General features: G+C 69.9%; 218 protein-coding genes, 5 tRNA genes and 1 other RNA gene (2 of these 224 running past the window's edge). 88 read left to right on the plus strand and 136 right to left on the minus strand.

What is annotated here, in order from left to right; all coding sequences use genetic code 11:
* The 5 genes from SM116_RS13450 to rpsO form a co-directional block, all read right to left on the minus strand.
* On the minus strand, positions 1-273 hold the beginning of the coding sequence (locus tag SM116_RS13450; RefSeq protein ID WP_425563257.1) for an LLM class flavin-dependent oxidoreductase. The gene continues 918 nt to the left of window position 1, outside the view; only the first 273 of its 1,191 coding nucleotides appear in the window; the start codon lies at positions 271-273; the stop codon falls past the left edge of the window.
* Between the two features lie 179 nt (positions 274-452).
* Positions 453-1,736, minus strand: a complete 1,284-nt coding sequence (efeB, locus tag SM116_RS13455) for an iron uptake transporter deferrochelatase/peroxidase subunit (protein ID WP_320941485.1) — start codon at positions 1,734-1,736, stop codon at positions 453-455.
* Positions 1,733-2,962: an iron uptake system protein EfeO gene (efeO, locus tag SM116_RS13460; protein WP_320941486.1), complete on the minus strand. Its 1,230-nt coding sequence runs from the start codon at positions 2,960-2,962 to the stop codon at positions 1,733-1,735. The genes efeB and efeO overlap by 4 nt, the downstream gene beginning before the upstream one ends.
* Positions 2,959-3,885: an iron uptake transporter permease EfeU gene (efeU, locus tag SM116_RS13465; protein ID WP_320941487.1), complete on the minus strand. Its 927-nt coding sequence runs from the start codon at positions 3,883-3,885 to the stop codon at positions 2,959-2,961. The genes efeO and efeU overlap by 4 nt, the downstream gene beginning before the upstream one ends.
* Positions 3,886-4,150: 265 nt before the next feature.
* Positions 4,151-4,420 carry a 30S ribosomal protein S15 gene (rpsO, locus tag SM116_RS13470; RefSeq protein WP_179437729.1) on the minus strand — a complete coding sequence of 90 codons (270 nt, stop codon included), beginning with the start codon at positions 4,418-4,420 and terminating at the stop codon, positions 4,151-4,153.
* Between the two features lie 215 nt (positions 4,421-4,635).
* Between rpsO and SM116_RS13475 the strand changes: the two genes are divergently transcribed.
* Both SM116_RS13475 and SM116_RS13480 read left to right on the plus strand, forming a co-directional pair.
* The gene (locus SM116_RS13475; protein WP_320941488.1) at positions 4,636-5,952 is read left to right on the plus strand and encodes an MFS transporter; all 1,317 of its coding nucleotides are present in this window, start codon (positions 4,636-4,638) and stop codon (positions 5,950-5,952) included.
* A 41-nt stretch (positions 5,953-5,993) separates the two neighbouring features.
* Positions 5,994-6,878 (plus strand): DNA-3-methyladenine glycosylase family protein, encoded by an 885-nt coding sequence (locus SM116_RS13480; RefSeq protein WP_320941489.1) that lies wholly within the window; start codon positions 5,994-5,996, stop codon positions 6,876-6,878.
* A 66-nt stretch (positions 6,879-6,944) separates the two neighbouring features.
* Here the strand turns inward: SM116_RS13480 and SM116_RS13485 are convergent, their stop codons facing one another.
* The 5 genes from SM116_RS13485 to SM116_RS13505 all read right to left on the minus strand — a co-directional run bounded on the left by SM116_RS13485 (position 6,945) and on the right by SM116_RS13505 (position 11,670).
* Positions 6,945-7,313 (minus strand): FKBP-type peptidyl-prolyl cis-trans isomerase, encoded by a 369-nt coding sequence (locus SM116_RS13485; protein WP_320941490.1) that lies wholly within the window; start codon positions 7,311-7,313, stop codon positions 6,945-6,947.
* 156 nt (positions 7,314-7,469) lie between these two features.
* Positions 7,470-8,939, minus strand: a complete 1,470-nt coding sequence (locus tag SM116_RS13490; protein WP_320941491.1) for an aspartate ammonia-lyase — start codon at positions 8,937-8,939, stop codon at positions 7,470-7,472.
* A 138-nt stretch (positions 8,940-9,077) separates the two neighbouring features.
* Positions 9,078-9,983, minus strand: coding sequence for a phosphodiesterase (locus SM116_RS13495; RefSeq protein WP_320941492.1), 906 nt, complete (start codon positions 9,981-9,983; stop codon positions 9,078-9,080).
* A 35-nt stretch (positions 9,984-10,018) separates the two neighbouring features.
* Positions 10,019-10,351, minus strand: a complete 333-nt coding sequence (locus tag SM116_RS13500) for a peptidase (protein ID WP_320941493.1) — start codon at positions 10,349-10,351, stop codon at positions 10,019-10,021.
* A complete protein-coding gene (locus tag SM116_RS13505) occupies positions 10,348-11,670 on the minus strand; it encodes an inorganic phosphate transporter (RefSeq protein WP_320941494.1) in 1,323 nt (440 codons plus the stop codon). The genes SM116_RS13500 and SM116_RS13505 overlap by 4 nt, the downstream gene beginning before the upstream one ends.
* 195 nt (positions 11,671-11,865) lie before the next feature.
* Between SM116_RS13505 and SM116_RS13510 the strand changes: the two genes are divergently transcribed.
* On the plus strand, positions 11,866-14,010 hold the full coding sequence (locus SM116_RS13510) for a S9 family peptidase (RefSeq protein ID WP_425563258.1): 2,145 nt from the start codon (positions 11,866-11,868) through the stop codon (positions 14,008-14,010).
* Here the strand turns inward: SM116_RS13510 and SM116_RS13515 are convergent.
* From SM116_RS13515 to SM116_RS13585, 15 genes are all read right to left on the minus strand, one after another.
* Positions 13,997-14,995 carry a heparan-alpha-glucosaminide N-acetyltransferase domain-containing protein gene (locus SM116_RS13515; RefSeq protein ID WP_320941496.1) on the minus strand — a complete coding sequence of 333 codons (999 nt, stop codon included), beginning with the start codon at positions 14,993-14,995 and terminating at the stop codon, positions 13,997-13,999. The two genes, SM116_RS13510 and SM116_RS13515, sit on opposite strands and share 14 nt — an antisense overlap.
* 63 nt (positions 14,996-15,058) lie before the next feature.
* A complete protein-coding gene (locus SM116_RS13520; RefSeq protein WP_320941497.1) occupies positions 15,059-16,087 on the minus strand; it encodes an ATP-dependent 6-phosphofructokinase in 1,029 nt (342 codons plus the stop codon).
* A 94-nt stretch (positions 16,088-16,181) separates the two neighbouring features.
* Positions 16,182-18,344 carry a DEAD/DEAH box helicase gene (locus tag SM116_RS13525; RefSeq protein ID WP_320941498.1) on the minus strand — a complete coding sequence of 721 codons (2,163 nt, stop codon included), beginning with the start codon at positions 18,342-18,344 and terminating at the stop codon, positions 16,182-16,184.
* A 293-nt stretch (positions 18,345-18,637) separates the two neighbouring features.
* The gene (locus SM116_RS13530) at positions 18,638-20,833 is read right to left on the minus strand and encodes a heavy metal translocating P-type ATPase (RefSeq protein ID WP_320941499.1); all 2,196 of its coding nucleotides are present in this window, start codon (positions 20,831-20,833) and stop codon (positions 18,638-18,640) included.
* Positions 20,830-21,045, minus strand: coding sequence for a heavy-metal-associated domain-containing protein (locus SM116_RS13535; RefSeq protein WP_320941500.1), 216 nt, complete (start codon positions 21,043-21,045; stop codon positions 20,830-20,832). Before SM116_RS13535 ends, SM116_RS13530 begins: the two co-directional genes overlap by 4 nt.
* Positions 21,046-21,201: 156 nt before the next feature.
* Positions 21,202-22,065 carry an aldehyde dehydrogenase family protein gene (locus SM116_RS13540; RefSeq protein WP_320941501.1) on the minus strand — a complete coding sequence of 288 codons (864 nt, stop codon included), beginning with the start codon at positions 22,063-22,065 and terminating at the stop codon, positions 21,202-21,204.
* On the minus strand, positions 22,062-23,501 hold the full coding sequence (locus tag SM116_RS13545; RefSeq protein WP_320941502.1) for an aldehyde dehydrogenase family protein: 1,440 nt from the start codon (positions 23,499-23,501) through the stop codon (positions 22,062-22,064). The genes SM116_RS13540 and SM116_RS13545 overlap by 4 nt, the downstream gene beginning before the upstream one ends.
* An 11-nt stretch (positions 23,502-23,512) precedes the next feature.
* Positions 23,513-24,520 carry a deoxyribose-phosphate aldolase gene (gene deoC, locus SM116_RS13550; protein ID WP_320941503.1) on the minus strand — a complete coding sequence of 336 codons (1,008 nt, stop codon included), beginning with the start codon at positions 24,518-24,520 and terminating at the stop codon, positions 23,513-23,515.
* The gene (locus SM116_RS13555; protein WP_320941504.1) at positions 24,517-25,446 is read right to left on the minus strand and encodes a sugar-binding transcriptional regulator; all 930 of its coding nucleotides are present in this window, start codon (positions 25,444-25,446) and stop codon (positions 24,517-24,519) included. The genes deoC and SM116_RS13555 overlap by 4 nt, the downstream gene beginning before the upstream one ends.
* A gap of 127 nt (positions 25,447-25,573) precedes the next feature.
* A complete protein-coding gene (locus SM116_RS13560; RefSeq protein WP_320941505.1) occupies positions 25,574-26,527 on the minus strand; it encodes a bifunctional riboflavin kinase/FAD synthetase in 954 nt (317 codons plus the stop codon).
* The gene (locus SM116_RS13565) at positions 26,524-27,024 is read right to left on the minus strand and encodes a hypothetical protein (protein WP_425563253.1); all 501 of its coding nucleotides are present in this window, start codon (positions 27,022-27,024) and stop codon (positions 26,524-26,526) included. Before SM116_RS13565 ends, SM116_RS13560 begins: the two co-directional genes overlap by 4 nt.
* A gap of 43 nt (positions 27,025-27,067) precedes the next feature.
* The gene (locus SM116_RS13570) at positions 27,068-27,436 is read right to left on the minus strand and encodes a hypothetical protein (RefSeq protein ID WP_320941506.1); all 369 of its coding nucleotides are present in this window, start codon (positions 27,434-27,436) and stop codon (positions 27,068-27,070) included.
* Positions 27,433-28,332 carry a tRNA pseudouridine(55) synthase TruB gene (gene truB / locus SM116_RS13575; protein ID WP_320941507.1) on the minus strand — a complete coding sequence of 300 codons (900 nt, stop codon included), beginning with the start codon at positions 28,330-28,332 and terminating at the stop codon, positions 27,433-27,435. Before truB ends, SM116_RS13570 begins: the two co-directional genes overlap by 4 nt.
* A complete protein-coding gene (locus SM116_RS13580) occupies positions 28,332-29,003 on the minus strand; it encodes a nucleoside/nucleotide kinase family protein (protein WP_320941508.1) in 672 nt (223 codons plus the stop codon). Before SM116_RS13580 ends, truB begins: the two co-directional genes overlap by 1 nt.
* Before the next feature lie 136 nt (positions 29,004-29,139).
* The gene (locus tag SM116_RS13585) at positions 29,140-29,949 is read right to left on the minus strand and encodes an endonuclease domain-containing protein (protein ID WP_320941509.1); all 810 of its coding nucleotides are present in this window, start codon (positions 29,947-29,949) and stop codon (positions 29,140-29,142) included.
* 329 nt (positions 29,950-30,278) lie between these two features.
* On the opposite strand from SM116_RS13585, the gene SM116_RS13590 reads away from it, so the two are divergent.
* Positions 30,279-31,139, plus strand: coding sequence for an HhH-GPD family protein (locus SM116_RS13590; RefSeq protein WP_320941510.1), 861 nt, complete (start codon positions 30,279-30,281; stop codon positions 31,137-31,139).
* A 5-nt stretch (positions 31,140-31,144) separates the two neighbouring features.
* Here the strand turns inward: SM116_RS13590 and SM116_RS13595 are convergent, their stop codons facing one another.
* The 5 genes from SM116_RS13595 to nusA form a co-directional block, all read right to left on the minus strand.
* Entirely contained in the window at positions 31,145-32,425 is a 1,281-nt protein-coding gene (locus SM116_RS13595; RefSeq protein WP_320941511.1) for a glycosyltransferase, read from the minus strand.
* 61 nt (positions 32,426-32,486) lie between these two features.
* Positions 32,487-32,918, minus strand: a complete 432-nt coding sequence (rbfA, locus tag SM116_RS13600) for a 30S ribosome-binding factor RbfA (RefSeq protein ID WP_320941512.1) — start codon at positions 32,916-32,918, stop codon at positions 32,487-32,489.
* A 59-nt stretch (positions 32,919-32,977) separates the two neighbouring features.
* Positions 32,978-35,749, minus strand: coding sequence for a translation initiation factor IF-2 (gene infB, locus SM116_RS13605; protein ID WP_425563259.1), 2,772 nt, complete (start codon positions 35,747-35,749; stop codon positions 32,978-32,980).
* A 79-nt stretch (positions 35,750-35,828) separates the two neighbouring features.
* Positions 35,829-36,101, minus strand: a complete 273-nt coding sequence (locus SM116_RS13610; protein WP_320941514.1) for a YlxR family protein — start codon at positions 36,099-36,101, stop codon at positions 35,829-35,831.
* Between the two features lie 102 nt (positions 36,102-36,203).
* A complete protein-coding gene (nusA, locus tag SM116_RS13615; RefSeq protein WP_320941515.1) occupies positions 36,204-37,193 on the minus strand; it encodes a transcription termination factor NusA in 990 nt (329 codons plus the stop codon).
* A 182-nt stretch (positions 37,194-37,375) separates the two neighbouring features.
* On the opposite strand from nusA, the gene SM116_RS13620 reads away from it, so the two are divergent.
* Positions 37,376-38,962 carry a S53 family peptidase gene (locus tag SM116_RS13620; protein WP_320941516.1) on the plus strand — a complete coding sequence of 529 codons (1,587 nt, stop codon included), beginning with the start codon at positions 37,376-37,378 and terminating at the stop codon, positions 38,960-38,962.
* Positions 38,963-38,974: 12 nt separating this feature from the next.
* Here SM116_RS13620 and SM116_RS13625 read toward each other — a convergent pair whose 3' ends face one another.
* The 3 genes from SM116_RS13625 to SM116_RS13635 are packed head-to-tail and all read right to left on the minus strand — an operon-like array spanning position 38,975 to position 42,656.
* The gene (locus SM116_RS13625; RefSeq protein WP_320941517.1) at positions 38,975-40,030 is read right to left on the minus strand and encodes an LOG family protein; all 1,056 of its coding nucleotides are present in this window, start codon (positions 40,028-40,030) and stop codon (positions 38,975-38,977) included.
* Positions 40,031-40,084: 54 nt separating this feature from the next.
* Complete coding sequence (locus SM116_RS13630) at positions 40,085-41,839, minus strand: proline--tRNA ligase (protein WP_320941518.1); 1,755 nt, start codon at positions 41,837-41,839, stop codon at positions 40,085-40,087.
* Positions 41,840-41,882: 43 nt separating this feature from the next.
* A complete protein-coding gene (locus tag SM116_RS13635) occupies positions 41,883-42,656 on the minus strand; it encodes an isocitrate lyase/PEP mutase family protein (RefSeq protein WP_320941519.1) in 774 nt (257 codons plus the stop codon).
* An 84-nt stretch (positions 42,657-42,740) separates the two neighbouring features.
* Here SM116_RS13635 and SM116_RS13640 point away from each other — a divergent pair, with 84 nt between their 5' ends.
* Both SM116_RS13640 and SM116_RS13645 read left to right on the plus strand, forming a co-directional pair.
* Entirely contained in the window at positions 42,741-44,159 is a 1,419-nt protein-coding gene (locus SM116_RS13640) for an RNB domain-containing ribonuclease (protein WP_320941520.1), read from the plus strand.
* Positions 44,156-44,791: a pyroglutamyl-peptidase I gene (locus SM116_RS13645; protein ID WP_320941521.1), complete on the plus strand. Its 636-nt coding sequence runs from the start codon at positions 44,156-44,158 to the stop codon at positions 44,789-44,791. The genes SM116_RS13640 and SM116_RS13645 overlap by 4 nt, the downstream gene beginning before the upstream one ends.
* A 99-nt stretch (positions 44,792-44,890) precedes the next feature.
* Here SM116_RS13645 and SM116_RS13650 read toward each other — a convergent pair whose 3' ends face one another.
* Together SM116_RS13650 and ispG are read right to left on the minus strand one after the other, a co-directional pair.
* A complete protein-coding gene (locus SM116_RS13650) occupies positions 44,891-45,742 on the minus strand; it encodes an alanyl-tRNA editing protein (protein ID WP_320941522.1) in 852 nt (283 codons plus the stop codon).
* On the minus strand, positions 45,742-46,872 hold the full coding sequence (gene ispG / locus SM116_RS13655; RefSeq protein ID WP_320944181.1) for a flavodoxin-dependent (E)-4-hydroxy-3-methylbut-2-enyl-diphosphate synthase: 1,131 nt from the start codon (positions 46,870-46,872) through the stop codon (positions 45,742-45,744). The genes SM116_RS13650 and ispG overlap by 1 nt, the downstream gene beginning before the upstream one ends.
* Positions 46,873-47,156: 284 nt before the next feature.
* Here ispG and SM116_RS13660 point away from each other — a divergent pair, with 284 nt between their 5' ends.
* Complete coding sequence (locus SM116_RS13660; protein WP_320941523.1) at positions 47,157-49,052, plus strand: anthranilate synthase family protein; 1,896 nt, start codon at positions 47,157-47,159, stop codon at positions 49,050-49,052.
* A 26-nt stretch (positions 49,053-49,078) separates the two neighbouring features.
* Here the strand turns inward: SM116_RS13660 and SM116_RS13665 are convergent, their stop codons facing one another.
* The 3 genes from SM116_RS13665 to SM116_RS13675 form a co-directional block, all read right to left on the minus strand.
* Positions 49,079-49,576 carry an HNH endonuclease gene (locus SM116_RS13665; protein ID WP_320941524.1) on the minus strand — a complete coding sequence of 166 codons (498 nt, stop codon included), beginning with the start codon at positions 49,574-49,576 and terminating at the stop codon, positions 49,079-49,081.
* A 330-nt stretch (positions 49,577-49,906) separates the two neighbouring features.
* A complete protein-coding gene (locus tag SM116_RS13670) occupies positions 49,907-50,800 on the minus strand; it encodes a M23 family metallopeptidase (protein WP_320941525.1) in 894 nt (297 codons plus the stop codon).
* Positions 50,801-51,019: 219 nt separating this feature from the next.
* Positions 51,020-51,721 carry an iron-dependent transcriptional repressor DtxR gene (locus SM116_RS13675; protein ID WP_320941526.1) on the minus strand — a complete coding sequence of 234 codons (702 nt, stop codon included), beginning with the start codon at positions 51,719-51,721 and terminating at the stop codon, positions 51,020-51,022.
* A 144-nt stretch (positions 51,722-51,865) separates the two neighbouring features.
* Between SM116_RS13675 and serC the strand changes: the two genes are divergently transcribed.
* Together serC and SM116_RS13685 are read left to right on the plus strand one after the other, a co-directional pair.
* Entirely contained in the window at positions 51,866-52,975 is a 1,110-nt protein-coding gene (gene serC, locus SM116_RS13680; protein ID WP_320941527.1) for a phosphoserine transaminase, read from the plus strand.
* Positions 52,976-52,988: 13 nt separating this feature from the next.
* Positions 52,989-53,639 (plus strand): TetR/AcrR family transcriptional regulator, encoded by a 651-nt coding sequence (locus SM116_RS13685; RefSeq protein ID WP_320941528.1) that lies wholly within the window; start codon positions 52,989-52,991, stop codon positions 53,637-53,639.
* 6 nt (positions 53,640-53,645) lie between these two features.
* On the opposite strand, the gene SM116_RS13690 is transcribed toward SM116_RS13685, so the two are convergent.
* A complete protein-coding gene (locus SM116_RS13690; RefSeq protein WP_320941529.1) occupies positions 53,646-54,308 on the minus strand; it encodes a DUF3027 domain-containing protein in 663 nt (220 codons plus the stop codon).
* Positions 54,292-54,672 (minus strand): cold-shock protein, encoded by a 381-nt coding sequence (locus tag SM116_RS13695; protein ID WP_320941530.1) that lies wholly within the window; start codon positions 54,670-54,672, stop codon positions 54,292-54,294. Before SM116_RS13695 ends, SM116_RS13690 begins: the two co-directional genes overlap by 17 nt.
* Positions 54,673-54,807: 135 nt before the next feature.
* Between SM116_RS13695 and SM116_RS13700 the strand changes: the two genes are divergently transcribed.
* The 3 genes from SM116_RS13700 (at position 54,808) to SM116_RS13710 (ending at position 58,587) form a co-directional block, all read left to right on the plus strand.
* Positions 54,808-55,122, plus strand: coding sequence for a multidrug ABC transporter ATPase (locus SM116_RS13700; protein ID WP_320941531.1), 315 nt, complete (start codon positions 54,808-54,810; stop codon positions 55,120-55,122).
* Positions 55,123-55,140: 18 nt separating this feature from the next.
* Positions 55,141-56,865 carry a helicase-associated domain-containing protein gene (locus tag SM116_RS13705; RefSeq protein WP_320941532.1) on the plus strand — a complete coding sequence of 575 codons (1,725 nt, stop codon included), beginning with the start codon at positions 55,141-55,143 and terminating at the stop codon, positions 56,863-56,865.
* A gap of 63 nt (positions 56,866-56,928) precedes the next feature.
* Positions 56,929-58,587, plus strand: a complete 1,659-nt coding sequence (locus SM116_RS13710; protein ID WP_320941533.1) for a DNA repair helicase XPB — start codon at positions 56,929-56,931, stop codon at positions 58,585-58,587.
* Between the two features lie 78 nt (positions 58,588-58,665).
* Here the strand turns inward: SM116_RS13710 and SM116_RS13715 are convergent, their stop codons facing one another.
* From SM116_RS13715 to folE, 5 genes are all read right to left on the minus strand, one after another.
* Positions 58,666-60,513, minus strand: a complete 1,848-nt coding sequence (locus SM116_RS13715) for a bifunctional metallophosphatase/5'-nucleotidase (protein ID WP_320941534.1) — start codon at positions 60,511-60,513, stop codon at positions 58,666-58,668.
* A 162-nt stretch (positions 60,514-60,675) separates the two neighbouring features.
* Complete coding sequence (locus SM116_RS13720; RefSeq protein ID WP_320941535.1) at positions 60,676-61,365, minus strand: dihydrofolate reductase family protein; 690 nt, start codon at positions 61,363-61,365, stop codon at positions 60,676-60,678.
* Positions 61,362-62,294: a dihydropteroate synthase gene (gene folP, locus SM116_RS13725; protein ID WP_425563254.1), complete on the minus strand. Its 933-nt coding sequence runs from the start codon at positions 62,292-62,294 to the stop codon at positions 61,362-61,364. The genes SM116_RS13720 and folP overlap by 4 nt, the downstream gene beginning before the upstream one ends.
* Positions 62,291-63,511, minus strand: a complete 1,221-nt coding sequence (locus tag SM116_RS13730) for an NAD(P)/FAD-dependent oxidoreductase (protein WP_320941536.1) — start codon at positions 63,509-63,511, stop codon at positions 62,291-62,293. Before SM116_RS13730 ends, folP begins: the two co-directional genes overlap by 4 nt.
* Entirely contained in the window at positions 63,508-64,098 is a 591-nt protein-coding gene (folE, locus tag SM116_RS13735; RefSeq protein ID WP_320941537.1) for a GTP cyclohydrolase I, read from the minus strand. Before folE ends, SM116_RS13730 begins: the two co-directional genes overlap by 4 nt.
* Positions 64,099-64,202: 104 nt before the next feature.
* On the opposite strand from folE, the gene SM116_RS13740 reads away from it, so the two are divergent.
* The 5 genes from SM116_RS13740 to SM116_RS13760 all read left to right on the plus strand — a co-directional run bounded on the left by SM116_RS13740 (position 64,203) and on the right by SM116_RS13760 (position 68,660).
* Positions 64,203-64,868 (plus strand): helix-turn-helix transcriptional regulator, encoded by a 666-nt coding sequence (locus SM116_RS13740; RefSeq protein WP_320941538.1) that lies wholly within the window; start codon positions 64,203-64,205, stop codon positions 64,866-64,868.
* Between the two features lie 43 nt (positions 64,869-64,911).
* Positions 64,912-65,757 carry an NAD-dependent epimerase/dehydratase family protein gene (locus tag SM116_RS13745; RefSeq protein WP_320941539.1) on the plus strand — a complete coding sequence of 282 codons (846 nt, stop codon included), beginning with the start codon at positions 64,912-64,914 and terminating at the stop codon, positions 65,755-65,757.
* Between the two features lie 67 nt (positions 65,758-65,824).
* Positions 65,825-66,517 carry a response regulator transcription factor gene (locus SM116_RS13750; protein ID WP_320941540.1) on the plus strand — a complete coding sequence of 231 codons (693 nt, stop codon included), beginning with the start codon at positions 65,825-65,827 and terminating at the stop codon, positions 66,515-66,517.
* A 19-nt stretch (positions 66,518-66,536) separates the two neighbouring features.
* The gene (locus SM116_RS13755) at positions 66,537-68,255 is read left to right on the plus strand and encodes a sensor histidine kinase (protein ID WP_320941541.1); all 1,719 of its coding nucleotides are present in this window, start codon (positions 66,537-66,539) and stop codon (positions 68,253-68,255) included.
* A 120-nt stretch (positions 68,256-68,375) separates the two neighbouring features.
* Complete coding sequence (locus SM116_RS13760) at positions 68,376-68,660, plus strand: WXG100 family type VII secretion target (protein ID WP_320941542.1); 285 nt, start codon at positions 68,376-68,378, stop codon at positions 68,658-68,660.
* A 70-nt stretch (positions 68,661-68,730) separates the two neighbouring features.
* On the opposite strand, the gene groL is transcribed toward SM116_RS13760, so the two are convergent.
* The 5 genes from groL to SM116_RS13785 all read right to left on the minus strand — a co-directional run bounded on the left by groL (position 68,731) and on the right by SM116_RS13785 (position 72,713).
* The gene (gene groL, locus SM116_RS13765; protein WP_320941543.1) at positions 68,731-70,350 is read right to left on the minus strand and encodes a chaperonin GroEL; all 1,620 of its coding nucleotides are present in this window, start codon (positions 70,348-70,350) and stop codon (positions 68,731-68,733) included.
* Between the two features lie 137 nt (positions 70,351-70,487).
* Positions 70,488-70,691: a cold-shock protein gene (locus SM116_RS13770; protein ID WP_320941544.1), complete on the minus strand. Its 204-nt coding sequence runs from the start codon at positions 70,689-70,691 to the stop codon at positions 70,488-70,490.
* A 120-nt stretch (positions 70,692-70,811) separates the two neighbouring features.
* Entirely contained in the window at positions 70,812-71,384 is a 573-nt protein-coding gene (locus SM116_RS13775; RefSeq protein ID WP_320941545.1) for a LytR C-terminal domain-containing protein, read from the minus strand.
* 49 nt (positions 71,385-71,433) lie between these two features.
* Positions 71,434-71,682: a DUF3263 domain-containing protein gene (locus SM116_RS13780; RefSeq protein WP_320941546.1), complete on the minus strand. Its 249-nt coding sequence runs from the start codon at positions 71,680-71,682 to the stop codon at positions 71,434-71,436.
* Positions 71,683-71,729: 47 nt separating this feature from the next.
* A complete protein-coding gene (locus SM116_RS13785; RefSeq protein ID WP_320941547.1) occupies positions 71,730-72,713 on the minus strand; it encodes a DUF2332 domain-containing protein in 984 nt (327 codons plus the stop codon).
* 105 nt (positions 72,714-72,818) lie between these two features.
* On the opposite strand from SM116_RS13785, the gene msrB (SM116_RS13790) reads away from it, so the two are divergent.
* Both msrB (SM116_RS13790) and SM116_RS13795 read left to right on the plus strand, forming a co-directional pair.
* Entirely contained in the window at positions 72,819-73,220 is a 402-nt protein-coding gene (gene msrB / locus SM116_RS13790; protein ID WP_320941548.1) for a peptide-methionine (R)-S-oxide reductase MsrB, read from the plus strand.
* On the plus strand, positions 73,217-73,786 hold the full coding sequence (locus SM116_RS13795) for a nitroreductase family protein (RefSeq protein WP_320941549.1): 570 nt from the start codon (positions 73,217-73,219) through the stop codon (positions 73,784-73,786). Before msrB (SM116_RS13790) ends, SM116_RS13795 begins: the two co-directional genes overlap by 4 nt.
* A 55-nt stretch (positions 73,787-73,841) precedes the next feature.
* On the opposite strand, the gene aceE is transcribed toward SM116_RS13795, so the two are convergent.
* Together aceE and SM116_RS13805 are read right to left on the minus strand one after the other, a co-directional pair.
* Positions 73,842-76,583: a pyruvate dehydrogenase (acetyl-transferring), homodimeric type gene (gene aceE / locus SM116_RS13800; protein ID WP_320941550.1), complete on the minus strand. Its 2,742-nt coding sequence runs from the start codon at positions 76,581-76,583 to the stop codon at positions 73,842-73,844.
* Positions 76,584-76,683: 100 nt separating this feature from the next.
* Positions 76,684-78,201 carry a nucleobase:cation symporter-2 family protein gene (locus SM116_RS13805; protein ID WP_320941551.1) on the minus strand — a complete coding sequence of 506 codons (1,518 nt, stop codon included), beginning with the start codon at positions 78,199-78,201 and terminating at the stop codon, positions 76,684-76,686.
* Positions 78,202-78,366: 165 nt separating this feature from the next.
* On the opposite strand from SM116_RS13805, the gene SM116_RS13810 reads away from it, so the two are divergent.
* Positions 78,367-79,125, plus strand: a complete 759-nt coding sequence (locus SM116_RS13810) for an SDR family oxidoreductase (protein ID WP_320941552.1) — start codon at positions 78,367-78,369, stop codon at positions 79,123-79,125.
* Positions 79,126-79,139: 14 nt separating this feature from the next.
* Here the strand turns inward: SM116_RS13810 and SM116_RS13815 are convergent, their stop codons facing one another.
* Both SM116_RS13815 and SM116_RS13820 read right to left on the minus strand, forming a co-directional pair.
* Complete coding sequence (locus SM116_RS13815; RefSeq protein ID WP_320944183.1) at positions 79,140-79,973, minus strand: HpcH/HpaI aldolase/citrate lyase family protein; 834 nt, start codon at positions 79,971-79,973, stop codon at positions 79,140-79,142.
* A 327-nt stretch (positions 79,974-80,300) separates the two neighbouring features.
* A complete protein-coding gene (locus SM116_RS13820) occupies positions 80,301-80,465 on the minus strand; it encodes a hypothetical protein (protein ID WP_320941553.1) in 165 nt (54 codons plus the stop codon).
* 161 nt (positions 80,466-80,626) lie between these two features.
* On the opposite strand from SM116_RS13820, the gene SM116_RS13825 reads away from it, so the two are divergent.
* Positions 80,627-80,699 (plus strand) — tRNA-Thr (locus SM116_RS13825).
* 34 nt (positions 80,700-80,733) lie between these two features.
* Here SM116_RS13825 and SM116_RS13830 read toward each other — a convergent pair.
* Positions 80,734-81,687, minus strand: coding sequence for a DsbA family protein (locus SM116_RS13830; protein WP_320941554.1), 954 nt, complete (start codon positions 81,685-81,687; stop codon positions 80,734-80,736).
* Between the two features lie 249 nt (positions 81,688-81,936).
* Here SM116_RS13830 and SM116_RS13835 point away from each other — a divergent pair, with 249 nt between their 5' ends.
* Together SM116_RS13835 and SM116_RS13840 are read left to right on the plus strand one after the other, a co-directional pair.
* Positions 81,937-83,037, plus strand: coding sequence for an ABC transporter ATP-binding protein (locus SM116_RS13835; RefSeq protein ID WP_320941555.1), 1,101 nt, complete (start codon positions 81,937-81,939; stop codon positions 83,035-83,037).
* A gap of 80 nt (positions 83,038-83,117) precedes the next feature.
* The gene (locus tag SM116_RS13840) at positions 83,118-84,428 is read left to right on the plus strand and encodes a DUF4032 domain-containing protein (protein WP_320941556.1); all 1,311 of its coding nucleotides are present in this window, start codon (positions 83,118-83,120) and stop codon (positions 84,426-84,428) included.
* Positions 84,429-84,447: 19 nt separating this feature from the next.
* Here SM116_RS13840 and SM116_RS13845 read toward each other — a convergent pair whose 3' ends face one another.
* From SM116_RS13845 to cysS, 4 genes are all read right to left on the minus strand, one after another.
* Entirely contained in the window at positions 84,448-85,089 is a 642-nt protein-coding gene (locus tag SM116_RS13845) for an NAD(P)-dependent oxidoreductase (protein ID WP_320941557.1), read from the minus strand.
* Between the two features lie 118 nt (positions 85,090-85,207).
* Positions 85,208-85,825, minus strand: coding sequence for an NAD(P)H-binding protein (locus tag SM116_RS13850; protein ID WP_320941558.1), 618 nt, complete (start codon positions 85,823-85,825; stop codon positions 85,208-85,210).
* A gap of 22 nt (positions 85,826-85,847) precedes the next feature.
* Complete coding sequence (gene rlmB, locus SM116_RS13855; protein WP_320941559.1) at positions 85,848-86,843, minus strand: 23S rRNA (guanosine(2251)-2'-O)-methyltransferase RlmB; 996 nt, start codon at positions 86,841-86,843, stop codon at positions 85,848-85,850.
* Positions 86,836-88,314 (minus strand): cysteine--tRNA ligase, encoded by a 1,479-nt coding sequence (gene cysS / locus SM116_RS13860; RefSeq protein ID WP_320941560.1) that lies wholly within the window; start codon positions 88,312-88,314, stop codon positions 86,836-86,838. The genes rlmB and cysS overlap by 8 nt, the downstream gene beginning before the upstream one ends.
* A 67-nt stretch (positions 88,315-88,381) precedes the next feature.
* On the opposite strand from cysS, the gene SM116_RS13865 reads away from it, so the two are divergent.
* Positions 88,382-88,855: a GNAT family N-acetyltransferase gene (locus SM116_RS13865; protein WP_320941561.1), complete on the plus strand. Its 474-nt coding sequence runs from the start codon at positions 88,382-88,384 to the stop codon at positions 88,853-88,855.
* A 1-nt stretch (position 88,856) separates the two neighbouring features.
* Here the strand turns inward: SM116_RS13865 and ispD are convergent, their stop codons facing one another.
* The gene (gene ispD / locus SM116_RS13870; protein ID WP_320941562.1) at positions 88,857-90,041 is read right to left on the minus strand and encodes a 2-C-methyl-D-erythritol 4-phosphate cytidylyltransferase; all 1,185 of its coding nucleotides are present in this window, start codon (positions 90,039-90,041) and stop codon (positions 88,857-88,859) included.
* Positions 90,042-90,244: 203 nt separating this feature from the next.
* Between ispD and SM116_RS13875 the strand changes: the two genes are divergently transcribed.
* Positions 90,245-91,438 carry a S1C family serine protease gene (locus tag SM116_RS13875; protein WP_345136375.1) on the plus strand — a complete coding sequence of 398 codons (1,194 nt, stop codon included), beginning with the start codon at positions 90,245-90,247 and terminating at the stop codon, positions 91,436-91,438.
* Between the two features lie 94 nt (positions 91,439-91,532).
* Here SM116_RS13875 and SM116_RS13880 read toward each other — a convergent pair whose 3' ends face one another.
* On the minus strand, positions 91,533-92,015 hold the full coding sequence (locus tag SM116_RS13880) for a CarD family transcriptional regulator (RefSeq protein ID WP_320941563.1): 483 nt from the start codon (positions 92,013-92,015) through the stop codon (positions 91,533-91,535).
* A gap of 143 nt (positions 92,016-92,158) precedes the next feature.
* On the opposite strand from SM116_RS13880, the gene SM116_RS13885 reads away from it, so the two are divergent.
* A complete protein-coding gene (locus SM116_RS13885; protein WP_320941564.1) occupies positions 92,159-92,701 on the plus strand; it encodes a DNA modification methylase in 543 nt (180 codons plus the stop codon).
* Between the two features lie 53 nt (positions 92,702-92,754).
* On the opposite strand, the gene SM116_RS13890 is transcribed toward SM116_RS13885, so the two are convergent.
* Together SM116_RS13890 and SM116_RS13895 are read right to left on the minus strand one after the other, a co-directional pair.
* Positions 92,755-93,438 carry a response regulator transcription factor gene (locus SM116_RS13890; RefSeq protein ID WP_320941565.1) on the minus strand — a complete coding sequence of 228 codons (684 nt, stop codon included), beginning with the start codon at positions 93,436-93,438 and terminating at the stop codon, positions 92,755-92,757.
* Positions 93,435-94,706 (minus strand): sensor histidine kinase, encoded by a 1,272-nt coding sequence (locus SM116_RS13895; protein WP_320941566.1) that lies wholly within the window; start codon positions 94,704-94,706, stop codon positions 93,435-93,437. The genes SM116_RS13890 and SM116_RS13895 overlap by 4 nt, the downstream gene beginning before the upstream one ends.
* 163 nt (positions 94,707-94,869) lie before the next feature.
* Between SM116_RS13895 and phoU the strand changes: the two genes are divergently transcribed.
* Positions 94,870-95,598 (plus strand): phosphate signaling complex protein PhoU, encoded by a 729-nt coding sequence (gene phoU, locus SM116_RS13900; RefSeq protein ID WP_320941567.1) that lies wholly within the window; start codon positions 94,870-94,872, stop codon positions 95,596-95,598.
* Positions 95,599-95,670: 72 nt separating this feature from the next.
* Here the strand turns inward: phoU and SM116_RS13905 are convergent, their stop codons facing one another.
* Positions 95,671-96,423, minus strand: a complete 753-nt coding sequence (locus tag SM116_RS13905) for a phosphoglyceromutase (protein ID WP_425563255.1) — start codon at positions 96,421-96,423, stop codon at positions 95,671-95,673.
* A 59-nt stretch (positions 96,424-96,482) separates the two neighbouring features.
* On the opposite strand from SM116_RS13905, the gene SM116_RS13910 reads away from it, so the two are divergent.
* On the plus strand, positions 96,483-97,298 hold the full coding sequence (locus tag SM116_RS13910; RefSeq protein ID WP_320941569.1) for a class I SAM-dependent methyltransferase: 816 nt from the start codon (positions 96,483-96,485) through the stop codon (positions 97,296-97,298).
* 117 nt (positions 97,299-97,415) lie between these two features.
* Here SM116_RS13910 and SM116_RS13915 read toward each other — a convergent pair whose 3' ends face one another.
* From SM116_RS13915 to SM116_RS13930, 4 genes are all read right to left on the minus strand, one after another.
* Positions 97,416-98,531: an FUSC family protein gene (locus SM116_RS13915; protein ID WP_320941570.1), complete on the minus strand. Its 1,116-nt coding sequence runs from the start codon at positions 98,529-98,531 to the stop codon at positions 97,416-97,418.
* A 13-nt stretch (positions 98,532-98,544) separates the two neighbouring features.
* Positions 98,545-99,678, minus strand: a complete 1,134-nt coding sequence (gene ygfZ, locus SM116_RS13920; RefSeq protein ID WP_320941571.1) for a CAF17-like 4Fe-4S cluster assembly/insertion protein YgfZ — start codon at positions 99,676-99,678, stop codon at positions 98,545-98,547.
* Positions 99,678-100,301, minus strand: a complete 624-nt coding sequence (locus SM116_RS13925; RefSeq protein ID WP_320941572.1) for a nitrobindin family protein — start codon at positions 100,299-100,301, stop codon at positions 99,678-99,680. Before SM116_RS13925 ends, ygfZ begins: the two co-directional genes overlap by 1 nt.
* Positions 100,302-100,437: 136 nt before the next feature.
* On the minus strand, positions 100,438-100,728 hold the full coding sequence (locus SM116_RS13930; RefSeq protein ID WP_320941573.1) for a hypothetical protein: 291 nt from the start codon (positions 100,726-100,728) through the stop codon (positions 100,438-100,440).
* A gap of 108 nt (positions 100,729-100,836) precedes the next feature.
* On the opposite strand from SM116_RS13930, the gene SM116_RS13935 reads away from it, so the two are divergent.
* The 4 genes from SM116_RS13935 to SM116_RS13950 are packed head-to-tail and all read left to right on the plus strand — an operon-like array spanning position 100,837 to position 105,196.
* Positions 100,837-101,517 (plus strand): winged helix-turn-helix transcriptional regulator, encoded by a 681-nt coding sequence (locus SM116_RS13935; RefSeq protein WP_320941574.1) that lies wholly within the window; start codon positions 100,837-100,839, stop codon positions 101,515-101,517.
* A gap of 47 nt (positions 101,518-101,564) precedes the next feature.
* A complete protein-coding gene (locus SM116_RS13940; protein WP_320941575.1) occupies positions 101,565-103,730 on the plus strand; it encodes an RNA degradosome polyphosphate kinase in 2,166 nt (721 codons plus the stop codon).
* Complete coding sequence (locus tag SM116_RS13945; protein ID WP_320941576.1) at positions 103,727-104,665, plus strand: NUDIX hydrolase; 939 nt, start codon at positions 103,727-103,729, stop codon at positions 104,663-104,665. The genes SM116_RS13940 and SM116_RS13945 overlap by 4 nt, the downstream gene beginning before the upstream one ends.
* A 12-nt stretch (positions 104,666-104,677) precedes the next feature.
* Entirely contained in the window at positions 104,678-105,196 is a 519-nt protein-coding gene (locus tag SM116_RS13950; RefSeq protein WP_320941577.1) for a 4'-phosphopantetheinyl transferase family protein, read from the plus strand.
* A gap of 3 nt (positions 105,197-105,199) precedes the next feature.
* On the opposite strand, the gene SM116_RS13955 is transcribed toward SM116_RS13950, so the two are convergent.
* The 3 genes from SM116_RS13955 to SM116_RS13965 are packed head-to-tail and all read right to left on the minus strand — an operon-like array spanning position 105,200 to position 111,326.
* Positions 105,200-106,471 (minus strand): M1 family metallopeptidase, encoded by a 1,272-nt coding sequence (locus SM116_RS13955; protein WP_320941578.1) that lies wholly within the window; start codon positions 106,469-106,471, stop codon positions 105,200-105,202.
* Complete coding sequence (locus SM116_RS13960) at positions 106,468-110,454, minus strand: Pls/PosA family non-ribosomal peptide synthetase (RefSeq protein WP_425563256.1); 3,987 nt, start codon at positions 110,452-110,454, stop codon at positions 106,468-106,470. Before SM116_RS13960 ends, SM116_RS13955 begins: the two co-directional genes overlap by 4 nt.
* Before the next feature lie 2 nt (positions 110,455-110,456).
* Complete coding sequence (locus tag SM116_RS13965; protein WP_320941579.1) at positions 110,457-111,326, minus strand: hypothetical protein; 870 nt, start codon at positions 111,324-111,326, stop codon at positions 110,457-110,459.
* Positions 111,327-111,528: 202 nt separating this feature from the next.
* On the opposite strand from SM116_RS13965, the gene SM116_RS13970 reads away from it, so the two are divergent.
* The 4 genes from SM116_RS13970 to pstB all read left to right on the plus strand — a co-directional run bounded on the left by SM116_RS13970 (position 111,529) and on the right by pstB (position 115,750).
* On the plus strand, positions 111,529-112,659 hold the full coding sequence (locus SM116_RS13970) for a phosphate ABC transporter substrate-binding protein PstS (protein WP_320941580.1): 1,131 nt from the start codon (positions 111,529-111,531) through the stop codon (positions 112,657-112,659).
* Positions 112,660-112,819: 160 nt separating this feature from the next.
* The gene (gene pstC, locus SM116_RS13975; protein ID WP_320941581.1) at positions 112,820-113,848 is read left to right on the plus strand and encodes a phosphate ABC transporter permease subunit PstC; all 1,029 of its coding nucleotides are present in this window, start codon (positions 112,820-112,822) and stop codon (positions 113,846-113,848) included.
* Entirely contained in the window at positions 113,845-114,954 is a 1,110-nt protein-coding gene (pstA, locus tag SM116_RS13980; protein ID WP_320941582.1) for a phosphate ABC transporter permease PstA, read from the plus strand. Before pstC ends, pstA begins: the two co-directional genes overlap by 4 nt.
* Before the next feature lie 16 nt (positions 114,955-114,970).
* A complete protein-coding gene (pstB, locus tag SM116_RS13985) occupies positions 114,971-115,750 on the plus strand; it encodes a phosphate ABC transporter ATP-binding protein PstB (RefSeq protein WP_320941583.1) in 780 nt (259 codons plus the stop codon).
* Between the two features lie 69 nt (positions 115,751-115,819).
* On the opposite strand, the gene SM116_RS13990 is transcribed toward pstB, so the two are convergent.
* The 5 genes from SM116_RS13990 to SM116_RS14010 form a co-directional block, all read right to left on the minus strand.
* Positions 115,820-117,400, minus strand: coding sequence for an alkaline phosphatase family protein (locus SM116_RS13990; RefSeq protein WP_320941584.1), 1,581 nt, complete (start codon positions 117,398-117,400; stop codon positions 115,820-115,822).
* Positions 117,401-117,548: 148 nt separating this feature from the next.
* Positions 117,549-118,433: an aminotransferase class IV gene (locus SM116_RS13995; RefSeq protein ID WP_320941585.1), complete on the minus strand. Its 885-nt coding sequence runs from the start codon at positions 118,431-118,433 to the stop codon at positions 117,549-117,551.
* A 175-nt stretch (positions 118,434-118,608) separates the two neighbouring features.
* Positions 118,609-119,247: a DNA-directed RNA polymerase subunit beta gene (locus SM116_RS14000; RefSeq protein WP_320941586.1), complete on the minus strand. Its 639-nt coding sequence runs from the start codon at positions 119,245-119,247 to the stop codon at positions 118,609-118,611.
* Positions 119,248-119,328: 81 nt separating this feature from the next.
* On the minus strand, positions 119,329-119,739 hold the full coding sequence (locus SM116_RS14005) for a VOC family protein (RefSeq protein ID WP_320941587.1): 411 nt from the start codon (positions 119,737-119,739) through the stop codon (positions 119,329-119,331).
* Positions 119,740-119,749: 10 nt separating this feature from the next.
* Complete coding sequence (locus SM116_RS14010; protein ID WP_320944186.1) at positions 119,750-120,136, minus strand: helix-turn-helix transcriptional regulator; 387 nt, start codon at positions 120,134-120,136, stop codon at positions 119,750-119,752.
* A gap of 208 nt (positions 120,137-120,344) precedes the next feature.
* Between SM116_RS14010 and SM116_RS14015 the strand changes: the two genes are divergently transcribed.
* Positions 120,345-120,416: transfer RNA gene (locus SM116_RS14015), tRNA-Lys, on the plus strand.
* Positions 120,417-120,431: 15 nt separating this feature from the next.
* Here the strand turns inward: SM116_RS14015 and SM116_RS14020 are convergent.
* A complete protein-coding gene (locus tag SM116_RS14020; RefSeq protein ID WP_320941588.1) occupies positions 120,432-121,022 on the minus strand; it encodes a TetR/AcrR family transcriptional regulator in 591 nt (196 codons plus the stop codon).
* A 104-nt stretch (positions 121,023-121,126) separates the two neighbouring features.
* Between SM116_RS14020 and SM116_RS14025 the strand changes: the two genes are divergently transcribed.
* Positions 121,127-122,581 (plus strand): DHA2 family efflux MFS transporter permease subunit, encoded by a 1,455-nt coding sequence (locus SM116_RS14025; RefSeq protein WP_320941589.1) that lies wholly within the window; start codon positions 121,127-121,129, stop codon positions 122,579-122,581.
* Between the two features lie 73 nt (positions 122,582-122,654).
* Here SM116_RS14025 and SM116_RS14030 read toward each other — a convergent pair whose 3' ends face one another.
* Positions 122,655-123,896 carry an LCP family protein gene (locus tag SM116_RS14030; RefSeq protein ID WP_320941590.1) on the minus strand — a complete coding sequence of 414 codons (1,242 nt, stop codon included), beginning with the start codon at positions 123,894-123,896 and terminating at the stop codon, positions 122,655-122,657.
* A gap of 85 nt (positions 123,897-123,981) precedes the next feature.
* Positions 123,982-124,788, minus strand: coding sequence for a ZIP family metal transporter (locus tag SM116_RS14035; protein ID WP_320941591.1), 807 nt, complete (start codon positions 124,786-124,788; stop codon positions 123,982-123,984).
* Positions 124,789-124,930: 142 nt separating this feature from the next.
* On the opposite strand from SM116_RS14035, the gene SM116_RS14040 reads away from it, so the two are divergent.
* A complete protein-coding gene (locus SM116_RS14040) occupies positions 124,931-125,362 on the plus strand; it encodes an SRPBCC family protein (RefSeq protein ID WP_320941592.1) in 432 nt (143 codons plus the stop codon).
* Here the strand turns inward: SM116_RS14040 and SM116_RS14045 are convergent.
* The 18 genes from SM116_RS14045 to SM116_RS14130 all read right to left on the minus strand — a co-directional run bounded on the left by SM116_RS14045 (position 125,340) and on the right by SM116_RS14130 (position 145,606).
* Positions 125,340-125,924 (minus strand): isochorismatase family protein, encoded by a 585-nt coding sequence (locus SM116_RS14045; RefSeq protein WP_320941593.1) that lies wholly within the window; start codon positions 125,922-125,924, stop codon positions 125,340-125,342. The genes SM116_RS14040 and SM116_RS14045 overlap by 23 nt on opposite strands.
* A 128-nt stretch (positions 125,925-126,052) precedes the next feature.
* A complete protein-coding gene (locus tag SM116_RS14050) occupies positions 126,053-127,630 on the minus strand; it encodes an APC family permease (protein WP_320941594.1) in 1,578 nt (525 codons plus the stop codon).
* Between the two features lie 155 nt (positions 127,631-127,785).
* Positions 127,786-128,436: a TetR/AcrR family transcriptional regulator gene (locus SM116_RS14055; protein WP_320941595.1), complete on the minus strand. Its 651-nt coding sequence runs from the start codon at positions 128,434-128,436 to the stop codon at positions 127,786-127,788.
* A 55-nt stretch (positions 128,437-128,491) separates the two neighbouring features.
* Positions 128,492-130,168 (minus strand): allophanate hydrolase, encoded by a 1,677-nt coding sequence (locus SM116_RS14060; RefSeq protein ID WP_320941596.1) that lies wholly within the window; start codon positions 130,166-130,168, stop codon positions 128,492-128,494.
* Entirely contained in the window at positions 130,165-133,761 is a 3,597-nt protein-coding gene (uca, locus tag SM116_RS14065) for an urea carboxylase (protein WP_320941597.1), read from the minus strand. Before uca ends, SM116_RS14060 begins: the two co-directional genes overlap by 4 nt.
* Positions 133,758-134,489: an urea amidolyase associated protein UAAP2 gene (locus tag SM116_RS14070; RefSeq protein ID WP_320941598.1), complete on the minus strand. Its 732-nt coding sequence runs from the start codon at positions 134,487-134,489 to the stop codon at positions 133,758-133,760. The genes uca and SM116_RS14070 overlap by 4 nt, the downstream gene beginning before the upstream one ends.
* Positions 134,483-135,328 carry an urea amidolyase associated protein UAAP1 gene (locus SM116_RS14075; RefSeq protein ID WP_320941599.1) on the minus strand — a complete coding sequence of 282 codons (846 nt, stop codon included), beginning with the start codon at positions 135,326-135,328 and terminating at the stop codon, positions 134,483-134,485. The genes SM116_RS14070 and SM116_RS14075 overlap by 7 nt, the downstream gene beginning before the upstream one ends.
* Complete coding sequence (locus SM116_RS14080) at positions 135,325-135,924, minus strand: biotin transporter BioY (RefSeq protein WP_320941600.1); 600 nt, start codon at positions 135,922-135,924, stop codon at positions 135,325-135,327. Before SM116_RS14080 ends, SM116_RS14075 begins: the two co-directional genes overlap by 4 nt.
* A gap of 300 nt (positions 135,925-136,224) precedes the next feature.
* Positions 136,225-136,300, minus strand: a tRNA-Thr gene (locus SM116_RS14085).
* 75 nt (positions 136,301-136,375) lie between these two features.
* Complete coding sequence (locus tag SM116_RS14090; RefSeq protein WP_320941601.1) at positions 136,376-137,929, minus strand: alpha/beta hydrolase; 1,554 nt, start codon at positions 137,927-137,929, stop codon at positions 136,376-136,378.
* Entirely contained in the window at positions 137,926-139,089 is a 1,164-nt protein-coding gene (locus SM116_RS14095; protein ID WP_320941602.1) for a DNA polymerase III subunit delta', read from the minus strand. Before SM116_RS14095 ends, SM116_RS14090 begins: the two co-directional genes overlap by 4 nt.
* A gap of 24 nt (positions 139,090-139,113) precedes the next feature.
* Positions 139,114-139,743, minus strand: coding sequence for a dTMP kinase (gene tmk / locus SM116_RS14100; protein ID WP_320941603.1), 630 nt, complete (start codon positions 139,741-139,743; stop codon positions 139,114-139,116).
* Entirely contained in the window at positions 139,740-142,457 is a 2,718-nt protein-coding gene (topA, locus tag SM116_RS14105; protein WP_320941604.1) for a type I DNA topoisomerase, read from the minus strand. Before topA ends, tmk begins: the two co-directional genes overlap by 4 nt.
* Positions 142,458-142,538: 81 nt before the next feature.
* Positions 142,539-142,874 carry an Rv3654c family TadE-like protein gene (locus SM116_RS14110; RefSeq protein ID WP_320941605.1) on the minus strand — a complete coding sequence of 112 codons (336 nt, stop codon included), beginning with the start codon at positions 142,872-142,874 and terminating at the stop codon, positions 142,539-142,541.
* A 3-nt stretch (positions 142,875-142,877) separates the two neighbouring features.
* The gene (locus tag SM116_RS14115; RefSeq protein ID WP_320941606.1) at positions 142,878-143,258 is read right to left on the minus strand and encodes a TadE family type IV pilus minor pilin; all 381 of its coding nucleotides are present in this window, start codon (positions 143,256-143,258) and stop codon (positions 142,878-142,880) included.
* A gap of 7 nt (positions 143,259-143,265) precedes the next feature.
* Entirely contained in the window at positions 143,266-143,478 is a 213-nt protein-coding gene (locus SM116_RS14120; RefSeq protein ID WP_320941607.1) for a DUF4244 domain-containing protein, read from the minus strand.
* 65 nt (positions 143,479-143,543) lie between these two features.
* On the minus strand, positions 143,544-144,452 hold the full coding sequence (locus SM116_RS14125) for a pilus assembly protein TadB (protein ID WP_320941608.1): 909 nt from the start codon (positions 144,450-144,452) through the stop codon (positions 143,544-143,546).
* Complete coding sequence (locus SM116_RS14130; RefSeq protein ID WP_320941609.1) at positions 144,440-145,606, minus strand: TadA family conjugal transfer-associated ATPase; 1,167 nt, start codon at positions 145,604-145,606, stop codon at positions 144,440-144,442. The genes SM116_RS14125 and SM116_RS14130 overlap by 13 nt, the downstream gene beginning before the upstream one ends.
* A gap of 414 nt (positions 145,607-146,020) precedes the next feature.
* On the opposite strand from SM116_RS14130, the gene acs reads away from it, so the two are divergent.
* Positions 146,021-147,994, plus strand: coding sequence for an acetate--CoA ligase (gene acs / locus SM116_RS14135; protein WP_320941610.1), 1,974 nt, complete (start codon positions 146,021-146,023; stop codon positions 147,992-147,994).
* A gap of 53 nt (positions 147,995-148,047) precedes the next feature.
* Here acs and SM116_RS14140 read toward each other — a convergent pair whose 3' ends face one another.
* A complete protein-coding gene (locus SM116_RS14140; RefSeq protein WP_320941611.1) occupies positions 148,048-148,518 on the minus strand; it encodes a RidA family protein in 471 nt (156 codons plus the stop codon).
* Positions 148,519-148,520: 2 nt separating this feature from the next.
* The gene (gene sp36, locus SM116_RS14145; protein ID WP_320941612.1) at positions 148,521-148,736 is read right to left on the minus strand and encodes a Sp36 family protein; all 216 of its coding nucleotides are present in this window, start codon (positions 148,734-148,736) and stop codon (positions 148,521-148,523) included.
* A gap of 97 nt (positions 148,737-148,833) precedes the next feature.
* Between sp36 and SM116_RS14150 the strand changes: the two genes are divergently transcribed.
* From SM116_RS14150 to SM116_RS14170, 5 genes are all read left to right on the plus strand, one after another.
* Complete coding sequence (locus tag SM116_RS14150; RefSeq protein WP_320941613.1) at positions 148,834-151,485, plus strand: transglycosylase domain-containing protein; 2,652 nt, start codon at positions 148,834-148,836, stop codon at positions 151,483-151,485.
* Positions 151,485-152,414 (plus strand): metallophosphoesterase, encoded by a 930-nt coding sequence (locus tag SM116_RS14155; protein ID WP_320941614.1) that lies wholly within the window; start codon positions 151,485-151,487, stop codon positions 152,412-152,414. Before SM116_RS14150 ends, SM116_RS14155 begins: the two co-directional genes overlap by 1 nt.
* Before the next feature lie 92 nt (positions 152,415-152,506).
* Positions 152,507-154,876, plus strand: coding sequence for a transglycosylase domain-containing protein (locus tag SM116_RS14160; protein WP_320941615.1), 2,370 nt, complete (start codon positions 152,507-152,509; stop codon positions 154,874-154,876).
* Between the two features lie 87 nt (positions 154,877-154,963).
* Positions 154,964-155,037: transfer RNA gene (locus SM116_RS14165), tRNA-Pro, on the plus strand.
* 59 nt (positions 155,038-155,096) lie between these two features.
* A complete protein-coding gene (locus SM116_RS14170) occupies positions 155,097-155,846 on the plus strand; it encodes an HAD-IIB family hydrolase (protein ID WP_320941616.1) in 750 nt (249 codons plus the stop codon).
* A gap of 340 nt (positions 155,847-156,186) precedes the next feature.
* On the opposite strand, the gene SM116_RS14175 is transcribed toward SM116_RS14170, so the two are convergent.
* Complete coding sequence (locus SM116_RS14175; RefSeq protein ID WP_320941617.1) at positions 156,187-157,476, minus strand: alpha-hydroxy acid oxidase; 1,290 nt, start codon at positions 157,474-157,476, stop codon at positions 156,187-156,189.
* A gap of 11 nt (positions 157,477-157,487) precedes the next feature.
* Complete coding sequence (locus SM116_RS14180) at positions 157,488-158,222, minus strand: FadR/GntR family transcriptional regulator (RefSeq protein WP_320941618.1); 735 nt, start codon at positions 158,220-158,222, stop codon at positions 157,488-157,490.
* 107 nt (positions 158,223-158,329) lie between these two features.
* Between SM116_RS14180 and SM116_RS14185 the strand changes: the two genes are divergently transcribed.
* A complete protein-coding gene (locus SM116_RS14185; protein WP_320941619.1) occupies positions 158,330-159,169 on the plus strand; it encodes a DUF1295 domain-containing protein in 840 nt (279 codons plus the stop codon).
* Positions 159,170-159,185: 16 nt separating this feature from the next.
* Here the strand turns inward: SM116_RS14185 and SM116_RS14190 are convergent, their stop codons facing one another.
* The 12 genes from SM116_RS14190 to ffs form a co-directional block, all read right to left on the minus strand.
* Positions 159,186-159,818 carry a thymidine kinase gene (locus tag SM116_RS14190; RefSeq protein ID WP_320941620.1) on the minus strand — a complete coding sequence of 211 codons (633 nt, stop codon included), beginning with the start codon at positions 159,816-159,818 and terminating at the stop codon, positions 159,186-159,188.
* Between the two features lie 65 nt (positions 159,819-159,883).
* Positions 159,884-161,341 (minus strand): malate dehydrogenase (quinone), encoded by a 1,458-nt coding sequence (mqo, locus tag SM116_RS14195; RefSeq protein ID WP_320941621.1) that lies wholly within the window; start codon positions 161,339-161,341, stop codon positions 159,884-159,886.
* Positions 161,342-161,428: 87 nt separating this feature from the next.
* On the minus strand, positions 161,429-162,499 hold the full coding sequence (locus SM116_RS14200; protein ID WP_320941622.1) for an aspartate-semialdehyde dehydrogenase: 1,071 nt from the start codon (positions 162,497-162,499) through the stop codon (positions 161,429-161,431).
* A 148-nt stretch (positions 162,500-162,647) separates the two neighbouring features.
* Positions 162,648-163,931 carry an aspartate kinase gene (locus SM116_RS14205; RefSeq protein WP_320941623.1) on the minus strand — a complete coding sequence of 428 codons (1,284 nt, stop codon included), beginning with the start codon at positions 163,929-163,931 and terminating at the stop codon, positions 162,648-162,650.
* A 107-nt stretch (positions 163,932-164,038) separates the two neighbouring features.
* A complete protein-coding gene (locus SM116_RS14210) occupies positions 164,039-164,983 on the minus strand; it encodes a DMT family transporter (protein WP_320941624.1) in 945 nt (314 codons plus the stop codon).
* Positions 164,980-165,573 carry a recombination mediator RecR gene (recR, locus tag SM116_RS14215; RefSeq protein ID WP_320941625.1) on the minus strand — a complete coding sequence of 198 codons (594 nt, stop codon included), beginning with the start codon at positions 165,571-165,573 and terminating at the stop codon, positions 164,980-164,982. The genes SM116_RS14210 and recR overlap by 4 nt, the downstream gene beginning before the upstream one ends.
* Positions 165,573-167,810 (minus strand): DNA polymerase III subunit gamma and tau, encoded by a 2,238-nt coding sequence (locus SM116_RS14220; RefSeq protein ID WP_320941626.1) that lies wholly within the window; start codon positions 167,808-167,810, stop codon positions 165,573-165,575. The genes recR and SM116_RS14220 overlap by 1 nt, the downstream gene beginning before the upstream one ends.
* Before the next feature lie 44 nt (positions 167,811-167,854).
* Positions 167,855-170,368 (minus strand): glycoside hydrolase family 65 protein, encoded by a 2,514-nt coding sequence (locus SM116_RS14225; RefSeq protein ID WP_320944187.1) that lies wholly within the window; start codon positions 170,366-170,368, stop codon positions 167,855-167,857.
* Positions 170,369-170,411: 43 nt separating this feature from the next.
* The gene (locus SM116_RS14230) at positions 170,412-171,143 is read right to left on the minus strand and encodes an HAD family hydrolase (protein ID WP_320941627.1); all 732 of its coding nucleotides are present in this window, start codon (positions 171,141-171,143) and stop codon (positions 170,412-170,414) included.
* A 76-nt stretch (positions 171,144-171,219) separates the two neighbouring features.
* Positions 171,220-172,440, minus strand: coding sequence for an acetate kinase (locus SM116_RS14235; RefSeq protein WP_320941628.1), 1,221 nt, complete (start codon positions 172,438-172,440; stop codon positions 171,220-171,222).
* Complete coding sequence (gene pta, locus SM116_RS14240) at positions 172,437-174,569, minus strand: phosphate acetyltransferase (RefSeq protein ID WP_320941629.1); 2,133 nt, start codon at positions 174,567-174,569, stop codon at positions 172,437-172,439. The genes SM116_RS14235 and pta overlap by 4 nt, the downstream gene beginning before the upstream one ends.
* A gap of 73 nt (positions 174,570-174,642) precedes the next feature.
* An RNA gene (gene ffs, locus SM116_RS14245) (signal recognition particle sRNA small type) lies at positions 174,643-174,739 on the minus strand.
* An 87-nt stretch (positions 174,740-174,826) separates the two neighbouring features.
* Between ffs and SM116_RS14250 the strand changes: the two genes are divergently transcribed.
* The 10 genes from SM116_RS14250 to SM116_RS14295 all read left to right on the plus strand — a co-directional run bounded on the left by SM116_RS14250 (position 174,827) and on the right by SM116_RS14295 (position 183,725).
* Positions 174,827-175,822, plus strand: a complete 996-nt coding sequence (locus SM116_RS14250) for an AAA family ATPase (protein ID WP_320941630.1) — start codon at positions 174,827-174,829, stop codon at positions 175,820-175,822.
* Between the two features lie 27 nt (positions 175,823-175,849).
* Positions 175,850-177,085 carry a DUF58 domain-containing protein gene (locus SM116_RS14255; protein WP_320941631.1) on the plus strand — a complete coding sequence of 412 codons (1,236 nt, stop codon included), beginning with the start codon at positions 175,850-175,852 and terminating at the stop codon, positions 177,083-177,085.
* Entirely contained in the window at positions 177,072-179,444 is a 2,373-nt protein-coding gene (locus tag SM116_RS14260) for a transglutaminase TgpA family protein (protein WP_320941632.1), read from the plus strand. Before SM116_RS14255 ends, SM116_RS14260 begins: the two co-directional genes overlap by 14 nt.
* A 28-nt stretch (positions 179,445-179,472) precedes the next feature.
* Positions 179,473-179,557, plus strand: a tRNA-Ser gene (locus SM116_RS14265).
* Between the two features lie 760 nt (positions 179,558-180,317).
* A complete protein-coding gene (locus SM116_RS14270; protein ID WP_320941633.1) occupies positions 180,318-180,767 on the plus strand; it encodes a hypothetical protein in 450 nt (149 codons plus the stop codon).
* 253 nt (positions 180,768-181,020) lie between these two features.
* A complete protein-coding gene (locus tag SM116_RS14275) occupies positions 181,021-181,899 on the plus strand; it encodes an NmrA family NAD(P)-binding protein (protein ID WP_320941634.1) in 879 nt (292 codons plus the stop codon).
* Positions 181,900-182,032: 133 nt separating this feature from the next.
* Positions 182,033-182,278: a ribbon-helix-helix domain-containing protein gene (locus tag SM116_RS14280; RefSeq protein WP_320941635.1), complete on the plus strand. Its 246-nt coding sequence runs from the start codon at positions 182,033-182,035 to the stop codon at positions 182,276-182,278.
* Positions 182,275-182,619: a type II toxin-antitoxin system PemK/MazF family toxin gene (locus tag SM116_RS14285; RefSeq protein WP_320944188.1), complete on the plus strand. Its 345-nt coding sequence runs from the start codon at positions 182,275-182,277 to the stop codon at positions 182,617-182,619. The genes SM116_RS14280 and SM116_RS14285 overlap by 4 nt, the downstream gene beginning before the upstream one ends.
* A gap of 55 nt (positions 182,620-182,674) precedes the next feature.
* Positions 182,675-183,100 (plus strand): NAD(+)--rifampin ADP-ribosyltransferase, encoded by a 426-nt coding sequence (gene arr, locus SM116_RS14290; RefSeq protein WP_320941636.1) that lies wholly within the window; start codon positions 182,675-182,677, stop codon positions 183,098-183,100.
* 385 nt (positions 183,101-183,485) lie between these two features.
* Positions 183,486-183,725, plus strand: coding sequence for a hypothetical protein (locus SM116_RS14295; RefSeq protein WP_320941637.1), 240 nt, complete (start codon positions 183,486-183,488; stop codon positions 183,723-183,725).
* Positions 183,726-183,775: 50 nt separating this feature from the next.
* Here SM116_RS14295 and SM116_RS14300 read toward each other — a convergent pair whose 3' ends face one another.
* From SM116_RS14300 to SM116_RS14315, 4 genes are all read right to left on the minus strand, one after another.
* Positions 183,776-184,180 (minus strand): phage baseplate assembly protein V, encoded by a 405-nt coding sequence (locus tag SM116_RS14300; protein WP_320941638.1) that lies wholly within the window; start codon positions 184,178-184,180, stop codon positions 183,776-183,778.
* 258 nt (positions 184,181-184,438) lie between these two features.
* The gene (gene istB / locus SM116_RS14305) at positions 184,439-185,236 is read right to left on the minus strand and encodes an IS21-like element helper ATPase IstB (protein WP_320941639.1); all 798 of its coding nucleotides are present in this window, start codon (positions 185,234-185,236) and stop codon (positions 184,439-184,441) included.
* Positions 185,236-186,447: an IS21 family transposase gene (istA, locus tag SM116_RS14310; RefSeq protein WP_320941640.1), complete on the minus strand. Its 1,212-nt coding sequence runs from the start codon at positions 186,445-186,447 to the stop codon at positions 185,236-185,238. The genes istB and istA overlap by 1 nt, the downstream gene beginning before the upstream one ends.
* Positions 186,448-186,515: 68 nt before the next feature.
* Positions 186,516-186,707 carry a hypothetical protein gene (locus tag SM116_RS14315; protein ID WP_320941641.1) on the minus strand — a complete coding sequence of 64 codons (192 nt, stop codon included), beginning with the start codon at positions 186,705-186,707 and terminating at the stop codon, positions 186,516-186,518.
* A gap of 203 nt (positions 186,708-186,910) precedes the next feature.
* Between SM116_RS14315 and SM116_RS14320 the strand changes: the two genes are divergently transcribed.
* The 3 genes from SM116_RS14320 (at position 186,911) to SM116_RS14330 (ending at position 188,610) form a co-directional block, all read left to right on the plus strand.
* On the plus strand, positions 186,911-187,357 hold the full coding sequence (locus SM116_RS14320) for a hypothetical protein (protein WP_320941642.1): 447 nt from the start codon (positions 186,911-186,913) through the stop codon (positions 187,355-187,357).
* 320 nt (positions 187,358-187,677) lie between these two features.
* A complete protein-coding gene (locus tag SM116_RS14325) occupies positions 187,678-187,980 on the plus strand; it encodes a hypothetical protein (protein ID WP_320941643.1) in 303 nt (100 codons plus the stop codon).
* Positions 187,981-188,127: 147 nt separating this feature from the next.
* Complete coding sequence (locus SM116_RS14330) at positions 188,128-188,610, plus strand: hypothetical protein (RefSeq protein WP_320941644.1); 483 nt, start codon at positions 188,128-188,130, stop codon at positions 188,608-188,610.
* A gap of 195 nt (positions 188,611-188,805) precedes the next feature.
* Here SM116_RS14330 and SM116_RS14335 read toward each other — a convergent pair whose 3' ends face one another.
* Positions 188,806-189,195 carry a carboxymuconolactone decarboxylase family protein gene (locus SM116_RS14335; protein ID WP_320941645.1) on the minus strand — a complete coding sequence of 130 codons (390 nt, stop codon included), beginning with the start codon at positions 189,193-189,195 and terminating at the stop codon, positions 188,806-188,808.
* A gap of 322 nt (positions 189,196-189,517) precedes the next feature.
* Positions 189,518-189,928 carry a nitroreductase family deazaflavin-dependent oxidoreductase gene (locus tag SM116_RS14340; protein ID WP_320941646.1) on the minus strand — a complete coding sequence of 137 codons (411 nt, stop codon included), beginning with the start codon at positions 189,926-189,928 and terminating at the stop codon, positions 189,518-189,520.
* Between the two features lie 188 nt (positions 189,929-190,116).
* Between SM116_RS14340 and SM116_RS14345 the strand changes: the two genes are divergently transcribed.
* Positions 190,117-190,377: a MafI family immunity protein gene (locus SM116_RS14345; protein WP_320941647.1), complete on the plus strand. Its 261-nt coding sequence runs from the start codon at positions 190,117-190,119 to the stop codon at positions 190,375-190,377.
* 113 nt (positions 190,378-190,490) lie between these two features.
* Here SM116_RS14345 and SM116_RS14350 read toward each other — a convergent pair whose 3' ends face one another.
* From SM116_RS14350 to SM116_RS14360, 3 genes are all read right to left on the minus strand, one after another.
* Positions 190,491-190,850 (minus strand): MmcQ/YjbR family DNA-binding protein, encoded by a 360-nt coding sequence (locus SM116_RS14350; protein ID WP_320941648.1) that lies wholly within the window; start codon positions 190,848-190,850, stop codon positions 190,491-190,493.
* Positions 190,851-191,253: 403 nt separating this feature from the next.
* Positions 191,254-191,601 (minus strand): LysR family transcriptional regulator, encoded by a 348-nt coding sequence (locus SM116_RS14355; protein ID WP_320941649.1) that lies wholly within the window; start codon positions 191,599-191,601, stop codon positions 191,254-191,256.
* A gap of 144 nt (positions 191,602-191,745) precedes the next feature.
* Positions 191,746-192,375 carry a hypothetical protein gene (locus SM116_RS14360; RefSeq protein ID WP_320941650.1) on the minus strand — a complete coding sequence of 210 codons (630 nt, stop codon included), beginning with the start codon at positions 192,373-192,375 and terminating at the stop codon, positions 191,746-191,748.
* Positions 192,376-192,578: 203 nt separating this feature from the next.
* On the opposite strand from SM116_RS14360, the gene SM116_RS14365 reads away from it, so the two are divergent.
* Positions 192,579-193,406, plus strand: a complete 828-nt coding sequence (locus SM116_RS14365; RefSeq protein WP_320941651.1) for a hypothetical protein — start codon at positions 192,579-192,581, stop codon at positions 193,404-193,406.
* Between the two features lie 19 nt (positions 193,407-193,425).
* Positions 193,426-193,776, plus strand: coding sequence for a hypothetical protein (locus tag SM116_RS14370; protein WP_320941652.1), 351 nt, complete (start codon positions 193,426-193,428; stop codon positions 193,774-193,776).
* Positions 193,777-193,941: 165 nt separating this feature from the next.
* On the opposite strand, the gene SM116_RS14375 is transcribed toward SM116_RS14370, so the two are convergent.
* On the minus strand, positions 193,942-194,508 hold the full coding sequence (locus SM116_RS14375; RefSeq protein ID WP_320941653.1) for a P-loop NTPase family protein: 567 nt from the start codon (positions 194,506-194,508) through the stop codon (positions 193,942-193,944).
* A gap of 676 nt (positions 194,509-195,184) precedes the next feature.
* Here SM116_RS14375 and SM116_RS14380 point away from each other — a divergent pair.
* From SM116_RS14380 to SM116_RS14390, 3 genes are all read left to right on the plus strand, one after another.
* Complete coding sequence (locus SM116_RS14380) at positions 195,185-195,682, plus strand: DUF427 domain-containing protein (RefSeq protein WP_320941654.1); 498 nt, start codon at positions 195,185-195,187, stop codon at positions 195,680-195,682.
* Between the two features lie 175 nt (positions 195,683-195,857).
* On the plus strand, positions 195,858-196,622 hold the full coding sequence (locus SM116_RS14385; protein WP_320941655.1) for a response regulator transcription factor: 765 nt from the start codon (positions 195,858-195,860) through the stop codon (positions 196,620-196,622).
* On the plus strand, positions 196,619-197,857 hold the full coding sequence (locus tag SM116_RS14390) for a sensor histidine kinase (protein ID WP_320941656.1): 1,239 nt from the start codon (positions 196,619-196,621) through the stop codon (positions 197,855-197,857). Before SM116_RS14385 ends, SM116_RS14390 begins: the two co-directional genes overlap by 4 nt.
* Before the next feature lie 238 nt (positions 197,858-198,095).
* On the opposite strand, the gene SM116_RS14395 is transcribed toward SM116_RS14390, so the two are convergent.
* The gene (locus tag SM116_RS14395; RefSeq protein ID WP_320941657.1) at positions 198,096-198,227 is read right to left on the minus strand and encodes a hypothetical protein; all 132 of its coding nucleotides are present in this window, start codon (positions 198,225-198,227) and stop codon (positions 198,096-198,098) included.
* 39 nt (positions 198,228-198,266) lie between these two features.
* Here SM116_RS14395 and SM116_RS14400 point away from each other — a divergent pair, with 39 nt between their 5' ends.
* Genes SM116_RS14400 through SM116_RS14415 form a run of 4 tightly spaced genes read left to right on the plus strand, consistent with a single transcriptional unit; the run spans position 198,267 to position 201,325 of the window.
* Positions 198,267-199,238: an FAD:protein FMN transferase gene (locus tag SM116_RS14400; protein ID WP_320941658.1), complete on the plus strand. Its 972-nt coding sequence runs from the start codon at positions 198,267-198,269 to the stop codon at positions 199,236-199,238.
* Entirely contained in the window at positions 199,228-199,821 is a 594-nt protein-coding gene (locus SM116_RS14405; RefSeq protein WP_320941659.1) for a ferric reductase-like transmembrane domain-containing protein, read from the plus strand. Before SM116_RS14400 ends, SM116_RS14405 begins: the two co-directional genes overlap by 11 nt.
* Positions 199,818-201,053 (plus strand): NADH-ubiquinone oxidoreductase-F iron-sulfur binding region domain-containing protein, encoded by a 1,236-nt coding sequence (locus SM116_RS14410; RefSeq protein ID WP_320941660.1) that lies wholly within the window; start codon positions 199,818-199,820, stop codon positions 201,051-201,053. The genes SM116_RS14405 and SM116_RS14410 overlap by 4 nt, the downstream gene beginning before the upstream one ends.
* Positions 201,054-201,067: 14 nt before the next feature.
* On the plus strand, positions 201,068-201,325 hold the full coding sequence (locus tag SM116_RS14415; RefSeq protein ID WP_320941661.1) for a ferredoxin: 258 nt from the start codon (positions 201,068-201,070) through the stop codon (positions 201,323-201,325).
* 97 nt (positions 201,326-201,422) lie between these two features.
* Here SM116_RS14415 and SM116_RS14420 read toward each other — a convergent pair whose 3' ends face one another.
* Positions 201,423-202,112, minus strand: a complete 690-nt coding sequence (locus SM116_RS14420) for an arsenate reductase/protein-tyrosine-phosphatase family protein (protein ID WP_425563278.1) — start codon at positions 202,110-202,112, stop codon at positions 201,423-201,425.
* A gap of 53 nt (positions 202,113-202,165) precedes the next feature.
* Here SM116_RS14420 and SM116_RS14425 point away from each other — a divergent pair, with 53 nt between their 5' ends.
* Together SM116_RS14425 and SM116_RS14430 are read left to right on the plus strand one after the other, a co-directional pair.
* Positions 202,166-202,858 (plus strand): aquaporin, encoded by a 693-nt coding sequence (locus tag SM116_RS14425; protein ID WP_425563279.1) that lies wholly within the window; start codon positions 202,166-202,168, stop codon positions 202,856-202,858.
* On the plus strand, positions 202,855-204,249 hold the full coding sequence (locus tag SM116_RS14430; protein WP_320941664.1) for an FAD-dependent oxidoreductase: 1,395 nt from the start codon (positions 202,855-202,857) through the stop codon (positions 204,247-204,249). Before SM116_RS14425 ends, SM116_RS14430 begins: the two co-directional genes overlap by 4 nt.
* 32 nt (positions 204,250-204,281) lie before the next feature.
* Here the strand turns inward: SM116_RS14430 and arsA are convergent, their stop codons facing one another.
* The 3 genes from arsA to SM116_RS14445 form a co-directional block, all read right to left on the minus strand.
* Positions 204,282-206,045 carry an arsenical pump-driving ATPase gene (gene arsA / locus SM116_RS14435; protein WP_320941665.1) on the minus strand — a complete coding sequence of 588 codons (1,764 nt, stop codon included), beginning with the start codon at positions 206,043-206,045 and terminating at the stop codon, positions 204,282-204,284.
* A gap of 84 nt (positions 206,046-206,129) precedes the next feature.
* Positions 206,130-206,681 carry a GNAT family N-acetyltransferase gene (locus tag SM116_RS14440; protein ID WP_425563280.1) on the minus strand — a complete coding sequence of 184 codons (552 nt, stop codon included), beginning with the start codon at positions 206,679-206,681 and terminating at the stop codon, positions 206,130-206,132.
* A complete protein-coding gene (locus tag SM116_RS14445; protein ID WP_320941666.1) occupies positions 206,639-207,952 on the minus strand; it encodes an NAD(P)-binding domain-containing protein in 1,314 nt (437 codons plus the stop codon). The genes SM116_RS14440 and SM116_RS14445 overlap by 43 nt, the downstream gene beginning before the upstream one ends.
* Before the next feature lie 83 nt (positions 207,953-208,035).
* Between SM116_RS14445 and SM116_RS14450 the strand changes: the two genes are divergently transcribed.
* Entirely contained in the window at positions 208,036-208,380 is a 345-nt protein-coding gene (locus SM116_RS14450) for an ArsR/SmtB family transcription factor (RefSeq protein ID WP_320941667.1), read from the plus strand.
* Between the two features lie 246 nt (positions 208,381-208,626).
* Positions 208,627-209,370 carry a phosphatase PAP2 family protein gene (locus tag SM116_RS14455; protein WP_320941668.1) on the plus strand — a complete coding sequence of 248 codons (744 nt, stop codon included), beginning with the start codon at positions 208,627-208,629 and terminating at the stop codon, positions 209,368-209,370.
* Between the two features lie 64 nt (positions 209,371-209,434).
* On the opposite strand, the gene SM116_RS14460 is transcribed toward SM116_RS14455, so the two are convergent.
* Positions 209,435-209,581: a hypothetical protein gene (locus SM116_RS14460; RefSeq protein WP_320941669.1), complete on the minus strand. Its 147-nt coding sequence runs from the start codon at positions 209,579-209,581 to the stop codon at positions 209,435-209,437.
* A 344-nt stretch (positions 209,582-209,925) separates the two neighbouring features.
* Here SM116_RS14460 and SM116_RS14465 point away from each other — a divergent pair, with 344 nt between their 5' ends.
* Genes SM116_RS14465 through SM116_RS14480 form a run of 4 tightly spaced genes read left to right on the plus strand, consistent with a single transcriptional unit; the run spans position 209,926 to position 213,066 of the window.
* Positions 209,926-211,032 (plus strand): fatty acid desaturase family protein, encoded by a 1,107-nt coding sequence (locus tag SM116_RS14465; RefSeq protein ID WP_320941670.1) that lies wholly within the window; start codon positions 209,926-209,928, stop codon positions 211,030-211,032.
* A gap of 47 nt (positions 211,033-211,079) precedes the next feature.
* The gene (locus tag SM116_RS14470) at positions 211,080-211,445 is read left to right on the plus strand and encodes an ArsR/SmtB family transcription factor (RefSeq protein WP_320941671.1); all 366 of its coding nucleotides are present in this window, start codon (positions 211,080-211,082) and stop codon (positions 211,443-211,445) included.
* Positions 211,442-212,482 (plus strand): cation diffusion facilitator family transporter, encoded by a 1,041-nt coding sequence (locus SM116_RS14475; RefSeq protein WP_320941672.1) that lies wholly within the window; start codon positions 211,442-211,444, stop codon positions 212,480-212,482. Before SM116_RS14470 ends, SM116_RS14475 begins: the two co-directional genes overlap by 4 nt.
* Positions 212,482-213,066, plus strand: a complete 585-nt coding sequence (locus SM116_RS14480; protein ID WP_320941673.1) for a cation efflux transmembrane domain-containing protein — start codon at positions 212,482-212,484, stop codon at positions 213,064-213,066. The genes SM116_RS14475 and SM116_RS14480 overlap by 1 nt, the downstream gene beginning before the upstream one ends.
* Positions 213,067-213,174: 108 nt before the next feature.
* Here SM116_RS14480 and SM116_RS14485 read toward each other — a convergent pair whose 3' ends face one another.
* Positions 213,175-213,816, minus strand: a complete 642-nt coding sequence (locus tag SM116_RS14485; RefSeq protein WP_320941674.1) for a dihydrofolate reductase family protein — start codon at positions 213,814-213,816, stop codon at positions 213,175-213,177.
* 379 nt (positions 213,817-214,195) lie between these two features.
* Between SM116_RS14485 and SM116_RS14490 the strand changes: the two genes are divergently transcribed.
* On the plus strand, positions 214,196-215,548 hold the full coding sequence (locus SM116_RS14490; protein WP_320941675.1) for a D-alanyl-D-alanine carboxypeptidase: 1,353 nt from the start codon (positions 214,196-214,198) through the stop codon (positions 215,546-215,548).
* A gap of 8 nt (positions 215,549-215,556) precedes the next feature.
* Here the strand turns inward: SM116_RS14490 and SM116_RS14495 are convergent, their stop codons facing one another.
* The 3 genes from SM116_RS14495 to SM116_RS14505 form a co-directional block, all read right to left on the minus strand.
* A complete protein-coding gene (locus SM116_RS14495) occupies positions 215,557-215,967 on the minus strand; it encodes an arsenate reductase ArsC (RefSeq protein WP_320941676.1) in 411 nt (136 codons plus the stop codon).
* 180 nt (positions 215,968-216,147) lie between these two features.
* Complete coding sequence (locus tag SM116_RS14500; protein ID WP_320941677.1) at positions 216,148-217,230, minus strand: DUF998 domain-containing protein; 1,083 nt, start codon at positions 217,228-217,230, stop codon at positions 216,148-216,150.
* A gap of 59 nt (positions 217,231-217,289) precedes the next feature.
* Positions 217,290-217,865 (minus strand): MarR family winged helix-turn-helix transcriptional regulator, encoded by a 576-nt coding sequence (locus SM116_RS14505; RefSeq protein ID WP_320941678.1) that lies wholly within the window; start codon positions 217,863-217,865, stop codon positions 217,290-217,292.
* A gap of 81 nt (positions 217,866-217,946) precedes the next feature.
* Here SM116_RS14505 and idi point away from each other — a divergent pair, with 81 nt between their 5' ends.
* The 7 genes from idi to SM116_RS14540 are packed head-to-tail and all read left to right on the plus strand — an operon-like array spanning position 217,947 to position 223,588.
* Positions 217,947-218,522: an isopentenyl-diphosphate Delta-isomerase gene (gene idi / locus SM116_RS14510; RefSeq protein ID WP_320941679.1), complete on the plus strand. Its 576-nt coding sequence runs from the start codon at positions 217,947-217,949 to the stop codon at positions 218,520-218,522.
* Positions 218,519-219,586, plus strand: coding sequence for a polyprenyl synthetase family protein (locus SM116_RS14515; protein WP_320941680.1), 1,068 nt, complete (start codon positions 218,519-218,521; stop codon positions 219,584-219,586). Before idi ends, SM116_RS14515 begins: the two co-directional genes overlap by 4 nt.
* Positions 219,583-220,488 (plus strand): phytoene/squalene synthase family protein, encoded by a 906-nt coding sequence (locus SM116_RS14520; protein ID WP_320941681.1) that lies wholly within the window; start codon positions 219,583-219,585, stop codon positions 220,486-220,488. The genes SM116_RS14515 and SM116_RS14520 overlap by 4 nt, the downstream gene beginning before the upstream one ends.
* Positions 220,485-222,080 carry a phytoene desaturase family protein gene (gene crtI / locus SM116_RS14525; RefSeq protein WP_320941682.1) on the plus strand — a complete coding sequence of 532 codons (1,596 nt, stop codon included), beginning with the start codon at positions 220,485-220,487 and terminating at the stop codon, positions 222,078-222,080. The genes SM116_RS14520 and crtI overlap by 4 nt, the downstream gene beginning before the upstream one ends.
* A complete protein-coding gene (locus SM116_RS14530; protein WP_320941683.1) occupies positions 222,077-222,403 on the plus strand; it encodes a lycopene cyclase domain-containing protein in 327 nt (108 codons plus the stop codon). Before crtI ends, SM116_RS14530 begins: the two co-directional genes overlap by 4 nt.
* Positions 222,400-222,717, plus strand: a complete 318-nt coding sequence (locus SM116_RS14535) for a lycopene cyclase domain-containing protein (protein ID WP_320941684.1) — start codon at positions 222,400-222,402, stop codon at positions 222,715-222,717. Before SM116_RS14530 ends, SM116_RS14535 begins: the two co-directional genes overlap by 4 nt.
* Positions 222,707-223,588: a prenyltransferase gene (locus SM116_RS14540; RefSeq protein WP_320941685.1), complete on the plus strand. Its 882-nt coding sequence runs from the start codon at positions 222,707-222,709 to the stop codon at positions 223,586-223,588. Before SM116_RS14535 ends, SM116_RS14540 begins: the two co-directional genes overlap by 11 nt.
* A 14-nt stretch (positions 223,589-223,602) precedes the next feature.
* On the opposite strand, the gene SM116_RS14545 is transcribed toward SM116_RS14540, so the two are convergent.
* Together SM116_RS14545 and SM116_RS14550 are read right to left on the minus strand one after the other, a co-directional pair.
* Positions 223,603-224,265, minus strand: a complete 663-nt coding sequence (locus SM116_RS14545; protein ID WP_425563281.1) for an NUDIX hydrolase — start codon at positions 224,263-224,265, stop codon at positions 223,603-223,605.
* A gap of 30 nt (positions 224,266-224,295) precedes the next feature.
* Positions 224,296-225,204, minus strand: coding sequence for an SDR family NAD(P)-dependent oxidoreductase (locus SM116_RS14550; RefSeq protein ID WP_320941687.1), 909 nt, complete (start codon positions 225,202-225,204; stop codon positions 224,296-224,298).
* A 136-nt stretch (positions 225,205-225,340) separates the two neighbouring features.
* Between SM116_RS14550 and msrB (SM116_RS14555) the strand changes: the two genes are divergently transcribed.
* Together msrB (SM116_RS14555) and msrA are read left to right on the plus strand one after the other, a co-directional pair.
* Positions 225,341-225,811, plus strand: coding sequence for a peptide-methionine (R)-S-oxide reductase MsrB (gene msrB, locus SM116_RS14555; protein ID WP_320941688.1), 471 nt, complete (start codon positions 225,341-225,343; stop codon positions 225,809-225,811).
* Positions 225,801-226,343, plus strand: a complete 543-nt coding sequence (gene msrA / locus SM116_RS14560) for a peptide-methionine (S)-S-oxide reductase MsrA (RefSeq protein WP_320941689.1) — start codon at positions 225,801-225,803, stop codon at positions 226,341-226,343. The genes msrB (SM116_RS14555) and msrA overlap by 11 nt, the downstream gene beginning before the upstream one ends.
* Here the strand turns inward: msrA and SM116_RS14565 are convergent, their stop codons facing one another.
* A protein-coding gene (locus tag SM116_RS14565) for a M18 family aminopeptidase (protein ID WP_320941690.1) crosses the window boundary here: on the minus strand, positions 226,344-227,386 show its 3' portion. It continues 241 nt past the right edge of the window; only the last 1,043 of its 1,284 coding nucleotides appear in the window; the start codon falls outside the window, past its right edge — the gene reads right to left on this strand; its stop codon occupies positions 226,344-226,346.

Genomic DNA, 227,386 nt, shown 5'->3' on the forward strand with positions numbered 1-227,386 from the left:
GATCTTCACCGGGTCGTTCGTGGTGATGAGGGTCGTCGCGGTCGAGAGGATCAGGCGCTCGGTCTGCGCGGCGATGTACGCCAGTGTCGTCGTCGGGGACGACGACCAGAACGGCGGGTTGTGGTGCTCGCCGAGCGCGAAGACGTCCAGGCCCACCTCCTCGGCGTGCCGGGCGATGGTCAGGGTCGCGCGGATGCGCTCGGCCTCGGTGGGGGTGGTCCCGGTCGTCGGGTCCTGGGTGATGTCGCTCACCGAGAAGATGCCGAACTGCACGGCCGGCTGCTGCTGCTCGCTCACTGGTCTCTCGCTTTCGGGATGCTTCCGCATCCGGTTCTATGCAATTGAATGTATCTTCTGCAACGCATCGGGAGCTGTTCTATTCCCCGGTTCCTGGGGCCATCCCATCACAGGGCGTCGTCGGATTCACCCGCCTCCGGAACAGGCGGCCCCGGTCAGGCGAAGAGGCCGGCGCCGACGTACGAGCCCTGCCTCGCGCCGGGCGGGATGGCGAACACCGCCGACCCGGTGTGCTCGATGTACTCGTTGAGCAGATCGGAGCGCAGGGCGCGCTGGATCGTGACGAACCGCTGGGGATCGCGCTGATACGAGAGGAAGAAGAGTCCGGCGTTCAGCGAGCCGAGCGGGTCGTTGCCGTCGACGAAGTTGTAGCCGCGGCGCAGCAGCCGGATGCCGTGGTTGAAATCGGGATGCGCGAGCCGCACGTGCGAGTGCATGTCGATCGCGGGTTTGCCGGTCTCGTCCGTCTGGGCGAAGTCGGGCTCGGTGAACTCGCTGCCGCCGGACAGCGGTGCGCCCTCGCCCTTCGAGCGCCCGATGATGCGATCCTGCTCGCTCAGCTGCTGACGGTCCCACGGCTCGATCTTCTGCCGGATGTTGCGCACGACGAGGTACGAGCCGCCCGCCAGCCACGCGGGACCGTCGGTCCACACGTGCTCGTCCATCGCCGTGGGGTCCTCGGCCAGGATGTTCGCCGTGCCGTCCTTGAACCCGAACAGGTTGCGCGGCGTCAGCTGCGCGCTCGTCGTCTTCGACGTGCGGCCGAAGCCGAGCTTCGACCAGCGGATCTGCGCCCGCCCGAAGGCGATGCGGCTCAGGTTGCGGATCGCGTGCACGGCGACCTGCGGGTCGTCGGCGCACGCCTGGATGCAGAGTTCGCCGCCGGAGCTGCCCGGTTCGAGCGCGTCGCCGACGAAGCGCGGCAGCGCCTGCAGGCTCTCCGGGCGTCGGGCCGCGATGCCGAAGCGGTCGACACCGTCCTTCTCGAAGAGCTCCGGGCCGAACCCGAAGGTGATGGTGAGCGCGCTCGCCGGCAGGCCCAGCGCCTCGCCGGTGTCATCCGGCGGCGCGTCGGGCGCCCCGCCGACCGCTCCGGTGGCGCTCACGTCGAGGCCCTGGGTCATGCGCGCGGCCGCATAGGACCAGTCCTTCAGGAGCGAGATCAGGTCTTCGCGCGTCGCATCCTGCGCCACGTCGAAGGCCGCGAAATGCAGGTGGTCCTGCACGGGCGTGGCGATGCCCGCCTGATGCGCGCCGAAGAACGGGTGCACGACCCCCGTGTCGCTCGCCGCCTGCGCGGTGGCGACGGAGGCGCCGGCCACGGCGCCGCCGATCCCCCCGACGACCAGTCCGCCCGCCCCCGCGCCGAGCAGGCCCAGCAGGCCGCGCCTGCTGAGACCCTTCTGCTCGGCCCGAGCGGGCTCGGTGCCCTCCGTCACTTCAGGACGGTGGAGGTCAGCTGCGACAGCGGCTCGGCGAGCGCGTTGATGAGGTCGCTGAGTTCGCGCCGCTGCCCTTCTGTCACGTGCGAGTAGGGGACGAAGCCCGTGTCGAACGACCCGTAGGTCGCGAGCTTCGCCTCGATGCCGGCGTAGCCCTTGTCGATCTCGGCGACGAGCGCGCCGGCGGCGGCACCCTTCGACCGGGCGAGGTCGCGCACGAGCGAGAACGCCATCTTCGAGCCCTCGACGTTCGCGGTGAAGTCGTAGAGGTCGGTGCCCGACCACCAGTCCTCCTCGCCCTCGATCTTGCCCGTGGCGACCTCGTCGAGCAGGGCCGAGGCGCCGTTGGAGAGGGCCGCGATGCCCTGCGACTCGAGGTTCTTCCGGAAGTCGCCGGCGTGCACGTAGTCGTACAGCGTCTGCACGTTCGCGACGAGGCCGTCGGCGTACGTCGTGCGCTCGGCCGGCGTCGACGGCGACCAGTCCTGCCATGCGGGCGTCGACTGATCGGAGTTCACCGCATCCTGCGCGGGCTGCCACAGGTCCTTCTCGAAGCGGTGGAAGCCGGTCCACGGGATGCCGTCGGCCTGCGCGTCGAGCTCGCGGTAGTCGATCTTCGGGTCGAGGTCGCTGAGCGAGCTCGCCACCGGCTCGATCCGCTCGTAGTAGCCGCGCACGACGGGGAACCGGGCCTTGGCCGTCGCATCGTCGCCGGCCGCGTAGGCCGCGGCGAACGTCGTGACGGCGGGGAGCATCTGACCGACCTGGTCCTTCACGAAGGCGGCGTACAGGTCGACGGCCTTCTTCTTCGCATCCGCATCCGCGCCATCGGTCTTCACGCGGCTGCCGGTGACCTCGAAGGCCGCCATGCCGACGCCGCTGCCCACCATGCCGGGCTTGCACAGGGTCTTGTAGCTGCCCGGCTGTGCGACGACCGTGAGGCTGCGCTTCGCGCCCGGCGCGATGCTCTCGACCTCGCCGACGATGCGCACGCCGTCCTCGGCGAACAGGTAGAACTCGGTGATCTGGCTGCCGGTGTTCGATACGTCGAAGGTGACGGTGCCGCTCGGCGCGGTCGCCGTCGAGAGGTCGCACGCCGTGTCGGTCGATGTCACGGAGATCGACGGGGATGCCGCGGCATCCGCCTTCGCGACGCACCCGGTGAGGGCGGCGGCGGTAATCGTGAGGGCGGCGGCGGCAGCGAGTGCGCGGGGCCGGGTCATGAGGCTCCTTCGGCGAGGGCGGCGGGCTGAGGTGCCGGTACGGTCTTCGGCCGCGCACGGCGCAGGCCGCGCACGAAGAATCCGCCGACGATCGCCATGTAGAGCACCCAGGCGACGACCTGCAGCCAGCTCATCTGCGGCATGAAGCCCACGGTCGCCTGCAGGATCACGGCGAGCGGATCGCCGGGATGCATGACGGTGCTCACGTCGAACGCCCACCCGAACGGGAAGGCCGCCAGGCCCACGGCGACCTCGCCGGTGGCGGGGACGATGGGCGCGAGGGCCGAGTACGGGCCGGGGAGGATGCCGGCCTCCTGCAGGTCCTTCAGCGCATACGCGAGGACGCCCGCGGCCACGAAGACGAGGAAGACGCTGGTCCACTGGAAGAAGCGGCGCAGATCGAGCTTCAGCATCCCCTTCGCCAGCAGCCAGCCGAGGAAGGCGGCGGCGACGATGCCGAGCAGTGCGCCGAGCAGCGCCGTGGGCGTGTCGCCGAAGGACTGCGCCATCGACCACAGCAGGAGGGCCGCCTCGATGCCCTCGCGGGCGACGGAGACGAAGCCGACCAGCACGAGTGCCCACAGGCCGCCCAGGGCCAGTGCGCGGTCGAGCCCGCCCTCGAGATGCTTCTTCATGTTGCGGGCGGTCTTCTGCATCCAGAAGATCATCCACGTCACCATCGCGACGGCGACGAGCGAGAAGAATCCGCCGATGGCCTCCTGGGCCGTGGAGGTGAGCTCGTACGCACCGAAGGTGAGGACGGCGCCGATGGACAGGGCCAGCCCGATCGCGAGCGCGATCCCGATCCACACCCGCGGGAGGACGTCGCGGCGGCCGATCTTGGTGAGGTAGGCGATGAGGATGCCGACGACCAGCGCGGCTTCGAGGCCCTCGCGCAGGCCGATGAGGAATGTGGCGAGCACGGCGTTCTTGCTCTCTGTCTGGGGAGGTGAGCAGGTCCGCCAAGTCAGGTAAGGCGAACCTCAGTAAGCACAACCTTACCTGGAGGCGGTCCAGGCTCCAAAACCGACCAGACGGTCGACCAGAAGGACCTGACCGGCGCAGTGACGACGGATGCCGCGCCCCTCCCCGACACGACAGCGAAGGCCGCCCCACACCGTGGAGCGGCCTTCGCTGTCCCGCCGGGCGGGACCAAGAATGTTTTGAGCGATTGAACGCTGGTCGCGCTTAGCGGCGCAGTCCGAGACGCTCGATCAACGACCGGTAACGGTTGATGTCGACGTCCTGGAGGTAGCCGAGCAGACGACGGCGCTGACCGACGAGCAGGAACAGCCCACGACGCGAGTGGTGGTCGTGCTTGTGCTCCTTCAGGTGCTCGGTCAGGTCCTTGATGCGCTGCGTCAGCATCGCAACCTGCACCTCGGGGGATCCGGTGTCACCGGGGTGCGTCGCGTACTCTTCGATGATCGCCTTCTTGACCTCTGCATCAAGTGCCATAGGTGATCCCCTTTCTCTTCGTTGCGCGGTGCCCGTCACCCGATGTGCGAGCGCTCTTTATCCGCGGCCGATCCAACGGCAACCTGAAGAGTCTACAGGATGCCGAGCCCCGGCGTGTTCTCGCCTCCCGCGGGTGCCGGCACCGCGCCATCGATACTTCACGCCGGATAACCTCTAGTGGTGTCATCGATCGTCCGCATGAGCCTCGCATCGTGATGGCGTGGACGCGACCGCGGCTGCGCCGCGAGCATTTCATCGACCTGCGCCCTCTGGGCACTCCCGCGTTCGCGCGCATGTGGGCGGGCTCGACGCTCTCCGGCCTCGGCGGCCAGCTGACGATCGTCGCGGTCATGCTCCAGGTGTACGAGATCACGCACGACTCCTTCGCGGTCGCGATGATCGCCTTCGCCGGGCTCGTCCCGATGATGATCGCCGGGCTGTACGGCGGCATGCTCGCCGACGCCTTCGACCGGCGGGTGGTCGCGCTCGCAGCGGCGAGCGTCACGTTCGCCTCGACCGCGCTGCTCGCCGGGCTCACGTGGGCGCACCTCGAGACCGTGTGGTGGCTCTACGCCCTCAGCATCGTGATCTCGGCGGCGAACTCGATCGTCATGGCGACGCGGGCCGCGATCGTGCCGCGTCTCATCCCGCGAGACCAGCTGCCGGCGGCATCCGCCCTGCAGGGCATCTCGTACGGACTCATGGTCATGGCCGGGCCCGCTCTGGCCGGCCTGCTGGTCGCGTTCGCCGGCTACGCCTGGACGTACTCCATCGACGTCGTCCTCATGACGTCGCTGTTCCTCGGCCTCTGGACGCTGCCCAGCGTCCGACCCGAGGGAGACATCGTGCGTCCGGGCCTGCAGTCCCTCGCGGACGGATGGGCGTTCCTGCGTCGTGCGTCGAACATCCGGCTGCAGTACATCCTGGACATCACGGCGATGACCTTCGGCCAGCCGCTCGCTCTGTTCCCGGCCGTCGGCGCCGTGCTGCTCGGGGGCGGAGCGATCACGACCGGAGCACTCACCGCGGCCGTCGCGGCCGGTGCGTTCCTCTCGAGCCTCTTCTCGGGCCCGATCGGGCGCGTACGACACCACGGCATCGGCATCGAGCGCGCGATCCAGGTCTACGGACTGGCGATGCTCGTCTTCGGCCTCGTGCTCGCAGCCGCCGCCCTCGGCTGGTTCGCCCCGCCGGTCGTCGGGCCGCACTCCCCCAACCTCGTGCTCATCGCTGCCGCGGTCGTCGTGCTCGCCATCGCGGGAGCCGCCGACAACGTCAGCGCGATCTACCGCTCGACGATGATGCAGGCTGCCGTGCCGGACTCCGTGCGCGGGCGTCTGCAGGGCATCTTCATCGTGGTCGTGGCCGGCGGCCCGCGCGTCGGAGCGCTCTACGCCGGCGCGCTCGCGACCCTCACGACGCTGTGGTTGCCGCCCCTGCTCGGCGGGATCGTCATCATCGCGCTCGTCGGAGTGCTGGTGCGGCTGAGCCCGCGCTTCCGCGCCTACGACGCCGCGCACCCGGAGCCCTGACCGCCCGCGCGAATGTCCCACCCCCGAGGCACACTGGGTCGATGACCACGACCCGCACGACCTCGATCGCGCTCCGCGGTGCCTACGACCTGCGTGAGGTCGCACTGATGGGGTTCGGCCACCGCGACGAGAAGGACTTCGACGGGGTGATGCGCCTCGCCTTCTGCACCGACGAGCTCGACGGGCAGGTCGGCGTCGAGGTGCGCCACGGCGACGGCGAGCTGGAACTCGTCGTGCACGGCGAGGGCGACCTGGATGCGATCGCACGGCAGGTCGCCCGCGTCGTCTCCGCAGACCACGACGGCGTGGCGTGGGCTGCGGTGTGCGCGGCCGATCCTGTGCTGTCCCGCGTGTACGCCGCGGCTCCCGGATTCCGCCCGTCGAACTTCTACAGCCCGTACGAGGCGGCCGTCTGGGCGGTCGTGTCCGCCCGGCGGGCGCGCGCCCAGGGCATCGGCCTGCGCCGGCGGCTGAGCGAGGTGCACGGGGCTGTGTTCGAGCTGGCCGGGGCGCCGGAGGCCGCGCTGCCCACGCCGATGCAGCTGCTCGAGCTCGAATCCTTCCCCGGCCTGCCCGCCGACCGCGTCCCGCGACTGCACGGCATCGCACGCGCCGCTCTCGACGGCGCATTGGACATCGGACGCCTCACCGCGATGTCGCCGGCCGACGCGATGGCCGACGTGCAGCGACTGCCCGGCATCGGGCCGTTCTACAGCGCGCTCATCGTGATCCGCGCGTGCGGCCTGACGGATGTGCTCTCGACGCAGGAGGACCACACCCGAACAGCCGTGCAGGAGCTCTACGGCCTGGACCATCGTCCGGACGACGACGAGCTCGAGCGGATCGCCGAGGCATGGCGACCGTTCCGCACGTGGGCGACGGTGGCGCTGCGGGCCGTGGGCTCGCGCATGCCGGCGCACGCGTGAAGGCCGATCGAACGCACGGATGCCCGGGACCGTGCGGTCCCGGGCATCCGGTGTCGGTGCGCGCTCTCAGCCGACGGCGATGAGGTCGATCACGAAGATCAGCGTCTTGCCGCCGAGGAAGTGACCGCCGGCGGGGCCGTAGGCCAGGTGCGGCGGGATGGTGAGCTCGCGGCGCCCCCCGACCTTCATGCCGGGGATGCCGTCCTGCCAGCCCTGGATGAGGCCGCGCAGCGGGAACTGGATGGTCTCGCCGCGGACCCACGACGAGTCGAACTCCTCGCCCGACTCGTACTCGACGCCGACGTAGTGCACAGTCACGTTGTCGCCGGGCTTCGCCTCGGCCCCGTCGCCCACGACGATGTCGCGGATGACGAGCTCGTCGGGAGCGGGGCCCTCGGGGGCGTCGATCTCGGGCTTCGTGCGGTTGTCAGTCATGAGACCATCCAACCGGACCGGTCCGCGAGCGTCAAAGCGTGTCCGTGAGGGTTGACGGGGGCCCGAAGGTCACGGCATCCTGGAATCCGTAGTTCAGCGCCCCGTCGCTCGCAGGCAATGCCGCGGCGCGGGGCGCTGAACTCTGCGGAGCGTGGGTCAGTGCTCCTCTTCGACGACGTTCTCCGCCGCGTGCAGCACGGGAATCGCCGCCGTGACCGTCTCCAGGCCCGACAGACGCGCGGGCGAGAGCTGCTTCGTCACCTCTTCGCGCGACATCAGGCCCGCCTCGACGACGAGGTCGGCGACGTTGCGTCCGGTGAGCAGGGCGGTCTTGGCCAGGGCCGCGGATGCCGCGTACCCGATGAACGGCGTCAGGGCCGTGACGACGCCGACCGAGGAGCCGACCATCGCGCCCAGGCGGGCACGGTTGGCGGTGATGCCGTCGATGCAGTTGACGCGCAGCGTCCACATGGCCTGGCGCATCCACATGATCGACTGGAAGATCGAGTGCGCGATCACCGGCTCGAACGCGTTCAGCTGCAGCTGGCCGCCCTCGACGGCCATCGTCACCGTGAGGTCTGCGCCGGCCACGGCGAAGGCGACCTGGTTGACGGCCTCGGGGATGACGGGGTTGACCTTGCCGGGCATGATGCTCGAGCCCGCCTGCACGGGCGGCAGGTTGATCTCGCCGAGACCCGCCTGCGGGCCCGACGAGAGGAGGCGCAGGTCGTTGCAGATCTTCGAGAGCTTGATCGCGTTGCGCTTGAGCGACGACATGAACGACATGAACGACCCCGTGTCGCTCGTGGCCTCGACGAGGTCGGACGCCGTGGCGAGGTCGAGACCCGAGATCGCGCGGAGGTGCTTCAGGACGGCCGGCGCGTAGGCGGGGTGGGTCGTGATGCCCGTGCCGATCGCCGTGGCGCCCATGTTGATCTCCCACAGGAGGTAGGCGTTCTCGTTGAGGCGCTGGTAGTCGTAGCCGAGGGTCGACGCGAAGCCGTGGAACTCCTGGCCGAGGGTCATCGGCACCGCGTCCTGCAACTGCGTGCGGCCGACCTTGAGCACGTCGTGGAACTCGACGGCCTTCGCGAGGAACGCCTTGCGCAGGAGGTCGAGCTCCTCGAGGAGGCTGCGCAGGGTCAGCGAGAGGCCCACCTTGATCGCGGTGGGGTAGACGTCGTTCGTCGACTGGCTGCGGTTCGTGTCGTCGATCGGCGAGAGGAAGGCGTAGTCGCCGCGTGCGCGCCCGGCGAGCTCGAGCGCGATGTTGGTGATGACCTCGTTCGCGTTCATGTTGGTCGAGGTGCCGGCCCCGCCCTGGATCACCCCGACCACGAACTGGTCGTGGTACTCACCGTCGATCACGAGCTGTGCGGCTCGGTCGATCAGGTCCGCCTTGTCCGGGTCCAGCACGCCGATGTCGGCGTTGGCGCGGGCCGAGGCCTGCTTCACCATGGCCAGCGCGCGGACGAGGTCGGGGTAGACCGAGATGGGCCGCTTCGCGATCGGGAAGTTCTCGAGTGCGCGAGCGGTGTGGATGCCCCAATACGCGTCCGCGGGGATCTCCATGGATCCCAGCGAGTCGGTCTCGGTGCGAGTGCGCGTCATTGCGTCCAGAGCCATGTGATGCAGTCCTTGTGGGTTCACGGCGGGTGTGGGTACACCTCAGCGTACGCGGGTGCACTGGGTGAGAACGATGGACGACTCGGCGCGCGGGATGCTGCGCACTATACGTGGCGGCGAATACCGGCCACGGGCGAATCAGCGCGCGGGCTTGCGCGAGAACCGCTCGAGCCGCTCCTCCGGGGTCAGCTCCGCCATGCGGGCGACCCACTCGGCGGAGAAGAAGTCGGCGGTCGGCGCATCCGTCACCGGCACGACCGCATGCGTGATCGTGTCGTCGTAGACGTGCACGAGGTGGAAGGCCTGCCCCGCATCCATCCCGTTCACCTCGACGGCGGGCAGGGCGAGGTCCATCGTGTAGCAGGTGGCGGATGCGACATGCACGGGGACGCCGGCGAACATGCCGCTCGTCGCATAGTGCAGGTGCCCGGCGAGGATCGCTCGGACGTCGCTGCCCGCGATGGCGTCGGCGAGCGCCTCCTGGTGGCGCAGCTCGAGGATGTCGAAGAACGGGAGGTGGCTCGGCAGCGGCGGGTGGTGGAGCGCCAGGATCGTGCCCAGCGGCGCCGGCTCGGCCAGCACGCGGTTCAGCCATGCGAGCTGGTCCGCGCCGAGATCGCCGTGGTGCCACCCCGGGACCGTGGAGTCGAGGGCGATCAGGCGCAGCCCGTCGAGGTCCCACACCCCCGTGACGGGCTCTTGCGTGGCAGAGCCGTCGAGCAACTCGACGCGCAGCGCGGGCCGCTCGTCGTGGTTCCCGGCGACCCACACGATGGGGGCGCCGAGGCGCTCGGCGACCGGCTCGACCGCCTCGCGCAGCGCGCGGTAGGCGTCGGGCTCGCCGAGGTCGGTGAGATCGCCCGTGAAGACCACCGCATCCGCTCGCACTCCCGTGCGCTCGATCGCCGCGAGGGTGCGCGCCAGGCTCGAGGTGACGTCGTACATGCCGGCGAGCTTCGCCTGCCCCGCGAGCAGATGCGTGTCGCTGACGTGCACGATGGTGCGTCGTGCGGGCGCGTGCGCGCCGAATCGAACCTCGTCCATGCCCCGAGCCTACGGCCGGGTGCGGACGCCGCTCGTTACTGGATGACGATGAGGATGAGGCCGCCGAGGACCGCGAGCCCGCAGAGGGCGAACGAGATGTAGGCCCCGATGCGGGCGACCAGCTTCTGGCCGTCGGTGAGCGGGCTCTTCTTCGCCGCCCTCGCCGCGGCCTTGGCCGCCTTGGCGCGCTCCTTCTCGGAGATGATCGCGATGGCGTCGGTGAACTCGGCCGGCGCGACGACCGGAACCTTGCCGCCGCGCACGAGCAGCCGAACGGCGATCGCGTAGAAGCCGACGACGAGGAGCGCCCCGGTGAGGGCGACGACGAACACCTGGAGGAAGGAGATCCAGTCGATCGTGACGGTCACTTCTTGGCCTCCGAATCGGAGCGGTCGCCGGAGTTCTTGTTCGCCTGCGCCTCGGCCTTGGTCTGCGCCTTGCGCTTGGCGCGCTCCCGCGACTCCACGGCCGCGCGGCGACGCGCCTCCTCGCGCATGATCGCGCGCTGGCGCCGGGTGGGCGGCGGGTTCTTCTTGACCTTGACCGCGAGACCGGAGTCCGCGACCTCGCTCATCGCGTTTGCCGCGGTGACCGCGTTGCGACGCGAGCGCAGGTAGATCAACAGGACGGCGGCAACCGCGAGCACGGTGTCGACGGCGATACCCCAGGGCCCGAGCCACACGATGATGAGCGCTGCGACGCCGGACACGGCGGCGGAGGCCGGCAGCGTCAGGAGCCAGCCGACGCCGATGCGCCCTGCCGTGCGCCAGCGCACCTTCGATCCACGACGGCCCAGCCCCGAGCCGATGACCGAGCCCGAGGCGACCTGCGTCGTCGAGAGCGCGAAGCCGAGCGCGCTCGAGGAGAGGATCGTCGCCGCCGTCGACGTCTCGGCCGCGAAGCCCTGCGCGGGCTTGATCTCGGTCAGGCCCTTGCCGAGGGTGCGGATGATGCGCCAGCCGCCGACGTAGGTGCCGAGGGCGATCGTCGCCGCGCACGCGAAGATGACCCACGTCTGCGGCTCGGTGTCGGAGGCGCTCTGCCATCCCGCGATCACGAGGGTGAGCGTGATGACGCCCATCGTCTTCTGGGCGTCGTTCGTGCCGTGGGCCAGTGCGACGAGCGACGACGAGAAGATCTGGCCCCAGCGGAACCCGTCGCGGCCGTCGGGCTTGCCGTCGTAGCGGCGCGTGATGGCGTAGCCGAGGCGCGTGGCGAGGAAGGCGATGAGTCCGGCCGTGATCGGCGAGATGATCGCGGGGAGGATGACCTTGCTGAGCACCACTCCGTAATTGATGGCGGTCCAGCTGTAGCCGACGATCACGGCGCCGATGAGGCCGCCGAACAGGGCGTGCGACGAGCTCGACGGCAGGCCGAGGAGCCAGGTCAGCATGTTCCAGGTGATCGCGCCGATCAGGCCGGCGAAGATCAGCGACAGGAACAGGTCCGAGTTGATCGCCTGTTCGTTGTTGATGATGCCGTGCGAGATGGTCTGCGAGACCTGCGTCGACAGGAAGGCGCCCACCAGGTTCAGGCAGGCTGCGATGAGCACCGCCACCTTGGGTTTGAGGGCTCCGGTCGCGATCGGGGTCGCCATCGCGTTGGCGGTGTCGTGGAAGCCGTTCGTGAAGTCGAAGAAGAGCGAAAGCGCGATGACCAGAACGACGAGCAGTACGGCGGTCTCCACCGGTCCCTTTCGTTGACAGGGAGGATCAGGACGGCCGATCGCGCCGGCACGGTGATGCCGGGGATCGACGGTGCGAACGAAGAGTTCACGGTGGCTTAAGCTTCCGGTAACCGGGCCACGTGAATGATACAGCCTCAAACCCTGGGAACACTCAGGCTCGGATAGCGTGAGACGGTGACCGAGCACGCCGCATCCATCCCCGCATCCGAGACCGCCGAGGCCGCTGTCGCCCAGCCGCCTGTCGCCGCGCGCCGGCCGGTGGTCCGCAGCTTCCACGGCGACGAGGTGGTGGACCCGTACGAGTGGCTGCGCGCGAAGGACGATCCCGAGGTCATCGCGCACCTCGAGGCGGAGAACGCGTACACACAGGCGCGCACATCCCACCTCGAGCCGCTCCGCGAGCGCATCTTCCAGGAGATCAAGAGCCGCACGCAGGAGACCGACCTCTCCGTGCCGTCGCGCCGCGGCGAGTGGTGGTACTACGGCCGCACCATCGAGGGCAAGCAGTACGGCATCCAGTGCCGCGCCCCCCTCGCCTCCCCCGAGGACTGGACGCCGCCGTCGCTGACGCCGGATGTCGAGGTGCCCGGCGAGCAGGTGCTGCTGGACGCGAACGTCGAGGCGGACGGCCACGAGTTCTTCTCGCTCGGCAGCTTCGAGGTCTCCGACGACGGGACGCTCATGCTCTACGGCGTGGATCTCGAGGGCGACGAGCGGTACCTGCTGCGCGTGCGCGACCTTGCATCCGGTGCCGACCTCCCCGACGAGATCCCGGGCACGTTCGCGGGTGCGACCTTCTCCCCCGACGGACGCTTCATCGTGTACTCGACCGTCGACGACGCGTGGCGTCCGGACACCGTCTGGCTGCACGAGCTCGGCACCCCGGTCGCCGACGACGTCCAGCTCTTCCACGAGCCCGACGAGCGGTACTGGGTGGGCGCCGGCTTCACGCGCAGCGAGCGCTACCTCGTCATCGAGGTGGGGTCGTCGATCACGTCGGAGGAATGGCTCGTGGATGTCGCGGACCTCCGCGCCGAGCCGCGCGTCGTCTGGCCGCGCCGCGAGGGCGTCGAGTACGAGACATCCCACGCGGTCGTCGACGGCGAGGACGTGCTGTACGTCCTGCACAACGACGGCGCGCTCGATTTCGAGCTCGTGCGGGTCGCGGCGGCTGATCCGCTCGGCGCGCGCGAGACCGTCATCCCCCATCGCCCCGGCGTGCGCCTGCTCGGCGTCTCGTGCTTCCGGGACTGGGGTGTGATCGGCTATCGCCGCGAGGGCCTCGCGCGCCTCGGGCTGCTGTCCTACGCCGAGGGCTCCGTCGATGAGATCAGCTTCGACGAGCCGCTGTACTCGGTCGGCACCGCCGGCAACCCGGAGTGGGCGCCGCCGATGCTGCGCATCGCCTACGGCTCGTTCGTCACGCCGTCGACCGTCGCCGACCTCGAGATCGCGACGCGCGAGTTGCTCGTGCGCAAGCAGCAGCCGGTGCTGGGCGGCTACGAGCCCGACGACTACGCGCAGGAGCGCGTGTGGGCGGCCGCTGCGGACGGCACGCAGGTGCCGATCTCGGTCGTCTACAAGCGGTCGTTCGGTCGGCTCGGCGAGTCGCCGCGCCCGCTGCACCTCTACGGCTACGGGTCGTACGAGCACTCCATCGACCCCGGCCTGTCGATCGCGCGCCTGTCCGAGCTCGATCGCGGCGTCGTGTTCGCGGTCGCTCACGTCCGCGGCGGCGGCGAGATGGGCCGCGCCTGGTACGAGAACGGCAAGATGCTGCACAAGCGCAACACCTTCACCGATTTCGTGGATGCGGCGCGCCACCTGGTGTCGATCGGGTACACGTCGCCGGACCGGATGGTCGCGGAGGGCGGCTCGGCCGGCGGCCTGCTGATGGGCGCGGTCGCGAACCTCGCCCCGGAGCTCTTCGCGGGCATCCTCGCAGACGTCCCCTTCGTCGACGCCCTGACCTCGATCCTCGACCCCTCGCTGCCGCTCACGGTCATCGAGTGGGATGAGTGGGGCGACCCGCTGCACGACGCCGACGTCTACGCGTACATGAAGTCGTACACGCCGTACGAGAACGTGCGGTCGGATGTCGAGTACCCGCGGATCCTCGCGGTGACCTCGCTCAACGACACGCGGGTGCTGTACGTCGAGCCGGCGAAATGGGTCGCGCGGCTGCGCGAGGCGGGCGCCGACGTTCTGCTCAAATGCGAGATGGTCGCCGGCCACGGTGGCGTGAGCGGCCGGTACAACGCGTGGCGCGAGCGTGCGTTCGAGCTGGCCTGGCTCTTCGACGTCCTCGGGGTCGCCGAGCCCGGAGTCACAGCCGGATGATCTGACCCGAGCGGTGCAGCCACCACGCGACCCAGGACAGCAGTCCCAGGATCGCGGCGAGCTGCAGCGCCATCAGCCACACGGATGCGTCGACGTACCACCACCTGACCGCGGGCAGCGTCACCAGTCCGAGGAGGATGAGGTGCAGCAGGTAGAGCAGCAGCGCGTTCTCGCCCCACCACGCCAGGTATCCCGCTCGCGGCGGCAGCACTCGCGAGAGCAGGTCGAAGATGAGGAATCCGATCGCTGCGATGGCCAGGGTGAGGAGCATGTAGCTCAGGGAGACCCTGGTCTTGCTCACCGGAACGATGACCGCCGACAGCAGCGCCACGACCGTGATCGTGCCGCAGCACCACACCAGAGCGGGGATTCCTCGCCGCCACGCGTCGGCCACGGCTGTGGTCAGGATCAGCAGCCCACCCCAGGAGAGCGCCCCGATCAGCCCGCCCTGGACCACTCCGCGCACGACCGCAAGCGGGATCGAACCCAGGAGAAGCTGATAGCCGATCAGCAGTCCGGCCCCGATCCCGAAGCGCCAGACCATGTTGAGGCGGATGAACGGCAGGGTGATGAGCCCCGCAGCCCCGAGCGCCTGCAGGACCCCCCAGGACGCCGGCTGGTCGGCGACCTGGGTTCCGCCGGCCGCGAGGATCGCCCCGATGCCGATGAGGGCGAGATACCGCAGCACGAAATGCCGGTATGCACCGGGCAGTCCGCTCACCGCGCGCCTGCGGAACGACTCGCCGTAGCTGAGACCCATCGCGAACACGAAGCACGGCGCGCCCACGTCGATGATCGTGAGGCCGACATCGGGCGCATGCTTGAGCGGGGGAGGCACCGAGACGATCCCGGCCAGGTAGTTTCCGACGACCATCAGCAGCACCAGGGTGCCGCGGAAGCGGTCGATCGAGAGCACACGACCGGCGCCCACGGATCCCGAAGGGGAAGCAGGCGTCGTCGCCGACACGCCGCCCGACTGCGACATGCCCCAACGGTACTCCCGGGCCGTCCCGAGCGGTGTGAGGGCCGCGCGGCGCGCTGCGGACGATCAGCCGAAGAGGGCGGCGGCCTCCTCATAGCGCGGCAGCGGCACGGTGTTGAGCTCGCCCAGGGCCTCGGCGAAGGGCACGCGCACGATGGCCGTCCCGCGCATCGCGACCATCTGGCCCCACGCGCCGTCGACGACGGCGTCCGCGGCCTGCAGGCCGAGGCGCGTGGCGAGCACGCGGTCGAAGCCCGACGGGGATCCGCCGCGCTGGATGTGGCCGAGCACGGTCGCACGGGTCTCGATACCGGTGATCCGCTCGATCTCCGGTGCGAGCACCTCGCTGATGCCGCCGAGGCGAGGACGGTTGAAGGCATCCAGGCCCTTGTCGCTGTACGCCTCTTCCATGCCCTTGAGCGTGAAGCCCTCGGAGACGACGACCATCGGCGCACGGCCGCGGTCGTGGGCTCGCGAGACGAGCTCGCAGATCTCGTCGATCGACATCGGCACCTCGGGGATGCAGATCACATGGGCCCCCGCGGCCATCCCGGAGTGCAGGGCGATCCAGCCGACGTGCCGTCCCATGACCTCGGCGACCATGCACCGCTGGTGCGAGTCGCCGGTCGTGCGCAGGCGGTCCATGGCCTCCGTCGCGATGTTCACGGCGGTGTCGAAGCCGAAGGAGTAGTCCGTCGCGCGCAGGTCGTTGTCGATCGTCTTCGGCACGCCCAGCACGTTGATGCCGTCGTTGTACAGACGGTTCGCGGCCGCCAGCGTGCCCTCGCCGCCGATCGCGATGATGCCGTCGATGCCGTGGCGCGCCAGCGTCTTCGCGATGTTCTCCGAGCCTCCGCGCGGACCCTCGTAGGGGTTGGTGCGGCTCGTGCCGAGGATCGTGCCGCCGACCTTCGACAGCCCCTTCACCTCGTGCCGGGTGAGCGGGAAGAAGTCCGCGTCGACGACGCCGCGCCATCCGTCACGGATGCCGACGAACTCGATGTCGTAGGCGGTGGTGCCCTTGAGCACCACGCCGCGGATCACCGCGTTGAGGCCGGGGCAGTCGCCACCGCTTGTCAGGATGCCGATCTTCATGTGTCGTCCCGCGGGGTGTGAGGGGAGGGGGAACTGGCGACGCTGCCTCGATCAGTATGCCGGATACGACCGCGGCGACGAACTCCCCGCCCGGTCACGCCCCGAGCGCCTGGCGCAGCAGGTGCATGAGAGCGGACATCTGCACCGAGTCGCTCGACTGCGGGTCGACCGCCTCGCCGTCCAGGGCGCGCGCCGCGAGCCCCTGCTTCGAGTCGATCAGCTCGGCGATCTTCGTGTCGATCGTGTGCGCCGCGATGATGCGCCATGCCGTGACCGGCTCGTCCTGGCCGATGCGGTGCACGCGGTCGATCGCCTGCGTCTGCTCGGCGGCCGTCCACGACAGCTCGGACAGCACGACGTTCGACGAGGCCTGCATGTTCACGCCGACGCCGGCCGCCGTGAGCGAGCAGACCGCCACCGCCACAGCCGGGTCGTTGTTGAACGCGTCGACGGCCTGCTGGCGCGCCTGCGCCGTCTGGTCGCCGCGCAGCGAGACCGTGCGCAGACCGGCTGCGGCGAAGTGGGCCTCCGCAGCATCCATCACGTCGATGTGCTTCGCGAAGAACACGACCTTGCCGACCGAACGCTGCAGCTGCACGGCGTAGTCGGCCGCGAGCAGCGCCTTGGCCTGGCCGATGCGGCGAACCATCGTGAAGACGTTCTCGCTGCCTGCCGGGGCCGCCTTGGCGTCCTCGAGCTCGCCGTGGGCGACGAGGCGCACGATGTCCTCGTCGATCTCGCCCGGCTCCAGGGCACGGTGGCTGCGCGACTCGACGATGCGGCGGTACTTCTCCGCGAGGCGGGCCCCGAGCTCGCGCTCGGCCTGCCGGATCGACCGGCCGTAGTCGTCGTCGAGCTCGACGGGCAGGTCGGCGATGAGCTTGTCGGGCAGGTCCTTCGCGACATCCGTCTTGCGGCGGCGCACGATGCCCATCGAGATGACCGCCTCACGGGCCTCCGGGTAGAAGGACTTGTCGGCCGGGGTCAGGCCCGTGGCATCCAGTCGCTCCATCAGCAGCGGACCCGGCTTCTCGCCGTTCGTCCAGCCCAGGAAGCGCCAGATCGCGTCGAAGTCCTCGACGTCGTTGATGAGCGGCGTGCCGGTGAGCGCGAGCAGCAGCGGGTTGCGCACCTGCTCCCGGATGCGCGCCGCGAGCGCCAGCACGTTCTGCGAGCGCTGCGACGTGAGGTTCTTGATGAAGTGCGCCTCATCGACGACCATGCCCTTCAGGCCGATCGAGCCGAGCCACGACAGGTGGCGGTCGAGCACTTCGTAGTTGACGATGAAGATGTCGGCGAACGCGTCGATGGCGTCGCCGTCGCCGTGGATGACCGTCGCGCGGCGCTGCGGCGTCCACCGCTCGACCTCGCGAGCCCAGTTCATCTTCACGACGTTCGGGACGACCGCGAGCAGCGGATACGCGTCGGCGACGGATGCGGCGAGCACCGACTCCGCCGTCTTGCCCAGGCCCGGCTCGTCCGCGAGGAGGAAGGAGCGGTGTCCGGCGCGCACGGCCTCGAGGAAGCGCGACTGGTGCGGCATGACCTCGAGCCCCTTGGGCGAGAGGCGGTCGAACTCGGGAACCGGCGGGAGCTCCATGGTGGCCGAGCCGCCACCGGCGCCGGTCTCGAACGCCTTGTAGAGCGGACCCATGAGTTCCCAGCCGTCGAGGCGGCGGCGCGCACTCGACACCGGCGCGCGCAGCTCGAGGTCGGGGGCGAGGAACGGGTTCGCGTCGCGGCGAGCCTCGACCTGCGGCGGCACGACCTGGCGCTCGGCGAGGGCGGCGGGCACGACGGGTGCGACGGCCGGTGCGACGTCGGTGATGATCAACTCGTCCGGCGGGAGCTCTGCACCCGACTCGAGCAGCCAGTCCCGGCGCATGCGCTTGGCGACCGGCGACGTGGCCTGGTCGACCTCGAGCAGCTGGATGAGCGACGTGTCGCGCGCCGCGGTCTTCGCGAGGATCGTGGCGACGCCGTCGAGGCGCTTGAGCAGCTCGGCGCGCACGGCATCCGTGATCTCGGTGTCGGCCTTCACCCGCGCACGCTCCTCGCGCACGAGGAACGCGATCACCTGGAACTTGACCCGGTTGGTCGGCCCCAGCTTGCCCCGCTGGGCCTTGGCCTCGACCTCCCGCACCTTGCGGGCGAGGATCGGGATGATCGGTGCGTCCTCATCGCGGCGTGCGGATGACGGGCGGCGACGGCGCTGCTGCGTCCTGACGTTCTGAACGTCGGTTGCCGTAGTCGGCATGCTCCTCCTGAGCGTGAATGCCGGGAGACGACCCGGCGGCGACGGGTTCCACGAGAACCTGCCCGATGTGCACTGCGTCGTTCGGCTCGAGAACCGTGGCGGCTCGGGACACCGAGGGCGACGCGAAGCGGGAACAATGCACTGCGCGGTGCAAGTCGATTGCACGGGCACCGACTGCGCTGTACAGCGAATGACGACCGTCACCGACCCGCTTCTGCGGAACGACGACGGGAAACCCCAGCGCTTATTCTATGCCCATCCCGCGCGTCCATGCCCGCGCACGCCGAGAGCGCTCAGGATGCTCGGCGCAGCCGCAGGCTGTTGAGCACCACGAAGACGCTCGAGAACGCCATCGCCGCCGCAGCGATCATGGGGTTGAGCAGGCCGAACGCGGCGAGCGGCAGCGCGGCCGCGTTGTACGCGAACGCCCAGAACAGGTTGCCCCGGATGATGCGCATCGTCCGGCGGCTGACCCGCAGCGCGGTGTCGACCTGCCCGAGACCCTCGCGCATGAGGGTGATGTCGCTCGCGTGCATCGCGGCGTCCGTCCCGCCGCCCATCGCGATGCCGAGGTCGGCCGTGGCGAGGGCGGCGGCGTCGTTGACACCGTCGCCGACCATGGCGACGCGGTGGCCGGCCGCCTGCAGCCGTGCGATCTCGTCGACTTTGCCCTCGGGCAGCACGCCAGCCACGACCCTGTCGATGCCCACCTCTGCGGCCACCGCCTGCGCCACAGACGCGTTGTCGCCGGTGAGGAGGACGACATCCACACCCAGTCCGCGGACCGAGGCGACGACCTCGGCGCTGTCCGCGCGCACGGCGTCCGCGACCGCGAACACCGCGGTCGCCTGCCCGTTCCAGCCGGCGACGACGACCGTGCCGTGGGCCTCCCCCGCCGCGATGGCGGCGGCGAGCGACGGCGCGACGACCGCGCCCTGCTCGGTGGCGAAGGCCGGGCGCCCCGCGAAGACCGCGACGCCGTCCACGGTTCCCGTGACGCCGCGACCCGCGCGGCTGCGGAACTCCTCGACGACCGCCGAGCCCACGCGGGCCGTCGCGATCGCCCGCGCGACGGGGTGCTCGCTGTGGGCCTCGAGGGCGCCGACGACCCGCAGGGCCTCGTCGCGGCTCGTGCCGTCGACCGTCACGGCCGCGAGCGCCATTCGCCCCTCGGTGACGGTCCCCGTCTTGTCGAGGACGACGGTGTCGATCCGCTCAGCCTGCTCGAGAGCCTCCGGTCCCGTGATCAGGATGCCCAGCTGGGCGGCCCGGCCCGTGCCGACGAGGATGGCGATGGGCGTCGCGAGTCCGAGCGCGCAGGGGCAGGCGATGATGAGCACCGCGACGGCCGCCGTGAAGCCTGCGGCGACCGGCTGCCCTGCGACGATCCACCCGACGAGCGTCACGACGGACAACCCGACCACCACGGGCACGAACACCGCGGAGATCCGGTCGGCGAGCCGCTGGACGCGGCTCTTGCCGGTCTGCGCGTCCTCGACGAGCCGCGCGATGCGGGCCAGGCGCGTGTCCGCGCCGACGGAGGTCGCGCGGACGACGAGCCGGCCGTCGGTCGCGATCGTCCCGCCGGTCACGGAGGTGCCGGCTTCGACATCCACCGGCACCGCCTCGCCGGTCAGCATGCTCTCGTCGACCGACGCCGTGCCGTCCACGACGACTCCGTCCGTCGCGACCTTGGCGCCCGGACGCACGATGAACTCGTCGCCCACGCGGAGGTCGTCGATCGGGATGCTGCGCCCCTCCGCGAGCTCGACGTCCGTCGCTCCGAGGCTCAAGAGCGCGCGCAGCGCTCCCCCGGCCCGGCGCTTGGACCGCTGTTCGATGACGCGGCCGAGGAGCAGGAAGACGGTCACCACCGATGCGACCTCGAAGTAGACCATCGAGGTCGCGGCATCCCCGTCGCCCTGTCTCATGCCGGCTGCGTCGGCCGTGCCGAAGACCAGCGCCCAGACACTCCAGAGGTAGGCCGCCATCGTGCCGATGGTCACCAGCGTGTCCATCGTCATCGCGCCGTGGCGCGCGTTCGCCAGAGTGGCCCTGTGGAACGGCCAGCCGCCCCACAGCACGATGGGCGTCGCGAGGGCGAACGATGCCCATGCCCAGCCCGGGAACTGCCACGCCGGCACCATCGCGAGCAGCACGACGGGCACGGCGAGCGCGGCGCTGACCAGGAGGCGCGCGCGCAACGGGGTGGACGCGTCATGGACGTGCGCCCCGTGAGCCGCCTCGTGCTCGCCTCCGTGAACCGTGTGCGGCGTGCGCACGCGGGCGTCGTAGCCCGCCTCTCGCACCGCCTGCACCAAGCGCTCGCCGTCGACATGCGCCGGGTAGCTCACCTTGGCGGACTCGGTGGCGAGGTTCACCTCGGCGGTGACCCCCTCGACACTCTGCAGCCGCTTCTCGACCCGCGCGACGCAGCTCGCGCACGTCATGCCCGCGATGTCGAGGGTCGCCTCGCGGACGTCGGTCACGATGGCCGTCCGGCCAGCGTGTACCCCGCCTCGGCGACGGCCGCGGCGACGGCGGACTCGGCGATCGGCTGCGCGGCCGTGACGCTGACGATGCGGCTCTGCAGGTCGACGGCGACGTCGGTGACACCGGCGACGGCGCTCACCTCGCGCGTCACACTCGCTGCGCAGTGGCCGCAGGACATCCCATCCACGATGAAGCTCTCGATGGTCATATCGTTCCCCTTCCGAACGGTCACGTGCAGCAACCAGCATACCCCCCTGGGGTATTCCCCAGGGGGTGGTGCACTGCGCGAGGTGGCCGCGGTCGTGCCCGGCGGCTACCCGATCGAGGACATCGCCCGCACTCCGTCAACCTGCCGTGACGACGGTCACACCATGCTCTTGGGGTGCCACACCGTCTTGATCTCGGTCAGCGACGTGATCCGCTGGAGGCTCGGGGGCGCAGCATCCTTCCCGCCCTGCGGCGGGATGATGCGGGTCAGGGTGTCCGCGGCGGCGATCTGCAGGTCGACCCAGTCGAGCTCCCCGGCGCCGGTGAGATCCAGAGCGCGGACGTCGGGATGCGAGGCCAGCCACGGCGCGAGCTCGGCCGCGGATCCCGTGAGGACGTTCACGACGCCGCCCGGCACGTCGCTCGTCGCGAGCACCTCGGCCAGGCTGATCGCCGAGAGCGGGAACCGCTCGCTCGCGATCACGACGACCGTGTTGCCCGACACGAGCGCCGGAGCGACCACCGAGACGAAGCCGAGGAGTGCCGAGTCCTGCGGCGCGACGATTCCGACGACGCCGGTCGGCTCGGGCACCGAGATGTTGAAGTACGGGCCGGCGACCGGGTTGGCGTTGCCGGCGACCTGGGCGAACTTGTCGGTCCACCCGGCGTACCAGACCCACCGGTCGATGGCCTCGTCGACCTCGGCGCGGGCCTCCGCGACCGTGGCGCCGGTCTGCGCCGTGATCTCGTCGACGAACTGCGCTCTGCGGCCCTCGAGGATCTCCGCGACGCGGTAGAGCACCTGGCCGCGGTTGTACGCCGTGGCTCCCGCCCAGCCCTTGCCCGCGGCGACCGCGGCCGACACCGCATCCCGCGCGTCCTTGCGGGACGCCTTCGCCGCATTGGCGAGGAAGCCGCCATCCGGAGTGGCGACCGCGAAGGTGCGTCCCGACTCGCTGCGCGGGAACGCCCCGCCGATGAAGAGCTTGTAGGTCTTCGGAACCGTCAGCCGCGTGCTCACGCCGCCCCCTTCAGGTAGGCGAGAAGGCCCTGGCGGCCACCCTCGCGACCATAGCCCGACTCCTTGTAGCCCCCGAAGGGGCTCGTGGGGTCGAACCTGTTGAACGTGTTGGCCCACACGACGCCGGCGCGCAGGCGGTCGGCGACCGCGAGGATGCGGCTGCCCTTGTCGGTCCAGATGCCGGCGGACAGGCCGTACGGCGTGTTGTTGGCCTTCTCGATCGCCTCCGCGGGTGTGCGGAACGTCAGCACCGAGAGGACCGGCCCGAAGACCTCGTCGCGGGCGATGCGGTGGCTCGTCTGCACGTTCGTGAAGATCGTCGGTGCGAACCAGAAGCCGCGATCCGGGATGACGCAGTCCGCCGTCCAGCGCTCGGCACCCTCCTGCTCGCCGATGTCGCTGAGCTCGCGGATGCGCTGGAGCTGCTCGGCGGAGTTGATCGCGCCGATGTCGGTGTTCTTGTCGAGCGGGTCGCCCAGCCGCAGCGTCGACAGCCGGTTCTTGAGGCGGTCCATGACCTCGTCGTGGATCGACTCCTGCACGAGCAGGCGGCTGCCCGCACAGCACACGTGGCCCTGGTTGAAGAAGATGCCGTTGACGATGCCCTCGACGGCCTGATCGATCGGCGCGTCGTCGAACACGATGTTCGCGGCCTTGCCGCCGAGCTCGAGGGTGAGGCTCTTGCCGCTGCCGGCCACCGACTTGGCGATCGCGCGGCCGACGGCGGTCGAGCCGGTGAAGGCGACCTTGTTCACGTCGGGATGCGCGACCACCGCGGCGCCCGTCGCACCCGCGCCGGTCACGATGTTCACGACGCCGGCGGGCAGATCGGCCTGCTGCAGGATCTCGGCGAAGATGAGCGCCGACAGCGGCGTCGTCTCGGCCGGCTTGAGCACGACGGTGTTCCCCGCCGCGAGCGCCGGAGCGACCTTCCACGCGAGCATCAGCAGCGGGAAGTTCCACGGGATCACCTGACCGGCGACACCGTGCGCGCGCGGGTTCGCGCCCAGCCCGGCGTAGTCGAGCTTGTCGGCCCAGCCGGCGTAGGAGAAGAACCAGGCGGCGACCAGCGGCACGTCGACGTCACGGCTCTCCTTGATGGGCTTGCCGTTGTCGAGGCTCTCCGCGACCGCCAGCTCGCGGGCGCGCTCCTGGACGAGCCGCGCGATGCGATAGAGGTACTTGCCGCGCTCGCGCCCGCTCATCTTCGACCACACCTTGTCGTAGGCCCGGCGGGCGGCCGCGACCGCCGCATCCACATCCGCCTCCGACGCCTCGGCCACCGTCGCGATGTGCGACTCGTCGGCGGGCGAGATCGTCGCGAACGTCCCGCCGCTGCCCTCGCGGAACTCGCCGTCGATGAACAGGCCGTAGTCGTCGCGCAGGTTCAGGATGGCGCGCGACTCGGGAGCCGGCGCGTATTCGAGAAAGCTCATGCTGTCCGTCCTCAATCGATCGTCACGTAGTCGGCGCCGGCGTAGTGGCCGGTCGCGAGCTTCTGCCGCTGGCGCAGCACGTCGTTGAGCAGGCTCGAGGCGCCGAATCGGAACAGGTGCGGCTGCAGCCACTCCTCGCCGACGGTCTCGGCCACCGTCACCAGGTACTTGATGGCGTCCTTCGACGTGCGGATGCCGCCCGCCGGCTTCACGCCGATGCGCTCACCGGTGAGCCGGTGCCAGTCGCGCACCACTTCGAGCATCAGGAGCGTGACCGGCAGCGTCGCTGCCGGCGAGACCTTGCCGGTGGAGGTCTTGATGAAGTCGCCCCCCGCGAGGATCGCGAGCCACGACGCGCGCTTGACGTTGTCGTACGTGTTGAGCTCACCCGTCTCGAGGATGACCTTGAGGGATGCATACGTCCCGTCGGCGCGGCGGCAGGCCTGCTTGACGCGCGCGATCTGCTCGAACACCAGGTGATAGCGCCCGGCGAGGAACGCCCCGCGGTCGATGACCATGTCGATCTCATCCGCTCCGTCGGCGACGGCCTCGGCCGTGTCCGCCAGTTTGATGTCGAGGGATGCTCGTCCGCTCGGGAATGCCGTCGCGACAGCGGCCACACTCACGAGGCCGTCGTCGGGGTCGCCGTGCGCGGCTCCCAGTGCCTCGATCGCGGAGGGCACCATGTCGCCGTAGACGCAGACGGCCGCCACCCGCGGGCAGGTCGGGTCGCCGGCATCCGGGGTCAGCGCCTTCGCGACGAGCGACCGCACCTTGCCCGGCGTGTCCGCGCCCTCGAGGGTCGTCAAGTCGATGAGCGAGATGATCTTGTCGAGCGCCCACGCCTTGGAGGTGGTCTTGATCGAGCGGGTGCCGAGGGATGCGGCACGCTGCTCGAGGCCCACGGCATCCACTCCCGGAAGCCCGTGCAGGAACCGGCGCAGGGTCGCATCGTCGGGCTCTCCGCCGAGGAGCTCGAGCGCGCGCTCCTCCGACCTCTGGATCTCCGTCGAACTCATGAATCCTCCAGCATTGCTCGGGCTGTCGCTTCGTCCATCACCGCGATGTTGCACAGGCCGGCCGTGATGACCGTCCGTGCGATGTCGTGCTTCGCCGCTCCCGCCGTCACGAAGATCGCGCGGTCGGCGTTCCTCAGGGCGTCGAGCCCGATGCCGACAGTACGCGCATCGAGCTCCGGGTTGACGATGTTCCCGTCCGCGTCGATGTACCGTCCGAGCACGTCGCCGACGGCGCCGCGGCGGGCGAGCTCGGCGATGTCCTCGGCGGTGAGGTAGCCGTTCTCGACGTGCGCGGAGGTCGGGTCGACCGCCCCCGCGGTGAACAGGTAGGTCTGCGCGTGGGCGGCCTGGTCCAGGACGCCGGCGACGACGCGATCGGCCTCGATCGCCCGCTTCGTCTCGACGCGCTCGAGGATGGCCGGGCTGGGAAGCAGCATGGCGTGCCCGTGACCGCGCTGCGCGATGGTGGCGGCGAGGCTCGCGGCATTGCCGGTCCGGCGGTTCGTCGTCACGCCGCCGTTGGTCTGGACCACCGTGACCCCGTTGGCCCATCCGTCCGGCAGCGCTTCGGAGACCGCCGTGAGCGTACGGCCCCAACTCACCGCGAGCGTCCGGGGCACCGGGCGCAGCGACGTGAGATAGTCCGCGGCGGCCTGCGCCACGCGGTCGAGTTCCAGTCCCTCGGGGGCGGGCGCGACGATGGCGGCCTTCAGCCCGAACCGCTCGCACAGCTGCCGCTCCAGCGTGAGCCGGCGCGCGCGGGGATGCACGATCTCGATGCGGACGATGCCCTGCTCCCGGGCCTGCGCGAGCAGGCGGCCGGCCTTCCAGCGGGAGATGCCGAGGAGGGCGCCGATCTCGTCCTGCGTCTTGCCCTCGTCGTAGGCCAGTTCGGCCACGCGCACGGCGAGCAGCTCGTCTTCCACGGCATCCTCCTTCGCCATCCAGCGTAGGACGGGACACCCGAACGCGCACGCGCTTGCTCACATGAGCAGCAGAGGAGCCGACGGATGCGCAGACGCTGGCGGCGTCCGGTGCTCGAGCCTGCCGGCCTCAGCTCAAGGCGGCGCGCACGCGGCCGACATCCTCGGCCATCTGGGCCTTCAACGCCTCGACGCCGCCGAACGCGACCATCCCCCGGATGCGAGAGGTGAACTGCACCTCGACGCTGTGGCCGTAGAGGTCGAGGTCGACCTCGTCGAGGACGTACGCCTCGACCTGGCGCAGGGGCACGTCGTCGAACGTGGGGTTCGTCCCGACGCTGATCGCGGCGGGATACCGCGTGCCTGAGCGCAAACCCTCGGCCTGGTCGATGAGCCAGCCTGCGTACACGCCGTCGGCCGGCACGAAGCCCTCGAGCTCCTGCGACAGGTTCGCAGTCGGATACCCGAGCTCGCGGCCGCGCTTGAGTCCATGGACGACCTCGCCCCACACCGATGGGGCGCGGCCGAGCAGGCGACTCGCCGCCTCCACCTCGCCTGCGGACAGCAGCTCGCGGATCCACGTCGACGACACGCGACGCTCGCCTTCGATCTCCCGGATGTCGTCGACGACGTCGACACGGAACCCGAGCGACGCCCCCATCTGCGTCAGGAGCTGCGGAGTGCCGGCGCCGCCACGCCCGAATCGGAAGTCGCGTCCCACCATGATCGTGACCGCGCCGAGCGCGCCCACGAGGAAGTTCCGGACGAAGTCCTCGGCCGGGATGCCGGCCAGCTTGGCATCGAAGTGCAACACGAGCGTCGCGTCGACCCCGGCCTCGTCGAGCAGGTGCAGCTTCTGCGTGAGGCCCACGAGGTCGTCCGGGCAGATCTCCGGGCGCAGGGTGCGCAGCGGATTCCGGTCGAACGTGACCGCCACGACCCGTGCGCCGCTGGGGGCGGCATCCACGCGCGCACGCTCGATCACCGCGCGGTGGCCGGCGTGCACGCCGTCGAACTTGCCGATCGCGACCACCGACGGCCCGAAGCCCTCCGGGACCTCGGCGGGATCGTGGAAGACGATCATCGCGCCACCGTGCCTGCGGCATCCGTCGATCGCGGACCGTCGTCGCGCGGTGGGTGCTTCACGAGCCACCACATGCCGAGGAACGGAAGCACGAGCGGCACGAACACGTATCCCATGCCGTAGAAGGACCACACGGTCGCTTCGGGGAACAGCTCGGGTCGGATGACGCTCAGCGTGCCGATGGCGAGAACTCCCGCCATCTCGAAGCTGATCGTCACCCAGGCGACGCGGTACCAGACCTTGGAACCGGCGAAGACCAGCGCCAGGGTCGCGACGATGTAGACGACCGCCGAGACCGCGGAGAGCGTGAAGGCGAGCGGTGCCTTGTCGAAGCGCTCGATGATCTGCACGAGCGAGCGGCCGAAGGCGCCGACGGCGAGGATCGCGTAGACGATCACGAGCACGCGGCCCACGCCGGTCATACGTCGGCGACGCGGCTTTCCGGGGACCGACCCGGCGTTCTCGGGGGCAGTCCCTGCAGTGTCGGGGGAAGTCATAGCGCCCACCATCCTAATTCCGCGACGCCGGACGACCGCCCGCTCAGGAGCCCTGCACGGTCCAGATGACCTGCATGCGCCACACCATGACGGCCACCGCGAGCGCGGCGATGCCCATGATCACCGTGCTCCACCGGCTCCGCTCGAGAAGCGCCCACACGACGGCAGCGGGCGGGATCAGCACGGCTGTGACGAGGTAGACCCAGAACTCGAGGAGGCTCCCGGTGGGCGGGTTGCCGGCGAACGGCGCGATGATCGAGATCACGACCTGTGCGATGAGGCCCAGTTCGAGCAGGCCCAGGATGCCGACCGTGAGGTCGCTCGGGCGGCGTCCGGCGAGTCCCAGCACGACGCACAGAAGCCCGCCGAGGGCGGCGATGGCCACCAGGATGTAGGTGAACCACAGGATCATCGGGTCTGCTCCTCGGGCATGTTCATGGCGCTCTTGAGGTCCGCTCCGCGCCTCTCGACGATCCCGACGAGCGCGCCATGCGGGTCGATCGCGGCGGCGGTGCCGCCGGGGATGCGGTCGGCCGCGCCCGCGAGGCGCTTGCCGTGCCTCAAGTCGCGGGCCTCGTCGGCCGTCACCTCGAGCCGGCCGAGCACGGACCCTGCGACGGCGGCGGGCGTGCGCAGCGGGGCCTCGGCGATCGCGTCGACGGATGCGGCGTCCGCCACATCGAACGGTCCGATGCGCGTGCGGCGCAGCGCGGTGAGGTGCCCGCCGACGCCGAGCGAGGCGCCGAGGTCGCGGGCCAGCGCCCGGATGTACGTGCCGCTCGAGCAGTCGACCACGACGTCGAGGTCGACGACTGCTCCGCCGGTCGGCGAGGCGGTCGTGGTGCGCTCGCGCACGACGTCGAACCGCGACACGGTGACATCTCGCGCCTTGAGCTCGACCTCCTCGCCCGCGCGGGCGAGGTCGTAGGCCCGGCGGCCGCCCACCTTGATGGCGGAGACCGTGCTCGGCACCTGCGAAATGCGGCCGGTCAGCGGGGTGATCGCAGCGGCGATCGCGGCGGAGGTCAGGTGCGCGGCATCCGTCGTCGCGGTGATGGCGCCGTCTGCGTCGTCGGAGTCCGTCGCGACCCCGAGCCGGATCGTCGCCTCGTAGGTCTTGTCGAGTCCGACGATGTAGGTCAGCAGGCGGGTCGCCTCGTCGACGCCGAGGATCAGCAGCCCCGTCGCCATGGGGTCGAGCGTGCCCGCGTGCCCGATCTTGCGGGTGCCGAGGGCGCGTCGCGCGCGGGCGACGACGTCGTGCGACGTCACTCCCCCCGGCTTGTCGACGAGCACGATCCCGCCCATCAGGCGACCCGCCTGGGATGCGCGAGATCGGAGTTGTCGATGACGAAGGATGCCGCCTCCCGCGGATGCACCTCGTCGAGGTAGAGCTGCTGGCCGCCGCGCCAGCGCGCGTTGGACGGCGCATCCGGATCCGGGTCTGTGCCGTCGCGGCCGGCCATGCGCGCGTAGGCCGTCTGCCACGGAACCTCGAGCCAGACGACCCTGTCCCAGATGTCGGCGAGGGACGGCCGCTGCAGGAAGATGCCGTCGACGATGAGCACGGCGTCCTGCGGAGCGGTCACCCACCGCGCCTCCACCGGCGCATCCCGCCCCAGGTCGAACGCGGCGAGCTGGAAGCCGGTCGTCCCGGCGGTGTGCGCATCCCGGAACGGGTCGATCAGCACGCGTCGGAGCGTCGCCTCGTCGTACGAGTCGCGGTAGAAGCCCTCCGGGCTGCGGCGCCCCATCGCATAGCGCTCGACGCGCGGACGGTGGAAGTCGTCCATGCTCGCGCGGAACACCGTCGAGCCGTCCTCGCCGAACACGTGCGCGAGGCTGTCCGCGAACATCGTCTTGCCTGAGCCGTCGATGCCGTCTACGCCGACGATGACGCGCCCCGCCGGGAACCAGCGGCGCACCTCGTCGCGCAGAGCCCGCTGCAGCGTGGTGACGGGCGTGGTGGGCAGGCGCATGCATCCAGCCTAGGGTTTGCAGTCGGGCCGGGTCTGTGCGGGTGGGGAGTGTCCCTTTTCGCCGGGAAGCCGGTGATTCGGCGGATGTCGGACCGCCTCGGCCGAAACACCCGATATCCGCCGGATCACCGTCGAGTCAGTGTGATCCGCCCCGACCCCGATCGTGGTGCAGACCTTGAGCGACCGCCCGCATGAGCAGGTCCTGCACCTCGTGCCACCGATCGACGACCTGGTGGTACCCCACGCGGATGACGTGATATCCCATGAGCTTGAGAAGCGCGTCGTGATAGTTGTCGACATCCCGCTGTTCGCCGGCATGGGTGGCGCCGTCGATCTGCAGGACGAGTCGATCCCCGATGAGGAAGTCGACTCGATGATCAGCGATCCACACCTGCGGAACGATCCGTAGCCGAAGGAATCTCAGTCGCGGCGTCACGAACGACTCGAGCCCGGAGTCGGACCACGGCGTGCACTCGTCGCGCAGTCCCCGTGCGGCCGGGCCAAATGACAATCCACGGAGGACCTCTGCGCTGACAAGCCCCTTGTTCAGGGCCGACTCCCAGATGGCGAGTGCCTCGTCATGGGGCAGGCAGTATGCCACCAGCGCCAGCACATTCTCGATCGGGTCGACGAGGGCGTCGGGATGCCGCGGCACCACCGGTCTCGACCAGTGCACGTGGTGTCGCGGCGACCCGGCCGGGGCGCGTCCGTGCGACGTCGTGCCCACATGGACCTTGCCGTCGCTCTGGAGTATCCACAGGCCGAGCCTTCGAGCTTCCGTTATGCACGTCAGAACCACGCCGTCCTCCGCGGCTGCCTCAAGCTGCGGGTCGATGTCAGGGACGGCGAGCCACCCGTGGCCTACGCGCTTCAACTCGCCCGCCTCGACGGCGAGCGCCTGATAGTGCGGGGAATGTCCGGCTGTCCTGAGCGAGCGTGCCCGCATGATCCCACCGGATGCGCGAACGGCATCAGCAACGGCCTCTCGGCGGCGGACCGTGCGTGCGCGCACCCTTCGATAAGCGTGTTCGCGTGAACTCTTCGTCGTCATCCGCCCACTGTCGTCGTGCGGTGCAACCTCGCGCGGCAGCATCCACCGACCAGTGGGTACTCGCGACGGGAAGCCTCGCCGGGAGGAGTCCTCGACCACCCCGTCTGCAATCCGGCGATAATCGGGCCTTTCGCGCCGATACGCCCTATTTCCGCCGGATCACCGCCCGCGGCGGCGGGTTGGCCAGGCCCGGCGCGGGATGCCGTCGTCTTAGGCTGGTCGGCATGCCCGACCTCGCGACGCCGCTCATCGCCTGGTATCGCGAGAATGCGCGCGACCTGCCGTGGCGCCGGCCGGGCTTCAGCCCGTGGGGCACGCTCGTGAGCGAGTTCATGCTCCAGCAGACGCCGGTGAACCGCGTCATCCCGCACCTCGAGGCGTGGCTCGAGCGCTGGCCGCGCCCCGCCGATCTCGCCGACGAGCCGCCCGCGGAGGCCGTGCGGCAGTGGGCGAACCTCGGGTACCCGCGGCGCGCGCTGTGGCTGCACCGCGCCGCCACCGAGATCCGCGACCGGCACGACGGCGAAGTGCCCCGGGACGTCGACGCCCTGCTCGCCCTCACCGGCATCGGCGACTACACCTCGCGCGCGGTGGCCGTCTTCGCGTACGGGGACCGGCATCCCGTCGTCGACACGAACACGCGACGCGTGCTCGCGCGGGCGATCGACGGTGCCGCTCAGCCGGGCCCGCCCTCGAAGGGAGACCTCGCCGCGATGGCGGCGATCCTGCCTGAGGATGACGCCGAGGCGGCGGTCGTCAACGCCGCGACCATGGAGCTCGGCGCGGTCGTCTGCACCGCCCGCACCCCCCGCTGCGCGATCTGCCCGATCGCCCGGCTGTGCGCGTGGCGTCTCGCCGACTACCCGGACACGGGCGACGCGCGCCGCACTCAGGCGAAGTACGAGGGCAGCGACCGGCAGGCGCGCGGCGCCGTGATGAAGGCGCTGCGGGATGCGTCGCCCCTCCCCCTCGCCGACGTGATCGCCGAGTGGCCCGACACGCGGCAGCGCGATCGCGCGATCGACTCGCTCATCGCCGACGGGCTCGCCGAGGCGGCCGACGGGATGCTGCGCCTTCCCGGGTGATGCCGCTAGACGCGCGCAGCCTCGTGCACGACTCCGCGGATGAGCTCCTCGAGCCCCTCCAGACCCGGTGCCGCGGCGATCTCGGCGCGCAGCTCCCCGGCCCGATCGCGGAAGGATGCGTCATGGAGCACGCGGTCCACCGCATCCGCGATCGCCCCCTCCGTCGGTCGCGCCGTGTGCAGGTTGATGCCCGCACCCGACCATTCGACCCTTCTGGTCGTCTCCATCTTGTCCTCGGTGTCACCGGCGACGACCATCGGCACCCCGTGCGCGAGCGCGTGGTGCAGGCCGCCGTAGCCGCCGTTCGACACGAACACGTCGACGCGCGGCATGAGGGTGTCGTAGGGGATGAATTCCGCCACCCGGGCGTTGGCGGGCAGGTCGCCGAGCGACGCGACCGGGGCGCCACCGGTCGCTGCCACGACGATCACGTCGCGGTCGGCCAGAGCGCGCATGGTCGGCACGAGGAGCTCCCCCAGGTCGGTGTTCGCGACCGTGCCCTGCGCGACGTGCACGACGGTGCGGCCGTCCAGATCCGCCCACCAGGCAGGCAGGTCGGCACGGCGGGACGAAGCGCCGAGGACCGGCCCGACGAACCGCACGTTCGGCGCGAGGTCGCTGCGCGGATACTCGAACCCGGGCACCGTGAGCTGCGCGAAGGCATCCGCACGAACGCCCCAGTCGTTGAAGTAGACGTCGAGCGAGCCGCCGGTCAGATCCCGCACGAGCTCCTCGGCGAGCTTCTGCGGGCGCCGCAGCACCACGTGGCGCACGAGCGCGTTGAGGGCGCGGTTGCGGACGCGCCCGAGGGCATCAGAGCGCGGAGGGATGCCGAGCCCGAACGGCGCCGCATCGACGCTGGAGAGCCCGAGCGGCAGGACGCCGCACGCCACGACCGGAATGTGCGACCGCGGGTCGAGGGCCAGCGCGGCGGCACCGACGACGGTCGACTCGGTGACGATCACGTCCGTCGGCACCTCGGCGATCGCCGCCTGGATCGCACGGTACTGGCCGCGTCCGGGCGCGATGAAGATCTCCTCGACGCCCCGTGCGACGCCACGCACTCCCCCGGCCCGCTCGCGCGTGTCCGCGTTGTCGAGGTGATCGACGAACGCGTCGGCAGGCCAGGGCAGGTATTCCGCTCCGGTGCGGCGGACGGCATCCGCGAATCGCTCCCCGGAGAGGAAGCGCACGCGATGACCGGATCGCACGAGGTGCGCGGCGACGGCCAGCATGGGCGCGGTGTGGCCATCGGCGACAGTCGCCGTGACGAGGACAGACAGCATCAGAACCTCCTGTGAAACGTGCTCCGGATGTCAGAGCACGCCCACGGCGGCTGTGATACGACTACTCCTCGTCGTACTCGCGCGGCTTGACGTAGGGGTCGGCATCGCCCGCGAACGCCGCGGATGCGGCGATGCCGGCGACCTGCGCGTCACGCTCGCGGGCCTCGCGCAGCAGGTCCTCGATGTGTCCGACATTGTCGGGCAGCGCGTCGGGGATGAACTCGAGGGTCGGGGTGAGGCGGACACCGAGCTGGCGGCCGACCTCGCTGCGCAGCAGCCCGGTCGCGGACTTCAGCGCCTCGCCCGAGGCGATGCGCTCCTCCTCCGAGCCGAGCACGGTGTAGAACACCGACGCGTGCTGCAGGTCGCCGGTCACGCGGACGTCCGTGATGGTCACGAATCCGAGGCGCGGGTCGCGCAGCCCCTTCTCGAGGCGCTCCGCGATGAGCACGCGGATACGGTCGGCCATACGGGCCTGCCGTTCGCTGGACATGGGTATCTCCTTCTCGCGTGCGAGGGACGTCCGCAGGACGCCCCTCGCACGAAACGCGATCAGCCGCGCGGCTTCTCCACCATCTCGGTGGTCTCGATCTCGTCGCCCACCTGGATGTCGTTGTACTTGCCGAGGCCGATACCGGCTTCGAAGTCGGTGCGCACCTCGGTGACGTCGTCCTTGAAGCGGCGCAGCGACTCGATGGCCAGGCCGTCGGCGATGACCACGCCGTCGCGGATGACGCGCGCCTTCGCGTTGCGCGTGATCGTGCCCGAGCGGACGATGACACCGGCGATGTTGCCGAACTTCGAGGAGCGGAACACCTCGCGGATCTCGGCCACACCCGACTGGACCTCTTCGAACTCCGGCTTGAGCAGGCCCTTCAGCGACTGCTCGACGTCGTCGATCGCGTTGTAGATGACCGAGTAGAACCGGATGTCGACACCCTCGCGAGAGGCGCGCTCGCGCGCCTTCGTGTCGGGACGCACGTTGAAGCCGAGCACGATCGCGTTGTCGATCGTCGCCAGGTTCACGTCCGACTCGGTGATCGCGCCGACACCACGGTGGATGATGCGCAGCTGCACCGAGTCGTCGACCTCGATCTTGAGCAGCGACTCCTCCAGCGCCTCGACGGCACCGGACACGTCGCCCTTGATGATGAGGTTGAGCGACTCGACCTTGCCCTCTTCGAGAGCGCGGGTGAAGTCCTCGAGCGAGATGCGCTTGCGAGCCTTGGCCAGCTGCGCGTTGCGCTCCGCGGCCTCGCGCTTCTCGGCGATCTGGCGGGCGGTGCGGTCCTCGTCGGTGACGATGAACGTGTCGCCCGCGCGCGGCACCGAGTTCAGACCCTGCACCTGGACCGGACGAGACGGGTACGCCTCCTCCACCGCGTCGCCGTTCTCGTCGATCATGGCGCGCACGCGGCCGTAGGCCGTGCCCGCGACGATCGCGTCGCCGACGCGCAGCGTTCCGGACTGGATCAGCACCGTGGCGACAGAACCGCGGCCCTTGTCGAGCTTGGCCTCGATCGCGACACCGCGGGCGTCCTTGTTCGGGTTGGCCGTGAGGTCCAGGCCCGCATCCGCAGTCAGCAGGACCGCGTCGAGGAGCTCCTGGATGCCGGTCCCCTGGCGCGCCGAGACGTCGACGAACATCACGTCGCCGCCGTACTCCTCGGCCACCAGACCGTACTCGGTCAGCTGCTGACGCACCTTGGCCGGGTTCGCCTCGGGCTTGTCGACCTTGTTCACCGCGACCACGATCGGCACGCCGGCCGCCTGGGCGTGGTTCAGGGCCTCCACCGTCTGCGGCATGATGCCGTCGTCGGCCGCGACCACGAGGATCGCGATGTCGGTGACCTGCGCACCACGGGCGCGCATGGCGGTGAACGCCTCGTGACCCGGGGTGTCGATGAAGGTGATGGCGCGCTCGATGCCGTCGTGCTCGGTCCACACCTGGTAGGCACCGATGTGCTGGGTGATGCCGCCGGCCTCGCCCGCGACCACGTTCGTCTGACGGATGGCGTCGAGAAGACGCGTCTTGCCGTGGTCGACGTGACCCATGACGGTGACCACCGGCGGACGGATCTCGAGGTCCTCCTCGTTCTCCGCCTCCAGCTCGGCCTCGAGGTCGAGACCGAAGCCCTCGAGGAGCTCTTTGTCCTCGTCCTCAGGCGAGACCATCTGGATCTTGTATCCGAGCTCGGCGCCCAGGACCTCGAAGGTGGCCTCGTCGAGCGACTCCGTCGCCGTCGCCATCTCACCGAGGTTGAAGAGGATCGTCACGAGCGTGCCGGGCTGCACGGTATAGCCGCGCAGAGCCTCGAGCTTGTCGGCGAAGTCCGCGATGGATGCGCCGCGACGCATGCGGATGATCTCGCCGTTGCCCTTCTGGACGTTGACGCCACCGACGACCGGCGCCGACCGCATCTCGAATTCCTGCCGCTTCGCGCGACGCGACTTGCGCTGCCTCGACTTGCCGCCGCCCTTGCCGAAGGCACCCGCGGTGCCACCGCCGGGGCCACGGCCACGGCCGCCTGCGCCGCCGGGCCGGTTGGCGAATCCGCCGGGCGCACCCGTGCCGGCACCTGCACCGGGGCGCTGGAAGCCGCCGCCGGCACCGCCGGGACGACCCGGACCGCCGGGACGCTGCTGGAACGGAGCACCGGGACGACCGCCGCCGCCGGGACGACCTGCGCCGCCCGGACGCGGGGCGCCGGGGCGCGGGGCGCCGGGGCGCGGAGCCTGCGGACGCGGGATGTTGCCGGGCGTCGGCCGCTGGCCCATGCCCTGCGCGGACGCGAAGGGGTTGTTGCCGGGACGCGGGCCGGCGGGACGCTGGCCCATGCCCTGCGACGAGGCGAAGGGGTTGTTGCCGGGACGCGGCGTGCCACCCGGGCGCGCGGCGGCCTGCGGGGCGGGTGCTGCGGGGCCGGGCTTCGGGCCGGGGCGACCGCCCGAGGCCGCGGGCGCGGCGGGAGCGGAGCCCGCGGCGGATGCCGCGGGCGCCGCCTCGGCGGCGGGGGCCGGAGCCGGAGCGGCGGGGGCCTCGGAGCGCGGCGCTGCGGGCGCCGGAGCCTTCGGGGCCGGAGCCTTGGGGGCGGGCGCCTTCGGGGCGGCCGGGCCGGGCCGGGGTGCGCTCCCCCGTGCGGGGGACGCGGTCTGAGCCGCAGCCGGCTTGGCCGCGTTCTCGGTGTCAAGGGCGGCGCGGAGCTTGCGAGCCACAGGCGGCTCGATCGTCGACGAGGGACCCTTGACGAATTCGCCGAGTTCCTTCAGCTTCGCGAGCGCGACCTTGCTGTCGACGCCGTATTCGGAAGCGATCTCGTGCACGCGCGGTTTTGCGTTTGCCACAGTTCTCCTGTCTGGGGGTCTACCCCGGACAGGGCAGACCATTAGTCGCGGACGGGTCTCATTTCGAGCCGTTCACTTTGTGTCCATAGCCATTCAGCCGTTTCTCGATGGTCTGCGTGTCGAGGGGACCCGACACACGCAAGGCTCGTACGAACGCGCGGCGCCGGAGTGCGGCATCCACGCACGGCACCGACTCGTGCACCCATGCGCCCCGTCCCGGGAGGACAGCCCGCTCGTCGGGGACGAGCACGCCGTCGACCTGCACAACGCGCAGGAGTGAGGATCGGGGAGCACGCGTGCGACAGCCGACGCACGTCCGTACAGCATCCATGTTACCACCGGAGCGATATGCCCCGGACCCCCTTCGACTACCACCGGGGCGCCATGCCCCGGACCCCCTTCGACTGCCCCCGGCTGGAGGTCGACTGCGCCGTCAGTTGTCCTCGAGCACGCTGTCCGGCTGGATGTCGATCTTGGCGCCGGTGAGCTTCGCGGCCAGGCGGGCGTTCTGCCCCTCCTTGCCGATGGCGAGCGAGAGCTGGTAGTCGGGGACGAGCGCCCGGACCGCCTTGGTGGATGCGTCCAGCACGAACGCCGACGTGACCTTCGCGGGGGACAGGGCGTTCGCGACGAACTTCGCCAGCTCGGGGTCGTAGTCGACGATGTCGATCTTCTCTCCGCTGAGTTCCTCGGTGACCGAGCGCACGCGCCGGCCCAGCTCCCCGATGCACGCGCCCTTGGCGTTGATCGACGGGTCGTTCGCCTTCACCGCGATCTTCGTGCGGTGGCCGGCCTCGCGGGCGAGCGAGACGATCTCGACCAGGCCGTTGGCGATCTCCGGCACTTCGAGGGCGAAGAGCTTGCGGACCAGACCCGGGTGCGTGCGCGACACGGTGATCGCCGGGCCCTTGGTGCCCTTGGCGACCGAGGTCACGTAGACGCGGATGCGGGACCCGTGCGCGTAGTCCTCACCCGGCACCTGCTCTTCGGGAGGCAGGATGGCCTCGACCGTCCCGAGGTCGACGTGCACCATGCGCGGGTTCGGCCCCTGCTGGACGACGCCGGCGACGATGTCGCCCTCCTTGCCGCGGAACTCGCCGAGCACGGCGTCGTCGGCGATGTCGCGCAGGCGCTGGCTGATGACCTGCTTGGCCGCGAAGGCGGCGATGCGGCCGAAGTCGTCGGGCGTCTCCTCCTCCTCGCCGATCACGGCGCCCTCGTCGTCGGTGAGGGGGAGGAAGATCGCAACATGACCGGTCTTGCGGTCGAGGTGCGCGCGGGCGCCATCGGGAAGCTCGCCGACCGCCGACGAGTTCTTCGCGTACGCCGTCAGGATGGCCTGCTCGATGATGCGCACGAGTTCGTCGAAGGGGATCTCCTTCTCGCGCTCGATCGTCCGGAGAAGTGCGAGATCGATATCCATCAGGGCCTCCCTATTCAGCTCTCGCCGGGCGCGGTGGCGCGCGGCATCCTTACGAGATTACCGGATGCGATCCCCGACGGCGCTGAGAGCGGTGCCCGGAGACAGTGCGCCGCTCATAGACGGGGTCATCGGCCCACGTCCAGTCCCTTTCGCGTGTCGGTGCCAGGGTGTACCCCGGAAGCATGACCCCAGGCGACATCCCAGACGACGACGCGGGCGCGACCCGCGACGACCGCGGCAGCACCCACATCCTCCCCGGCAGCGAGCGCGAACCGGTCTCCGGCGCGACGGTAGCCGGCCCGGTCCACCCCGACGCCGAGATCGAGGCCACGCTCGTGCTGCGGCGCAAGGCCGAAGTGCCCGAGTCGGCGCTCGAGCACCCGATCCCGCGAGCGGAGTTCGTGGAGAAGTACGGCGCGGACCGCGCGGACGCCGATGCCGTTGCAGCCGCCGTGCGCGATGCGGGTGCGACCGTCGTCAGCGTTGATCTCGGAGAGCGGCTCATGCGGATCCGCGGAACCGTGAGCGCGCTGCAGCGACTGTTCGGCACTGCTCTCCACGTCGCCGACGACAGCGGCAACAGCTTCCGGCAGCGCACCGGTCCTCTCCGAGTCCCGGATGACCTGCACGAGCGGGTGACCGCCGTGCTCGGGCTCGATGACCGCCCGCAGGCGCGCACCCACTTCCGGGTGTTACCCGAGGCGGCGGCCGCCGTCAGCTACACACCCGTGCAGGTCGGCGCGATGTACCGGTTCCCGCCCGGCACCGACGGCTCCGGGCGCACGGTGGCGATCATCGAGCTCGGCGGCGGATTCGCCCCGTCGGACCTCGACGCCTATTTCTCGGGTCTCGGCATCCACCCCACCCCCACCGTGACCGCCGTCGGCATCGACGGCGCGACGAACCAGCCGGGCCAGGACCCGAACGGCGCGGACGGCGAGGTGCTGCTCGACATCGAGATCGTCGGAGCGCTCGCCCCCGCAGCGCACATCATCGTCTACTTCGCCCCGAACACCGATGCCGGATTCCTCGATGCGGTCACGGCGGCCGCGCACGCGACCCCGACCCCCGATGCCATCAGCATCAGCTGGGGACAGAGCGAGGACGCGTGGACCGCACAGGCGCGCACCGCGATGGACGCGGCGTTCGTGGATGCCGCCGCCCTCGGCGTGACGGTGACCGCCGCCTCCGGCGACGACGGCAGCAACGACAACGTCAATGACGGGTCGCCGCACGTGGACTTCCCCGCATCCAGCCCTCATGCGCTCGGGTGCGGCGGCACGACGCTGCACGGATCCGGGGGCACGATCGCGTCCGAGACCGTGTGGAACAACGGCACCGGCCGGGGTGCCACGGGCGGCGGCGTCAGCGACGCGTTCCCGCTGCCGTCGTGGCAGAAGCCCGTCGGCGTGCCGGCAGCTCCCGACGGCTCGGCGGGTCGGGGAGTCCCCGATGTCGCCGGTGACGCCGATCCGCAGACGGGCTACAAGGTGCGCGTCGATGGAGCGGACGTCGTGATCGGCGGTACGAGCGCGGTGTCTCCGCTGTGGGCCGCACTCGTCGCACGGCTCGTCGAGGCCACCGGGACTCCGCTCGGCCTCGTGCAGCCGAAGCTCTACGCCGGTGCGACGGCCTCCGTCACCGCGGCCGGCTTCCGCGACATCACCTCCGGCAACAACGGCGCATACTCCGCCAAGGCGGGCTGGGACGCCTGCACGGGCCTCGGCTCCCCCATCGGCACCGCACTCCTGACGCACCTGAGCGGGTGACCCGCTGCAGGCTCAGGTGGGTGCCGATCCCGACGACGTGACGCGCACCGACGACTCCAGCGCGTTGATCGCGCCGATCAGCCGGAAGAGGTCGCCGACGCGACGCTGGTCGAGGGTGAGGGCGATGCGGGGCAGCTCGAGCCGATCGTCGTCTTGGACCTCGGGCGGCAGCGGCGCCGTGCGGTGGATCGAGCCCGAGGCGACGAGGTCGTGGAAGCGCGCGTCGAGCGTGCCGATCTCGGCATCCGTCGGCTCAGCCTTCAGCCGCAGCACGAGGGTCGTCCCGACCCAGCGCAGGGAGTCGTAGTTCCGCCAGAAGCCCGTGATCTCGGCTGCGGCCGCCTCGACCGAATCCGTGATGAGGACCCGGTCGAGGTCATCGCGCGCGATGAGTCCAGCGGGGACGAGCTCGTCGTGGATGAAGAGCCGGAGCCCGTCCCAGTAGGTTCCACCGGGGCGGTCGAGCAGGACGATCGGCACCGGTTCCGCCTTGCCCGTCTGCTGCAGGGTGAGCAGCTCGAAGGTCTCGTCGAGAGTGCCGAAGCCGCCCGGTAGGCTCACGAAGCCACGCGACTCCTTCATCAGCATGAGCTTGCGGGTGAAGAAGTACTTCATCGTCACGTGGTTGGGGTCGGCCGCGACGATGGCGCTGGGCTTCTCCTCGAACGGCAGCCGGATCGATACGCCGATCGACAGCTCGGGACCCGCTCCCTCCGCGGCCGCCTGCATGATCCCGGGCCCCGCGCCGGTCACGACCATCCACCCGAGTCGCGCGAGCGAGGCCGCCACCTGCTCGGCCTGCGCGTAGAGCGGGTCGTGGTCCTTGGTGCGCGCCGAGCCGAAGACCGTGACCTTCGAGGCTCCGTCATACGGCGCGAAGAGCCGGAACGCGCTGCGCATCTCCTCCACGGCGGCGGCTGTGATCTTCAGGTCGAGCCGCTCGGTTCCGTCACGACCGAGTTCCAGGCCGGTCGCCAGGATGCGGCGCACCAGGCTGCGGTTCACGGTGATGCCCTCGGCATCCATCAGCTCGTCGAGGCGTGCGCGCAGCGGGTCGATGTCGCTCATGAAGCCACCCTTGCACCATTCCCGCTGAGCGGGGTGAACGGATGGTGACGCGGCTCAGGGCCGCAGGGCGTGGAGTGCGTCGTGGACCGGAACGACATCGCGCTCGCCGCTGCGGCGGTCCCACAGCTCCACCTGGCCGTCGGCCGCGCCACGGCCCACGATCACGATCCGCGGCACACCGATGAGTTCGGCGTCGGCGAACTTCACGCCGGGCGAGACCTTGGCGCGGTCGTCGTACAGCACGTCGAGGCCGCTGTGCTCGAGCTGGGCGGACAGGGACTCGGCGAGCTCGAAGGCCACCGGGTCCTTGCCCGTCGCGATGACGTGCACGTCGAACGGCGCGACGGCGTCCGGCCAGACCAGACCCTTCTCGTCGTTGTTCAGCTCCGCGATGATCGCGAGGATGCGCGTCACGCCGATGCCGTACGAGCCCATCGTGACGGTGACGAGCTTGCCGTTCTCGTCGAGCACCTTGAGTCCGAGCGCGTCGGCGTACTTGCGACCGAGCTGGAAGACGTGGCCGATCTCCATCCCGCGGGCGAGGGTCACCGGGCCGGAGCCGTCCGGTGCCGGGTCGCCCTCGCGCACGGTTGCCACCTCGACGAATCCGTCGGCCGTGAAGTCGCGGCCTGCGACGAGCGAGTGCACGTGCTTCTGGTCGATGTTCGCGCCCGTGATCCAGCTCGTGCCATCGACGACCCGCGGGTCGAGGAAGTACCGGATGCCGGTCGCCGACTCCTCGCCGAGGATCGGGCCGGTTTCCGACCAGGGTCCGATGTAGCCCTTGACGAGCAGCGGGTGCTTCTCGAAGTCGGCGTCGTTCGCGGCCTCGACCTCGGCAGGCGCGAAGGCCACCTCGACCCGCTTGTCGTCGACATCGCGATCGCCGGGAAGTCCCACGACGACGACCTCGCGGGTGCCGTCGAGGTGCGTGAGCGCGAGTACCACGTTCTTGAGGGTGTCCGCCGCGGTGTACTCGCCGTCCAGGACGGCGTTCGAGTGAGCGACGAGGGTCTCGATCGTCGGCGTGTTCGGCGAGTCGTAGACCACCGGGGCCGGCAGGCCGTCGAACGGGATCGCGTCGGGCACGACGGTCTCGAACGCCTCGACGTTGGCGGCGTAGCCGCCGGGCGAGCGCACGAAGGTGTCCTCGCCGACCGCCGTCGGGTGCAGGAACTCCTCGCTGCGCGAGCCGCCCATGGCGCCCGCATCCGCCTGCACGATGACGTACTCGAGCCCGAGTCGCTGGAAGATGCGCTCGTACGCATCGCGCTGCGCCATGTACGACGCATCCAGGCCGCCGTCCGTATGGTCGAACGAGTAGGCGTCCTTCATCGTGAACTCGCGGCCGCGCAGGAGACCGGCGCGGGGACGAGCCTCGTCGCGGTACTTGTCCTGGATCTGGTAGATCGTCAGCGGCAGGTCCTTGTACGACGAGTACAGGTCCTTCACGAGCAGCGTGAACGCCTCCTCGTGGGTCGGGGCGAGGAGGTAGTCGGCATCCTTGCGGTCCTTGAGGCGGAAGATGCCGTCGCCGTACTCGTCCCAGCGGCCGGTCGCCTCGTACGGGTCGCGGGGCATCAGGGCCGGGAAGTGCACCTCCTGGGCGCCCGCGGCATCCATCTCCTCGCGGATGACCTTCTCGAGGCGTGCCTTCACCCGCAGCCCCAGCGGCAGCCACGCGAAGATGCCCGGCGCCTGGCGGCGGATGTAGCCGGCGCGCACGAGCAGCCTGTGGCTCGTGACCTCGGCGTCGGCGGGGTCTTCACGGAGCGTGCGGAGGAAGAACTTCGAGAGACGGGTGACCACGAGCACCAAGTCTATTGATGCGCGGTCACCGTCCCGACGACGATCAGTTCAGGGCGCGCGTGCCCTCGGGGATGATGCCGCCGGCGTACAGTCCGGCGGCGACGTCCTGGAGCGCGGTCAGGGCAACGCGCTGCGGCAGCGGACCGTAGGAGATGCGGGCGACGCCGAGCTCCTCGTACTGCGTCGACGTCAGCGCGCCCGGGAGGCCGATGACGCTCATCTTTCCGCGGCCGATGCCCTCGACGAGCCGCTGCGTGAGCTCGGCGTCGAAGATGCCGGGGACGAAGACGCAGGTCGCGCCGGCGTCGAGGAAGGCACGACCGCGCTCGATGGCGTCGGCGATCGACTCCTCGATGGCCCGGTCGCGCGCCCGCACGAAGGCGTCGGTGCGGGCGTTCAGCACGAAGGGGACTCCCTCGGCCTCGCCGGCGCGCACGATGGCCTCCACGTTCGCGACCGACTCGGCGAGCGGGCGCAGGCGGTCCTCGACGTTGGCGCCCACGACTCCGACGCCGATGGCACGCCGCGTGGTCTCCCCCGCGTCGTCGTACCCGTCGTCGAGGTCGGCGGTCACCGGCAGATCGACGGCCGCCGCGATGCGCCCCACCATGTCCAGCATCACATCGCGGGGGATCGCGCCGTCGGCGTACCCGAAGCTCGACGCGATGGAGTGGCCCGCCGTGGCGATGGCGGTCGTCTCGGGAAGGGCGGCGACGGCCCGGGCGGACACGACATCCCAGATGTTGACGACACGGAGGATCTGCGGCGCGGCGTACAGCCCGGCGAGGGTCTGCGCCTTCTCAGCGAGGGAGCTCATGGACCCACGCTATCGATCCCCGTGTCAGGCTCGGCGCATCGTCGGGCTCGGCGCATCGTCGGGCTCGGCGCATAGTGTGGCTGGGTGCCCACTCGTCGCGCGCATCTGACCGCATCCACCGCGCAAGGATCGCTCGCCGCGTCGCTGGCCGCGCTGCGCGTCTCGCTCGGGATCCCCGACGACTTCCCGCCGGACGTGCTCGCGGAGGCGCTGGCCGCGACCGCGGACGCACCGCAGCTCGACCTCCGCGACATCCCGTTCGCGACGCTCGACCCGGCCGGCTCGCGCGATCTGGACCAGGCGTTCCAGCTCGATCGCACGGCATCCGGGTGGCGCGTGCGGTACGCGATCGCGGACGTGCCGGGCTTCGTGCAGTCCGGCGGGGCGATGGATGCCGAGGCCCGCCGCCGCGGTCAGACCCTGTATGCGGCGGACGGCACCGTGCCGCTGCATCCTGTCGCCATCAGCGAGGGGAAGGCATCGCTCCTTCCCGGCGAGGACCGGCCCGCCTTCGTGTGGACGCTCGAGCTCGACAGCGACGGCGCCGAGACGTCGCACCGCGTCGAGCGGGCGTGGGTGCGCTCGCGCGTGCAGCTCGACTATCCCGCGACCCAGGCGGCTCTGGATGCGGGCCAGGACAGCCCGGCGGCTCTGCTTCGCGAGATCGGCATGGCCCGCCTCGAGCAGGAGCGGCTGCGGGGCGGGGCGAGCCTGAATCTCCCCGACGAGGAGATCGTGCGGGATGCCTCGGGCAACTACCGCATCGAACGCCGGCGGACGCTGCCGATCGAGGACTGGAACGCGCAGCTCTCCTTGATGACCGGGATGGCCGCAGCATCCCTCATGCTCGAGGCCGAGGTCGGGATCCTGCGCACGATGCCCGCCCCCGACGAGAAGTCGATCGACGCCTTCCGCACGCGAACGATCGCGCTGGGCCTGCCCTGGCGCGAGGGGCAGGCGTACGGCGAGTACCTCCGGGGTCTGGATCGGAACGACCCGCGGGCGCTCGCCGCGCTGCAGGCGGCCGTCTCCCTGTTCCGGGGTGCCGGGTACGCGACGTTCGACGGCGAGCCGCCCGCCGGCTCCGTCCAAGCCGCGGTGGCGGCGCCGTACGCGCACGTCACGGCTCCGCTGCGCCGGCTCGTGGACCGCTGGGGACTCGTCGTGTGCGCCGCGGCCTCGAGCGGCGGCGCGGTGCCGGATTGGGCGCGGACGAGTCTGCCGCTCGTCCCCGACCTCATGGCCGAGTCGACGAAGAAGGCCTCCCAGCTGTCATCCGGGTCCATCAACCGCGTCGAGGCAGCGCTTCTGCGCCACCGCGTCGGCGAGCGGTTCCCGGCGATCGTCCTGGAGGTGTTCGACGGAAAGGCGCGGATCCAGCTGACAGATCCCCTCGTGACGGCGTCGTGCCGTGTCGCACCCGATGTCGCAGCGGGCACGACGATCACCGTGACGTGCGCGGCAGCGGACATCGTCACCGGGACGGTGGCCTTCGACTCATGACGACCGTGCTGCTCTGCGGCTTCGAGCCCTTCGGGACGGATGCTGTGAACCCCTCCGGCGATGCCGTGCGCGACGTCGCCGCACGCTGGCGCGGACCCGAGCAGCTCGTGGTCGAGGTGCTCCCCGTGACCTTCGCCGGCGCCGCTGCCAGGCTCGCCGAACTGCTGGACGAGCACGACCCCGACACCGTCGTCTGCACGGGCCTGGCGGGCGGGCGCTCGCGCATCTCGGTGGAACGCGTCGGCGTGAACCTGATCGACGCCCGCATCGCGGACAACGACGGCGACCAGCCGGTCGACGTGCGGTCACTGCCCGGCGGTCCACCAGCGGTCTTCTCCTCGCTGCCTGTGAAGGCGATCGTGCGGGATGCGTCGGCCCTCGGCATCCCGATCGAGACGTCGCTTTCCGCGGGGAGCTTCGTGTGCAACCACGTGCTCGTGCACGCGGGTGCCTGGGCGGACGCGCACGGCCGACGTGCGGGCTTCATCCACGTGCCGTGGGCGGCCGGTCAGGCCCCGGGCGGCGAGCCGGAGCTTCCGCTGGAGACGATCGTCCGCGCGCTCGAGGTCGCGATCCGGACGAGTCTGGATGTGTCCGTCGACACCGCGATCCCCGGCGGCACGATCAGCTGAGTGCCGTCGTCCGATCGATCCGGAAGTTCGGGAAGCCCGACCCCGTTGGTCAGCGCTCCGGGCTCGAGGTACCGCTCTCACGCCACCCGTCTCGCGGGCTCAGATCGAGGGAGCCGCCGTGGTGGTCATGACGAGCAGCTGCGGGTCGGAGAGGTCGAGCGAGACCCGGATCGATGCGAACTCCGCCAGCGAGGCGACGTGCGTGCCGCCGCACAGGAAGCCCACCTCGCCCTCCGGCAGGACGCAGCGCCACATGCGGCGGTCGACGATCGTGGGCCCGTCGACGTCGATGCGACTCGCGCCCCCGGACGCCACCCACGCGGCCAGCAGCGCGTTGATGCGCTCCTGGCGGGCGCTGAGCGTCGCGGCCAGGCCGTCCGGGTCGAAGCCGGCACGGCGCAGGCTCTTGCCGAGCCGGTAGTCGTCGACACTGCCGTCGGGGTGGATGCGGCTCGACTGGTTCGCGCGGCCCTCGAAGTCGGGGTTGCCCAGGGGGTCGCTGCCGGGGTCCTTCCGCCAGAGATCGGCGAGCGCCGCATCGAGGGCGAGGGATGCGAGGTGGCACGCGGTGTGGCCTCGGCTCAGGCCGGCACGGGTCACGCCGTCGACCTCCGCCTCGACCGCGGCGCCGTCGGCGAGCCACGCGGGAGTCGGCCCGGAGAGCCGGTGGCCGACGAGCCACGTCCAGCCCTCGGCGCCGCGCTTGGCGGGGATGTCGGCGCCGATGGCGAACTCGCCCTCGTCGGAGAGCGCGGCCATCACGGCCTCGGAGACGCGCACCGACTCGTCGCCGGAACGCAGGACCCCGGCATCCCCCGGCTGATCCGGCCAGGTGTGGTCGACCGGGTGGAAGGGCGTCGCATCCAGCACGACGATGTCGTCGTGCACGCGGACCACGGTTCCCTCCCCCGTGAGCGCCCCGGACGGGAAGGTGACGACCGTCGGCGCCATCAGGCGGTCACGACCTGCGCGGTGCCGGTCGCGGCATCCGGTCCCATCTCGTCGGCGATGCGGTTCGCCTCCTCGATGAGGGTGGCGACGATCTCGGCCTCCGGGACGGTCTTGATGACCTGACCCTTGACGAAGATCTGCCCCTTGCCATTGCCCGAGGCGACGCCGAGGTCCGCCTCTCGGGCCTCGCCCGGTCCGTTGACGACGCATCCCATGACGGCGACGCGCAGCGGAACGGTCATGTCCTTCAAGCCCTCGGTCACGGCATCGGCGAGGGAGTAGACGTCGACCTGCGCGCGCCCGCATGAGGGGCACGAGACGATCTCGAGCTTGCGCTCGCGGAGGTTCAGCGACTGCAGGATCTGGTGGCCGACCTTGACCTCCTCGGCGGGCGGCGCGGACAGCGAGACGCGGATGGTGTCGCCGATGCCCTCGGCGAGGAGGATGCCGAACGCGGTCGCGCTCTTGATCGTGCCCTGGAAGGCCGGGCCCGCCTCGGTGACCCCGAGATGCAGCGGCCAGTCGCCGCGTTCGGCGAGCAGCCGATACGCCTTCACCATGACGATCGGGTCGTTGTGCTTGACGGAGATCTTGAAGTCGTGGAAGTCGTGCTCCTCGAAGAGCGAAGCCTCCCAGACGGCGCTCTCGCAGAGCGCCTCGGGGGTCGCCTTGCCGTACTTCTCGAGCAGTCGCCGGTCGAGCGAGCCGGCGTTCACGCCGATGCGCAGCGAGACGCCGGCCGCCTTCGCCGCGGCCGCGATCTCTCCGACCTTGTCGTCGAACTGGCGGATGTTGCCCGGGTTCACGCGCACCCCTGCGCATCCCGCGTCGATCGCCTGGAAGACGTACTTGGGCTGGAAGTGGATGTCGGCGATCACGGGGATCTGGCTCTTCGCGGCGATGATGTGCAGCACATCCGCGTCATCCTGCGACGGAACCGCCACGCGCACGATCTCGCATCCGGATGCGGTGAGCTCGGCGATCTGCTGGAGCGTCGCATTGATGTTCGTCGTGGGCGTCGTCGTCATCGACTGGACGCTGACGGGGGCATCGCCTCCGACGAGCACCTTTCCGACCTTGATCTGACGGCTCTTGCGTCGGGGAGCGAGGACTTCCGGCACACGGGGCATCCCGAGATTCACTGCTGGCACGGAGTCCAGCCTACGACGCGGGCACCGACAACGGCCTGACAGACGTGGATGCTCGGCGACCGCGGATGCCGCACCCGTCCGGGGCGCCGACACACGCCGGGGGGCGGCATCCGCTGTCTGATATCGTGACCGCATGACCGCGAACCGTTCCTGGTGGCCCGCCTCCTAGGCGGTGTGTTCGCGTTCCCTGACACAGACCGCCCTCGGGCGGTCTTGTCGTTTCGGCGGCCGCTCCCCGCATCCGAGCACTGACGGAAGAACCGATGAATCTGCATCACCTCGTCGCGAGCGACGCACCCTTCGCCCTGATCGCCCGTGACCCGGACTCCGTCGAACTGCTGACCGGCGACATCGTCGACGTCGAGCTGCTGGCCGACATCCCGCTAAAAGATACCTCGGGCGCGGCGCGGGAGGTGCTCGCACTCGTTCCGTACCGCCAGGTGCGCGAGCGCGGGTTCGTCTGCCACGACGACGGCGCACCGCTGCGCTGCCTGGTGGTCTCCGAGCACGTGCGGATCCCGCGCGACGAGGCTCTCGCACAGCTGCCGACCGAGCGCATCCCGCTCGTCGATGCCGGCTTCGACATCGCCGACGAGGAGTACGCGCAGATCGTCCGCCGCGTCATCGCGGACGAGATCGGCCAGGGCGAGGGCGCCAACTTCGTCATCCGCCGCGACTTCACGGCAGAGGTCGACGCCGATCCCCGCTTGGCCGCGCTCGCCTGGTTCCGCGCGCTGCTCACGCATGAGCGCGGCGCCTACTGGACGTTCGCCGTCGTCACCCCCGGCCACGTCGCGGTGGGCGCCAGCCCCGAGGCGCACGTGAGCGCACGCGACGGCGTCGTCACGATGAACCCCATCTCCGGCACGTTCCGGCATCCCGCGGGCGGGGCCACCGCCGCCACGCTGACGGAGTTCCTGGAATCGACCAAGGAGACCGAGGAGCTCTTCATGGTCGTCGATGAGGAGCTGAAGATGATGAGCGCGGTCTGCTCGGACGGCGGCCGCATCACCGGTCCGCACCTCAAGGAGATGTCGCGTCTCACCCACACCGAGTACATGCTGCGCGGGCGCAGCAGGCTCGACCCGCGCGACATCCTCCGCGAGACGATGTTCGCCCCGACCGTCACCGGCTCGCCGATGCAGAACGCCTGCACCGTGATCGCCCGTCACGAGGCCAGCCCGCGTGGCTACTACTCGGGTGTCGCGGCGCTGTTCACGCCGCGAGTGACGCTCGCCGCAGACGAGCCGACGCACGATCTGGATGCGCCGATCCTCATCCGCACCGCGTATCTCGTCGACGGACGCCTGCGCGTGCCCGTCGGCGCGACGCTCGTTCGTCACTCCGACCCGTACGGCGAGGTGGGCGAGACGCACGGCAAGGCGGCCGGGGTGCTGGGAGCGATCGGCGCCGTGCCGCGCGACATGGTGAGCGAGGCGCGCACCGCCGCGATCGACGAGGATGCCCCCGCTCCGCCAACCGCGCCGCTGGCCGATGACCCCGACATCGCCCGCCTGCTCGCGTCGCGCAACGCGCGCCTCGCCGCATTCTGGCTCAACCCTCAGGACGTGGACGGCTCCGGCCCCTTCGCGGGCCGCACGGCGCTCGTGGTCGATGCGGAGGACCGGTTCACCACGATGCTCGCCCACCAGCTGCGCCACCTCGGACTCCAGGTCGAGATCGCGCCGTGGGCGCAGGTCACCGCCGAGCAGCTGGATGCGGCGGACCTCGTCGTGTGCGGTCCCGGCCCGGGCGACCCGCGCGACACCACGAGCCCTCGCATCCGGCGTATGCAGGAGGTCGTGGCGCACCGACGGGATGCGGAGGCGCCGCTGCTGGCGGTGTGCCTCAGCCATCAGATCCTGGCTGATCGGCTCGGCATCGAGCTGGCTCCCCTGGATGCGCCGCACCAGGGGCTGCAGAAGACGGTCGACGTCTTCGGGACTCCGGCATCCATCGGGTTCTACAACACGTTCACCGCGCGCGTCGCACCGGGCACCACCCGCGTGGGCGATGCGGAGGTCTCAGCCGACGCAGCCGGGGATGTGTACGCGCTGCGCGGACACCGCTTCGCGTCGGTACAGGGGCACCTCGAGTCGATCCTGTCCCGCGACGGCATGGACACGCTCGAGCGCCTCGTCGCGCACGCCCTCGCCTGACCTCCGCCGCAGATCTTCCGGGCAGGCTAGGCCGCCAGCGCGAGGTAGGGCTCCCAGCGCGGGTCGGTGCGCTCGGTGCCGCGCACCGTCCAGTGCGCGCCCTGCGGGGGCCGCGGCATGAGCCGCAGCTCCCACCCCATCTCCTGAGGCGTCTTGTCGCCCTTCACGTTGTTGCAGCGCAGGCAGCAGGCGACGAGGTTCTCCCAGGAGTCGGCGCCGCCGCGCGAGCGCGGCAGCACGTGGTCGATCGTCGCCGCGGCCTTGCCGCAGTATGCGCAGCGGTGGGAATCACGGCGCAGGACTCCGCGTCGCGTGACCGGCACGCGGCGACCGCCGGGCAGCCGCACATAGCGGGTGAGAAGGATGACGACGGGTCTGTCGTAGGAGCGCTGGGTGCCCCAGACGGGGTCCTCCTCCATGCGCTCGACGATCGTCGCCTTGTCGTTCATGACGAGCACGAGGGCTCGCTTGAACGACACGATCGCCAGCGGCTCGTAGCCCGCATTCAGCACCAGTGTGCGCATTCCTCTGTTCCTCTCGAATGGCCGGGACGGCTTCGCGGTATTCGATGTGGAAGCGCCGTCGAGCGCGTGAGGGCATGAAAAAAGGCGCTGTCTACAGACAGCGCCTCGGCGCCGCGGACATGCCGCGGCTTCCGCTCGTGCAATGCCGGAGGACGAGCAATCCGAGCGCATCCATGGTGCGGATGCGTGGTGTGCTGGCCATCGGCTCTCCCTCGCTCTCTCAAGCGTTCCGGGTTCAGGCTAACGCACACGCCACCTGACGAGGCCCGGGAACCGGGGAAACATCAGGTGGCGTGTCGAAGAACGAAGCCGTCGAGCCGACGTGCGGGTTTACGGAACGGGGCCCGCGTTGGCCACGATCCACGCGAGCGGGTCGATCGTGACGCCGTTGAGGTGGACCTCGAAGTGGAGGTGGTTCGCGGTCGAGCGGCCGGTGCTGCCCACGGCCCCGATCTGCTGGCCGGCCGCCACCGTCTGGCCGACCTGGACCAGGCGGCTGCCGTAGATCATGTGGCCGTAGACGGTCGTGACGCGCTGGCCGTTGATGACCGAGTCGATGTAGATGCAGACGCCGTACCCGCCGACGCTGTCGGCAGAGGTGCGGACGACGCCGGCCGCGGCCGCGAAGATCGGGGTGCCCGCCGGATCGAGCAGGTCGACGCCCTGGTGCTCGCCGCCGCGGGCGAGATACCCGTCACCGATCTTCTGGACGTGGGCGAGGGGCCACCGGACCGCCCCGGAGCCCGGTGCCACCAGCCCGTAGTTGAACTTGGACCTGGATGCCGAAGCAGGGGCAGCCGCCTTGGCCTTGGCACGGGCGGCCGCGGCCGCCTCGGCCTTCGCCTTGGCGAGCTCCTCGGGAGTCGTCGCCGTGTAGGTGTCGCGCTGGACCGACGCCTCGGTGGCGTTGGACGCGACGACCAGCGTCTGTGCGTCTCCCGCGGCGACCTGCTGGAGTGTCTTCGCGCTGGCCGTCGGGGTGAGTGCGCCGAAGGCGGGGATCGCCACCGTGGCCACGAGTCCGCCGACCATGGCGAGCACGACGATCGCCTTCAGCGGCTTGCGCGCCCTGCCCTTGCGTGACGCGGCCGCGACGGGCGCCGGTCGCGCCGGGGGTCGACTCGTGGGACGTTGCGCTGTCGCGCGCTCCGTCCGTCGGGTTCGGGTCAGACCGGTCTGCGTGTCTGCGTTCTCGTTCGACGGCGCTTCGATGTGCTCAGCCAAATTGTCCTCCGGCGCCTCTGCGCCGGAGCGCTGGCTCGTCAGCACTGTTGTGTCGGGGCACGAGGTGCAGGCTTAACCGCACAGACGACGAGCCGGAGAGGCAATCCGTGCGGAGTCCGACGGCGGGCTTCTCGCCTGTGGACTCCCTCACGCTACCCGATGGTAACGAATATGTCACGTTGGACACGGAGGTCGAGACGATCCAAGAGTGAACGGCGCTCAGTTCCTGTCATCCACGAGGAAGATGTGCGACGCGACCTCCACCGGAAGTTCGAGGGCCTCGCCGTTCCCGTCCATCTGGACCAGCACGTACCCTTCGCTGAAGCGGAAGTCGCCGCGGGCTCCGGGCACGACACCGGCCGATTTGAGCTGCTGCAGCAGCTCCGGATCGACCTGGGCGGGCTCGGCGAGGCGCCGGACGACACCCTGGATGGGCTCTCCCGCCTCGTTGAGTCGTCGCACGAGACCGACGACGGCAGTGCGGTCGAAGGGCAGCACGTCGTCGCCGAGCTGCTCGAGTCCCGGGATCGGATTGCCGTACGGCGACTCGGTCGGGTGACCGAGCAGTTCGATGAGGCGCAGCTCGACCTGCTCGCTCATCACGTGCTCCCAGCGGCACGCCTCTTCGTGCACGTAGGCCCAGTCGAGCCCGATGACATCGCTCAGCAGCCGCTCCGCGAGCCGGTGCTTGCGCATGACGTCGACGGCCTTATGGCGACCGTCGGCCGTGAGCTCCAACGTGCGGTCGTCGGACACGATCACGAGACCGTCACGCTCCATGCGTCCGACGGTCTGCGACACCGTCGGACCCGAGTGTCCGAGGCGCTCCGAGATGCGCGCACGCAGCGGCACGATGTTCTCCTCCTCGAGCTCGAGGATCGTGCGCAGGTACATCTCGGTGGTGTCGATGAGATCGGTCATGGGGCGGGGTCCTCCGCTCGCGGAACAGGCGGTCCCAGCCTATTCGACGCGCCCCTGCCCGGGGCTCGCCGGCGGCGGGCCTGACCCCCGTCACGAGGCGTCACGCGGACAGGGGGCCGGCATCCCTCGCTTTAGACTCGGGCCATGCCTGACGTGGAGATCCCCCTCGACCTGCTGCCCGCCGACGGACGCTTCGGGTGCGGCCCGTCGAGGATCCGCCCCGCCCAGCTGGAGGCGCTGGTGCGCCGCTCGGCGATCCTCGGCACCTCGCACCGGCAGCCGCCTGTGAAGGACCTCGTCGGCAGCGTCCGTTCGCGCCTGTCCGAGCTCTTCCGTGCTCCCGAGGGCTACGAGATCATCCTCGGAGACGGTGGCTCCACCGCCTTCTGGGATGCCGCCGCCTTCGGTCTGATCGAGAGCCGGGCGCAGAACCTCGTCTCGGGCGAGTTCGGCGGCAAATTCGCGGCCGCGGCCGCGGCCCCGTGGCTCGAGGCGCCGGATGTGCGCAAGGCCGAGCCGGGCACCCGTGCGTCCGCCGAGGCCGTCGAAGGCGTCGACGTGTACGCGTGGCCGCACAACGAGACGTCGACCGGCGTCGCCTCGCCGATCGTCCGAGTGCAGGGGGATGCGGGCGCCCTCACCGTCATCGACGGCACGAGCGCAGCGGGCGGCATCGACTTCGACGCGTCCGCGGTGGATGCCTACTACTTCGCCCCGCAGAAGAACCTCGGCTCCGACGGCGGCCTGTGGTTCGCGCTCGTCTCGCCGGCGGCGATCGAGCGCATCGAGCGCATCGCGGCGTCGGGGCGCTACATCCCGGAGTTCCTGAGCCTCAAGAACGCGCTCGACAACTCGCGGCTGAACCAGACGCTCAACACGCCGGCGCTCGCGACGCTCCTCCTGCTCGACGACCAGCTCGAGTGGATCAACGGGAACGGCGGGCTCGCCTGGGCTGATGCCCGCACGCACGAGTCGTCGCAGGCGATCTACGACTGGGCCGAGGCATCCCCCGTCGCGACGCCCTTCGTCGCAGACCCGGCCGACCGCTCCCCCGTCGTCGCGACCATCGACTTCGATGACACCGTCGATGCGGCCGCGATCGCCAAGATCCTGCGGGCGAACGGCATCGTCGACACCGAGCCGTACCGCAAGCTCGGCCGCAACCAGCTTCGGATCGCGACGTTCGTCTCGATCGAGCCGGACGATGTGCGGCAGCTGCTTCGCGCGCTGGACTACGTGCTCGACAACCGCTGACAGGATCCACGGCATGGCCGATGACGACGCCGTCCCGCGCCAGACGAAGCAGCAGATGCGCACCCTCGAGCGACGGCGGGCCGTGCTCGAAGCGGCGACGAACGTCTTCGGTGCGCGCGGCTACAACAAGGGCGCGCTCGTCGAGGTCGCCGAGCAGGCCGGGATGACGCACGCCGGGGTGCTGCACCACTTCGGCAGCAAGGAGAGCCTGCTCATCGCGGTCCTCCAGTACCGCGACGGCGAGGAGGCTGCGGGCGTGCCCGGGCGCGCGCAGACGGACGGCCCGGCCTTCCTCGGACACCTCCTCGACACCGTGGTCGCGAACACCTCACGGCCCGGTGTCGTCCAGACCTACTCCGTCCTGTCGGCCGAATCGGTCACAGCGGGCCACCCGGCCCAGGCGTACTTCCGCGACCGGTTCACGGGTCTTCGCGACAAGATCGCGGACGTCTTCGCGGACGTCTGCGAGAGGGATGCCGGCGACCCGGAGGTGCGCGACGCCGCCGCGACGCTCGTGGCGGCGATGGACGGTCTGCAGGTGCAGTGGCTGCTCGATCAGCAGAGCGTCGATATGCCGCGCGCCATCGGCCGACTCATCGACGAACTCGTCGATCGTCTGCGCAGCGGGCGCACCGCACCGCCGTTTCCCCGCTCGGCGGACTGAGGAGCGTCAGGCCTCTTCGGGGGCGGACATCGCGTCGACGTCGTCGTCGTCCTCCTCGGAACCGTCCTCCTCGGAGCCGTCGTCCTCGTCCTCGTCCGACCCATCGTCGTCGTCGTCCGACTCGTCCTCGTCCGACCCATCGTCGTCCTCGTCCGACTCGTCGTCATCGGCCACGAGATCGATGTCCACGCCGTCGATATCGCCGCCGTGCACATGCATGCCCGCGTCGTCCGCGTCGTCCGCATCCAGATCGTCCTCGTCGTCGTCCAGATCGTCGACGTCCGCGTCATCATCGGACTCCTCGTCGACGCCCGCTGCGGCGCGCTCCGCCTCGAGGATCGCCTGCTGTGCCTGGTAATCCGCGAGCCGCTCGGCCCACGGCACCCAGTCCGGCGCGAGCAGCGCGTCCTCGCCCGGGAGAAGCTCGACCTCGAGCACGGTCGGCTCGTCGTCCTCGATGCGCGCGAGGCTCACGGTCCAGAACCAGCCGGGGTAGCCGGCGAGCCGGTTCGCGAAGCGCAGCGACACCACACCGTCGTCCTCGAGCGAATAACCCGCGGCATCCCCGACCGTCTCCGCAGGGGTGATCTCGTGCAGTGCCGACAGCGCGAGATCGTGCGCCGCGAGCAGGCGCTCGTCCGGCACGTCGGAGTCAGGCTTCGAAGTCATCCGCGACCTTGCGCAGCACCGCCGCGATCTTCTTCGCCTGGCCGCTGTTGGGGTAGCGACCGCGACGCAGGTCGCCGCCGATGCCGTCGAGCAGCTTGACGAGGTCCTCCACGATGACCGCCATGTCGTCGGCCGAGGGGCGGGAGCGCTTGGCGAGACTCACCGGAGCCTCGAGCACCCGCACCGACAGCGCCTGCGGGCCGCGCTTGCCGTCGGCGACGCCGAACTCGACACGCGCGCCGGTCTTCACGACCGAACCGGCGGGCAGGGCGGTGGCGTGCAGGAAGACGTCCTGACCGTCATCCGAAGTGATGAAGCCGAACCCCTTCTCGTCGTCGTAGAACCTGACCTTGCCGGTGGGCATGCGAAACCTCGCTCGTGTCGGCCCGACGTGCGGGCATAACCGGGTGGGGGGCGTCCCCCGGGGGAACCCCCAGCCTACGGCACCGGGCACCCCGACGGCCGTCGACGCATCGCCGGGCGGGGTAGGCTGATTCGGATGAGCACTGGCACCGGCGACAAGGGACAGGGCGGCGCAGACCTCCCGGTCCGGCGGATAGACCGCATCCTCGCGTTCATGGCGCTCGGGCTGACCGTGCTCTCGATCGTGTGCTTCTTCGCCGTGATCCTCGCGCGGCCCGCCGGCGTCGTGGACTTCTCGCAGGGCCTGTGGCCGACGATCATCGTGATGCCGCTGATCGCCCTGCCGATCGCGTTCGTCCTGATCGTCGTGCTGCTCGTGATGAGCTTCGTGCGCCGTGCGCGCGCCAACAAGGCCGGCGGCGCCTCGGGCGGCTCCCGCGCGGGTCGGTGAGAGGGCGGGCGCGGCGACGTGAACGACACGACCGACTCACGCGCGCTCGCCACCTGGCTCTCCGGGCGGGATGACGCCGCACTGGAGGAGCTCTTCCGCCTGCGCAGCGTGGCGCCATCGGCGCCGTGGCACGACTTCTTCGACGTGGCAGAAGGCCTGCTGGATCCGGCATCCATCGACCGGGCCCTCGCCGCCCTGCCGCGCGCGGAGCTCGTGTCCCTCGCCGCCGGCGGTGCGCCCGATCTGACGTCCCGCGCCCTGACCCGGCCGGACGGGACGCCCTATGTGTCCGTCGCCGCACGGGTCGCCGAGGCGCGGTCGGCGCATCCCGACGCGTTCGAGCCGGATGCTCCCGCGCCCGATCCGAGGCCGGCCTCGGAGAGGGATGCGGCTGCCGCCGCCGAGCGGATCTTCCGGTCGCTCACCGCCCTCACCGACATCGTGGCTGCGAGCCTCGACGCGCCCGTATCGACGACAGCGGCGGGGACGGTCAGCGCCGCCGACCGTCGTGCCCTCGTCGAGAACCACGTGGTCGACGACGGCGACGCGCTCGACGATCTGCTGGCGCTCGGGGCGGAGAGCGGCCTGCTGCGGCCCACCGATCGGGAGTGGCGCGTCACGGAGCACGGGGAGCGCTGGCTCTCGCTGCCGGCTCTCGAGCGGTGGGATGCCGTCGCCCGCGCGTTCGCGGCGAACCTGCCGCGCGGCGTCCGCGCTGCGCACGGCTACCTGCCGTACGCGGCGTGGGAGAGCACGTATCCGCTCGACCCGACGTGGCCGAGCCGTGCGGCCGCGCTCGGGCGCAGAGCCCAGCGATGGGGTCTGCGGATCGGAGACGACGAGCCGACATGGGCGACGGCTCTGCGCCTCGACGGAGCTCCGGACACCGCCGCGCTGGCATCGCTGCTGCCCGCGGAGATCGACAGGATCTACCTGCAGGCCGACCTCACGGCGATCGCGCCCGGGCCGCTGCGGTCGGACCTCGACTTGCGCCTGCGCGGCATGGCCGCGCGCGAATCCCGGGCCCAGGCCTCCACGTACCGCTTCACCGAGGAGACGGTCGGCGCCGCGGTCGCCGGAGGCGAGACCGAGGACTCGATCCGGGGTTTCCTGGAGGACATCTCACTGACCGGCATCCCCCAGCCGCTCGCCTATCTCGTCGAGCGCGCCGCGGCGCGCCACGGGCTGGTGCGCGTCGGGGTGGACGAGACCACCGGCCGGACACGAGTCGACAGCGAGGACGACACGCTCCTGCGCGCGCTCGCCGTCGATCAGTCCGTGCGCTCCATCGGCCTGGTCGAGGCGAGCGGCGGACTCGAGACGCGCGTACCGCGCGACGCCGTCTACTGGACGCTGACCGACGCCCGCTATCCGGTCGTCGCGCTCGATCCCGATGGCCGCCCCGAGCCGCTGCGGCGCCGTCGCGCGCTGCTGCCGGATGCGGCGGCCGAGCCGACGGCGCACGCCGGCCTCGTGATCGTGCTGCGCGCGAGCGCGGACACGGAATCGGATGCCGCCTGGCTCGAGCGCGAACTGGAACAGGCCGTGCGCTCGCGCGCCGTCGTCACGGTCGACGTCCGCCTGCCGGACGGCTCGACGCGCGCACTGACGATGGAGGCCTCGGGCCTCGGCGGCGGGCGCTTCCGCGGACTCGATCGCGCGGCCGACGTCGAGCGCACACTGCCGGTGTCGAGCATCGCCGCCGTCCGCCTCGCGCCCATCGCCGAGGCTCCCGGCCGCTGATCCCGGCGAGGATCCCGGGCCCGCGCGAGCCTGTCGCCTCGGCCCCCGGTAAACTCGAACGCTATGGCTGACGGACCGCTGATCGTGCAGAGCGACCGAACCGTGCTGCTCGAGGTGGCGCACCCGGATGCCGAGAGCGCGCGGCACGAGCTGGCGATCTTCGCCGAGCTCGAGCGGGCTCCCGAGCACATCCACACCTACCGCATCACGCGGCTGGGGCTGTGGAACGCCCGCGCCGCGGGTCATGACGCCGCAGACATGCTCGCGACTCTGGACCGCTGGTCGCGTTTCCCGGTCCCGCCCTCGGTCTCGATCGACATCCGCGAAACCGTGAACCGTTACGGCCGGCTCGTCATCGAGCGCCTTCCCAAGAACGAGGACGGCTCCGGCGGCGAGCTGGTCCTGCGATCGACGGATGCCGCGGTCCTGACCGAGGTCTCGAAGAACAAGCGGATCCAGCCCCTGCTCATCGGGCACCCCTCCCCCGACACTTTCGTCGTGGATGCGTGGGCACGCGGCGCGATCAAGCAGGAGCTGCTGAAGATCGGATGGCCGGCGGAGGATCTCGCGGGCTACACGCCGGGGACCCCGCATCCCATCGATCTGGATGAGGACGGGTGGCATCTGCGCCCGTACCAGCGCAAGGCCGTCGACATCTTCACCGAGGGCGGCTCAGGTGTCGTGGTGCTCCCCTGCGGCGCCGGCAAGACGCTCGTGGGCGCCGCAGCGATGGCCGACACGAAGACCACGACGCTCATCCTCGTCACCAACACCGTGAGCGCGCGGCAGTGGCGCGACGAGCTGCTCAAGCGCACGTCGCTGACGCCGGAGGAGATCGGCGAGTACTCCGGGCAGACGAAGGAGATCAAGCCGGTCACGATCGCGACCTACCAGATCCTGACCGCGAAGCGGAAAGGAGAGTACGCCCACCTCGCCCTGCTCGATGCCCTCGACTGGGGCCTGGTCGTCTACGACGAGGTGCATCTTCTGCCGGCGCCCGTGTTCAAGCTCACCGCCGACCTGCAGGCGCGGCGGCGCCTCGGTCTCACCGCCACGCTCGTGCGCGAGGACGGCCGCGAGGGCGACGTCTTCAGCCTCATCGGGCCCAAGCGGTTCGACGCGCCCTGGAAGGAGATCGAGGCGCAGGGCTTCATCTCCCCCGCCGTCTGCTACGAGGTGCGCGTCGACCTTCCGGACGGCGATCGGCTGGAGTACGCGGCCGCAGCCGACGACGAGCGCTACCGGCTCGCCGCCACGGCGCCGGCGAAGATCGGCGTCGTCCGGCGTCTCGTCGAGCGGCACAAGGGCGAGCAGATCCTCGTCATCGGGCAGTACCTCGACCAGATCGACGTCCTCGCCGAGGCGCTCGACGCTCCGAAGATCACCGGCGCCACCCCCGTGGACGAGCGCGAGCGACTGTACCAGGCGTTCCGCGAGGGCACGGTCGAGGTGCTCGTCGTGTCGAAGGTCGCGAACTTCTCCATCGACCTGCCCGAGGCATCCGTCGCCATCCAGGTGTCGGGGTCGTTCGGCTCCCGCCAGGAGGAGGCGCAGCGACTCGGACGCCTGCTGCGTCCCAAGCAGTCGAACCACACCGCGAGCTTCTACACGCTCATCGCCCGCGACACCGTCGACCAGGATTTCGCGCAGAACCGCCAGCGGTTCCTCGCCGAGCAGGGATACGCCTACACGATCCTCGACGCCGAGGGCATCGCCGCGTGACGCCGGCGGTCGGCCTTCTGACGGCGTGACGAACGGCCCGGCGAGTGAGCGCCGGGCCGTTCGCAGTTCGCTGTTCGCTCAGTTGACGCTGATGCGGTTCAGCGAGCCCGGCGTGTACGGGCTGTGTGCCGACAGGTAGGCGGCGAACGCATCGATGTCGAGTCCGCCGTAGTAGACGTTCTTCGCGCCGAGGAAGGAGCCGAAGTTGTCCCCGCCGCCGGCCAGGAAGTTGTTCGTCACGACCCGGTACGTGTCACCGTCGACGAGCGGCTGCCCGTTCAGCGCCACCGCGCTGTACTGACCGGTCGCCGCCGAGTAGGTGTAGGTGAAGCCGGCGCTCACTTGCAGCACCTTGCTCTGCGAGCCCGCGTTCTTGCCGGTCCGCTGCTCGACCAGCAGCTGCTTGATCTGCGCTCCCGTGAGATCGAGCGAGACCAGGTAGTTGTTGAAGGGCTGCACGGTGAACGCCTCCTCGAAGGTCACGTCTCCGGGCGCCTCGCCCCACTTGGACGACGAGAACGTCAGGTCGGCGCGCACGCCGCCCGGGTTCATCAGCGCGATCACCGGCTTGGCGAACGATCCGACGACGCTCGGGTCGCTCAGCTGCGCGTCGGCGATGAGGTCGCCCAGTGGCGTCTCCCCGCCCGCGTTCGCGGTGCGGGTGACGTCCGTCGTGATGTGCCCGATCACCTTGCTCGCGATCGGCTTGACCAGCTCGTTGTACTGGTTGATGATCGCCGTCTCCGCCGGGTCCTTCTCGACGTTGCGGGTGACGAGCACGTTCTCGCTCTTGACCGACGTGCGCACGATGTCCTGCGTGCGGCGGTCGTACGTGAGGGTGGTGTCGGTGAACAGGCGGCCGAACGACGACGCCGACGTCACCATGCGGTCGTTGCCCGCCGGATCCTTGATGTCGCACACGTACGGCTGGTGGGTGTGCCCGGAGATCACCATGTCGATCGCCGGGTCGAGCCCCTTCGCGATGGGGATGATCGGGCTCGTCGGGTCGAGCTGCGCGTCGTTCGCGCACGCGGCGTCGTACGACGGGTTCACCGTGTAGGGCTTGTTGTCCGGGCCGTACCAGGTCTGCTGACCCGGCGTGCCGCCCTGGTGGATGAGCACGATGATCGCGTTGACGCCCTGGGCCTTGAGCACCGGCACGAGCGCGTTCGCCGTGGCGACCTCGTCCGTGAACTCCAGGCCCGCGACGCCCGACGCCGTCACGATGGACGGTGTGTCCTTCAGCGTCATGCCGATGAAGCCGATCTTGGCGCCCTTGATGTTCTTGATCGTGTAGGCGGGGAGGATCGTCTCGTTCGTGCCGGCCTTGAAGACGTTGGCGGCGAGGTAGTCGAAGCTCGCGCCCGGGAACGAGCCGGAGGGGCACGAGTTCTGGTTGTTCATGCCGTCGCCGTCGTCGATGCAGCCGCCGTTCGCCATGCGCTGCAGCTCCTGGTAACCCTCGTCGAACTCGTGGTTGCCGACGGCGGATGCGTCGAGCTTGAGGGCGTTCATGGCGAGGATCGTCGGCTCGTCGTGGAATGCGCCCGACAGCAGCGGCGAGGCGCCGATGAGGTCGCCCGCGGCGACGGTGAGAGAGTACGGGTGACCGACGCGCGCCTGCGCGAGGTGCGTGGCGAGATACTCCACGCCGCCGACACCGGGCGGTGTCAGCGCGTCGGTGGTGATGTCGGTGGGCTTGGTCGCGCCCGACGGGAGGGCGTGTCCCGTGATCAGCCGGCCGCTGGATCCGGTCGGCGCCTCCAGGTTGCCGTGGAAGTCGTTGAACGACAGCAGCTGGATGTCCATCGTCGGGCCGTTCGGCGTGCTCGGCGCCTGCGGGGCCGCCGTCGCGGGCGAACCCGGTCCGGCCACCGCGAGGGCGACCGCGGTGGCCGCGACGACAGCGGCTCCGGCCAGTCTCATGGCCGATGTCTTGCGTGTGCGCACAGACTCATCTCCTTCTGCGAGCAGGGTGGCTCGCCGCGTTCATGCACCTCTTATGGCGCATTCAGGAAAAACATAACCGACGGTGGGTGACGGCGACAGAGGAGATTTGCGGATGCCCGATGAACAGCGCGTTGCGATTCACCGCGCGGGACGGATGTAGCGCAGGAACAGCTCGTCCCCGACGCGCCGCACGTCGGCCAGAGCCAGCGCGCGCACGCTCTCGTTCGGTCCGTGCGCCACGCGCGGCGCGGATCCCGCGATGAGCTTCGGGCTGAGCGTCAGGCAGAGCTCGTCCACGAGATCGGCCTCGATGAGAGCACCGAAGACGGTGGGACCGCCCTCGCACAGGATGCGGCGCCCGACGGCTTTCGCCAGCTGCTGGACGGCGTCGACCAGGTCAGCCGTCCCGATGACGTCGGCGACCTCGGCGAGGCCCGCCACGCGCTGCGGATCCGCCTCGCTCGAGACCAGGACGATCGGCCGCGTGATCGCCTGTGCGAACACGGGATGCTCGGGCGCGATGCTCGCCCCGCCGGAGAGCACGGCGATCCTCGGCTGCGCGCTGAGGCCGCGCGACCGGCGCCATGCCGCGTCGTCGTCGGAGACGCGCATCCCGCCGTACCCCTCGACGGCGACCGTGCCGACGCCGACGAGCACGACGTCGGCGTTCGCGCGCAGCGCCTGCATCGTGGCGACGTCCGCGTCATCGCCGAGTCCGCCGCTCCGGCCGCCGACGGTCGCGGCGCCGTCGAGGCTCATGACCATGTTCATGCGCACGTGCGGTCCGTCCCCCGCCGGCACCTGGTACGCCTCGCGGAGGTCGGTCACTCGCTGCCCTCCGGCCGCATGTTGTGGAGGAGATACGCGGGCTCACGCCATCCCTGGATCGCCTCGACCATGCGCATCGCATCGACCGTCTCGCGCACGTTGTGGGCCCGGACGATGCGGGCGCCCTGCGACGCGCACCAGACGGCGGCGGCGAGCGACCCGGCGAGACGGTCGCCGCGCTCGCGGTCGAGGCTCTCGCCGATGAAGTCCTTGTTCGACAGGGCGACGAGCAGCGGATGACCGAGGGATGCGAGCTCCCCGAGCCGGCGCGTGAGCTCCAGCGAATGCAGCGTGTTCTTGTTGAGGTCGTGTCCGGGATCGACGACGATGCGATCCTCCGCCACCCCGCGTGCCACCGCGAGCGCGACCTGCGCACGCAGGAACTCCGCGACCTCCGCCACGACGTCGTCGTACTGCGGCTGAGGCAGCTGGGTGCGCGGGACCGCGCGGCTGTGCGCCACGATGAGCGCGGCCTCCCCGGCCGCGACGACATCGGCCATCCGCGGATCGCGCACGCCGGTCGTGTCGTTGATGATCGCCGCCCCGGCCTCGATCGCCGCTTCGGCGACCTCGGGGTGGAACGTGTCCACGCTGACGAGTCCCCGCGGCGCGAGCGCACGGACCACCGGGATGACGCGCGCGCACTCCTCCGCCACGGGGACGGGCGGCCCCGGGGCGAACTTCACCCCGCCGACGTCGACGATCTCGGCGCCCGCTTCGAACGCCGTCACGCCGGCGGCCACGGCGGCATCGAGTGCGAACGTCGCCCCGCGGTCGTAGAACGAGTCGGGCGTGCGGTTCACGATCGCCATGACGGCGATGTGGCGCGTGAGATCGAGTTCGCGCCCGCCGCCGGCGCGCAGCACGAGGGCGGGTTCGGCATCCCACGGGTCGCCGACGGCGACAGGAGAGGTCGCGGGACCCGTCATGCGACCAGCGTCTCGAGCGGCACGGACGGATCGACGAGGGCGGCGGCATCCACCCTCTTGCCCGAGCGGATGAGCTCCTGCACGGTCTCGTTGACGTCCCACACGTTGACGTTCATGCCGCCCACCACGCGCTCGTCGTCGACCCAGAACGCGATGAACTCGCGGGTGTCGAGATCGCCGCGGATGACGAGCTGCGCCTGCGACATGAGCGGCGGATATCCCGAGAGCTCCATGCCGAGGTCGTACTGATCGGTGTAGAAGTACGGGATGTGGTCGAACACCGCATTCTGTCCGAGCATCGACCGCGCGGCGACGGGGCCCGCATTGAGCGCATTGGCCCAGTGCTCGCTGCGGAGGTGCTGCTGGATGACGGGATGGTAGGCGTTCGCGACGTCGCCGGCGGCGAAGACATCGGGTGCGCTCGTGCGCAGATTCGAGCCGACGAGGATGCCGTTCTGCACCTCGAGGCCCGCGGCCTCGGCGAGTCCGGTGTTCGGCACCGCCCCGACGCCCACGAGCACGAGGTCGGCGGGGACGGTCTCACCGTCGACGACGACGCCGTCCGCGCGGGCCTCGCCGACGACGCGCTCCACGTTCACCGACATGCGCAGGTCGACGCCGTGCTCCCGATGCATGCGGCCGAAGATCTCGCCGAGCTCGGTGCCGAGGGCGGCGGACAGCGGAACCGGATCGCGTTCGAGCACCGTGACCTCGTTGCCGAGCTCGCGCGCGCTCGCCGCCACCTCGAGCCCGATCCAGCCGGAGCCGATGAGCACGAGGCGCTTCCCGCCGCCGCGCAGCTGCTCCGCGAGCGCATTCGAGTCGTCGAGTCGGCGCAGCGTCATCACGCCCGGCAGGTTGGCGCCGGCGATGGGCAGCCGCCGCGGGCTCGCTCCGGTTGCCAGGAGCACCGCATCGTAGGTCAGCGTCTCGCCGCCGGCGAGCCCGAGCCGATGCTCGGCGGGATCGAGGCTGATGGCGGCTGTCGCTGTGCGCAGCGCGATGTCGTTCTCGCCGTACCACTCGACGGGGTGCAGGATGACGGCATCCAGCCCCTCTTCGCCCTGCAGGTAGCCCTTGGACAGCGGCGGGCGCTGGTACGGCGGATGCGGCTCGTCGGCGACGATGGTGACGTCGCCGTCGAACCCCTCCTCACGCAGGGTCTCCGCAGCGGATGCGGCGGCCAGCCCGCCGCCGACGATGACCAGATGTGTCACGATCTTCTCCCCTCGTCCAGGATCCTCCGGCGCAGCCCGCCATCCGTCAGCAGCGCGCCGCGGAACGCGGTGGTCTCGGTGATCGACTCCGCCGCGCGCACGCCGCGGATCGACATGCACAGGTGCTCCGCTCGCAGGACGACCCCCACGCCGCGCGGCGCGAGGACCGAGTCGAGCTCGTCGGCGATCTGCGTCGTCAGGCTCTCCTGCACCTGCAGGCCCCGCGCGAAGCGGTCGACGACCCGGGCGAGCTTCGAGAGGCCGACGAGCCGGTCGCCCGGCAGGTAGGCGACGTCGGCCTCGCCGCGGAACGGCAGGAGGTGATGGGCGCACAGGGACGTGAACCGGATGCCGCGCACCACCACGAGGTCGTCGTAGCCGGTGTCGTTGGCGAAGGTGGTCATCGCGAACGGCTCGGGCGTCGTGAGCTCGAGGAGGCCCTCCACCACCCGCCGCGGCGTCTCGCTCAAGTGCTCGCGGGCGATGTCGTGACCGAGCGCCGAGAGGAGCTCGGCGACGGCCGCTTCGGCGCGATCGCGGTCGACGGGGTCGTCTTCCAGCGCGTGCAGAGCGGTCGGTATGGTCATGTCGCGTCCTCTCGTCCGTTCCAAGACTCCTGCCGTCTGCCTGACGCTAGGCCGATCCGCAGCTTTTGTCAAGTATCTTGTTTTTAGAGTGCTACACTCCGAGTATGCGACCCCGGAACGACCTCGATGCGATCGGCGCCCTCGGCGATCCGGTCCGCCGGCGGCTGTACCGCCTCGCCTCCGAGTCCGACGAGCCGCTGACCCGCGACGCCGCCGCGGAGGCGCTCGGCATCCCGCGCAGCACCGTCGCGTTCCATCTCGGCCGCCTGGTCGAGGCGGGCGTCCTCGAGGTCGACAGCAGGCGCGCGGCCGGTCGGAGCGGACCGGGAGCGGGCCGTCCCGCGCACGTCTACACGCCGGCGTCGGATGAGCTCATCGGATCGCTCCCCGAGCGCCACTACGAGCTCGCCGGCGAGCTGCTGGCGGCTGCCGCCGACCGCGCGGACGCCGACGGGACGACGGTGCGCCGCGCGCTGGGCCCGGTGGCGCGCCGGGCGGGGGCGCGGGTGGGCGCCGCATCCGCCGATCTCGAGGACGCCCTCACGACGTGCGGCTTCGAGCCGCGCGACGACGGGGCGGGCGGCCTGACGCTCGAGAACTGCCCGTTCCACGCGCTCGCCCAGCGCTACACCGACCTCATCTGCACCGCCAACCTGTCGCTCGTCGAGGGGATGGCGGCAGGCGCCGGCGACGAGCGGACGCCGGTGCTCGACCCGCGGCCGGCACATTGCTGCGTGGCGATCCGCGCCGCGCGCACCCCTGCGTCCTGAGCCCGCGGCCCTGCGCGCGCTCCAGCGATGAGAGAGTGGACGCATGCGCATCGCCGTCACCGGTTCGTCCGGAAAACTCGGGTCCGTCGTCGTCCGCGAACTCCGTGCGGCAGGCCATGAGGTCACCGGGTTGGATGCCGTGGGCCGGCGCGGACCGGGCTTCGTGCAGGTCGACCTCACCGACTACGGCCAGGTCGTCGACGCCCTCACCGCGGTGAACGACCAGCACGACGGCTTCGACGCCCTCGTGCACCTCGCGGCGATCCCCGCACCCGGCATCCGTCCCGACGTGGCCACGTTCCACAACAACATGCCGTCGACCTTCAACGCGATGTGGGCCGCGATCCGGCTCGGCATCCGTCGCATCGTCTACGCCTCGAGCGAGACGGTGCTGGGTCTTCCGTTCGACGTGCCGCCGCCGTACATCCCGGTCGACGAGGACTACCCGCCGCGGCCCGAGTCGGTCTACTCGCTCGTGAAGGTGCTCGAGGAGCGCATGGCGACCGAGCTCGTACGGTGGCACCCCGACCTCTCGATCACCGCGCTGCGGTTCTCGAACGTCATGTGGCCCGAGGACTACGACGCCTTCCCCTCGTACGATTCCGACGCTCTCCTGCGCAAGTGGAACCTGTGGGGCTACATCGACGCCCGCGACGGCGCACAGGCGATCGAGCGGGCGCTGGATGCCGCCATCCCCGGATTCGGGGCGTACATCATCGCGGCCGCCGACACGGTCATGTCCCGGCCCAACGCCGAGCTCGTCGCGGAGGTCTTCCCGGACGTGCCGGTGAAGGGCGACCTCGGTACGAACGACACCCTGCTGTCGATCGGCAAAGCCCGTCGCCTCCTCGGCTACGCGCCGCGGCACTCCTGGCGCGACGAGCGCTGACGGCGTCGTCGTCCATCGCGCGGCGCGGATCGCCCCTTCTTCCGCCCGGACCTGGCATATTGGGTCCATGACCGCTCCGCGCATCCTCGTCGTCGACGATGAACCGAACATCCGCGACCTGCTGATCACCAGCCTGCGATTCGCCGGCTATCAGGTTCGCGCCGTATCCAACGGCGCTCAGACGATCTCCGCCGTCCTGGAGGAGGAGCCTGACCTCATCATCCTCGACGTCATGCTGCCCGACATGAACGGGTTCAGCGTGACCAAGCGGCTGCGCGGGGCCGGCTATACAGCTCCCATCCTCTTCCTCACGGCGAAGGACGACACCGAGGACAAGGTCGCAGGCCTGAACGCGGGCGGCGACGACTACGTCACGAAGCCGTTCAGCCTCGACGAGATCGTCGCCCGCATCCAGGCGATCCTGCGCCGCACGATGCAGGCCGACGAGGAGTCGGTCATCCGCGCTGGCGAGCTGACGATGGACCAGGACACGCACGACGTCTTCGTCGGCGACGCCTCCATCGACCTCAGCCCCACCGAGTTCAAGCTGCTGCGCTACCTGATGCTGAACCCGAACCGCGTGCTGTCGAAGGCGCAGATCCTCGACCACGTGTGGGAGTACGACTTCAACGGCGATGCAGGCATCGTCGAGAGTTACATCTCATATCTGCGACGTAAGATCGATCCCCTGTCGACCGAGCCGCTCATCCAGACGAAGCGCGGCTTCGGCTACATGCTGAAGGCGGGCAAGACCGCCTGAGACCTTGGGAGCGGAATCGGTGGCTGCCGGGCCGGATGCGGTCACCCGCGGGTGGCGCGGCATCAGCCTGCGCGCCAAGGTCACCGGGGTCACAGTCGGCATCCTCGCCATCGGTCTGCTCGTCGCGGGCATCGGCACCCTGATCTTCCTGCGCAGCTCGCTGCTGGACGGCATCGCGTCGTCGCTGCTGCCCCTCGCCCGCACGAACGTCACCTCGCCCCTCGTCTCCGTCAACACGGGCGTCAATCCGCCGACGTTCTCCCAGAATCCCTCGGCGGTGGCCACAGAGTACTTCGTGGCGCTCTACGACGCTCAGGGCAAGCTGGAGATCACGGCAGGCGGCAACGGCGCACCTCCTCCCGTGTTCCCGGAGACCTACCCGGTCGGCAAGGCGCTGATCACCCAGCTGCAGCCGTTCATGCTCGAGAACTCCTCGGGCGGGGCCGCCTACATGGCGATGGTCGCGCCGCAGCCGATCGTGGACTCCCGCACGCTGTACACCCAGCTCGTCGCCCTTCCGACGGCACCGGTCGCCAAGGTGCTGACCACGTACCTCGGGATCTACACGCTGCTCGCCTTCGTGATCCTCATCGCGGGCGCCCTGGCGACGCGATGGCTCGTGACGCTCACCTTCCGAAGTCTCGGGCAGGTGGAGGCCGCCGCGGACTCGATCGCCGCGGGAGACTTCAGTCAACGCCTCACCGATATCGAGCCCAGCACGACGGAGGTCGGCCGCCTCAAGATCGCGTTCAACGCGATGCTCGTCCACGTCGACGACGCGATCTCGCAACGGGATTCCTCGGTGCGCCAGATGCGGCGATTCATCGGCGACGCGAGCCATGAGCTGCGCACGCCGCTCGTCACCGTCCGCGGCTATGCGGAGCTGTACCGCATCGGCGCCATCGAGGGCGAAGAGGCCACCGGGCAGGCGATGGAGCGCATCGAGAAGGAGGCGATCCGGATGGGCGTCCTCGTCGAGGACCTCCTCGCGCTCGCCCGCCTGGACGAGAAGCGCGACGTCGTCATCGCCCCCGTCGATCTGCGGCCGATCGCCCGCGACGCCGCGATGGACGTCCACGCGACCTCCCCCGCGCGTGTCGTCACCGTGATGGATTCGACGACGGCGGATGCGGCATCCCCCGAATTCCGCGCGAGCGAATCCGGTGAGATCCCCACGGTGCCTCCCCGTGGCGTCACGGCCCGTTCGCGCGCCGGCGCCACACTGTCGCGCCTGCGCCGCCGGTCTCGCCCGACACCGCTCGCCCCCGAGCCCGCCGGCCGCGTCGCGCCGTCGCAGGAGCCGATCGTGCTCGCCGACGAGAACCAGGTGCGCCAGGTCGTCGCGAACCTCCTCGGCAACGCCCGACGCTACAGCGCCGACGACTCTCCCCTCGGCCTGCGCGTGGGCGTGGATGCGGCGGCCGGCATGGGCTGGATCGAGGTGATCGACCACGGCGACGGCGTCCCCGAGCAGATCCGGGAGCAGATCTTCCAGCGCTTCTGGCGCGCCGACACCTCGCGCACGCGCGAGACGGGCGGCTCGGGACTGGGTCTGTCGATCGTGGCGTCGATCGTCGAGACGCTGCACGGCACCGTGTCGGTCGACGACACCCCCGGCGGCGGTGCGACGTTCCGGGTGTCGCTGCCGCTCGCGCCCGTCTCCCGGGAGGCCAACCTCGAGCTCGAGACGCAGCCCGTGACCCAGCCGGTCACGCAGCCTGCAGCCGACGGCGCCTGAGTCTCCTCCCCGGCGGGACGGCTGCAGCGCTCCTCCCCGGGGGCGGGCCCGGCAAGGCGGATGCCGCATCCCCGCCGCTTAGCGTGGGGGCACTGCATCCCACCGTGAAGGAGCCCGGAAATGATCTTCTCCGTCGACAGCGAGCAGGTGCTCGCCGCCACCACCGCCGCTCGCGGCACCGCCGACCGTCTCGAGGCCGAGGCCTCGGCGATGCTCGCGCAGCTCACACAGCTGCAGGGGTCGTGGACCGGTGTCGCCGCAGCGGCCTTCCAGGACGTCATCGATCAGTGGCGCATCACGCAGCGTCAGGTCGAGACATCCCTCGCCGCCATCACGCAGGCACTCGCCGCCGCCGGGCGGCAGTACGCCGACACCGAGCAGGCGGCCGTCGGGCTGTTCCGGTAGATGCGGCCCGACGCGCCCGGAAACGACGGATGCCCCGACCCAAAGGGTCGGGGCATCCGTGCGCGATGGATCAGAAGTCCATGCCACCGGTCGGGTCGGACGGCATGGCCGAGGCCTTCTCCGGCTTGTCCGCGACGACCGCCTCGGTCGTCAGGAACAGGCCCGCGATCGACGCCGCGTTCTGCAGAGCCGAGCGGGTGACCTTGGCAGGGTCGATGATGCCCTGCGCGAACATGTCGCCGTACTCGCCGGTCGCGGCGTTCAGACCGTGGCCGATCGGCAGCTCGGCGACCCTGTTCGCGACGACGCCGGGCTCCATGCCCGCGTTGAGCGCGATCTGCTTGAGCGGGGCCTCGATCGCGACACGCACGATGTTGGCACCGGTCGCCTCGTCGCCCGTGAGCTCGAGAGCGTCGAGGGCCTTCTTGCCGGACTGGATGAGCGCGACGCCACCACCGGCGACGATGCCCTCCTCCACAGCCGCCTTCGCGTTGCGGACGGCGTCCTCGATGCGGTGCTTGCGCTCCTTGAGCTCGACCTCCGTCGCCGCACCCGCCTTGATGACGGCCACGCCGCCGGCGAGCTTGGCGAGGCGCTCCTGGAGCTTCTCGCGGTCGTAGTCGCTGTCGGTGTTCTCGATCTCGCGGCGGATCTGGGTCACGCGACCCTCGATCTGCGCGGGCTCACCGGCACCCTCGACGATGGTGGTCTCGTCCTTGGTGATGATGACCTTGCGCGCCCGGCCCAGCAGGTCGAGGGTCGTGTTCTCGAGCTTGAGACCGACCTCCTCGCTGATGACCTGGCCGCCCGTGAGGATCGCGATGTCCTGCAGCTGCGCCTTGCGGCGGTCGCCGAAGCCGGGAGCCTTGACGGCGACCGACTTGAAGATGCCGCGGATCTTGTTGAGCACGAGAGTCGCGAGCGCCTCGCCCTCGACGTCCTCGGCGATGATGACGAGCTCCTTGCCGTCCTGGATCACCTTGTCGACGACCGGGAGCAGGTCCTTGATGTTCGAGATCTTCGAGTTGGCGATGAGGATGTACGGGTCCTCGAACACCGCCTCCTGGCGGTCGGGGTCCGTGACGAAGTAGGGGTTGATGAAGCCCTTGTCGAAACGCATGCCCTCGGTGAGCTCGAGCTCGGTGCCGAAGGTCTGCGACTCCTCGACGGTGACGACGCCCTCCTTGCCGACCTTGTCGATCGCCTCGGCGATGAGCTCGCCGATCGTGGGGTCAGCAGCCGAGATCGAAGCCGTGGCGGCGATCTCCTCCTTGGAGGTGACCTCCTTGGCGCTCGCCAGCAGCTCGGCGGTGATGGCCGCGACGGCCTTCTCGATGCCCCGCTTGAGCGAGATCGGGTCGGCGCCGGCCGCGACGTTGCGCAGACCCTCGCGCACGAGCGCCTGAGCCAGGACCGTGGCGGTCGTGGTTCCGTCACCGGCCACGTCGTCGGTCTTCTTCGCGACCTCCTTGACCAGCTCTGCGCCGATCTTCTCGTACGGCTCGTCGAGTTCGATCTCCTTGGCGATCGAGACGCCGTCGTTCGTGATCGTGGGGGCGCCCCACTTCTTCTCCAGCACGACGTTGCGGCCGCGCGGTCCCAGGGTCACCTTGACCGCGTCGGCCAGGGTGTTCAGGCCGCGCTCGAGGCCGCGACGGGCCTCCTCATCGAAAGCGATGATCTTTGCCATGTGTGTGTCGTCCCTCCCGGACGGTGGCTTGCGATTTAGCACTCCCAGAACGCGAGTGCTAAACCTCATTCTGGCACTCGACCCCTCCGAGTGCAAGCCAACGCCGGGCTGCACGCCACACGGCGACTCACGGTCCGTCAGGCGACGACGCGCACCGCCTCGGCCTGCGGACCGCGCTGACCGGAGCCCACCGAGAACTCGACCGCCTGCCCCTCCTCGAGCACGCGATAGCCGCTCATCTCGATGTTGGAGTAATGGACGAACACGTCCTGGCCGTCGGGGATGGTGATGAATCCATACCCCTTCTCGGCGTTGAACCACTTCACGGTGCCCTGGGTCATGCGCTTCTCCTTGCTGGCAGAACCCGTTCATCGTATGAGCGCGCGGATGCCGGAATCCGCCGATCCGCGCTTTGTTGACGCGCTCGAACCCAACTGTTCACAGGCCCGAAACAATGGGCGCTACTTCGAGGGACTGGCCTTCGCGCCCGACGTCCGATCGGTGCCGACGACCACCGTCAGCTGCTTCGCCTCCGCGTCGTTCGCGGGCTGGTACGCGGCGCTCTGCGCGACCTGCGCGCCGCCGAGCGCCTGCGCGAGACCGCGGGCGGGGCCCTCGTCTGCCGGGAGCGCGTAGTACACGGTCGTCTTCTCGAACCCGGTGGTGCCGGCATCCCCGGCCTGGACGTTCTCGGGCTTCCAGCCCGCGGCGACCACCTGCTGCTTGACCGACGCGGCGAGCCCGGCCTGTCCGGTGGCGTTGAGCACGAGCACCGTGTACGACGGGTCGATCACGGGGGTCGCTACGGGGGCGGCGACGACCGTCGGCGACGGAGAGGGCCCGAGGCTGATCTTGCCCGAGGCGACGAGCGTGCCGAAGATCCCCGCGCCCACCAGGACGACCGTCGCCACCGCGGCCCACGTGAAGACGAGCCATCCGCTCATGTGCGGGTTCTCCGCCCGGTGCGCCCCTACCCGGCCGGTGTCGTCGGGGAGCGAGTCGAAGCGGTCCCGCGGCTGGCTCGGATTCGGCATCCCATGATGCTAACCGAACGGCCGATGACGACGCGCGGAGGGAGGCCCGTCAGCCCACGCCGCCCACGCGGGCGGCACGGGTGTCGCGCCTCGCATCCCGCAGCCGGCGCAGTCGCTTGACCAGCAGCGGGTCGTGGGCGAGCGCGTCGGCCGACTCGATGAGGCGGCCGAGCAACTGGTAGTACCGCGCCGGTGTCAGGTCCAGCTCGGTGCGGATCGCCTCCTCCTTCGCCCCGCCGTGACGCTGCCAGGAGGCCTCGAAAGCCAGCAGTTCGCGATCCCGGTCGGAGAGGGGCATCCCCACACGGTAGCCGCGGGATGCGCGCACCTCGGTAGCGCGCGCCGCTATCCCCCGACTCGCCACTCGACGAATCCGCCGAGAGGATCGACACCCGCCAGCACATCGCCGTCGAGCGCCAGCGCGAAGGCGTCGGACGGCCAGTCCGTCGGGTCGATGGGCGCGCTCCACCCGTCGTGCAGGGCGGGCGCGTCCAACGTGATCCAGCGACCCGCGGCCCGCGCAGCCGCGATGATCCGGCGGCGGCCGGCGAAGGGGACGTGCGCGAGCACGCCCGGGGTCGTCACGACGAGGGTCGCATCCGCGGGAGCCTGCGCGGCCACCTCGCGGAGGATCTCCGCGGCGTCGCCGGCGATCAGCAGCGGCGGCTCGTTCGCCGCGATGTCGAGGGCATCGCGGATGCGGTCCGCCCTGCCCGCCTCGCCCGGCCAGACGAGCGTCTCCAGCCAGCGGCGGTCGTCGGCATCCCGCGCGTCCAGCGGCGAGAGGTCGATGCCGGCCCGCCACACCACCTCGGGCAGGCGCAGCGCGGGGCGGCCCTCGCCGCGCAGCCGCGATGAGAGGACGACCGTCGCACCGCCCGGCGGCTCGAGGGCGATCACGTCGCCGTCGTCGAGCCGGAAGCTGTACGCATATCGGTCGGGATACAGGCACAGCCCCGCGCTCGCACCGACCTCGAGCAGCGCGATCGGTCCCTCGACCAGCGAGAGCGCCGGCAGCAGCGCGGCGCACCGCAGCGGCTCGTTCGTCTGGACGCTGCGGCGCCGGCACTCGTCGACGACGGCGTCCGCGTGCGCGAGGAGCCAGCCCGGCCACGCGGTCGTGTCGGCCTCGGGCGCGCCGAGCAGGCGCGCGACGGCGAACACGAGCGGCGGCTGGCGCCGAGTGGCCGGGATGCGGGCGAGCACGGCGGCGAGGGCAGGATCGGATGCCACGGCCGCCGCCCAGGCGGCATACAGCGCGGAGCGCCCCGGCGCCTCGTCGCGGGCGAACCGCGCATACCGTTCGGCGACCGCATCCACCTCGCTCATCGTCTCCATTCTCGCGGCAGCGCGCGCGGCGTCGAGCACGCGGCGGGATTCTCGGAACACTCCCCGGCCGGCTCGGGTTGAATGGCTATGGCTGAAGGGATTGCCATGACCTACGACGTGACCAAGTCCGACGCGCAGTGGCGCGAGGAGCTCTCACCTGAGCAGTTCGCGGTGCTGCGCGAGGCGGCGACCGAGCGCCCGTGGACCGGGGAGCTGCTCGACGAGAGCCGCGACGGCTTCTACACCTGCGCCGCCTGCGGCGCCGAGCTCTTCCAGAGCGGGACGAAGTTCGACTCGCACTGCGGGTGGCCGAGCTTCTACGAGTCGGTGCGGCCGGAGGCCGTCGAACTCATCGAGGACCGCACCCACGGGATGACGCGCACCGAGGTGCGCTGCGCGAACTGCGGCTCGCACCTGGGCCACGTGTTCCCCGACGGGTTCGGCACGCCCACCGGCGACCGGTACTGCATGAACTCCCTCGCCCTCGAGTTCACGCCCGAGTCGTGACGCACCCCGCTCCCGCGGCCCGCGTCGGCGCCCCGGCCCTCGACGCGGTGCGGGAGCGTCGTTCGTGGTCCAAGGTGACCGACGACGCGCCCAGCCATGCGCAGCTCGTCGAGTTCGTGGCCGCCGCCGGAAGGGTCGCGGATCACTCGTCGCTCGCCCCGTGGCGGCTCATCGAGCTGCGCGGCGACGACCGCGAGCGCCTCGGCCGTGCGATCAGCACGGCGAACGGAGAGGGCGGCTCCTCTCCCAAGCCGCTGCGCGCGCCGCTGCTCATCGCGGTCGTGGCGAGTTTCCGCAAGAGCGACAAGGTGCCGCGCTGGGAGCAGGAGGCCGTGGCTGCGGGTGTCGCGCACACGCTCAGCCTGCTGCTCGACGAGGCGGGGTGGGGTGTCATCTGGCGCACCGGCCACTACACGCGCGCGAAGGCTGTCGCCGAGGCGCACGGCCTGCGCAAGAGCGAGCGTCTCCTGGGCTGGCTGTACGTCGGCGGCAAGCCCGAGCGGGATCGTCCCGCGCGTCGGACGCCGGTGGATGCCGAGTCCCACCTCTCCCGCATGCCGCGTTGAGGCCGCGCGGCGGCTGACGGCGAGAGCCCGGCCTGGGCGACCGGGCTCTCCCGGCTCAGGAGTCGCCGCCTGCCGTGCCGGTCGTCCCCGCCGTGACATCGAGCAGCCGATAGCGCTGGGCGGCCCGGGCCGGCGCATCCACCGGCACGTCGCCCCGCCGCGCGAGCAGCTGGAGCGTGCGGACCACGATCGACTGCACATCGATCTTGAAGTGCCGGCGAGCGGCGGCGCGCGTGTCCGAGAACCCGAAGCCGTCGGCGCCGAGCGACGCGAAGTCGTTCGGCACGAACTGCCGGATCTGGTCGGGCACCGCGTGCATGTAGTCGCTGACGGCGACGATCGGCCCGTGCGAGCCCGCGAGCCGCTCGGCGACGAACGGCGGGCGCGCGGGCCGCTCCGGGTGGAGGAAGGCCTCCTCCTCGGCCGCGATGCCGTCGCGGCGCAGCTCGGTCCAGGACGTGACCGACCACACGTCGGCATCCACGCCCCACTCCTCGGCGAGGATGCGGCGCGCCTCGATCGCCCACGGGACCGCGACCCCGGAGGCGAGGAGGTGCGCCGCGATGCCGCTTCCGGTGCGGTCGACGATCCGATGGATGCCGCGCACGATGCCTTCCACGTCGACCCCCTCCGGCTCGGCCGGCTGCACGATCGGCTCGTTGTAGAGCGTGAGGTAGTACATGACGTTCGGATCGGGATGCTCGCCCCCGTACATGCGCTCGAGGCCCGAACGCACGATGTGCCCGATCTCGTACCCGTACGCGGGGTCGTAGGTCACCACGGCCGGGTTGGTCGAGGCGAGCAGCGGCGAGTGCCCGTCCGCGTGCTGCAGCCCCTCGCCGGTCAGCGTGGTACGACCCGCCGTCGCACCGATGATGAATCCGCGGGTCATCTGGTCGGCCGCCGCCCAGAACGAGTCGCCGGTGCGCTGGAAGCCGAACATCGAGTAGAAGACGTAGACCGGGATCAGCGGCTCGCCGTGCGTCGCATACGCCGTGCCGGTCGAGGTGAAGGCCGCCACCGAGCCCGCCTCGTTGATGCCCGCGTGCAGGATCTGGCCCGCCGCGCTCTCCTTGTACGCGAGGAGCAGTTCGCGGTCGACGGACGTGTAGTTCTGGCCGTTCGGGTTGTAGATCCGCGCCGTCGGGAAGAACGAGTCCATCCCGAACGTCCGGGCCTCGTCGGGGATGATGGGCACGATCCGCGGGCCGATCCCGTGCGGGTCCCGTGCCCCGTCGCGCATGAGGTCGCGCAGCAGGCGCACGAACGCCATGGTGGTGGCCGCCTGCTGGGTGCCCGAGCCGCGACGCGCCACGTGGTACGCGGCATCCCCCGGCAGCGTCAGCGGGGTGTGCGTCGCGCGTCGCGAGGGCACCGCACCGCCGAGTGCGCGCCGCCGGTCGAGCAAGTAGCGGATCTCCGGCGCATCGGAACCGGGGTGGAAGTACGGCGGCCGGTACGGGTCGGCCTCGAGCTGGGCATCCGTGACCGGGATGCGGAGCAGATCGCGGAACGCCTTGAGGTCGTCGAGCGTCAGCTTCTTCATCTGGTGCGTCGCGTTGCGCGCCTCGAAGTTCGCACCCAGGCCGTAGCCCTTCACCGTCTTGACCAGGACGACGGTCGGCTGTCCTTCGTGCTCGGTCGCCGCCTTGTACGCCGCGTAGACCTTGCGGTAGTCGTGGCCGCCGCGCTTCAGGTTCCAGATCCGCTCATCGCTGTACCCGGCCACGAGCGCGGCGGTCTGCGGCGTGCGGCCGAAGAAGTTCTCCCGGATGAACGCCCCCGATTCGGCCTTGAACGTCTGGTAGTCGCCATCCGGGGTCGCGTTCATGAGGTCGACGAGCGCGCCGTCGCGATCGCGACCGAGCAGGTCGTCCCATTCGCGGCCCCACACGACTTTGATGACGTTCCACCCCGCACCGCGGAAGAACGCCTCGAGCTCCTGCATGATCTTCCCGTTGCCGCGCACCGGCCCGTCGAGACGCTGCAGGTTGCAGTTGATCACGAACGTCAGGTTGTCGAGCCGGTCGTTGGCCGCGAGCTGCAGCAGGCCGCGGCTCTCCGGTTCGTCCATCTCGCCATCGCCGAGGAACGCCCACACGTGCTGGTCGGAGGTGTCTTTGATGCCGCGGTTGTGCAGGTACCGGTTCGTCTGGGCCTGGTGGATCGCGTTCATCGGCCCGATGCCCATCGAGACGGTCGGAAACTCCCAGAACTGCGGCATGAGACGCGGATGCGGGTACGACGAGAGAGCGTGCCCCTCCTTGGACTTCTCCTGGCGGAAGCCGTCCAAGTCCTGCTCGGTCAGCCGGCCCTCGAGGAACGCCCGCGCGTACATGCCGGGCGACGCGTGCCCCTGGAAGAAGACCTGGTCGCCGCCGCCCGGGTGGTCCTTGCCGCGGAAGAAGTGGTTGAACCCGACCTCGTAGAGCGTGGCGGCGCCGGCGAAGGTCGAGATGTGGCCGCCGACGCCGATGTCGGGGCGCTGCGCGCGATGGACCATCACGGCGGCGTTCCACCGCATCCATGCCCGGTACCGGCGCTCGACCTGCTCGTCGCCCGGGAACTCCGGCTCCTGGTCGACCGGGATGGTGTTCACGTAGTCCGTCGTCGTCGCCATGGGCAGTCCGACGCTGCGGGCGCTCGCCCGCTGCATGACGCGGCGCACGATGTACTGCGCGCGCTGCGTCCCGTGGGCGTCGATCAGCTGGTCGAGGGACTCGGTCCACTCCGCGGTCTCGGCGGGGTCGATGTCGGGTCCGTCGACCGTCACGCCCGGCGTCTCGGCGAGGTTCATGGATGCTCCTTCTCGTACGACGCGGGCGGCCGGCAGGCGGCGCCCGACTCGATTCATGCGTCGGGGGCGGCCGCGCGGCCGCCCCCGACGCTCGACATGCTCAGGGCTGCGACCGGCCGTTCTGCTTGTGCGCGGCGGCGCGCGCCGGGCTGATGGTCGGCATCGAGCCCGTGGGGACGATGGTGATCTCCTGCCCGTCCCTGGCGAAGAGCTTGCCGCCGACGTAGTAGTCCCCGTCCTCGAGGGCTTCCAGCTCCTCCTCGCGGACGAGCCGTGGTGGGCCCGCGACGAACACGGACTGGTCCTTCGAGTTTCCCGCGGTGATGTGGTTGAACAGGATGTTCAGAAGGATGGCGACGACGGCCGTCGAGCTGATGCCCGAATGGAAGATGGTCGAGAACCAGTCCGGGAAGTCGTGGTAGAACAGCGGCGCCACGACCGGCAGCAGGCCGACACCGAGGGAGGCCGCCACGATGATGAGGTTCATGTTGTCGCGGTATTCGACCTTGGAGAGGGTGCGGATGCCGCTCGCCGCGACGGTGCCGAACAGGACGATGCCCGCTCCGCCGAGGACCGACATCGGGACGGCCGCGACCACCCGCCCGAGGATCGGCAGCAGGCCGAGGATGACGAGGATCGCACCGCCGGCCGTCACCACGAACCGGCTCTTCACCTTCGTGATCGCGACGAGCCCGACGTTCTGCGCGAACGCGCTCTGCGAGAACGAGTTGAAGACCGGCGAGACGATGCTCGAGAGCATGTCGGCGCGCAGGCCGTTGCCGATGCGGCGCGCGTCGACCTTGGCGCCGACGATCTCACCGACCGCGAGGACGTCGGCGGTGGTCTCGGTCAGGATGACGAGGACGACGATGAACATCGACACGATCGCCGGGAGGCTGAAGGTCGGCAGGCCGAACGCGAACGGGGTCGGAAAGGCGAAGATCGGGCCCGCCCCGACCTTCGAGAAGTCCGCCATGCCGAGCGGAACGGCGATGAGCGTGCCGATCACGATCGAGAGCAGCACGGACAGGCGCGAGATCGCGGCGTTGCCCACCTTGCTCAGCAGCAGCACGATCAGCAGTGTCAGGAACGCCAGCCCGATGTTCGCCATGCTGCCGTAGTCGGGCGCCTTGGCGTTGCCGCCCATCGCCCAGTTCGCGGCGACCGGGATGAGCGAGAGGCCGATCATCGTGATGACCGAGCCCGTCACGACGGGCGGGAAGAACCTGATGATCTTGGAGAAGATCGGGGTGATCAGAAGACCGATGGCCGCGGAGACCATCACCGCGCCGAAGACCGCCTGGATGCCGCCGCCCCCGAGGACGATCGAGACCATCGTCGCGACGCCCGCGAACGAGACGCCCTGGACCAGCGGCAGCTGGGCGCCGAAGAAGGGGATGCCGATCGTCTGCAGCAGCGTCGCGAGACCGCCCACGAACAGGCACGCGGCGATCAGGAGTCCGATCTCGCCCGACGTCATGCCCGCCGCGGCGCCGATGATGAGCGGCGGGGCGATGATGCCCCCGTACATCGTCAGGACGTGCTGGAGCCCGAAGGCGATGGAGGTGCCGATGGGCAGCCTCTCGTCTTCGGGGCGGCGCTCCTTCGGCGCTTTCATCTGTGCCGCTTTCTTGCGCGCAGCCCTCATTGCAGACCTCCTCGTCAGCAGAACGGTGATCCGTTGTTCGGTCATATCGCATGGCGGAAGTTTCTTTCCGTTTCGTGATCTCAGGATGTCGTTTAGGTATACCTTTTGTCAAGAGGTTGATGCAGAGGAGTCCGAATGACACGCGTTGAACCACCCCGCACGGCGGTCGTGACCGGCGCCGGTACAGGCATCGGACGCGCGACGGCGCGGGCGTTCCTCGATGCCGGCTGGGCCGTCGCCTTGGCCGGCCGCACGCTCGGAACGCTGATCGAGGCCGGGGCGCAGCATCCGCTCGCCCTCCCCGTCGTCGCGGACGTGACGGATGCCGACTCCGTGCGCGCCCTGTTCGCCGCCGTCGTCGAGCGCTTCGGGCGGGTCGACGTCGTCTTCAACAACGCCGGTGTCCCCGGACCCGCGGGCGCCGTCGACGAGATCGACCTCGTCGAGTGGGAGCGCACCATGGCGGTCAACGTCACCGGCGCGATGCGGGTGGCCGCCGAGGCGGTGCGCACGATGAAGGCGCAGACGCCGCAGGGAGGCCGCATCCTGAACAACGGCTCGATCGCCGCCCACCGTCCGCGCCCGCGGACGGTCGCGTATGCCGTCTCCAAGCACGCGATGACCGGGCTGACGCGGTCGATCGCGCTCGACGGGCGGCCGTTCGGCATCACGTGCGGACAGATCGACATCGGGAACGCGGCGACCGACCTGCTCGCGGACCTCGGCGAGGGCCGCGGCTTCACGCAGCCCGACGGCATCATCCGTCCCGAGCCCGTGTTCGACGTCGCCGACGCGGCGCGCGCGGTCGTCCTGATGGCCGAGCTGCCACCCGACGCCGTGATCGGATCATTGACGATCACCGCGGCCGGCATGCCCTTCGACGGACGCGGCTGAGCCGGCGCATCGGGTCAGCTCGGGTGCACCCCGAACGCCACCGCGAGCTTCTCGATCTTCTGCGCGCGGCCGAGGCGCGGCAGGTCGCTGCCGTCGCGAACCACGCGGCCGCGGCTCTCGAAGTCGGCGAGGAAGTCGAGCGCCCACGCGACCTCGCTCGGGGTCGGGCTGATGACCTCGTTGATGACGGGCGCCTGCTCCGCCGCGAGGCAGAGCTTGCCGGTCATGCCCATCGAGACCGTGATCGCGGAGTGCTCGCGCAGCGTGGGCATGCTGTTGCCGACGGTCGGCCCGTCGATGGGTCCGGGAAGGCCACCGACGCGGCTCGCGATGACGAGGCGTGCGCGCGGGTACGCCATGGCCTCGGCGTCGGCGCTCATGCCCGTGTCCCGGCGGAAGTCGCCGCTGCCGAACGCGAGGCGGAAGGAGCCGCGCGCCTTGGCGATGTGCGCCGCGTCCTCCATGCCCACCGCGGACTCGATGAGGGCGACGACGGGCACGGTGCCGCCGAGACGGTCGAAGGACGAGGTGACCTGGTCGGGCGTCTCGGTCTTGGCGAGCATGATGCCGAGCAGGGTCGGGATGCCGGCGAGCACGGCGAGGTCGTCGCTCCAGAACGGGCTCGCCACGTCGTTGACGCGGACCCACGCCCGGCCGCCGCCGCGCAGCCAATCGGCGACATCCTGGCGGGCCTGGGGCTTGTTGGAGGGGTCGACCGCGTCCTCGATGTCGAGCACGACGGCATCGGCGCGGGAGGCCGCATTCTCGTCGAACAGGTCGACGCGCGTACCGGGCACGAGCAGCCAGGAGCGGGCGATCGCGGGGTCGACCGGCCGGTGCGCCGCCATCTGCCGTGCCGCGGTGACGAGCGTCCGCCCGTCGTCGGAGCTGTCGAGGCTCTCGGGGCCGCTGCCGTAGGGGTCTGCCGACATCACGCACTTCTTCCGTCTGATGGAATAAGAATTCTGTATACCGGACTACGGTATCACCCGGCGGATTCCGGGAACAGGGCCCGGATCCCGTGGGTCGCGCGTCACCCGCAGGTCGCGCGCATCCATCCCCTCATCGCGCGACCGTCTGCCAGCCTAACGCGGGCACCCGGCGACACGAATCCCTGCACGTCATGCCTGGTATCCGTCGGGACGCCCGACCGTGCCGAGAGGGAGCAGCGGAGGTCAGTGGATGCCGAGAGCGGTCGGTCCGCCCGTGCCGCCCACGACCGGGAACTCGCGGCCGCACCGCACGCACACCCACCCGCCTTCGACGTCGCGGAGCACGGTGTCGTCGTCCGGGCAGCGCGGGTGGACAGCCTCGCCGAGCTGCATGGGGGTGTCGAACATCGCGGGGGCCTCCCTCGGCTTGTGTGGTTCCACTATGCGGGCGGTCGGACGACGGATGCGCCGCATGAGAGCACTCTCACCGAGCGCCGGGACACCGTCTCATCGGGACCTCGGCCGCCGACGCTCTAGACTCGATCCTTGGAGTCCGGATTCCGGGCCTCGCCGACTTGGCGCAATTGGTAGCGCACCGTACTTGTAATACGGGGGTTACGGGTTCGAGTCCCGTAGTCGGCTCTCACGCGGCGTCGACCGAGTCCCGTCGTCGCCTCTAGGGGGTAGCCGTCGGCGTGGGCGTCGGCGTCGGCACCGTCGACTTGTAGTAGCTGTTGCTCGCGATCGTCAGCACGAACTGCGCGAACTCGGCCGGGTCGTCCAGCGCACCCATGTAGGGCGTGCCGTTCACGAGCACGAGCGGCGTGCCGGTGAGGGAGACGCCCTTCGTGCCGGGAACGCCGGACACCGCGCGATCGGTCACGGTCTTGACCCACGCAGCGTAGTCCTCGTTCTGGATGCACGAGCGCACGGTCTTGGGATCGCTGGCCCCGGAGGCGGCCGCGAGGTCAGCGAGCGCCGCATCCGTCAGCCCGTCCGAGTCGGCGGACGGCTGCTTCACCAGCAGCTCGTTGGCGTACGCGAAGAAGGAATCCGGCGAGTGCGTCGCCACGCAGGCCGCGGCGCTCGCGGAGCGCAGGGAGTACTTGGTGCCGTTCGACTTCGCGGTCAGCATCGCGACCGGGTAGTACGTCAGTTTCGCGGCGTCCTCCGTGACCCACTTCTTGAGCTGCTGGACGTTGGCCACCTGGAACTGGCGCGCCCCGACCGAGAGGAAGTCGACGTAGACGCGGATATCGACCGGAGCCGCCGCGGAGGACGACGGCGTCGGCGTGGGCGTCGCCGGATCGGCTGCGGGAGAAGGCGTCGGGGTCGGCGTGGCGCCGGAGCCGACCTGGCCGACGGTGCTCGCGATTCCCGCCACGCTCGTGATGTGGAATCCGTCGTTGCTGAGGTTCTGCGGCTCGGCCTGCGGCTTGGCCGCGGTGGACGCGAACGCCCAGGTCACCGACGCCGCGAGGGCGCCGACGAGGATGACGATGCCGGCGACGATCCATGCGCGCCGCGCGCGGCGTGCGCGCGCCTGCTGGGCCTGGACCTGCTGGGCCTTCTCGCGCACCGCCTCTCGGCGCTGGCTCGAGGGGGTGTTCGAAGAACCGTCGCTCGACATGAAACCTCTTGAGAATGCGGGCGCCGGGGCTGTCCCGGCGAGGGTCGCGCACGGGCAGGCGACCGACGTCGATGCTAGCCAGACAGGCTGAGAAATGCCCAGACGTCGTGTACGAGCAGCCCGCCGGTCGAGGCTCTCAGCCGGGCATGTCATAATGGCGCAACGCCCGACGATGGGCGTGCGGGCAGCGTCCCGCCTCATCCTCACTACGGATCGTCCGGCACGTACCTGCCGGTGAAGGAGAAGAAAATGGCTACGGTCACGTTCGACAACGCAACCCGCCTCTACCCGGGCGGCACCCGTCCCGCGGTCGACAAGATCAGCCTCGAGGTCGGAGACGGCGAGTTCCTCGTCCTCGTCGGCCCCTCGGGCTGCGGCAAGTCCACCACCCTGCGCATGCTCGCCGGCCTCGAAGAGGTCAACTCGGGCCGCATCCTCATCGGCGACCGCGATGTCACGGACATCCCGCCGAAGGACCGCGACATCGCGATGGTGTTCCAGAACTACGCGCTGTACCCGCACATGACCGTCGCCGAGAACATGGGCTTCGCCCTGAAGATCGCCGGCGTGGGCAAGGAGGAGCGCGCCGCGCGCGTCCTCGAGGCCGCCAAGCTCCTCGACCTCGAGCCGTACCTGACCCGCAAGCCGAAGGCGCTCTCGGGTGGTCAGCGTCAGCGCGTCGCCATGGGTCGCGCCATCGTCCGCAACCCGCAGGTGTTCCTCATGGACGAGCCGCTGTCGAACCTCGACGCGAAGCTGCGCGTGCAGACCCGCACCCAGATCGCGTCGCTCACGCGTCGCCTGGGCGTCACCACGGTCTACGTCACCCACGACCAGACCGAGGCGCTCACGATGGGCGACCGCATCGCGGTGCTGAAGGACGGCGTCCTGCAGCAGGTCGGCAACCCGCGCGACCTGTACGCCTCCCCGAAGAACGTCTTCGTCGCCGGCTTCATCGGCTCCCCCGCCATGAACCTCTTCACCACCGACGTCGTCGACGGCGGCGTGAAGTTCGGCCAGTCGGTCGTCGCCGTCGAGCGCGAGACCCTCGCGAACACCGGCTCGCAGGTCACGATCGGCGTCCGCCCCGAGGACATCCAGGTCTCGACCTCGTCGGCCGAAGGCCTCGAGGTCGTCGTCGACCTCGTCGAGGAGCTCGGCGCCGACGGCTACCTGTACGGCCACGCCGACATCAACGGCAAGCGGACGGACATCGTCGCGCGCGTCGACGGCCGCATCCACCCGAACGCGGGTGAGACGGTGAACCTGACGCCGACGCCGCACCACGTCCACCTGTTCGACCTCGAGTCGGGCGAGCGCCTCGGCACGAAGGCCGTCGCCTCCGCGTAACAATCGAACGACACGGCGCGGGCGGGATCGATGCATCCCCCCGCGCCGCGTCGTTTCCCGCCCGCCCCCACGGAGGCCCCATGCCGGACGCCCTGAGCATCACCGCGAGCGCCATCGATCCCGGTCTCCTCGCACTCCCGTGGTCGACGACTCTCGCGGACTGGCCCAAGCGCGACATCGTCTACCTGCCCAAGGGCATCTCACGGCACCTCGTGCGCTTCGCGAACCTGTCCGGCCACGTCGTCGCCATCAAGGAGACGACCGAGGAGATGGCTCGCCGCGAGTACGAGATGCTCGGCAACCTGCACCGCCTCGCGGTCCCGTGCGTCGAGCGGGTCGCGGTGATCGCGGGGAGGACGGATGCCACGGGCGAGCCGTTGCCCGCCGCCCTCGTGACGGCGCACCTGCGCTTCTCGCTCCCCTATCGCGCCCTGTTCACGCAGGTGCTGCGCCCCGATACGGCGACTCGACTCGTCGATGCTCTCGCCGTGCTCCTCGTCCGGCTGCACAACGTCGGGTTCTTCTGGGGCGACGTGTCGCTGTCCAACACGCTCTTCCGGCGGGATGCCGGCGCCTTCGCCGCCTACCTCGTCGACGCCGAGACCGGTGAACTGCACGAGACCGGCCTGACCGCCGGCCAGCGCGCCTACGACCTCGAGATCGCCCGCACCAACATCGCCGGGGAGATCATGGACCTCGAGGCGGGCGGCCGGCTGGAGCGCGGCGTCGACGCGGTCGAGATCGCGGACGGCATCATGTCGGCGTACCACTCGCTGTGGGCCGCTCTCACCGACCAGGAGACATTCGCCGCGAACGAGGCGTGGCGCATCACGGAGCGCGTGCAGCGCCTCAATGATCTGGGCTTCGACATCGGCGAGATGTCGATCCAGGCGACGCCCGACGGCACGAGGGTCTCCATCCAGCCGAAGGTCGTGGATGCGGGCCACCACCAGCGACGCCTCATCCGGCTGACGGGACTCGACGTGGAGGAGAACCAGGCACGGCGGCTGCTGAACGACCTCGACGAGTACCGTGCCCGCGCGGGCCGGCGCGGCGAGGACGAGGAGATGGTCGCGCACGAGTGGCTGAGCCGCGTGTTCGAGCCGATCGTCCGCGCGATCCCCTTCGATCTGCGGGCCAAGCTCGAGCCGGCGGAGGTGTTCCACCAGATGCTCGAACATCGCTGGTACATGTCGCAGGCGCAGGGCCGCTCGGTGCCGCTCGCCGAGGCGCTCACGAGCTACATCGACGAAGTGCTGCGCCACCGGCGAGACGAGGCGACCATCATGGGACCGCCGACGGAGACGGTGACGATCCCCGTCGTCGGCGCCGACCAGCTCGAGGCGGACGCCGACGACGAGGAGGCGATCGACTGGCGCGACCTCGTCTGAGCGCGCCGGTCCGTCGGCCTCAGTAGCCGACGGTGAACCGCTCGCGCCGGTGCGCGCCCTTCTCGATCTCGTCGACGACCGCGATCGCGAAGTCGGCGCCGGAGATGTAGGAGTTGCCCTCGGAGTCCTCGACGACAACGTCGCCTCCGACGCGGTACGAGCCGGTCCGCTCGCCGGGCTCCCATGAGCCGAAGACCTTCGGCGGGTGCACGAGGAACCAGTCGAGGCCCGGCTCCGAGGCCTGCAGCAGCTCGAGGGATGCGATGCCGACCTCGGCCTCGTGCTTGTACTCCTCCGGCACGCCCAGGTCGTACAGGCGCGGGCCGCCGGGCGCGGACAGGCTGCCCATCGCGCCGCCCACGACCCCGAGCCGGGTCGGCGTGCCCGTCAGACGCTCGGCCAGGGCCTGCAGCGCATCCGGCACCGCGTCCGCCATGTCTGCGCGGGGTGCCACGGTCGAGATCACGGCGTCTGCGCCCTCGAGCTGGTCGGCGATGCCGTCGAGATCCAGGATCGATCCCTCGACGTATTCCACGCCGTCGGTCTTCTCCACCGGGGGCTTCCGCGCGATCGAGACCACCTCGTGTCCGCGCGAAGCCGCCTCTGCGGCGATGTGGCCTCCGGCGTATCCGGTGCCTCCAAGGACGATGATGCGGGCCATGGTGTCTCCTCCCGCCGCCGAGGTGGCGGCATCCTCGAGATTCAACGTGCACGCACCCACGGCATTCCGCCTGTTGCGCTCTATGACGAGGACCGTGCCGGGGCGGACAAGCGGCACGTCACGCGCCGCGCACACTCCGCGGGTTCTCGATCTGGTCGACGACCACCCTCTCGAGGTCGACCCCGCTGACGGAGCTCTGCCCAGACGCATCCGTGATGGTCCAGCCGGCTTCCGACGACGTGGGCTCGTCGGGGTCCCAGCCCTCGAACCCTCCGGACGGGTGGATGTGGAACCAGTCCAGCGACCCGCCCGCAGCCTGCAGGTCATCGAGGATGCCGATCGACTCCAGGGCCTCGGGCATGTAGTCGCCGGCGACCGACGGCAGGTCGACGATGCGCTCGCCGGCCGCGGTGACGAGGCTGCTCACGGCGCCCCCGATGACGCCGAAGCGCACACCCTCCGGGAGCGTGGAGACGAGTGCGGCGATGTTCGGACGAACGAGCCCCGCCATGTCTCCACGTGGTGGGACGGCGCACACCACCACATCCACTCCCACGAGCTGCGCGAGCAGGGCGGGGACGTCCGTCAGCGACCCCTCGATGTACATCGCGCCGTGCACGCGCTCCGAGGGGACGCGGCGTGCGATCGAGAGCACGGCGTGCCCGCGGCGCACGGCTTCCGCGACGATCTGGCGTCCGGCGTACCCCGACCCTCCGATGACGGCGATGCGTGCCATGTCCTGCCTTTCGACGTGCGTGTCAGCTCGCCCGCATCGTCGACACCTGGTAGAGCGCGACGGATGCGGCGATGCCGGCGTTGAGCGATTCGGTGGCGGTGGAGATCGGGATCGACACGATCTGGTCGCAGGTCTCGGTGACCAGGCGCGACAGGCCCTTGCCCTCCGAGCCGACGACGATCACGACCGGGCGGTCCGCCAGCTCGAGGCTCGGGAGCGAAACGTCGCCGCCGCCGTCGAGACCGAGGACGAACACGCCCTGCTTCTTGAGCTCCTTGAGCGTCGACGTGAGGTTGGCCGCCATGGCGACGGGGATGCGGGCGGCCGCACCGGCGCTGGTCTTCCAGGCCGCCGAGTTCACGCCTGCGGACCGCCGCTGCGGGATGATGACACCCTGTCCGCCGAAGGCGGCGGTGGATCGGATGATCGCGCCGAGGTTGCGCGGGTCGGTCACACCGTCGAGCGCGACGAGGAGGGGCGTCTCGCCCCTGTCGACGACCTTCTCGAGCAGGTCCTGCGGGTGCGCGTACTCGTACGGCGGCACCTTGAGCGCCACACCCTGGTGCACACCGTCGAAGCCCGCCATCCGATCGAGCTCGGGTCTGGTGACCTCGAGCACCGGGATCTCGCGGTGGGTCGCGATCGACAGCATCTCCTTGACGCGGTCGTCCATCTCCACGCGCTGCGCGACGTAGAGCGCCGTCGCGGGGATGCGTGCGCGCAGCGCCTCGAGCACCGAGTTGCGGCCGGTCACCGTCTCGGTGTCGTCCGCCGCCTTGGAACGGGGCGTGCGGTTGCCGCTGCCGCCCTTCGTTCCCCGAGCGGGTCGCGAGGTGCCGCCCGCTGCGATGTATCGCTCCTGCGCGGCCTTCCGCTTGCCGGCGGGGTGCCAGGCCCGGTCCTCCGCCTTCGGCGTGGGTCCCTTGCCTTCGAGCGCCTTGCGGCCGTTGCCGCCGGTGCCCTTGGTGGCGCCCTTCTTCTTGCTGTTGCCCGCCCCGGGGCGTCCTGGCTTAGCCATCGAACTTCTCCTTCTGGCGGGGCTGCGCCCCGCCGGCTCCGCTTCGCTTCGCACGAACGTCTGCGAGTCCCCAAAGCGTTCCGTCTGCGGTGTCCTCCAGCGCGATGCCCGCCAGCGCGAGAGCATCGCGGACCCGGTCTGCCGCCCCCCAGTCCTTCGAGGCGCGCGCGTCGGCGCGCAGGACGATCATCGTCTGCACCAGAGCGTCGAGAGCGGATGCCTCGGCATCCGACCCTCCCGTCTGCCATTGCTCGTCGGCCGGATCGAGCGCCAGCACGCCGAGCATCGCCGTCACGTCGCGGAAGGCGGCATCCGCCTCGTCACGGTCGCCCGCGTCGAGGGCCGTGTTGCCCGCACGCACCCGCTCATGCACGATCGCGAGCGCCTGCGGCACGTTGAGGTCGTCATCGAGCGCGGCGGCGAAGGCATCCGGCACGGCGGCGACGAACTCGACCTCGTCCGACTCCGCGGTGATCGCCCGGCCCGCGCGTTCGAGGAAGGTGCGGATGCGGGCGAGCGCGGCCTCGGCCTCGTCGAAGGTCGTGGGCGTGATGTCGAGGCTCGACCGGTAGTGCGCGGCGCCGAGGGCGTAGCGCACCACGAGCGGGTCGCGCTCGGCGAGAAGCTCATCGGCGAGGATGAAGTTGAACAGCGACTTCGACATCTTCTGGCTGCCCACCGTCACGAGGCCGTTGTGCACCCAGTAGCGCGCGAATGCGTCGCCCGCTGCGGTCGACTGCGCCAGCTCGTTCTCGTGATGCGGAAAGCGCAGGTCGAGACCACCGCCGTGGATGTCGAACTCGGAACCGAGGTAGCGGCGGCTCATCGCCGAGCACTCGATGTGCCATCCGGGGCGCCCCGCGCCCCACGGCGAGTCCCAGCGGGCCGAATCGGGCTCATCGGGCTTCGCACCCTTCCACAGGGCGAAGTCGCGAGGGTCGCGCTTGCCGCGCGGGTCGGCATCGCCCGCCGGCTCCATCGCATCCACCGACTGGTTCGTGAGCTCGCCGTACTCCGGCCACGATCGTACGTCGAAGTAGACGTCTCCCGAGCCGTCCGGCGCCGCATACGCATGGCCCGCGTCGATGAGACGCGCGATCAGCTGCTGCATCTGGGGGATGGATGCGGTCGCCCGCGGCTCGTACGTCGGAGCGGCGATACCGATCGCGGCATACGCCCGGGAGAACTCGAGCTCCATGCGATACGCGAGCGCCCACCACGGCTCTGCGTCCGTGGCGTTGGCCAGCACCTTGTCGTCGATGTCGGTGACGTTGCGCACGAACGTCACTCGTCGGAAGCGGTACTCGAGCCAGCGTCGCAGCAGGTCGAACCCGAGCGCACCGCGCAGATGCCCGATGTGCGGGCCCGACTGCACCGTCGGCCCGCAGACGTAGACGGTCACGTTCTCCGGATCGAGCGGCACGAAGTCGCGCAGCTCCTGCGCTTTGGTGTCGTAGAGGCGGAGAGTCACCGCACCAGCCTACCGGCGGCCCTCCCCGTGGCCGCCGCTGTTTCCTCGGCCCGGTATCCTCCCGGATGTGACCGAAAGACCGCCGATCGAGATCCGCGTCGACGACCTGTCCGGCGACGACGTCCGCGCACTCGTGGCCTCTCACCTGGACGGCATGCACGCCTCGTCTCCCGCCGAGAGCGTCCACGCGCTCGGCCTCGACGCGCTTCGCGCCCCGGGCGTGACGGTCTGGTCGGCGTGGATCGACGGCGAGCTCGCGGGGCTCGGCGCGATGAAGGCGCTCGATCCCGAGCGGGCAGAGCTGAAGTCGATGCGTGTCGACGACGCCTTCCGCGGGCGCGGTGTCGGCCGCGCGGTGCTGCAGCACATCATGACGGATGCGGCGGCTCGAGGCATCCGTTCCCTGTGGCTGGAGACCGGCACGACGCCGGACTTCGATCCGGCGCGCCGACTGTACGAGAGCGAGGGATTCGCCTACTGCGGACCGTTCGAGGGATATGTCGAGGACCCGTTCTCGGTCTTCATGACCCGCGCCCTCTGATTCAGGCCGGGAAGACCATCGCGACGGCGAAAACCGACACCCCCTCGCCGCGTCCCGGGAACCCGAGCCCGTCCGTCGTCGTCGCCGAAACGCTGACCGGCGCGCCGAGGGCCTCGGACAGCACCCGCTCCGCCTCCGCGCGGCGCGCGGAGAACCGCGGCCGGTTCGCCTGGACCTGTACCGCGACGTTGCCGATCCGCCACCCCGCCGCCCCCAGGATCGCCCGCGTGCGGGCGAGGAACACCTCGGCGTGGGCACCCGCGTACTCCGGGTGATCGGTGCCGAAGTGCGTGCCGATGTCGCCGAGCCCGGCGGCCGACAGCAGCGCGTCGACGATCGCGTGACCGATGGCGTCGCCGTCCGAGTGCCCTGACAGCGCCTGCTCCCCCGGCCACTCGAGGCCGGCGAGCCACAGCGCACCCTCGCCGCCGTAGGCGTGCACATCGGTGCCGACACCGACCCGGGGTGCGTGCGGCACGGCCGCCTCCCGGGCACGCAGCGGCTCCCCGACCAGCTGGCGCGCCCGCTCGAGGTCCGCGGGCGTCGTGATCTTGAACGCCCGCGCGTCGCCCTCGACGGTTCCGACGCGATGACCGGATGCGGCGACCACCGCAGCGTCGTCGGTGTAGTCCTCGTGCGCCGCGCGGTACGCGTCGACCAGGATGTCGCGGCGGAAGCCCTGCGGCGTCTGGGCGGCTGCGAGCTCGGAGCGGTCCACGCCCTCGACGATCGCGGTGTCGTCCACGCGCTTGATGGTGTCGACGACCGGAAGCACCGGCACGGCGCCCCAGCCCGTGGCATCCACCGCCGCGATCACCCGTTCGAAGACGTCGGGCGGCGTGAGGGCACGCGCCGCGTCGTGCACCAGCACGACCTCGATGTCGGCCCACAGGGCTGCGAGGCCTGCGGCGACCGACTCCTGGCGAGTGGCTCCGCCCGTGACGACCGTGATGAGCTCGCGCGGGCCGGCGGCTTCGGCATCCGTCAGCGCGTCGCCCTCGCGCCCCGCCGGTGCGACGATCACGACTTGCGCCGTCGGGGCCGCGAACACGTTGTGGAGGGCATGACGGAGGATGGTGTGGCGGCCCAGGCCGACCAACGCCTTCGGCGCCTCAGCGCCGAGGCGCGTCCCCGAGCCGGCGGCCACGACGATGACCGCGATGCGCGGCACGGGAGTGATGCTCACACCCCGAATCTAGAGCACCGGCCGCCGGGCGGTACCTCGGTGCCGGCCGCGGACGGGCTGCGTCGGCTCATGGCCGACGCATAGCTTTCCCTGCGCATCTGCACGGCGCCTGCGGGGGCGGCGCATCGGGCGCCCCGAGCGTTCCCCTGGGCGCGGCGTGTGCACTGGCACCATCGCATCCGTCCTACGACAGGGGTCACCACATGAAGACCGCACATCGCCGACTCGCCGGCTGGATCGCCGGCGGCGTCGCAGCGGCCGTGCTCTGCACGGGAGGCATCGCCATCGGCGCGACGACCGCGCAGGCGGCCACGGCGTCCGGATCCCCGTCCGCATCCGTCGCCGACTACTCGTGGTACGGCGGGCAGAACTCGGACTCGGGCGGCAACGGCTACGGGTACGGCGACAACGGGTACGGGTACGGCGGATTCGGGGGCTATGGCGGAGGCTCGGGCGGCGGCTCGTCCGGCACCACCACGACCACGGCGACGGCCGCCCAGCAGAAGGGCGTCGTCGTCATCGACACCGTGCTCGCCTACGACGAGGCACAGGCAGCGGGCACCGGCGTCGTGCTCGCCGGCGACGGCGAGATCCTCACCAACAACCATGTGATCGCGGGAGCCACGAGCATCCAGGTCACCGTCCCGTCGACGGGCGCCACGTACACGGCCTCGGTCGTGGGCACGGATGCGACCCACGACATCGCGGTCCTGAAGCTGCAGAACGCGTCCGGCCTGGCCACCGCGAAGCTCGACAGCGGTGGTGGCGTCTCGACCGGCGATGCCGTGACGGCCGTGGGCAACGCGGGCGGCACCGGCACCCTCGTGCAGGCGAGCGGCTCGGTCACCGGCACCGGTGCGTCGATCACGACGCAGGCCGAGGGATCCGCCCCGTCCGAGAGCCTCTCCGGTCTCATCGAGACGGATGCGGACATCCAGGCGGGCGACTCAGGCGGCCCGCTCTACGACAGCCAGGGCGAGGTCGTCGGTATCGACACAGCCGCCTCGTCGAACACCGCGGTCCCCGACGGCTACGCCATCCCGATCGCCGCGGCGCTGTCGATCGCCCATGAGATCGCGGCCGGCCACTCCACCTCGACGATCACGATCGGCTCACGTGCGTTCCTCGGCATCGGCCTGTCCGACCAGAGCGCATACGCGTCCGCGTCGGGCGCGGAGGTCGCCCAGGTCTTCAGCGGCACGCCGGCAGCGGATGCGGGGCTCGCCGCGCGCGACGTCATCACGGCCGTCGACGGCACGACGATCTCGTCGAACGACGACCTGTCGAGCGCGCTCGCGCAGCACAAGCCCGGCGACACGGTCACGATCACGTGGGTCGACCAGGGCGGCGGATCGCAGAGCGCCTCGGTCGCGCTCACGAGCGGACCGGCGGCCTGAGCCTCTGCGGACGGGGGCACGCTGCGGCCTGGGCCACGGCGCGACGGCACACGAAAGGCGCCAGGAGGTTCGACCTCCTGGCGCCTTCGTCGTTCTAAGAGGCGAGGACCTCATCGAGGACCAGGCCGGCCTGCTCCTCGTCGGTCTTCTCAGCCAGAGCCAGCTCGGACACGAGGATCTGACGTGCCTTCGCGAGCATGCGCTTCTCACCCGCGGAGAGCCCGCGGTCCTGGTCGCGACGCCACAGGTCGCGGACCACTTCGCTCACCTTGATGACATCACCGGACGCGAGCTTCTCGAGGTTCGCCTTGTAGCGGCGCGACCAGTTGGTCGGCTCTTCGGTGAAGGGCGCGCGCAGCACGTCGAAGACGCGCTCGAGCCCCTCTTTGCCGATCACATCGCGAACGCCGACAAGATCGACGTTGTCGGCCGGAACCTCGATGGTGAGATCACCCTGGGTGACCCTGAGCTTGAGATAGACCTTCTCTTCACCTCTGATGACGCGAGTCTTCACTTCGGCGATCGTTGCGGCACCGTGGTGCGGATAGACGACCGTCTCGCCAACCTCAAAAAGCATGGAGTTATGTCCCTTCGGCTAATCAAGAATACCACAGGGCTCATGCGCTAAGGTTCGCGGCCGCACCCCTCGGCGCCTGCACGGTGCTCGATGCCGCGTGCCCCTAGAATGCTTCTGAAGCCGTGAGTCCGCTAGGAGGAACCGTGAAATCGCGCCTCATCGCGTCCATCGTCGTCGGCGCAGCAGTCATCCTCGGAGCAACGGGCTGCAGCATGATCTCGCCCCAGACGACGACGGTCCCCTACTCCCCCTCGGACGGCATCAACGTGCCCGACGTGCCCGGAGCCCCGCTGCAGGTGCGCAATGCGCTGGTGATCACGAACGCGGGCGCAGCCGGCAACCTCGTGGCCGCGATCGTCAACCAGACCGACCGCGACGAGACGCTCACGATCAACATCTCCGACACCGCGGTCTCCAAGACCGTCGACGTCCCCGCGAACTCGACGGTGAGCCTCGGCACGCAGGACACGCCGCCACTCGCCCTCGCCGTCCGCACGAAGCCGGGCGCGACGGTCCTGATGGAGTTCCAGTCGGGGGACGCGCAGGGCGTCAAGGTCCACGTGCCGGTCCTGAACGGCACCCTCCCGTACTACTCGACGCTGGTCCCGACCCCCCCGCGGCCGTCCGCCTCCGGCGCGGCCACGGCGAGCCCGACGGCCTCGCCCAGCCCCTCAGCGACTCCGTAGTCGCCTCTTACGCCACGAGGGCCCGCGCTGCAGCGCGGGCCCTCGTGCGTGAGTCAGCCTTCGAAGCGGTAGCCGAGGCCGCGGACGGTCACGAGGAGCACCGGCTCGCCCGGGTTCTGCTCGATGCGGGAGCGGATGCGCTTGATGTGGACGTCGAGCGTCTTCGTGTCGCCGAAGTAGTCCGTCCCCCACACCCGGTCGATGAGCTGGCCGCGGGTGAGCACGCGGCCGGCGTTGCGCATGAGGACCTCGAGCAGCTCGAATTCCTTCAGCGGCATGCCGATCTCCTGGCCGTCGACGGCTACGGTGTGGCGGTCGATGTCGAGGGTCACGCGGCCGCCCGACAGCACCCGTTCGTCGAGGTCCGCCTCGAGACTCGCCGTGCGGCGCATCACGGCGCGCATCCGCGCGAGCAGTTCGCGGGCCGAGTAGGGCTTCGTGACGTAGTCGTCGGCGCCGAGCTCGAGTCCCACGACGATGTCCACCTCCGAATCCTTCGCGGTGAGCATGATGATCGGCGTGTTCGAGCTCGCTCGGATCTGCCGGCACACCTCGGTGCCCGGCATCCCCGGCAGCATGAGGTCGAGCAGGACGATGTCGGCGCCCCGCTCGCGGAACGCGTCGAGGGCGGTCGGGCCGTCCTCGGCGATCTCGACCTCGAACCCCTCGCGACGGAGGAGATAGGCGAGCGGATCGGCGAGGTCGGGCTCGTCCTCGACGAGAAGGACGCGGGTCATGCGGTATCTCCCTTTGCGGTGGTGCTGTCCGCCGTCGGGCGGGGCTTCTCGGCTGCGGCCTTCGCCTTCGAAGGGCTCTTGATCTTGGTGGTGGGCTTCGCCTTGGCGGACTTGCCGCGCTTGCGGTGCGTGCCATCGGCGTCGGGGGCGTCGATCCGGGGCAGGCGGATCGTGAACGTCGACCCGCGGCCGGGCCGCGACCAGAGGACGACCTCCCCCCCGTGCCGCTGCGCCGCATACTTCACGATCGACAGCCCGAGGCCGGTGCCGCCGGTGCGCCGGGAGCGCGCCTGATCGGCACGGTAGAAGCGCTCGAAGACCCGCTGCTGGTCGGCCTCGGCGATGCCGATGCCCCGGTCGGTGACGGCGATCTCGACGATGTCGTCGACGGCACGCACGCCCACTCCCACCGTCGAGCCGTGCGACGAGTACGCGATCGCATTAGCGATGAGGTTTCCCACCGCCTCGATGAGCACCTGGGCGTCGCCGCGCACGTAGAGGCCGCGCTCTCCGCCGCGGTGCACGTCGACGCCGGCGGATGCGGCCTGCACCGCGTGCGCCTCGACGGCGGAGGCGACGACCTCGTCGACGGCGAGGTCGCGGGCGTCGGTCAGGTCGTCCGAGGCCTGCAGGCGCGAGAGGTTCATGATGCGGGAAGTGAGAAGGCCCAGACGGGATGCCTCGGCCGTCAGTCGCGAGGCGAAGATCCGCACTTGCTCGGGGTCGTCGGCGGCCGATTCGATCGCCTCCGCCAGCAGGCTCACCGCCCCCACCGGCGTCTTCAGCTCGTGGCTCGTGTTCGCGACGAAGTCGCGGCGCATCTCGGCCACGCGCTCCCGCTCGGTGATGTCGCGCAGGACCGCGAGGACGAGCTTGGGAGAGATCTCCATCATCCGCACTGCCACCAGGCGCGCCTCGCCGAGCGCGTTGCCGCGCCGCAGCCGCAGCGTGCCCGTCACGGCGAGATGGGTGTCCCGCGCTTCGCGGGCGAGCGCCCGCAGCTCGTCGGAAGGCAGGAGGGCCGCCTCGGTGACGCCGAACTCCTGCGTCGCGGGTGAGGATGCGCGCACGGTGCCGGATGCATCGACCAGAGCGGCGGCGTCATCCATCGCCGCGATGATCTCCCGGGCGCCCTCCGGCACGAGCTGCGAGATCTGGGCCCTCGCACGGTCGCGGGCACGCAGCAGCGCGACGATCGCAGCCACGATGCCGCCCCCGACCAGGAGCCCCGTGACGAGGGCGAGCAGCGTGAGCTGCGTCGATTCCATGCCTCAAGCGTAGGGGGCGGCATCCCTCCCGCCGGCTCTCTAGCACGCGATGCCCAGGCGCCCCGGCGACTGTTCACCGAGGCGGCACCGTACGTTAACCTTGGGCGGCGAGGATCGCCCTCGTGCGCGATGCTTCCGTGCGCAGAGCCAGAAGGGTGCAGCAATGCGCGAAGTCTTCCACCAGTCCCTCGAAGATGTCCAGAGTCGCCTGGTCGAGATCGCCGAACTCGTGACGGTGGCGATGCAGAAGGCGACCGAGGCCTTCAGCTCCGGTGACGTGGCTCTCGCCGAGGAGGTCATCGACGAGGACAGCATCATCGACGAGAAGGCCGTAGAACTCGACGAGCTCGCCATCGAGATCCTCGCCCGCCAGCAGCCGGTCGCCCGCGACCTGCGCATCGTCGTGACCACGCTCCGTGTCAGCGCCTCGCTCGAGCGCATGGGCGACATCGCCGAGCACATCGCGCAGCTGACGCGCATGCGCTTCCCCGAGCGCGCCATCCCGAAGGGCCTGAAGGGCACCTTCCGCCGGATGGGCGAGCTCGACGTCGAGGTCGCGCGCACGCTCACGGAGCTGCTGCGCACGCAGAACCTCGAGCTGACCGAGACCATCCGCAACAGCGACGACCAGATCGACGAGCTGCACATCTCCGTGTTCGAGAAGGTCCTCAGCGACAGCTGGAGCGGCGAGGCGGGCGCGACGGTCGACGCCACCCTCGCGAGCCGCTACCACGAGCGCTTCGCCGACCACGCGGTGAACGTCGCAAAGAAGGTCGTCTATCTCGCGACGGGCGACTGGAACCCGGACACCGACACGATCGCGATCATCACCGAGCAGAGCGGCGCTGCGAGCACCCCCGAGGATGCCGCAGCGACCGCCGACGAGAGCTGACGGCCCGGCGTCCGAGCCGAGCCTGCGAAGAGGCGCCGCATCCGGAAGGATGCGGCGCCTCTTCGTCCGTGGCTATTTGGCGCCCTGTGCGGCGACGGCCGCGGCACCGGCAGCAGCCGCCTCGGGGTCGAGGTACTCGCCCTTGCCGATCGCGTTGAGGTCCTCGTCCAGCTGGTAGACGAGCGGGATGCCGGTCGGGATGTTGAGCTCCGCGATGTCTTCGTCGCTGATGCCCTCGAGGTGCTTGACGAGCCCGCGCAGGGAGTTGCCGTGCGCGGTCACGAGCACCGTCTTGCCGGCGCGGAGGTCGGGGACGATCGCGCCCTCCCAATAGGGAAGAAGGCGATCGATGACGAGTTTGAGCGACTCGGTGCGCGGGATCTCGCCGTCGATGTCGGCGTACCGCGGATCGCCGACCTGGCTGAACTCGCTGTCGTCCGGCAGCGGGGGCGGCGGCACGTCGAACGAACGGCGCCAGAGCTTGAACTGCTCCGGACCGAACTCCTCGAGGGTCTGCGCCTTGTCCTTGCCCTGCAGCGCGCCGTAATGGCGCTCGTTGAGGCGCCACGAGCGCTTCACCGGGATCCACAGCCGGTCGGCGGCATCGAGCGCGATGTCCGCGGTCTGGATCGCGCGGCTGAGGACGGACGTGTGCAGGATGTCGGGGTGCATTCCGGACTCGGCGAGCAGTTGCCCGCCGCGGGCGGCTTCGGCCTTGCCCTGTTCGGTGAGTCGCACATCGACCCACCCCGTGAACAGATTCAGCTGGTTCCATTCGCTCTGCCCGTGACGCAGCAGGATCAGGGTGTGGGTCATGCGATCCATGCTAGCGAGGACGGATGCTGCGCCCGCTGCGCGCTGTCACCGCCTGACATGATGGGCGCATGGCTTCGGGACCGGTCGGGCGCGTCACCCGCGGCACGACCGGCACGAATCGCCTGCGCCGCGTGGACCGCTGGATCGCCCGGCATCCGGCCATCCGCCGGGCGCAGCTGCAGCCCCTCGTCGTGGATCTCGGCTTCGGGGCGAGCGCCGTGACGGTCCTCGAGTTCGAAGCACGCCTTCGCGCCGTGCGCGACGACGTCGAGGTGCTGGGGCTCGAGATCGAGCCGGAGCGCGTCGCCCGCGCCCGCGTGCAGCTCGAGGAGGTGCGCGTCGGCGGCACCTCCTTCGCCCGGGATGCGCATGTGTCGTTCGCCCTCGGCGGCTTCGAGGTTCCCGCATCCCGGCGCCCGACCGTCATCCGCGCCTTCAACGTCCTGCGCCAGTACGACGAGGAGGACGTCCCGCACGCGTGGCGGCGGATGTCCTCCCGGCTCACGGACGACGGGATCCTCGTGGAGGGGACGTGCGACGAGATCGGCCGCGTCTCGACGTGGATCGAAGTGGGACCGGATGCGGTCCCCCGCACCCTGTCGGTCTCTCTGCGCGTCGCCGGGCTCGAGCATCCGTCCATCGCCGCCGAGCGGCTGCCGAAGGCCCTCATCCACCGGAATGTCCCGGGCGAGCGCGTCCACGCGTTCCTGGCCGCGCTCGACCGCGAGTGGGACCGTGCCGCCGCCGTCGCGCCGTTCGGGCCCGTCCACCGCTGGCGCACGGCCCTCGACGCCCTCGTCGCCGACGGCTGGCCGCTGCGCGGCCGAGCCCGCTGGCGCCTCGGCGAGGTCACCGTGCCCTGGTCGGCGGTCGCGCCGGCGTAAGGACGGGGGCCGCGAACCCACACTCCCTCGCCGAGCCCCCATCCGATTCGCGCGAATCGCGTGTGGGCTCGCGAGTCGGGTGTGGGGTCGCGGGCAGAGGAGTGCAGGCAGAGCGGGTCAGATGTGCGGAAGCACCGCGCGGGCGTCGACCCCCGGCATCCCGGTCGCGGTCAGCAGGTCGACCGCCAGGGGGCGCAGGGCCGTGATGAGGTTCTGGTCGCCGACGGGGCCGTCCGGCAGGATCGCGACGGGATCCAGCCGGGACGCCACGGCGATCAGGGCCGCACGCGCCGCCGGCTGCAGCGCGATGTCGTCGAGGCTCTCGTCGACGACCGCGGCGCCGCGCATGAGCTCCGCCAGGAGGTCGGCGAGCAGAGGCCGCGGCTGCCCGTCCTCGCACGTGTACACGGCCCGCCGGGCGACCACCCGCAGGTTTCGGGTGGCGAAGTCCATCGACTGCAGGATCGCCCGGTGGCGCACGAGCTCCGACCGGTGCGGCCGCAGCCACGGCGAGAAAGCGGCGACGGCGAGACCCGAGTCGAGGGACGTGCGCCAGTCGTCGACCCTGGGTGCGATCGCACGCGCCTTCTCCAAGGCACGACCGGCGCGCAGGGCATCGCCGCGCCGGAGCGCCTGCACGAGGGTCGACCCCGCTCCCGCGGCCGCGGCGAAGACGACGTGGCCGTCACGGACCTCCTCGCGACGCGGATTGCGCGGGATGAGCGCCGTCGCGACGAGGGCGGCGATCCCGCCCACGATGCCGTCCATCAGCCGCGAGAACGGCTGGGTGGCGGGCAGGGTCATGACGATCACGGCCTGTATCCCGGCCATGATCGCGAACGGCGGATAGGCGGACAGGAAGCGCGCGACCACGAGCGTCACGGCGAGGGTCAGCGCGAGCTGCCACCATCCCGGCCCGGCCAGCAGGACGAACGCGTCGGCGATGAGGACGCCGAGCAGCATCCCGATCACGGTCTGCAGGACGCGCTTCGGCCGCGCGTCGCGGACCAGCCCCAGGCTCGAGATCGTGACGGTGGCCGCCAGCAGCGGAGCCGGGTGCCCGAGCACGTACCGAGCGAACGCCCACGCGGCCGTCGCGGCGACGGTGATCTGCACGATCGCGATCGCCGAGTCGCGCAGCCGCACCGCATTCGGGCGGACGTCGAGCCGAGCGCGCCACCCGGTCGGCACGGCAGCCGTCAGCGGCGCCGTCTCGTTCCCGCCCCCGCTCACCGGCCCACGGCGGTCATGTGCGCCGGCCGAGTCTCCGGATGCGGGGCACCCCTGCCGTCGCGCCCGCCTCCGGCGGCACGATCACGTGCTGTGCGGCGGCCACCGGGCCCTCCGCGGTGTCCACGACGAGGTCGCCGTCGACCGCGGCGGACCGGCGGATCACCGCGAGCGCGATCGGGCCGTCCTCGTAGTGGAGGGCGGCCGAGGTCACGACGCCGACGACGTTGTCCCCGGCACGCACCTCGTCGCCGCGCGCGGGAACGACGCCGTCGAGGTGCAGGGCGACGATGCGACGCGGCGGATGACCGAGGTTGTGCACCTTGGCGACCGTCTCCTGGCCGCGATAGCAGCCCTTGTCGAGGTGCACGGCGGTGCGCATCCAGTCGAGCTCGTGCGGCAGCGTGCGGTCGTCGATGTCGGTGATGCGTGGCCGCCAGGCCGCGACGCGCAGCGCATCGGCTGCGAGACCGCCCGCCAGCTCGCGCTCTCCACGGGCGGCCGCTGCCGCCAGCTCGGCGATCCGCTCGAGAGGGACGATGGCCTCGGCCCAGTCGCGACCGGGATGGTCGTCGGCATCCGCGTAGCCCCACCCGCCGGCGGACACGCCCGGCCACGGGTCGCGCCACACGACGTGCGCGGCGAGCGCGGCGACCGCGTCCTCTGTGCCGCCGACGACGGCGAGGTCGTCGCGCATGCGCGGATCGACGCGCAGCCGGAACCGCATCTTCCCAAGCCAGGCGAGCAGGTCGTCTGCGTCTGCGACGTCGGAGATGAGCCAGGTCGTCTCGCCGTCGTCGATCACGCCGGCGGCGTGCTCGACATGCCCCTGCGGATCGAGGATCAGCAGCTCCGTCGAATCGCCCGGTGCGAGCCTGGTCAGCGCCTGCGACGACAGCGAGTCGAGCCAGCTCAGCCGGTCCTCCCCCGTCACCGTCAGCACCCTGCGGTCGCCGAGGGGGGCGAGCGCGGCGCCCGACGCCAGCGCGCGCTGTTCGGCCAGCGGGTTGCCGACGTGCGTGAGGACGCCGTCCTCGAGGACCGCACCGGGAACGGCCGCGAGGGCGGCGACGACATCGGTCGTGGCGGTCTCCACGCGTCCCGTGACTTCGGACGCGCCCGCGGTGGGGGGAGGAGGTGCGGAGGCCATCAGTCGACCCGTGCCAGCCGGGCGGACGCATGGGCGGCGAGCTCGTGGCCGAGGGCGGCGACATCCCACGCCCACAGCAGGTGACCGTCGACGAGGCCGTACATGCGAGTGGCGGCGGCGTACGGGCGCGCCTGGGCCGGGCGCACGACGGCATCGGTCGCGATGTCGATGCGGGGACCCGAGATCTGGCCGAGGTACAGCTCGCTCACCCCGTCGGAGTGGACGATGGCCGCCTCGATGTCGAACCCACCCTGCGGCGTGCGCAGCAGCTCGACGTCGTCCACCGTGCGAGCCGGCGACGTGCCCGGTGCGGGCAGCAGGCCCGGGCCGGCATCCCCGTCGAGCGTCGGGCGGACCAGACGCCAGAAGCCGATCTCGGCGACCAGCGGCGTGCGCTGCGCGTCGTCGACACGGTCGCCCGGGCCGTCGCCGATCAGCCACGCGTTCGCGGAGTAGTTCAGGTAGTCCCCGCCGTCATGGCTGAAACTCACGCGATGCGCGAACGAGCCGGTGAAGTGCCGGTCCGCGGTGTCGTAGTCGATCACGCCGGTCCCCTCCCAGATGCCGATCAGCCACGACAGGGGCCCGAGGTCGGCGGGCAGGTCGGTGGGAAGGTCGATCACGACGCCTCCCCGATCAGCGCTGGCCGCGGTACAGGTTCTTGATCACGACGCCCGCGGTGAACAGGATGGCGAGCGACGCAAGCGCCAGAAGCCCGACGAAGAAGAGTTCCAGTGCGACGAGGTCCATGCCACAACTCTAGACCGGAACGATGGAGGCCAGTCCGAAGACGATCCCGACGATGCCGAGGACGAGGAGCGACCCCGCTGTGCTCATCGCGACGCGACGCAGGAAACCGTCGGGACGACCGACGGCGAGCTGCACAGCGAACGAGGCGATGATGACGGCGCCGAGGACGATCGTGAGCCAGGCGGCCCGCCATCCCGGAGGCGCGAAGATTCCGACCGCGACTCCCGCGACGGCCGCCGCCGCCCAGACGCCGACGATGCCGCCGAGGGTGCTGCGCGGCACGAGCGGAGGAGTCGACATGACGCCCATTCTCGCGCACCCGGAGGCATCGCCGCATCCCGCCGCGATCGCGTCCGCGAGCCGCACCAATATGATGAGGACACGGTGCCCGCCCGTCCGGGAGGTTCTTTGGCACAGCTCTTGGTCTTCAGCTCCGCGCCCGGCGGGAGCCTCGCGTTGCCGGCGCTCGAACTTCTGAGCCACCGCGTCCGCCAGATTCCCGCCCAGACCGCACAGCTCGCGAGTGCGCCCGGCGCCGACGTCGTCTTCATGGACGGTCGCAACGACCTCGCGCAGGCGAAGGCGCTGTGCCGGATCCTCGCGACCACGGGACACGAGGCGCCGGTCGTCCTCATCGTCACCGAGGGCGGGCTCGCCGCCGTCACGAGCGAGTGGGGCGTCGACGACGTCGTGCTCGTGAGCGCGGGCCCCGCCGAGGTGGATGCGCGCATCCGGCTCGTCATCGGACGTGCCGCGGCCGCGGCGTCGGCCGACACCAGCATCCAGACCAGCGGCATCACGATCGACGAAGCGTCCTACTCGGCCAAGGTCGGCGGTCGCGCCCTCGACCTCACGTACAAGGAGTTCCAGCTCCTGCACTTCTTCGCGACCCATCCGTCGCGCGTCTTCACCCGCGAGCAGCTGCTCAGCGAGGTCTGGGGATACGACTACTTCGGCGGAACGCGGACCGTCGATGTGCATGTCCGGCGGCTGCGGGCCAAGCTCGGCGACCTCGAGCAGCTCATCGGCACCGTGCGCAACGTCGGCTACCGGTTCAACGTGCACGAGGAAGAGCCCATCGCGGGCTGATTCCCGCTGTTAACCCGCGCGTCGCAAGCGCCTGCAATGATGTGGGGATGATCGAATCCGAGGTGCTCGATGCCGGTCTCGGCGATGCGGACGACGACGACTTCGACCTGGAGGAGGCGTACGACTCCGAGCTGCCGGAGAACCGCTACCTGGACCGCGAGCTGAGCTGGCTCGCGTTCAACCAGCGCGTGCTCGAGCTGGCCGAGGACCCGACGCAGCCGATCCTGGAGCGTGCCAACTTCCTCGCGATCTTCGGCAGCAACCTCGACGAGTTCTTCATGGTGCGCGTCGCCGGTCTGAAGCGCCGCATCATCACGGGCCTCGCCATCCCGACGAACGTGGGCCGCTCCCCCCAGGACGTGCTGGCGGACATCTCGGGCGAGGCGCACCGGCTGCAGCTGCGTCACGCGGACATCTGGCAGAACCTCGTGCGGCCGGGTCTCGCCGATGCCGGCATCCACATCACGACGTGGGATGCGCTCACCGCCGACGAGCGCGACGATCTGTACCGCTACTTCCAGACGCAGGTGTTCCCCGTCCTCATGCCCCTGGCCGTGGACCCCGCACATCCGTTCCCCTACATCTCCGGGCTGTCGCTGAACCTCGCGATCCGCATCCGCAACGCCCGCACCGGACGCCAGGAGTTCGCCCGCCTCAAGGTCCCGCCCATGCTTCCCCGCTTCGTCGAGGTGGCACGGACCGAGGAGGGCGTGAGCTATCTGCCGCTCGAGGACCTCATCTCCAACAACCTCGGCGACCTGTTCCCGGGCATGGAGGTGCTCGACCACCACGCCTTCCGCCTGACGCGCAACGAGGACGTCGTGATCGAGGAGGACGAGACCGAGAACCTCATCCAGGCGTTGGAGGCCGAGCTGCTCCGCCGCCGTTTCGGGCCGCCCATCCGCCTCGAGGTCACGGACGACATGGATGACGTGACCCTCGACCTCCTCATCAGCGAGCTCGCCATCACCGAGCAGGAGGTCTACCGCCTCCCCGGCCCGCTCGACCTGCAAGGGCTCTTCGACCTGTCGCGCGTCGACCGGCCGGACCTGAAATACCCGCCCCACGTGCCGACGACGCCGCTCGCCTTCCAGCCGGGCGACAACAACGAGCGCGCCGACATCTTCGCGGCGATCCGCAAGGCGGACGTGCTCGTGCATCACCCGTACGAGTCCTTCGCGACGAGCGTGCAGCTGTTCCTCGAGCAGGCGGCCAAGGACCCGCACGTGCTGGCCATCAAGCAGACGCTGTACCGCACGTCCGGCGACAGCCCGATCGTGCAGGCGCTGATCGACGCCGCCGAGGCCGGCAAGCAGGTGCTGGCGCTCGTCGAGGTGAAGGCGCGGTTCGACGAGGCCGCCAACATCGTCTGGGCCCGCAAGCTCGAGAAGGCCGGCGTGCACGTCGTCTACGGCCTCGTCGGCCTGAAGACGCACTGCAAGCTCGCGCTCGTGATCCGCCAGGAGGACAACGTCCTGCGCAGCTACAGTCACATCGGCACGGGCAACTACAACCCGAAGACGAGCCGCGTCTACGAGGACTTCGGCCTGTTCACCGTCGACGAGCAGGTCGGGCGGGACCTCACCCGGCTGTTCAACGAGCTCAGCGGCTACGCGATCGAGAAGAAGTTCAAGCGGCTCCTGGTCGCTCCCCTGCACCTGCGCAAGGGCCTGCTCCGGCTGATCGAGCGGGAGCGCCGCAACGCGCTCGCCGGCAAGGAGTCCGGCATCCGCATCAAGGTGAACTCCATCGTCGACGAGCAGATCATCGACGCGCTGTACCGTGCGAGCCAGCAAGGGGTTCCCGTCGAGGTCTTCGTGCGCGGCATCTGCGGACTGAAGCCGGGAGTGGAGGGCCTGAGCGAGAACATCAAGGTACGCAGCATCCTGGGCCGCTACCTGGAGCACTCGCGCATCTTCGCGTTCCGCAACGATGGCGATCCGCAGATCTACATCGGCAGCGCGGACATGATGCACCGCAACCTCGACCGACGCGTCGAGGCGCTCGTGCGGGTCACCGCGCCGGCGCACATCAAGGAGCTCGAGGACCTCTTCTCCGTCGCGATGAGCGACGGCACGAGTTCGTGGCACCTGGGACCCGACGGGGAGTGGACGAGGCACCGCGTCGACGACGAGGGCAAGCCGCTCGTCGACCTGCAGGACAGGACGATGCGCGCGGTGCACCGTCGGCGCCGCGCGCGGGCGGTGCGATGACGGACACCGCTGTCTACGCCGCCGGCGGTGTCGTGTGGCGCCGCGTGGACGGCAAGCTGATGATCCTCGTGATCCATCGCACGGCGTACGCCGACGTCACCCTCCCGAAGGGAAAGGTCGACCCGGGCGAGACGCTGGCCGAGACCGCGGTGCGCGAGATCCTCGAAGAGACGGGGATCCGCGTGGCCCTGGGCATCCCGGTCGGAGTCTCGAGATATCGGATGCCGAGCAAGCGCCAGAAGATCGTCCACTACTGGGCCGCCGAGGCCACCGACGATGCCATCCGGTCGTCCGTGTTCGTGCCGAACAAGGAGATCGCGGCGCTCGAGTGGGTCACCCCGAAGCGAGCCCGCGGCTACCTCAGCTATCCGGTGGACGTCGAGATCCTCGAGAACTTCCTCAAGTTCGTCGGCGACGGCGTGCTCGAGACGTTCCCCGTGGTCGTGCTGCGGCACTCGCGCTCCGTGCCGCGCGAGGGGTGGAAGCAGGCCGACATGCTTCGTCCGCTGAGCGCACGCGGTGCGCGTCAGGCCAAGTCCGTCGCCGGCCCGCTGCAGGCGTTCGGCGTGCGCAAGATCATCTCGAGCGACGCCGTGCGGTGCGTGACGACCGTCACCCCGCTGGCGGCGGCGACGGGCCGACGCATCGAGCGCACACCGCTCCTGGGGCAGGACGCCTGGGAGAAGGGCGAGGCCGACGTGCGGGCCGTCATCGGCAAGCGCGTGCGCAAGCGCACACCGGCCGTCCTGTGCAGCCACGGCCCTGTGCTGCCGGACATCCTCAGCGAGATCGCCCTCGCGACCGGCACACTGCGCGGCTCGTACCTCGGCAGCGCGTCGGCGCTCGAGATGGGCGCGTTCTCGGTCGTCCACCTGTCGGCGACCAACCCCGGCTCCGGCATCGTCGCGATCGAGACGCACGAACCGAAGGACTGAGGCAGAGCCCGCATGAGTGCGCCGGCGATGACCGCGCTCGAGGACCTGCGCACCGCGTGGGAAGCGGTGCCCGCTGGAACGCGCAGGCGCGAGGTCGCGTGGGCGCTGCTGCGGGGGCTCGTCGGCGACGTGCCGATCGCGAACCCCTGCCCGTTCTGCGGAGGCCCGCATGGCCCCGTGCAGCTGCCCGGATCGCCGTGGCGGGCGAGCGTCTCGTACGCCGGCGACCTCGCCGTCGTCGGCGTGGTCCCTTCCGCGGGCGTCGGCGCCTTCGGGCTCGATGCGGAGATCGCCACGGTTGCCTGTGGTCTCGGCGTGCGCGCGTGGACGCGCGTCGAGGCGGCGCTGAAGGCGGACGGCCGCGGCATCCGGGTCGATCCGCAGACCGTCGTCGTGACCGGGGATGCGGACGGGTGGAGCGCGGTCGTGCCGGGTCCGGACGCCGAGCCGCGTGTCTTTCGCGGACGGGATGCTGCGGCCCCCGCCGGCGTGCTCATCAGCGTCGCTCTGCGCGAGCTCTCCCACGGATAGCCGTCACGGCAGGGCGGGCAGCGGCAGGCGGTCGATCCACTGCTCCAGCAGGCCGCTCTGGCCCGTGCCCGCGACGAGAGCCCGGAAGTCGTCGGTCGTGACGAGGCTGTGCCGGTGCCGTCCGGTCCACGCCCGCAGGAGGTCGAAGAACGCCGCATCCCCGATGGTCGTGCGCAGCGCATGCAGCGTGAGGGCGCCGCGCTTGTAGATCACGTCGTCGAACATGCGGTCGGGCCCCGGGTCGGTGATCAGCAGATCCTGCGGCATGCCCTTCAGGCGCGCGTGGTGCCAGCGGGCGAGATGGTCGGCGGTCACCCCTCCCGACGCCTCCGACCAGATCCATTCGGCGTAGCACGCGAACCCCTCGTTGAGCCAGATGTCCTCCCAGCGCGCGAGGCCGACGCTGTTGCCGAACCACTGGTGAGCCAGCTCGTGGGCGACGAGCCGATGGGATGCCGCATCCAGATGATTGGCTCCGAAGGTCGCCAGACCCTGCGCCTCCAGCGGGATCTCCAGCTCGTCGGGCGTGATCACGATCGTGCACGCCTCCTGCGGGTAGGCGCCGAACGCGTCCGCGAAGACCTGCAGCATCCGCGGCACGTCGGCGAACGCCGCACGCACCGGGGCCGCGAGCGCCGCGGGGTGGGCGAGGGTGATGGGGACGGGTCCGTAGAGAACCGTCTCGCGATACATGCCGATGTGCGCCGCGACGAGGTAGGTCGCGGTGGGGACACGGGACTCGAAGATCGCGGTGGTCAGGCCGCCCGTGCGGCCGACCGAGGTGCGGACGCCCGTCGCGATCGGGGTGTACGGGGCGTCGGTGCGCAGCGTGATGCGGTACGAGGCCCGGTCGTCGGGACGGTCGTTGCACGGGAACCAGGTCGGGGCTCCGATGGGCTGCGAGGCGACCAGCGCGCCGTCCTCGAGCTCCTCCCATCCGATCGCCCCCCATCGCGTACGCCGGGGCGCGGGGGCGCCGGCGTAGGCGATGTCCACCGAGAATGCCTCACCCGCCCGCAGCGGGGCCGGGGGCGTCACACGCAGGGTGCGCTGACTCTGCCGGAACGTCGTGCGGCGGTCGCCGTCGACCCGCACGCGGGAGGCGCGCAGACCGATGAAGTCGAGCGAGAACGACGGCAGCGGCTGGGCGGCGATCGCGTTGACGATCGCCCGACCCTCGAGGCGGTTGACGCGCACGCGATACGACAGGTCGAGCTCGTACGACTCCACGTCGAAGGACGGGTCGCCGCTCTGTGGCGTGTACCGGTCGCTCACGACGACTGGTACGAGCGGACCTTCACCGCACGCCAGGGGCCGATCGGGTTGCCGCTCCATCTGCTGCCCACCGGCACGGTCTCGCCGCGCATGACGAGGGACGCGGGGCCGACCGTGGCGTGGGCGCCGATCGTGGCTGCGGGCAGGATCACGCTGTGCGGGCCGAGGGTCGCTCCGACCTCGAGTTCGACGGCATCCATGCTCATGATTCGATCATGGAACAGGTGGGTCTGCACAACGCACCCGCGGTTCACGGTCGCGCCGTCGCCGAGCGTGACGAGATCGGGCTCCGGCAGCCAGTAGCTGTCGCACCAGACCCCGCGGCCGATCGTGGAGCCGAGGCTGCGCAGCCACATGGCGAGGGCCGGCGTGCCGGTGGCCGCACGGGCGAACCAGGGAGCGGCCACCATCTCGGTGAAGGTGTCGGACACCTCGGTGCGCCAGACGAAGCTCGACCAGAGAGGCTTCTCCCCCGCGTGGATCGGGCCGACGACGATCCACTTCACGATCGTCGACACCGCGGCCGCGAGCGCCCCGGCGACGAGCATGATCAGTCCCGACAGCACGAGCGTCCACCAGGGCCCGATCGTCTCGACGAGCGCGGCCAGCGCGAACAGGACGAGCAGGCCGATGGCGCACGTCACGAACACGGGGATGACGCGGCACAGCTCCCACAGGGAGCGCGCCACCTTCAGGCGCAGCGGCGGGTTGTAGGTGCGGGAGTCGTCGCCCGCGGCCGACAGCCGCCGCAGGCGCACGGCCGGCGAGCCGAGCCACGACGACCCGGGCTTCGCCTTGACCGGCGCCGACGAGAGCACGGCGACGAGTCCGTCGCGCGGCACGCGGTGGCCGGGCGCCGCCATCCCCGAGTTGCCGAGGAAGGCGCGCTTGCCGATGCGGACCGGCCCGACCCGCAGCCATCCCGCGTGCAGTTCGTAGGAGGCGACCATCGTGTCGTCGGCGAGGAATGCGCCGTCCTCGATGTGCGTCATCGACGGGATGAGCAGAACGGTGGATGCCTCGACATCCCGGCCGACGTGGGCGCCCAGCATCCGCAGCCACACGGGCGTGAAGAGGCTCGAGTAGAGCGGGAACAGGATCGTGCGCGCCGAGTCGAGGAGCCGCTCGGTGGTCCACGCCTGCCACGCGACGCGGCTGCGGACCGGGTACGTGCCCGCGACCAGTCCGATGGACATGAGCCGCACGAGCACGACGACGAGCACGGCGAACACGACTCCGACGACCAGGGTCGCCGGGATGAGCCAGACGAAAGCTCGGCCCATCGCCTCGCCGAGATCGCCGGACCCGCGCATCCCGGCCGCGAGCACGAGCGCACCGACGGCGAACGAGACGAGCGGCAGCAGCGCGAGCGTCACGGCCGACACCGCGTACGCATACAGCCATCGGGTGCGATGGGGCGGGCGCTCGGCCGGCCAGTCGACCGCCGTGCCGCCCACGCGCTCGGCCGGCGAGCCCGCCCAGGTCTGATCCGCCCGCACACGCCCGAACACGGCGGAACCGGGGGCGATCTCGGCGCGCCTGCCGATGCGGGTCCCCGGCGCGAGGGTGCTGCGGGCGCCCACGGTCGCCTGCGCGCCGATGCGGATGCCGCCGACGCGCAGCACGTCGCCGTCGATCCAGTAGCCGCGCAGGTCGACCTCGGGTTCGACGGATGCGCCGTCGCCGATCTCGAGCATCCCGGTGATGGGCGGCATCGTGTGCATGTCGACGTCCCGCCCGATCCGCGCACCCAGCGCGCGGGCGTAGTACGTCACCCACGGCGCGCCGGCGAGGCCGACGGCATCCACCTGATCCGAGATCTGCTCGGCCAGCCACAGCCGCATGTGCACGGCGCCGCCGCGCGGGTAGTCGCCGGCAGCGAGGCCGACCAGGAGCAGGCGCGCCGCTGCGACCGACACCGCCATGCGGCCGAACGGCGTCGCGAAGATCACGAGACCGATGATGATCGCCCACCACGGCGCCGAAGGCAGGGCCTCGAAGCCGGGCACGAGCCGCAGCAGCGAGCTCGCGGTCAGGAGGTACAGCAGCCATCGGACGCCGGTGAGGATGAACAGCGGGACGCCGGCGAGAGTCTGCACCCACTGGGTCGTGCGCGGGGTCGGCGCGGGACGGTGGAAGGCCACCTCGTCCTCAGAGTCGAGGAAGGGTCCGAGAGCCTTGGCCATCGCCCCGAGGCGCGGTACGTCGTAGATGTCGGCGACGGAGAACTCGGGCACCTTCACGCGCAGGCGCGAGACGAGCTGGGCCGCCGCGAGGGAGCCGCCGCCGAGGTCGAAGAAGTCCGCCTTGCGATCGGGGACGGGGATGCCCAGCACGGCCTGCCACTGCTCGGCGAGCCAGGCCTCGGCGGGGCTGAGTCCCGGCGCGGGCGCCTCGACGCCGGGCAGGGGCCACGGCAGCGCCGCGCGGTCGACCTTGCCCGACGTGCGCACGGGCAGCTCGTCGACGACGGCCAGCAGGGGGACGATCGCCGCGGGGAGCCGTTCGGCCAGGTGCGCACGCGCCGCCGCGCGGTCGAAGCCCGACGCATCCCCCGCGGCGACCGCCAGGTAGCCGACGAGCACCGGGACGCCCGCCTCCGTCGTGCGCACGGCCGCGGCTGCGCCGCTCACTCCGGGCAGATCCTGCAGGGCGGATTCGACCTCGCCGAGCTCGATACGCCGGCCGCCGACCTTGACCTGGTCGTCGGCGCGGCCCTGGAAGATCAGTCCTTCGGGCTCGTAGCGCGCGAGGTCGCCGGAGCGGTAGGCGCGCTCCCACCCGAGCGCGGGCATCGGCGCGTACTTCTCGCGATCCTTCGCCGGGTCCAGGTAGCGCGCGAGCCCCACGCCGCCGATGATGAGCTCGCCGGCCTCTCCCGGCGCCACCCGCCGGCCCTCGGCATCCACGACGGCCAGTGCCCAGCCGTCGAGCGGCAGCCCGATCCGAACGGGACCGACGCCGTCCATCATCGACGCGCACGCGACGACCGTCGCCTCCGTCGGCCCGTACGTGTTCCACACCTCGCGGCCCTCGGCCACGAGCCGGGCCGCGAGCTCCGGCGGCACGGCCTCGCCGCCGAAGATGAGCAGGCGCACGTTCTCGATCGACTCCACGGGCCACATCGCCGCGAGGGTCGGCACCGTCGAGACGACCGTGATGCCCTGGCGGATGAGCCAGGGAGCGAGGTCCTCGCCGGACCGCACGAGGGCGCGCGGCGCGGGCACGAGGCACGCGCCGTGGCGCCAGGCGAGCCACATCTCCTCACACGAGGCGTCGAACGCCACTGACAGGCCGGCCAGCACCCGGTCGCCGGGGCCGAGCGGCGCGTCCCGCAGGAACAGGCCCGCCTCCGCATCCGCGAACGCGGCCGCGGACCGGTGGGAGACTGCCACGCCTTTGGGCACGCCGGTCGATCCGGACGTGAAGATGATCCAGGCATCGTCGGCAGGCGTCGGCGGGTCCGAGGGAGCGGCCCGCGTGCCGGGACGCGGCGCCTGCCCGTCGAACAGCGGCGACACGACGACCTCGGCCGCGACACCCGCGGCGACGTCCTCTGCGACCGGCGTGTACACGCCTCCCGCACCGATGATGCCCCGCACCTTCGCCTCCCCGAACACGAGGCGCGCGCGCTCGTCGGGGTCGTCCGCATCGACCGGCACGTACGCGGCGCCGGCCGCGATCACCCCGAGGATCGAGACGTACAGCTCCTTGGCGCCCGACGGCACGCGCACGCCGACGCGGTCGCCGCGCCGGACGCCGGCATCCTGCAGCCGCGCCGCCGTTGCGCCGACAGAGGCCATCAGCTCGCGATAGCTGAGGACGACGGATCCGTCGTCGATGGCGGATGCTTCGGGATGCCGACGCGCCGTGTCGCGCAGGATGTCGAGGAGGGTGCGCGGCGGCGGCGCGGCATCCGTCCGATCCAGCACCCGCTGGCCGTCCTCAGCGGTGGCGGGGCCACCCGGCGCGGCGGAGCCCACCGTCAGGAGAGCAGCTCTACGAGTCGCGCCTTGCTCAGGCGCGAGTACCCCGTGAAGCCCGCGTCGCGGGCACGGGCGCGCAGTTCTGCGACCGTCAGGGAGGCGAGCTCCGGCTCGGCCTCCGCGACGGGGGCGCCATCCGGCTCCGCATCGAGGGCTTCCTCGATCTCCTCGTCGAGCTCGGCCTCGGCCTCGGCCCGGGCCGCTTCGAACTCGTCCTCCTCGGCCTCCTCGATCGCTTCGACGCGTGCGACGTCGTCGAGGACCTCCTCGAGCTCCGCTGCGGCAGCATCCTCGGCGGCGTCCTCGACCGCCTCCGCGACGACCTCCTCCAGGACCGCCTCCTCGAACTGCGCTTCGAGCGCCTCCTCGGTTGCGGCGGCCTCCATGATGTCCTCGAGGACGACCTCGTCGACGACCTCCTGGAGCACCCGGTCCAGCTCCTCGTCCGTCACCGTCTGATCGATCGCGATGACCTCGACGACGACGCCGGTCGGCGTCTCGGCCTTCCTCGACTTCTTCGCCTTCTCTGCGGCCTTGCGGGCGGCCTTCTCGGCGGCCGCCGACGTCTTGGCCTTCTTCGCTGCTCTGGCGTCGGCGCGCTCGGCCTCCGCCTTGCGGAGCGCCTTGTCCGTCGCCGCGAGGACGCGGTCGGTGGCCTTCTCGGCCTGCTTGCGCACGCGCTTCGGATGCCGCCGCACCGCCTTCTTCGACGTGTCCGCGACGTCGATCGCGTCGGATGCCGCGGCTCGCAGCTTCTTCGCCTGGGGGCGCGGGAGTCCCTTGGCCACCTTCTTCGCGGTCGTCGCGGCGCCTGCGGCGTCTTCCAAGGCGTCGAACGCCTTCCGCTCTGCCTTCGTGGTCTTCGCCATGCCGCATACGCTAGCGGAGCGATCTCGCCGGTTCGAGTGGGTCCGCAACCGGATGCCGCATTTCTCATGGCCCGAGATTCCGCGCCGTCGCGCGGTCGTTCACCTTCCGTTCACCATTACGGCGGACTCCGGTAAGAGTGCGTGTCTACCGTCGCATTCAGCCCTGCACCGGGCGAACCACTGCAACAGTGAAGGACTTCGAATGAAGATCAACCGAATCGCGCAGGTCGGCGCGATCGCTGCCATCGCGGCACTCGCCCTCGCGGGATGCTCGTCGGGCCCGAGCAGCAGCGGCTCCACCTCGAGCGCAAGCGCCTCGCCGACGGACTCGGCGGTGAACGTCACTCTCGACACGAGCCTCACCGGCACCATCGCCGCGGGCGGTTCGAGCGCCCAGGCCAACGCGCAGGCTGCGTGGACGGCCGCCTACACGGCCTCGGTCAAGGGCGTCACCGTCAACTACGACAAGTCGCAGGGCTCCGGCGGCGGCGTGACCAACTTCCTGAGCGGCGCGTACGACTTCGCCGGCTCCGACGCACCGCTCTCGGCCGACGAGACGGCGAAGTCGAAGACCCTCTGCGCCCCCGGCGGCATCGACATTCCGATCTACCTCGACGGCGTCTCGATCATCTTCAACGTCCCCGGCGTGAAGACCCTGAAGCTGAGCGGTGCGACCATCGCGAACATCTTCAACCTGAAGATCACCGACTGGTCCGACCCGGCCATCACCAAGGACAACGGCACGGCGCTCCCGGCGGGCCCGATCACGACCGTCGCCCGCTCGGACGGCTCCGGCACCACCGCGAACTTCACGAACTACCTCGCCGCGACGCAGTCGGCCGCGTGGCCCTACCCGGCCGGCAAGCAGTGGCCGGTCAGCGGCAACGTCTCGCTCCAGAAGGGCGGCTCGGGCGTCGTCGCGACCGTCAAGGCGGGCACCGGCACGATCGGCTACGCCGACCACTCGGCGATCGGCGACCTGAGCGCTGCATCGATCCTCCAGGACGGCACCGCCATCGCCTTCAGCCCCGAGGCCGTCGCGAAGACGTACGCGGTCGCCGCTGTCACCGCCTCGAACGGTGTACCCGGTGACCTGTCGAAGAAGTTCGACTACTCGAAGCTGACCGCCGAGACCTACCCGATCCCGCTGCTGTCGTACGCCGTCACGTGCAGCACCTTCAAGGACGCGAAGCAGGCCACACTGACGAAGTCGTACCTCGGCTACATCGCCAGCACGCTCGGCCAGCAGATCTCGGCGAAGAACGCCGGCTCGGCTCCGCTGCCGAGCGAGGCACTCGCTGAGGCGCAGACGTCGATCGGCGGCATCAAGTAGAGTCCCGTCCGGTCCGCCGTCCCGCGACACTCAGGTGTCGCGGCCGGCGGACCGGATCTCGTCGTTCCGACCGGCGTCCCGGCAACGGAGGGACCCGGGAGCCCAGCGCGACACACTGAACCCGACAGGAAGATGCAGATGCGACTCGAGATGGCCATCCATGGCTGACACCGCGATCCGACCACCGGCCCGTGCCGCGATGTCCCGTGAGCGCGGCCGTCGCACGGGCGACCGCGTGTTCCTCGGACTCTCCGCCGCCTCCGCGTCACTGATCCTCGTGATCCTCGCGGGCGTGGCGATCTTCCTCATCATCCAGGGCATTCCCGCGATCACCGCGGACTGGCCGGCCACCAAGGATCTGGCGTCGATCCAGAACCCCGCCGGCGTCCCGTGGCCGAGCTTCTGGGCGTACGTCGGCCCGCTCCTGTGGGGCAGCATCTGGTCGGGACTCATCGCGATCGTCCTCGGCGCACCGGTCGCGATCGGCATCGCCCTGTTCACCTCGCACTACGCGCCGCGCCGCATCGCCGGCGCTCTCGGCTACATCGTCGATCTGCTCGCGGCCGTCCCGTCGATCGTCTTCGGCCTGTGGGGCATCGTCGTCATCCGACCGCTGCTCCTGCCGCTGTCCGACTTCCTCAACCACTACTTCGGCTGGATCCCGCTCTTCGCGGGGCCCGTCTCGACCACCGGTTCGACGATGCTCGCCGGCGGCGTCGTGCTCGCGGTCATGATCCTGCCGATCGTGACCTCGATCACGCGCGAGATCTTCCTGCAGACGCCACGGCTCCACGAGGAGGCGGCTCTCGCCCTGGGGGCGACCCGCTGGGAGATGATCCGGCTCGCCGTCCTCCCCTACGCGCGCAGCGGCATGGTGTCGGCGACTCTGCTCGGCGTCGGACGGGCCATCGGCGAGACGATGGCGTTCGCGCTGATCGTCTCCCCGTCGATCCGGTACTCGGTGCAGATCCTCACCGACGGATACAACTCGCAGACCATCGCGGCCAACATCGTCAACAACTGGGGCGTCGCCACCGAGATCCAGCGCTCGGCGCTCATCGGCACCGGCCTCATGCTCTTCGTCATCTCGTTCGGCGTCAACTTCCTGGCCCGCTACATCATCTCCGCCAGCGGACCCGACGCGAAGCGACGCAGCCGGACGCCGAGGAAGGCAGGAAAGCCCGCATGAGCGCTCCCACCTCCACGCGCCCGCCGGTGAACCGCCCCGTGTCCAAGAAGGATCTGACCACCGGTCAGCTCCCCCGCTTCATCGAGCCGATCCTGCTCGGGATCGTCGCGGTGGTCGTCGCACTCGTGCTGTTCGTCATCACGCAGCACCTGAACATCGCGGTCTGGCTGGTCTTCACAGCGGTCGTCTACCTGATCGCCATCGGCTTCAGCTCCTCGATCGTGGAGAACCGCCGCAAGGCCACCGACCGCGTCGTGCGAGGGGTCGTCACCTCGTTCTTCCTCCTCGCTCTGGCACCGCTGATCTCCACCCTGTGGACGGTCGTCAGCAAGGGCATCGGCATCCTGAGCTGGCAGTTCATCACGAGCGTCGGCGGCTCGACCTTCAACCCGCAGACGCTGACGGTGACCTTCACCCCCGGCGCGTGGCAGGCGATCGTCGGAACCTTCATCATCACCGGCATCGCGACGATCATCTCGGTGCCGATCGGCATCCTCACGGCCGTCTTCCTCACCGAGTACTCCCTGCCGAGCAACCCCATGCGTCGCGCGATCACCTTCCTCGTCGACGTCATGACCGGCATCCCGTCGATCGTCGCCGGTCTGTTCGCCTTCTCGCTGGCGTCGGTGATCGTCGGCCCGAAGGCGTTCAGCGGGTTCTCGGCATCCATCGCCCTGTGCGTGCTGATGATCCCGATCGTCGTGCGCTCGACCGAGGAGATGATCCGGCTCGTTCCCGCGGACCTGCGCGAGGCGTCGCTGGCGCTGGGCGTGCCGCGGTCGAACACGATCCTCAAGGTCGTGCTGCGCACAGCGGCGAGCGGTATCGTGACCGGCGTCGTCCTCGCCGTCGCGCGTGTCGTCGGCGAGACCGCCCCGATCTTCATCGCGGCGAGCTTCACCGACAACTTCAACGCCAACCCGTTCAACGGGCCGATGCAGACCCTGCCGGTGATGGCGTACACGGGATGGGCCTTCCCCGGGAAGGACATCGCGGCCTCTCAGGCGCAGGCGTGGGGTGCAGCGCTGCTGCTCGTCATCCTGGTCGTCATCTTCAATCTCATCGCCCGAATCGCCGCGAAGATGTTCGCGCCGAAGGCCCGCTAAGCAAGGAAGGCACCTGGTGTCCAAAAGCATCGAAGTCAAGGATCTGAACGTCTACTACGGCGACTTCCTCGCCGTGGAGGGCGTCTCCATGGACATCGAACCGCGCAGCGTGACAGCCTTCATCGGACCGTCCGGCTGCGGCAAGTCCACGTTCCTGCGCACGCTCAACCGCATGCACGAGGTCATTCCCGGCGCCCGCGTCGAGGGCGAGGTCCTCCTCGACGGCGACGACCTGTACGGCCCGAACGTCGACCCGGTCGCGGTGCGCCGCGACGTCGGCATGGTGTTCCAGCGCCCGAACCCGTTCCCCACGATGTCGATCCGCGACAACGTGCTCGCGGGTGTGCGACTGAACTCCAAGCGCATCCCGAAGTCCGACGCCGACGCCCTCGTCGAGAAATCCCTCAAGGGCGCGAACCTCTGGAACGAGGTCAAGGACCGCCTCGAGAAGCCGGGCGCCGGCCTCTCCGGCGGGCAGCAGCAGCGCCTGTGCATCGCGCGCGCGATCGCCGTTTCGCCCGACGTGCTCCTCATGGACGAGCCGTGCTCGGCTCTCGACCCCATCTCGACCTACGCGATCGAGGAGCTGATCGAGGAGCTCAAGGAGCAGTACACGATCGTCATCGTCACGCACAACATGCAGCAGGCTTCCCGCGTCTCGGACAAGACGGCGTTCTTCAACATCGCCGGCACCGGCAAGCCGGGCAAGCTCATCGAATACAGCGACACCCGCACGATCTTCACGACGCCGTCCGTGCAGGCGACCGAGGACTACGTGTCGGGTCGCTTCGGGTGAACGGTCCCGCCGCGTCGTGACGGATGCCCCTCGGCCGATGGCCGAGGGGCACCACTGTCCCCAGCCGAACTAGCCGTCGAGTCCGATCCGGATGCCGGCGAACAGCGGGTTCACCTTCGCGTCCCGCGTGCCGAGCGGGGCGAGGTGGTAGGACTTCTCGATCGTCGCGAGGATCGAGGTCGTGTCGTACTGCGTGTGGTCGACACCGGATGCCGCGAACTTCGCGCTCACGAGCAGTGCGGGGATGCGGGTTCCCGGGCCCCACTTGTCGACGACCGGAGGCGCCACGTGGTCGGCCTGGCCGCCGAACTCGTCGTAGGTCACGACGACGAGCGTGCTCTTCGCGTCCGGCCCCGTCGTGATCGTCTTCAGCAGGTCGACCAGGTGGTCGCTGCCGTCCGGCTCACTGGCGTATCCGGGGTGCTCGTTCTCCGCGCCGTAGGGCTTCACGAAGCTGACGGTGGGCAGCGTGCCGTTCTGCGCTGCGGCGATGAACTTCGTCTCGTCCAGCAGGTGGTCGCGACCAGGCTGGCCGGGTGCGTAGGCCGCGAAGTAGTTGAACGGCTGGTGGTGGTACTGGAAGAGCGGGCCCGGGGTGCCTCCTGGCGCCGTCGCTTGGTCCCACCCGCCCGAGTACCAGTTCCACGAGATGCCCGCGGCGGTCATGCGGTCGCCGATGTTCGGGTACTTCGTGTCGTCGATGAGCGGCAGCTGGGCCCCGCCCCCGTGCGGTGCCGACGCCGGCTGGATCGTGTTGACGGCGAAGTTGCCGCACGCGGCGGAGTAGTCGTTGCCGCCGTCCGGGCAGGCCACCGTCCACTGGGTGTTCTTCACCGGGCTCGTCGCGTGGTACTGCGGGTAGCTGGCGGGCATGCCGTTGCTGTCCACGACCGAGTTGTTGACGGTCGCCGTGGTGTCCAGCGGCGTGCGGGCGGCGATCAGCCACTGGTGGTTGAGGAACGAGCCGCCGAACGCCGCCTGGAAGAAGTCGTCGGCCAGCACGTAGTTCGGCGCGCCTGCGCTGTGCAGGTACTGGTAGATCGGCAGCTTCGTGGTGTCGTACTGCCCCTGGGTGAGACCCACGGCGTCGGAACCGGTCGTGTACCGGTTCATCAGGCCGCCGTTCTCCTGGTACTGGTCCTCGTAGAAGCGGTGCACGAGGTCGCGCGTGCACCCTCCCGGCTCGCCGGTTCCCTTCAGCACGCCGTTCGCGGCGAAGACGCCCGGCACCGGACACGTGGTGTCCGTGGGCGAGATGTAGTCGTCGATGGTGAACGTGTGGTTGGTGAACGCGCTCGCGATGCCGTGCGCCGCATCCATGCAGCTCGCCGGCAGCGGCGGCGAGGCGAGGTTGACGTCGACCTGCGGCAGGCAGCTGTACGTCGTGCCGTCCTGAGCGATCTGCGGGACGCTCTGCGTGCCGTCGACCGCCTGACCGTTGACCGAGCCCCAGCCGCCGTAGAGGTTGTCGAACGAGTGGTTCTCCTCGTAGATCACCACCAGGTGCTTGAACCCGCCGGGGATGGTCGAGGGCTGGCCGTGGCCGGGCGAACCCCCACCGGGATCGCCGAGCGCGGCGGCCGATGGCGCGAGGGTGCCGGCGACGGCGAGCGCGGCGATCGTGGCGAGGACGGTGAAACGCTTGGACACGGGACTGCCTCCTGAGGATGGAGCCTGGGCGACGGCATCGGCGCCGTGCGGCCGCTGGTCGCTTCTCTGCGAAACGTCTAGGCGATCGCTGAGATTACGCCGAGCCACCGACCGGGGCAAGGGGGTTTCCCGGGTCGATCCGGGCGGGTCAGTCGCGCGGGCTCAGCAGGTAGTCGTTGAGGTCGGCGGTGAGGGACGCGTCGACGGCGAGGGGCCTGTCGTCGATGCTCCGGATGGGCGCTGCGAGCCGCACGCTCGACACGAGCCACGCGGCATCCACGCGCTGCAGCCGGGCAGCCGGGATCGAGTCGTAGGCCGTCTCGAACCCGAGTTCCTCGAGACGGGTGAACAGGCTCAGCTGAGTCGTGCCGTGCAGGATGCCTGCCCCCGGCGCCGGCGTCGCGAAGCGGTCGCCGGTGCGCAGGATGACGGATGACGTCGGCCCCTCGAGGACGATCCCGTCCGACGAGACGAAGATCGCGTCATCTGCCCCGCGACGCCTCGCCTCGCGGATCGCGGCCATGTTCACGGCGTAGGAGAGCGTCTTGGCGCCCAGGAGAAGCCACGGGGCGCGATCGGGCGCGCCGCTGTCCAGGCCGCGGTCGAGGGTCACCACGCGGATGCCGGTGGTGCGGGCGGCGCGGAAGTCCGCGGCCTCGGTCGCCGTCACCCACGCCGTCGGCGCCGGGCCATGCTCGATGCCCCGGCTGAGGATGAGCTTGATCACCGACTCCCCCGGCGGGCACTCGGCCGCCGCCCGGGCGACGGCCTGCTGCCACTGCAGCCGATGCGGCGCCGGCAGATCGCACAGCCCGGCGGAGTGCGCGAGCCGTTCGAGGTGGGGGATGACCTCCTGGGCGTGCCCGTCGACGACGCCGATCGACTCGAAGATGCCGTCGCCGCGCTGCGTGCTGAGCTCGCCGACGCTCAGTGCGGGGGCCGCCGGGTCGACGACGGTGAAGGTGTCGGAGAAATCTGTGCGGGAGTCGTCGGATGCCGCGGGCTCGATCATGAGCGCGAAACGCCAGGTCATGACTCCGAGCCTAGGGCCGGGAATGCGTGCAGCCACCGGTCCGTTAGACTGTATCGGCCGGGCCGCAGTAACCCCGGGCTCCATCTTCTGCCGCTGCGAGCGGCCTTGCGCCGAGAGGCGTTCTGCGGCCCGGCACCATCTTCTCCCCTGGTTCTGCAGGCGACGCGGTCTCGCGTCAGGTGAGGGAGTCCCGCCGCCAGAGGGCTGCGCACGAGGTGAGATCCTCGGCATACGTCGCGAGTCGCAGCGCGCGCGTCGTCAGCGTCGAGGCGCGCTCCGGCTCGGTCGGCTCGTAGTCGTCGGCGAGGTGCGTCGCGCCCGTCGCCTGGACGCGGCAGAAGGCGGCGGCACGGTCGAGGGCGACGGCGAAGTCGCCGTCGAAGAGGCCGCGCATGATCATGTCGATGAGCGCGACGAGTTCGTCCGGTCCCGCAGGGCTGGGAGCACCCGCGATCACCTCGTCGGCGGAGCTGAGCTCGGCACGGCCGCGGGCGTAGAGCAGCGCGGCGGTGTGCGGGTCGTCGTGGATCATGAGCTGAAGCAGGTACAGGCGCCACAGCGCACCGGGAAGGGATCGGGCCGGCGAGCGCGACCACAGCTCGGCGATGTCGTCGATCCCGTGCTCGCCCGTGTACGAGACGAGCCGCTCGACGGTGCCCGCATCCGGATCCGCCCGGACGCGCGCGAGCAGGGCCGCAGCGGTCGAATGCGCGACCCGCGACACCTCGGCGGGGTCTTCGGCCGCGAACAGCCGATCGAACAGCTCGGCGGGGCGCCGCACCGGCTTGTGGTACTCCCGGGATGGATCTGTCATCCGTTCCAGGGTACCGGCGGGCCCGGGTACGCGGCCCGACGCCCGCCGTCGCCGGACGCGAGGGCGGGCGGCGGGCGGGCCTCAGGCGGCCTGGTTGATGCGGATGTGGTTGCCCGCGGGGTCGCGGAACGCGCAGTCGCGCGGGCCCCAGGGCTGCACCTTGGGCTCCTGCAGCACCTCGGCGCCGGCCGCGCGCACGCGCTCGAACGTCGCGTCGAGGTCTGTCGTGTTGAACACGATCGGCCCGGGGCCCGACCCCTTGACGACGAGGCGCTGCAGCGCGTCGCCGTCCTCGGGCGAGCGTCCGGCGCCGGGGTCGGAGAGGACGAGCATGAGACCGGGCTGGCCCGAGAAGCCGAGCGACACCCAGCGGTGGCCGTCCGAGGAGACGTCGTTGACGAGCTCGAGCCCGAGCGCATCGCGGTAGAAGTCGATCGCCGCGTCGACGTCGTCGACGGTCAGCGGGCTGTAGGAGAGGCTGATGTCTGTCATGCCCGCAACGCTACGAGGATGCGGACACGGATGCTTCTCCGATCCTGCTCAGCCCGAACGGCATCGGCCGCGTCAGCACCATCGCCATGCACGACGGCATCGCCTCCACGGCCTCGTGCGGGCGCGCACGGTAGGCACTCGGCGTCTCGCCGACGAGCCGCGTGAAAGTCGAGCTGAATGAGCCGAGGGAGGTCGCACCGACCGCGGTGCACGCATCCGTCACGCTCATCCCGTCGCGCAGCAGCGCCATCGCGCGCTCGATGCGCCGTGTCATCAGGTAGGCGTAGGGCGTCTCGCCGTACGCGGTCTTGAACTCCCGGCTGAAGTGCGCCGGCGACATCAGCGCCGCAGCGGCCATGGTCGGGACATCGAGCGGGTCGGCGTACTGCCGGTCCATGAGGTCGCGCGCGCGGCGGAGGAAGCGGAGGGTCTCGACCGACTGCGGCGGATTGCCCGGGGACGCTGCATCGGATGCCACCTTCCGACCCTAACGCCGGGTGCGGACGCGGTGCGCACGGACGCACGTCCGCCGCGCGGCCATTCGGTCGAACTCGGGTAGTGGCTTAGACTTCCGAGAAGTGCCGCACACCTCTTCTGGTGCTGCCGGGCCTCTAGCTCAATGGCAGAGCTGCGGACTTTTAATCCGTAGGTTGTGGGTTCGAGTCCCACGGGGCCCACTTATCTCGTATCGATCAGGCGTTGAGCTCTTCGAGGACGAAGGACAGCTCGTCGCCGAAGGCGCACTCGAGCAGTTCCTCGATGTTGCGGCCGTGCTTGAGCTCGAGCGGAAGGCCGGACGCGATCAGGGTGTTGATGAGCATGCCCTGGGCGATGAAGGCCATCGCCTCCTCCGCGGGCATGACGTCGCGCAGGCGGTCGTAGATGCGCATGAAGCCGGCGCGTGCGACGGGCCCGATGCCCGCGTCGTGTCCGAGGATGAACCCCTGCATCAATGAGAGCAGCACCCCGCGATCGGTCTTGACGAGCGACACGTACGCGTCGCCGATGAAAGGCCGGAAGTCCTCGGTCCCCTCCGGGGCCGCCGCGATCGCGGCGTCGAACGCGAGCAGGATGCGCGCGCACGTGCGCTGCAGCACGTCGATGAAGAGCTGCTCCTTGGAGCCGAAGAGCCGCAGCACGTAGGGCTGGCTGATCCCCGCTTCGCGGGCGATGCGGTCGGTCGTCGCCCCGGCATAGCCCTGCTCGCCGAAGACGCGCGCGGCCGCTTCGAGGATCAGCTCGCGCCGCTCCATCGCGGGGATGCGGTCGGAGGTGGAAGCCATGCTTGACATGTTATCAGTCGATAGCTACATTCGTCCAGGTAAGTAATCAGTCAATTACCACAAGGCTGATCCGGACACTCATCCCACCTGACGAAAGGCTCGTCATGTCTTCCTCCGCTCGCCGCATCCCGGTATGGCTCGCCGTGGTCGCGGCATCCCTCCCGATGTTCATGTCGACGCTCGACAACCTCGTCGTCACGAACGCGCTGCCCGCGATGCGCGCCGACCTCGGCGCATCCATCGAGCAGCTCCAGTGGTTCGTCAACGCGTTCACGCTTGCGTTCGCGTCGTTCATCCTCGTGGCCGCCGCGCTCGGCGATCGTCTCGGTCGCCGGACCGTCTTCCTCGTGGGCATCGCGGTGTTCACCGGCGGCAGCATCCTGGCCGCCCTCAGCACGACCCCCGAGATGGTGATCGTCAGCCGGGCGATCCAGGGCCTCGGCGCCGCCGGCGTCATGCCCCTCTCGCTCACGCTCCTGGCCGGCAGCGTGCCGACGCGTCTGCGGCCCGCGATGATCGGCATCTGGGGCGGCGTCGCGGGCCTCGGGGTCGCGCTCGGTCCGCTCATCGGCGGAGCCGTCGTCGAAGGCTGGAACTGGCAGGCGATCTTCTGGATCAACGTCCCCGTCGGGGTCATCGCGCTCCCCCTCGCGCTCGTGGCGCTGCCGAACAGCCGCGGCGCGCGCGTCGGCATCGACGTGCTCGGCGTGCTCCTCGCCGGCCTCGGCGTGCTCGCCGTGGTCTACGGCATCGTGCGCGGCAACGACGCGGGATGGGACAGCTTCGAGATCGTCGGCTCGCTCACGGTCGGCGCGCTGCTGCTGGTCGGCTTCGTCCTGTGGGAGCTGCGCGCCCCGGCACCGCTCCTGCCGATGCGGCTGTTCCGCGACCGCAGCTTCACCGCGGCGAACGTCGTGGGTTTCGCGTTCAGCTTCGGGATGTTCGGGTCGGTGTTCATCCTCATCCAGTTCCTTCAGGTCGTGCAGGGCGCGTCGCCGCTGCAGGCCGGGCTGCAGACCATGCCCTGGACGCTCGCCCCGATGTTCATCGCACCCCTCGCGGGGCTCCTCGCCCCGCGCGTCGGCACGCGCGCCCTCATGGTCACGGGCCTGACGATGCAGACGGCCGCGCTCGTGTGGATGGCCCTCGTCATGAGCAGGGATGTCGCGTACCTCGAGCTCGTCCCGCCGTTCCTTCTGGCCGGGATCGGCATGGCGCTCGTGTTCGCTCCGATGTCGACGGCCGTGCTCGCCCACATGCCCGAGGTCGACCACGCGAAGGCGACAGGCACCAACTCGACGCTCCGCGAGGTCGGCACGGCGCTCGGCGTCGCCGCCCTGACCGCAGTCTTCCTGGGTGCGCACGGCCAGCTGACCCCGACGGGGTACGTCGAGGCGGCCGTCCCCGCGATCCTGACCGGGGCAGCCGCACTCGGCCTCGGCGCGATCGCCGCCCTCTTCCTCCCCGCAGGGCGCGGAACCGCCGTGGCGCACGACGCGGGTCTGGACGAGGTGGATGCCGAGTCCGGCCCGGTCGACGAGCCCGTCGCCGTCGGTTGAACGGATCGGTGGGCCCGGGCGCATCGTGTGCCCGGGCTTCACCGCGCCCGTGCTGTTCCTGGACCCGGGACCCTCAATTCACGCAGGGCACCACGCCCGACTGCAGGGGCGACCGACTGTCCGTATAGACGTTCGAGCCCGGTGTCGTCGACGTCGGTGACGGGGTCGCGGGCGGCGTCGCCTTCGTCGTGGTCTGGGACGAGGGTGTCGGCGCGGGCGTCGGCGTCGGCGGATGCAGCAGACCGGCCACGATCGCCTGGATCTTGGCGACGTCGACGATGTTGACGTCCTCGCCGCCGACCGTGCCGTAGCGCTCGATCGGCAGCGTCTGGAAGCTCAGGCCTCCGCCCGACAGCCGCTGCGCCTGCGAGGCGAGGCTCAGGAGGTCGAATCCACTGTCGAGCGCCACATACTGCTTGGCGGTGTCGATGAGCGTCTGCATCGTGACGGGGTTCGCGAAGGTGCCGGAATGCCGCAGCTTGACGGCGAGCGAGACGATGAACGCCTGCTGGCGCCGCGTGCGGTCGAGGTCGGTGAGGAACACGTTCTTGTATCGCGTGTCGCGCCGCTGCCGTACGAAGGCCATCGCCTGCGACGCGCTGACCTGCTGGACGCCCGCGGGGAAGTCGGCGCCCGAGAACGTGTCGGCGGTGGCGTGATTGAGGCAGACCGTGACCGGCTGCACCGCTTGTGCGATGCGGTAGAACGCGGCCATCGTGATCTCGACGAAGTGGTCGATGCGCACCCCTCCGAGGAACGTGGAGACGGTGTCGATCTCCTCCTGCCGCGCAGCCGTGCGCGCCTGCTGGTACGCATCCGTCTTGGCGACACCCTTGTTCAGGAGCGCCGAGTATTGCGCGGCGAACTCCCGCCCGTAGGCCTCCTTGATCTTGCCGTGGCCGGCGCCGCCCGGCGTTCCGGCGTACTGCACGTAGTCGTCGCGCGGGATCGAGATGCCCACGGCCTGGCCGCCGCCGGCGGGGATGTGGATGAACATGAGGACGTTGGTGTTGTACCCGCCGACCGACTGGTCCTCGGCGTGGATGGCGTTGTAGATGTCCGCCGGGTAGGGGTCGCCGTTCTCGTCGACACGGCTGTCCAGGCCCATCACGAGGATGTTCGTCTCACCCGTCAGCTGAGGGACCCCCGGCTGGGATGTCCCGCTCGGCATGGCCACGTGGGAGCGGTGGATGCCGGTCGCAAGGCCCATGAGGTCGACGGCGACGATGGCGCCGGCGATGAGGACCGCGGCCGCGACGCCCGCGCCGATCCAGGCGAAGAGTCGGCGCCGGCGTCCTTCAGTGGGGATGGTCACGCCTCCGACCCTGCTCTGCTCCCCTGCGCGTCCCCTGGAACGGCCTGAGCATCGCCTGGGACCGCGCCCGGCGGAGCGGGTGGCGTCAGGCGCCGCCGGCGGTCACGATCGCGTCGGTGACGAAGCCCGCGATCAGGCCGATGAGTACGCCGTAGGCCACGAGATCGCCGCGGCGCGCCCGCATCCCGATCCCGATCATCTGCAGGACGACATAGAGGATCGAACCGGCCGCCAGCGTGAGGAAGAGAACGCTGACGACATCGCTGATGAAGAACGTGCCGACCCAGGTGCCGAGGACCGTCGGACCGCCGCCGATGAGCGCGAGCAGCAGCAGCTGCGCCCACGAGGGGATGCGGCGATGCCCGTGCTCGTCGACGTCGGCGGCGAGCGGTGCGACGATGCCGAAGCCCTCCGTCGCGTTGTGCAGGGCGAAGCCGATCACGAGCACGATCGCCAGCTGCAGCTCACCGGATGCCGCCGACTGGCCGATCGCGAGGCCCTCCGCGAAATTGTGGAGCCCGATGCCGACGGCGATGAGCAGCGCCAGCCGGCGCGGCGACAGGTGCTCGTCACCGGAGCGGCGCACCATCCAGCGCTCGTACCACGTGAGCCCGAGCAGGCCGACGGCGAGGCCGGCGGCGAACAGCAGTCCGAGCCCGAGCACGGCTCCCATGTCGCCCTTGCCCGCGTGCAGGTCGCCGAGTCCGGTGTCGATGGGCTCCCACGCATGTGCGAGGACATCCCAGAAGATGAACAGCAGGATGCCGGCCGCGATCGCGTTCAGCATCGTGCGCAGGCTGGGCGCGGTGGACCGCATCCGGCCGAGCGGCATTCCCAGTACGATCGTCGCCCCGGCGATGAAGCCGAGCAGCAGGACGGCGGGCAGGGGCATACACTCTCCGATCGGGGGTTAGGCGAGCCTCAGCTTAGTCGGTGGTTCTCGGTGCTCCCGACGCTCGCGTTCAGGTTCCGCGGCCCCGCGGCGAGGAGCACAATGAGTGCGTCGCCCGTAGTACCCGACGAAGGGGAACCTGATGCTGCACGACGAGAGCACCGTGACGATCGACCGAACACCCGAGGACGTCTACGACTACCTCGTCGACGGCCTCAATGGGATGACGTGGCGTCAGGGCATCCGGTCGATCGCCCTGCGCGCGGGAACCGTCGGCGCCGTGGGCGCCGAGTACGCTCAGGAGCTCGCCGGACCCGGCGGGCGCAGCATCCCCGGCGACTACCGCGTGACGGTCGCGGATCGGCCCGACCGCATCCAGTTCGAAGTGATCGCCGGTCCCCTTCATCCGAAGGGCACGTATGCGATCAGTGCCGACGGCTCCGGCTCTCGCGTGACATTCGCCCTGGACGCTCAACCCGCGGGGATCATGCGCCTCATGTCAGGCACCATCCGCAAGACGATGGCGTCCGAGGTCGGGTCGCTTGCGACGCTCAAGCAGGTCCTGGAGAGCTGACGAGCTCCGCGCCGGCGTGGGCGAGCTCGGCGAGGGCCGCCTCGCTGGACTCGGCCGCGACTCCGACGACGAGGTCGGTGAGGATGCGGACGTGCCTCCCGTGCGAGATCGCGTCCAGGGCCGACGCGCGCACGCAGTAGTCCGTCGCGATGCCGGCGACATCCACGTCCACGATGCCGTGCGCGTCGAGGAGCTGCTCCACGGTCTCGCCGTCATCCGTCACGCCCTCGAAGAGCGAGTATGCCGGCTTGCCCTGACCCTTCTTGACGTGATGGGTGACGGCGGTCGCATCCAGTTCCGGGTCGTACTCGGCGCCCGCCGTTCCGGCGACGCAGTGGACCGGCCACGAGTCGACGAAGTCGGGCGTCTCCGAGAAGTGCCCGCCGTTGTCGTTGGTCGCGTCGTGCCAGTCACGGGACGCGACGATGAGGTCGTAGTCGCCCGCATGGCCGCCGAGGAAACGTGAGATCCCGGCGGCGACGGCATCACCGCCGGCGACCGCGAGCGCACCCTCCTCCGTGAAGTCGTTCTGCACGTCGACGATGAACAGTGCCTTTCCCATATCTCGAGGGTAGGCCCGACTGGGCTGGTCGGGGCCCTGCGGTCCGTCGTCGCCGTCCCGCGCGCAAGAAGGAGGCGGCGAGCGACGATTCGCGCCGCCCGCCGCCTGCCTTCGCGAGGCGAGGCGGATCAGTCGGCGACGGCGATGATCGGGGTCTCGGCGGTGACCGGAAGGTGGGGGAGCACGATCGGGCCGTGCGAGCGGTGCCGCAGCCACAGGTAGCCGCCGCCGATCGCGAGCGTGAGTCCGATCGTGATGAGGGCGCTCCACTGCAGGAGGATGTTCTTCCCGGAGAGATCGTAGATCTCGGGGCGAGGCCACATGAGGTTCACGATCATCCCGACCTGGAACGCCACTGCGATCACGTTGAGCGGGATCCCCCAGCGTCCGAGGGTGAACAGCCGCTTGCCGTCCTCGTCGACCCCGCCGGGCAGTCCCCCGGTGCGGCGGCGACGGATGCGGGTGACCAGCAGCGGTGCGGTGACACCGAGGTAGGCGATGTACAGCATCGCGATGCAGATGCTCGACAGGGCTGTGAAGACCGCCGGCTGCCCGAGGTTCACGAGGAGCGCGGCGGCGGCCCCGACGCCCACGACGAGCGACGCGACGACGGGGGTCCCGGTGCGGGGCGAGACGCGTCCGACGAAGCGGTGGAACGGGAACGCGCGCTCACGCGACATCGAGTACATCATCCGCGCGCCGGCGGTCTGCACGGCGAGGGTGCAGGCGAAGACGGCGACCGCGACGGCGCACAGGATGAGGCGTCCCACCGTGTCGCCGAGGACCGCGGTGATGACGTACGACAGGCCGTAGCTGGAGAGGTTGCCGTCGGTCAGGCTCGGCGCGGCGAGGATCGCCGCGACAATGAGCAGAGCTCCCCCGAGGCCGGAGAACAGGAGGGCACGCAGGATGGTGCGCGGGGTCGTGCGACGCGGATTGTGCGTCTCCTCGGCGAGCTCGCCGGCGGAGTCGAAGCCGACGAGGACGTACGCCGCCATGAGGGAGGATGCGAGCCACGCGAACACGTACGGCTCGGTACCGACGCGTCCGACGCTCGAGAACAGCACGGCCGGTCCCCGCTGCGGCAGCAGGAAGAGGAGCACGATCAGGACGGCGGCGCCGACGATCTCCACGACCACGCCGAACGACGTGATGCGCGCCATCAGCCTGACGCTGAGGATGTTCACCGTCGTGGTGACGACGAGCATGATGAGGCCCAGCACGATGGCGTTCGCGGCGCCCGTAGGCGACGTGACGGACGGGTCGGCCGCCGGGCCGCCGACGATCTGGAAGCCGTCCCAGATGGCCGGGAGCACCACCTGCACGGCGATGGCGGCGACGGCGACGGTGATCACCTGGCCGATGACCATCGTCCATCCCGTCAGCCAGCCGAGGACCGTCCCGGCGAGCCGGCTCGACCACTGGAAGATGGCGCCGGCGATCGGCCAGCGCGCGGCGAGCTGCGCGAAGTTGAGTGCGACGAGGAGCTGGCCGGCGAAGACGACCGGCCAGGTCCAGAAGAACGCCGCTCCCCCGAGCCCGAAGCCGAGGGCGAAGAGCTGGAACACGGTGGTGAGGATGGAGACGAAGGAGAAGCCGGCGGCGAACGAGGAGAACGACCCCACTCCCCTGTGCAGCTCCTGTGTGTAGCCGCTGTCCGCCGTGGTGGAGCCGGCGGTCTGGAGGCGCCGAGCGGTGGATGTCATGTCGGACCCTTTCGGAGGACGACCCGACAGGCGATGGAGCCCGATACCTGTCGGATGATAGTTATCGTGCGTCCGAGTGTGCTCGTGCGCGATTGCCCCCCTGTGGCCGGTCCGTTTCGGCGATGTAACAGGGTTCGCACATTGGGAGCGCGGCGTCAGCCTGCAGCGCGTGCGGCCGCGATCGCGTCCTCGTGGAGGCCGCACACGCGCAGGCACGCATCGGCGACGTGCTCCGCATCCACCGGATCGCCGTCGTTGCGCAGCGTGATCGCGATCTCGACGAGATGGATGATGACGGCGCCGAGCTCGTCCGCCCTCCAGGTCCCCCGGAGCGCATCGGCGAGCGCCTCCTCCGCCAGCGCGCCGTAGGCGTCACGGAGTTCGCGGCGGGCCGCCCGGAAGCCGGCGAACCGCTCGTGCCGCGCTTCCGGCGAGAGGTACAGCGTGCCCACGTTGTGGGGCGCGGCGGCGAGCGCCTCGACGTCGTACACGGCGAGGCGGTGCAGCGCGGCGGCAGGGCTCAACCGGTCGTCGGCACGCAACGATCGCGCCACGTCGACGCTCGGCCGGACCGTCTGCTCCAGGAGTGCGGCGAGGATCTCCTCCTTGCCGGCGAAGTGGTAGTACAGCGAGGCCTGACGGATGCCGGTGCGCTCCGCGATCGCGCGCGTCGTCGTGGCGGCGTACCCGTTCTCGACGAACAGCGCGGCCGCGGCATCCAGGATCTCCTCCCGGGGATCGCGGCCCGTGGAGCCGCGGGTCGCCCGGGGGCGACCTGCTCTGCTGCGGACGGTCGCGGGCTCCATAACGGCATCCTCGCACGCTCCGCGGACCGTGGTGAGAGGATCCCGTGCTCCTGACTCAGCCCAGGGCGAGATGCGCCCGCCACCCGCCGAGCTCCGAGATGTCGAGCGCACCCGCGAGGGCGCCGGGGGTCGCGAGGAAGCCGGCGACCCGCGTGCCGTCCGCAAGGAGCACGGAGCCGATGGCGAGGGGTGCGGGCACCGCGTCGACGAAGGCTGCGAAGCCGGTAGCCGGGAGTTCCCACACCTCGCCCGCGATGGACGCACCGCCGCCACCCGTATGCGCGAGCCCCGGCTTGGGGGGCGTCGTCGCCAGCGCGAACAGGCCGTACTCGGGCGCGGTCCGCGCCGCGGCGACGAACGACGCGCCCGCCGCGACGAGTTCGCGGTTGAGCGGCTGGCCCGCCAGGTGCGCTCCGACGACGAAGATGCGGCGGGATGCCTCGGCCATGCGCTGCGCGATCTGGCCGAGCACATTGTCCGAGAACGCGGGTCCGGACAGCATGACGCCGAACGGCAGCCCGTCGACGAAGCCCGCGGGGATGGCGAGAGCGGCGAAGTCGAGCAGGTTCGCGAAGTTCGTGTACCTGCCCATGCGCGAGTTGGCTCCGACAGGATCCGCCGCGACCTCGGCGAGCGTCGGATGCCACGTCGTCGTCGGCGTGAGGAGTGCGACGCATCCGTCGAGCTCCGCCGCACCGCGCAGGCGCAGCTCGGCGAGGTGCGCGAGGTCGTCGAACAGCTCGTGGGCGGTCGGCTCGGCACCGGCGAGGATGATGCCCGCGACCGTCGCGTCGAGGTCGCGGCCGATGAGTGCGCGATTCGCCTCGATATGCGCGCCGACAGCGCTGTACCGCTCGGCGACGAACGCGCCGTCGTACAGCAGGCGCGCCGCCTCGAGGAGGGGGGCGATGTCGCGTTCGACGACGGTGAAACCCGCCCGTTCTGCGCGCGCGACCGCGGCGGCGAAAGCCTCGCCCCACCCGGCTGCGAGGCCGTCGAGCTGCTCCGGCAGGGGGACGGCGATCGTGGACCCTGCGGGCAGCGCGGCGTGCGCCGCATCCGTCCGCGCGAGCGGGTCGAGACCGTCCGGCCCGCTCATGAGCTCGACCGCGCGACGGGCCAGGGCGAGGTCCCGGGCGAACACCGTGACGACGTCCTGCGTGCGGCACGCGGGGACGACGCCCGTGGTGGGCACGATGCCCTTGGTCGGCTTCACGCCGTAGATGCCGTTGAGTGCGGCCGGCACGCGGCCCGAGCCCGCCGTGTCGGTGCCGAGCGCGAGGTCCACGAGACCGAGGGCCACGGCGACCGCGGATCCGGATGACGACCCGCCCGAGATCCGCGACGGATCCCACGCATTGCGGACCGCGCCGAACGGCGACCGCGAGCCGACGAGACCGGTCGCGAACTGGTCGAGGTTCGTCTTTCCCACGACGATCGCGCCGGCCGCCCGCAGACGGGCGACGGCCGTCGCGTCGGAGTCCGGGTCGTAGGCGAAGGATGCCGATGCCGCGGTCGTCGCCACGCCCGCGACGTCGATGTTGTCCTTCACCGCGACCGTGAGTCCCGCAAGGGGGAGGCTCTCTCCCGCGGCGACGCGGGCGTCGATGCGCTCGGCCTCGGCGCCCAGGTCGCCGCGATCGCGCAGCGAGATCCACACCTCGGGGCGGTCGACCTCGTCGACACGTGCAAGCGCGTGGGACACCGCATCCACTGCGGTCCGGCGGATCATGCGTGCGCTCCGATCGCCGCGAGCAGCTGGCCGGGGGCGACCTGCTCCCCCGGTGCCGCATACAGCTCGACGATCCGGCCGCCGCGCGGCGCGGTCACCTTGGACTCCATCTTCATCGCCTCCACGGACAGGATGGGGTCGCCCGCGGCGACCGTCGCACCGACCTCGACGGCGAGCTTCCAGACCGTCGACGCGAACGGCGCATAGACCGGCTCCGCCCCCTCGGGAAGGGTCGCGTCCGCCGTCTGCGGCGCAGCAGGCGGGGCATCCACCCGCTCGAACTCGCCCGCGAGACGCCAGCGCTCGCGCTCCTCGGCGAAGGCCTCAGCCTGCCGCGCGCGGAACTCGGCGATCGAGTCCGCGTTCGCATCCAGGAACCGGCGGTACTCGGCGATGGAGAACGTACCGTCGGCCGTCTCGAACGCGCCGCGGCCGGCATCCGTCTCGGCGCGCAGCTCGAGGAGCTCCTCGGCCGAGACCGGGTACCACTCGATGCGGTCGAAGAAGCGCAGCGCCCACGGGTGCTCGGTGAACAGGCCGCCGCGGCGGAACCTGTTCCAGATCTGCACCGTACGTCCCACGAACTGGTAGCCGCCCGGGCCCTCCATCCCGTAGATGCACATGTACGCGCCGCCGATTCCGACGGAGTTCTCCGCCGTCCACGTGCGGGCGGGGTTGTACTTCGTCGTCACGAGGCGGTGGCGGGGATCCAGCGGCGTCGCGACCGGCGCCCCGAGGTACACGTCCCCGAGGCCGAGCACGAGGTAGCTCGCGTCGAACACGGTGCGGTACACGTCGTCGACCGAGTCGAGGCCGTTGATGCGGCGGATGAACTCGATGTTCCACGGCGTCCACGGAGCGTCGTTGCGCACTCCGTTCATGTAGCGCTCGATCGCGAGCCGCGTCGCCGGATCGTCCCAGCTGAGGGGCAGGCGCACCGTGCGCGAGGGCACGACGAGCTCGCTCGTGGGCGGGACCTCCGCCTCGAGCTCCTGCAGCAGCGCCGCCATGCGGGATGCGGGCATCACCGACGGATCCGTGTGGACCTGCAGCGAGCGGATGCCGGGAGTCACATCGAGCACGCCGTCCGGCGCGTGCGCGGCGAGCGTCTCCTGCAGCGCGTGGACGCGCATGCGCAGGGCCAGGTCGAGCTGCATCGGGCCGTACTCGACCAGCACGTTGGCGTCGCCGTCGCGGCGGTAGGTGACGCTGGGCGCCGCATCCGTCCCCTCCTGGCGCGCATACACGCCGTCGTCCCCATCGCCGCCGCTCGTGAGGAGCGTGGGCGACGTGCGCTGAGCGACGAGTGACGGCGCCTCCGCCTCGCGGACCGGAACGAACCGCACCCGATCCCCCGGGCGCAGCTGGCCGACCTTGAAGAGCTCGTCGCTCGTGACGACCGCGGGGCACACGAATCCGCCGAGCGAGGGCCCGTCGGGTCCGAGGATGATCGGCGTGTCACCGGTGAAGTCGATCGCCCCCACCGCGTACGCCGTGTCGTGGATGTTCGACGGATGCAGCCCCGCCTCACCGCCGTCCTGCCGCGCCCACCGCGGCTTCGGGCCCATGAGGCGCACGCCGGTCCGCGCAGAGTTCAAGTGCACCTCGAACTCCGTCTGATAGAACGTGTCGAGGTCGTCGTCGGTGAAGAACTCGGGTGCTCCGTGCGGTCCCTCGGTCACGCCGATCGTCCACGAGTGGGTGAAGGCGGGACGCCGCTCGGGCGGGGTCGGGGCGGTGGGCCCCGACGCCGCGGCCCCCGGCCGCAGCACGTCGCCCGCGAGGAGCGCCCGTCCGCCGTGTCCGCCGAAGCCCCCGAGCGTGAACGTCGACGCGCTGCCGAGATACGTCGGCACATCGAGGCCGCCGCGCACCGCGAGGTACGCACGCAGGCCGGGGCCGTTCAGGGGACCCACCGCCAGGGTCGCTCCGGAGGGGACATCGACCGGCTCCCACTGCGGCACGGGCTCGCCGTCGACGGTGACGACGGCCGGTGCGCCGGTCACAGCGACGACGGCCGCGTCGGAGAACGTCAGCGTCGGGCCCGTGAGCATGATCTCGAGCCCCGGAGCCGTCTCCGGGTTGCCCACGGCGAGGTTGGCCTCCGCGAACGAGACGCGGTCGAACGGCCCGCTCGGAGGCACGCCGATCTGCCAGTACCCGACACGTCCGGGCAGGTCCTGCACGGTCGTCATCGCACCCGGCGCCACGACGTCGATGCGCGGCTCGGGGTCGGTCGTGACATCCAGCGTCGACGTGCTGTGGGTGGCCGCGACGAGGTCGGGCGAGCACGTCAGGGCGCGCAGCATCCCGATGTTCGTGACGATGCCGTCCACCCGGCTCGCGCCGAGAGCCTCGCCGAGGAGGGCGAGGGCGGCGGGGCGGTCGTCGGCATGCGCGATGACCTTCGCGAGCATCGGATCGTAGGATGCGGTGACCTCGGTGCCGTCCTCGATCCAGCCGTCGACGCGGACGCCGGGCAGGGACTCCGGAAAGACAGCGCGCGTCACCAGTCCCGTCGACGGCAGCGACCCGCGGCCCGGATCCTCCGCGTACACGCGCGCCTCGACCGCCGCACCGCGCGACGTCCACTCACGCTCGAAGACGTCGTCGAGCGCTCCAGCGCCATCCCGGGCCAGTCGCAGCATCATCGCGACGAGATCGACGCCGAACGCCTCCTCCGTCACCGGGTGCTCGACCTGCAGGCGCGTGTTGACCTCGAGGAAGGAGGCCTCCTCGCGGGCGGCGTCGTACACGAACTCGACGGTGCCGGCGCTGCGATACGAGACGGATGCGGCGAGCTCTCGCGCGGAGCGATGCAGCAGCTCCCGCACATGGGTGGGGAGCGCCGGCGCCGGCGCCTCTTCGATGACCTTCTGGTTGCGCCGCTGCAGAGAGCAGTCGCGGTCGCCGAACACCGCGACCCGTCCTTCGCCATCGCCGAACACCTGCACCTCGACGTGTCGGGCGGGCCGCACGAAGCGCTCGAGGAAGATGCCGGTTGAGCCGAAGTTCGATGCGGCGAGGGCGGCGACGCGGGCGTACGCGTCACGGACCTCGTCGAGCGTGAAGCACGCCTGCATGCCGATGCCGCCGCCACCGCCGGTGGCCTTCAGCATGACGGGCAGCCCGATGAGCTCCGCCGCCTCGACCGCCGCGTCGGCATCCGGGAGGAGGTCTGTCCCTTGTACGAGCGGCACACCCGCGAGCCGGGCGAGCTCGCGCGCCGTGTGCTTCTCGCCGAACTTGGAGATGTGCTCGGCGGACGGACCGACGAAGCGGATGCCGGTCTCCTCGACCGCGCTCGAGAACGCGAGGCTCTCGGACAGGAATCCGTAACCAGGATGGATGAGCCCCGCGCCGGTGCTCTGTGCTGCCTCGAGCACGGCGTCGATACGCAGGTACGACTCCTTGGGGGCCGCGGGTCCGAGGCGCACGGCGGTGTCCGCCTCGCGCACGTGCGGAGCGGCGCGGTCGGCATCGGAGTAGACCGCGACGGTCCGCATCCCGAGGTCCCGGGCGGACCGCATGATGCGCCGCGCGATCTCACCGCGGTTCGCGACGAGCAGGGTGTCGAGCGACAGGGATGTCACCGGGAGGCCTCCTCGAATGCGTCGCGGCCCGCGGGGTCGACGACGATCATGCGCAGCGGGGTGGGGTTGAAGTCATTGCACGGGTTGTTCATCTGCGGGCAGTTCGAGAGCAGGACCAGCACGTCGCGCTCGGCACGAAGCGCGACCCGCTTGCCCGGCCCGCTCATACCGTCGACGATGCCCAAGGCACCGTCGGATTCGATCGGCACGTTCATGAACCAGTTGATGTTCGAGACCAGATCGCGTGCGCCGAGCCCGTGCGCGGCGCCCTCGGAGAGGAAGTTCTCGCGGCACGCGTGCTGGAAGGCGACGTGGTGCCCGTAGCGCAGCGTGTTCGACTCCTTCGAGCAGGCGCCGCCGATCGTGTCGTGGCGGTCGATGTCGGTGGCGACGATCGTCATGAGCGGCTGCGACTCGTTCGACATCAGGACCGATCCCGTGCGCAGGTACGCGTTCCGCTGCGCTGCGATCGTGTCCGGCGCGCTGTATCGGTGGGTCGTGTCGTGGGCGTCGAAGGCGAGGAAGTCCGCCGACTGGTTGCCGCCGACATCAACGATCGTGAGGACGTGGCCGGCCGCGACGACCGCGGACCAGGACGCGTTGGATGCCACGCGCTCGTCGAGGACGACATCGCCCGCGACAGCGCTCGCGCCCCAGTCCAGGACGGATTCCGGTGCGGCGACCGCGCCGACGGGCACGGTGCTGTCGAGATCGAGGGTGTTCAGCATGCGCGAGCCTCCGCGTAGTCGAGGGTGTTGAGGTAGACGCGACGCGACTCCGGCGACGCGTCGACGAGCGGATCGCCGGGTCGCGTCGGCTCGCCGCGCCACGCGTGCACGCGCAGCGGTCCGACGAGGTAGCCGTCGCGCGGGTCGAGCGGATGGGCGACGTTCGCGACGAGCAGGATGAGCGGGAGCTCGGCGACGAGGGTCACCGAGGTGCCCGCGCCCGCCGAGCCCGTCCACGCCGCGTCCCCGTCGGGGCCGACGCGTACACCCTGGAAGAACGAGATGCTCGGCGGCAGGTCGCGCGAGGCGAGCCCGTGCTTCGCGCCCGCCTTGACGAACAGGGCACGCCCCGAGGGCGCCGGTCCCTCCGGACGTGCATCGCCGTAGCGCGCCAGGTTGCCGGCATCCGTCGAGGTTCCGAACAGCGCATCGTGACGGCCGGAGTTGTCCTCGATGATCGTCGCGAGCGCGCGCCCGTCGCCCGAGAGCAGCGGGTGCCCGGCGCCGAGGTACGCCTGCCACGGGATCTTCACCGTGTCCGCGGCATTCAGCCGCTCCCACGGCTCCAGCGCGTTGAACAGAACCACATGCGCGTTCGCGTCTCCCGTCGGATCGTCGAAGCGGATGCGGGTGCCGCGGGCAACGACCCGGTGGGTGTAGCCGCCCGGCGCGACGGTCTCCGCCCAGATCAGCTCCGCAGCGTCGACGCCGTCCGGAACGAAGGGCGACGAGGAGGCGGGGAGGTACGGCATCCACTCGCTCGTGAGACTCCCCTGCGCGCGCGCATCGGCGCGCGCGTTGCCCACGGTGTCGGTCGTGTGCTCGGCCGCAAGGCTCATCGTCCGGCCTTCCCCGTGAGGCGGGCGATGACCGCCCAGGCGCCGGGGAGCAGCATTGCGGCCGCAGCCAGCTTGATGAGGTCACCGACGAGGAACGGTGCGAGTCCGACACCGACGGCGACGGAGAGGGGCATCCCGAGCGCGACGGCGAGCCACGGGACGCCGACGAGGTAGACGGTCGCTGAGCCGGCGAGCAGGGCGCCGACGGTCGGAAGGATGCGGCCGCCCCCGCGTTCGGCGATGAAGCCGACGATCCAGGCGGCGAGGACGAACCCGACGAGATAGCCGCCGGTCGCGCCGAACACGACGTGCGCACCACCCGAGGCGGATGCGAAGACCGGGAGTCCGATGACTCCCGCGGCGAGGTAGACGAGCATCGACAACGCGCCGCGCAGCGAACCGAGCGCCGCGCCGACGAGCAGGACGCTGAAGGTCTGCAGCGTGAACGGCACGGGCTGCAGCGGGACGACGATCTGTGCGGCGAGCGCGGTCAGCAGCGCTCCCCCGCCGACGAGAACGACGTCGGCGAGGAGAGAGCGCGGGACGACGAGGTCGATGAGGGGCGCCGTGCGGCGCGAGACGTGGACGGTGGACATGGCCTGCTCCCCTGCTCCGGATACCTGTCGAGCGACAGGTATAGGAAAGCTTGGCCAGGACGCGTGTCGAGTCGGTTGTCGTCACGTTTCGCGCGTGTAACACCTCCTTCACCTCCGATCGGAGGCATGAGGACGTGTCAGTCGCACGCCTCAGGCGGGTCTGGGGCATCGCCGTCGCGTGCGAGGTGCGCTCGCCTGCGCACCGTGAATGCGAGAAGCGCAGCTCGTCGGGTCGCCGTGCTCTGGCCAGGTGAGCGAGCTCGGACGCGCTCCGACGCCGTCGAACGAGCATGGGGATAGTGGAGCCGCTTTGGGGAATCGAACCCCAGACCTATTCATTACGAGTGAATCGCTCTGCCGACTGAGCTAAAGCGGCGTGTGCTTCGCCCTGCGAGGCACGAGTAACGAGTTTACACGGCGGCGGCGCCGACACGAAACCGAGCCGGGCTCGTCAGCCGCAGTGCAGTCCGTCCTTCGGCACCGTCCCCTTGATGAGGTATGCATCGATCGCGGTGTCGACGCACACGTTGCCCTTGTTGTATCCGGTGTGGCCCTCGCCGACACGCGTCACAAGCACACCCGACGACAGCTGATCGGCCAAGGAGACCGCCCACGAATAGGGCGTGGCCGGGTCGTTGGTCGTGCCGATGACGACGATCGGGGCGGCCCCGTTCGCCGCGATCTTCCCGGGCTTGCCCGTGGCGGGGTAGGGCCAGCTGTCGCAGATGCTGACATCGGGGTTCGACCAATAGGGCGCGATCGTCGGCGCCTTCGCCTTCAGCTCGGCCTGCGCGGCATCCTTCTCGGCCTGTGTCGCGTCGTTCGGGTAGTCCATGCACTGGTACGTGTTGAACGCCTCGAAGAGGTTGTCGGTGTACTTGCCTTCGGGAGTCCGGTTGTAATAGAAGTCGGCGAGCTGGAAGGCGACGTTCGGGTCGCCCGCGAGCACGTCCTTGAGCGCTTCGGTGAGGTACTTCCAGCTGTCCTGCGAATACAGGGCCGCGACGATCCCGGTCATGAGCGAGTCGGCGCCGAGGTAGCGTCCGTCATCGTTCTTGAGGGGCTTGGCATCCACACTCGCGAGCAGGGTTCCGAGATCGGCCATCGCATCGTCGACCGTGCCGCGGAAGGGGCACCCGCTCTTCTTGAGGCAGTCCGCCATGTACGCGCGCAGCGCCGACTCGAAGCCGATACCCTGTGTGACGCCGGACTGCAGCGATGACACCGACGGATCGACTGCGCCGTCGAGCACGAATCGCCCGACCCGCTCCGGGTAGAGGTTCGCGTAGGTCGCGCCGAGCATCGTGCCGTACGAGTAGCCGAGGTAGTCGAGCTTGGACTCGCCCAGGACTGCGCGCAGCACATCCATGTCGCGCGCGGCGTTCTCGGTGGTGATGTACTGCAGGATCCCCTTGCTGTTCTGGTCGCAGGACTCGGCGAACCTCGTGTTGTTCTCCTTCAGCTGCGCGTCCCATGCGGCGCTCCCGCGCGTTCCGCTCGGGATGTCGAACAGATACGAGTCCATGTCCTTCGCGTCGAGGCAGACGACCGACGTCGATGCGCCGACGCCCCGCGGGTCGAACCCGATCACGTCGTACGCGTTCTCCACCGTCTTGTCGACGGCGGTGCTCATCCCGTCGCGTACGAACTGCACGCCGCTCTCGCCCGGACCGCCCGGATTGGTCACGAGCGATCCGATGCGGGACGAGCTCGGCGCGAGGTGACGGATGACCGCGATCTTCAGGTCGGCCTTCGACGGGTTCTCCCAGTCGAGCGGGACTTTGATGTCCGCGCATTCGAAGCCCTGCCCGCACGACGTCCACTCGACGTGCTGCCCGTAGTACGGGAGCAGATCGTCCGAGACCCCCGACGTGTCGGGCGACGCGGTCACGCCCTTCGTCGGAGTCGTCTCCGGCGGGATCATCGAGTACAGACATCCCGAGAGGGCGATGGATGCGGCGGCCAGTCCGGCGATGACGGCCAGCACTCGGGTTCGTGTTCTCACAGCGTCCTCCCGCTCGCGACGGTCACGAGCAGACTCTCCAGGGCAAGGGCGGGGGCGACGTTCTGCTCGAGGTTGCGGCGGGTCAGCGCGATCTTGTCGAGCACGATCAGGGTGCGCTGGGGGCTCCACGATCCGGCGAGCGTCTCGAGCTCGGGTGCGAGCTCCGAGTTCACCAGGTCATGACGGCCGTACTGCAGCACCACCACGTCTCGGAACATCGACTGCAGGTCGGTCAGCACCCTGTCGATGCCGTCGCGGAGACTCCGGGTCGCCCGACGCTTCTGCTCCTCCTCGAGGGCGTTCAGCTGCGAGCGGACCGCGGGCGGCACGGCCGCGCCCTCGGCGACGCCGACCATGCGCAGCAGCTCCGCACGCTCTTGCTCGTTGCGCTCGAGCGTCAGGGCGTCCGCGTCGTCCTTGGCGGCCTTGGCGATCTCGCCGGCCACGTCGACCGCGTCGCCCACCCCGCGCACGCGCAGGACGCCGCGCAGCGTCAGATCACGCCGGTCGCGGGCGGCGGCATCCGTCGCCAGCCGCTGGGCCATGCCGATGTGCCGCTGCGCGTGACGGGCCGACTGCTCGGCGACAGCCGGGTCTGCTCCCGTGCGCTGGACGATGAGGGCTGCGACGTCGGCGACCTCGGGCTCGCGCAGGCGCAGCGTGCGCACGCGCGAGCGGATCGTCGGCAGCAGGTCGGCGTCGCTCGGCGCGCAGAGCACCCACACCGTGCGCTCGGGCGGCTCTTCCAGGGCCTTCAGGAGGACGTTGGAGGTGCGCTCCGTCATGCGGTCGGCGTCCTCCATCACGATGACGCGGTAGCGGCCCAGGGACGGCGCGAAGTACGAGCGCTCGACGAGGGCGCGCGCATCCTTGATCGAGATGATGACACCCTCGGTGCGCAACGCCGTGATGTCGGGATGCGTGCCCGAGAGCACCTGGTGCATCGCCCGCTCGTCGCCCTCCTCGGCGATGAGGGCGGCCGCGAACGCGTGCGCGAGCGTGGAACGACCGGATCCGGGCGGCCCGGTGATGAGCCAGGCATGGGCGAGGTTCGCGGGATCGGATGCGGCGGCCGACAGCTGGGCGACAGCCTCATCCTGCCCCCACACCTCACCCCACGGCAGGGCGGAGAGCGCGGTCGCGGGGGCCGTGGCATCCATGCTGTCCACCCTAAACGGGGGCGCCTACACGCCCGGTGTGAGCAAGGTCTCGATTCGGTCGCGGACCGCTGCGGCGAGCTCGTCGGCCGGGGCGGATGCATCGAGCACGAGGAACCGCTCCGGCTCCGCCGCGGCAAGTCCCAGGAACGCCTCGCGCACCCGCTCGTGGAAATCGGACTGCTCGGCCTCCAGCCGGTCGAACGGCTTGTCGTCGGCGTTCAGGCGATCCCGCGCGATGTCGTGATCGAGGTCGAGGAGGACGGTGAGGTCGGGCAGCAGGCCCTCGGCAGCCCAGACCGACAGCCGTCGGACGTCGTCGGCGCCGAGCACCCGACCGGAGCCCTGATAGGCGATCGACGAATCGAGATAGCGGTCCTGGATGACGACCTCGCCGCGCGCGAGTGCAGGCCGGACGACGGTCGCGACATGGTGCGCCCGGTCGGCGGCGTAGAGCAGCGCTTCGGCGCGGGGGGCGACCTCTCCCCGATGATGGAGGACGATGTCGCGGATCAGCTCACCGACCTCGGTTCCACCGGGTTCGCGCGTGCGCAGCACGATGCGTCCGGCGGAGGTCAGCCACTCCTCCAGCAGACGCGCCTGAGTCGACTTTCCGACCCCGTCGCCGCCCTCGAATGTGACGAACAGGCCCGTCACTTCTTCGTGCTCTTCGCGGCGCTGCGGGCGGTCGTCGTACGCGTGGTGCGCTTGGGCGCGGGTCCCTTCGCGCGCTTGTCCGCCAGCAGCTGGACCGCCCGGTCGAACGTGACCGCCATCGCGTCCTCTCCGCGCGGGATCGTCGCGTTCGTCGTGCCGTCGGTCACGTACGGGCCGAAGCGGCCGTCCTTGAGCTTGATCGGCTTGCCGCTCACCGGGTCGTTCTCGAACTCCTTGAGCGCGCTCGAGGCGCGCCGGGCGCCGTACTTCGGTTCGGCGAAGCGCGCGAGCGCCTGGTCGAGCGTGATGGTGAAGATCTGGTCCTCGTCGTCGAGCGAGCGCGAGTCCGCGCCCTTCTTGATGTACGCGCCGTACCGGCCGTTCTGCGCGGTGATCGGCTCACCGGACTCCGGGTCGGCGCCGACCGTGCGGGGCAGGTCGAGGAGCTTGAGCGCGGTCTCCAGATCGACGGTGTCGACCGACATCGTCTTGAAGAGGGATGCCGTGCGCGGCTTCGGAGCCGCGGCCGCCTTCTTGGCCGTGCGCTTCTTGGGGGCGTCCTCGATCTCGCCGGTCTCGAGGTCCGCGGCATCCGGGTCGACCGGATCCTCCTCCTGCACGTACGGCCCGAACCGGCCGTCCTTGACGACGACGATCTTGCCGTTGGCCGGGTTCTCCCCCAGAACGCGATCGCCCGCGACGGGGGCGTCGATGAGCTCCTGGGCGCGCGCGGCGGTGAGCTCGTCCGGCGCGAGGTCCTCGGGCACGTTGACGCGACGCGGCGCCGCATCGGGCTGCTGTGGGTCGGAGACCTCCAGATACGGACCGTACTTGCCGAAGCGAAGAGTCGCCACGTCGCTGATACGCGTCGAGTTGAGCTCGCGGGCGTCGATCTCGCCGAGGTTGTCGACGACGTTGCGCAGGCCGACCTGGGCATCCGAGCCGAAATAGAAGTCCTGCAGCCATCCGACGCGCTGCTGCTCGCCGCGGGCGATCGCGTCGAGGTCGTCCTCGAGCGCCGCCGTGAAGTCGTAGTCGACGAGGTCGGCGAAGTGCTGCTCGAGCAGCCGGACCACGCTGAAGGCGAGCCAGCTCGGCACGAGCGCCTGCCCCTTCTTCGTGACGTAGCCGCGCTCGAGGATCACGTCGATGATGCTGGCGAACGTCGACGGGCGGCCGATGCCCTTCTCCTCCAGCGCCTTGACGAGGCTCGCCTCGGTGTAGCGGGGCTTCGGGGTCGTCGTGTGGCCCTTGGGCTCGACCTCGCGCATCCGGATCTCGTCGCCGACAGCGAGCTGCGGCAGGGACTGGTCGTCGGCGCGGTCGGCGTCGCTGCGCTTCTCGTCCTTGCCCTCCTCATACGCCTCCAGGAAGCCCTTGAAGGTGTAGACGGTGCCGGATGCGGTGAACTCGGCAAGCTCGCCGTGGGCGTCGACAGCGAGGGTGACGGTCGTCGTCTCGTATTTGGCGTCGGCCATCTGGCTGGCGACCGTGCGCTTCCAGATGAGGTCGTAGAGCCGCAGCTCGTCGCGGTCGAGCTCGCCGGACACCTGCGAAGGCGTGCGGAACTCCTCGCCCGACGGGCGGATCGCCTCGTGCGCCTCCTGCGCGTTCTTGCTGTTGCTGCGGTACACGCGGGGGTTCAGCGGCACGGCCTTCTCGCCGTAGAGCTTCACGGCCTGCGCACGCGCCGCCTGCACCGCCTGGGTGCTCAGGGCGGTCGAGTCGGTGCGCATGTAGGTGATGAAGCCCTTCTCGTAGAGACGCTGGGCGACGCTCATCGCGTGCTTCGCGCTCATCGAGAGCTTGCGACCCGCCTCCTGCTGCATCGTGGAGGTCGTGAACGGGGCGCGCGGGCTGCGGGTCCCGGGCTTCGCCTCGATGCTCGTGACGGACGCGAGCCCCACGGCCTCGACGGCGGCAGCGAGCGCGCGCGCCCGCTGCTCATCGAGGACGAGCACGGCCTTCTTCAGCACACCGGCGTCGTCGAAGTCGGTGCCGCGGGCGAGCGGGGCGCCGCCGAGGCGCGCCAGGCGCGAGGTGAACGAGCTCTCCGCGTCGGGATCGTTCGGCGAACGCCTGACGGCGAGCGCCTCGAGGTCCCAGTAGCCGGCCGGGACGAACGCCATGCGCTCGCGCTCGCGGTCCACGACGAGACGGGTGGCGGCGGACTGCACGCGACCGGCGGACGTGCCCTGCTGCACCTTCATCCAGAGCACCGGCGACACATCCCACCCGTAGAGGCGGTCGAGGATGCGACGGGTCTCCTGCGCGTCGACGAGCGCGAGGTCGAGCTCGCGCGTGTTGTCGACGGCCGCGCGGATCGCGTCCTTGGTGATCTCGTGGAACACCATGCGCTTGACGGGGACCTTGGGCTTGAGCACCTGGAGCAGGTGCCACGCGATGGCCTCGCCCTCGCGGTCCTCATCTGTCGCGAGGAGGACCTCGTCGGCATCCTTCAGCGCGCGCTTGAGGTCCGCGACGGTCTTCGTCTTGCGGGCGTTGACGACGTAATAGGGGTCGAACCCGTTGTCGATGTCGATCGAGTACTTGCCATACGCGGCCTTCTTGTCCGCCGGGATGTCCTTCTTGTCGGCGAGGTCGCGGATGTGGCCGACGGAGCTCAGCACCTCGTAGCCGTCCCCCAGATAGCCCTGGATGGACTTCATCTTGGTGGGCGACTCGACGATGACGAGCTTCTTGCCTTGTGCCACGGGTTCCCCTCTTCTGTCGAAGCACACCATACACACGAGTTCCTGGGAGCGGGACAGCCGTTCGCTCAGCGGGAACCTGCATCATCGCGCGTCGGGCGGGCCTGCGCGAGCCGACGCACGAGCCGCGAGAGGGCCGAAGGGCACCCGCACGGTCACCGTCGCGATCAGTCCGTCGACTTCGCATGCGGTGAGGTCCGCACCGGAGCCCTCGGCGACACGCCGCGCGATGAGGCACGGCGCTGCATCTTCCGGCACGAGGACGGCACCGGATGCGACATCCGCCGCCGCCAGCGCTGCGGCGTCCGCAGCCGATGCCGCGCGCTGGGCGGTCGCGGATGCGGCACCCACGCTCGCGAGTCCCAGTCCGAGCGTGGCGGAGACTCCGAGAAGTCCCACCACGAGCACTGCTCCGGCCATCGCTCAGCCGTCCGAGGGTACGACGCCGGATTCGGCGCTTCCTGCGGTGTCATCCAGCGCGTTCTCGTCGAGCGCGCAGGAGCGCGCCCGCAGCTCGACACCGATGAGCGGGGCTCCTGCCGGGGCCGTCGCGGTGACGCACACGAGCTCGTTCTCACGCGAGACGAACACCGTCCCGCCCACGTCGGCGACGAGCGCCGTGCCGCGGTCGGTCTCGCCGCGGCCCGCCAGACGGGCGGCGTCTGCTGCCGCATCCTGCAGCCGTATCTGGTGTCCGCAGGCCGCGAGGATCGCGGCTCCGAGAGCGAGGACGAGCACCGCCGCCGGCAGGGCGATCGCGAATTCGGCCGTGACCGATCCGCGATCGCCCAGCCGGGCGCTCATGCGCCGCTCATGCAACGGTGAGCGCGCGGCGGACGAGATCGGTCAGGATGCCGCGCACCTCATCGCTGCGCATGATGACGACCAGGAGGCCGGCGAAGGCGACGGCCGCCATCGTCGCCACGGCGTATTCGGCCGTCGCGGCTCCGGTCTCGTCGCCGAACAGCTGGGCCGCGCGGCGCCGTGTCAACGGAATCGGGGCGGTCGGGTCGGTCTTGGTCATTGCTGTTCCTTTCGGTCGTGGGCACGGGGTGGATCGTCGGATGAGGCCCGTCGGGCCCGATCCGGTCAGAGATTGAGCGCGGTGGTGCCGAGCACGCTCAGCAGCATCGGCGCGACGCCGAGCAGCAGGAAGGCGGGCAGCGTGCACACGCCGAGCGGGATCAGGAGGTGCGAGGCGAGCTTGGCGGCGCGCAGCCGACCCTCCGTGCGCACGCGATGCCGGGCGAGCACCGCAGTCGCGCGCAGGAGCTCGACCGCGGGCACCCCTGCCTCCCGCGAGAGCGTGAGGATGTCCGCATCCGCGTGCGACTCGTCGCCCGTTGCCGGCTCGTCGATGCCCGCGGACGCCAGGGCCGTCCCGACGATCCCCTCTGCGCGCTCGACCGACACCCCGCCGCGCAGCGCGATCGCGCTGAGCTCCGCGCGCAGGCCGGGAATGCCCTCGGGAGTACCCGCCCGGCGCACGAGGCGCGCGGACCAGCGTCGCGCACCGACCATGCAGAGCAGGCCCGCCGTCCCGCACGCCCAGCCGGCCGGGCTGCCGACGAGGACGGAGACCGTGTCGAACCCGAGTGCGGAGCCGAGGGCGACGGCCACGAGCGGCAGCCATGCCATCAACCGGGCCGTACCCGCCGGCTCGGCGAGGGTGACCCGCACCTGATCCGCGGTCTCCTGCGCGTCACGCAGCGCGGCCGCGATGGCACGGAGGCTGTCGGCGAGCGGGGCTCCGACCGCGGCGGAGACGGACCACGCCGCTCCGACCGCACGCCAGGCCCCTCCGAGCTCGGCGATCGCCGCCGGTGAGGGCGACTCGGCCGACGCGCCGGGACGTACGTACGGCCACGCCCGCGCAGCGGGCACGCCGGCCTCCAGCAGCACCGCGAGCCGCAGCACGGCATCGGCCGTCTCCGCATCCCGACCCGGCGGCTCGGCTCGCCTGCGGCCGAAGAGCCGCGCAACCCTCAGTCGGGACACGGCACCTCCTCTATCGCGAGCCGGTCGCCGTCAAGCAGCGGACGGCCCATCCCCGCGAGACGACGTCGGCCGGACGCATCCCTTTCCACATGCAGCACCCAGCCGATCGCGCTGACGACCTGCCGGGCCAGCGCGCGGTCGTCGAGCCCCGCGAGCGCCCCCAGAGCCTCCAGCCGCGCCGCCACGTCACGGATGCCATTCGCATGAACGGTTCCCGCTCCCCCGTCGTGGCCGGTGTTCAGTGCCGACAGGAGGTCGCGCACCTCCTGCCCACGGCATTCGCCGAGGACGAGCCGGTCCGGACGCATCCGCAGCGCCTCGCGGACGAGTCGCGCGAGTCCGACCTCGCCGACGCCCTCGAGGTTCGGCTGACGGGACTCGAGCCGCACGTGATGGGGATGGTCGATGCGCAGCTCGGCGACGTCCTCGATCGTCACGATGCGATCGGTGGATGCCGCGCCTCCGAGCAGCGCCGCGAGCAGCGTGGTCTTGCCCGCGCCCGCCGCGCCCGTGACGAGGAGGTTCTCCCGGGACTCGACGAGCTCTCGAAGGCGGGCGGCCGTCCGCGGTCCGAACATTCCGCGTCCCTGCAGCTCATCGAGATTCGCCCGGCCGACTCGTGGCACCCGCAGCGAGACGAGCGTGCCGTCGGGCGCGATCGGCGGGAGCACGGCGTGCACGCGGATTCCGTCCTCCAACCGCACATCGACGCACGGCGAGCTGGCGTCGACATGCCGCCCGCCGAGGGAGATCAGCGCGACGGCGAGCGCGCGCACATCCGCCTCGGACGCGCGCCAGCGCGTGTCGCGCTGGGCCCCGTGACCGCGGTCGACGTACAGCCCGTCGGCTCCGTTGAGGAAGACGTCCGTGACCTCGGGATCGTCGAGCCAGTCGGCGAGCGGCGCGAGCGCCGGATGTCGGGATGCGGGCGGGGGTGGCTCCTCGACCGGCTCGATCGGTGCGCGCGCTGCAGGCACCGGGATGAAGGCCAGTCCCGCGGGGAACGGATCCTCTCGCGTGGGGCGCAGACGCCTGGGCTCACCCGCCCGCGGGTCGCCGACGAGCCGCGGACCGAACACGGCAGGACGAGGCACGTCGGCAGGGCGCGGCGTATGGGAGTCGGGGCGAGGGGCGACGACGAACGGAGCGGACATGTCGACGACGGTAGGTTCCGCCCGGACTGCGGCTCCGCCGCATCCGGCCGCCCGTGGACACGACGGCCGCCCCTCCGCATGGGGAGGAGAGAGGTGTGGGAGCGCGCCCAAAAAAGAGGGCGGCATCCCATGGGGGGAATGGGATGCCGCCACGCGCAGCCCCCGAATCGGGGGGTTTACCGGGAGCTGCAATGCCAGAATCGATGTTCGGCCGAAGTTGAGCTTACGCAACATTCGGCAACGCTCCAAACGATTTCCCAGGTTCAGAAGTGATATATCGGCTATCGATCCGGTGAGAGTGCCACCCACTATCGGAGGTAGTCGCGTTTCGACCCCGGCGTTAGAGTGACCCCGTCGCCGCACGACGGTCTCGTCCACGGCATCCCCCGGTTCCGCCCGCGAAGGAGCGTGCTCATGAGCAGCCAGATCGACCATCTCCTCGACGAATCCCGGCGATTCGCGCCGAGCGCCGAGTTCGCCGCCGAAGCCATTGCGACGAAAGAGCTGTACCACCGGGCCCAGGCGGACCGTGTCGGCTTCTGGGCCGATGAGGCACGCGAGCTGCTGACGTGGTCGAAGCCGTTCACCGAGGCGCTCGACTGGTCGAACCCGCCGTTCGCGACCTGGTTCGCCGACGGCGAGCTCAATGTCGCCTACAACTGCCTCGACCGCCACGTCGAGGCAGGCAACGGCGACCGCGTCGCGCTGCTGTGGGAGGGCGAGCCGGGCGACTCTCGCCGCATCACATACGCGGAGCTGACGGAAGAGGTCAAGCGCGTCGCCAACGTGCTCACCGACCTCGGCGTCGGTGCGGGCGACCGCGTCGCGATCTACCTCCCGATGATCCCGGAGGCCGTCACCGCGATGCTCGCGGTGGTCCGCGTCGGCGCGATCCACTCCGTCGTCTTCGGCGGCTTCTCGGCGGACAGCCTTCGTGCGCGCATCGACGATGCGGGCGCCAAGCTCGTGATCACCGCCGACGGCGGCTACCGCAAGGGCAAGGTGTCTGCGCTCAAGCCCGCGGTCGACATGGCGCTCGGCGACCGGAACGGCTCGGGCGTCCAGGAGACTGTCGAGCACGTCCTCGTCGTCAAGCGCGGCGGCAACGACGTCGAGTGGACCGAGGGTCGCGACCTCTGGTGGCATGACGTCGTGCCGCAGGCGTCCGCCGAGCACGAGGCGAGCGGCTTCCCGGCGGAGAATCCGCTGTTCATCCTCTATACGTCGGGGACGACCGGCAAGCCCAAGGGCATCCTGCACACCTCGGGCGGGTACCTGACCCAGACCGCGTTCACGCACAAGAACGTGTTCGACCTTCACCCCGAGACCGACGTCTACTGGTGCACCGCCGACATCGGCTGGATCACCGGGCACTCGTACGTCGTCTACGGGCCGCTCGCGAACGGTGCGACGCAGGTTCTCTACGAGGGCACGCCCGACACGCCGCACCCCGGCCGCTGGTGGGAGGTCGTCGAGAAGTACGGCGTCACGATCCTCTACACGGCGCCGACCGCCATCCGCTCGTTCATGAAGATCGGTCGCTCGGTGCCGAAGAAGTTCGATCTGTCGAGCCTGCGCCTGCTCGGCTCGGTGGGTGAGCCGATCAACCCCGAGGCGTGGATCTGGTACCGCAAGGTCATCGGCGACGACCGGACTCCGGTCGTCGACACGTGGTGGCAGACCGAGACCGGCGCGATCATGATCTCCGCGCTGCCCGGCATCACCGAGACCAAGCCCGGTTCGGCACAGGTCGCGCTGCCCGGCATCGCCGTGGATGTCGTCGACGACGCCGGCGTGCACGTCGGCAACGGCAACGGCGGACTGCTGGTCATCACCGAGCCGTGGCCGAGCATGCTTCGCGGGATCTGGGGCGACCCGGATCGCTATGTCGAGACCTATTGGGAGAAGTTCGCCGACAAGGGCGGCTACTACTTCGCGGGTGACGGTGCGCGCCTCGACGACGACGGCGACGTCTGGCTTATGGGCCGCGTGGATGACGTCATGAATGTGTCGGGCCACCGGCTGTCGACGGCGGAGATCGAATCCGCGCTCGTCGCGCACGAGGCCACCGCAGAGGCCGCCGTCGTCGGCGCGTCGGACGAGACCACGGGACAGGCGGTCGTCGCCTTCGTCATCATCAAGGAGAGCTACCTGTCGCAGCACACACCGGAGGGTCTCGCGACGCACCTCCGCGTCTGGGTCGGCGAGCAGATCGGCCCGATCGCGCGCCCCCGAGACGTCTACATCGTGGGAGAGCTGCCCAAGACCCGCTCCGGCAAGATCATGCGCCGTCTGCTGCGCGACGTGGCGGAGGGCCGCGAGGTGGGCGACACCACCACGCTCGCCGACACGATGGTCATGTCCGTCATCAGCGCCCAGGTGAAATAGGCAGCGAACAGCAGAGCGCCCCCACCTCGGCGGGGGCGCTCTGCTGTGTGACCTCAGACGGCGACGGTGAAGACGACCTCGACCTCGACGGGGCTGTCGAGCGGCAGCACGGGCACGCCGACGGCCGACCGCGCGTGGCGCCCGGCATCCCCGAACACGTCGCCGAGAAGCTCGCTGGCGCCGTTGATGACGCCCGGCTGCCCGGTGAACTCGGGGACGGATGCGACGAACCCGGTGACCTTGAGCACACCGGTGAGGTTGTCGACTCCCCCGACGACGGATGCGGCGGCCGCGATCGCGTTGAGCGCGCTCAGCCGCGCGTATTCGCGCGCATCGCTCGGGGGGACGAGGTTGTGGCCGTCGCCGACCTTGCCGGTCGCCGGGAGGACCCCCGCGACGAGCGGCAGCTGCCCCGCGGTGTAGACGAGGTCGCCGTGCAGCTTCGCCGGCACGTAGGCGCCGGCGGGCGTCGCGACCGTCGGCAGATCGATGCCGAGCTGGGCGAGGTTCTCGGAGACGGTCATGTTCAGTTCCCTTCGAACTGCGTGGCTGCCTGGGCCGCGGCATCCAGTCCCGCGTTCGCGGTGCCGCCGCCGACCGGGCGCTTGAGGTACGCGACGAGCCCGCCCTCGGGCCCCGTGACGACCTGCACGAGCTCCCAGCCCTGCTTGCCCCAGTTGTTGAGGATGGCGGCGGTGTTGTGGATGAGCAGAGGTGTCGTGAGGTATTCCCACGTGATCATGAGGGGCTCCTAGCCTTCGGTCCCCGAGCGCGTCGAGGGGCGGAAAACGGGGCCGTGCGTCAGTCTTCGCACAGGTAGCTCCCCTACGATCAAGCCTATGCCTGAATCGAAACGGACGGGTACGGGCGTGCTCGGCGGCCTGGCGGGTCTCGTCGGCCTGAGCGCGGTTGCCGGCATCCTCATCGCGACCGCGGTCACCCCCGCCATCGCGGTCACCGGAGCCGCCACGTCGAACGCGATCACGATGTTCGACAACCTGCCCGCATCGCTCAACATCCAAGCGCTGATGGTGCCGACCACGCTCTACGCGAAGGACCCGAACACGGGCCAGTACGTGGAGATGACCAAGTTCTACGACCAGAACCGCAATCCGGTGAAGTACGACCAGATCGCTCCGGTCATGTACGACGCTCTCCTCTCCAGTGAGGACCCGCGCTTCTACCAGCACGGCGGCATCGACATGATGGGCACGGCCCGCGCCATCCTGTCCAACATCAAGGGCGGCGCGGACACCCAGGGCGGTTCATCGATCAGCCAGCAGTACGTCAAGAATGTGCTCGTCCAGCAGTGCTACAGCACCGTCGACCAGAAGACCTACAAGACCGACAAGAAGTCCTCGGCCGAGGACAAGCGCGCCGTCGCTCTCCAGCAGTGCTACACGGATGCGACGAACTCGTCCGGCCCCGCGGGCATCCAGCGCAAGCTCCAGGAGATGCGCTACGCGATCGCGCTCGAGCAGAAGTACTCCAAGAAGGAGATCCTGCTCGGCTACATGAACATCGCGAACTTCGGCGGCACGACCTACGGCGTCGACGCCGCCGCGCAGCGATACTTCGGTGTCCCGGCCAGCCAGCTGAACCTGTCGCAGGCGGCAGTCCTCGCCGGAATGGTGCAGAACCCCAACCTGTACCGGATCGACCTCAAAGACAGCAAGACCAACGGCGACGCGAACCATTACGCCGAGACCAAGAAGCGTCAGACGTATGTCCTCGGGCGCATGAAGCACGATGGCAAGATCACCCAGGCGCAGTATGACGAGGCGATGAAGGCGCAGATCGTCCCTCACGTCACGACGCCGACGACGGGCTGCCAGGCCGCCGGCAGCGCCGCGTACTTCTGCCAGTACGTGGTTTCCGTCATCCAGAACGACCCCGCTTTCGGATCCACCGCGCAGGAGCGCCAGGCCGCCTTGCGGCAGGGCGGCCTCAAGATCTACACGACCCTCGACTGGCGCCTGCAGAATGTCGCGCAGGACCAGCTGACGAAGTCGGCACCCGCCACGGTCAACAAGGACTGGACGTACGGCTCCGTCATCACCAACGAGGAGACCAGCACCGGGCGCATCCTCTCCATGGCGCAGAACACCACGTTCTCGAATGAGCCGAGCCCGCAGCCGGGTCAGACGAGCGTCAACTATGCGGCCGACGCCAAATACGGCGGATCGAGCGGCTTCCAGCCTGGATCGACCTTCAAGCTGTTCACCATCCTCGACTGGCTCGAGCAGGGCCATTCGCTCAACGAGACCCTGAACGGCACTCTGAACCTCATCAGGAACTTCAAGAACTCCTGCACCGGCGGCAACATCCCCGGACAGAAGATCCAGAACTACGGTGGCGGAAGCGCCGGCGGCTACGTCGGCACGCCGCTGCGATTCACGAAGGACTCGCTCAACACCGGATTCTTCGCCATGGCGGCCAAGCTCGATCTGTGCGACATCGGCAAGGATGCGGCCAAGCTCAACGTGACCAACGCTGACGGCACCGCCATCGAAATGAAGTACCAGAACTCGATCATCGGCAACGCGCAGTATGTGTCTCCGGTGACGATGATGAGCGCCTTCGCCTCCGTCGCCAACGGCGGCGTCCAGTGCACGCCGAAGGTGATCGACAAGGTCACCGACTCCGCCGGCAACGACCGCCCCATCCCGCAGACGACCTGTACGCAGAAGGTCGATCCGCAGATCGCGGCCACCGCGGCGTACGACCTGCAGGGCGTCATGAACTCGGGCGGCACCGGTTCGCTCGGAAACGCCGGTGACGGGACCCCCGTCATGGGCAAGACCGGTACGAACGAGGGCACCCAGACCTGGCTCATCCAGTCGAGCACGGCGGTGACCACCGCGGTGTGGTCGGGCGTGGCGAACGGCCAGGACAAGGCCGATGCGAACGTCACCAAGACGCGCAACAGCCACGGCGTCGCGCTGAACCAGATCCGCTACTCGATGTCCAAGGCCGTGCAGAAGGTCGCGAACCAGCTGTACAAGGGCGCGAAGTTCCCCGCCCCCGACCAGGATCTGTTGAAGACCGTGATGGTCGACCTTCCCAATGTCGTCGGCATGACCCAGGACCAGGCCACGCAGACCCTGCAGGATGCCGGCTTCGACGTCCAGGTGGGTCAGCCCGTGCCGTCGAACCTCCCGCAGAACACGGTCGCCGCACAGAACCCGGGCGCCGGCAAGGCCGCGTCGGGTTCCACCGTGACGATCTCGCTCAGCACAGGCACCGGTGCCACCATCCCGGCCGACATCATCGGCAAGAAGCTCAGCGACGCACAGGCCGAGCTGCAGCAGGCCGGGTTCACGAAGATCACTGCGCAGTGCGTCGCCACACCGGGCGGCCAGGGCACCGTGCTCACCTCTGATCCGGCTCCCGGCACGGCCGCCGACACGAGCCAGACGGTCAACCTCACGTACCAGAAGGACAAGTGCGGAGGCGGACCCGGAGGCGGCGGTGGCGGGGGCAACGGCTGATGCCCTCTCCCACACGCACCGCCCTCACTGCTCTCGGAGCGGTGGGGGCGGTCGGTGTCGGCGCCGCGGTCTGGGGCATCGGCATCGAGCGCTTCCTGTTCACCGTCCGTCGCCATGAGCTGCGCATCCTGCCTGCCGGCGCCGAGCCGGTGCGCGTCCTGCACCTCTCCGACGCGCATATGGCCCCCTGGCAGCACCGCAAGCAGGACTGGATCGCCTCGCTGGCCGACCTCCACCCGGACTTCATCGTCAACACGGGAGACAACCTCGGCCATGCGAAGGGTCTCGACGGCCTACGCCGCGCCTTCGCGCCGCTGCGCGGCATCCCCGGCGTCTTCGTGCACGGATCGAACGACCACGCTGCGCCCGCGCCGCGAAACCCGCTGCTGTACTTCTCCGGGCCGTCGAAGATCAAACGCGCGCCGGAGCCGCTCGACACCGACGCCCTCGACGACTACCTGACCGACGAGCTCGGCTGGCATGCGCTCAACAACACGGCGACGACGATGGATGCCGGCGGCCTCCGCATCGCCGCCTTCGGCGTGAGCGACGCGCACCGCGGGTGGGACAAGCTCGACATGCTGCCGCGGGCGCTCGCATCCCTCGATCTGTCCGATGTGGAACTCACGCTCGGAGTGACGCACGCGCCGTACCAGCGGGTGCTGAACGACTTCATCGACCTCGGCGCCGACGTGCTCTTCGGCGGGCACACGCACGGCGGTCAGGTGCGCATCCCGGGCTCGCCGAGGGCGCTCGTGGCGAACTGCGACATCCCGCTCGACCAGGCCCGCGGCCTGAGCACCTGGACGCACGGCGGGCGCACCGTGCCGCTCAATGTGAGCGCCGGCATCGGCCATTCGATCTACGCGCCGGTGCGGTTCGGATGCCGTCCGGAGGCATCGCTCATCACGCTCCTCCCCCGCCGCTGACGGCCCGACGCATCCCGAATCTCACGCAACCGTGACCCGCGGAGCGGGTCGTTCGCACTCGACGCACAGGCTGAGGTCATAGCGTCGAAGACGTGACGAACAACATGCCGTCGACGCGTAAACGGCATCTGGGCGGCGTACTCGGAGGCCTCGTCGGCGTCGTCGCGCTCAGTGCGGTGGCGGGACTCCTCGTCGCGGCCGCGGTGACGCCCGCCATCGCAACGGCCAGCACGGCCGCCAGTGGCGCCATCAACGCGTTCGACAACCTTCCGAGCGAACTCCAGATCGAGCAGCTTCAGCTGCCCACGACGATCTACGCCAAGGACCCCAACACCGGCCAGTACGCCGAGCTGACCCGGTTCTACGACCAGAACCGCGTTCCCGTGACGTGGGACCAGGTCGCGCCGGTCATGTACGACGCGATCCTCTCCAGCGAAGACCCGCGGTTCTACCAGGAGGGCGGCGTCGACCTCATCGGCACCGCACGCGCCTTGGTGTCGAACCTCAAGGGTCAGAGCAACACCCAGGGCGGCTCGTCGATCAGCCAGCAGTACGTCAAGAACGTGCTCGTGCAGGACTGCTACTCGACCGTGGATGAGAAGACCTTCAAAGACAAGGGCAAGCTGACCGCACAGCAGCAGAAGGATGCGGCGCTCCAGGACTGCTACAACGAGGCGACGAACGCCAGCGGCACGTCCGGCTACATGCGCAAGCTGCAGGAGATGCGCTACGCGATCGCGGTGAGCCAGAAGTACTCGAAGAACGAGGTGCTGCTCGCCTACCTCAACATCGCGAACTTCGGCGGGACCACGTACGGCATCGAGGCCGCCTCAGAGTACTACTTCGGTGTGCACGCGAGTCAGCTGAACCTCGACCAGGCGGCCGCCCTTGCGGGCATGGTCCAGAACCCCAACACCTTCCGGATCGACCAGCCGGCGAGCAAGACGAACGGCAGCGCCAACGGCTACGCGCTGACCAAGCACCGCCAGGAGTATGTCCTCGGACGTATGCAGACGCTCGGCAGGATCACGCCGGCCCAGTACACGCAGGCGATGAAGGATGCGATCACCCCGAAGATCACGCCTGCCGTGACCGGCTGCGCGGCAACGGCCGCACCGTACTTCTGCGCCTACGTGAGGTCGATCATCACGTCAGATCCCGCGTTCGGCGCCACGCAGGCCGATCGCGACCAGGCACTGCGGCAAGGCGGCCTGCACATCTATACGACGCTCGACTGGCGGCTGCAGAACGTCGCGCAGGCGGACGTCTCGCAGCACGCCCCGCAATCCGAGCCCGGCTTCGACTACGGCGCAGTCGCTGTGAACGTGCAGCCGGGCACGGGGAACATCCTCTCCATCGCGCAGAACACCGCCTACTCGGATGCCGCGAACGCCGGCCCCGGCAAGAGCAGCATCGTGTATGCCGGCGACATCCTGCAGGGCGCTCACGGGTTCCCGGCGGGGTCGTCGTTCAAGCTCTTCACGCTGCTCGACTGGCTGGAGAAGGGCCACACGCTCAACCAGGTGGTGGACGGCGTGAAGCGCGTCATCCCGCGCCTCACGAACTCGTGCCAGGGCAACTGGGTCAATTTCAAGAACGAGACGATCCCGAACTTCGGAACGGAGGGAGCGGGATTCGTCGGCACACCGCTCCAGTTCACCAAGGTGTCGCTCAACACCGGCTTCATCGGGATGGCGCAGCAGCTCGACATGTGCGACGTCATGCACGACGCCACGAAGCTCGGTGTGACGCTCACGAACGGCAGCCCCGTCAAGATGAACTTCCTGTCATCGGTGATCGGCACCAACCCGGTCTCCCCCATCGCCATGGCCGGGGCCTACGCCGCGATCGCGAACAACGGCATCTTCTGCCAGCCTCAGGCCATCGCGCGCGTCACCGATTCCCACGGCGCCGACCGGCCGATCCCGAAGCGGACATGCACGCAGGTCGTGGATCCCGGCATCGCCGCCACGGCGATGTACGCCCTGCAGACTCCTCTGCAGCCCGGCGGAACCGCGTACCAGGGCAACCCGAACGACGGCACGCCGCTGTTCGCCAAGACGGGTACGAACAACGGCGACCAGACCTGGCTCATCGAATCCAGCACCGCGATGACGTCGCTCATCTGGTCGGGTACGGTCAACCACGGCGGCTACGGAGACACGCTCGACCTCTTCCATTTCTTCTTCCACGGCACGGATCTCGCCTCGATCCGTTACGCCATGGCGGCGCAGCTGCAGCGCGCCGCCGACCAGTTCTACCCCGGCGGCCCGTTGCCGGCGCCTCTGGCGAACCTTCTCGGCACCGGCGCACCCCCTCCGCCGGCGGCGGCCCCCGCTCCCGCTCCGGCACCAGGGCCGGGCGCGGGTAACGGCGGTGGCGGAACCGGTGGCGGCGGAGGCGGTACCGGTGGTGGCGGCCAGATCACTCCGAGTCCGCCGCCGCACGGGCGTAAGCACTGACCTCCCCGGAGGTTTCCACGACACCCGGTCGCGCATCCGCCGATTTCTGCCGACGGTCTGTTTCGGTTAGACTCGGAGGGTTGTCAGCGGGGTGTGGCGCAGCTTGGTAGCGCGCTTCGTTCGGGACGAAGAGGCCGCAGGTTCAAATCCTGTCACCCCGACAGCAGAAGGGCTCCGCCGCGAGGTGGAGCCTTTCGCATAAGCCCGAAAGGATCCCTGGATGCCGCGCCTCGTCGCCTTCGACCTCGACGACACCCTCGCCCCCAGCAAAGCCGCGATCGACCCTCGCATCGGCGACCTGCTCGTCGCGCTCGCGGGGCGCGTCGACGTCGCCGTGATCTCCGGCGGCCAGCTCCAGCAGTTCCGCAGCCAGGTGGTCGACAGGCTGCCGGAGGCCGACGCATCCACGCTCTCGAAGATCCACCTGCTGCCCACGTGCGGCACGCAGTACTACCGCATCCGCCCCGACGGCATCGAGACCGTGTACGCGCACGCGCTCACCGAGGAGGAGAAGAGCGCGGCGCTCACCGCTGTCGAGGAGGAGGCCAAGCGCCTCGGCTTCTGGGAGACCAAGACGTGGGGGCCGATCCTCGAGGACCGCGGATCGCAGATCACCTTCTCGGCGCTCGGCCAGCATGCGCCGATCGAGGCGAAGTCCACGTGGGATCCGACCGGCGCCAAGAAGAACGAGCTGCGTGCGGCGGTCGCCGCACGACTCCCCGAGCTCGAGGTGCGCTCCGGCGGATCGACCTCGGTCGACATCACCCACCGCGGCATCGACAAGGCGTACGGGATGCGTCAGCTGGCCGATGCGACCGGCATCCCCCTCGAGGAGATGCTGTTCGTCGGCGATCGGCTCGACCCGGATGGCAACGACTACCCCGTGCTCGCCCTCGGCGTGCCGTGCCAGGCCGTGCGGGGCTGGGAGGACACCGCCCTGTTCCTCGAAGGACTCATCCCGACCCTCTGAGCGGATGGTGCGCCCGCTCACCTGTCACGAACACAGGCTCCACCCATCGAACGTGACAGGCGAGCAGACCCATGCCCGCTCACCTGTCACGAACACAAGCTCCACCCCATCGAACGTGACAGGCGAGCAGACCCCATGCCCGCTCACCTGTCACGAACACAAGCTCCACCCCATCGAACGTGACAGGCGAGCAAACCCACGCCCGCTCACCTGTCACGAACACAGGCTCCACCCCCTCGAACGTGACAGGCGAGCAGACCCCATCCCCGCTCACCTGTCACGAACACAGGCTCTACCCCATCGCACGCGACAGGCGAGCAGACCCCGCGCGGAGGTCGACTCAGCGCGTGGCGACGGGCTTCGCGGCCGAGGCGGCCGGACTCACCGGCACGAGGCGCGTGAGCTGCGTGACGTGGCGCGGCTCCAGCTCGGCGAGCGATGAGACGCCGAGCAGGCGCATCGTGCGGACGATCTCGCTGCGCAGGATCTCGATCGTGCGATCGACGCCCGCGCGCCCGCCTGCCATGAGCCCGTAGAGGTAGGCGCGGCCGATCAGGGTGAACTTCGCGCCGAGGGCGATGGATGCGACGATGTCGGCGCCGTTCATGATGCCGGTGTCGACCATGACCGTGGCGTCCCGGCCCACCTCGCGCACGACCTCCGGCAGCAGGTGGAACGGGATCGGGGCGCGGTCGAGCTGGCGTCCACCGTGGTTCGACAGCACGATGCCGTCGACGCCGAGGTCGACCAGGCGCTTCGAGTCGGTGACGTTCTGCACGCCCTTGACCACGATCTTGCCGGGCCACAGCTCGCGGATGATCGCGAGGTCGTCGTAGCTGATCGTGGGGTCCATCGCCGCATCCAGCAGCTCGCCCACGGTGCCGCCCGTCGTCGACAGCGACGCGAACTCGAGCTTGGGCGTCGTGAGGAAGTCGATCCACCACCACGGCCGCGGGAGTGCGTTCACGATCGTGCCGAGCGAGAGCTGCGGCGGGATCGAGAAGCCGTTGCGCTTGTCGCGCAGGCGCGCACCGGCGACCGGGGTGTCGACGGTGAACATGAGGGTGTCGAAGCCCGCGGCGGCGGCGCGCCGCGCGAGGCCGTACGAGATCTCGCGGTCGCGCATGACATACAGCTGGAACCAGTTGCGCCCGGGAACCGCCCCCTGCGGCTCTCGAAGGGTCGCCGCCTTCACATCCTCGATGGACGTCGTGCCGAGTGTCGAGAGAGTGAACGGGATGCCGGCCGCCGCCGCCGCCCCCGCCCCCGCGATCTCACCCTCCGTCTGCATGAGACGCGTGAACCCGGTCGGCGCGATGCCGAACGGCAGGGCGGACGGACCGCCGAGGATCTCGACGGAGGTGTCGACGTCGACCGCGGGCCGCAGGATGTCGGGGTGGAACTCGATGTCGCGGAACGCCTGGCGCGCGCGGGCGAGCGAGAGCTCGCCCTCTGCAGCGCCGTCGGTGTAGTCGAACGCGGCCTTGGGCGTGCGGCGCTGGGCGATGGTCCGCAGGTCGTCGATCGTGAGGGCCGAGCTGAGGCGGCGCCTCTTGCCGTTCAGGTCGATCTTCTTGAACTGCATCAGCTCGAGCAGCTCGGCGGGATTCGGAAGCTGGCGGGTGACCATGGCGGGGCCTTTCATGCGGGGAGTTCGGTGGGCGGTGCAGGGGCGGCCGAGAGGCCGGTCTGCGCGTAGTAGCCCGTGATGTGTTGGTGGACGAGACGGCGGGCGGATGCGGCATCCCTCCGCTCGACGGCGGCGACGATGTCGCGGTGCTCGTGGCGGAGACGGTCGGCGGTCGCGGCCCAGTCCGGCACGCGCTCGGCGCCGGCGCGGACGTACGACTCGATGGCGGTGCGCAGGCCCGCCATCATGGCCGCCACGACGACGTTGCCGGATGCTTCGGCGAGGGCGACGTGCAGCTGCGCGTCGAGGGCCAGGAACTCCGCGGGGGTGAGGGTGCCGGCATCCATCGCATCGAGCACCTCGTGCACCGGGCCGAGCTGCGGTCCCGGCTCGTCGGCGAGGGCGCCGACCACCGCGGTCTCGAGGATGATGCGAGTGCTCACGACATCGGGGAGCGGGAACCCCTGCGCGGCGACCTGCAGTCGCAGCAGGGCCGACATGCCGCCCGAGGGCGTCGCCACGACGATGGCGCCGGATGCGGGCCCCGACCCGGTGGCCGTGCGGATGAGTCCCATCACCTCGAGCACACGCAGCGCCTCGCGGACACTGGAGCGGCCCACGCCGAGGCTCGCCGCCAGCTCGCGCTCGGGAGGCAGATGGTCGCCCGGGCCGAGGCGGCCGTCGAGCAGGTCGGTCTCGATGTGCTCGAGCACGAGACGCCAGGCGCGGGTCGGCGCGGCCGTCATCGGGACCTCCTCGGTGAGCGATCGTCGCGGACCGCCGTGTGGTCCGACCACATTATCACCTGTGGTCAGACCACGCCACCGGGGCCGGGGACACTAGCCTGAATCGCGTGCAGCCTGTCACCGTCGTCCTCCTCCTCGCCGCGGCCGTCTCGGCGTTCTGCTGGATCGCCTCGCTCATCACGAAGGACACGTCGTGGGTCGATCGCATCTGGTCGATCGCACCCGTCGCCTACGTGTGGGTCTTCGCCGGAGCGGCGCTCATCGATGGCCGGGATGCCGGACGACTGCTCGTCATGGCCGTGCTCGTCACCCTGTGGGGTGCACGCCTGACCTTCAACTTCGCTCGGAAGGGCGGCTACAGCGGAGTGGAGGACTACCGATGGGCGGTCCTGCGCGCGCGCATGAAGCCCTGGCAGTTCCAGCTGTTCAACCTCTTCTTCATCGTGCTGTACCAGAACGCGCTGCTCGTGCTCATCGCCCTTCCCGCGGGGATGGCCTGGCTGCATCCGATCGGCTTCACAAGCTGGGACACGCTGTTCGCGGCGCTCTTCCTCGGCTTCCTCGTCCTCGAGACGGCGGCCGATCAGCAGCAGTGGGACTTCCACCGGGCGAAGGCGGCGGCCGGCGGCCGGCTCGAACCGGGGTTCCTCACGACGGGCCTGTTCCGCTGGAGCAGGCATCCCAACTTCTTCGCCGAGCAGGCGCAGTGGTGGATGCTGTACTGCCTCGGCGCGACGGCCGCCGTAACCTCGGGGCTCGGCTTCTGGGGCGGTGCGGTCAACGCGACGATCGCCGGTCCGATCCTGCTCAGCGTGCTCTTCATCGGCTCGACGATCTTCACCGAATCGATCTCGTCGTCGAAGTACCCCGCCTACGCCGAGTACCGGCGCATGACGTCGATGCTCATCCCCTGGCCGCCCCGACGGCGCTCCGCAGAGGCCGTCTGAGGTCGTCTGCGGCGGTTCAGCCCAGTCGCCCGCCGGACTCGCGCAGGTAGCACTCCGCACAGAGCGACTCGTACGTGACCTCGGCGCCGTCGATCGCGACCTGGTCGCCCTCGAACACGAAGCGACCGTCGACGAGCCGCGCGTTGAACAGCGCCTTCCGCCCGCACCGGCAGATCGTCTTCAACTCCTCGATGGTGTGCGCGATGTCGAGCAGCCGCCTCGACCCGGGGAAGGCGTGCGTCAGGAAATCCGTGCGGATGCCGTACGCCAGCACCGGGATGCCGTGGAGCACCGCGATCCGCAGCAGGTCGTCGACCTGCTCCGCGGTGAGGAACTGCGCCTCGTCGACGAGGAGGCACGCGACCTCGGCGGGCGGCCGATTGAGGCCGGCGAGCTCGTCGTGCGTGTAGCGCACACGGGCATGGTGCTCGGCGAACAGGTCACGGGCATCGTCTTCCGGCCCGATCAGGAAGTCGACGGGGCGGGAGACGCCGAGCCGGCTCTCGATCTGGTCGGCGCCCTTCGTGTCGATCAGCGGCTTGGCCAGCAGGACGCGCTGGCCGCGCTCCTCGTAGTTGTATGCGGCCTGCAGCAGAGCGGTGGACTTGCCGGAGTTCATCGCGCCGTAGCGGAAGTACAGTTTTGCCACCCGCCGAGTCTACGGAATGGCGGCGGCCTCGGCCCGGCTCACGCGGGGTGCGCCGGCTCCCCGCGTCAGGCGGTGAGCTGGAGCTCCTCGGCCGTTTCGGCCATGGTCTCCTCGGCGAGTGCCGGGTCGGTGTTGAGCTTCTGACCCAGGGTCGGGATCAGATCGCGCAGCGTCGGCTCCCAGTCCGGGTACTGGTCGGGGAAGCAGCGCTGGAGCAGGTCGAGCATGATGGGCACGGCGGTGGATGCGCCGGGCGAGGCCCCGAGCAGGCCCGCGATGGAGCCGTCCTTCGCCGCGACGACCTCGGTGCCGAACTGCAGCTTGCCACCCTTCATCACCTGAGCCCGCTGGCCCGCCTGGAGCAGCGTCCAGTCGTCGTCCTTCGCGGTCGGGACGAAGATGCGCAGGCTGTCGACCTTGCGGCGGTGGTTCTTCGCCAGCTCGCTGACGAGGTACTTGATGAGCGGGAAGTTCGTGAACGCGACCTTGAGCATGCTGCCGAGGTTGCTCGGCCGCACCTGGCCGACGATGTCCCACCACGATCCGTTCTTCAGGAACTTGGGGCTGAAGGTCGCGAACGGACCGAACAGCACGGAGGTCTCACCGTCCACGACACGCGTGTCCAGGTGCGGAACCGACATGGGCGGAGCTCCGACGGATGCCTGCGAGTACACCTTCGCCTTGTGCTGCTGCACGATCGCCGGGTCGCTCGTCATCAGCCACTGGCCACCGATCGGGAAGCAGCCGTAGCCCTTGATCTCGTCGATGCCGGACTTCTGCAGCAGCTTGAGGGCCCAGCCACCCGCGCCGACGAACACGAAGCGCGCGCGCACCTGCCCGGGGGCGCGCCCGATCGAGTTGCGGTACTTGACGAGCCACGTGCCGTCGCTCTGCTTCTTGAGGCTGCGCACCTCGCGGTTCTTCACGACATCCATACCGGCATCGCGGAGGTTGTCGATCAGCTGGTGCGTGAGCGCGCCGAAGTCGACGTCGGTGCCCGCGGGCACACGCGTCGCGGCGAACGGCTCGCCCTTGCGGCGCTTCTGCATGAGCAGCGGCGCCCAGGTGTTGATGACGCGGGAGTCCTCGCTGTACTCGATGCCCGCGAACAGCGGCTGGTCCTTGAGCGCCTCGTAACGCTTCTTGAGGTACGCGACATCCTTCTCACCGCGCACGAAGGTCATGTGCGGCGTCGAGTTGATGAAGGTGGTCGGCGCGTCGAGCACGCCGCGCTCGACGAGCGTCGACCACAGCTGGCGGCTCAGCTGGAACTGCTCGTTGATCGAGATCGCCTTGGCCGGGTCGACGGATCCGTCGGGGCCCTCGGGCATGTAGTTCAGCTCGCACAGCGCGGCGTGACCGGTGCCGGCGTTGTTCCAGGCGTTGGAGCTCTCCAGCGCGACGTCGTGCAGCCGCTCATAGACCGCGATCTTCCAGTCCGGCTGGAGCTCGTGGATGAGCGTTCCCAGGGTGGCGCTCATGATGCCGCCGCCGATGAGGAGGACGTCTACGGTTTCAGTCACCCGTCAATTCTAGGCGCGCGCCGGATACCGGCTTGTTCGCCCCGACGTCCGGTCCAGGGCACCCCGCTGTCCCCCGCGTACGTCCCGTCAGGCGGCAGCGGTGAGCTGGGCGCCGACGATCTCGGCGATCTGCACGGCGTTGAGCGCCGCGCCCTTGCGCAGGTTGTCATTGCTGATGAACAGCACGAGGCCCTTGCCCTCCGGGGCCGACTGGTCGGCGCGGATGCGACCGACGTAGCTCGGGTCGGTACCGGCGGCCTGCAGGGGCGTGGGCACCTCTTCGAGCTTCACGCCGGGGGCCGATGCGAGCAGCGCCCGGGCGCGGTCCGGCGTGATGTCGCGCGAGAACTCCGCGTGGATGCTGAGCGAGTGACCGGTGAAGACCGGGACGCGCACGCACGTTCCGGCGACGCGGAGCTCGGGCAGCTCGAGGATCTTGCGGCTCTCGTTGCGGAGCTTCTTCTCCTCGTCGGTCTCGTTCTCGCCGTCCTCGACGAGGTTGCCGGCGAAGGGGATGACGTCGAACGCGATCGGCGCGATGTACTTCTCCGGCTGCGGGAAGTCGAGCGCCGACCCATCGCGCGCGAGTCGCTCGACGTCGCCCTGCGCGAGGACGCCTTCGACCTGGCCGAGCAGCTCCTGGACGCCGGCGAGGCCGGAGCCGCTGACGGCCTGGTACGTGCTGACGATCAGGCGCTCGAGCCCCGCCTCGCCGTCGAGCACCTTGAGGACGGGCATCGCGGCCATCGTGGTGCAGTTGGGGTTGGCGATGATGCCCTTGCGCGCCTCGGCGATCGCGTGCGGGTTGACCTCGCTCACGACGAGCGGCACATCGGGGTCCATGCGCCAGGCGCTGGAGTTGTCGATGACCGTGGCGCCGGCCTCGGCGAAGCGCGGTGCGTGTGCCCGGCTGCCGGTGGCGCCCGCGGAGAAGAGCGCGATGTCGATGCCCGAGAGATCTGCGGTGGCGACGTCCTCGACCGTCACGGCCCGGCCCTGGAAGACGACGTCGGAGCCGGCGGAGCGGGCCGTCGCGAAGGCGCGCAGCTCGCGAACCGGGAAGCCGCGCTCCTCGAGGATGTCGAGCATGGCGCCGCCGACCTGGCCGGTGGCGCCCACGACGGCGATAGAGAGTCCGGAATCGGAGATGCGGGTCATGGGAGGCTCCTCGGGGAGTCGCGGGCCGCGCAGCAGCGCAGCGATCGGGATGCGCCGGCGCTGGCGTTGTCGAGATTCTACCGGCGCCCGCGGGTGACCGGTCGCCGTGTGTCAGGCCGTGACGAGAGGGCCGATCGGTTGAGGGGCCTCAGCGTCCGGTGCCGGCGTGGATCACGGCATCCGCGTCTCCGTCGAGACCGTAAGCGGTGTGCACGACACGCGCCGCCTCGGCGAGCTCGTCGCCGCGCACGACGACCGAGATGCGGATCTCCGAGGTCGAGATCATCTCGATGTTGACGCCCGCGACGCTGAGCGCCTCGAACAACGTGGCCGAGACCCCGGAGTGCGTGCGCATGCCGGCGCCGACGACCGACAGCTTGCCGATCTGGTCGTCGTGCACGAGGCTCTCGAAGCCGATGCCGGCCTGCTCCCCCGCGAGCGCCTTCAGCGCCATGGATGCCTCGGACTTCGGCAGCGTGAAGGAGATGTCCGTGCGCCCGGTCGCTGCGGCAGACACGTTCTGGACGATCATGTCGACGTTGGCGCCGGACTTCGCCACGATCTTGAAGATCTCGGCGGCCTTGCCGGGCACGTCCGGCACGCCGATGATGGTGACCTTGGCCTGGCCCAGGTCGGTCGCGACTCCCGCGACGATCGGCTCTTCCATGTGCTCTCCCTGTGCGAGGAGCTCGGCGCGGCGGCTGTCGATGACGAGGGTGCCGTCGCTCGAGCTGAACGTAGAACGCGCGTGGATCAGCACGCCATGGCGGCGGGCGTATTCCACGGCACGGATGTAGAGGACCTTCGCGCCGTTCGCGGCGAGCTCGAGCATCTCCTCGCTCGAGATGCGATCGAGCTTGCGGGCCTTCGGCACGACGCGCGGGTCGGCGGTGAAGATGCCGTCGACGTCACTGTAAATCTCGCAGACGTCGGCGTCGAGAGCGGCGGCGAGGGCCACCGCGGTCGTGTCGGATCCGCCGCGGCCGAGCGTGGTGATGTCGCGGGTGTCGCGATTGAAGCCCTGGAAACCGGCGACGATCACGATCGCCCCCTCGTCGAGGGCCTCGCGCAGGCGTACCGGCGTGACGTCGACGATGCGGGCGGCGCCGTGCGTGGCGTCGGTGATCATGCCGGCCTGGCTGCCGGTGAACGAGCGGGCCTCGAAACCCATGGAGTGGATGGCCATCGCGAGCAGCGCCATCGAGATGCGCTCGCCGCTCGAGAGCAGCATGTCCAGCTCACGGGGGGCCGGGATGGGGGCCACCTCTGCCGCGAGGTCGAGGAGCTCGTCGGTCGTGTCGCCCATCGCACTCACCGCGACCACGACATCGTGCCCGGCGCGGCGCGTGTCGACGATGCGCTTCGCGACGCGCTTGATGCTCTCGGCGTCGGCGACGGACGAGCCGCCGTACTTCTGGACGATCAGCGCCACAGTGGAACTCCCGGGGATCTCGGCGGTGGACGAGGACCGCCGGATTCGATTGTACGGATGCCGCGGCATCCCCTTCACCACGTGACGGCGCCGCGGCGGGCCTCGCTTCAGGCCTGGGGCAGCCCGGTGACGTCGGGCGGCGGCCCGAGGTCTGTGGACGGCTTCGCGCGCAGCACTCCCCCGGTCGCGGCGAGCCAGCATCCGATGAGCACGACAGGGAATCCGATGAGCAGGCCGAGCGTGAGCGGCTCGCCGAGGATGAGAGCGCCGAGCGCGATCGCGACGACGGGGTTCACATACGTGAACAGGGGCGCGCGCGCCGGGCCCACCAGGGAGATCAGCGCGAAGAACGCGATGAACGCGAGGGCGGTGCAGAAGATCGCGAGGGCGAGGAGCGACACCGCGCTGCGCACGCTCGGCAACCCGTGCTGCGTGAGGAGCCCGATGGGCAGGTAGAAGAGGCCGACGGCCGCGAGCGAGATCGTGACGGAGCCGAGGGCGGGCACGCCCTGCAGCTTGTGCGCCACGACGAAGGGCGCGGTCGCGTAGCAGACGGCCACGAGCAGCACCTCGCCGATCGCGACGAGGGCCCGCGGACCGCCCGAGGCCAGTCCCGGTCCGCCGACGATGATGGCGACTCCGAGGAAGCCGACGATGAGGCCGGTGAGCCGGACGGGGCGCAGCATCCCTCGATCCCCGCCGAAGAACGCGATGATCGCGGCGAAGAGAGGCACCGTCGCGACGAGGAGTCCGGTCAGACCCGACGGGATCGTCTGCTCGGCGTGGCCGAGCAGCAGGAACGGGCCGGCCATCTCGATGGCGCCGAACAGCAGCACCCACGGCCAGCGCGCGAAGGCCGCCTTGAGCGCGCCGCTGCGAATGGCGAAGGGCAGCAGGATGAGGGCTCCGATGAGCGTGCGCCCGGCGACCATCGCCGCAGGCGAGATGGTCTCGACCGTGACGCTGATGAAGAGGTACGGGACGCCCCAGAGGACGGCCATCGCCGCGTACAGCCACCACGCGCGGGCGCTCACGGTGTGCTGCAGTGTCATATGGACCGGCGTCCCTCGAACGCGCGGCCGAGCGTGACCTCGTCGGCGTACTCCAGGTCGCCGCCGACGGGCAGGCCGGAGGCGAGTCGTGTCACGGAGATCTCGAGCGTGTGGAGCAACCGGCTGAGGTAGGTCGCGGTCGCCTCGCCCTCGAGATTGGGGTTGGTCGCGAGGATGACCTCCTGCACCGTGCCGTCCGCGAGCCGCTGCATGAGCTGCGCGATGCGCAGGTCGTCGGGCCCGATTCCCGCGATCGGGCTGATCGCGCCGCCCAGGACGTGATAGACCCCGCGGAATTCGCGCGTGCGCTCGATGGCCGCGACATCCTTCGCGTCCTCGACGACGCAGATGAGCGTCTGGTTGCGGCGCGGGTCGCGGCAGATGGCGCAGCGATCCTGCTCCGAGACGTTGCCGCAGATCTCGCAGAAGCGCACCTTCTCGCGCACCTCGGCGAGCAGCTGCGCAAGGTGGGAGACGTCGAAGTTCGGGGTCTGCAGGATGTGGAACGTGATGCGCTGCGCCGACTTCGGCCCGATGCCGGGGAGGCGGCCGAACTCGTCGATCAGGTCCTGGACGATGCCGTCGTACATCAGGAGAACCTCGTGCCGGACTCGTAGGTCTCCTCGCGGACGAAAGTCGCACCGAGCACCTGACGCACGACCGCCTCGCCGTAACGCTGGACCCCGTCGGCGCGCGCCGTCACGGTGGGCGTGAGACGGGGCGCCACGATCGTGGGGATGTCGTCGTCGGGCGGCGGCGGAGGCGCGTCCTCGTCGTCGTAGGCGGGCGGCTCGTCCATCGACGGGACGACATCGGCGGCGGGGAGCACGTCGCCCTCACGGGCGATCGTCGCGGTGGCCATGCGGGCGGGCGGCTCTTCCGGGTCGTCGTCGACGGCCAGCGACCGGCCCGGGCTTGTCGACGCGCTCGGGGGCGTGCTGGTCGGGATCGGCGCGACGGCCCACTCGGTGACGGTGGCGGATGCCGACGCCTGGCGCTCGGGGGTGACGGCACGTCGCTCGGCGGGGCGCGCGGGCCCGGCCGCCCGTGCGGCGGTGCTCCGCGGTGCGGCCGCGCCGGTGCCGCCGTCAGCGGGGGGAGGGGGCGTGCGCGGGCCGGATCCGCCGTCGTCGCCACCGGGACCCTCGGGTGCCGAGTCGTCCTCCATCCGCGCGAGGTACTTCACCGTGACACCGGTGACCCCGCGGATCGCCGCGCGCAGTGCCTCGCTCGGGCCGCCGTCCGCCGAGCGCTGCTTGAAGCGGTTGAGGTCGCTCGCACTGCGGAAGGCCAGCGTCAGGACGTCGCCGTCGCGAAGGTCGGCCACGCTTGCGGCCGAGGCGACGAGCCACGAGGAACGACTGATGCGCTCGAGCCGGGCGAGGACGTCGGGCCACGACTCGCGCAGGCGCTCCACGGTCAGCGGCCCGGCGGGAGCGGCAGCTGCGGGCACGGCAGCGGCGGGCGCGGGCTCGGAAGCCGGTGCAGCGGCTGCCGTGGACGTGGAAGCTCCGACCGGCTGCGCGGCTTCCTCGTGCGGGTCGGCGGGCGACTCGAAACGGGGTGACGACTCGTCGTCGGCCTGCGACGTGTCGTCTCGCTCGTTCCCCGCTCGCTCGACGACCGGCGCTCGGGACGGCTCAGGAGCGGAGACCTGCGCCACGGCGGGCGCGGCGGCCTGCGCCACGGGCGCGACCGGGGCCGCAGCCGCGGGACCGCCGTGGGCGAGCACGCGGGCCACCATCAACTCCAGCTGCAGGCGCGGCGACGTCGCGCCCGTCATCTCGTCGAGCGTCGCGATCACGAGGTCGGCGGTGCGCGACAACCGCTCGGAGCCGAACGCGGCGGCCTGGCGCGACATCCTCTCCAGTTCGTCCGCCGGCACGCCCCGCATGACGCTCGCCGCGCCGGCGCCCGTCGCCGCGATGACGATGAGGTCGCGCAGACGCTCGAGCAGGTCGTCGACGAAGCGCCGCGGATCCTGTCCGGTCTGCACCACACGATCGACCGCGGCGAAGGCGGCAGCCGCATCCTGACCCGCGAACGCGTCGATGACCTCGTCCAGGAGCTCACCCGGCGTGTAGCCGAGGAGGGCGACGGCGCGGGCGTACCGCACGAGCACCCGATCGTCCTCCGAGTCGGAGCCGGCGATCAGCTGGTCCAGGAGCGACAGCGTGTCTCGCGGAGACCCTCCCCCAGCGCGCACGACGAGCGGGAGGACACCCGCCTCCACGTGCACGCCCTCGGTCTCGCACAGCTGAGCGACGTAGTCGAGCATGGCGGCGGGCGCGACGAGACGGAACGGGTAGTGGTGGGTGCGCGAACGGATCGTGCCGATGACCTTCTCGGGCTCGGTCGTGGCGAAGATGAACTTGACGTGGTCCGGCGGCTCCTCGACGAGCTTCAGCAGCGCGTTGAACCCCTGGGGGGTCACCATGTGCGCCTCGTCCAGGATGAAGATCTTGAAGCGGTCGCGGGCCGGGGCGAAGATCGCACGCTCGCGCAGGTCGCGGGCGTCGTCGACGCCGTTGTGACTCGCCGCGTCGATCTCGACGACGTCGAGCGATCCGCCACCGCCACGGCCGAGCTCGATGCAGCTGTCGCACGTCCCGCACGGGACGTCGGTCGGCCCCTCGGCGCAGTTCAGGCAGCGTGCGAGGATGCGCGCCGAGGTGGTCTTGCCGCAGCCGCGGGGCCCCGAGAACAGGTACGCGTGACCGACCCGGTCGCTGCGCAGCGCCGTCATGAGCGGCTCGGTCACCTGTGCCTGGCCGATCATCTCGCCGAACGTCTCGGGACGGTAGCGGCGATACAGAGCGGTGGTCACCCGAACAGCCTACGGCGTGGCTCGGACAGCCGGATCGAGCCTCTTCAGTCGTCCGCTGCGGTATCGATGAACCCCACGTCGTCGATGATCGGGATGGCGGACGTGACGGTGGGAACCGACGCCGACAGCAGGGTTCCGTCCTCGCGCCGCGCCGTCGAGAAGCGGTCGTGCGACGGTCGCCCCACGATGACCGGCCCCTGCCCCTGCAGCGGGATCACGAGCTGCCCGCCACCCTCGACGGTGTGCATGACGCCGCGCACCTCGAACGTCACAGGGTCGCCCGCATCCGCCCGCACGTGCAGTGCGTCGCGCTCGACGCGGACGTGCAACGGCGTGCCGTGCCACTGCATGGCGAACTCGAGGTGGTCCCACTGGAACGGCAGGCGCGGATCGAACGAGAGCTGACCGAAGTGGTCGCGCATCCCGCCGAATCCGCTGACCAGGGCGGACCAGACGCCGCCGGCCGAGGCGACGTGCACGCCGTCCGACGCGTTGTGGTGCAGATCCGCGAGGTCGACGAACAGCGCCTGGTAGAAGTACTCGAGCGCGAGGTCCTGGTACCCCACCTCGGCCGCGAGGATCGACTGCACGACCGCCGACAGCGTCGAGTCGCCGGTCGTCAGCGGGTCGTAGTAGTCGAAGTCGGCGCGCTTCTGCTCGCGCGTGAAGTGGTTGCCCTGCAGGAACAGCGCGAGCACGACGTCGGCCTGCTTGAGCACCTGGTACCGGTAGATCACCAGCGGGTGGAAGTGCAGGAGCAGCGGGCGCTTGTCGGCCGGCGTGTTCTCCAGGTCCCAGACCTCGCGCTCGAGGAAGACCTCGTCCTGGGGATGGATGCCGAGGGCGTCGCTGTACGGGATGTGCATCGCCTCGGCGGCCATCTCCCACGCGTCCGGCTCGGCGGGGTCGAGGTGCAGACGTGCGACGAGCCGCCGGTACATCTCCCCGTCCTTGTCGGCGAGCTCTCGCACCGTGCGGGCGGCGTAGCGCAGGTTGAACCGGGCCATGACGTTCGTGAACATGTTGTCGTTCACGACGGTCGTGTACTCGTCGGGACCTGTCACGCCGTGGATGTGGAAGGTGCCGACACCGTGAACCTCGCGCCAGAACCCGAGCGTCGCCCAGAGCCGGGCGGTCTCGACGAGGATGTCGACGCCCTCGGCCTCGACGAAGGCCTCGTCGCCGCTCGCGCGGACGTACTTCGCGAGCGCGAAGGCCACGTCCGCGTTGATGTGGTACTGCGCCGTGCCGGCCGCGTAGTAGGCGGACGCCTCCTCACCGCTGATGGAGCGCCACGGGAACAGCGCGCCGGCCTCGTTGAGCATCGCGGCCCTGCGCCGGGCGGCGGGCAGCATGAGGTAGCGCATGCGCAGCGCATTCCGCGCCCACAGCGGCGTCGTGTACGAGAGGAAGGGCACCACGTAGATCTCGGTGTCCCAGAAGTAGTGGCCGCTGTACCCCGACCCCGTCACGCCCTTGGCCGGCACGCCCATGGAGTCGGCGCGAGCCGCGGCCTGCGCGAGCTGGTAGAGGCACCAGCGCGTCGCCTGCTGCACATCCGGGCGGCCGCCGATCCGCACGTCCGATCGGGCCCAGAAGGCGTCGAGCCAGGCGCGCTGCCGTTCGAACAGCCGCGACACGTGCTCCGTGGCCGCCCGATCCAGGACGCGGCGACCGCGGTCGACGAGCTCGCGCGCCGGCACGCCGCGTGACGTGTGATACGCGACGAGCTTGCGGACGCGCACCGGCACGCCGGCCCTCGCCTGGACCCGGAAGACGTTCTTGGCCATGTCCGGCTCGATCTGCTGCCGCGCGGTGTAGGCGTTGTCGGTCTCGATGATGTGGTCCGCGACGACGGCGATCGTCATCCCCGACCGCGTCACGCGGTAGCTGAGCACGGAACGCAGCCCGTCCTGCCAGAACTCCTGCGGCTGGAGCACCCGCTCGCGCAGGCGCTCGGCCTTGCGCGGGTCGAAGGTCGCCGCACCCGTGTTGGCCGGAGCGGCGCCGCCGTACACGTCCTCGCCGTCCTGGCGGTTGACGAGCTGGCAGGTGATCGTGACGGGCGCATCGGCGTTCAGCACCGTGACGTCGAGCTGCATCACCGCGAGGTGGCGCTCGTCGAACGACACGAGGCGCTGGTAGTCGACGAGCACGTCCTTGCCGGACGGTGTGCGCCAGAGAAGGTGGCGGCGCATGACGCCGTCGCGCAGATCGAGCACGCGCTCGTACTCGAGCAGCTCGTCGACGTCGAGAGACAGCGGCTCGTCGTCGACGTACACGCGCATGACCTTGGCGTCCGGCGCATCCACGATCGTCTGCCCGACCTCGGCGAGGCCGTAGGCGTTCTCCGCGTGCTGGATCGCGAAGGTCTCGTGGAAGCCGTTGACGAACGTGCCGTGCTCGTGCGCGAACCGGCCCTCGGGGTGGTTCCCGCGCAGGCCGAGATATCCGTTGCCGACGGCGAAGAGCGTCTCGGTGACACCGGCGTCGTCCAGCGAGAACGCGGTCTCCACCAGGCGCCACTCGTCGACGGGGAAGCGGTCGCGATCGATCATCATGCCTTCCAGGTATCGGTACGGGGTGTGCGGTCAGCACCGCTCACGTGGTGAATGCGTCCAGATCGGAGACGACCACGGTGGCGCCCGCGGCCGTCAGGGCTTCCGCGCCGACGCCGCGGTCGACGCCGACGACGATGCCGAAGCCGCCCGCGGCGGCGGACTGCACGCCGCTGATGGCGTCCTCGACGGCGGCGCTGTCGGCCGGCTCCACGCCGAGCTCTCGCGCGGCGAGGAGGAAGATGTCGGGCGCCGGCTTCGACGCCAGGTGCTCGCGCGCCGCCACGACGCCGTCGACGACCACCGGGAAGCGGTCGCGGATGCCGGCGGCCTGCAGCACCTCCTCGGCGTTCTTGGAGCTGGACACCACCGCGACCGGCACTCCGGCGGCCGCGAGCGCGTCGAGCAGGCGCAGCGAACCGGGGAAGGGCGCGATGCCCTCGTTGCGGAGGATGGCGGCGAACTCCGCGTTCTTGCGGTTGCCGACGCCGCACACGGTCTTGGCATCCGGCGAGTCCGACGGATCGCCCCAGTGCAGCTCGACGTCGCGCGAGCGCAGGACGGCCGCGACGCCCTCGTAGCGCGTGCGCCCGTCGAGGTGCGTGTAGTAGTCGGCGCTCGTGTAGGGGGGCGTGATGTCCCACTCGTCGAACAGCGCCTCGAACAGGGCGCGCCAGGCGCGCATGTGCACCTCGGCCGTCGGCGTGAGCACGCCGTCCAGATCGAACAGCACAGCTCGGGTGGCGGTCAGATCGGGAAGGTCGATGCTCGTCACGAAGCCTCCTGGAAGGTGGGATGCGGGCAGCCCGCGATACGTCCGCACCCAGGCTAGTCCGGGTCCGCGTGACGTGTCAGTGCGCGCCCGCGCGGCCGGCGACCTCCAGCGTCTGGTGGGCGATCTCGAGCTCCTCGTTCGTCGGCACCACGAGGACCGTGACGGCCGAGGCATCCGTCGAGATCACGCGCGTGCCGCGCTCGCGACCGATGTTGCGCTGCGCGTCCAGCTCGACTCCCGCGAAGCCGAGCGTCTCCAGCGCGGCCGCCCGCACCGGCGCCGCGTTCTCGCCGACGCCGGCTGTGAACGAGATGACATCCACTCCCCCGAGCTGCGCGATGTAGGCGCCCGCGTACGCGCGCAGGCGATGCACGTAGACGTCGAAGGCGAGGACGGATGCGGCATCCCCCCGCTCGACGCCGGCGAGGACGTCGCGCATGTCCGAGACGCCCGCGATGCCCTTGAGGCCGCTGCGGGTGTTCAGGAGCGCGTCGAGGTCGTCGATGGTCATGCCGTCGCGCCGGGCCAGCTGGAACAGCAGCGCGGGGTCGAGGTCGCCCGAGCGGGTGCCCATCACGAGCCCCTCGAGCGGTGTGAAGCCCATCGAGGTGTCCACCGAGCGCCCGCCGTCGATGGCGGTGACGGATGCGCCGTTGCCGAGGTGGAACACGATCTGCCGCAGGCTCTCCAGCGGACGCCCGAGGAATTCGGCGGCGATCTCGCTCACGTACTTGTGGCTCGTGCCGTGGAACCCGTACCGGCGGATGCGGTGCTTCTCGGCGATGTGCGCGTCGATCGCATAGGTGTAGGCGGCGGGGGCGAGCGTCTGGTGGAAGGCCGTGTCGAACACGGCCACGTGCGGGATGTCGGGGAACGCGGCGCGGGCCGCCACGATGCCGGCGAGGTTGGCCGGGTTGTGCAGCGGCGCGAGCACCGACAGCTCGTCGATGTTGATCTCGACCAGCGGTGTGATGAGCGTCGGAGCGAAGAACCGCGCGCCGCCGTGGACGACACGGTGACCCACGGCCGTCGGGTCGAGCGCCGGCCCGTTCCTCGCGAAGGCGTCGAGCATCGCGGCGAACGCGGCGTCGTGGTCGGGAACCGGCAGCTCGTCGCGATACGTCGCGTCGAGGAACGCGGCGCCCTCCGCCGCGCCGCGCACGGTGTGCGCCCGCATCCCGTGCTCGTGGCCGATGCGCTCGATGAGCCCGGTCGCCAGAACGGCCTCGGTGTCCATGTCCAGCAGCTGGTACTTGAGCGACGACGAGCCGCTGTTGATGACGAGGACGGGCGTCATGACCCTCCTTGTGCCTGGATGGCGGTGATGGCGATGGTGTTGACGATGTCCTCCACGAGGGCGCCCCGGGACAGGTCGTTGATGGGCTTCGCGAGGCCCTGCAACACCGGGCCGATCGCCACGGCACCCGCCGACCGCTGCACCGCCTTGTACGTGTTGTTGCCCGTGTTGAGGTCGGGGAAGATGAACACCGTGGCACGTCCGGCGACGGCGGACCCGGGGAGCTTCGCCTTCGCCACCGCCGCATCCGCCGCGGCGTCGTACTGGATCGGGCCCTCCACAGGCAGGTCGGGCTCCCGCGCGCGCACGAGCTCCGTCGCCTCGCGCACCTTGTCGACGTCGGCGCCCGAGCCCGACTCGCCCGTCGAGTACGAGAGCATCGCGACGCGCGGCTCGATCCCGAACTGCCGCGCCGTCGCTGCGGACGAGATGGCGATGTCGGCGAGCTGGATGCTCGTCGGGTCGGGGATGACGGCGCAGTCGCCGTAGACCAGCACACGGTCGGCGAGCGCCATGAGGAAGACCGAGGAGACCACCGAGACCCCCGGCTTCGTCTTCACGATCTCGAAGGCCGGACGGATGGTGTGCGCCGTCGTGTGCACGGCGCCCGACACCATGCCGTCCGCGAGGCCCATGTGCACCATGAGGGTGCCGAAGTACGAGCCGTCGGTCACGGTGTCCGCCGCGCGGGCATGCGTCATCCCCTTGTGGGCGCGCAGGCGCGCGTACTCCGTGGCGAAGCGGTCGACGAGCACGGGGTCGAAGGGGCTGACGATGCTCGCCGCCCGGATGTCGATGCCGAGCTCGATCGCGCGATGGCGCACCTCGATCTCCTCGCCGAGGATCGTGAGATCGGCGATGCCCCGAGCGAGCACGGTCGCAGCGGCGCGCAGGATGCGGTCGTCCTCGCCCTCGGGCAGCACGATGTGCCGGCGGTCGGCGCGCGCCCGCTCCATGAGCCCGTACTCGAACATGAGCGGCGTGACGACGTCCGCCTGCGCGAGGCCCAGCAGCCGGACGAGCTCCGCGGTGTCGACGTGCTCGTCGAACATCCGCAGCGCCTTCTCGTAGCGCTGCTGCGACTCGGCGGCGAGCCGGCCACGAGCGCGCATGACCCGCGTCGCGGTGTCGTAGGTGCCGAGGTCCGCCCGGAGGATCGGCAGCGGCGAGTCGAGTCCGTCGATGAGCCGCTGGATCTCGTCGGGCAGGGCGAACGGCCCGTTCAGCACGATGGCCGCAAGCGACGGGAAGGTGCCCGAGGAGTTCGCGAGCAGGGTGGCGAGGAGCACCTCGGTGCGGTCGGCGGCGATGATGACGACCGCGCTGTCCTGAAGCCGCGGCAGGACGTTGACCATCGACATCCCCGCGATGACGACCGTGAGGACTTCGCGGGCGAGCAGCTCCGGGTCGCCGCTGACGAGCCGCCCGTCGACCGCGCGCATGACATCGCGCACCGAGGGCGCCACGAGCAGGCGGTCCTCGGGGAGCGCCCAGACGGGTCGGTCCGACGCGGCGGCCGATCCGGTGGCCGCCACGGCGCTGACGGATGCCACGATCTCCTCGAGCCGCTCGGGGTCGGCGCGGTTCACGACGAGGCCGAGCAGGTGCGCCCGCTCGTGCGCGAGCTCGGTGAGGGCGCTCGCCGCGAGCTGCGCGACCTCCGAGGGCGTGCGCGGGATGGTGGTGCCCAGCTGCTCGGGCACCTCGCCGTTCTGGGCGCGGCCGCCGAGCACGAGCAGAACCGGGACGCCGAGGTTCACCGCGATCCGCGCGTTGTACGCGAGCTCGGCCGGGCTGCCCACATCCGTGTAGTCGCTGCCGAGCACGACGACCGCGTCGCACTGCGCCTCCACGGTCTTGAAGCGCTCGACGATCGCGGCGAGCGCGGATTCCGGATCCGCGCGCACCTCGTCGTAGGTCGTGCCGATGCACGCCTCGTAGGGCAGATCGACGCCGTCGTGATCGAGCAGCATCTCGAGGACGTAGTCGCGCTCGCGCGTCGAACGGGCGATCGTGCGGAAGATGCCCACGCGCGGGGTCGTCCGGCGCAGGACGTCGAGCACGCCGAGCGCGATCGTCGACTTCCCGGAGTGGCCTTCCGCGGAGGTGATGTAGATGCTCTGCGCCACGGCGCCAGCCTACGCGCGTGGCGCGACCGCCCCCACCGGAGACGGCCGGGGAAAGGCAGCGGGACCCCGGGAAAAGTAAGACTCTCCGCGAACCCGGCAGAGCCCGGTTACCCTTGCTACGTTTCCGTCCTGGGGGAGTTGGCCTGGATGCCGCCTCGCGGAGAGCTTCCGACAGTCTACCGTGAGCCGAGACCAGTCGACGACGAGCGGGCTACGATCGATTCATCGAGCGCCGACGCTCGCCCACGGGAGGGCTCATGCCAGGCACCCTGAAAGGCACCGAACCGATCACCGACGCCTTGTTCGCGCAGGCGACCACCGCGATCCTGGACGTGGTCGGGCGGGTGATCGACGGGAAGCCCGAGGCGGTGCGCTTCGCCCTCACGGCGCTGCTGGCCGAGGGTCACCTGCTGATCGAAGACGTTCCGGGCGTCGGGAAGACGATGCTCGCGCGGGCGCTGGCGGCGTCGGTGGATGCGACGGTCCGCCGCATCCAGTTCACGCCCGACCTGCTGCCCGGCGACGTGACGGGTGTGAGCGTCTACAACCCGGTCGAGCACGAGTTCGAGTTCAAGCCGGGCGCGGTCTTCGCGAACATCGTGATCGCGGACGAGATCAACCGCTCCTCCCCCAAGACGCAGTCCGCGCTGCTGGAGGCCATGGAGGAGGGTCAGGTCACGGTCGACGGACGCTCGCACCTCCTCGCGGAGCCCTTCCTCGTCGTCGCGACCCAGAACCCCCTCGAGATGGAGGGCACGTACGCCCTCCCCGAGGCGCAGCGCGACCGGTTCATGATGCGCATCTCGATGGGGTACCCGGATGCGGCGGCCGAGGCCCTCATGCTGCGGCAGCGCGACACGATCAACCCGCTCGACGAGATCCGGCCCGTGGTGACGTCGGCACGCGTGCTCGACCTCATCGCCTGGGTGCGCGCGGTGCACGTCTCACCCGCCATCGAGGAGTACGCGGTGGCGCTCGCGCAGGCCACGCGCATCCACCCCGACCTGCGGCTCGGCGCGAGCCCCCGCGCGACGCTGCAGCTCGTGCGGGCCGCGAAGGTGCGGGCTGCGCTCGACGGCCGGGGCTTCGTCATCCCGGATGACATCACGGCTCTTCTCATCCCGGTGTTCGCGCACCGGCTCATCGCGGCGCGTGGGACTGGGGCGTCGCGCTCGCGGTCGAGCGACGGCATCGCCGAGACGCTCGAGCAGATCGCGGCATCCGTGCGGGTGCCGATCGCGTCGCGCCGCTGACGCGACAGGGGACTCTGGGGGTTCGGAATGCGGAAGGCGTGGCCACTGACGGCCCGGGGAACCGGGGCGCTGCTGCTCGCCGTCATCTGCTTCATCACCGCGGCCCAGCTCGGGCTCATCGAGCTCGTCTACTTCGGCGTCCTGCTCATCGCGGTCGATGTCGCCGGCTTCGCGACTCTCTACCTCGTGCGGCACAGCGAGAGCGTCACGCGCACCTTGACGCCGGACATCCCGTCGGTGGGCGGTGAGATGCGGGTCCTGGTGCACATGGATGTGCGCTCCCCGCTGCCGACCGCGGCGGGGACGTGGCGCGACGCCCTGCCGCGCGGCATCGCCGGCGTCGCTCACGGTGGCCTGCCCGCGATCGGCTCGGGCCTGTCCGGCGGCGACCGCAGGGTCGAGTTCGCATACGCCGTGACGGCCACCGAGCGGGGGGCACATCCGCTCGGGCCGCTCTCCGTCACCACGAGCGACCCGTTCGGGCTGGCCCGCCGCGCGACGACCGTCGGCACGGCGACGAAGGTCGTCGTCGCTCCCGCCATCGTCGAGCTGCCGCCGCTGTGGGATCCCGCGGGTGAGTCCGGGGGCACCACGCTCACGACGACGACGCAACTCGGTCAGGGCGCCGACAACCTCGTCGCGCGCCCGTACGTCTCGGGCGACTCGATGCGCCGCATCCACTGGCGAGCCACCGCGCACCGGGACACGCTGATGGTGCGGCAGGAGGAGCAGGAGTCGACGCCGCAGGCGACCGTCCTCCTCGAGCGCGCCGCCGCCGCGTGGGGCGCCGGCGCTCAGCGCCGGCCGGGTGCGGATCCCGCGTTCGAGCTCGCGGTCACCGCTGCCGTCTCCGTCGTCGCACGGCTCGTGCGCGACGGCTATCACGTGGCGATCCGGGATGCCGACGGCACCGAGCTGTGGGATCCGATCGCCGGCGGCGACGGCGACGAGGTCGAGAGTCTCGCGACGCACTTCGCGACCCTCACGGCACGCGTCGAGGACGCCCGGCGTTCGCCGCTCGACGCGGCCACGGCGATGATCACGGGAAGCGGACCGACCGTCCTCATCACCGGGCCGACGGGACGCACGACGATGCCCGCCCCGATCGGGAGTCCCGCGCTGCTGGTCGGCGTCGGACTGGACGCGGACGGGATCGAGGATGCAGCAGCCGCCGGCTGGCGCATCGTACCGCTGCCGCCGGGCGACGATCTGGTCGAGTCCTGGGTCGCCGCGTATCGAAGGGTCGGCCGTGTCCACGCCTGAGCAGAGCCGCATCCGCAGCCTCTCCCAGTGGCGCCCCCGCCCCGGTGACCTCGTCCTCGCGGGCGGGACGCTCGCTGCGCTCTTCGCCGCGATGGTCCCGCTCGCCCGGGTCATCACGCTGTCGTGGTGGGTGCTCGCCGCGCTCGTCGTTGCGGCTCTCGTCTTCGCGACCGGTGTCGTGATGCGCGGGCTGCGCGTTCCGGCCGTGGGCGTGACGGTGGCCGAGGCGGTCGTCTGGATCGCGGCGGTCACCGCGCTGTTCTTCTCAGGGACGGCGATCCTGCTCATCATCCCGACCCGCAGCACGGTCGATGCCGCGATGGCCGCGGTGCAGTCGGCGCTGGACGACGTCCAGTACGGGAGCGCGCCGCTCGAACCCCGCGTGGGCCTGTCCGTCGTCATCGCCGCCCTCACGGGACTGCTCGCGATCGTCTTCGACCACGTCGTGCTGACTGCACGGATGCCGCTGCTGGCCTCCGTGGGCTTCATCGCGCTCTCGCTCGCACCCTCGATCGCCGTGCCGGGCGACTTCGATCCGGCGGCATTCGTGCTGCTGGCGATCTGCATCCTGTTCCTCATCCGCACCGACACCCAGCTGCGCCGAGAACAGGTGGATGCCGGCATCCCCAGGCGCGTCCCGTACATCACGGCGGCACCCGCCGACACGCGCGGGGGCGCCCCTGCCCCGGCGCGCTCGAGCACGTCCGCGATGGCCGCGGGCATCGGGGCGATCGCGCTGGTGGTCGCCCTCATCATCACGCCGCTGCTGCCGCAGCCGGCCGCACGGGCCGGGTACGGGGGCGCCACGGTCTCGATCGATCCGTCGCTGCGGCTGGGCAACGACCTCCGCCGCCCGATCGACACCGCGGTGCTGCAGGTGCACACGTCAGGCGTATCCGCCCCGTATCTGCGGGTGGCGACCCTCTCCGACTTCTCCGGCGCCGACTGGCAGCCCGACACGGGCCCGGCGTCGCCCGTCATCCGGTCCTCGAGCTTCCCGAAGGTCGACGTCGACCGCGGCATCGCCCTGACGAAGACGACGACACGCGTCGACATCATCAACCTCACGTCACGGTGGCTCCCGGTGCCCTACCCCGTCACCGCCGTCGCCAACCTGGGCGCCGAGTGGGCGGTCATGCGCGACAACCGCACGATCGTCGGGTCGGTGGACACGTCGGCCGGGCAGAGCTACGAGATCACGACGCAGGTGCCGTCGCCGACGTCGGAGCAGATCCGCGCCTCCTCGGCGACGATCGTGAACGGCGCGCAGGCCGGTTCGCCTCTCACCGCGTCCGTGCCCCGCTCGGTGCCGGTGGATATCGCGAAGCTCGCGCATGACGTCACGTCCGGTGCCGCGACCGACTATGACGCCCTCCTCGACCTGCAGAACTGGTTCCGGGGACCCGACTTCACGTACTCGCTGCTCGCGCCGCGCGCCGGCGGCTTCGACGACTCCGGGGTGAAGTCCATCGAGGCGTTCCTTCAGAAGAAGGAGGGCTACTGCATCCACTTCGCGTCGGCCTTCGCGCTCATGGCGCGCCTGCTCGGCATGCACTCGCGCGTCGTCGTCGGATACCTGCCGGGCACCGCCTCCTCGCAGGTGGGCGCCGACCCCAATCTGTACACCGTCATGAGCTCCGAGCTGCACGCGTGGCCGGAGGTCTTCTTCCAGGGCATCGGCTGGGTGCCGTTCGATCCGACCAAGGGTCTCGGCGTGCCGACGGCGTTCGCCGCCGCCGCCGCGCCCGGCTCGCCGGTGACGAGCGGGAATGCGCCGACCACGAGCGCCCGCACCCCCACGCCGATCCGGAACGAGGCCGGAAACAAGCTGGACGTGACGAACGGCAACTCCGCCGCCGCCGCTGCCGCGGCCGCCGCCGCCAACCCGGCGCCGTGGATCGGAGCGTTCCTCGCCCTGCTCGTGGCCGCCGGGGTGCCGAGCGTGATCGGCGTCCTGCGGCGCCGGCGCCTGCTCGCCGCCGCCCGCGAGGAGAATGCGGCCGCCGCCTGGACCTACGTGCAGGAGGCCGCGATCGACGTCGGGCTCTCCGTCCCGGCGGCCGAGTCTCCCCGGTCCTTCGCGGGCCGATTGTCGGCGGAGCATCCGGTGCCGCTCGATTCGATCGGCCTGCTGCTCGCCGCGATCGAGCGCGCTTCGTACGGGCGCGGCGGTCTGCGCGGGTACTGGCAGGGCGACGCGATGCCGGATGCGGCGGCATCCGTCCGCACCGCGCTGCTCGCGTCAGTGCCTGCGCGCACCCGGTGGCGCGCGGTGCTCCTCCCCCGTTCGCTCTTCGTCCGGCCCGGTTCGGTGTACGCCGGAGCCTCCGGTTCGTCGGGCGCCGCCGCCGCAAGGTAGGATGGTCGGCGGCCCTTCGGGGCTCCCAGGAGGATTCGCCTAGTGGCCTATGGCGCACGCTTGGAAAGCGTGTTGGGTGCAAGCCCTCGGGGGTTCGAATCCCCCATCCTCCGCTCCTGTTCTGCCTGGAAAACTGCCCAGCCCGCTCGTTTGCCATCCCTCATCGAACGCCACCCTTTGCAGCTTCGGTGGCGGGTGTGGCCTGACTGACGTCGGCACGCATCCGCGTGGCCACGACCTGAGGGTCGAGGCCCTTCGCCTCCATGTCGCCGGCCGGCGACGTGCGCCGCTCGGCGGTGTCGTACAGGTCGGCAGTGTCCGCGCGTGAGTCCGCCTCGGTTCCCAGCGTCCGAGCGTACGACTACGGTACGAAAATGGTCTGCCCTATCGAAGTATTGCCCCTCGAAGAAGCACGAGCCGCAAACGACCTCGTTGTGGCTCAGGTCGCGATCCTCGACGATCAGGTCAGCTGGGACTGGACACTCCGGTCCCTCGCAAAGAGAGACCCGATCGCAGAAAATGCATACCGGTCAACACTCTCGGAGCCGCGAAGCACCCTGGAGCTAGCGATCGACCTCACCCTGCGCAAGGTTGGGCTAAAGCTCCAAGGCGACCCCGTCGAGGAAAGTATGATCGGGGGCCTTATCTCGCTTCGGTACCTCGTGTCACCCGAAACTCAGGCCTCCCGATTTGACTGAATGATTGACGAATAATTCTTGTGGCCGCCAACATGGGTCGCACCCTGAGTCAGCTGCGATTCGGCGAAGAACATCCGTCGACCGATAGCTGCGGGCAACATCGCCGGCCACGCGCTGATTCCAGTCGCGGTGCGGGCGCTGGACGGCCGCGACGGCTCAGGACGATACTCGTGACATGGTGGTGCTCGGACGGTTCCTGCTGCGGGGGCTGGCGATCGGCGTTGTCGTCGGCGCGGTGACCGGGTTGGTTCTGGGGTTGATTGCGTACCCGCCGACCGTGTGGTTCGCCATTTTGGAGCTCGGCATTCCGGGAGCTGTGGTCGGCGCCGCGTGCGGCGGGTTCGCCGGACTCGTGGTGATGGCGCGCCGAACAGATCATTCGCGCGTCGCGATCGTCGTGTTGCTGGGCATGGCCGGACTCGTTGCGGTCGCGGTGTTGTTCGCTCCGATCATCACGGGCGGCTGGTGCACGGACGCGCCCGTAAGCGCGATCTCGACATGCGAGACGATCCAGCGGTCGCTCATCGGGATCGATACGTCGATGTGGCTGTGGCTCACTCTGACGGGGGTGGTCGTTGTCGCGACCGTGCTCGTGGCGCGGGGTAGCTGGGCCAAGCGCCCCTAGACGGTCCTGGAGCGTGCAGAATCCGTCCCTCACTGCGTCTTTACGGCTGGCGCTGGCCTGGAAGTATCAGCGGGTGAGAACGCGAATTGCCACTCGATCCCGGGTCAACGCGATGAGAATCACCATTGGCGGGCGCCTGTCGTCAGAAATCGCTGGGCGCGGGCAGGCCTTTCGACACTCGCCCCGTGACTGCGCCGCCGTCCGGGGACGATCACGGTTGCCGCGGCGCTGTGAGCGACGGTTTGATACCGTCATGACGACCGCAGCAGAATCGCATTCCGGAGGTGCCGCCTCCCTCCCCTCTCTCGCTGTCACAGGGGTGACCGGAACGGTTGGCCGGCTCACTGCGGAGGCACTGGCCGACGCGGGAGTCCCCTTCCGGATGCTTGCCCGCGACCCGGTCCGAGCACCGCGACTGCCGGGCAGCGCCGTACTGCAGGCCGCATACGCCGACGCCGATGCGGCGCGCTCGGCCCTCGAGGGCGTAGCGGTGCTCTTCATGGTCTCAGCCGCCGAGAACGAGAACCGGCTGGCTGAGCAGGTCACGTTCGTCGACGCCGCCGCAGCGGCAGGCGTCGGACACATCGTCTACACATCGTTCTTCCGCGCGGCACCGGATGCCACCTTCATCATGGCTCGAGACGATTACGCGACCGAACAGAGAATCCGAGAGACGGGGATGACGTTCACGTTCCTCCGCGACAACCTGTACCTCGACTTCGTGGACGGAATGATCGGTCAGGATGACGTCATCCGCGGTCCTGCGGGCAACGGCCGCGCCGCGATGGTCGCGCGAGCCGATGTCGCCCGCGTCGCCGCGCGCGTGCTCCAGGACACGGACTCCCACGCCGATGTCACCTACGATCTGACAGGTCCGGAGGCATTGACGATGGCGGAAGTCGCAGAGGTGCTCTCCAGCCGGCTCGGCCGCGCCATCTCATTCCACAATGAGACCCTCCCCGAAGCGTACGAGTCACGCAAGCACTGGAAGGCGCAGCAGTGGCAGTACGACGCTTGGATCTCCAACTACGCGGCCATCGCAGCAGGCGAGCTCGCCGGAGTGACCGACGACGTCCAGCGCGTGACCGGGCGACAGCCCCTGTCGCTCTCCCAGTTTCTGGAGTCGCGCTAACGATATTGGGAGTCTCGCAGGGGACGGTTGACTGGACACGGCCGACTTCATCGGACCCCCGCGGCTCATTCGACGACGCCCGCCGGACGGTCCCGCTACGCGCACTCACAGTCATACCGGTTATACTTCAGCCATGAAGACGGCGATCTCTCTCCCTGACAAGGACTTCGAGCGGTTCGAACGGATCGCGGCCCGCAACGGCATGAGCCGTTCGGAGTTCTACCGACGCGCGGGCGCCAAGCTGGCGGACGAGTTGGAGGGCTCCAGCAGCCTCACCCTGATCGCGCAGGACGTGCTGACCCGCGTCGGTCAGCCGGCAGAGGATGGCCTTCTGCTCGAAGAGAACCGTCGTGTGATCGAGTCGGGCTCTGGGTGGTGATCGCTCGCGGCGACGTCGTCTGGGTCGACTTCGGCGAGCCCCGCGGATCCGAGCCGGCGAAGGTGCGACCGACAGTCGTCTTTCAGGATGACTGGTTGCTCGCGACATCCATCAACACGATCCTCTTGATCCCCCTGACGTCGAACCTCGCACAGGAGGCCTTCCCCGGCAACGTGCTGATTCCGGCGATCGCCAGCGGGCTGGACAAGGACTCCGTTGCGCTGGTCACCCAGCTTGGGCCCGTGAGTCGCGAGTACATTCAACCCTTCGCCGCAGGTCACCTTCCCCCGTACCTCCTGAACGAACTCAGCGCCGGCGTGCACCTCGTCACCGGGACATGAGCGTACGCAGGAGGGTGGCTCAACGCGCGTCGAGTCCCGGTGCGACAATGACGCGATGACCGAGACGACCTCAGCCGACCGTGGCCCGTTCTTCCACGGGACCCGGGCGAACCTCCGTGTCGGCGATCGACTTACCGCCGGGCGCCCGTCGAACTACAGGCCCGACGTCATCATGAACCACATCTACTTCACCGCCCTGCGGGATGGGGCAGGATTGGCGGCGGAGGTCGCCGCCATGCTCGGACCTGACGGAGCACAGCCCCATGTCTACGTCGTCGAGCCCACCGGAGACTTCGAGGACGACCCGAACGTCACCGATAAGAAGTTCCCCGGCAACCCCACACGTTCTTATCGGACGAGCGCGCCGTTGGTGGTGGTCGAGGAGGTCGCCGAGTGGACGCGATTGAGTCCTGAGGCCATCGAGATGTGGCGGGGTCGGCTCATTGCGCTCCGCGAAGGCGACGCCGAGATCATCAACTAGAGACCGGATCGTCGGCCGACCGGGATCGATCCAGGCGCGGATCCCGAAAGCAGCATTGGCTACCGGTACGAACGCCTGGCTCGCAAGCGATCCGTAAACAGGCATTGAACGTAGGCGGCCCTCGGTCGGGCATCGCACTCCGCCAGATGCGAGGTTCCGTTGGCTAGATGATGGTGTCATGTCGACCAGCCCCAATCTGACGATCCTTCCGGACACTCCCGCGGCGCGGTTGCTCGCGGAGTTGACCTCGTACTCCGATGATTTGTCCGAGGCGGCAGCCGCGATGGAGTAGGCCCTCGAGGCCGGCTCGCAGTCTCCGCTTTGGCAGCCGCTGACCAGTCACGCGGTCGTCGCCTACATGCGGGCGTTTGGACATTCAAACGTCATGCCGGGACTCCTCAAGCACATTGATGTTCCCGAAGATCTGGTCGAAACCCACGAGATGATCCGTGTCTACCGGAACACGACGATCGCGCATTCGCAGTCCGAGTTGTCGATGTCGTTCCCGTGGGTCTCGTTGACGCCGGAGGGCACCGTGGACCGGGTGGTGCCGTTCACGATTCGCCCACCAGCTTCCTCCAAGCGCTGCTGGGCGAACCGCGAGTGCGATCGACCGGGTGAGTGACTTGGTGATCGATCTGATGACCCGTCCGTGCGCTGACACGCGGGGACGGCTCAAGGCTGGAAGTGGGCTCTGACGTCGTTGGCTTGTTCGGGGGTGAGGAGCCAACGCCCATGGTGCTGATGCCCGGGGTAGCGTTCACGCAGGTACCGACGGACCCGCCGACCGGGTCGATCGCCATCGTCGTGGCCGAGCTCGGCGGCGAGCTGCACCGGGGTAACCATTGGCATGGTGGGGACGAGTCCGAGCACCACCGGGTAGTTGACGTCGTCGTTCTCGAACGTGACCCACACTTCGGCGCCGATCGGAGGCGTGATCGGGGTTGCCGATCCAAGCGGGATGACGGGGAGCGCCCACGGCGACACATCAGCCCCGAAGACGTCGTAAACCGTGATTTGCAGTCGCCCCCGCTGCTGAGGGTCGATGTTGTTGATAACGACACCGCGATGAATCGACACGGCGCCAGGCTACCCCGCGGCCGCCGCATTGCCGGTTGCGCGACGAGCCCGTGGCGTCCCGGTAGCATGCGGGAACGGGGCAACTGGGAATGCTCATCTGGTAGCAACCGCGTACGAAATCTGCGTCGGGCTCAACGCGTACCGAACTCTGAGGACCCCGACTCGCGGCGATACTTCCCGGTCCGCCCGATCCGCTTGTCGGCGGCGCCTGAATCCTGGTCGCTTTCGGCGCTCGAATTGTGAACGGTTGCGGGCAGTCTAGCCAGGGGTTTCGTCGGTTGTGGTGCGGATGCTGGGGAGGCTGTCGATGCCGCGTCCGCGGAGCCGGTAACTGGCGCCTTTCAGGGTGAGGACGTCGGCGTGGTGCACGATCCGGTCGATCATCGCAGCGGCGACGGCCTGGTCTCCGAACACCCCTCCCCACCCGGAGAACGGGAGGTTCGAGGTGAGGATCAGCGACGCGTGCTCGTAGCGGGAGGACACCAGCTGAAAGAACAAGTTCGCCGCGTCTTGCTCGAACGGGAGGTAGCCGACTTCGTCGACGATGACCAGCCCGTAACGCCGCAGCCTCGCGAGCTCTTGGGGGAGCCGGCCTTGCCGGTGCGCGTCGGTGAGGCGGGTGACCCAGTCCGTCGCGGTCGCGAACAGCACCCGATGCCCGTGCCGGGCGGCGACGATCCCCAACGCGATCGCCAAATGCGTCTTCCCCGTTCCGGGCGGGCCGAGCAGCACCACGTTCTGCGCTTCCAGGAGGAACCCGCCGGAGGCGAGTTGCGCGATCTGCTGCCGGGCTGGGGGCTGCGCGTCCCAGTCGAAGTCCTCCAGTGTCTTCCGTGCCGGGAACCCGGCGGCCTTGATCCGCAGCTCCGCGCCGGACGCGTTGCGCGCCGACACCTCGCGTTCCAGGACGGCGGCGAGGTAGTCCTCGAACGACCAGCCCGCGTCGCGGGCTTGGTCGGCGAGCCGGGTCGCGGCTTCGGTGATCCGGGGTGCTTTCAACGCGCCGGCGAGATACGTGAGCTGCTTGACCGACTCGGTCGTCTTCGTGGTAGCCATCAGCTGAGCTCTCCATCGATGATCCCGAAGGCCCGGTCGTAGTCCGCGAGGTCACGGGCCAGGTCGTCACCGGCGGCGGCGGCGCGGGGCTGTTGGAACTGTTTCCGCAGCCTCGCGGCGGTCTCGACATGGGCAGGATCGGTGATCGTCATCCCTCTGGCCCAGACCCGCGCGTGGTCAGCCACGATCCGCCCGTCCGCGCGGACTCTGACCCGTTCCAAGTCCGCGGTCACGTCCACGAGCCGGCCGATTACCTGCGGGTCGACGGAGTAGTCGTTGGTGTCGAGACGGACGTAGTAATCCCGGCCGAGCCGGACCCGGTTGCGCCAACCCAAGTGCAGCGGGATCGGCGGCAACGGCAGCATCGCCGCCCGGTCCACGTCGACCCGCTGCAGCGGTGACGCCTTTGTGGTGCGCACCACCCGGGCGTTGACCCGCCCCAGCCAGTCCCGGAACTGGGCGTCGAAGTCCGCAGCGGAAGTGAACGACCGGCCCGGCATGAACGAGGTCTCGAACCAGCCGTTGCGGCGCTCCACGACGCCCTTGGACTCCGGGTCCTTCGGCGGAAGCAGCACCAGCCTCGTCGCCAGCGTGCCCATGAACGCGTCAACGCCCTCGGCGTGCCGTTTGCCGCGCCCGATGCCGGGTTCGTTGTCCCAGATCAGCCGCCGCGGCACCCGCCCGAGCTGTTGGATCAGCTCCCACGACCCCAGCAGCAGATCCTCCGTCTTCCGCGTCGGAATCATCCGCGCGAGCATCAACCTCGAGTGCGCGGCCGTGATCACCAGCACCGGCAGCAGCTTCCGGGTGCCGTCCTCCAGAGGGATCTTCTCCGGCGGGAACCACAGATCACACTGCGCCGCGTCCCCGGGCTCCCACGTGAGCCGGTCCGCGGGATCGATACGCCGTTGCTCCGGCCGCAGCCGGTGCACGTTGTCCCGGAACCAGCGGATCGACCCCGTCCACCCCACCCGCTCGGCCAGCACCGTCGCCGGCATATCCGGAGTCTCGACCAACAGCTGCCGGACTCGCGCTTCGAACGGCGTGAACGAGGTCGGCCTCGCCGCCCGCTCATACCGCGGCGGCGAACCCGAACCCACCGCCTTGATGACCGTGGTCCTCGAGATCTGCAGCCGCGCCGCGATCTGCGCCTTCGGAACACCCTCCGCAGCCAGCCTGCGGATCAACGCCCAATCCTCCAAAGTGATCACTCTCCAATCGTTGAGTGTTCACTTTTCGAGCGCCGCTACTGTCCAGTTTTCGAGCGCCGCCGACACCGCTAGTGGTGCAGGAAGGCGAACAGGTCGTAGACCATGAATGCCGGCCAGAAGAGGCCCTCGACGATCGCCCAGACGTAGCCCCAGAACTGATCGGCCTGCGACCAGAACCAGAACCACGCACCGATGATGCCGAGGCTGTAGATCGCGCCGCCGCCGACGATGGCGCCTGTACCCGAATTCCGCTCGCTCATTCGCGCCCTCCCAGCGCTGAGCCTATGCCCGGCTCCTGCCTGTCGTCACCCGGGGCGAAGCACGCACTGACCTTCCCTCAGCAGCTCCTGATCCGGGCGGTGAGCCCAAGAAGTAGCTCGAGTGCGGCCTCCAACGCGTTCGGTTCGGGTCCCGATGCGCGCAATCGGCATCGGATGCGCTCTCTCCGCGCTACTACGACGCGGTGAGTCCGATTGACTATCTGGCGGTCTGGAGTTTCACCGCCGCGCTCCTCCTTACCGGCCCTGCTGTGGTCTACCTGTCTCGCTTGTCGCCGTCGCGCAGCGTCCGCGTGATCGCGCTCGTTGCCGGGGCAGGGGCGGTGCTCGCGGGGTTCGCGAACGCCGCCGAGGACGCGCTGCGCCTTCCGGGAACGGGAGACGTCTTTGTCGCGGGAATGCTTGTGATGCTCGCCGGTGTGCTCGCGTGCGCGGCGATTCTTGCGGTCTTCCGAAGCTGGCGACTGGCAGCCGCGTTCGCACTGTTGTCCGCCGGGATGCTCATATCCTTCGCTCTCCCCGGCGGTGGGTTGCTCATTCTCCTTGCTCTGGTCGCCGTCGCCGCAAAGCCGACTTGCTTCACAGTCGCCGCCGGCGACGCACCAGACGAGCGCCGCTCCGCCATTGAATGACCAGGGTCGCTGATTCCCTGTCGCTTGCCAGAAGTGCCCAAAGGCGGGTCCCTCTACGCGCCGCACCCGTTCGCGGGACCCATCCGCCCACGTGGACGCCACGCCGGGGCATCGGTCTGATTCGGTGCGTTGCGTGTGGACGGTGGCTAGACCGTACTGCTACCGGCATCCTGCGCCGCCGTGCTGAAGGCTCGGCTCGCTCTGGGAGAATGCCATATGCCGTTTGCACCTCTTCTGCACACCTTGGACGCAGATCGAGGTTCGTTCCGCGTTGGTCGTCGCAGTCCGACCATGCGAGAGTTCGACTGGTCGGCGGCACCGTGACCCGCCGCATCGAGGTGGCTCTGCACAAGCCCAGGCTCGCGCTCTACGCCAGGATCAAGCCGACACTCGTGATCGCGGGGCGCGGTCATCCCGTCCAGTGGGGGCTCGGCACGTGGCAGGTTCCCTCAGACCAGACAGTGATCATCCGGGTATTCCTCTTCAACAGGCTCTGGCGATTCGGTCAGGCGGAGTTCGCGCTCGAACCGGCGCACGCGCCCTCGCTCGTATATCGTGCGCCAGTCCTGCCGTTTCTCCGCGGACGGATCCACGTCCAGTCGAGCGGGAACGCACCGGCCTGACCGCCGTCCGATGGGGGTCCCGTACCGGGCCGAAGTCTGGTCAGACCTGGCTTGCGTTCCGGGCACCAGGGTCCAGCATGACGCAGTACTTGGGGGCGCTACGACCGCGTCGTTGGTCTCGAGCGGTGCGACGTCGGCATCGGGACGATGATCATAGATCTCGAGTTCCGCACCGAATCGCTGGCGCACGCACCTTCGACCGACGAGGCGCGCCGAGCGACGGACGCTGCCCTCGCGCTCGTGTATCGGATACAGGACGCGCTAAAGGGGCGACGCGGGGCAGCCTATTGGGCGGACGTCGACGGAACCGCCGACGGGATTCTCACCGGGGCAGTCAACGTGGCTCGGAACGTCAATACCCATTCGCTGGTCATAGAGTCGGGACATTCTGAGGTTCACCCGAGTCGGAACGTATTTCCCGGAGCGGACCTCACGCTCGGACCCACGTTTCGATGGGCGGACTATGGGGCCATCGCTGGTGCCCTCGTCGCTCCGAGGATTGGCGCGCGTGACCGTCGGGCCGACTACAGAGAGATGCTCCCGCAGAGAGCGGTCGTGCCAACGCTCCGCACAGTTGGCAGTTTCTACCGCGCACAGCTCACAGCGGCTACGCCCGACCCCGACGAGTAGTGACGGGCCTCAGTGAACTTCCGTTCGAGCGGGGCGGCCGCCGTGATCGCCTACGGGGTTCGGAAGGGACGACGGGAATTCCCCATGCGCCACAGAGTGTATGGCCCGCAGCCACCACCTTAGGTGCGGAAGACCGTCCCCGTTCGGGCAGATTGTAACGGAGGGTGGCACGCGGGCGTGGTCCTAGTGCGGGTGCTATTCGGCGAATACCTCGGCTGCGATGCCGTAGCTCTCGAAGGCGCGGGCGGCGCCAGCGTACGCGCTGATTTGGATGAAGGCCTCGACGACTTCTTCTCTGGTGACACCGTTGTTGAGTGCGATACGGAGCTGGCCACGGAGCGGTTCGAGGACGCCGAGCGTGGCGGCGATGGTGACTGAGATTAAGGCGCGGGTGCGGGTGTCAATGTGTTCCGTGCGGGGCCATGCGGCACCGAACGCCTGAACGGTGGCGAGTCGTTTGAAATCAGCTGCGTTGGCCGGCTCGGTCTCGGTGGCGCCGAGGAATCGCTCGAGGCGGAATCCGAGCATCCGCTCTGCTTCGTCCAGGGCGGCGGCGAACTGGCGGTCTTCTTCGTCGGTGGTCATGGTCTTCCTTGGTGGGGTGTCGGCTTGGGGAGATGAGGATTGAACGAGGGCAAGAGGCCGGAGAGTCCGGCGCGGATGGCGGTGTCGTGTGCTGTCACCGGCTATTGCGCGCTCCTGGCGTGATGCCGCCAGTGCGTGGACCAGCTCGGGCGTGTGAGAGGGTGGTTGGGGGAGTCGGTGCCTCATGGATCGTTGTTGTGGCGATCGCGGTCATCCCGGCGACGTTCGCCATCACTCTGGCACTTGCCTTCCCGCTGTTCGTCGGCTCAGGGAGGCTCTGCTCCTTCGCGCCGGGGACCGCGGCCAGTGACTCGGGATGCCGTCAGGCGGCGGGCGCGGTAGCCGCGGTCAGCACGATGAGCGGACTGTGCGCGATCATCTCGTCGACATCGTCTCTGCGCCATCGGCGTGCGGCGGCCTCGATGAGCGGCCGTGCTTCGTGGGGATCGGTGATGACCCGCGCCGTGGCAGGAATGTCGGCCTCGATGCCGTTCTTCAAATGCACGATGACGTGGGGGTCAGCGGTGATGTTCTGGATCCAGTCCCGTATGCGGTCTCGACGCGGCATCCCGGTGATGAACAGCACGCCGTCCTCATCGTGCAGGAAGATCTCGATGCGGCGAGGTAGCCGGCTACGGCGACCGGTCGTGGTCAAGTCGATGAGCTGACTTCGGTGCAGGGCCGTGTTGACGTCGTTGTTCACACGTGTTGAAGCAATCTCGCTGCTGCACACATTCCACGCGATCGGTGAGACTTTCTATGCAACGCTGATGGCCAACGCGCCCGGTAGGAAGGCCAAGTCTGTGCCAGCCGGTCGTTGAGAGCTCGATCACCGTGCTTAACTCGGTCGGCTTGCGGGCAGGATGTTACGTGTGCTCTTGATCGGATTGTGTGCGTGAACCCCGATGCGGGGAGTAGCTGATGGCGCTCGAACGAGATCTTCGACGACTCGCGGACGACCTCGGGACACATATTGGGGCTGAGCTCGTCGCCGAGTTCGTAGAGTTCGTCGACGTCGGTGAGTACGGCGTTGGTCTCGAGATCCTCTGCGATCGTCTATCGGACGACGCAGAGCCGTTGTTGAGGCGAGAGATCGTGGCGATCCGGGCACTCGCCGATGCCATGGGTATCGACCGTCCGAGCGTCGCGGACCTTAGTGAGCTCGCTGTCGAGGACCAGTGATATCTCGTCCGCAGGCCGGTCCGCGAGCGAACGGGTCCATGTAGGTGGGGGCGGAGGCGTCAGCCCCGCCGCTGGCCTCAAACCCACCACCCGCGCGAGTTCATTTCGGTTCCTCAGCCCGGGCCGTTGGGATTGGTGAGATCGTAGGCGCGAGAAAGCTTCTTGGGGACGACCATCCGCCAAGCGTCGACGACGAGCTCGCGAGCCTCAGTCGGTTCCAGGGACGCCAGATCTGCGTGGACCCAGTTGAAGCGCAAGTCTGACGCCGATGGCATCTGGAACTTGCGTGGGTCGCCGCCGACCAACGCCGCTCGCTCCTCCTTCGGGAAGGCGAAACCCATCACGCTTTCGTCGAGCGAGAACGCCACGTAGACCAGCTGACCGACGCGGAACTTCAACCTCCCGCGCACATACACCGGGTATGAGCGCTCCAATGCGCCGCCAAGCGCCAGAACATCCTCGATCACAGCCATCTCAGAACCCGTCCGATATGCGCGAGACAGTGTGCCCGTTCGCACGCTGTCAAGGACCACATCTTCCTGTCGATGCTCGTCATCCGCAACGTGGGAACAACGACAAGCGAGATCGACCGCGGGATTCGTCGCGTTCGCGACCGATGGCGGGTCCCTTTGCGTGCGGGAAACTACCGCCTGCGTCGGACGATGAGGAATACCACCACTAGGACAACGAACAGAGTAGCGAACACCGCGACCAAGGCTCCGGCACTGATCCCCATCAGGTCCTCCTCGCAGATGTCGCGACGCGACCGTATCAGGGTAGTTCTCCTGGTAGGGCCGCACGATGCCGGTCGCTGACCGGGCTGCTCACCTCAATCGCCGAGCGCCTCGGGCGTGCGCTGTCCCCGCTGCAGGAACACTACCGGCCCTGCCGTTTCTTGTAGGGCTTGGGCTGACCTTTCACGACAGGGGTGCGACCCTTGCCCTTCGAGGCCTTGGCCTTGCCGCCGGGCGGAACCACAGGTTTCGGCGCCGGCGTGGGAGCGGCGGCGATCTCCTCCCTGGCCGTGACAAGAAGGAGCGCTCCGGCTTTGGTCAAGCGTGTCTGGGCGCTGTCGCGGACGAACAGCGGCTGCCCGAGCTCATTCTCGAGCTTCTCGATCGACGAGTACAAGGCAGCCAGCGGGATGTTCAAGGCGTCCGCTGCTCGCGGAAAGTGCAGCTCATCGGCGACGGCGACGAACCGGATGAGCAGGCTGATATCCACAAGATCCTTTCGCGATCCTTCCCCCCAAGATAGTGAGGTGGGGGAAGTCGGGGGACCTGCGCGACGGGCATACCGAGTACATGGACGCTTCATCCGGCAGGACCCCCGGCACGCAGCGGGTCCGTCAACGAGCGCTTGCAACGCCTAGGAGAGGAACTCGGGGCGTACCTCGGCAACCCCATCAAGCTCGCGCCGCAGCTGTTCGACCAACTCAACGCCCCGCTGCTCCCACTCGGCGGGATGCGCCAGTGGCTCATTCTCGTCGCGGTCGAGCCACTCCTCGTTCCAGTCGAACAGGGCGTCGGCCAGCTCGCGCGTGACGGTCAGGGACTGGTCATCGAGTCGGTAGTGGTCGGTGAAGCTCTCCCACAACGGCCACCCGCCCCACCACTCGGGAAAGACGCGGATCAGTCGAAGGCCGTTGGGCAGCACCACAGCCAAACCGCGCCTGCGTCTGGCGCTCAGGTATCGGTCTTGCATCTGCCGCCGGCGCCGCCATTCAAGCGCGGTCGCTGGCCAATCGTTGTAGTCCATGCCCGAAAGCCACAGCAGCCCGCGTCGACCACGAGCGTCATCTTGGACGAGCGCAAGCGACCACAGGTGCTCGCCGCCGTTCGCGAGCGCATGTGCAGACTCGAGCGCCTCCTCGACCGTAGCGTCCGCGATGTCCATCACCGTCGTCGTGTTGCCCGCGCCTTTGAAAACGTAGACGCGAAAGCGTGGGTCATTCCTCTCCCAGGTCGAGTCGCGCTCGTCGACATACTCCCCGCGCACTCGATCAATCTACGAGGATGTTGCTGAAGGTGGGTCCACTTGCGTGCGACGTCGCTTGTGACGTTTGACTCGGAGGCGTACGGGTGCCTCGCGCGTTGGAATCGCTTTCACCGTGCCCGGTGTTCCTGCAGTTGCTGGCGGTCGCGTTGGGGTGCTGATCGTGGTGGGCGATGGGCTCGAGGTGTCTAGGTCGGGTTTCGGCGATGCCTCTTCCGTTCTGGGTGGCCGATCGCGATGCTGGTGCGGTGCGGATCATCGATGACGGAGAGGCGGGAGTGCCGGATCCCCGCCCGGCGTCGTGGGAGAAGATCCGGGAGCTTCCCGTTCCCGCGATGACGTTCGTTCGGCAGCCGACCGTCGAGGATGCGATCCCAGGCTTCCAGTCGGGGAACGATGGCACCGGCCTGGTGGAGTTGTGCGTCGACTTCACGTACACGCTGGTCCGCAGTCCCGACGATCGCGCGGCTCCCGAGAATCTCCGAGAGCTGGACGAGGGCACCCGGCGGGCGCTCGAGGAGCTCCCCTACCGGAACCGGCCGAACTGGGTCGTGGAGATGGCCGAGCGACTGCGCTTCCCGCAGCTTCACGAGGCGGTGCGCACCAGCTGGCACCGCGAAGAGCACGAGCGCTCAACCGTGGATGCCATCCTGCTCCATCACGTCAACCACGTGCTGCGGAACTACGTCCGCGCCGAGCGCGGCTGGGACGGTCGGCTCGGGAGTCTGAACCCGGCGCCCGATGTCACGGCCGCCGCCATCCAGCGCGATGCCCGCGTGGTCGTGGATGGGCGGATGCTGGACGGCATCCGCATCGACACCGATCCTCACGTCTACGGCCTCGGCGCCGCACTGCCCAGCGGGGGCGTTCTCACGGCAGCTGAGACCGATGATGGACGACCCACCGCCGTTGCTCGTCGACACCCCGGCCGTCGTCGGCGAATCCGAGCGGCGAGCGGCGCCGATCGCCGAGTGGGAGGATGCGTGGCCCGGGATCTGGCGCGATGCCCTGCGGTTTGCCGGCACACCCCGTGACGACCACGCGTTCGACCGGATGCGTTCGGCGTCGCCGGGAGACGAACGCGCCGCGCTCATCAAGGAGATGATCGGTCCATCGTGGGACGACATCTTCGGTCGTGATGCGCTGACCGAGGATCACCAGCGCTGGCAGCGGGCGGTGGGCGAACGCCGGATGGCACAATCGATGAACGCCGTGGGCGAGCAACCCGAACACGTTGCGCTCGACGCGGTGATCGCGGCGTGGCGGACGGGGCTCACCACCATCGTCCAGATCCCTTGCCGGGGATCCTTCACCCGCGTGATCGGCGCGCACACCCTGCTCCTCACAGCCGAAACCCGCGCCGACATCGACCGGTACCGGTCCGCGCTCGCCCTCTTCCGCTGACGATGTGGCACAGTCGTGTGGGGCCTGAAGCAACGCGCGGTGCGGCCAGATCTCGACATCAACTTGCGATTCGTCGACTCGGTGTGCGCGCGCCATACTGGTACGCTCGCTCGACTGTCCGACCGAGTACGCGGACGCCTGCCGCGGTGAACACAAATCGGTCCTTCACCGAACGGCGTCGACGAGTGATCCGCGGAGCCAGCGTTCGACCTGGCGCTGAGACTCGAGGCGGACCACAGCCAGACCAGCATGGTCATGTTCGAGCGCCGGCACGCGCGTTCGATACGTGTTCCGGGTGGAGACCGCCCATCGCACGATGTGCTCCCGGTCGCTGAAGATCGTGTGCAACGGGGGCTCGACGTTGCCGTTCCACAAGATCTCGCGTCGCAATCGCCTCCGAATCGTGCGTCGCACGACGCGGGGGAGAGTGACCGTCGCGAACCGCAGATCCAGCCAGACCAGCGTGTCGGCGGCGGCCGCGAGGAGCGGCCGCGCGGTCGAGTACTGCCACTCGGTGGTCCATGACTCTTCGGCGATCAGTGTGCGCACGTCGTCGAGGAAGTCGTCGCGCGGAACCCAGCCGGCGCCGTGATACAGCGCGTCGATCTCGGTATGCGGGGCATCGATGATCTCCGCGATTCGACTCGCGAGGCTCGTCTTTCCGACCCCCGACACTCCCGCGACCAAGACACGTTTCGGCCGTACCGGGAGCGGGTCGTCGAAGCGCAGCACGCTGCCGATGGTATCGATCTCGCCTTCTCGACCGCCCGACCGCGGAGCAGGCCGAAGACGCAAGCGCTCGAGAGGTGCTGCTGATCGCCGGCCTGCGGCCCTGTCGTCGCATATGACCCGCTCGGTCCCATGCCCGATCGGCGGGCGACATACGCGCGAGGCATCTCGAACCTCGAGTGGCCGTACTATGCCCGACTCCTCTACCGGCCCAAGACGGAGGACGAAGACGACGGACGGACCAAGAGGCGGTCGAGAACCAAGACGAAGACCAAGACCAAGAACCAAGACGAAGAACCAAGACGAGAACCGAGAGAGAGAAGAAGCAACGCACGCCGGCACTTTGCAGTGTCACGCCCCCGATCCCATGCAATATCAGGGATCGGGTGTAAACCAGGTTGCACGGCTCGAGGCATTAGTAAAACGAGAGTTCGAATCCCCCATCCTCCGCTCCTGTTCTGCCTGGAAGACACTGGGATCGCGCCCCCTCCAAACGTCGCGTGACAGACCTCCTTCTCTGAGACCCGCGTGAGGTCTGGAGTCACGCTGGTCTCAGTAAGGCACCGTTCTGTCCCAGGATCGCGACCTGCTGACGGTCGCGTCGCGCGCCGATGCCCGCGATCGCGAGTCGTCGAGGCTCGATGACCCGCACTGTGTGCGGGTGACCTACGCTGAGACGATGACCCGTCCCACTCCCGATCCGGTCGCACCGGGCCAGGAGTCGGTGTGGGACTACCCGCGACCGCCCCGGATCGAGCGGGTCTCGAGCCGGGTGCTGATCCGCCTCGGAGGCGACGTCATCATCGACACCGACGACGTCGTGCGCGTTCTCGAGACGAGCCATCCACCTGTCTACTATCTGCCGATGGCGGCCTTCGCCGACGGAGCGCTCATGGACGCCGAAGGCAGCTCGTTCTGCGAGTTCAAAGGCTTCGCCCGCTACCTCGACGTGCGGGGAGGTGGGGTGACCGTTCCTCGTGCAGCGTGGAATTATCCGCGACCATCCGAAGGGTACGAGGCCCTCACCGGACGCGTGGCGGTGTACGCCGGACCCATGGACGCCTGCGAACTCGACGGCGAACTGGTCACACCCCAGCCCGGCAGGTTCTACGGCGGATGGATCACCTCGGCGATCGCGGGTCCATTCAAGGGTGCCCCGGCGTCCGCGGGTTGGTGAGGCCGAGGAGCCGCTCGCGATCCCTATCGCCGTGGACCGACCCGTCGGGCCCTGCGACCCCAGGACCCGCCGGAGCCGTAAAGACGCCGCCGGCGAGGCGAAGGAGGGCGCCCTTCTCGACGAAGCGGCAGATCGTCCGGCGCACAGGTCCAGTGGTACGGACGTCAGAGCGTGTGTGGTCGAGTTCGTGCGCTCTGCGAGAGTGAGTTGGAGCGCACAACGCTGCCGTCACCGCGTGGAGACGTCGGTCCAGTTTCGTATACTGCGGTTCGTGTCCACTGAGTGTGCTCGCGTGCTTCTCGCCGAGGACGATGTACGTCTAGCGGAGATGCTCGCTGATCTGCTGGAGTCCGAGGGGCACGAGGTCACGGTCGTCCATGACGGTCAGCGCGCTCTGCATGAGGCCATGACACGCTCGTTCGACGTGCTGGTCTTCGATCGTGGGCTGCCGAGCCGTGAGGGTCTCGATGTGATCGAGGCTCTGCGCGGAAGGGGCAACACTGTGCCGGCGCTGATCCTGTCTGCGCTGGGGAACCCCGCGGATCGCGTCGAGGGACTTCAGAGGGGCGCGGAGGACTACCTGGCGAAGCCGTTCGACATCGATGAGCTGCTTGCGCGGATCAACGTGCTGCGACGGAAGTCCGCGGCCCCGACGGAGGGTGTCCGAGTGCCGGGCGGCGTGCTGTACCCGTCGCGGCATGAGGTGGAACGTGAGGACGGTGTGGTGATCCTCTCGGAGCGGGAGACCGGCTTGCTCGCGACGTTGGCGCGGCGCCCCACTCAGGTGTTCACCCGCGCGGAGCTGCTCGAGCGCGTCTTCGCTGATGCCGAGGAGACGGGCGTCGTCGACGCGTACGTGCACCATCTTCGGAAGAAACTCGGCCGAGCCTGCGTGCTCACCGTCAGGGGCGTGGGCTACGCGCTCGGGTCGGTCTCGTGACGGTGTCCCGTCGACGTCGGCGGGATGGGCCGGCCGACGCTGCCGGGCTGCGCCGGGCGGTGCGGCGACTGACGGTCGCCTTCTCCGCCCTGATGGTGGGATTGTTCCTCGTCATCGCCGGTGTCGTGGTCATCATCGTCGCCGCGACCGCGAACGAGTCTCTGCTGAACGCATTGACTTCCGCCGAGCACGCCGGGCCGTCCGCAGAGTTGCCGCCCGGGACGTTCGTCGCCATCCAGTCATCGTCCGGGGTGACGGTCTCGCCCGAGGCCCCAGAAGGATTCCCTGTGACGTCCTCCATGGCGTCTGCCGTGGAGGGCGGGGCACCCGTCGTGGAGCGGGTCACTCTCGACGGCGCCCCGTACATGATCCGCACGGACTCCGACTCCGGGCGGGTTGTCCAGGTCGCCGTGAGCACGAGGGAGGGTGATGAGGAGATGGCTCGTCTCCTGTCTTCTCTGCTCCTGGCGGGGGTGCCCGCCGTGGCCGGCGCCGTCTTGATCGCGTGGTGGATGTCGGGGCGTGCGATGCGGCCGATGGCTGATGCGCTCGCGATGCAGCGGCGGTTCGTCGCCGACGCGGGTCACGAGCTGAGGACCCCGGTGACGCTGTTGAGCACCCGCGCGCAGCTTCTGCTGCGGACCTCCCCGCCCGGTCAGAAGGCCGGCATTCAGGAGATCGTGACCGACGCGCGGTCCCTGACGGACATCCTGGAGGACCTGCTGGTCGCCGCAGATCCGAGACAGGATGCTGAGCGTGTGCCTGTGCTCCTGGCCTCGGTGGCTGACGACGTCCTCGCGTCGGTGGAGCCGGAGGCCGCCTCGCGTCAGGTGACGGCCGCGAGGACACCGGGCGGATCCGACGTGGCCGTGCTCGGCACGCGCGCTGCCCTGATTCGTCTTGTCATGGCATTGGTGTCGAATGCGATGGATCACGCTGCCACGCATGTGGAGGTGAGTGTCACTGCGACCGGGCGCGAGGCGGTGCTGCGGGTGGCCGATGACGGGCCGGGCTTTCCGGAGGGATTCGATCAGCATGCCTTGACGCGGTTCGCGAGCGCACGCCCGGACGCGGCGAGGGGGGGACGCGGCGGCGCGAGCCCCCGTCATTACGGACTCGGGCTGGCCTTGGTCGCGGAGGTGGCGGCACGTCACGGCGGACGGGTCGAGATCGGAGCGCACGCGGGTGGAGGCGCCGTGGTCACGGTCCGCTTCCCGCGCATCAAGAACGGATAGCCGACTCTGGGGTTCCTGTCAGCCGGAATAAGAATCGCGAAAGATTCGGGCGGCAGGCTGGCTAGCGTACGCAACGCACAGGAACAGGAGCCGTCATGAGCATCAGGAGCCGGGGAACACGTATCGCCAGCCTCGTCGGTGGGTCAGTGACTGCGATCGCAATCGCGTCAGCCGCGATGCTGAGCGCGACCTTCTTGAGCGGTGAGCTCAGTGGCGCTTCGGCATCCTCGACGGGATCTCAGGCCGGCACGACCACCCAGTCCGGCACCGGCGGCGACGATTCGACAGGGGCTTCGACATCCGAGGATGATTCGGGTGGCACCAGCTCCAACACCGGCATCAGTCCGAACACCGGCGTGAGCTCCGGCAACGGCGCTTCCTCGAGTGCCGTCTCGAGGGGTTCGTGAAGATGCCTGCGCTTTCCCACCCTTCCGATCGGGCGGTGGAGGGACGGGCGGACTGGACGATCTGGAACCTGGACGCGTCTGTTGTCACCAGGTCTGAGCACCTGCACAAGGCCCGGGAGATCGCGGACCAGCTTCTCGCCGACGTCGACCGAGCCTGCAGCAGGTTCCGTCCCGACTCCGAGACCATCACCCTGGCGGGCGCGAGCGCCTCGGGCGTCGACGTGTCCCCGACGCTCGCCGCGCTGGTGCGCGGGAGCCTGTCCGCCGCCGAGTGGACGCAGGGCGATGTCGACCCCACTCTGGGTGCACAGATGTCGCATCTGGGATACGACCGCGACATCGCCGACATCCGCCTGGGATCAGCTTCCGCTCCTCTGACGGACGATTCGGTCCGCGACGTGCCGGTCCCCCCACGCGGGGTGGGGTGGCGAGATGTCCAGCTCAACGGGAACCACCTTCAGGTGCCCGCCGGCGTGATCCTGGACCTCGGCGCGACCGCGAAGGCCATGGCTGCGGACCTCATCGCCGCCCGGGTGGCCGAGGACCTGGGCGGCCCGGTCCTCGTCAGCCTGGGCGGCGATATATCGACTGCGGGTGCGCGCGACGAGCCATGGCAGGTGCGCATAGACGATGGCGCGGGCGAGCCGACCCAACAGGTGTCATTGGAGCCGGGATGGGCGATCGCGACGTCGAGCACGCTGCACCGCCGATGGCGGAAGAGCGGGCGATGGATGCACCACATCCTCGATCCGCGCAGTGGACTGCCTGCCCCGATGACGTGGCGCACCGCGACCGTCGCCGCCCCGGACTGCCTGCGGGCGAATGCGTTCAGCACGGCCGCCATCGTGCGCGGCCCCGGCGCTGCGCGGTTGCTGGCGAACGCCCAGCTCGCCGCCCGCCTCGTGGACATCGACGGGAACGTCCACTGCATCGGCGGCTGGCCCGAAGAACAGGACGCTGACCGTGCTCGATAACGTGATGTGGGCATTCGGCCGCGCCAGCGGCGTCGTCGCGCTCGTGCTTCTGACCGCATCCGTCGTGATCGGCATCGTCACCCGGTCAGGGCGGCCCCTGCCGGTCATCCCCCGCTTCTCGGTTCAGCTCATCCACCGCACCATCGCACTCACCAGCACCGTGTTCGTGCTGCTGCATGTGGGCACGCTGCTCCTCGACAGCTACGCGAAACTGACCCTGAGCGACATCCTCGTCCCGTTCCTCAGCGCCGCGAAAAACCCGGTGTGGGTCGGGTTCGGCACCGTGGCTCTGGATCTCCTGATCGCGGTCATCGTCACGGCACTGCTTCGCAATCGGATCGGCACGCGCGCATTCAAGGCGGTGCACTGGGCGACCTACCTGCTCTGGCCGGTCTCCCTCGCACACGCCATCGGGTCCGGGACCAACGGCACTTCCGGCTGGTTTCTCGTCCTCGCCGGCTTCTGCACTCTCGCCGTCGCCGCAGCCGTCCTCTGGCGGCTCACGCCGCGATTCGAAGAAGCCGCCACGCTGCAGGAGGCTTCCCGTAACAGCCTCCGCCGTCCCGACGGAGGATCCCGATGAACGAGCTCGCAACGTCTGTGTCCGTTGTCCGACTGCTCGCTGCCGGCGAGCGGGCGACGCTCGCCACTCACCTGGCGACCTTCGGGGACCTCGACCTCCAGCGCGCTGCCGACTCGCTCATCGCCGAACTGGACGCATCCGGGCTGACCGGGCGCGGCGGCGCGGGGTTCCCGGCCTGGCGGAAGCACGCGGCGAGCCGGGACGCGGCGACCGGCATGAATCGACCGATCGTGATCGCCAACGGCGCGGAGGGGGAACCGGCAAGCGGCAAGGACGCCGTTCTCCTGCAAGACGCTCCGCATCTCGTCATCGACGGGCTCCTGGCCACCGCAGCGGCGGTCGGCGCCCGCAGGATGTACGTCTACGCGAACCGCGCCGACCTCGAATACCTCGCCGCGGCGATCGCCGAGCGTCGCGCCGTGGGAGGACCCACCGCCCGGAACGCGGCCCGCATCCGCATCGTCGAAGCGACGGACACCTTCATCTCCGGGGAAGCCAGTGCCGTCGTCAACGCGATCGAGAAGGGCAAGGCGATCCCCCAGGACCGCACCGTGCGGCTCACCCAACGGGGGCTTGGCGGACATCCCACACTGGTGCACAACCTCGAGACGCTCGCACACGTCGCCCTCATCTCCCGTTACGGCGCTGCGTGGTTCCGCAGCGAAGGGACGCCGGATGATCCAGGCACGCGCCTGGTCACCATCAGCGGTGACGTCCCCGAGCCCCGCGTGCTGGAGGTGGCCGGGGGCGCCCCGATCGCCGACATCATCCGGCAGGCCGGGGCGGACCCGGGCACCCTCAGTGCGGTGCTCGTCGGTGGATATCACGGTTCCTGGCTGACACGCGACCAGCTCGGCACACCCCTCGCGAAGGCATCGCTGGCACCGTACGGGGCAAGCCCCGGCGCCGGGATACTGATAGCACTGGGAACCCAGCGCTGCGGTGTCGCGGCGACGGCGGAGATCCTCGGCTACCTCGCGGACCAGTCCGCACGGCAATGCGGTCCCTGCAAGTTCGGGCTTCCCGCCCTCGCCGAGAACTGGCGCTCGCTTGCACACGGCTCCTCCGTCGTCTCCACGTACACGCGGATCACCGATCTCGGGAACACGATCGACGGGCGCGGATCCTGCGCCCACCCGGACGGTAGCGTCCGGCTCAGCCGCAGCGCGCAGAAGGCCTTCGCCGACGACCTCGCCGAGCATGCCCGCGGCCGCTGTCTCAGAACCGCGTGAGACGAGGAGCACCCATGGTTGAACCTCACCCGATCCGTTTGCACATCGACTGGACCCGGTGCGACGGCCGAGGCCTCTGCACCGAACTGCTCGCAGACGTCCTCGAACGCGACGAATGGGGGTACCCCATCGCCCGCCCCGGCACCCTCCCCCGCGGCGCTGACGCGTCCGATATCCCCATCCCCGCACACCTGGCCGCGGCCGCCGCCGATGCCGAGTCGCTCTGCCCGTTGCTGGCGCTCAGACTCCGCGACGTGATCGGCCGTCCCTGACAGCAGACACCGCTGGACGCAGGGCTCGACACGCGAAGAGTGGATGGCGTCGGGTGGTTCCGGTCATGAGCGGCAAGACAAGGCGAAGCGATTCGTCTCACGAAAGCGCGAATCCCGCGTCCTCCGCACGTGACGTGGGAGTCACGCGTGGGGCGAGCTTCTCGATCCGCGCGGCGATCTCATCGAAGGCGGCATCGAATGCGGCGTCGGAGCCGTCGCGGACGGGATCCGGGATCGACCAATGCAGCTGACCGGGCTCGACCAGCTCCTCGTGCGCGCTGTCGCACACGGTGATTACGAAGTCGTCGGCCTCGAGCACGTCGACCAACGCGCACGGTCTGTTGGCACCCAGGTGCAGTCCGTGTCGCTGGGCCGTCGCGATCGCGCCCGGTTCGATCCGGTCCGCCGGGTGGGTGCCTGCAGAGGTCGAGGGGATGTCGCTCGCATCCTGCCAGAGGGCGGCCGCCAGCTGGGATCGCGCGGAGTTTCCGGTGCACACGAATACCACGCGGCGGGCAGCCAGCTGCGGCGCCGGGATCAGATCGTCGAACGCGGTGTCGTTGAGGCGGACGTAGGTGCGCCTCCGGTCCGCTTCGGACCGTTCCCGGACGATGATCGCCTCGCGCTCGAGGATCCCGAGGTGATGGGCAAGCAGACTCGACGAGATCAGGAGCCGCCCCTGCAGCTCGGTCGGCGACGCGTCGCCGACCGTGAGCAGGTCGACGATCCGCAGCCGCATCGGATCGGCAAGCGCCGCGTAACGGCTGGCTCGACCTTCAAGACTCATTCGCTCAACGTTCATTGACTCAATCTTGACTCAGCTATCGGCCGTCGTCAAGGATGGATGCGATGAACACAACACCCTTGTGGCGCGCCGTCGCCGCCGAGTTCCTGGGCACCGGGCTTCTGGTCGCGATCATCGTCGGATCGGGGATCGCCGCGCAGAGGCTGTCCCCGTCCGAGACGGGACTGCAGCTGTTGGAGAACTCGACGGCGACCGCGTTCGGTCTGGCGGTGCTGATCCTGATCTTCCAGACCGTGTCGGGATCGCACTTCAACCCGGTGGTCACGCTCGCCGACCGAGCCCTCGGGGCCGAGGCTCGACCGCTCGGAATCGTGACCTACATCGCCGCGCAGATCCTCGGCGGTATCGGAGGCGCCGTCCTCGCGAACCTCATGTTCGCCGTCCCGACGATGATCTCCAGCAAGGACCGGATCTCGACCGGTCACCTGCTCGGTGAGGTCGTCGCCACCGCCGGGCTGCTGCTGCTCATCTTCGCTCTGGTCCGTTCGGGAAGGACGGCGCTGGTCGGCCCCGCGGTCGGTGCCTACATCGGTGCCGCGTACTGGTTCACCTCGTCGACGTCCTTCGCGAATCCGGCGGTGACCATCGGACGCATCTTCACCGACACCTTCGCGGGCATCGCGCCCATCTCCGCCGCCGCCTACCTCGGCGCCCAGCTCGTCGGCGCCGCGGTCGGCGTCGGACTCGTCTTCCTCTTCTTCCCGCCCGTCCGAAAGGCCTTCGCATGACCCACCTCGCCATCGTCGGCGGATCCGACGCCGGCATCTCCGCGGCCCTCCGCGCCCGCGAGCTCGACCCGGACGCCGAGGTGACCGTCGTCGTCGCCGACCGATACCCGAACTTCTCCATCTGCGGCATCCCCTACTACTTCACCGGCGAGGTCACCCCCTGGCAGTCGCTCGCGCACCGCACCGCGGCGGAGCTGGAAGCCACGGGGATGACTCTCCGGCTGGACACCCTTGCGACCGGCATCGACGTCTCCGGCAAGCGTCTCGAGGTCCGAACACCGAGCGGCGCCACCCAGACGATCGCCTATGACGAGCTCATCGTCGGCACCGGTGCACTGCCTTCGCACGCCGGGATCGACGGACTCGACGAGCTGGGACCCGCCGACGGGGTGCACGTCATCCACTCGATGGGCGACACCTTCGCCCTCGACCACGACCTCGCCACCCGGCAGCCGCAGTCGGCGATCATCGTCGGCGCCGGCTACGTGGGACTCGAGATGGCCGAAGCGTTCCGGGTGCGCGGGATGGCCGTGACCCAGCTGCAGCGTGGACCCGAGGTCCTCTCCACCCTCGACCCCGGACTCGGCGCGCTTGTGCACGAGGAACTCGCCTCACACGGCGTGGACGTCATCACCGGCACCATCGTGACCGCCGTGCAGAAGACGGCCGCGGGCCTGACCGTCACCAGCCTGCGCGACGGCGGCCCCTTCACCTGCACGGCCGACCTGGTCCTCGCCGTCGTGGGCGTCCGGCCGAACACTGAACTGCTCGAGCGCGCCGGCGCGACGCTCGGCGCCGGACGCGCCGTCGCGGTCGACGATCGGATGCGGACGGGCGTACCGCACGTGTGGGCCGCCGGCGACGGCATCGTCACCCACCATCGCCTCCTCGGCCTCACCTACCTGCCCCTGGGAACCACCTCGCACAAGCAGGGACGCATCGCCGGCGAGAACGCACTCGGCGGAGACCGCGCCTTCCCAGGGTCGGTCGGCACGCAGGTGGTAAAGGTCTTCGACCTCGTCGCAGCGCGCACCGGGCTCCACGACCGCGACGCCGAAGCCGCCGGCTACGAGCCCTTCACCGCCGCATCCGCCGCAGACGATCACAAGCGCTACTACCCCGGCGCCCACCCCATCCACTTCCGGGTGACCGGCGACCAGCGCGACGGGAAGCTGCTCGGCGCGCAGCTCGTCGGCCGCCGCGGAGCCGAGATCGCCAAACGGGTCGACACCTTCGCCACCGCGCTGCACGCCGGGTTGACCGTGGAGGCCCTCAGCGATCTCGACCTCTCCTACACGCCGCCGCTCGGATCCCCGTGGGACGCCGTGCAGGTCGCGACGCAGGAGTGGACGCGTCAGTCGCTCAGGATGACGATCGAGACACCGGCGTAAGCGCCCGGGCGAGGCGGGCGGACCCGTGGCGCCTATGCGAGCTGAGGCATACCGCCGGTCAGCGCGGCTAGCTGCGCCACGCCGATCGGTTCCTCCGAGAGCAGTGGGACGATCGCCAGGCGATCCGCCAGTTCCCGCACGCGCTCGATCTGTGCGACCTCGTTGCGGGCGCGGGTGCGGAGAAACGCCGATCGGGGATGCGCCGCGGCGATCGAGCTGTTCACGACCCATGCCCACGGGTGGATGCCTGCCCGCTCCAGATCCCCCTGTAGATCGGCGGCTTCGAGGACAGGCGTCGTCTCGGCGAGCGTGACGAGAATGACCTTCGTCTGCGCCGGATCCTGCAGGCGCATCAGAGGCGTCGAGTACGCCATGTTCGCCGCTCCCATCTGGCGTGCGATCTCGCGATGATACGAGCCGGCTGCGTCCAGGAGGAGCAGCGTGTGACCGGTCGGCGCGGTATCCATGACGACGAACGTGCGTCTCGAGTCGTGAACTGCCCGCGAGAACTGCTGGAAGACCGCGACCTCCGCGGTGCACGGCGACATCAGATCCTCGGCCAGCGCCGCACGGCCCGGCTCGTCAAGGTCCCTGCCCTTCGTCGCCATGACATGGGAGCGGTACTGCGCGAGCGCGCTGTCCGGGTCTATCCGCGCGACAGTGAGGCGGTCGACCGTCTCCCCGAGCGTGTCGGTGAGGTTGGCGGCCGGGTCGGTTGTGGTCAACAGCACCTCGTGGCCGCGTTCGGCCAAGGCGAGTGCGACGGCCGCAGCGATCGTCGTCTTGCCGACGCCGCCCTTGCCCATGCACATGACGAGCCCATGTCCGTCGCTCTGGATCTGATCCACGAGCGCGACCAGGGGAGCATTCGGCAGGTCCGCGGGATCCACCGCAGCACGGGCTGCCGTGTCTGCGGGTTCCGGCGTGAAGAACGCGCGCAGCGCGTCGAGGTCGACCACATTCGCCGCCTTGAGCTCGAGCACGTCACGGGGAAGGTCGGCGATCGCCGCCGGTATCGCCGACAGCGCCACGGCCTCCCGATGCCGCACGGCACGGGCGATGGGCTCCTCGCCGGCGATCTCCGGAAGCACGCCGTTGATCACGACGAAGCCGTCGGCGATTCCGATCGCCCTCAACTCGGAGTACGTGCGCTCGATCTCCTTGAGTGCCGAGGGCTGAGGCCGCGCAACCAGGATCAGCCGCGTGCGCGCGGGATCGGTGAGTGCATCGACCGCAGCGGAGTAGGTCGCGCGGTGTTTGTCAAGGCCGGCGAGCGGACCCAGACACGACGCATCCCCGCCGCCGGAGAGGAACTCGGTCCACGCCCCCGGCAGCTGAAGCAGTCGGAGCGTGTGGCCGGTCGGAGCGGTATCGAAGATGATGTGGTCATAGCGCCCGTATGCGACGTCGTCGGTCAGGAGCTGGGTGAACTCATCGAAGGACGCGATCTCGGTCGTGCACGAGCCCGAGAGGCTTTCCGTGATCCCCGCGATCTCCGCTTCGGGCATGTGCCCCCGCAAGGGCCCGATGATGCGTTCCCGGTAGGCCTCGGCCGCTTGCTCAGGGTCGATCTCCAGAGCCGCGAGGCCGGGCACGGCAGCGATCTGCGTGACCCGGTTGCCGATCGTCATGCCGAATACCTGGCCGAGATTGGATGCGGGATCCGTGCTCACCAGCAGTACACGGCGTTCGCGGGTCGCGAGGCGCACCGACGTGGCACACGCGACCGAGGTCTTGCCGACGCCGCCCTTGCCGGTGAAGAACAGGAATCGTGGTGCGCTCTCGAGGTACCTCATGGCTCCATCCATCTTCGTGGCCCCGCTCCCGACAAGTCGGGTCGAAGGTCCCTCAGCCGACGTGTCGTGGACGATGCCCTCCTCTCAGTCGATGCCGTTCCGAATGCTGCGGCGCTCGATGAGCACGGTGTCACGCCACCGCCCGGCGTGTGGTCCGACGCCGGAGCGGGCGATCCGCTCGCGTCGCCCGATGACCCGGAATCCTGCGGACTGGTGGAGCCGCAGGCTCGCGGCGTTCTCGGGGAAGACGCTCGACTGGACCGTCCAGACACCGGCCTCGTCCGCTTCCGCGATGAAGGCCTCCAGCAGAAGTCTCCCCACTCCCTCGCCGCGGGCAGACCGCGCCACATACACCGAATGCTCGACGACGCCTCGGTACGCGGGCCGGCTCGACACGGGCGATGCCGCGGCCCAACCCACGACGGCATCCGCTTCGTCGACTGCGACCAGGCGAAGATTCCGGACCTTGCCGGCATCGAAGGCCTCCCAGGTCGGGGTGGCGACCTCGAAGGTCGCCTCCCCGTCCTCGATGCCCTGGGCGTAGATCGCCTCGACCTCCGGCCAATCTGCCGGCGCCAGAGGGCGGACCGTGATCACGAGCAGCAGCCCGAGCCGCCGCCCACGTTCGTCGAGCACACCCCTGTCGCGGGCAGAACGAGCTCCACGTTCGACGCCGATGCCACGTCCCCCGCGAGCCATGCGGTCACGGAACGAACCTGCTCGTATCCAGTGGCGAGCAGGAATGTCGGCGCGCGACCGTAGGACTTCATGCCGACGATGAAGAACCCGTGCTCGGGGTGGGTCAGTTCGCGGAAGCCGTGGGGCTCCACGGTCCCGCACGAGTGGACGTTCGGGTCGATCAGCGGTGCGAGTCGCCTGGGTGCTTCGACGATGTCGTCCAGGTCGATCCGGACCTCGCGCAGCATGTCCAGGTCGGGTCGGAACCCGGTCGCGTTCACGATGACATCGGTGGCGTGTGTGACGTCCTCCTCGCCGCGGTGGCCGACCAGCTCCGCCCGGTCATCGACACGCCGAGCACGGATGATCTCGAAACCGTCGACGACGTCGATGCGTCCATCGGCGACGGCGCGTTCGACCCGTCCACCCAGAGCTGCACGGTCGGCGAGCTCATCGTCTGCCGACGACGACACGCGCACGGCCTTCGCGTTCCGGATGAGCCAGGTGACGGTGGTGCCCGGTTCCTGCCGCGCCAGCTCGGCAAGGCCCAACAGGGTGTTGGCTGCGGAGTGTCCAGCGCCGACGACGGTGGTGTGCCGGCCCGCGAACCGTGCGCGATCACGGCCGAGGACGTCGGGCAGCGCGTGCGTGACGACATCCGCGATCTCGTCGAATCCCCGCAAACCGAGCCCGTTCGAGGAGAGGGAGTTGGGCGACAGATAGGTTCCGGATGCGTCGATCACAGCCCGGGCGCTCAACTCTTCGACGGCACCGCCCTCACGCGTACGCAGCACGAATGGTGTCGCCGCCCGCCCGCGGGAACGAGTCCGGTCCATCCCCTCCCGCGCAACCCCGATGACGTCGACGCCAAGCCGGATCCGCGATGCGATCGGGGCGAGTTGCGCCAGCGGCAGCACGTAACGATCCACGAGTTCGGCCCCGGTCGGCGCGCGCTCGGGATCGGGCAACTCCCATCCGGTGGCTTCCAGCAGCCGACGAGACGCCGGGTCGACCAGATGCTTCCACGGCGAGAACAGCCGGGTGTGGCCCCACGCGCGCACGCTCGCCGCCACCGCCTCCCCCGCCTCGAGCACGATGAAGTCGATGCCTCGCTCCGCAAGGTTCGCCGCCGCCGCGAGCCCGATCGGCCCGGCGCCGATGATCGCGACCGGCAGGGTCTGCAGGCGGTCGCCGGCGGCGACACGCGGGGTGAGGTCGAGCAGGGTCATGGCGTCCTCCATATATCGATGATCTTCGATGCAGCAGTCTTCCCCACGTATCGAAGGTTGTCAATATCGACTATTATCGATGCATGATCCCGATCGAGGTGACGGATGCGCCCGCGACCTGCTGCGCGCCACTCGTCCGCGAGACGCTGTCTGCACAGGATGCCGAGCGCCTCGCGCACACGATGAAAGCCCTCGCCGACCCCACCCGCCTCCGGCTGCTGTCCATCGTGGCTGCCTCCGACGGAGCCGAAGCCTGCGTGTGCGATCTCATCGAACCGGTCGGCCTGAGCCAGCCCACCGTCTCACACCACTTGAAAGTGCTGACCGAAGCCGGCTTCCTCACCCGCAGCAAGCGCGGCACATGGGCTTACTACGCTCTCGTTCCGGGCGCCTTGGACCAGATCTCGGGCGTGCTCGTCGCGGCGTGAGTACGATTCGGCAGCTGAATTGCGGCCGTCGAGCCAACCCCCGGGCGAAGCGGTGCGCACCAGTTGGTCCCGTAGGGAGGACGAGCACTCCGACCTCGACGCGGCACTCCTCCCTCGCGTCAACCACGTGCTTCTGAACCACTTCCGCGCAGGCCGACAGCTACGGATCGGCACTCGCCGTCTTCCACTGAGGGTCTCCGCGCGCGTTCGCGACATCACCACGACCCTTGTACGTACTATCGACAGATGGATGACGACGACGCCTCGGAGCCGGTCGACGGCACAGCCCCCGCGCCGGTGAAGATCGCCCGCCTGTGGTGGGTGGTCTCAGCGGCGGCCGCGCTGCTGCTCGTCGTCCTGCTCGGCGCGGTGATCGTCTATCGCCAGGCGGACAAGCCGTTCGGCTTCGAGGTGGAGTGGATGGGCGAACTGGTCGAGGCTCGCGCGCCGGTGTTCACGGCCCCCGCGCTCGTCTTGAACTGGATCGGCGGGGGCATCGGCGGGGTCGCGATCGTTCCGCTCGTCATCATCGGCGGCCTGCTCATCTGGCGAAGGCCGTGGGCGGCGCTTTATTTCGTCTGTGCCACGATCGCGAGCGGGCTGGTCGTCCTCGTCATAAAGAACCTCGTCGGTCGTCCGCGTCCGACCGACATCCTCGTCACGGCCGACGTCGGCTCGTTCCCGTCCGGCCACAGCGCGAATGCGGCGCTCATCGCCACGACGTTGGGAATCATCTTCTGGCGAAGGTGGGTATGGATCGTGGGAGCCGCGTACACACTGCTGATGATGCTGAGCCGCACCTACCTCGGAGCGCATTGGATATCCGACACCATCGGCGGGATGCTCGTCGGAGTCGGCCTTGCCGTGATCATCTGGGCCCCGTTCGCGTTCGTGCTCTATCGCGAGCGCCGCAAACCACATCCACCGATCTGGGTGAAGGTCGAGACCCCAGCCGTGGCGAGCGATCAGTCGGGAGAAAGCTCGCTCTGACCGGTCGTCCCGGGCCCGCGCACAGCGCAGGAGTATGCGGCGGGTGGGCCCGCCCAGTCGCCTGCTAGCGCTTCTTGACGCTGGAGACGGCGTCGCTGTTCTCCACCCGATTGCGCGCCGCCCGCTTGTCTGCCTTCGCGGTGCGCTTCTCCTTGAGGGTCTTGGCCGGCGCAGTCTTGCCGCTCTCTTTCCGCGTGGACTTCTCGCCCATGGTCGTGCTCCTTTGAGAGCCACGGTGACCCTGTATGGCTGACGCTACACGCCGTGCACGCCTTGGGGTTCCTCCCAGGCCCGGAATTCCCTGTCGAGAGTCTGATCGGATGCTCGCCGGCGAACAGACTGACACGGTCGAGGGCGCGCGTTGGGGATCGTGACGAAGCCGGAGGGCGTGGTCGCACACGGGTGTTGCACGGCCTTGTGTCGGAGAGTTGGCACCCAACATTCAGCCTGCGGCATGTACGACGGCGTAGCGTGAGGAGTAGCGATCGGCACCTGCCTTTGGCTTCACATCAGTCTCCCGTCGGGTGACTGGCCGAATGCAAGGGCGCTGATCACATGTCTCTAGCCGCAGTCGCATCTCCGACCCTCGGGCCGATCCGACAGACGTATGCTCGAGCCGAGGACTTCCCGCCGATCACGCGCGCGTACACCCACGTGTCCGAGGTTGTGCGCGAGACCGGTCTCCTGCGCCGCGCGCCCTGGTTCTACCTCCTTGTCGGTGCGGCCATCGCCGTGGCGTTCGGTGGAGCGATCACGGGTTTCATCCTTCTCGGCGACAGCTGGTTCCAGCTGCTGATCGCCGGCGCGCTCGGCATCCTGTTCACGCAGGTCGCCTTCCTCTCCCACGAGGCGGCGCACCGGCAGATCCTTTCCACGGGGCCCGCGAACGACCGCCTCGCGCGAGTGCTCGGCGCGGTCGTCGGCATGAGCTACTCGTGGTGGGACTCGAAGCACAGCCGCCACCACGCGAACCCGAACCGCGTCAGCAAGGACCCCGACATCGAGGTCGACACCATCTCCTTCCTCGAGGAGGATGCCGTGCAGGCCCGCGGACTGCGCCGACTCATCACCCGCAAACAGGGATGGCTGTTCTTTCCGCTGCTGACGTTCGAGGGCTTCAACCTCTACTTCCTCAGCTTCCGGCACCTGTCCTCTCGCGGACCGGTCAAGGGCCGGTGGACCGAGATCGGCATGCTGACGCTGCGATTCGCACTCGTTCTGACGCCGGTGTTCCTCTTCCTCCCGCTCGGGATGGCTTTCGCCTTCGTCGGCGTCATGACAGCCGTGTTCGGCGTGTACATGGGCGCGTCTTTCGCCCCCAACCACAAGGGCATGCCGATCATCGCCGCCGACGCGAAGCTCGACTTCTTCTCCAAGCAGGTGCGCACGTCGCGCAACATCCGCGGCGGATGGTGGGCCACCTGGCTGATGGGCGGCCTGAACTACCAGGTCGAGCACCACCTCTTCCCCAGCATGGCCCGCCCGCACCTCGCCAAGGCCCGCGAGATCGTCCGCGACTACTGCCTCAGCAACGACGTGCCTTACACCGAGACGTCGCTCGTGCGCTCATACGCCATCGTCATCGACTACCTCAACCGCGTCGGGCTCGCCGCGCGCGACCCCTTCGACTGCCCCCTCGCCAGCCAGTACCGGCGCGTGTAAGCGCGCCGCGCACGGGACGAGGTCTCGGCGCGCGGTATTATCTGCGTATGACTGCAGATAAGCAGGGATGCGGGTACGCGACCGACAGCCCGTACGTCGAATTGGCGGTGGAGATCTTCGCGATGCTCGCCGACGCCACACGCGTGCGCATCATCCTCGCCCTCAAGGACTCCGGCGAGCTGTCGGTGAACCACCTCGCCGACATCGTCGACAAGTCGCCGGCGGCCGTGTCCCAGCATCTGGCGAAGCTGCGCCTCGCCCGCATCGTCTCCACCCGTCAGGAAGGCCAGCGCGTGTTCTACCGCCTCGAGAACGAGCATGCATCGCGCCTGGTCGCCGACGCGATCTCCCAGGCCGAGCACTCGCTCGGCGGGACGCCCCGCCACCACCACACGGATCGGGAGCCGGTATGAGCCGCATCCACGATCACGACGTGCACCACGACCACGAGCACGGCGGGCACGAGCACGCCGGGCACGACCACGAGCACGGCGGGCACGACCACGAGCATCCGACCGGCGTCAGGGGATTCCTGTACAGCCTGTTCGTCCCCCACACCCACGACGCGGCCGACGCGATCGACGATGCGATGGAGGCGAGCCGGGCCGGCATCCGCGCTCTGATCGTCAGCTTCGCCGTCCTGCTGGTCACGACCATCCTGCAGGCGGTCGTGTTCTTCGTCAGCGGCTCGGTCGCCCTGCTGGCCGACACGATCCACAACTTCTCCGACGCGCTGACCGCCGTGCCCCTGTGGGTCGCGTTCGTCCTCGGACGCCGTGCAGCGACCCGCCGCTACACCTACGGGTTCGGCCGTGCGGAGGACCTCGCCGGTCTGTTCATCGTCGCGGTCGTCGCGCTCTCGGCCATCGTGGCGGCCTGGCAGTCCATCGATCGCCTCCTGCATCCGCAGCCGCTGCACAACGTCGGATGGGTCATCGCCGCGGGCGTCATCGGGTTCGCGGGCAACGAGGCTGTCGCGATCTACCGCATCCGCGTCGGTCGCCGGATCGGCTCGGCCGCCCTCGTCGCCGACGGCGTGCACGCGCGCACCGACGGCTTCACGTCGCTGGCCGTCGTCATCGGCGGGATCGGTGTGCTGCTCGGCTTCCCGCTCGCCGATCCCCTCATCGGCCTCGTCATCTCCGCGACGATCTTCGTGCTGCTGATCGGCACGGTCCGCTCGATCGGCCGGCGCCTGATGGACGGCATCGAGCCCGACCTTCTCGGGCGGGTCGAGCACGCTCTGGAGCACGTCGACGGCGTCCAGCGCGTCGAGCGCGTGCGCCTGCGATGGATCGGCCATCGCCTCGAGGGCGACGCCCTGGTCATCTCGCCGGGCGACGCGAGCCGCATCGCGGTCGAGGCCGAGCAGAGCGTGCGCGGGCACGTCAAGAACATCGACGAGTTCCTCGTAGGCGTGCGTCGCGACGCCGACTCACCGGCAGCGTGATGACGACGACGGATGCGGCGCGCCTGCGCCGCACGGGCATCGGCCTCGAGCTCGCCACGCTGGCATGGAACGTCGTCGGCGTAGTGCTGCTCGCGATCCTCGCGTGGCAGTCGGCATCCGTCGCCCTTCTCGGCTTCGGTCTGGACAGTCTTATCGAGATCGGGGCGAGCACCGTCGTCATCTGGGAGCTCACCGGCACCGACGAGCGGCGGCAGCACCGCGCGCTGCGCCTCATCGGGTGGGCCTTCGTGCTCCTCGCGGGATATCTGTTCGTGCAGTCCGTGGTCGCCCTCGTGACAGGTCACCGTCCGACGCCCATGATCGGCGGCATCCTCTGGACGGCGCTCACCGCACTCGCCATGTTCGGGCTGGCGTGGGGCAAGCGGGCGGTCGGCCGGCGCCTCGGAAACCCGGTCCTCATGACGGAGGCGCGCGTCACCGTCATCGACGGCATCCTGGCGACCAGCGTGCTCGTCGGAATCCTGCTCGACTACGCGCTCGGCTGGTGGTGGGCCGACTCCGCCGTCGGACTGATCATCGTGTTCTACGCCGCTCGCGAGGCGATACACATCTTCCGCGACTGACGGGCGGCGAAGCCCGACGCCCGTCCCTGCGCGGCTCTTTCGCGGCTCTCTCAAGGCGTCCGGAATGCCGTGGCCGGGTCCGCCGGGCACCGCCGCACATGATTCGCGTCAGCGGGTGAGTGTGACGTGGATGACGCCGCTGTCGGCGAGCTCGGACGACACGGCGTAGCCGGTGTCGAAGTTCCGGAGGTCATCCCAGAGCCGCTCGCCGTGCCCGAGGATGATCGGAGAGATCGCCACGTGGATGCGGTCGACCAGCCCGGCGGCGAGGAAGCTGCGCGCGATGCCGACACCTCCGCCGATGCGGACGTCCGCTCCCCCGGCGAGGTCGTGGGCGCGGGCGAGGGCCTCCTCCGGGCTCGTGGACACGAACTCGAACCGTGTGCCGTTCGCGAATTCGATCGGAGCCCGCTCGAGGTGCGTGAGCACCAGGACCGGTCCGCCGAAGGGCGGCTCCTCGCCCCACCATCCGCGCCAGTCGGGGTCGTCCGGGAAGGCGTGGAGCCCGAACATCCCGGCTCCCATGATCTCGGCGCCGATGCCCTGGAAGTACTCGACCGCGTAGCGGTCATCCACGCCCGTGGTGCCCCCTCCGGACCCGTCGTGCAGCACACGCTCACGGAAGGTCTTCGTGGCGATGTAGTGCGCGACGAGCCGCCCCCAGTCCTCGCCCATCGGATTGTCGGCGCTCTGGCCGGACGGGCTCGCGACCCCGTCGAGTGAGATGTTGAGGTCGAGTCGTACAGCCATGTGAATTGGGCATACCAGCGCCATGAGTGCGCGTCAACCCTCCGAGCCGAATCGCGTCGTGCCCATAGGCTTTTCACGCAACAACAAATCGACAGCAGTGGAGCCGGCGTTTCGGGTCGCCGATCGAGTTCCTGTGTCGAAGAGATGACCCCGGCGAGGCGGGCTTTGCCGGGGTCATCCATCCCCCGCCTCGCGTGCGGTCGTCCATCGCGGGACGAAAGACTGGGTGTTTCCCCAGTTGCGAGAGAGCACTCGTGGCGTCGACTGTCGGCCAGTCGTGATAGATATCTCCTGAGACTTTACGAAGGAGACGGATGCCACGCGCGCCTCAGCACCGGTCCATCCCCGCAATCCGGCGCACGAGCGGACCGGACCCGCGATGACGACCGACCTCCAGCAGCCCGACGAGTTCGCCGACCTCATGGACCTCATGCGCAACGAGCGCGAGTACTCCGATCGGCGCGAAGCACGCGATCCGAGCGACCACCGGCGGGGTCTGCGAGCCCTGCTCATCGCCGCGATCATCCTGGTGCTGATCCTCGCCGCCGGCGGCGGCTACGTCGCGTGGGCGCTGAATGCGCCTCTGCACGCCCCGACCGGTACCGCCCAGGAGCCGGACGTCGCGCTGCCCGCAGCCGCCACCCTCGCCCTGCCGGCCGAAGGGGCATCGGCGATCTCGATGACGGGAGCGGACGAGTACGTCGGCGCGACGGCCAGCGGCATCTGGGCCAAGAGCGGCGGCGATGCCCCGCGGCCCATCGCGAGCATCAGCAAGCTCATCACGGCACTCGTCGTGCTGCACGCGAAGCCCCTGAAGAGCGCGAGCGATCCCGGACCGAGGATCACCTTCAACAAGGCCGATCACGCGCTGTACGACAAGTACTACGTGATGGGCGCGGCGATCGCCGCCATGCCCACGGGAAGCACGATGTCCGAGCGCGACGCGCTCGCGACGATGCTTCTGCCGTCAGCGGCGAACTACGCCGAGGCGGTGGCGAACTGGGCGTTCGGTTCGCAGGGCGGCTACATCAGCGCGACGAAGAAATGGCTCGCCGCGAACGGGCTGGGCAGCACCACCATCGTCGAGCCCACGGGCATGAGCGCCCGCAACACGAGCACGACCGCCGACCTCATCACGCTCGGCAAGCTCGCCGCCGCCGACCCCGCTCTCGCAGCGATCACGTCGACGAAGTCGATCTCCCTGCCCGGACCCGGCACGCTGACCAACACGAACGATCTGCTCGGCACCGACGGGATCACGGGGCTCAAGACCGGCAACCTCGGCGACGGCACCTACAACCTGCTGTACACGGCATCCTTCGTCGTGGGCGACACGCATCCCGTCACCGTCACCGGAGTGGTCCTCGGCGGCGCGACGCACCAGTCGGTCGACCAGGACGTCACGCAGCTGCTCGCGAGCATCCGTCAGGGGTTCCACAACGTCGAGGTCGCCTCGTCGGGCCAGCACATCGGCACCTACTCGACCGCGTGGGGCTCGACCGCGGGGATCGTCGTCGCCAAGGACGCATCGGTCTTCACGTGGTCGAACACCCCGATCACCACGACCCTCAAGATGAAGACGCCGTCCTCCTACGAGAACGGCGCGGTGGTCGGAAGCGTGACCTTCACGGCCGGCGCGAACACCACGACCGTGCCGGTGACCGTGGTCGGCGGCATCCATCCGCCCACCGCGTGGTGGCGGCTCACGCATCCGCAGGAGCTCGGCGGTTAGCATGTCGCTCAGGCTGCGGGCGGGAGGAGCTCCTCGACGAGCGTCTGGACGCGCGACCGGATCTCGTCGCGGATCGGCCGGACGACGTCGATCGGCTGACCCGCGGGGTCGTCCAGCACCCAGTCCTCGTAGCGCTTGCCGGGGAAGATCGGGCAGGCGTCGCCGCATCCCATCGTGATGACCACGTCCGACTCCCTGACGGCATCCACCGTCAGGATCTTCGGCGTGTTCCCGGCGATGTCGATACCCTCCTCGGCCATGGCCTGGATCGCGATGGGGTTGATCGCGTCCTTGGGCTCGGAACCCGCAGACAGCACGTCGATCCGGCCTCCGGCGAGCTCACGCAGAAAGCCGGCGGCCATCTGCGAGCGACCGGCGTTGTGCACGCAGACGAAGAGGACGGTCGGCTTGTCACTCATTTCATGGTTCCTTTCACGCCGCCGTGATCCGGCGATCCGAGTCTAGGCAGGGCCGTCCGCCCCGAGGCCGTTCTGTACGCAGCGACGCTCGATGAGCAGGGTGTTGCGCCCGCAGCCTGCGCGCGGGCCCTCGCCGAACGTGCGGTCAGCTCGCAGCTGTTCGTGAGCGCGTAGGTGCCCTCAATCGGTGCGTCCGGCTACGCCGAGGAAGCGGACGAAGACGGCGATCCAGCCGAAGATCAGCGCGAAGACGAGGATCTCGAACGCGGTCAACGAGAAATAGCCGATCGCCGGGATGAAGAGGATGACCGAGGCGACCGTCGCGGCGAGGAACGCCCACGACGCGACGAAGTAGGTGCGCGGCATCCCGCGGAAGAACCTCGGCCCGCCGATGAGCATGACGAGGTACATGACCGCCATGCCGGAGGCCGACAGGTTGTGCACGGTGAGGTTGACGTCGACCGGGACGATGCCGACGAACGCGAGCATGATCCCCATGATCACGAAGAGCACGGGGATGACGCGCGGTCCGCGAGGGTTCTCGAGAATGCCCGCAGCCGCGAGCTCGCGCATATCGTTGGCGATGTACACGGCGAAGGTCGTCACGAGGAGTCCGCCGGCGATCAGCGTGCCGTTGAACACCCAGCTCGACAGGTCGTCGAATGTGCCGAGCTGGCTGAAGTGCACCTTCCACCAGTCCGGGTCCGGCGTCGTCAGCATCGCCGTGAGGGTTCCGACCGCGATGAAGGCGAGCAGCAGCGTCGCCATGCGCTGGGTCGTCATCGCCGAGACGGACAGGAAGACGATCCAGGTGGTGAGGCCGAGCGTCACCGCCATGAGCACGACCGCCCAGAACGTCACGATCGGCAGGCCGATGAATCCCGCGGCCAGGAGCCGGAACAGCGCGTACACGATCACGAAGGAGAGCGCCGCGTGCACGATCACCACCGAGACGGTGTTGACGATGAACTTCCACGAGGGCAGCGACCGCCGCCACTCCTGGCCCGGGCGATTGCGCGCACGCCAGTATTCGACCGTCGCGATGACGGCGGCGACGACCGCCGCCCCGCACGCGGCCCACACGGCGAACGAATGGGAGTTGCCGCCGAGCTGAAGCTTCGGCGCGAAGAGGCCGACGAGCAGGCCGTAGACAGCGCCCAGCGCGCCGGCGGTGAGAGCGGCATAGACCGCCTCGGACTCGGCCCGGCGGCCGGGAACGGGAGTGGTCGTCTCGGGTAGCGGCTGCATCTGCGCGGAGCTCACAGAGTGAGAGTACGGCCTGCGCGGCACCCGTGGCATCATCGCCGCGTAAGAAAGTTCGGTCAGCCGGCGGCGCGATCCCGATCTCGGTCGGGGTCCTGCGTCTGCGTCTCGCTGAGCCGATCGAGGAAGCGGATGACGGTCTCCCGCTCGCGCGGCGACATCTCAGCGGCCACCTTCCACCGGTAGGCGTGCAGGCGGCCGACGCTTTCGCGCACCTGCTCGTGCGTCTGCTGGGTGATCTTGATCATCAGGGCGCGGCGGTCCGTGGGATGCGGGGAGCGCTCGATGTGGCCGGCGACGGCCAGTCGGTCGAGGAGCTTCGTCGTCGACGCCGTGGAGATGCCGAGGTGGTCGGCGAGCATCTTCGGCGTCGCGATCGTGGCCTGGTTCTTGAGCGCCACGAGGTATCGCAGGGCCGCCATATCGGTCTCGCCCAGCTTCATGTCGGTGCGCGACCGGAATCTGACCTCCTGCTCGGCCTCACGCCACCGGCGCACGGCGATCAGCACTCGCACGATCTGAGCGATCTCCTCATCGCTCAGATCGCCGTAGTCGACCAGTTCCTGACGCGGGTCGATCACGCGCGGATCCAGCATGGCGTTCGCGACGCCCTGGTCCGGTTTGTGGCTGCCCATGCGGACATCATACGGCGAAACGTTGATTACATGTCTATCTAGCTACTTGCTAGGCAAGTAACCACCTGCAATGCTGGGTATATGAACAGGGAAAGAATCGGACACGTCGTGCTCCTGGACGAGGTGGGAAACCCCATCGGCGTCACGTCCAAGGCGAGCGTGCACGGTGCGGACACCCCGCTGCATCTCGCCTTCTCCTGCCATGTGCTCAACTCCGACGGACAGGTGCTCATCACCCGACGCTCGCTCGACAAGGCGACGTGGCCCGGAGTCTGGTCGAACTCGTTCTGCGGCCATCCCCGCCCGGCGGAGCCGGTGCGCACCGCCGTCACCCGTCACGCGGAGCACGAGCTCGGACTGCAGCTGACGGATGTCGAGCTCTCTCTCCCGCTGTTCCGCTACCGGGCCGTCGACGCGGCGGGCATGGTCGAGAACGAGATCTGCCCGGTGTTCGTCGCTCGGACGGCGGATGAGGTGAAGCCTCGCCCCGACGAGGTCATGGAATACGCGTGGGTCGACCCGATCGACCTCGGCCACTCGATCCGCCTCACGCCGTCGGTGTTCAGCCCGTGGCTGGTGCTTCAGGCCCAGCTGCTCCCCTTCCTCGGCGGCGTCGCACCCGTCGCCGCCGCATCCCAACGCGAGCTGGCGGGATGACTCTCGCCCTGCAGTCCGACCAGGCGGTGGATGCGCTCACCGCCGTCGATGCGCGCCTTGCGGACTACTTCGCCGATGCGCACCCTCTGGTGGCGCGGCACGGGCCCCTGTTCCTGCGCCTCTGGGACGAGGTGGCGGCTTCGACGGTCGGCGGCAAGCGATTCCGTCCGGCGCTCGTCGTCGACACCCACCGGGCTCTCGGCGGGGAGGCCGAGGCCGAAGCGATCGCGACCGGCACCGCCGTCGAGCTCCTCCACACGTCGTTCCTGCTCCACGACGACGTGATCGACGGCGACACCGTGCGTCGCGGGAGGCCGAACCTCATCGGCTCCCTGGCCCGCGACGCACGGCAGGGCGGTCTCGGGCGGAGCGACGCGCTCGCCTGGGCCCGTTCGGCCGCGATCCTCGCCGGAGACCTCGTGCTCCACTCGGCGCAGGCGATGGTCGCCCGCCTGGATCTGGACGGGCCGCGCCGCCACCGGCTTCTCGACCTCTTCGAGGAATCCGTCTTCGTCACGGCAGCGGGTGAGCTGCTCGACGTGGCGTTCAGTGCCGGCGTGAGCGAGCCGACCGCGGCGGACGTGCTCGCCATGACCGAGTGGAAGACCGCGCACTACTCGTTCGAGGCGCCCCTCGCGGCGGGGGCCATCCTCGCCGGCGCGTCCGACGCGACCATCGCGACCCTCACCCGCTACGGTCGACGCGTGGGCCTCGCCTTCCAGCTGCGCGACGACCTCCTGGGCATGTTCGGCTCCGAGAGTGTCACCGGGAAGTCCACGCTCAGCGATCTGCGCGGCACGAAGATGACGGCCCTCGCCGCCTTCGCGCACGACTCGCCGTTCGGCGCCGAGTTCCGCGAGGCGATCGCCGAGAGCGACCCGTCCGAGGCCCTCGCCCGTGCTCGTGCCGTGCTCGTGTCGTGCGGCGGGCAGGTCTACGTCGAGGAGCTCATCGAGGCGCAGGTGCGCAGCGCCGTCGACGTGATCGATGCCGGCGGGCTGCCGGACGAGCTCCACGAGTACCTGGTGGACGTGGCCGATCGAGCGACGAGGCGCACGTCATGAGCGCCTCCGATACGGCCCCGGTCACGGATCTGGCGCGCTATTCCGAGTGCGCGCAGGACAGCGCGGCTCGCGTGATCTCCGCGTACTCGACATCGTTCGGTATGGCGGCGCGACTGCTGGATCGACGCATCCGTCCCCACGTCCGCAACGTCTACGGACTCGTGCGGGTGGCCGACGAGATCGTGGACGGCGCTGCCGCGGAGGCGGGGCTGGATGCCGCGGCCCTCGGCGCGCTGCTGGACGGGCTGGAGGCCGAGACGCTGCACGCGATCGACGTCGGATACAGCGCGAACCTCGTCGTCCACGCGTTCGCCTGCTCCGCACGGTACGCCGGGATCGGGAGCGACCTGGTGACACCCTTCTTCGACTCGATGCGCCGCGACCTCGACCCCCGCGCCTATCGGTCCGGCGAGATCGGCACCTACATCTACGGGTCGGCGGAAGTCGTCGGGCTCATGTGCCTGCGGATCTTCCTCGCCGACCACGTGGTCGGCGAGGAAGAGCGGACACGCCTCGAGGACGGCGCGCGCCGGCTGGGCGCCGCGTTCCAGAAGGTGAACTTCCTGCGCGACCTCGCCGCCGACTGGGAGACGCTCGGACGCAACTACTTCCCCGACATCGACCCTAACGGCCTGACCGAGACGCAGAAGCTGGGCCTGGTGGACGACATCGATGCCGACCTGGCCGCAGCCCGTGCCGTCATCCCGGACCTCCCCCGCGGCGCGCGCGGCGCCGTGGCGGCCGCGCACGGACTGTTCGCCGCGCTCAACGAGCGCATCCGCGCGACTCCGGCCGACCGGCTGATGCGGTCGCGGGTGCGGGTGGCCGGCGGTGCGAAGCTGCGCATCCTCGCCGAGGCGTCCCTCGGCCGTGTCACCGCTCAGGCGAGGAGCACCGCATGACCGGGCAGACGCCGACCGCCGTGGTCATCGGAGCAGGCATCGCGGGGCTGGCGACGGCCGCTCTGCTGCAGTCCGACGGCCACCGGGTGACGGTGCTCGAGTCGCGCCACGACGTCGGGGGACGTGCCGGAACGTGGGAGCGAGACGGCTTCCGCTTCGACACGGGCCCCTCGTGGTACCTCATGCCCGAGGTCTTCGACCACTTCTTCCGACTGCTCGGCACGAGCGCGGCCGAGCAGCTCGACCTCGTGCGGGTCGACCCGGGCTATCGCGTGTTCTTCGAGGGGCATGCCACGCCGATGGAGATCCGGGCCGATCGCTCGTCGAACATCGCGCTGTTCGAGACGACGGATGCGGGCTCCGGCCCCGCGCTGTCGGCATACCTCGACTCGGCCCGTGACGCGTACCGCCTCGCCACGTCGCGCTTCCTCTACAGCACCTACGAGTCGATGCGCCCCTTCTTCACCGCAGACACCCTGCGCCTGCTCCCCCGGCTCGCACCCCTCCTCACGCAATCGCTCGAGCGGTTCGTCGCCAGGCGCTTCCGCGACCCGAGGCTGCGGCAGATCCTCGGATACCCGGCCGTTTTCCTCGGGTCCGCTCCGTCGATGACACCGAGCCTCTACCACCTGATGAGCCACCTCGATCTCGAGGACGGGGTCTGGTACCCGCTGGGCGGATTCGGGGCCTTCATCGCCGCAGTGCGCCGGCTGGCGCAGCAGCGCGGCGTCGAGATCCTGACGGATGCCCCCGTCACCTCGATCCTCACGGCGGCCGACGCCAAGGGGCGCGACTGGACGACGGGCGTCGCCTACGAACACCGCGGGGAGCGACGCATCCTCCACGCCGACGTCGTGGTCTCCACCGCCGACCTGCACCACACCGAGACGGCGCTGCTCCCCGAGCGGGTGCGCAGCTACCCCGAATCGTGGTGGTCTCGTCGCGTTCCCGGGCCGAGCGCGGTGCTCGTGCTCCTGGGTGTCCGCGGGGAGCTGCCCTCGCTCGCACACCACAGCCTGTTCTTCACCGAGGACTGGGACGACGGATTCGCCCGTATCTTCGGCACCGGCGCATCCATCGGGTCGCCGACGTCGCTCTACGTCAGCCGCACCAGCGCGACCGACCCGACGACCGCGCCGGCCGGTCACGAGAACCTCTTCGTCCTCGTGCCCGTCCCGGCGGACCCGGGTCTCGGCGGCGGCGGAGTGGACGGCGACGGCGATCCGGGCGTCGAGGCGATCGCGGATGAGGCGATCCGCCAGATCTCGGAATGGGCGGGCATCCCCGACCTCGCCGCGCGCATCGTGGTCCGGCGCACCATCGGGCCTGCAGACTTCGCGGACGACCTCCACTCGTGGCGCGGCGGAGCGCTGGGACCGGCGCACACCCTCCGGCAGAGCGCGTTCCTGCGCGGCTCCAACGCGTCGGCGAAGGTCGACGGCCTCTACTACGCCGGCGGCACGACGGTGCCCGGCATCGGGCTGCCGATGTGCCTCATCAGCGCCGAGCTCGTGCTCAAGCGCCTGCGCGGCGACACCACGACGACCCCCCTGCCCGAGCCGATCCGCGAGCCGATGGCGCAGCGCCGGTGAGAGTCGTCTACCTGCTCGTCCTGCTCGCGGCCATCGCCTGCATGGTGCTCGTCGACCGCCGCTTCCGTCTCGTGCTCTGGCGGGCTCCTCGACGGGCGACGGCCGTTCTGCTCATCGGCCTCGGCTTCTTCCTCGCATGGGACCTCCTCGGCATCGCGCTCGGCATCTTCGCGCGCGGGACGACGTCGATCTCGACCGGCATCCTGCTGGCGCCCGAGCTGCCCCTCGAGGAGCTCTTCTTCCTGGCATTCCTCTGCTATCTGACGATGGTGCTCGTGACGGGTTCCCGACGCCTGCTCGCCCGGCCGAAGGTGCACCGATGAGCTACGTGGTCCTCAGCGCGGTCTTCGTCGGCATCGCCATCGCCGTGTGGGTGATCGCGGCGGTGACGGATGCCGGCTTCGCCCGGCGCTGGTGGCTGCCGTCGGTCCTCGCCGCGGTCGTGCTCGTCATCCTCACGGCCGTCTTCGACAACCTCATGATCGCCGTGGGCCTCATGACCTACGCGCCCGACCACATCTCGGGCGTCAGCATCGGGGCGGCGCCGCTCGAGGACTTCGCGTATCCGATCGCGGCCGTCATCCTGCTGCCCGCACTGTGGTCGCTGTTCGCGAGAAGGAGCACCGATGACGCTTGAGCAGGCAGCGCCCGCGCTGCGCCAGCTGTTCGTCGCATCCCGCCCGATCAGCTGGATCAACACCGCCTTCCCGTTCGCGGCCGCGTACTACCTGACGACGGGGAAGGTGGATGCGGCGCTCGTCATCGGCACCCTCTTCTTCCTCGTGCCGTACAACCTGGCGATGTACGGCATCAACGACGTGTTCGACTACGAGTCCGATCTCGCGAACCCGCGGAAGGGCGGCCTCGAGGGCGCCGTCCTCGACCGCACGGCGCATCGCCGGACGCTCCTGGCCGCGGTTCTGCTCTGCATCCCGTTCGTGATCGCGCTGGTGGCCCTCGGCGACCCGCTCTCGTGGCTCGTGCTGGCGATCAGCCTCTTCGCCGTGGCCGCCTACTCCGTGCCGGGGCTGCGGTTCAAGGAGCGCCCCTTCCTGGACTCGGTCACCTCCAGCACGCACTTCGTGAGTCCCGCGGTGTACGGACTGGTCCTGGCCGGTGCGGTCTTCACGCCGCAGCTGATCCTGATCCTCGCGGCCTTCTTCCTGTGGGGGGTCGCGAGCCATGCCTTCGGCGCCGTGCAGGACGTCCTGCCCGACCGGGAGGGCGGCATCCATTCGATCGCCACCGTCATGGGGGCACGCTGGACCGTCCGGTTCGCGATCGCCTGCTGGGCGGCGGCGGGCGTGCTCATGCTGTTCACCGGGTGGCCCGGCGCCCTCGCGGCGACGCTGGCGATTCCGTACATGCTGATGGCCGCGCCCTTCTGGTCGGTGACGGATGCCGACTCCGCCACCGCCAACCGCGGATGGCGGCGCTTCATCTGGATCAACTACGCCGTCGGCTTCCTCGTCACGATGCTGCTGATCGCCTACGCCGTCGTCCGCTGAGGTCGCTCGGGCTCTCAGTCGAACACGGGCAGCGGCAGCTCGTGCTCGGCATCCCACGGCTCGGTCCACCCGAGCCGATCGAACAGTCCGTTCAGCAGCATGCCGGTGAAGCCCCACACGAGGTGCTCGCCGGTCTCCTGGTGGACGAGGAAGCCCGGGCCGCGCCACTCTGCGCCGTCGCGACGGATGACGGTGCTGCCGCGGTTGGCCGGATCGAGCAGATCCGCGACCGGGGCGCGGAACACGGCGGACGACTCCGCCTCGTCGACCACCCGGATCGGCGACGGCGTGCTCCACCATCCGAGCACGGGCGTCACGAGGTGCATCGAGTACTCGAGCACCACGTCGGGCAGGGCGCCGAGCACGTCGACCCCCGCCGGGTCGAGGCCCGTCTCCTCCTGCGCCTCGCGCAGTGCGGCGCCGACAGCGCCGTCGTCGCCCGGATCGAGCCGGCCGCCGGGGAACGCGACCTGGCCCGGGTGCGAGCGCAGGGTGGCCGCGCGGGCCAGCAGCAGCACGTCGAGATCGCGCGACACGGCCCGCGCCTCGTAGCGGCTCGGCACCGAGTCGAGCTCGCCGAAGAGCATCAGCACCGCGGCCGGACGGCCACCCGCCGCCTCGGGCGGCGGCGCACCGACAGCAGCCGCGAGGGCGTGAAGCTGCGCCCGCGCGGTCAGCGGTTCGGGTTCGGCGGGCACCCGTTCAGGCTACGCCTCGTCGCCGACAGCCCGGCCGATCCCCCGCTGGGCGCTCATCTTCGACAGCGCCTCCCCCACCGCCCAGATCCGGCGCCCGCCGTCCGGGTCCAGCAGATGGCGGAACATCTTCTGCGGCGCAGCCCTCCCGCCCACGTGACCGAACCCGGCGGGTCCGAACAGTGTCGGGGTCGACGCGGGGCTCACCGTCGTCGCCGCCAGGAGGGCCGGCTCGGCCGCCTCCGCCGGCGTGTTGCCGAGGCGCGTGGCGAGCCGGTGCATGACACCGCCGGTGTGCCGCTGCCGCACGGTGCCGGCGATGCCGGTGTCGGGCGCGATACGGGGGTGCGACAGCTGGACGTCGATGCCGGTGCGCGCCAGTTCCATGGCGAACAGCCCGAGTGCGACCTTCGACGACCCGTATGCCTTGAGGGCGCCGTAGCGACGCTCGACCTGCACATCGGTCCAGTCGATGTCGCGGAAGCCCACGATGCCGCTCGACTGCGACACGATCCGCGCCCCGCCGAGCAGGGGGAGGATGCCGAGCGTCAGCGCGAAGTGCCCGAGGAAGTTCGTGGCGAAGTGCAGCTCGAAGCCGTCCGGTGAGAGGTGCCGAACGGGGTCTCCGAGCATGATGATGCCCGCGTTCATGACGTACAGGTCGAGGAGCACGGCATCCGCCAGGAGGGTCGTCGCGAGCGCGCGCACGGAGTCGAGCCGTGCGAGGTCGAGATCGCGCAGGGTGAGTGCGGCATCCGGAGCCGCCTCCCGGATCGCAGCGATCGCACGCTCGCCCCGTCCGCGGTCGCGCACCGGCAGGATGACGCGAGCCCCCGCTGCCGCGAGAGCGCGCGCGATCTCGAGCCCGACCCCGCTGCTCGCGCCCGTGACGAGGACGCTTCGCCCGGTCAGATCCGGCATCGCGATCATCGCTCCCCTTCCGGCTGCATCCTCGCACGAACTCACGGCTGGCTCCCAGCCTGGCGGGACCAAATCCGCGCGAGCATCCGTTGGATCAGATGACGCCGCAGCCAGCGACGGAAATCCAGGAGGAATCGTGTCCCACGACTACCGCAAGACTCCGGAGGCGCTCAGCCGCCTCACCGAGACCCAGTACCGCGTGACGCAGGAGGAGGGCACCGAGCCCGCCTTCCGCAACGAGTACTGGAACAACCACGACCCCGGCATCTACGTCGACGTCGTGTCCGGCCAGCCGCTCTTCTCGTCCGCAGACAAGTACGACAGCGGCACGGGATGGCCGAGCTTCACCCGGCCGATCGACCCCGACGCCGTGGTCACGAAGACCGACCGTCACCTGTGGATGACGCGCACCGAGGTGCGCTCGACGGCGGCCGACAGCCACCTCGGTCACGTCTTCGACGACGGCCCACGGGATGCCGGCGGCCTGAGATACTGCATGAACTCGGCCGCGCTGCGGTTCGTGCCCGCGACGGATCTCGCCGCGGAGGGATACGGCGAGTACAGCGCCCAGTTCGCGAACGACGAGGAGAACCCGAATGTCCGATGACGGAAAGATCACCCGCACCCCCGGCACCGAGACGGCCGTGCTCGCCGGCGGCTGCTTCTGGGGCATGGAGGACCTCATCCGCCGCCAGCCCGGCGTGCTCGACACGCGCGTCGGCTACACCGGCGGGCAGAACGACCATGCGACGTACCGGTACCACCCGGGTCACGCCGAGGCCGTCGAGATCGTCTACGACCCGGCGCAGACGTCGTATCGCGACATCCTGGCGTTCTTCTTCCAGATCCACGACCCGTCGACCCTGAACCGCCAGGGCAACGACATCGGGACCAGTTACCGCTCCGCGATCTTCCCGCTCACCCCCGAGCAGGAGCAGGTCGCGCGCGACACGATCGCCGACGTGGATGCCTCGGGCCTGTGGCCGGGCAAGGCCGTGACGACGATCGAGCCCGCCGGTCCGTTCTGGGAGGCCGAGCCCGAGCACCAGGACTACCTGATCAAGTACCCCCACGGGTACACGTGCCACTTCCCGCGCGCGGGCTGGGTACTGCCCAAGCGCTCGGAGGCGACCGCCTGATCAGCCCCGGAGATAGGTCTCGGCGACGCGGGTCAGATCCCACAGGTCGGTGACGCCCGCGAGCTCGCGAGCGGAGTGCATCGACAGGATCGGGATGCCGACATCCACGGTCCGGATGCCGATCCGCGTCGCCGTGATCGGCCCGATCGTGGACCCGCACGGCACCGCGTTGTTCGAGACGAACTCCTGGCCCGACACGCCGGCGTCGGCGCACCAGCCGTTCCAGGCTGCCGCGCCGACGCCGTCGGTCGCATAGCGCTGGTTGGCGTTGATCTTGAGGATCGGGCCCGAGCCGAGCACGGGTCGCACGACGGGGTCGTGCTTATCGGCGTAGTTCGGGTGCACCGAGTGCCCGACGTCGCTCGAGACGCACCACGATGCGGCGAGCGCCCGCAGCTGCTCCTCGCGGTCGGCGCCGAGCGAGAGCTGCACCCGTTCGATGACGTCGGCGAGGAACGGGCCGGCCGCGCCCGAGCGTGTCTCGGAGCCGATCTCCTCGTGGTCGAAGACCGCCAGCATGGCGATGTGGTCCTCCACCCCGGCGGCGGCACGGGTCAGCGCGACGGTGCCGGCGTGGACGGATGCGAGGTCGTCGAGGCGTCCGGAGGCGAAGAACACGTCGTCCCGGCCGAACACTTCGCCGCGCGCGGCATCCGCCGTCACGATGTCGTAGCCGCGGATGCGCGCGGCATCCACTCCCGCCGCTTCGGCGAGCGCTCCGAGGATGTCGGCGGAGTCCGGCTCGCCGAGCCCCCACACCGGCTGGGTGTGCGCCTGCTTGTCGAGGGCGAGGTGGTCGTTCACGGAACGGTCGAGGTGGATCGCGAGCTGCGGCAGCCGCAGCATCGGTCCGGTGGCCGCGAGCACCGCGGTGCCGTCGTCCAGCACGAGCCGGCCTGCGAGGCGCAGCTCACGGTCGAGCCACGAGTTCAGCAGCGGCCCGCCGTAGACCTCGACGCCCGCCTGCAGCCACCCGAGGCGACCGGTCGTCGGCCGCGGCTTGAGCTTGAATCCCGGCGAGTCGCTGTGGGCGCCGAACACCC

It is taken from the genome of Microbacterium rhizosphaerae (genome assembly GCF_034120055.1).
GTDB lineage: Bacteria > Actinomycetota > Actinomycetes > Actinomycetales > Microbacteriaceae > Microbacterium > Microbacterium rhizosphaerae.

Bases quoted from the DNA above. Each gene is read 5' to 3' on its own strand.
- efeO (WP_320941486.1), bottom strand. From the start codon at position 2,962: ATGACCCGGCCCCGCGCACTCGCTGCCGCCGCCGCCCTCACGATTACC.
- rpsO (WP_179437729.1), bottom strand. From the start codon at position 4,420: ATGGCACTTGATGCAGAGGTCAAGAAGGCGATCATCGAAGAGTACGCG.
- SM116_RS13475 (WP_320941488.1), top strand. From the start codon at position 4,636: ATGGCGTGGACGCGACCGCGGCTGCGCCGCGAGCATTTCATCGACCTG.
- SM116_RS13480 (WP_320941489.1), top strand. From the start codon at position 5,994: ATGACCACGACCCGCACGACCTCGATCGCGCTCCGCGGTGCCTACGAC.
- SM116_RS13485 (WP_320941490.1), bottom strand. From the start codon at position 7,313: ATGACTGACAACCGCACGAAGCCCGAGATCGACGCCCCCGAGGGCCCC.
- SM116_RS13490 (WP_320941491.1), bottom strand. From the start codon at position 8,939: ATGGCTCTGGACGCAATGACGCGCACTCGCACCGAGACCGACTCGCTG.
- SM116_RS13495 (WP_320941492.1), bottom strand. From the start codon at position 9,983: ATGGACGAGGTTCGATTCGGCGCGCACGCGCCCGCACGACGCACCATC.
- SM116_RS13515 (WP_320941496.1), bottom strand. From the start codon at position 14,995: ATGTCGCAGTCGGGCGGCGTGTCGGCGACGACGCCTGCTTCCCCTTCG.
- SM116_RS13520 (WP_320941497.1), bottom strand. From the start codon at position 16,087: ATGAAGATCGGCATCCTGACAAGCGGTGGCGACTGCCCCGGCCTCAAC.
- SM116_RS13525 (WP_320941498.1), bottom strand. From the start codon at position 18,344: ATGCCGACTACGGCAACCGACGTTCAGAACGTCAGGACGCAGCAGCGC.
- SM116_RS13535 (WP_320941500.1), bottom strand. From the start codon at position 21,045: ATGACCATCGAGAGCTTCATCGTGGATGGGATGTCCTGCGGCCACTGC.
- SM116_RS13545 (WP_320941502.1), bottom strand. From the start codon at position 23,501: ATGAGCTTTCTCGAATACGCGCCGGCTCCCGAGTCGCGCGCCATCCTG.
- deoC (WP_320941503.1), bottom strand. From the start codon at position 24,520: ATGAGTTCGACGGAGATCCAGAGGTCGGAGGAGCGCGCGCTCGAGCTC.
- SM116_RS13560 (WP_320941505.1), bottom strand. From the start codon at position 26,527: ATGATCGTCTTCCACGATCCCGCCGAGGTCCCGGAGGGCTTCGGGCCG.
- SM116_RS13565 (WP_425563253.1), bottom strand. From the start codon at position 27,024: ATGACTTCCCCCGACACTGCAGGGACTGCCCCCGAGAACGCCGGGTCG.
- SM116_RS13570 (WP_320941506.1), bottom strand. From the start codon at position 27,436: ATGATCCTGTGGTTCACCTACATCCTGGTGGCCATCGCCGCCCTCGGC.
- truB (WP_320941507.1), bottom strand. From the start codon at position 28,332: ATGGGCGGGATCGTGCTCGTCGACAAGCCGGGGGGAGTGACGTCGCAC.
- SM116_RS13580 (WP_320941508.1), bottom strand. From the start codon at position 29,003: ATGCGCCTGCCCACCACGCCCGTCACCACGCTGCAGCGGGCTCTGCGC.
- SM116_RS13585 (WP_320941509.1), bottom strand. From the start codon at position 29,949: ATGCGGGCACGCTCGCTCAGGACAGCCGGACATTCCCCGCACTATCAG.
- SM116_RS13590 (WP_320941510.1), top strand. From the start codon at position 30,279: ATGCCCGACCTCGCGACGCCGCTCATCGCCTGGTATCGCGAGAATGCG.
- SM116_RS13595 (WP_320941511.1), bottom strand. From the start codon at position 32,425: ATGCTGTCTGTCCTCGTCACGGCGACTGTCGCCGATGGCCACACCGCG.
- rbfA (WP_320941512.1), bottom strand. From the start codon at position 32,918: ATGTCCAGCGAACGGCAGGCCCGTATGGCCGACCGTATCCGCGTGCTC.
- SM116_RS13610 (WP_320941514.1), bottom strand. From the start codon at position 36,101: ATGGATGCTGTACGGACGTGCGTCGGCTGTCGCACGCGTGCTCCCCGA.
- nusA (WP_320941515.1), bottom strand. From the start codon at position 37,193: ATGGATATCGATCTCGCACTTCTCCGGACGATCGAGCGCGAGAAGGAG.
- SM116_RS13620 (WP_320941516.1), top strand. From the start codon at position 37,376: ATGACCCCAGGCGACATCCCAGACGACGACGCGGGCGCGACCCGCGAC.
- SM116_RS13625 (WP_320941517.1), bottom strand. From the start codon at position 40,030: ATGAGCGACATCGACCCGCTGCGCGCACGCCTCGACGAGCTGATGGAT.
- SM116_RS13635 (WP_320941519.1), bottom strand. From the start codon at position 42,656: ATGAGCTCCCTCGCTGAGAAGGCGCAGACCCTCGCCGGGCTGTACGCC.
- SM116_RS13645 (WP_320941521.1), top strand. From the start codon at position 44,156: ATGACGACCGTGCTGCTCTGCGGCTTCGAGCCCTTCGGGACGGATGCT.
- SM116_RS13650 (WP_320941522.1), bottom strand. From the start codon at position 45,742: ATGGCGCCGACGGTCGTCACCTTCCCGTCCGGGGCGCTCACGGGGGAG.
- ispG (WP_320944181.1), bottom strand. From the start codon at position 46,872: ATGCCCCGTGTGCCGGAAGTCCTCGCTCCCCGACGCAAGAGCCGTCAG.
- SM116_RS13660 (WP_320941523.1), top strand. From the start codon at position 47,157: ATGAATCTGCATCACCTCGTCGCGAGCGACGCACCCTTCGCCCTGATC.
- SM116_RS13665 (WP_320941524.1), bottom strand. From the start codon at position 49,576: ATGCGCACACTGGTGCTGAATGCGGGCTACGAGCCGCTGGCGATCGTG.
- SM116_RS13675 (WP_320941526.1), bottom strand. From the start codon at position 51,721: ATGACCGATCTCATCGACACCACCGAGATGTACCTGCGCACGATCCTC.
- serC (WP_320941527.1), top strand. From the start codon at position 51,866: ATGCCTGACGTGGAGATCCCCCTCGACCTGCTGCCCGCCGACGGACGC.
- SM116_RS13685 (WP_320941528.1), top strand. From the start codon at position 52,989: ATGGCCGATGACGACGCCGTCCCGCGCCAGACGAAGCAGCAGATGCGC.
- SM116_RS13690 (WP_320941529.1), bottom strand. From the start codon at position 54,308: ATGACTTCGAAGCCTGACTCCGACGTGCCGGACGAGCGCCTGCTCGCG.
- SM116_RS13695 (WP_320941530.1), bottom strand. From the start codon at position 54,672: ATGCCCACCGGCAAGGTCAGGTTCTACGACGACGAGAAGGGGTTCGGC.
- SM116_RS13700 (WP_320941531.1), top strand. From the start codon at position 54,808: ATGAGCACTGGCACCGGCGACAAGGGACAGGGCGGCGCAGACCTCCCG.
- SM116_RS13710 (WP_320941533.1), top strand. From the start codon at position 56,929: ATGGCTGACGGACCGCTGATCGTGCAGAGCGACCGAACCGTGCTGCTC.
- SM116_RS13715 (WP_320941534.1), bottom strand. From the start codon at position 60,513: ATGAGACTGGCCGGAGCCGCTGTCGTCGCGGCCACCGCGGTCGCCCTC.
- folP (WP_425563254.1), bottom strand. From the start codon at position 62,294: ATGACGGGTCCCGCGACCTCTCCTGTCGCCGTCGGCGACCCGTGGGAT.
- folE (WP_320941537.1), bottom strand. From the start codon at position 64,098: ATGACCATACCGACCGCTCTGCACGCGCTGGAAGACGACCCCGTCGAC.
- SM116_RS13740 (WP_320941538.1), top strand. From the start codon at position 64,203: ATGCGACCCCGGAACGACCTCGATGCGATCGGCGCCCTCGGCGATCCG.
- SM116_RS13745 (WP_320941539.1), top strand. From the start codon at position 64,912: ATGCGCATCGCCGTCACCGGTTCGTCCGGAAAACTCGGGTCCGTCGTC.
- SM116_RS13750 (WP_320941540.1), top strand. From the start codon at position 65,825: ATGACCGCTCCGCGCATCCTCGTCGTCGACGATGAACCGAACATCCGC.
- SM116_RS13760 (WP_320941542.1), top strand. From the start codon at position 68,376: ATGATCTTCTCCGTCGACAGCGAGCAGGTGCTCGCCGCCACCACCGCC.
- groL (WP_320941543.1), bottom strand. From the start codon at position 70,350: ATGGCAAAGATCATCGCTTTCGATGAGGAGGCCCGTCGCGGCCTCGAG.
- SM116_RS13770 (WP_320941544.1), bottom strand. From the start codon at position 70,691: ATGACCCAGGGCACCGTGAAGTGGTTCAACGCCGAGAAGGGGTATGGA.
- SM116_RS13775 (WP_320941545.1), bottom strand. From the start codon at position 71,384: ATGCCGAATCCGAGCCAGCCGCGGGACCGCTTCGACTCGCTCCCCGAC.
- SM116_RS13780 (WP_320941546.1), bottom strand. From the start codon at position 71,682: ATGCCCCTCTCCGACCGGGATCGCGAACTGCTGGCTTTCGAGGCCTCC.
- SM116_RS13785 (WP_320941547.1), bottom strand. From the start codon at position 72,713: ATGAGCGAGGTGGATGCGGTCGCCGAACGGTATGCGCGGTTCGCCCGC.
- msrB (WP_320941548.1), top strand. From the start codon at position 72,819: ATGACCTACGACGTGACCAAGTCCGACGCGCAGTGGCGCGAGGAGCTC.
- aceE (WP_320941550.1), bottom strand. From the start codon at position 76,583: ATGAACCTCGCCGAGACGCCGGGCGTGACGGTCGACGGACCCGACATC.
- SM116_RS13805 (WP_320941551.1), bottom strand. From the start codon at position 78,201: ATGAAAGCGCCGAAGGAGCGCCGCCCCGAAGACGAGAGGCTGCCCATC.
- SM116_RS13810 (WP_320941552.1), top strand. From the start codon at position 78,367: ATGACACGCGTTGAACCACCCCGCACGGCGGTCGTGACCGGCGCCGGT.
- SM116_RS13815 (WP_320944183.1), bottom strand. From the start codon at position 79,973: ATGGCGGCGCACCGGCCGGTCGACCCCGCGATCGCCCGCTCCTGGCTG.
- SM116_RS13820 (WP_320941553.1), bottom strand. From the start codon at position 80,465: ATGTTCGACACCCCCATGCAGCTCGGCGAGGCTGTCCACCCGCGCTGC.
- SM116_RS13830 (WP_320941554.1), bottom strand. From the start codon at position 81,687: ATGTCGAGCGACGGTTCTTCGAACACCCCCTCGAGCCAGCGCCGAGAG.
- SM116_RS13835 (WP_320941555.1), top strand. From the start codon at position 81,937: ATGGCTACGGTCACGTTCGACAACGCAACCCGCCTCTACCCGGGCGGC.
- SM116_RS13840 (WP_320941556.1), top strand. From the start codon at position 83,118: ATGCCGGACGCCCTGAGCATCACCGCGAGCGCCATCGATCCCGGTCTC.
- SM116_RS13845 (WP_320941557.1), bottom strand. From the start codon at position 85,089: ATGGCCCGCATCATCGTCCTTGGAGGCACCGGATACGCCGGAGGCCAC.
- SM116_RS13850 (WP_320941558.1), bottom strand. From the start codon at position 85,825: ATGGCACGCATCGCCGTCATCGGAGGGTCGGGGTACGCCGGACGCCAG.
- rlmB (WP_320941559.1), bottom strand. From the start codon at position 86,843: ATGGCTAAGCCAGGACGCCCCGGGGCGGGCAACAGCAAGAAGAAGGGC.
- SM116_RS13875 (WP_345136375.1), top strand. From the start codon at position 90,245: ATGAAGACCGCACATCGCCGACTCGCCGGCTGGATCGCCGGCGGCGTC.
- SM116_RS13880 (WP_320941563.1), bottom strand. From the start codon at position 92,015: ATGCTTTTTGAGGTTGGCGAGACGGTCGTCTATCCGCACCACGGTGCC.
- SM116_RS13890 (WP_320941565.1), bottom strand. From the start codon at position 93,438: ATGACCCGCGTCCTTCTCGTCGAGGACGAGCCCGACCTCGCCGATCCG.
- SM116_RS13895 (WP_320941566.1), bottom strand. From the start codon at position 94,706: ATGGAATCGACGCAGCTCACGCTGCTCGCCCTCGTCACGGGGCTCCTG.
- phoU (WP_320941567.1), top strand. From the start codon at position 94,870: ATGCGCGAAGTCTTCCACCAGTCCCTCGAAGATGTCCAGAGTCGCCTG.
- SM116_RS13905 (WP_425563255.1), bottom strand. From the start codon at position 96,423: ATGGATCGCATGACCCACACCCTGATCCTGCTGCGTCACGGGCAGAGC.
- SM116_RS13910 (WP_320941569.1), top strand. From the start codon at position 96,483: ATGGCTTCGGGACCGGTCGGGCGCGTCACCCGCGGCACGACCGGCACG.
- ygfZ (WP_320941571.1), bottom strand. From the start codon at position 99,678: ATGGCCTCCGCACCTCCTCCCCCCACCGCGGGCGCGTCCGAAGTCACG.
- SM116_RS13930 (WP_320941573.1), bottom strand. From the start codon at position 100,728: ATGTCGACTCCTCCGCTCGTGCCGCGCAGCACCCTCGGCGGCATCGTC.
- SM116_RS13940 (WP_320941575.1), top strand. From the start codon at position 101,565: ATGATCGAATCCGAGGTGCTCGATGCCGGTCTCGGCGATGCGGACGAC.
- SM116_RS13945 (WP_320941576.1), top strand. From the start codon at position 103,727: ATGACGGACACCGCTGTCTACGCCGCCGGCGGTGTCGTGTGGCGCCGC.
- SM116_RS13950 (WP_320941577.1), top strand. From the start codon at position 104,678: ATGAGTGCGCCGGCGATGACCGCGCTCGAGGACCTGCGCACCGCGTGG.
- SM116_RS13965 (WP_320941579.1), bottom strand. From the start codon at position 111,326: ATGGCGAAGACCACGAAGGCAGAGCGGAAGGCGTTCGACGCCTTGGAA.
- SM116_RS13970 (WP_320941580.1), top strand. From the start codon at position 111,529: ATGAAGATCAACCGAATCGCGCAGGTCGGCGCGATCGCTGCCATCGCG.
- pstC (WP_320941581.1), top strand. From the start codon at position 112,820: ATGGCTGACACCGCGATCCGACCACCGGCCCGTGCCGCGATGTCCCGT.
- pstA (WP_320941582.1), top strand. From the start codon at position 113,845: ATGAGCGCTCCCACCTCCACGCGCCCGCCGGTGAACCGCCCCGTGTCC.
- SM116_RS13995 (WP_320941585.1), bottom strand. From the start codon at position 118,433: ATGACCTGGCGTTTCGCGCTCATGATCGAGCCCGCGGCATCCGACGAC.
- SM116_RS14000 (WP_320941586.1), bottom strand. From the start codon at position 119,247: ATGACAGATCCATCCCGGGAGTACCACAAGCCGGTGCGGCGCCCCGCC.
- SM116_RS14005 (WP_320941587.1), bottom strand. From the start codon at position 119,739: ATGACAGACATCAGCCTCTCCTACAGCCCGCTGACCGTCGACGACGTC.
- SM116_RS14010 (WP_320944186.1), bottom strand. From the start codon at position 120,136: ATGGACCGGCAGTACGCCGACCCGCTCGATGTCCCGACCATGGCCGCT.
- SM116_RS14020 (WP_320941588.1), bottom strand. From the start codon at position 121,022: ATGGCTTCCACCTCCGACCGCATCCCCGCGATGGAGCGGCGCGAGCTG.
- SM116_RS14025 (WP_320941589.1), top strand. From the start codon at position 121,127: ATGTCTTCCTCCGCTCGCCGCATCCCGGTATGGCTCGCCGTGGTCGCG.
- SM116_RS14035 (WP_320941591.1), bottom strand. From the start codon at position 124,788: ATGCCCCTGCCCGCCGTCCTGCTGCTCGGCTTCATCGCCGGGGCGACG.
- SM116_RS14040 (WP_320941592.1), top strand. From the start codon at position 124,931: ATGCTGCACGACGAGAGCACCGTGACGATCGACCGAACACCCGAGGAC.
- SM116_RS14045 (WP_320941593.1), bottom strand. From the start codon at position 125,924: ATGGGAAAGGCACTGTTCATCGTCGACGTGCAGAACGACTTCACGGAG.
- SM116_RS14050 (WP_320941594.1), bottom strand. From the start codon at position 127,630: ATGACATCCACCGCTCGGCGCCTCCAGACCGCCGGCTCCACCACGGCG.
- SM116_RS14055 (WP_320941595.1), bottom strand. From the start codon at position 128,436: ATGGAGCCCGCGACCGTCCGCAGCAGAGCAGGTCGCCCCCGGGCGACC.
- SM116_RS14060 (WP_320941596.1), bottom strand. From the start codon at position 130,168: ATGATCCGCCGGACCGCAGTGGATGCGGTGTCCCACGCGCTTGCACGT.
- SM116_RS14070 (WP_320941598.1), bottom strand. From the start codon at position 134,489: ATGCTGAACACCCTCGATCTCGACAGCACCGTGCCCGTCGGCGCGGTC.
- SM116_RS14075 (WP_320941599.1), bottom strand. From the start codon at position 135,328: ATGAGCCTTGCGGCCGAGCACACGACCGACACCGTGGGCAACGCGCGC.
- SM116_RS14080 (WP_320941600.1), bottom strand. From the start codon at position 135,924: ATGTCCACCGTCCACGTCTCGCGCCGCACGGCGCCCCTCATCGACCTC.
- SM116_RS14095 (WP_320941602.1), bottom strand. From the start codon at position 139,089: ATGGATGCCACGGCCCCCGCGACCGCGCTCTCCGCCCTGCCGTGGGGT.
- SM116_RS14110 (WP_320941605.1), bottom strand. From the start codon at position 142,874: ATGGCCGGAGCAGTGCTCGTGGTGGGACTTCTCGGAGTCTCCGCCACG.
- SM116_RS14115 (WP_320941606.1), bottom strand. From the start codon at position 143,258: ATGAGCGCCCGGCTGGGCGATCGCGGATCGGTCACGGCCGAATTCGCG.
- SM116_RS14120 (WP_320941607.1), bottom strand. From the start codon at position 143,478: ATGACCAAGACCGACCCGACCGCCCCGATTCCGTTGACACGGCGCCGC.
- SM116_RS14130 (WP_320941609.1), bottom strand. From the start codon at position 145,606: ATGTCCGCTCCGTTCGTCGTCGCCCCTCGCCCCGACTCCCATACGCCG.
- acs (WP_320941610.1), top strand. From the start codon at position 146,021: ATGAGCAGCCAGATCGACCATCTCCTCGACGAATCCCGGCGATTCGCG.
- SM116_RS14140 (WP_320941611.1), bottom strand. From the start codon at position 148,518: ATGACCGTCTCCGAGAACCTCGCCCAGCTCGGCATCGATCTGCCGACG.
- sp36 (WP_320941612.1), bottom strand. From the start codon at position 148,736: ATGATCACGTGGGAATACCTCACGACACCTCTGCTCATCCACAACACC.
- SM116_RS14150 (WP_320941613.1), top strand. From the start codon at position 148,834: ATGCCTGAATCGAAACGGACGGGTACGGGCGTGCTCGGCGGCCTGGCG.
- SM116_RS14155 (WP_320941614.1), top strand. From the start codon at position 151,485: ATGCCCTCTCCCACACGCACCGCCCTCACTGCTCTCGGAGCGGTGGGG.
- SM116_RS14170 (WP_320941616.1), top strand. From the start codon at position 155,097: ATGCCGCGCCTCGTCGCCTTCGACCTCGACGACACCCTCGCCCCCAGC.
- SM116_RS14175 (WP_320941617.1), bottom strand. From the start codon at position 157,476: ATGGTCACCCGCCAGCTTCCGAATCCCGCCGAGCTGCTCGAGCTGATG.
- SM116_RS14180 (WP_320941618.1), bottom strand. From the start codon at position 158,222: ATGACGGCCGCGCCGACCCGCGCCTGGCGTCTCGTGCTCGAGCACATC.
- SM116_RS14200 (WP_320941622.1), bottom strand. From the start codon at position 162,499: ATGACCCGCATCTCCGATTCCGGACTCTCTATCGCCGTCGTGGGCGCC.
- SM116_RS14210 (WP_320941624.1), bottom strand. From the start codon at position 164,983: ATGACACTGCAGCACACCGTGAGCGCCCGCGCGTGGTGGCTGTACGCG.
- recR (WP_320941625.1), bottom strand. From the start codon at position 165,573: ATGTACGACGGCATCGTCCAGGACCTGATCGACGAGTTCGGCCGCCTC.
- SM116_RS14225 (WP_320944187.1), bottom strand. From the start codon at position 170,368: ATGATCGATCGCGACCGCTTCCCCGTCGACGAGTGGCGCCTGGTGGAG.
- SM116_RS14235 (WP_320941628.1), bottom strand. From the start codon at position 172,440: ATGACGCCCGTCCTCGTCATCAACAGCGGCTCGTCGTCGCTCAAGTAC.
- SM116_RS14250 (WP_320941630.1), top strand. From the start codon at position 174,827: ATGCCAGGCACCCTGAAAGGCACCGAACCGATCACCGACGCCTTGTTC.
- SM116_RS14255 (WP_320941631.1), top strand. From the start codon at position 175,850: ATGCGGAAGGCGTGGCCACTGACGGCCCGGGGAACCGGGGCGCTGCTG.
- SM116_RS14270 (WP_320941633.1), top strand. From the start codon at position 180,318: ATGGTGGTGCTCGGACGGTTCCTGCTGCGGGGGCTGGCGATCGGCGTT.
- SM116_RS14275 (WP_320941634.1), top strand. From the start codon at position 181,021: ATGACGACCGCAGCAGAATCGCATTCCGGAGGTGCCGCCTCCCTCCCC.
- SM116_RS14280 (WP_320941635.1), top strand. From the start codon at position 182,033: ATGAAGACGGCGATCTCTCTCCCTGACAAGGACTTCGAGCGGTTCGAA.
- arr (WP_320941636.1), top strand. From the start codon at position 182,675: ATGACCGAGACGACCTCAGCCGACCGTGGCCCGTTCTTCCACGGGACC.
- SM116_RS14295 (WP_320941637.1), top strand. From the start codon at position 183,486: ATGCCGGGACTCCTCAAGCACATTGATGTTCCCGAAGATCTGGTCGAA.
- istB (WP_320941639.1), bottom strand. From the start codon at position 185,236: ATGGCTACCACGAAGACGACCGAGTCGGTCAAGCAGCTCACGTATCTC.
- SM116_RS14315 (WP_320941641.1), bottom strand. From the start codon at position 186,707: ATGAGCGAGCGGAATTCGGGTACAGGCGCCATCGTCGGCGGCGGCGCG.
- SM116_RS14330 (WP_320941644.1), top strand. From the start codon at position 188,128: ATGATCATAGATCTCGAGTTCCGCACCGAATCGCTGGCGCACGCACCT.
- SM116_RS14335 (WP_320941645.1), bottom strand. From the start codon at position 189,195: ATGACCACCGACGAAGAAGACCGCCAGTTCGCCGCCGCCCTGGACGAA.
- SM116_RS14345 (WP_320941647.1), top strand. From the start codon at position 190,117: ATGGCGCTCGAACGAGATCTTCGACGACTCGCGGACGACCTCGGGACA.
- SM116_RS14350 (WP_320941648.1), bottom strand. From the start codon at position 190,850: ATGGCTGTGATCGAGGATGTTCTGGCGCTTGGCGGCGCATTGGAGCGC.
- SM116_RS14365 (WP_320941651.1), top strand. From the start codon at position 192,579: ATGCCTCTTCCGTTCTGGGTGGCCGATCGCGATGCTGGTGCGGTGCGG.
- SM116_RS14370 (WP_320941652.1), top strand. From the start codon at position 193,426: ATGCGTTCGGCGTCGCCGGGAGACGAACGCGCCGCGCTCATCAAGGAG.
- SM116_RS14380 (WP_320941654.1), top strand. From the start codon at position 195,185: ATGACCCGTCCCACTCCCGATCCGGTCGCACCGGGCCAGGAGTCGGTG.
- SM116_RS14400 (WP_320941658.1), top strand. From the start codon at position 198,267: ATGCCTGCGCTTTCCCACCCTTCCGATCGGGCGGTGGAGGGACGGGCG.
- SM116_RS14410 (WP_320941660.1), top strand. From the start codon at position 199,818: ATGAACGAGCTCGCAACGTCTGTGTCCGTTGTCCGACTGCTCGCTGCC.
- SM116_RS14415 (WP_320941661.1), top strand. From the start codon at position 201,068: ATGGTTGAACCTCACCCGATCCGTTTGCACATCGACTGGACCCGGTGC.
- SM116_RS14420 (WP_425563278.1), bottom strand. From the start codon at position 202,112: ATGAGTCTTGAAGGTCGAGCCAGCCGTTACGCGGCGCTTGCCGATCCG.
- SM116_RS14425 (WP_425563279.1), top strand. From the start codon at position 202,166: ATGGATGCGATGAACACAACACCCTTGTGGCGCGCCGTCGCCGCCGAG.
- SM116_RS14430 (WP_320941664.1), top strand. From the start codon at position 202,855: ATGACCCACCTCGCCATCGTCGGCGGATCCGACGCCGGCATCTCCGCG.
- arsA (WP_320941665.1), bottom strand. From the start codon at position 206,045: ATGAGGTACCTCGAGAGCGCACCACGATTCCTGTTCTTCACCGGCAAG.
- SM116_RS14445 (WP_320941666.1), bottom strand. From the start codon at position 207,952: ATGACCCTGCTCGACCTCACCCCGCGTGTCGCCGCCGGCGACCGCCTG.
- SM116_RS14450 (WP_320941667.1), top strand. From the start codon at position 208,036: ATGATCCCGATCGAGGTGACGGATGCGCCCGCGACCTGCTGCGCGCCA.
- SM116_RS14455 (WP_320941668.1), top strand. From the start codon at position 208,627: ATGGATGACGACGACGCCTCGGAGCCGGTCGACGGCACAGCCCCCGCG.
- SM116_RS14460 (WP_320941669.1), bottom strand. From the start codon at position 209,581: ATGGGCGAGAAGTCCACGCGGAAAGAGAGCGGCAAGACTGCGCCGGCC.
- SM116_RS14465 (WP_320941670.1), top strand. From the start codon at position 209,926: ATGTCTCTAGCCGCAGTCGCATCTCCGACCCTCGGGCCGATCCGACAG.
- SM116_RS14470 (WP_320941671.1), top strand. From the start codon at position 211,080: ATGACTGCAGATAAGCAGGGATGCGGGTACGCGACCGACAGCCCGTAC.
- SM116_RS14475 (WP_320941672.1), top strand. From the start codon at position 211,442: ATGAGCCGCATCCACGATCACGACGTGCACCACGACCACGAGCACGGC.
- SM116_RS14480 (WP_320941673.1), top strand. From the start codon at position 212,482: ATGACGACGACGGATGCGGCGCGCCTGCGCCGCACGGGCATCGGCCTC.
- SM116_RS14485 (WP_320941674.1), bottom strand. From the start codon at position 213,816: ATGGCTGTACGACTCGACCTCAACATCTCACTCGACGGGGTCGCGAGC.
- SM116_RS14490 (WP_320941675.1), top strand. From the start codon at position 214,196: ATGACGACCGACCTCCAGCAGCCCGACGAGTTCGCCGACCTCATGGAC.
- SM116_RS14495 (WP_320941676.1), bottom strand. From the start codon at position 215,967: ATGAGTGACAAGCCGACCGTCCTCTTCGTCTGCGTGCACAACGCCGGT.
- SM116_RS14505 (WP_320941678.1), bottom strand. From the start codon at position 217,865: ATGGGCAGCCACAAACCGGACCAGGGCGTCGCGAACGCCATGCTGGAT.
- idi (WP_320941679.1), top strand. From the start codon at position 217,947: ATGAACAGGGAAAGAATCGGACACGTCGTGCTCCTGGACGAGGTGGGA.
- SM116_RS14515 (WP_320941680.1), top strand. From the start codon at position 218,519: ATGACTCTCGCCCTGCAGTCCGACCAGGCGGTGGATGCGCTCACCGCC.
- SM116_RS14520 (WP_320941681.1), top strand. From the start codon at position 219,583: ATGAGCGCCTCCGATACGGCCCCGGTCACGGATCTGGCGCGCTATTCC.
- crtI (WP_320941682.1), top strand. From the start codon at position 220,485: ATGACCGGGCAGACGCCGACCGCCGTGGTCATCGGAGCAGGCATCGCG.
- SM116_RS14535 (WP_320941684.1), top strand. From the start codon at position 222,400: ATGAGCTACGTGGTCCTCAGCGCGGTCTTCGTCGGCATCGCCATCGCC.
- SM116_RS14540 (WP_320941685.1), top strand. From the start codon at position 222,707: ATGACGCTTGAGCAGGCAGCGCCCGCGCTGCGCCAGCTGTTCGTCGCA.
- SM116_RS14550 (WP_320941687.1), bottom strand. From the start codon at position 225,204: ATGCCGGATCTGACCGGGCGAAGCGTCCTCGTCACGGGCGCGAGCAGC.
- msrA (WP_320941689.1), top strand. From the start codon at position 225,801: ATGTCCGATGACGGAAAGATCACCCGCACCCCCGGCACCGAGACGGCC.